We start from the raw sequence: 230,686 nt of genomic DNA, 5'->3' as shown, positions 1-230,686 counted from the left end.
ATCTGCAGGCCTTCGGGCAAGAGGCCGAACGGATCGATTGTCTGGCGCAGTTGAGCGTCATGACCCAACTCGAACAACTGGCGCAACTGCCTTTGATCCGGCAAGCCCGGCGCCGCCCGGTCCTGCATGGCCTGATGTTTGATCTGGGCAGCGGCCGCCTGCGGCGCCTGCCCCATCCGGGAGCGTGATATGCAGCTGAATGACATCACTCGCGAAGTCGGCGCCGCACTGGTGGTTTATCTGGTCGCCCTGCCCCTCTGCCTGGGCATCGCCAGTGCCTGTGGCGTGCCGCCTCAGGCAGGCATCATGGCCGGCATCCTCGGCGGCATCGTCATCGGGCTCGGCAGCGGCTCTCAGGTCAGCGTCAGCGGGCCGGCGGCCGGGTTGATTCTCATTGTGGTCAATGCCATCGGCCAGATTGGTTTTCCCGGTTTGCTGGTGGCAACCTCGCTCGCCGGCGTCATGCAATGGCTGCTGGGGCTGACCGGGTTTCACCGGCTGATGGGCTTCATTCCTGCCGCGGTCATCAAGGGGATGCTGGCCGCCATTGGCGCGACGCTGGTGCTGCGCCAGCTACCGGTACTGCTGGGAATGGGCCGCTTGCCCGGTCTGCACGACACCGATGCACTGATTGCCCGCCATACCGCCGTCCAGCAGGAGGCACTGGGACTGTGGCATCTTGATACCGGTTTCGGCGTCTGGTTGCCCGCGCCACTGCTGGCCGGGCTGCTCACCTTGTGTTTGCTGATCGCCTGGCCGGCCAGGCTCAGGCGCCTGCCCGTGCCCATCCTGGCGGTCATCGCATCGGCCATGCTCGCCTGGGCTTTGCCCCGGTTTTTCCCCAGCCTGTCTCTCCCCGCCAGCGCATTTGTCAACTTGCCACCACTCCCCGGCTGGTCCGAATGGGCACAGTGGCTGCCAACGCCTGACTGGTCCTGGCTGACGCATCCGGTGCTCTGGCAAATCGCGCTGGAACTCGCGCTCATTGCCAGCCTGGAGACCTTGCTCAGTCTGGAGGCCATGCAACAGCTGCGCCCCAGCCTGCTACCCGCCCCGCTGAAAAGAGAGTTACTGGCGCAGGGGACAGGCAATTTGCTGGCCGGGTTGCTGGGCAGTCTGCCACTGACGGCCGTGATCGTTCGCAGCTCGGCCAATATTCAGGCCGGAGCCCGCACCCGCTGGTCCACCATCCTGCATGGCTTGTTGCTGCTTCTCAGCGTGGCCTGGCTGATCCCGCTGATTCGTCTGGTACCGCTGGCCAGTCTGGCGGCCATCCTGTTGCTCACCGGCTGGAAGCTGGCCAATCCTGTTCTGTTGCGATCCATGCTGCACCGACCCCGACAGGAATCACTGCCCTTCGTGGTCACGTTGCTGGGAGCGATGATGCTGGACCTCCTCAGCGGTATTGTGCTTGGGGTGCTGACCAGCATCGGCTTCATGCTGTGGCGACAACTGAAGAACAACCTGCACATGACCATTGCGGGCGATGACTACCTGCTGGTCCTCAATCAGGATGTGTCCTTCATGAACCGTCCGCTGCTCAAACAGCGATTGGCCTGTGTCCCGGACAGGGCGGCGCTGGTGATTGATGCAGAGCATATGGATACCATTGATCTGGATGCTCTGGACGTGCTGGAAAATGAGTTGCGCAACCTGCGTGCGCGAGGCGTGAGCATCGAACTGCGCCATTGGCCGGTACACTGCCGCCAGCCTGAGGGCGGAGATCCGGTGTAGTGCGGGCAAAAAAAAGGGCCGGCGATTAGCCGGCCCGAATCAACGCTCGTTATGGGACATACGGAGAAAAACTTCCGCGATGGTGCCCACACAGCACACAGGGAACTGGTACAACAACAATCTGTTTATCCGGGGTCGTCTTGTTCTTTTTCCCCTTCGGCTTTGACTACCCTCTGGTAGCCTGCCTGCCGGTTGCGCACTGGGCGCAACCTGCTGAAATCTTCTGGTGCGGCAATCCTGCCTGAACCACCTTCCCCCCACTGCCGGCAAATCGTCATTCCGGCCAGAGCGCCCCGAGTCCCGGGTACACCCCCAGCACTTCGGCTGGCACCACTGGCAGGAACTGACTACTCAATCTTGCGATTGAGAACACAACACAACACAGGGAGAGTCGCTAGTATAGGCAGGCTGCTAACATTCTAAAAATGAATTAATATTATAAAATCGATTCCAATATGGAATGTTATAGATGGACATTCGCGCCCTGCGTTATTTCACAGAAGTAGTTCGGCAACAAAGCTTTACCCGCGCTGCCGAGAAGTTGTTTGTCACCCAGCCGACCATCAGCAAGATGATGAAGCACCTGGAGGATGAACTGGGCATGCCCCTGTTCATTCGCGAAGGCCGCAGCTTTCGCCTGACCGACGCAGGCCGGGTGGCCTTTGATCGCGGCCAGGATGTCATGGCGGCGATGAACCGCATGAAAGCTGAAATGGCGGACCTGGTGTCGCTGGAGCGCGGCGAGCTGGTGGTCGGCCTGCCACCGATGTCCGGTGGGGCGTTTCTGGCCCCGGTCGTCAGTGCGTTCCGTGAACAATATCCGAATATCGAACTCAAAATGGTGGAGGATGGCGCACTGGCCATCGAGAACAGCGTACGGACCGGACAGCTGGAAATCGGTGCAGCGGTGTTGCCGGTCGATTCTCAAACCTTCGAACAATTCGGCTTTGTGCGTGATCCGCTGTGCGTGGTGGCGCCGGCCGGTTCACCCTGGCAAGGGAAACAATCCGTCAAGCTGGCAGATGTGGCAGACTGGCCCATCGTGTTCTATCCGGAAGACTTTACCCTCAGTCGCCGCATCCTCGATGGATTTGCCCAGCTGGGCAAACCCATCCGCATTGCCGGACGCAGTGCCCACTGGGACTTCATTGTCGCCATGGTCAACGCCAATCTGGGCATTGCGCTGCTGCCGCGCTCGGTCGCCGACCGCCTGGAAAGCTGGCCGTTCGATGTGGTCCAGCTGGATGAAGACCAGATTGTCTGGAGCCTCGGACTGATCTGGCAAAAGGATGTCTATCTGTCACACGCTGCGCGCGCCTGGATTCAGGTCACGCAGGATGTTTTGGGAAAAATGCCATGAAATGGATGCAACACCTCAAATGGGGCCTGATGGCCATGCTGCTGGCCTTGCTGGTCGGCTGCAGCAATCTGGCCCTGAAGAAACCCGATGTACAGGTCGCCAATATTGAAACCGGCAAGACCACCCTGCTCTCGCAGGACTTCACCGTGACCCTGCGGGTGCAGAACCCCAACGAGACGGCACTGAATGCCCAGGGGCTGTCGTTCGAACTGATGGCCAATGGCAAGAAGGTGGCCAACGGGCTGAGCAACCAGCCGATCTCTGTGCCGGCCATGGGCGAGAGCCTGGTGCCGCTGACGGTGCACACCTCGATCATCGACTGGCTGCAACTGGCCGGCGCCGCCATGCAGCAGGGCAAAACCAGCCTCAACTACCAGATCAATGGTTATCTGGACGGGCTGAACGGCTGGGGGCGCATTCCGTTCACCCGCAGCGGCGAGTGGCAGTTGCCAAAATAAAAAATGGCGCCGTCTGCACGGCGCCATTTCAGCTACGACTTAGAGGACACTTACGCCATGCCCTTGCTCTTCAGCAGCTCCAGCATGGTGCTGCCGATTTCCGCCGGGCTGCGGGTATAGGCCATGCCAGCCTTTTCAAAGGCGCGGAACTTCTCTTCGGCCGTGCCCTTGCCGCCGGAGATGATGGCACCGGCGTGGCCCATGCGCTTGCCCTTGGGCGCCGTCACACCGGCGATGTAGCCGACGACCGGCTTGTTCACCTCGGACTGGATGAACTCGGCCGCTTCTTCTTCGGCGGTACCGCCGATTTCACCGATCATCACGATGGCTTCGGTTTCCGGATCGTCCTGGAACAGCTTCAGGGCACCGACATGGTTCAGGCCCGGGATCGGGTCGCCGCCAATGCCGATGCAGGTGGTCTGCCCCAGGCCCAGCTTGGTGGTCTGCGCCACGGCTTCGTAGGTCAGGGTGCCGGAACGCGAGATGATGCCGATCTTGCCGCGACGGTGGATGTGTCCCGGCATAATGCCGATCTTGCACTCCCCCGGCGTGATGATGCCCGGGCAGTTCGGACCGATCAGGGTCACGCCGCCGACGGTTTCGATGTAGCGCTTGGCCTTGAGCATGTCCAGCGTCGGCACGCCTTCAGTAATGCAGACGATCAGTTCGATGCCGGAATCCACGGCTTCGACGATGGAGTCGAGCACGAACGGCGCCGGCACGAAGATGACCGAGGCATTGGCGCCGGTTTCACGCACCGCTTCGTTCATGGTGTTGAACACCGGACGGCCCAGGTGGCTCGCACCGCCCTTGCCCGGGGTTACACCGCCGACGATCTGGGTGCCGTAGGCCATGCACTGCTCGGCGTGGAAGGTGCCGTTCTTGCCGGTAAAGCCCTGCACCAGCACCTTGGTGTCTTTATTTACGAGTACGCTCATTCTTCAATCCTTTGTGTGCTGGGTTAGGCCTTGACGGCAGCCACGATCTTGGCGGCAGCGTCGGCGAGGCCATCGGCCGGGGTCAGTTGCAGGCCGGACTCGGACAGCAGCTTGGCGCCCAGTTCGGCATTGTTGCCTTCCAGACGCACCACCACCGGTACGGTCACTTTCACTTCCTTGACGGCAGCGATGATCGCTTCGGCGATCATGTCGCAACGCACGATGCCACCGAAGATGTTGATCAGCACGCCCTCGACCGACGGATCGGCCAGGATCAGCTTGAACGCCTCGATGACGCGCTCCTTGGTGGCACCGCCACCCACGTCGAGGAAGTTGGCCGGCTGACCGCCGTACAGCTTGATGATGTCCATGGTGGCCATGGCCAGACCGGCACCATTCACCATGCAGCCGATATTGCCTTCCAGCGCCACGTAGTTCAGGTCGAACTCGGAAGCCTTCAGCTCGCGTTCGTTTTCCTGGCTCTTGTCGCGTTGCACCAGCAGATCCGGATGACGGTACAGGGCATTGCTGTCCAGACCGATCTTGGCATCCACGCAAGCCAGTGCGCCGTTGGCACGCACGGCCAGCGGGTTGATTTCGAACAGGGCGAAATCGTTGTCGATGAAGGCCTGGTAGGCGCCCAGCATCAGCTTGGTGAAGGCGGCGATCTGCTCACCCTTCAGGTTGAGGGCGAAGGCCACTTCACGTGCCTGGCACGGCTGCATGCCGACCAGCGGGTCCACCGTCACCTTGATGATCTTTTCCGGGGTTTCTTCCGCCACCTTCTCGATTTCCACACCGCCTTCGGTGGAGGCCATGAAGGTCACGCGACGGCTGCCACGATCGACCACAGCGCCCAGGTACAGCTCGCGTTCGACCGGGTACATGTCTTCGCAGACCAGCACCGAGCGCACCGGCTGACCCAGCGCATCCGTCTGGTAGGTCACCAGGCGGGTGCCGATCAGCGAGCGGGTCACGTCGGCGGCTTCTTCGCGGCTCTTGACCACTTTGACGCCACCGGCCTTGCCGCGGCCACCGGCATGCACCTGGGCCTTGATCACGGCGAACTTGCCGCCGAGCTTGTCGAACGCGGCCGCGGCTTCTTCCGGCGAAGCGGCCAGTACACCCTGCTGCACCGGCAGACCGTACTTGGCCAGCAGCGCTTTCGCTTGGTATTCGTGGAGGTTCATCTATGGTTTCCTTTTCACTGGGTGGCGGACCAGGTCCGCCGCGCCCGATGGTGGCTGATTTGCAGCTTCTTCATGGACGGACTTGCGCCCGTCCCGGGGTTTTACTTGTTATCCGTGCAGGGCACGCTTGTCGCAGGCCAGCGCGGCTTCATGCACCGCTTCCGACAGACTCGGATGCGCATGCACGATACGGGCGAGGTCTTCGCTCGCGGCCTTGAACTCCAGCGACAGCACGCCTTCGGTGATCAGCTCGGAAGCCATCGGCCCGATCACGTGCATGCCGAGGATGCGGTCGGTTTCGGCATCGGCCAGCAGCTTGACCGTGCCTTGCGCCTGGCCCATGCCCAGGGCACGACCGTTGGCGGCGAAGGTGGCCGTGCCCTTCTTGTAGGCGATACCGGCAGCTTTCAGCTGCTCTTCGGTCTTGCCGACCCAGGCGATCTCCGGCGAAGTGTAGATCACCCACGGAATCGAGGCGAAATCCACATGCGGCTTCTGACCGGCGATACGCTCGGCCACGGCGACGCCCTCTTCCATCGCCTTGTGTGCCAGCATCGGACCGCGCACCACGTCGCCAATGGCCCAGACATTCGGCAAGTTGGTATGGCAGCTGTCATCCACCACGATGAAGCCACGCTCATCCATCTGCAGATTGACCGCAGCGCCATTCAGGCCATCCGTGTTCGGCACGCGGCCGACCGCCACGATCAGCTTGTCGACGGTCAGGGTCTCGGCCTTGCCGTCCTTCTCATAGTCGACGCTGATGGTCTTGCCGGTCTTGATGGCACCAATCTTGACGCCGGTCTGGATGTTCAGACCGGTATCCTTGGTCAGGGTGCGCAGCGCTTCGCGGGCGATCTGGCCATCGGCGGCGCCGAGGAAATTCGGCAGCGCTTCCAGAATGGTCACTTCGCTGCCCAGACGGGCCCAGACCGAGCCCATTTCCAGGCCGATCACGCCGGCGCCGATCACGCCAAGGCGCTTGGGCGTGCTGGTCAGCGCCAGGGCCCCGGTGTTGTCCAGCACGTTCTTGTTGTCGATCTCGACACCCGGCAGCGGGCGCGGCCGCGAACCGGTGGCCACGATGACGTGGGTGGCGGTCACGGTGTCGACCTTGTCGCCATCACGGACTTCCAGCTGCCACTTTTCGCTGTCGCGGCCCTTGAGGCTGCCCAGACCGTGGAGGCTGGTGACTTTGTTCTTCTTGAACAGGAAGGCCACGCCGCTGGTGAGCTTCTGCACGATGCCGTCCTTGCGGGCGATCATCTGGGCCGGGTCGAAGCTGGCGCCCTTGACGGTAATGCCGTGCTCAGCGAAACCGTGGTTCAGGGTGTGGAAATGCTCGGACGATTGCAGCAGGGCCTTGGACGGGATGCAGCCGACGTTCAGGCAGGTGCCCCCCAGTGCCGGCTGGCCATCGGGACCTTTGAAAGCATCGATACATGCGGTCTTGAAACCGAGTTGCGCGGCGCGGATGGCGGCAATGTAACCGCCGGGGCCGGCACCGATCACTACAACATCAAATTCCTGACTCATAAGTCTTCCTTGATGGTGAAACGCAATGCGTGAAACGGGACCCGGCTCCGCCGTCATGGCGGGCAAGCCGGATCCCTTTGGTCATCGGTTACAGATCCAGAATCAGGCGGGCCGGATCTTCCAGCAGGTCCTTGATGGTCACCAGCGTCAGCACGGCTTCGCGGCCGTCGATGATGCGGTGGTCATAGGACAACGCCAGATACATCATCGGACGCACCACCACCTGGCCGTTTTCCACCACGGCACGCTCCTTGGTGGCATGCATGCCGAGAATGGCCGACTGCGGCGGGTTGATGATCGGGGTCGACATCATCGAGCCGAAGGTACCGCCGTTGGTCACCGAGAAGGTCCCCCCGGTCAGATCTTCCAGCGACAGCTTGCCATCGCGGGCCTTGACGGCGAAATCGGCGATCTGGCGCTCGATTTCGGCAATCGACATCTGGTCGGCATTGCGCAGGATCGGCACCACCAGACCACGCGGGCTGCCCACGGCGATACCGATATCAAAGTAGCCGTGATAGATGATGTCGTTGCCATCGACCGAGGCATTCACCACCGGGAATTTCTTCAGTGCGGCCACGGCAGCCTTGACGAAGAAGGACATGAAGCCCAGCTTGACGCCGTGCTCCTTCTCGAACTTCTCCTTGTACTTGTTGCGCAGATCCATGACCGGCTTCATGTTGACTTCGTTGAAGGTGGTCAGGATGGCATTGGTCTGCTGCGACATCAGCAGGCGCTCGGCGACACGCTGGCGCAGGCGGCTCATCGGCACACGCTGTTCCGGACGGTCGGCCAGCAGGCTGGCGACATTGACGGCATCCGGTGTCGAGGCCAGGGCCGCACCACCGGCGGGGGCCGTCTTGGCCAGCACCGGGCCGGCCTGCGACGGGGCTGCCACCGGGGCGGCCGGCGCCTTGGCGGCTGCCTGCACGTCTTCCTTCAGGATGCGGCCATCACGGCCACTGCCGGAGACCTTCGACAAGTCGACCCCGGCTTCGGCTGCCAGCTTGGCGGCCGAAGGCATGGCGGCCCCGCCCGGTGCGGCGCTCGTGGCGGCAGCCGGTTCGGCCACCGCTGCGGCGGCGGCCGGCGCGGCGGCACTGACGCTGCCGGCGGCGGCTTCGGTATCGATCACCGCCAGCAACTGGCCGGAAACCACGGTCGCCCCATCGGCTTCGACCAGCTTGACGATCACCCCGGCCTGCGGCGAAGGCAGTTCCAGCACGACCTTGTCGGTTTCCAGGTCAATCAGGTTTTCGTCGCGGTTGACGAATTCGCCCACTTTCTTGTGCCAGGTCATCAGCGTGGCTTCGGAAACCGATTCCGGCAGTTGCGGGACTTTGACTTCGATCTGCATATCTTCTCCGTTTCGCGGGGCGCCGGCCCCGCGGTTATTCTTGTCTGCTGCCTTACTTGGCAAGGGTCATGGCTTCGTCGATAAAGGCCTTGAGCTGGGCAACGTGCTTGCTCATATAGCCGACGGCCGGCGAGGCGGAGGACGGACGACCGGCAAAGGCCAGCGTCTGCTTGCCGATCAACAGGCCTTCCAGACGGTGGCGGATCTGGTACCAGGCCCCCTGGTTGCGCGGCTCTTCCTGCACCCACAGCACTTCCTTGGCCGCGGTATAACGCGCCAGCTCGGCCGCGACCTGCTCGGTCGGGAACGGATAGAGCTGCTCGATGCGCACAATCGCGATGTCCTTTTCCAGACCGCGGTCACGACGGGCATTGAACAGGTCGTAGTAGACCTGGCCGGCACACAGCAGCACGCGCTTGACCTTCTTGGCATCGGCCACGGTGCTGTCACCGATGACCGGGCGGAAGCTGCCGCTGGTCAGCGACTCGATCGGGCTCATGGAGTCCTTGTAGCGCAGCAGGCGCTTGGACAGGAAGATGATCAGCGGCTTGCGGTACGGACGCAGGATCTGGCGGCGCAGCAGATGGAACATCTGACCGGCTTCCGACGGCATGATGACCTGGATATTGTGCTCGGCGCACAGTTGCAGCCAGCGCTCCAAGCGGGCGGAAGAGTGCTCCGGCCCCTGCCCGTCATAACCGTGCGGCAGGATCACACCCAGACCGCACAGACGACCCCACTTGGTTTCGCCCGAGGAGATGAACTGGTCGATGGCGACCTGGGCGCCGTTGGCGAAGTCGCCGAACTGCGCTTCCCAGATCACCAGCTCGTTCGGCGACGAGCAGGCATAGCCGTATTCATAGGCCAGCACGGCTTCTTCGTTGAGGATCGAGTCGATCACCAGGAAGTCGCCCTGCCCTTCGGCCATATTGCGCAGGGGGACATAGGCACCCTGATCCCAGCGTTCGCGATTCTGGTCGTGCAGCACAGCGTGACGGTGGGCAAAGGTGCCGCGGCCGGAGTCTTCGCCGGACAGGCGGACCGAGTAGCCGTTGGTGACCAGCGAGGCATAGGCCAGGGTTTCAGCCATGCCCCAGTCGATGTCCTGCTTGCCTTCGGCCATGGCACGGCGGGCATTCATGACCTTCTCGACCGTCGGGTGCAGCTTGAAGCCTTCCGGTATGGTGGTGAACTTGTCTGCCAGACGCTGCAGATCGGCCAGCGGCAGACCGGTATCGGTCGGATGCGCCCAGTGGGTGCCGATGAAGCGGCTCCAGTCGTTGGCATGTTCGCGCTTGTAGTTGGACAGCACGGTCTGTTCGACATGCTCGCCCTTGTCGAGCGCATCGCGGTAGGCCTTGATCAGGCCATCGGCGGCGTCCTTGCTCAGCACGCCATCCGCCACCAGACGGTTGGCATACATGGCCCGCACGCCTTCGTGCTTGGCAATGCGCTTGTACATCATCGGCTGGGTCAGGAAGGGGTCATCGCCCTCGTTATGGCCCAGCTTGCGGTAGCAGACCATGTCGATGACCACATCCTTCTTGAAGGCCATGCGGTAGTCCAGCGCCAGCTGGGTCACGTAGCAGACGGCTTCCGGATCATCACCGTTGACGTGGAAGATCGGCGCTTCGACCATCTTGGCCACGTCGGTACAGTACATGGTGGAGCGCATGTCGCGCGTATCGGAGGTGGTAAAACCGACCTGGTTGTTGATCACCAGGTGGATGGTACCGCCGGTGCCGTAGCCACGGGTCTGCGACAGGTTGAAGGTGCCCTGGTTGACGCCCAGGCCGGCAAAGGCCGAGTCGCCGTGAATCAGCACCGGCACCACCTGCTTGCGTTCGCTGTCGTTGCGGTGTTCCTGGCGCGCGCGCACCGAACCTTCCACCACCGGGTTGACGATTTCCAGGTGCGAGGGGTTGAAGGCCAGCGAGACATGCATCGGGCCATGCGGGGTCGGGATGTCACTGGAGAAGCCCATGTGATACTTGACGTCGCCCGACGCCAGATCGGTGGTCTTCTTGCCTTCGAACTCGGCGAACAGGTCGCGCGGCAGCTTGCCCAGGGTGTTGACCAGCACGTTCAGGCGGCCACGGTGGGCCATGCCGATGATCAGCTCCTGCGTGCCATGCTGGCCGGCGGTCTGAATCAGGTGGTCCAGCGCGGCAATGGCGCTTTCGCCGCCTTCCAGCGAGAAACGCTTCTGGCCGACGTATTTGGTATGCAGATAACGCTCCAGCGTCTCGGCGGCAGTGATCTGCTTGAGGATGCGCTGCTTTTTGGCCACGTCGAAACGCGGCGTCGACAGATCGGCCTCAAAGCGCTGTTGCAGCCAGTGCTTTTCCGCCGAATCGGTGATGTGCATGTACTCGAAGCCGATATTGCCGCAGTAGGTCTGCTTCAGGCGCGAGACAATCTCGGACAGCGGCAGGCGCTGCGGGCCGACCAGCGAACCCACGTTGAACTGAACGGCCATGTCGGCATCGCCCAGGCCGTGGCTGGCCAGGTCGAGTTCCGGTACCGGATGCTGATCCATGCGCTGCAGCGGATCCAGATTGGCCTGGCGTGCCCCCAACACGCGATAGGCCGAGATCAGCTTCAGCACACCAACCTGCTTCTGCATCGACTCCCACTCGGCGACAGCACTCTTGCCCTTCGGGCTCATCGGCTGCTTGGCGAGCTGGATGAACGACTCCTGGATCGGCAGGTGCGGTACATCGCGCTCGCTGGCGCCCGGCGCCTGGGCGAGCTTGTCGAAGTAGGCACGCCACTGTTCATCGATACCGTTCGGATCCGCCAGGTACTGTTCGTACAGCTCCTCGATGAACGGTGCATTCCCACCGAACAGGTAGGAATGACTGTACATGCTTTGCATCATGGTTCTGCCCTTTGTTTTGTCTTGAGTGCAGCGTGGTAAAAGCTTTAGGGGTATGGCGGGCGTCAGACGCACGCCATGACCGTAAGGCTCTCTGCGACAAAAGGAGCCGGTAACGACACCGGCTCCCTGCCTGCGTTTAGCGCTTGTCGACCGGCACGTAGTCGCGGCGCGGTGCACCGGTATACAGCTGGCGAGGACGACCAATCTTCTGTTGCGGATCGGACAGCATTTCGTCCCAGTGGCTGATCCAGCCCACGGTACGGGCCAGGGCGAAGATCACGGTGAACATCGATACCGGAATATTCAGCGCAGCCAGCACAATGCCGGAGTAGAAGTCGACGTTCGGGTACAGCTTGCGCTCGACGAAGTACGGGTCGTTCAGCGCGATCTGTTCCAGCTTCATCGCCAGCTTGAACTTCGGATCGTCATGCAGGCCCAGCTCGTTCAGGACGTCATGGCAGGTTTCGCGCATGATGCTGGCGCGCGGGTCCATGTTCTTGTACACGCGGTGACCGAAGCCCATCAGGCGGTAACGCTTGTCCTTCACGCCCTGGATGAATTCTTCGATGTTGTCTTCGGTACCGATCTCGTCGAGCATCTTCAGCACCGCCTCGTTGGCACCACCGTGCGCCGGGCCCCACAGGCAGGCGATACCGGCGGCGATACACGCAAACGGGTTGGCACCGCTCGAACCGGCGAGACGCACGGTCGAGGTCGAGGCGTTCTGCTCGTGGTCGGCATGCAGGATCAGGATGCGATCCAGCGCCTGCACCAGCACCGGGTTCGGCTCATACGGCTCGCACGGGGTGGCGAACATCATGTGCAGGAAGTTGGCGCTGTACGACAGGTTGTTGCGCGGGTACATGAACGGTGCGCCGATCGAATAGCGGAAGCACATGGCTGCGATCGTCGGGATCTTGGAGATCAGACGGAACTTGGCCACCTTGCGGTGTTCGGGATTGGAGATGTCCAGGCTGTCCTGGTAGAACGCCGACAGGGCACCGACCACACCGACCATCATGGCCATCGGGTGCGAGTCGCGACGGAAACCCTTGAAGAAGCTGGACAGCTGCTCGTGCACCATGGTGTGGTGCATGATGGTGTTGTTGAATTCGGCGCGCTGCTCGGCGGTCGGCAGTTCGCCGTTCATCAGCAGATAGCAGCACTCCAGGTAGTCGGAGTGCTCGGCCAGTTGTTCGATCGGGTAACCACGGTAGTACAGCTGGCCCAGATCGCCGTCAATGAAGGTGATTTTGGATTCGCAGCTGGCCGTCGCCAGGAAGCCCGGGTCAAAGGTAAACATGCCGGTCTTGGCAAAATTGCGGATGTCGACGACATCCGGCCCCAGCGAACCGGCCAGAACCGGCAGCTCCAGATTGTCTTTGCCTTCACTGTACGTGAGCGTCACTTTGCGGTTGGTTTCCACAGCTATTACTCCCAGTTGTTATGATGATTTTGTTTGCAGCCCTTCGACCGCCCCGCAGGGACGGCCTTCCCCTACGCGGTCAGACAGCGCGCAGCTGATGCACGATGGCCATCAGCGCGGCATCGTCCAGATCGGCCTTGCCGTTCACGACATCCAGAAAATCGTTGTCGTCCAGCTCCAGCAGGCGGCGATAGTCCGCCAGCTGCGCCTGCGTCAGATCGTCAAACCCGCGGGCGAGAAACCGCTCGAGCACGATGTCGAGTTCGAGCAGTCCCCGGCGCGAGCGCCAGCGAATCCGTTTCTTTTCGGTGGCATCGATCTGGTTCATACCGCGCGCTTCACCATCAGGTCCTTGATCTTGCCGATCGCCTTGGTCGGGTTCAGATGCTTCGGACAGACATCGACGCAATTCATGATGGTATGGCAACGGAACAGCCGGTACGGGTCTTCCAGATTGTCCAGACGCTCGCTGGTCATCTCGTCACGGGTGTCGGCGATGAAGCGGTAAGCCGCCAGCAGGCCGGCCGGGCCGACAAACTTGTCCGGATTCCACCAGAACGACGGGCAGGACGTGGAACAGCAGGCGCACAGGATGCACTCGTACAGGCCATCGAGCTCCTTGCGGTCTTCCGGCGACTGCAGACGTTCGCGTTCCGGTGCCGGCGTGTTGTTCACCACATAGGGCTTGATGGAATGGTATTGCTTGAAGAACTGGGCCATGTCGACGATCAGGTCGCGAATGACCGGCAGGCCGGGCAGCGGACGCAGCGTCACCGGCTCGGACAGGCTGGCCACGTCGGTCAGACAAGCCAGGCCGTTCTTGCCGTTGATGTTCATGCCGTCCGAACCGCAGATGCCTTCGCGGCAGGAACGGCGGAACGACAGGGTGTCGTCCATGGCCTTCATCTTGACCAGCACGTCAAGCAGCTTGATGTCCTTCGGACCGATTTCCACCTCGTAGTCCTGCATGTAAGGCTTGGCATCGGTCTCCGGGTTGTAGCGGTAGATCGAGAAACGCATTTTCTTCATGTCTGGGCTCCGGGTCAGAACGTCCGTTCTTTCGGCGGAATGTAATCCACCGACAGCGGCTTGGTATGGACCGGCTTGTAGCTCAGGCTGCGGTCGGAACCGAAGTACAGCGAGTGCTTCATCCAGTTTTCATCGTCGCGGTGCGGGTAGTCGTCATGGGCATGGGCACCACGCGACTCCTTGCGCGCCTCGGCAGACACCAGCGTGGCCACGGCCACTTCGACCAGGTTCTCCAGTTCCAGCGCCTCAACGCGCGCGGTATTGAAGACCTTGGACTTGTCCTTGATCTGCAGGACACGGGCACGATCCGCCACCTGGGCGATTTCATCCACGCCCAGCTTGAGGTTGGCGTCATTGCGGAACACACCGGCGCGCGACTGGACGGTACGCTGCATGGCGGTACGCACTTCGGCCACTTCCTCGCCCCCGGTCTGACTGTCCAGACGCGCCACGCGTGCCAGCGACAGATCGGCGGCATCAGCCGGCAGATCCTTCCAGGTCGGCATTTCTTCGCGGATGTACTTGATCATGCTGTCGCCCGCCGACTTGCCGAACACCACCAGGTCAAGCAGCGAGTTGGTTCCCAGACGGTTGGCACCGTGTACCGAGGCACAGGCACACTCACCGGCGGCATAGAAACCGTTGACGCGCGCTTCCGGATTGTCGCCCTTGGGCGCCACCACTTCACCGCGATAGTTGGTCGGAATGCCACCCATCATGTAATGGCAGGTCGGGATGACCGGGATCGGCTCCTTGATCGGATCGACGCCGGCGAACTTGATGGCAATCTCGCGGATGCCCGGCAGACGCTGGTTGATGATGTCCGGACCGAGGTGATCGAGCTTGAGCAGCACGTGATCCTTGTGCGGACCGCAACCACGGCCTTCCAGCACTTCCAGCTCCATCGAGCGCGACACGAAGTCACGCGGCGCCAGGTCCTTCAGGTTCGGCGCGTAGCGTTCCATGAAGCGTTCGCCATTGGCGTTGAGCAGAATGCCGCCCTCGCCGCGCACCCCTTCGGTGATCAGCACGCCGGCACCGGCGACGCCGGTCGGGTGGAATTGCCAGAATTCCATGTCTTCCAGCGGCAGGCCGGCACGCACGCACATACCCAGGCCATCACCGGTGTTGATGAAGGCATTGGTGGACGCGGCATAGATACGACCGGCACCGCCGGTGGCGAACAGCACCGCCTTGGCGTGCAGGATGAAGATCTCGCCGGTTTCCATTTCCAGCGCCGTGACACCAACCACATCGCCCTCGGCATCACGGATCAGGTCCAGCGCCATCCACTCGACGAAGAACTGGGTATTGGCACGCACATTGCGCTGATACAGCGTATGCAGCATGGCATGACCGGTACGGTCGGCGGCCGCACAGGCGCGCTGCACCGGGGTCTTGCCGTTGTGCTGGGTGTGGCCGCCAAACGGCCGCTGGTAGATCTTGCCGTTTTCCAGCCGGTCGAACGGCATGCCGAAGTGTTCCAGCTCGACCACCGCATCCGGCGCGGTACGGCACATGAATTCGATGGCATCCTGGTCGCCCAGCCAGTCCGACCCCTTGACGGTGTCGTACATATGCCATTGCCAGTGGTCTTCCTGAACATTGCCCAGCGAAGCGGAAATCCCGCCCTGTGCCGCCACAGTGTGCGAACGGGTCGGGAAGACCTTGGAGAGAACGGCAGTCTTGAGACCTGCCTCGGACAGTTGCAGCGCGGCACGCAAACCGGCGCCACCGCCGCCAACAATCACTGCATCAAATCGACGAACGGGTACGCCCATTACAGCCCCCAGACTACCTTGACGGAATAGATGAAACAGGACACGAGCCAAAGAATGGTCAGCGCATGCAGCGTCAGGCGCAGGCCGACCGGTTTGACGTAGTCCATCCAGATATCACGCACGCCCACCCAGGCATGCAATGCCAGTGCCAGCAGGGTCACCTGGGTCAGCAGCCGCACCCAGCCATGCGTGAACAGCGATTTCCAGCCCTCGAAGCCGGACGGCATCACCAGCAGGAACAGCACCAGCGCCAGCGTGTAAGCCAGCATCACCACCGCGGTAATGCGCTGCATCAGCCAGTCGCGCAGCCCGTAGCGGGCACCGACAACAATGCGATTTACCATACTGCCACCCCCAGAATCACAGTCAGGGCCAGGCTGACAACCAGCACGGTCTTGGCGGTTGCGCGCGCCGTAGCCAGTTCGACACCCTTATGGATATCCAGAAACAGGAAACGGATGCCGGCGATGGCATGATGCAGGAAGGCCCACAACAGGCCGATCAGCACCAGCTTGACCAGAGGGAAGGCAATCAGGGAACGGAAGGAATCGAACGATTCAGCCGAGCTCAGCGAGCCCTGGAGGAGGTAGATCAGGACCGGCAAGAACAGGAACAGCGCCGCGCCGCTGACCCGATGCAGGATCGAGACGATGCCGGGAACCGGCAGCCTGATCTTGCCCACATCCAGATGCTTGGGTCTTTGCTTCTGCATTTGGTTTTCCACTTTGTTGAGCAATTGTTTCGACAGGCCCCGTAGCCGGGGGCCGCCCGAGTCCGCCAACTCTTGTGCAACGGTCGGCTGAGACTCCACTTCAGGCCCATCGCCGACAGCCGTCGGCAATATGACCGATGAATTCTAGCAAATGCGGACGCTTGACGCCCGGATTACACACCCCGCCCTGTGGTATAAGCCAAAGCGCTGGTCAGACAGATTCGCTGCCGCCACTCCAGCGGCTCACCCTCCATCGAGGCCGACACACGCAGCATGGACAACACCGGCTGCTCAGGCTCCACCCCCAGCAGGGCCGCGTCTTCGCGGCCAAGCATCACGGCGCGCAGCTGAGCGGCGGTTACCCGCGGACGCACGCCGAAACGACGCTGCAGGGCCACATACACACCGCCACCGCACTGACGGATCCAGCGCGCATCCAGGCCGTCAAACGGCTCGGCCGGCAGATAGACATCGTCCAGTGCCACGGCCAGACCACGCAGGCGCCACAGTTGCCGCACCCGGATCACCGGGGCACCGCGCCGCAACCCCAGCAGACGCGCCACCTCTTCCGGTGCATTGCCGCGCGAACAGCCCAGCAGTTCCAGCCCCAGCTCATCCGGCTTCTCGTCCAGCAGACCCGGCGTGACCAGACAGCCCTCGCCCCAATCGCTGGCAACATCGGCGACAAAGGTACCGCGCCCCTGGCGGCGATACAGGATGCCCTGTGCCACCAGTTCACCCAGCGCCTTGCGAACGGTCCCCTGACTCACATCCAGCTGCGCGGCGAGTTCCCACTCGCTGGGCAGTGCCTGGTTGGCCTGCCATTCGCCTTCGCCGATGCGCCGGATCAAAACCGACTTGATTTGTGCATAAAGCGGCAGGCGCCGCAGCGTGTTTCTCATCATCCCCGTCTTTTTATCACCAAACAAATCAAGCGTAAAGAGAAGTCTTATATAAGACATAAGTTTCAGGCCAAGACATTTGCAACAATAGGACATTTCCGAACACATGGCCAATTCTGCGTGCTACACTCAGGCATCTGACGAAATGCAGCACCAAAAACGGACACACAAAGGAGAGTCAGTCATATGAAAGCCCCCGTACGCGTAGCCGTCACCGGCGCCGCCGGCCAGATTGGTTACAGCCTGCTGTTCCGCATCGCCAGCGGCGAAATGCTCGGCAAGGACCAACCGGTCATCCTGCAACTGCTCGACCTCCCGCAAGCCCAGACCGCCGTCAAGGGCGTGATGATGGAGCTGGAAGACTGTGCCTTCCCGCTGCTGGCCGGCATGGTCGCCACCGACGACCCGAACGTCGCCTTCAAGGATGCGCAAGTGGCCATCCTGGTCGGTGCCCGCCCGCGCTCGAAAGGCATGGAACGCAAGGACCTGCTGGAAGCCAACGGCGCCATCTTCACCGTGCAGGGCAAGGCGCTGAACGATCACGCAGACCGCAACGTCAAGGTGCTGGTCGTCGGCAACCCGGCCAACACTAACGCCTACATCGCCATGAAGAGCGCACCGGATCTGAATCCGCGCCAATTCACCGCCATGTTGCGTCTTGACCACAACCGTGCCCTGTCGCAACTGGCAGGCAAGACCGGCAAGCCGGTGTCGTCGATCCGCAAGCTGGCAGTGTGGGGCAACCACTCGCCGACCATGTACGCCGACTACCGCTTTGCCACCATCGATGGCCAGAGCGTCAAGGCACTGATCAACGACCACGAGTGGAACCGTGACGTCTTCCTGCCGACCGTCGGCAAGCGCGGCGCAGCCATCATCGAGGCACGCGGCCTGTCTTCCGCCGCCTCGGCCGCCAATGCCGCCATCGATCACATCCGTGACTGGTGGCTCGGCACCAACGGCGAATGGGTCACCATGGGCATCCCGTCCGATGGTTCCTACGGCATTCCGGAAGGCCTGATGTACGGCTTCCCTGTTGTATGCGAAAATGGCGACTACAAGATCGTGCAAGGTCTTGAAATCGACGAATTCAGCCGCGAACGGATGACCATCACCCAGACCGAACTGGAAGAAGAGCGCGCAGCCATCCTGCCGCTGCTTGGCTGATCCGCACCGTCCGCCGGCCTGACCGGCAGTCGATCAAGGCGCACCCCCGGGGTGCGCTTTGCATTTGATGCCCTATCATTAGAGTTTCTGGATATTTATTTGGAGTGGTTGAGCATGATCGAAGCAGAAGTTCTGAACCAGATCGCGGCCAAGATGGAAGATCTGGCTACCCGGTTGATTGATATCCGGGGGTATCTTTGACTACGCTGGCAAAAAAGACCGGCTGGAAGAAGTCGTACGCCTGACCGAAGATCCGGATATCTGGAACGACCCGAAAAAGGCCCAGGACCTGGGCCGTGAGCGCAAGCAGCTCGAAGACGTGGTTCTGACGCTGGAAACCCTCGACGCCGGCGTGAGCGACAGCCGCGACCTGTTCGACATGGCACGCGAAGAAGGCGACGACGACACCATCCTGGCGGTCCAGGCTGACCTGGAGGGCATCGAGAGCCGTCTGGCCGAGCTGGAATTCCGCCGCATGTTCAGCGACCCGATGGACCCGCGCCCCTGCTTCCTCGACATTCAGGCCGGCGCCGGCGGCACCGAGGCCCAGGACTGGGCCGGCATGCTGCTGCGCATGTATACCCGCTTTGCCGAACGCAAGGGCTTCAAGGTCGATGTGCTGGAAGAATCCGAAGGCGAAGTCGCCGGGATCACCAGCGCCACCCTGAAGATCGAGGGCGAGTATGCCTACGGCCTGCTGCGCACCGAAGTCGGCGTACATCGCCTGGTACGGGTGTCCCCCTTTGATTCGAACGCCCGTCGCCACACCTCCTTCTCCTCAGTCTTCGTCTATCCGGAAGTCGACGACTCGATCGAGATCGAGATCAATCCGGCGGATCTCCGGGTGGATACCTACCGCGCATCCGGTGCGGGCGGTCAGCACATCAACAAAACCGATTCGGCTGTGCGCATTACCCACAACCCCACTGGCATTGTGGTACAGTGTCAGAACGATAGATCGCAGCATCGCAACCGCGACGAAGCCATGCAGATGCTGCGTGCCAAGCTGTATGAGCTTGAGCTAAAAAAGCGCAATGCCGCCAAGCAGGCGCTGGAGGACACCAAGACCGACGTAGGCTGGGGACATCAAATTCGTTCCTACGTCTTCGACCAGTCGCGCATCAAAGACCTGCGCACCGGTCACGAGGTTGGCAACATCAAAGCCGTGATGGATGGCGATCTGGATGACTTCATCCAGGCCAGCCTGAAGCAAGGCGTTTAAAAAGCCGGGGATGGTCCCCGGCTGGCAGCAAGGGAAGCCCACCTCCCGACGCACATCTACCCCCTGGTGCATCGATTGCGGCTTCCTCATCAAGTAGCTAATGGAGCTTTTATGTCTGAACACGAACAAACATCTGCGATTCAGGACGAAAACCAAATCATGGCGGAGCGCCGCCTGAAGCTGAAAGCAATCCGCGAAAAAGGCGTCGCCTATCCGAACGATTTCAAACGCAATGCGTTTGCCAAAGATCTGCAGGAGAAACACGCTGGTAAACCGGGTGATGCGCTGGAAGCCGAAAAGATCGAGGTCGCCGTCGTTGGTCGCATGATGCTCAAACGTGTCATGGGCAAGGCTTCGTTCGCCACGCTGCAGGACTTCACCGGCACGATCCAGATCTTCGTCGCCAGCGACGACGTGCCGGCCGAGTCCTACGAAGATTTCAAGCGTTGGGACATCGGTGACATCCTCGGGGTAAAGGGTTCGCTGTTCATCACCAAGACCGGTGAGCTGACGGTGCGTGCCAGCGAGGTGCGCCTGCTGTCGAAGGCCATCCGTCCGCTGCCGGACAAGTTCCACGGCCTGACCGACCAGGAGCAGAAGTACCGTCAACGCTATGTTGACCTGGTGATGAACCAGGAGTCGCGCGACGTGTTCTTCAAGCGCTCGCAGATCGTGCAAAACATCCGCTCGATCATGATTGGTGAACGCTACCTCGAAGTGGAAACCCCGATGCTGCACCCGATCCCGGGTGGCGCACTGGCCAAGCCGTTCAAGACGCACCACAACGCGCTCGACATGCCGATGTTCCTGCGCATTTCGCCGGAACTGTATCTGAAGCGTCTGGTCGTCGGTGGCTTCGAACGCGTGTTCGAAATCAACCGCAACTTCCGTAACGAGGGGATCAGTACCCGTCACAACCCCGAGTTCACCATGATGGAGTTCTACGAGGCCTACTCGGATTACCATCGCATGATGGAAATGACCGAGAAGATCATCCAGGACTGCGCCATGAAGTTGTACGGCACGCTGCAGATTCCGTATCAGGGCAAGACCGTCGACCTGTCGACCTTCGAGCGTCTGACCACGGTACAGGCGATCAAGAAGTACAACCCGCAATACACCGATGCCCAGCTGAATGATCCGGAATGGGTAGCGGCCGAGATCAAGCGCCTGGGCGGCAAGTTGCCGGGTGCGCAAGGTCTGGGCAGCCTGCAACTGACCCTGTTCGAAGAATGTGCGGAAGGCCAGCTGTGGAACCCGACCTTCATCATCGACTATCCGGTCGAGGTCTCCCCGCTGGCACGAGCCTCCGACAAGTTCGAAGGCATCACCGAACGCTTCGAGCTGTTCTGCACCGGTCGCGAACTGGCCAACGGTTACTCCGAGTTGAATGACCCGGAAGACCAGGCAGCCCGCTTCATGGAGCAGGTCAAGCAGCTGGATGCCGGCGACGACGAAGCCATGCACTACGACGCCGACTACGTGCGTGCGCTGGAGTATGGCCTCTCCCCGACCGGTGGCTGCGGTATCGGTATCGACCGTCTGGTCATGCTGCTGACCGACTCGGCCTCGATCCGCGACGTGGTTCTGTTCCCGCACCTGCGTCCGGAATAAGCCGTACCGCAAGGCAAGTACTGTCACGACCCGCGCAAGTTCGCTTGCGCGGGTTTTTTCATGTCCGCCAGGCTTTTTACACCTTTTTGATATGTGCTCGGCTACCTTGACATCACTGACACCCAAGGGAGCGCAAGATCGTGATCGCCGACGCCAATCTGCCCGCCAACATCACCGAACAAGCCTGCATCCGGCCGGCCCTGCCGGCTGACATCGCCCCGCTGCTGGCGCTGGAATGGACCCGCCAGCCCCATCAACGCCTGGCCCGCAACCAGTTGCGTCATCTGCTGACCCAGGGTCATGCCCTGACGCTGGTCGATGAATTCCATGGCAAGATCCGCGGCTATATCCTGCTCCTGTTTCGCCGCGACAGCCGTCGCAGCCGCATCTTCAACCTGACGGTCCACCCCTCCTGGCAGCGCAGTGGCGTCGCCTCCGGCCTGCTGCAAGCCGCCGAGCAAGCGGCACACATTCTGCAACGACCGCACCTGACCGTTGACATCACCGCCGACAATATCAGGGCACTGCAATGGTTTCTTGGCCAGGGCTACCGGCCATGCAGCGAACATCCGCAGGACACGCGCAGCGGGATCGGGCTGTACCGGCTGGAGAAAACCCGCCTGAGCCGACCGCGCCCCCATACGCGCCGCACCCAGCGCTGGGCCTTCTCGCTGGACAATGGCGCCTCCCCATCAATGCCTCTCTGAACACGACATGTCTGTCCCAAATGACAAAGCCCCCGATGGGGGCTTTGTCTGCAGACAGCCAGGAAGGCTATCGCTCATTCGGCCGGTCTCTGCGCACCAGCCGCCGCACAACCGGATCGTCGACGCCACCAGCTCATCAGGCGACCACGACGTGGTCGGGTCAGGGCCAGATAGCGTCCGAGCAACATGCGCTGCCGACGCGCCCATGGCGCAATCAGCGCATCGGCCTGTGAACGGGACTCCTCCCGCGGCTTGGTCTGATTCAATAAATGCATGTAAAGACCCATGGTCCTCTCCGATCCTGTCATGCCGCACTGTTGCAGCGACCTGCCCATCTTAGGGAAGAGCAGATAAAAAACGCATAAAACCAGCGCTCTCCCGACAGTGCTATCATGCGGTCAGCCAATGCCGGAACCCACCATGATCCGCTTTACCCTCGACGACAACGACCTGCAGTACAGCGCCATCCGTGCCCAGGGCGCGGGCGGCCAGAACGTCAATAAAGTCTCGAATGCCGTCCACCTGCGCTACGACATCCACGCCGCCCAGTTGCCCGCCATCCTGAAAGAACGGTTGCTGGCCCTGTCAGACCAGCGCATCAGCCGTGACGGCACCATCATCATCAAGGCACAGCAATCACGCAGCCTGGAGCAGAACAAGCTGGAAGCGCGCCAGCGCCTGATCGAACTGATCGAGTCCGTTGCCACCACCCCCAAGACCCGCCATGCCACACGCCCGACGCTTGGCGCCAGAAAGCGCCGGCTGGAAGGTAAAAGTCGCCGTGGCGAGATCAAGGCACTGCGCGGCAAGATCCAGGACTGAGAAGCAGGCTTGTTTAGCATTGGCTGAAATACCACAGGCATGGACACTTGCATATTGCTGTAATCAAAGCAAATTACACTATTCCGGATAAATAACACTGACCATTCGTAGAGGTCACTTCTACTTAAGTGACATAATCTACCCATCGCCAACCCAGGCAAATCCGGAGTCCATGCATATGACATCGAAGCCAGAAGATCAAATCCAAACCGACAATCAGCCCGCAGACCCATCACGTCGCAAACTGTTCGAGACGGCCGCGGCATTGAGTGTCGCCACCGTCATGCCGACCGTGTGGTCACAAGGGGCCGAAGCCGCCGCCAGCCACGCGGCGCCCATGGTTCTGACCGGTGGGGCACTGGATAAAAAGCTGAAGAGTCACGTCAAGAACATCGTGGTGATCTATCTGGAAAACCGCAGCTTCAACAATCTGTTCGGTAATTTCCCCGGCGTACGCTACCCGCTGTCGGCAGTTCCGGCCGAAGCCTACCAGCAGAAGGACCGGGATGGCCGCACCACCCTGGCCACCCTGCCAAAAATCTGGGGCGGACTGGTGCAAAAGGGCCAGACTGTTGCCGGCAAGTACTACATGATCGGTGAAGACAAGATCACCGGTTTGCCCAATGCCCCGTTCCCGCTCAAGGATGCCGAAGGCAAACTATTGCCCGAGGCGGTCATCACCCGTGACCTTTGGCACCTGTTCTACCAGAACCAGATGCAGATCAACGGCGGCAAGAATGACGGCTTTGCGGCCTGGGCAGATTCCGGCGGCCTGGTGATGGGTTATTACAGCGAAACTGCCAAGAACCTCAACCAGTGGAAAATCGCCCAGGAATACACCCTGTGCGACAACTTCTTCATGGCGGCCTTTGGCGGCTCCTTCCTGAACCACCAGTTCCTGGCCTGTGCCCGAGCCCCGTTCTACCCGAACGCTGCCAACAGCCCGGCCAAGGGCAAGATTGCCGTGCTGGAAGACGGTCCGACCGGCACCCGCCTCAAACTGGCGGCCGACAGCCCGGCCTCGGCGCTCGGTGGCGTGCCGAAATTCGTCAATAATGGTGCCATTTCGCCGGATGGCTATGCCATCAACACCATGGCCCCACCCTACCAGCCGAGCTACATCCCGCCGGCCAGCGGTGGCGATCCGGCACTGGCCGATCCGAACAACCCCAATACCCTGCCACCGCAGAAGCATGACACCATCGGCGACCTGCTGTCGGCCAAGGGTGTCAGCTGGGCCTGGTACAGCGGTGCCTGGCAAGCGGCGCTGGATGGCAAAGGCGGTCCGGACCAGCCGAACTTCCAGTACCACCACCAGCCGTTCAACTACTTCGAACGCTATGCCCCGGGCACCGCGGCACGCGCCAAGCACCTGCGCGATGCCGGCCTGGGTGACAGCCCGGTGTCCAACCACTTCCTGGCAGATATCGAAGCCGGCAAGCTGCCTGCAGTGAGCTTCTACAAGCCGCAAGGCAACCTGAACCTGCACGCCGGCTACTCGGATGTCGAGTCGGGCGACCGTCACGTGGCCAACGTCCTGGCCTACCTGCGCAAGAGCCCGCAATGGAAGAACATGGTGGTCGTGGTGACCTATGACGAAAACGGTGGCTGGTGGGATCACGTGGCCCCGCCCAAGGGTGACCGCTTCGGCCCGGGCTCGCGCATTCCGGCCATCGTCATTTCGCCGTTTGCCCGCAAGGGACATGTCGACCACACCTTCTACGACACGACCTCGATCCTGCGCCTGATCACCCGCGTGTTTGACCTGCCCAAGCTGGAAGGCATCAAGATGCGCGACGAAGCCTTTGCGGCGCAAGGCACCCAGGGTCCTGGCGACCTGACCGGCGCACTGGCCTTTGCCTGATTCCCGCCCTGCCCAGCACAAAACCCGGCTCTGGCCGGGTTTTTTTATGGGAAGCCATAATGACAAAAGGGTAATACGACCTAATATTCAATCTGGTTCATTTTCCAGGATCGGTCGCTCATGGCAAGTCCCGCACCCGACTGGCGTGCCCTGTTCGAGGCGATGCCCGGCCTTTGTCTGGCCTTGCAGGCCGATGGCACCATCCTGGCGGCGACCAACGCCTGCTGCCGGGCATTGGGTCTCACCCAAGCACAATTGTCCGGACAATCCATCCTCACGCTGGCGAAAAGGCATACCCCGGAGACCGACCGCCGCGAGCTGGCCCAGCTGCTGGCACAATGGCAACAGGACCCGCCTGACGCACAGGGGGCGGCTCAGCCGTGGCGGCTCGTGCTGGACGAGCAGACGGCACAGCCTGTCGCCTGCGAGCCTCGTCTGCAGGCCATTCCCGATGAGCACGGACATCTCTCCTGGCTGCTATTGAGCCTGATCCCCCGGTACGCTCAGCCAGACAGCCCGCTTTCGCCTTCCCCCTCGCCAGAGTGGCCGCAGGGGTATGAGGCGCTCAACCAGCTCTACCAGAAAACCCTGGAGCTGGACGAGCTGAAAAGCCGCTTCCTGACGCGCATCAGTCATGAGCTGCGCACCCCGCTGACCCTGGTGCTGGGCCCCATCGAGCTGTTGCTGACGCAATCCGACCTCAGTGACAGCAGCAAACGCCGGCTGGAAATGGTGGCACGCAATGGACGCTACCTTTATCGGCTGGTCAATGACCTGATGGATCTGTCACGGCTGGCGGCCCGGCGCATGGGGCTGCATTATGGCCGCTTTGATGTCGCCGCCAGCCTGCGCATACTCTGCGCCCAGTTTGATGCCGAGGCCCGCCAACAAAAGATTGCCTACCAGATACAAACCCCGGAAACCCTGTTGCTGGAGGCCGATGAGGCCAAAGTGCAGCGCATGGTGCTCAACCTGCTGACACATTGCCTGCAGCACACCCCAGCGGGGGGCCACGTCGACATTGAACTGAGCCGACAGGGCGAGCACCTGCGGCTGGATATCCGCGACAGCGGCCCGACGCTGCCGCCCGAGATGCGCGAGGACATCTTCGACCACCTGCGCCCTGTCGCCCTGCCCGGGCGCAAAAGACAATCAGGCATGGGACTCGGCCTCTCCATCGTGCGGGAGTTCGCCATGCTGCATCATGGCAATGTGGTCTGTCTGCCGGTCACGGCGGGAGGCAACCTGTTCCGGCTGACACTGCCATGTCTCGCGCCCCCCGGCAGCAGCATGACAGACAAGCCGGAGGCGCTGGATCCGATCCTGTCACGCCAGGCACAGGATGAACGCCAGGCCCACCACTTGCCCCTGCCGGACGGCAGTGAGACACCGCAGCTTGCACCACGCATCTTGCTGATCGAGCCGCACAGCGACATGAATCGCTATATTGCCGAAGCGCTCGGCCAGCATTACCGGGTGGTGAGCGCCCTCTCCGGTGCCGAAGGACTGGAACAGGCGCTGGCACAGCAACCGGATCTGATTCTCGGTGACGCCGCCATTCAGGACATCCCCGGCGAGACACTGATCCGCGAGCTGAAGAAGCACCATGAGCTGGCGGATGTGCCCATCATCGCGCTGACCAACCGCAGCGATCGCCAGTATGGTATTCAACTGCTGCGACTGGGCATCCATGGCTTCATCAGCAAGCCCTTCCCGCTGGAAGAACTGCTGGCCAGGGTCAGCAATGCCCTGGCTGAACGCCAACGGGTCCGCACGACACTGTTTGCCAGCGAAGCCCGCTTTTCCAGCATCTTCCATGCCTGTCCGGAGGGTATTTGTCTCACCCGGCTGAGCGATAACCTGTTTGTCGATGCCAATGAAGCCATGCTGAAAATGCTGGGATACGAACGAGCTGAACTCATCGGTCACAGCGGGCTCCAGATCGGCCTGTGGGCCCAGCCGGAAAGTCGCAGCGAAGTTCTGCAGCAACTGGCCCGGACTGGCCTGGTTCAAGACAGGCTGACCAGGCTGCGCCACAAGAATGGCACCGTGCTGGAGGTTCGCCTGACGGCGCGACAAATCGACATCGGCGGGCAGCCTCATTTACTGGGCATCCTCAGCGACATCACACCGCAAATGCAGGCACAGCGAGAACTGGAGAGCCACAAAACCCAGCTGGAAGCCGAAGTCGCCGTACGCACAAACGAACTGGTCAAGGCACGTCAGCAAGCCGAGCAGCTCACCGAGGCCAAGAGCGAATTCCTCGCCAACATGAGCCATGAAATCCGTACCCCCTTGAACGGGATTCTCGGCATGGCGCAGATCGGCCACCGCGACACACATGAAGAGCGGGCCAGGGCCATCTTCGGTCGTATTCTCGACTCCGGCCATCTGCTCTCCGGTGTCATCAATGACATTCTGGACTTCTCCAAGATCGAGGCCGGCAAAATGGCCATCGAAAGTGTGCCGGTGGATCTGCACCGTCTGCTGGATGATCTGTTCGTCCTGATGCAGCAACCGGCCCAGGACAAGCAACTGCAACTGGCCCTGCACAAAGCCCCCTCCTTGCCTCATGCCTGCGCACTGGATCCACTCCGTCTGAAACAGATCCTGATGAACCTGCTGGCCAATGCCATCAAGTTCACCGAACACGGCAGCGTGACGCTGCTCGTGGCACTGGAAGCACCCTGGCTGGTTTTCCGGGTCAGAGACACCGGGATCGGCATCGCGGCAGAGCAGGTTGAAAGCATGTTCGACGCCTTCCAGCAGGCCAACAGCTCCACCACACGCCAATATGGCGGCACCGGGCTGGGGCTGGCCATCACCCGGCGCCTGATTGAGCTGATGAGCGGCGAGATCCGTGTCGAGAGCCAGCAGGGCAAGGGCAGCCTGTTTGAAGTGCGGCTGCCTTATCTGGCCGCCGAGCTGCCTGACACGCAAGGCAGGCAGCCCCCCCTCGCTGCCGCACAGCGACTGGCGGGGCTGCGCATTCTGGTCGCGGAAGACAGTCGGGTCAATCAGATGGTGCTGGAGGAAATGCTGCTCGCCGAGGGGGCCTGCATCGACCTGGTGGCCAATGGCCAGGAAGCGGTCGAGCGCATCCGCCAGGCACCACCCCGGCATTACCACCTGGTTCTGATGGACATTCAGATGCCGGTGATGGACGGGTATGAGGCCACCCGTCAACTGAGCACCATCGCTCCGGCACTGCCGATCATCGGTCAGACGGCACATGCCATGAGCGAAGACCGGGCCAAATGCCTGGCGGTGGGGATGGTCGATCATGTGGCCAAGCCGATTGATCTGGAGCAGCTGGTAGATTGCATCATGCGTCACTGCCGTCCGGACAGCCTGGCGCCGTCCGGCGCAACCGCCCCCCCCCTTCGCGCGGAAACACCCCCGCCGGGAGACTACCGCATACAGTGGGCAGAACTGGAAACCCGCTATGCCCGCAATCCGGCTTTCATCCGGCAACTACTGACGGTTTTTCTCAACAGCAATGCCGGCCTGCCACAGCAACTGCGTCAGGCACTGGGCCGCCAGGACAGCCATGCGCTGGCCGGTCTGGCGCATGGGCTGAAAGGCATGGCTGGCAGCATCGTGGCGCGTGACTTGCTGGCGCTGAGCCAGCATGTGGAGCAGGCAGCGAAAGCCCAGGCGCCAGATCAGTCTGAACTGACCGAAGCGCTGATCGGCCGGCTGGAAGACACGCTGACCGATATCCGGCAGCGCCTGGAAACCCTCTGAGGGCCGGATGTCAGCCCTTGGGACGATCACCGGGGAGAGGACTTGTTAAACGGGACGATGGAAAAGTTTCCTATACTGGCTAAATCACCGCCACCCGGTCAGGACGGCCAGTATGACGAAGCCCTCAGACCCGATCGATGCCGCAAAGCTTCTGGCAGAGCACAGCTCGCTGTTTCGGGCCATCACGGACCACTCTGACAACGTCATCAGCGTCAAGGACCTCGACGGACGCTACCTGTATGTCAACCAGCAATACATCCGTCTGTTTCACCAGCCGGCGGAGCGCTATTACGGACACACCGACAGCGAGTTGTTTCCTCCAGAGATTGCCACGCAATTTCGCAACAATGACCTGCGCGTCCAGCAGCAGAACGCCGCGCTGACGGTGGAGGAGATTGCCCTGGTCGAAGGGCAGCCGCGCCACTTCCTGTCGGTCAAGTTCCCGATTCACAATGCGCTGGGCCAGATGTATGCCACCGGCCTGATCGCCACCGACATTACCGAGCGCAAGGCCGCGGAGCAGCAATTATGGGCCAGTGAGGAGCGTTTCCGACTGGCATTCGAGCAGGCCACAGTCGGCATGACCATGGTCGACATCAACGGCATGATCCTGCGCATCAATCCGTTTGGCAGTCAGTTGCTCGGCTATCAGCAACACGAGCTGGAAGGCCGGCACATCAACAGCATCACCCATCCGCAAGACCGGACCCGCTCCATGGCCCTGATCCGCAAGGCCCTGGCCAGCAACCTGCCGCATGCCGAAATCGAGAAGCGTTATCTGCACAAGGATGGCTCGGTGCTGTTCTGCCGGATTGCCACCTCACTGATCCGCGACAGCCAGGGACAGCCTCTCTACTTTGTCTCCCATATCAACAATGTGACCGAAACCCTGCGTATTGAGGCCGAACTGAAGCGTCTGGCCAATACCGACCCGCTGACCGGCGTCGCCAATCGTCGTCCTTTCCTGGAACGCATGCAGCATGAGCTGGCACGGGTACGGCGCTATGGCGTCCACAGTTGCTGCCTGATGCTGGATTTCGATCACTTCAAGCGGATCAATGACCGCTGGGGCCATAGTGGCGGCGACGCCGTCCTGCAATATTTCAGCCAGGTCTGCCAGCAGCGGCTGCGTGCAACCGACCTGCTGGGGCGACTGGGGGGAGAGGAGTTTGCCATCCTGATGCCGAATACCGATCTGGCAGGCGCGCGGGAGCTGGGGGAGCAGCTGCGTCACTGGGTGACACAGCATCCCCTGCAGCAGGGGGAGCAGCAAATTCACTTCAGCATCAGTCTGGGGATAACTGAAATGCGGGCAGAAGATACCTCGCCGGATCAGGTGCTGGCCCGCACCGACGAAGCCTTGTATCGCGCCAAGGATCTGGGCAGAAACCGCATCGAGTGCCTGTAAGCCGGCAAGGGGCTCAGGCGCTCTCGGCCGGCAACAAGGTCCCGAGACTCAGCAATTGGGCAAACTCGGTCGCAGGCAGTGGCCGGGCCAGCAGATAGCCCTGAACCAGATCACAGCCCTCGCCGAGCAGGAAGTGCCACTGCTCGATGGTTTCCACCCCCTCGGCCACCACCTTCATGTTCAGGGTCTGGGCAATATTGATCACCGCCTTGGCAATCTCGCTGTCGTCGCTGTCGTGCGGAATGTCCTGCACGAAAGAGCGGTCGATTTTCAGCTTGTCGGCCTTGAAGCGTTTCAGATAGGACAGACTGGAATAGCCGGTGCCGAAATCATCGATCGACAGCTGCATGCCCATGCGCTTGATGGCATCGATGGTCTGCACGGTGGCTTCGACATCCTCCATCACCACGCTCTCGGTCACCTCGATATCCAGCACCCGGCCCGGCAGGCCGTTGGCCGACATGGCTCGCTCCAGCGTCGGCACCAGATCGGCCTGGCGGAACTGTAGCGCCGACAGGTTGATCGCCAGCGAAATTTCGGGCAACCCGCCTGCATTCCAGGCAGCCAGCTGGCGGCAGGCCTCGCGGATGACCCAGTTGCCGAGCTGAACGATGAAGCCACGCTCCTCGGCCACATCAATAAAGCGGTTGGGACCCAGCAAGCCCAGTGCCGGATGGTTCCAGCGGATCAGCGCTTCGGCGCCGACAATGCGGCCGGTGCGCATGTCCACCTGGGGCTGGTAGTGCAGCACAAACTCGTTGCGGTCGAGGGCAAAACGCAACTGGCTTTCAATCGCCAGGATCTCGTGGGCACGGGCATTGAGGTCGGCAGTATAGAACTTGAAGCTGTTGCGACCGAAAGACTTGGCGTGATACATCGCCGCATCGGCATTGCGCACCAGCATGTCGAAATCGCGCCCGTCCTCCGGATACACGCTGATGCCGATAGACGGAGTAATGCTGATCGAATGGTTTTGCAGATCCACGGCCGGGGCAAAGGCATGGATAATGCGTTCGGCCAGCATGGCGGCCTCGCCCGGATCCTGGATGGCGGGCAGCAGGATGATGAACTCGTCGCCCCCCTGGCGCGCCACCATCTGCCCGGGCGCCAGCACCGACTTGATGCGATCGGCAGCCACCTGCAACAGGGTATCGCCCGCCGAATGCCCCAGGGATTCGTTGATGGTCTTGAACCGATCCAGATCGAGCAGCAGCAGGGCCAGGTGCAGGTTGTCGCGCGCGGCCGCCGTGATGGCCAGCTCGGTACGATCCTGCATCTGCGCCCGGTTGGGCAGACTGGTCAGCACATCGAAATGCGCCAGGAACTGGATGCGCTCATCGGCGGCACGCCGTTCCGACTGATCGCTGAAGATGGCCACGTAGTGGGTGACCTCGCCCAGGGCACTCTTGACCACATTGATCGCCAGCCACTCCGGATAGATCTCGCCATTCTTGCGCCGGTTCCATACCTCGCCCTGCCAGAAGCCCTGCGCGGTCAACTGCTGCCACATCTGGACATAGAAGCCTTCGTCATGACGACCGGAGGACAGAATGCTCGGTTTCTGCCCCAGCACTTCCTGCTGGCTGTAGCCGGTAATATCGCTGAAGGCCCGGTTGACGATGCGGATGCGCAGATCGGCATCGGTGATCATGATGCCTTCGGTGGTGTTCTCGAACACCTTGGCTGCCAGTTGCATACGCTCTTCCGCACTGCGCCGTTCGGAGATGTCACGCACCATGCGCCAGACGGCATTGATGCGGCCCATCGGGTCGCGCATGGCGACCGTCTTGACGCTGACCGGGACCGGATTGCCGAAGCGGTTGAGATAGGTAGCCTCGAATTCGTCACAATAGCCGAAGCGCAGCACCTTGTTGTCGAGATTGAAATGCTCCAGAGCTTCGCTCTCGGTCGACACCAGCGACCAGAAATTCTGCAGCTTGAGCTGGTCGAGGTTGTAGCACATCAGATTGAGAAAGGCCGGATTGGCGTCAATCACCTGGCCATCGAGCGAGCTGATGATGATGCCGTCCAGATTGGACCAGAACAGCTCGCGATATTTGTTTTCCGAACGCCGCAGCGCATCTTCCATCTCGCGCCGGCGGGCAATATCGGCCTCCAGCGCCATGGTCTTGGCGCGCAACTCGTCAAACAGTCGCTTGAGCTCAGAGCGTGTCCACTCGAGATGGCGGCCCAAGCGTCCGATCTCGTCACCCCGCTCCCAATGAAACCGGCCATCCAGTTTGAGTTCCGCCAGCTGCGTGGCCTGATCGGTCAACTGACGGATCGGACGCAGGAAGCGCGAATGCAGGATGGCCATGATCAGCAGCATGGAGAGCACGATCTGCGCCAGCAGGGTCATCACCATGCGCTGCAAATCGCTTTTCAGCCGGTTGGCCAGATGCTCGGTATCGAATTCGATGGTGACCTGACCGATTTCTTCCCCCCGGTAGATCACCGGTTTTTGCAGAATGGACACCGAGCCGATACGGCGCTCGCTGCGCAGGGCGGAAAGGAAGACGGTATTGGACTGCGTATCTGTGACGCGGATCGACACCACGCGCTGATCGTCCATCACGGACTCGATCAGCGGTGCGCCGGATTGCCGGCTCAGGTTCCACAGCGGTTCCTGCATCCCCAGCGCCAGAATGTCCAGCACCCGTTTCTGATCGGAAGACAGATCACTGGTCACGGTCTCCCTTTGCAGATTGAGCGTCAGCGCCCCCATCAGCGTGGCAGGGATCAGCACCCCAAGCAGGACTGCAATCAGAAATACAGTGCGCAACGACAGTACGGCGGCAAAGCCGGTTTTAGCGTTCGACATCGTCATGCGATCTCAGTCCGTCCAAATCCTCAGGAATAGCCTGGATGGTTGAATTAAGGTCGATCATCTATTCGGTAAAGTATACACGTACATCATTATTTCTAGGGATTCCCACACTCAGATGTTATGTTTTTTTCTCTTTTGCCATCGATTCCGTTTTCCACCCCCCCTGCATCCGGCTCCGCTGGCCATGCTGATTGCTTTGCGATTGGCGAGTGCCTACAATCGATCCATTTCTCATTCAGGATCGATAACATGGCTGACACGCGCTATGACTTGGTGGTGACCGCACGCTGGATGATCACCGTAGAAAATGACGGCGAAGTACTGGAAAACCATGCGCTGGCTATCCGCAACGGCGTCATCGAGGCGATTCTGCCGGCCGCCCAGGCGGCATCGCTGCCCGCCGACCGCCACGTCAAGCTGGACAGCCATGTCCTGATGCCGGGCCTGATCAACCTGCACGGCCACTCTGCCATGACGCTGCTGCGCGGCATGGCCGACGACCTGGCCCTGATGGACTGGCTCACCGGCCACATCTGGCCGGCCGAAGGCAAGCATGTGCGCGATGACTTCGTCTTTGACGGCGCCATGCTGGCGATGGCGGAAATGATCCGCAGCGGCACCACCACCATCAATGACATGTACTTCTTCCACGGCGCCATGGCCCGCGCCGGGCTGGCTGCCGGCATGCGTACCTTCGTCGGCTGTTCGATTCTGGAATTTCCGACCAACTACGCCGTCAATGCCGATGACTATATCAGCAAGAGCCTGGCAGAGCGGCGCGAATTCCTCGGCGAAGAGCTGGTGACCTTCACGCTGGCACCGCATGCCCCCTACACCGTGGGCGACGAAACCTTCCGCAAGGTGGTCACCATCGCCGAACAGGAAGACATGCTGATTCACTGCCACATCCACGAAACCGCCGGCGAAGTGGAAAACGGCATCAAGGAACATCATCAGCGCCCGCTGGCACGCCTGAAGGCTTTGGGCATGCTGTCGCCACGGCTGATCGCCGCCCATATGGTGCATCTGTCGCCGGAAGAAATCGAACTGGCTGCCAGCCACGGGCTTTCCATTGCGCACAACCCCTCCTCCAACATGAAGCTGGCCTCGGGCATTGCCCCGATTCCGCAACTGCTGGCCGCCGGGGTCAATGTCGGCATCGGTACCGATGGCGCCGCCTCGAACAACAAACTGGATATGCTGGCCGAAACCCGTCTGGCCGCCCTGCTGGCCAAGGTCGGCTCGCTCGACCCGACTGCCGTGCCCGCCGCCACCGCACTGCGCATGGCCACGCTGCACGGTGCCCGGGCACTGGGCATCGAGGATCGCACCGGCAGCCTGAAGACCGGCAAGCAGGCCGACATGATTGCCATCGATCTGTCGGCGCTGGAAACCGCCCCGACCTTTGACCCGATCTCGCACGTCGTCTATGCCGCCGGTCGCGAGCAGGTCAGCCATGTCTGGGTCAAGGGCCAGAACCTGATGAACGAGCGTCAGTTGCAAACGCTGGATGAATCGGCACTCAAGGCGCGTGCCGAAGACTGGCGTCACCGGATTGTGAGTGCCCGATGAGCATCAACGTCGATCAGAGCGAGCTGGCCAAATTCAGCGAGCTGGCACACAAATGGTGGGATCAGGAAAGCGAATTCAAACCGCTGCACGAGATCAATCCCCTGCGTCTGGGTTTTATCGACCAGCATGCCTCGCTGCCCGGCAAGAAGGTACTGGATGTGGGGTGTGGCGGCGGCATTCTGGCCGAGAGCATGGCCAGTCGCGGTGCCAGCGTCACCGGTATCGACCTGGCAAAGAAGTCGCTCAAGGTGGCCCAGCTGCATAGCCTGGAATCGGGTGTGGCCGTCGACTACCGCTGTGTGCCGGTCGAGGAACTCGCCGCAGCCGAAGCCGGCAGTTACGACGTGGTCACCTGCATGGAAATGCTCGAGCATGTCCCGGATCCGGCCAGTGTCATCGCCAGTTGTGGCCAGCTGGTCAAGCCGGGAGGCTGGGTATTCTTCTCGACCCTGAACCGCAATGCCAAGGCCTACCTGCAGGCCATCATCGGCGCCGAGTACCTGCTGGGCATGTTACCGCGCGGCACCCACGACTATCAGCGCTTCCTCAAGCCCTCGGAACTGTCGCGCATGTTGCGACCGGCCGGGCTGAGTCTGGTATCGCTGACCGGCATGCACTACAACCCGCTGAGCAAGGTCTATTCGCTCGGCGACGGCACGGATGTCAATTATCTGGTGGCGACACGCCGCACCGATTGAATCACGGGGCGACGGCCCCGTTTTTCTTTTCCCCGCCCCTTCCGGACATGTCTCCCCGCCGCCCGCGTCAACTGGCGGCATCTTCAGGACAAAGCCGCCGCTTTTAACCTCCTGCTGCCAAATAATGCCCCAAATGGGGTTTGATGCGAGTAGAATCAATGCCCATTGTTTGACAGCCAAACAATATAATTTTATTTCATATACTATAAATATTTCGCATCACAGGACGTACCCGCTCATGCAGGAGCCGCACATGTCATTCAAGGCCAATGATTCCCTGACCGAACAAATTGCACAGTATCTGGAACAACGCATCATCCTGGGGGAAATGAAACCCAGTGAACGCATTCAGGAATTACGCATCGCCGCCGAGCTGGAAGTCAGCCGGGGTTCGGTACGTGAAGCGCTGCTGATTTTGCAGCGGCGACATCTGGTGGAAATCTACCCGCGCCGTGGCGCCGTCGTGGCCAGCATCACCGCACGCGACGTGAAGGATTTCTTCGAGCTGTGGCTGTTGCTGTTCGACCGCGTCGTCTGCAACCTGGCGCAAAACTGGAAAAACGACGATCTGGCGGGCTTCTTCGAGCTGATGACGCAGATGGATCAGTGCCAGCGCAAGGGCGACCTGCAGGGCTTCTATCAACATGGCATGGACTTCCTGCGCGCCATGTATCAGTACGCCGACAATCGCTATCTGACGGATGCACTGGACGACCTGTTCCCGCTGACCCAGCGCTGCCTGTTTGCCATCCTGCGCGCCGGTCAGACTCAGATCGCACGCACTTACCGCTTCCTGGAAGACCTGCTGAAAATCATCATCGAGCGCGATGTCACCCGCCTGCACCGCATGGTGTTCGAATTCGGCACCAGCTACAGCCAGCTGGCCCAGGCCTCGGCGGAAGCCCTGCAAGGCCGCGTGGCACGCTGAAACGCTGTAACAGCCAACCAACAGCCCGGCAGGTGCCAACCTGTCGGGCTGTTGGCTTTATCGCGATGATTTGCGGTATTCGACAAAGGCGAAATGCAGGCCATCGGCACTGACCTGCGGCTCGCGTCGCACCTCGCGCCAGCCCTGGGACAGAAACTCGGGAAAACAGGCGTCCCCGCTGATCTCCAGCTCAATCTCCGTCAGTTGCAGGCAATCCGCCCAGGGTAAAGCCTGGGCATAAAGCTCGGCACCGCCGATCAGACACACTTCCGGCACCGCACCGGCCAGGGCAAGCGCCTGCTCGATGCCATGTGCCACTTCCACGCCCTGCGCCTGCCAGTCAGCCTGGCGGGTCACCACGATATTGCGCCGCCCAGGCAGTGGCCGACCGATCGACTCATAGGTCTTGCGTCCCATGATCACCGGCTTGCCCAGGGTCAGCGCCTTGAAATGCCGGAGATCCTCGGGCAGGTGCCAGGGCAGGCGATTCTCGATGCCGATCACGCGGCCCGCCGCCATCGCGGCCACCATGGTCAGTTGCGGCTGGCTCATACCGCCACCGGCGCCTTGATGTGGGGATGCGGATCATAGCCCTCCAGCGTGAAATCCTCGAAGCGGAAGGCAAACAGATCCGTTACCGCCGGATTGATACGCATGGTCGGCAAGGGCCGTGGCGTACGCGACAACTGTTCACGCGCCTGCTCGAAATGATTGCTGTAGAGGTGGGCATCGCCCAGGGTGTGCACGAAATCCCCCGGCTGCAGACCACACACCTGGGCCACCATCATGGTCAGCAGGGCATAACTGGCGATATTGAACGGCACGCCGAGAAAGATGTCGGCCGAACGCTGGTACAGCTGGCAGGACAGCTTGCCGTCGGCCACATAGAACTGGAACAGAGAATGGCAGGGAGGCAGCGCCATCTGGTCGACCAGCGCCGGGTTCCAGGCAGAGACAATCAGGCGGCGCGAATCCGGCGTCTCGCGGATCATGCGCACCACATTGGCAATCTGATCGATGCCCCCCCCGTCCGGGGTAGGCCAGCTGCGCCACTGATAGCCATAAACCGGGCCCAGATTGCCCTGTTCGTCGGCCCATTCATCCCAGATCGACACCCCGTTTTCCTTGAGATAGCGGATATTGGTGTCGCCGGACAGGAACCACAGCAATTCATGAATGATCGACTTCAGGTGCAGCTTCTTGGTGGTCACCAGCGGAAAGCCCTCCGCCAGGTCAAAGCGCATCTGATAACCGAAGACTGACCGGGTGCCGGTACCGGTCCGGTCGGACTTGTCCTGACCGTGAGCCAGTACGTGCTGCATCAAATCCAGATACTGTTTCATGTTTTCTCGAAAGTCCGGGCACGGCGGCAGGAGGCCGTACAGGTTGCAATGACACTGATTGTAACTGAAAGCGTCGCGGGAAGGCGGTTGCGCATAGGCTATTCAGGTAGCTTCCAATAGCTTAAATACGCTAACATCCGGTTGAAAATCCTCATGATTGCCTTGAACCGAGACGATGGCCGAAGAATCAGACCTCGAACGCACAGAACCAGCGACCAGTAAACGGCTGGAACAGGCGCGTGGACAAGGCAATATTCCGCGTTCACGCGAGCTGACGACCTTTGCCCTGACCATGACCGGCGTTGCCATGCTGATGGTCGAGGGCGGGCATCTGTACGCCTTCATGCGCGAGCTGTTCCGCCGGCTGTTCACCTTCGACCATGCCACGCTCAACGGCACCGACCCGATCATGCTGCACTTTCGCGAGGCCATCTTCGGTGCGATCTGGGCCATGCTGCCAATGCTGGCAGCGCTGTTCCTGGTCGCCCTGTTCGCCCCGATGCTGGTTGGCGGATGGAATTTCACCACCGAGGCACTGGAGCCGAAGTTCAACAAGCTCAACCCGCTGCCCGGCCTGATGCGCATGGTGTCGATGAACTCGCTCACCGAGGCCTTCAAGGCGATTCTCAAGTCGATCCTGATCGGCGGGGTGGCCACCAATGTCCTGTGGAAGCAAAAGAGCGAGATTATCGGCATCGGCCAGATGCCGCTGGAGGCCGGACTGGCCAAGCTGGTCAGCATGATGTTGCATAACTTTCTCATCATCGCCGGTGCGATGGTGCTGCTGGTGGCCATTGATGTGCCCTACCAGATCTGGAGCTACAACAAGAAGCTGCGCATGACCAAGGAAGAGGTCAAGCGCGAGTTCAAGGAACAGGACCTGCCGGCCGAGGTCAAGGGCAAGCAGCGACAGATGCAGCGCGAGGCAGCTCGCCGCCGCATGATGCAGGCCGTCCCCAAGGCCAATGTGATTCTGACCAACCCGACACACTATGCCGTTGCTCTGCTTTACGAAGAAGGAATGAGAGCCCCGCAGGTGGTGGCCAAGGGGTCGCTGCTGCTGGCGGAAAAGATCATCGATCTGGCCAAGGAAAACCGGGTGGCCATCATGCGTGTACCCAGCTTTGCCCGCGCCCTGTACTTCAACACCGAACCGGGCGATGAAATTCCGACCCGGCTCTATGCCGCCGCCGCTCAGGTCCTGGCTTACGTGCATCAACTGCGTCTTTACGAGATCAATGGCGGGCTGGCGCCGGCCTATCCGGACAAGATCGAGGTTCCCGAAGATCTTGACCCGCAAAGCAAACGTGCCCATCATGCGGCGCCTGGTGCGAGCGAATAATCAGGCATGGATAATTTCCTGGATTTACTAAAACGTTTTAACTACGCCTCGCTGGCCGGGCCGGTACTCATCATCCTGATTCTGACGATGATGGTGCTGCCGCTGCCACCGTTGATGCTCGACATCTTCTTCACGTTCAACATCGCGGTTTCGGTCATCGTGCTGCTCGTCGGCATCAATGTGCGCAAACCGCTGGACTTCTCGGCCTTCCCTGCCGTCCTGTTGGTCACCACGCTGTTGCGGCTGTCGCTCAACGTCGCCTCGGCCCGGGTCATTCTGCTCAATGGCCATACCGGTCCGGATGCCGCCGGCCAGGTGATCGAATCGTTTGCCCGCTTCCTGGTCGGCGGCAACGTGGCCATTGGTATCGTGGTGTTCATCATCATCACCATCATCAACTTCGTGGTGATCACCAAGGGTGCTGGCCGGATTGCCGAAGTGAGTGCCCGCTTTACCCTGGACGCCATGCCCGGCAAGCAGATGGCCATCGACGCCGACCTGAATGCCGGCCTGATCGGTGAAGACGAAGCACGCAAGCGCCGCGCCATCATTGCCGAGGAAGCCAATTTCTTCGGCGCCATGGATGGTGCCTCCAAGTTCGTGCGCGGCGATGCCACCGCCGGCATCATGATCATCCTGATCAACATCATCGGCGGCCTGATCGTCGGGGTGGTGCAGCACGACCTGGCCGCGGGCGAAGCGGCCAATACCTATACCCTGCTGACCATCGGTGACGGTCTGGTCGCCCAGATTCCGGCCCTGATCATCTCGACCGCCGCCGGTATCGTGGTGTCGCGCGTCGGCACGGAGAAGGATCTGTCGGAAATGCTGCTTGGCCAGTTGTTCTCCACCCCGCGGGTGCTGAACATTACGGCCGGGGTCATCGGCATGATCGGCCTGATTCCCAATATGCCGCACCTGGCCTTCCTGCTGATCGCCGCCATGCTGGCCGGCTTGTCTCGCCTGATGAGCAAGCGTCAGGTACAGACCCAGCAGGCCGAGCAGCGTGCCGAAGCCGCCAGCCGTGTGGCGCGGGAGCAGCCGGTGGCCGAAGTCAGCTGGAACGATGTCCAGCATGTCGACCAGCTGGGGCTGGAGGTCGGTTACCGGCTGATTCCGCTGGTGGACCGCAATCAGGATGGCGAGCTGCTGCGGCGCATTCGCGGCATCCGCAAGAAGATCGCCCAGGAGCTGGGTTTCCTGGTTCCGGCCGTACATATCCGCGACAATCTGGAGATCAAGCCCAACGCTTACCGCATCCTGCTCAAAGGCGTGGAAATCGGCCGCGGCGAGGCCTTCATCCACCAGATGCTGGCCATCAACCCGGGTAAGGTGCTGGGCGAAATGCAGGGCCTGGCCACCACCGACCCGGCCTTCGGCCTGCCGGCGGTCTGGATCGACAGCGCCAAACGCGAGGAGGCCCAGGCGCTGGGCTATACCGTGGTCGACACCAGCACGGTGGTCGCCACCCACATTTCGAATCTGCTGCACACCCATGCCGCCGAGCTGCTCGGCCGCGAGGAAGTTCAGGCGCTGGTCAATCATCTGGCCAAGGACTCGCCCAAGCTGGTGGAGGATCTGGTGCCCAAGGTGGTACCGATCGGCACCCTGCAGAAGGTTCTGCAGCAGCTGCTGATCGACGGCATCCACATCCGCGACATGCGTTCGGTGGTGGAAGCGCTGGCCGACAATATTGCCGTGACACAGGATATCGACGAACTGGCGGCGGCGGTGCGGACGGCACTGGGACGCGTGATCGTGCAGCAACTGTTCCCGGGCGAGACCGAATTGCCGTTGCTGACACTGGATCCGGCACTGGAAAATGTCCTGATGCAGGCGGTGCAGTCCAAGGCGGGAGGCGGGCTGGAGCCCGGGCTGGCAGAGAATCTGCTGGCCAGCGCGGCCCAGGAGTCGGAACAGGCAGAGGTACAGGGCTTCAACCCGGTGCTGTTGACGCCCCCGGCGCTCAGACCGCTGTTGGCACGTTTTTTACGTCGCCCCCTGCCACAGTTGCGAGTAATTTCGCATAATGAGATACCAGATAATAAATCAATTCGTATAATTGCCGTAATTGGGGGCAGCAAGGGCTAATCAATAATGGTGGTCAAAAAGTACTTCGGAAAAACCACACGAGACGCACTCCGGCAAGTTCGTGAAGAACTGGGTGCCGATGCCCTGATCCTGTCGAATCGCCCGACACAGGGCGGTGGCGTGGAAATCATGGCCGTGGCGGACGCCGACGTCGCCAATCTGGCCACGACACTGTCGACCTCGTCGAGCAAGCACCCGCCGCGCAATGCACCGAGCCCGACGCATGGCACCGCCGTCAATCGGGCCCTGGCGCGCACCTATGCCATGCCGGTCGAACCGATGACGGCACCGCCGCCGCCTCGCCCGGAAGTGCGTGCCGTCAGCCCTGAGCCGGCCGTGATGCGCCCGGCTGCCGCCCCCGCACCGACATTCGCCACCCCGACGCCGCCGCCAGCGTCTCCCGCACCGCGGGCCACACCGCCGGCCGCCCGTCCTGCCCAGAGCGCCGATGCCGCGGCAGAGTCCGCAGTCATGGCCAATGACCTGAAGGAAATCGGCGACGAAATCAAGCTGCTGCGCAGCCTGCTGCAAAGCCAGCTGGCCAGCTTCGCCTGGTCCGATCTGGAGGGCCGTGCCCCCAACCGCATCGAGTTGTTCAAGCAGTTGCTGGCCACCGGCCTGTCCTCGACACTGATCCGCCAGCTGATCGAGAAGCTGCCGGCTCAGTACAGTGGTGAAACCGCGCTGAAATGGGCGCGCTCCGCCCTGCTGCACAATCTGCGCTGCATTGATGCCGACAGCGAGATCATGGATCGTGGCGGCATTTTCGCTCTGGTCGGTCCGACCGGCGTCGGCAAGACCACCACGGTCGCCAAGCTGGCCGCGCGCGCCACGATGAAGTTCGGCCCGCAGCACGTCGCACTGATCACCACCGACAGTTACCGGATCGGCGCACAGGATCAGTTGCGCATCTATGGCAAGATTCTTGGCGTTCCGGTGTTCTCGATCCAGAACGAAGGCGATCTGCAGCTCACGCTGGCCGATCTGGCCACCCGCCACATCATCTTCATCGACACCGTCGGCATGGGACAGCGCGATGCCCGGGTCGCCGCACAGACCGGCATGTTTGCCGCCATGGACCGCCCGGTGGAACGGGTGCTGGTGATGGCCGCCAATGCCGACGGCCACACGCTGGAAGATGTCGTACGCAACTATCAGGGCCAGGGTGGCCTGTCGGGCTGCATTCTCTCCAAGATCGACGAGAGCGTGTCGCTGGGCGCCTGCCTGGACATCGTGATCCGCAACCGTCTCAAGGTATGCTATGTCACCAACGGACAGCGGGTTCCGGAAGACCTGCACAGCGCACACGGCAACTTCCTGGTCGATCGGGCGCTGAAGGCTCCCCACAGCAACTCGCCTTTCGCCATGCAGCATGACGAAATGCAGATCCTCAACGCCGCACAGGCAGGTTGGCTATGAATCTGCCACAGGATCAGGCCGCCAGCCTGCGCCGCCTCAACGCCCAGCCTCAGCGGGCACCCAGCTTTGCCTTTCTCGGTCCGGAAGGCACCGGTACCAGTACCCTGGTCACCGAGCTGGCCGTGGGTGCCGCTTTTGCCGGCGGCCAGCCTGTGATCATCGATTGCTGTAGCGGGCAGCATATCGCCCGCCATCTCGGCGTACCGACCACCGCAACGCTGGAAACCCAGGTCATCAGCATGGGAGGCCTGGAGGAAATGACGGCGCGCTCGCGCCAGGGGGTAACCCTGGTCAATCTCTATGCCCGGCCTGAAGAGCGTGCCCTGTTTTCTTCCCAGCTCTGGCTGCGCCTTGGCGGCGAGTTTGCCGCCATGGAGCGCGATGCCTCGATGCTGCTGATCGACGCGCCGAATCCGGCCATCGATCCGGTACCGGCATGCGTGGCCGACAATCTGGTGCTGATTCTCACCCCGCAGGCCGAGTCGCTGACCATGGCCTACGCCACCATCAAGCGCCTGGCCAGCCAATATGGCCGTACCTGTTTCAACGTGCTGGTCAATCGGGCCCGTCATCTGGAAGAGGCCCGCGAGCTGTTTACCCGCCTGTCTGCCGTGGCCAGCGAGTTTCTCACCGTCGCCTTGCGCTGGGTCGGATTCGTACCGGAAGACAGTGCCATTCGCCGCAGTCTCGCCCTGCACCGCCCCTCCATCGAGGCCTTCCCGCAAAGCGAATCCAGTATTGCCTTTGCCCAATTGGCTGCAGTGCTGCCACAATGGCATACAACAGACAGTACACACAGTGGTACTGGTTACATGGATATGCTAATCGCCGCATCGCGTGACTGGGCAGAAAGCGAGGGAGCCGTCTGATGAGCAATAACCCGATGCCGTCTAAGGTGGCGGCGGGCTATCACCCCAGCGCACATGGTGGCGATCTGATCCTGGACATCACCCAGTATGCCCCGATGGTGAAGAAGATTGCCGGCATCCTGATCTCGCGCCTGCCGGCCTCCATCGAACTGGATGACCTGATTCAGGTCGGCATCATCGGCCTGATCGATGCGGCCCGCCAGTTTGATCCCGGTCAGGGCGTGCAATTCGAAACCTTCGCCAGTCAACGGGTACGCGGCGCCATGCTGGATGAGCTGCGACGCGAGGACTGGATGCCACGCCAGACACGGCGTCACGCCAAGCAGATTGAAGAAGCGGTCTCCGTGCTGGAGCAACGGCTGGGACGCAGCCCGCTCGAATCGGAAATCGCCGAGGAAATGTCGCTGTCGCTGGCTGACTATCAGGAACTGCTCGGCGAGTGCAAGGGCTTGTCCCTGCTGCACTACGAAGACTTTACCGACGAGGACGGGGATGCCCTCGGCGCCATCTCGACGCTGGTGGACAGCAGCAGCCCCGACCCGCTGGCGACCCTGTCGGACGTCAATTTCCGCCAGTCGCTGATCGAGGCGATTACCCTGTTGCCGGAGCGCGATCAGCTGTTGATGGCGCTCTACTATGAGCAGGAGCTGAACCTGAAGGAAATCGGTGCCGTGCTGGGGGTATCGGAATCCCGGGTCAGCCAGTTGCACAGTCAGGCCATCGTTCGCCTGCGCAGCAAGTTGAAAGACTGGATTTAACGGTAAATAACAGTAATATCACGGTCAGTCAGCAAAACTAACAATATCGGATCAGGCTCGTGGACAAGATCAGCATTATCGCCATCATCGGCGGTTTCACCGCCATCATCGCCGGCCAGGCCATGGAGGGCGGCAGCGTCGGCTCGCTGCTGCAACTGACGGCCTTCATGATCGTCATCGGCGGCACGCTCAGTGCCGTGATGCTGCAAAGTACTCCCAAGCAGTTCATGACCGGCCTGCGCATGCTGCGCTGGATCATCTCGCCCCCGGCATTCAATCACGAAAGCATGATCCGCGAGATCATCAACTGGAGCCAGAGCGCCCGCCGCGGCGGCCTGCTGTCGCTGGAAGGCTTCGTCAACATGCAGCGCGACCCGTTTACACGCAAGGCCCTGCAGATGCTGGTCGACGGCGGTGAGCCGGATACCCTGCGCGGGGTGATGGAAGTGGAAATCACCATGTTCGAACATGCCCGGCGCCAGGCGGCCAAGATCTGGGAGTCGGCCGGTGGCTACTCTCCCACCATGGGGATTCTGGGTGCGGTACTCGGCCTGATCCACGTGATGGAAAACCTGACTGACCCGTCCAAGCTGGGCGCGGGGATTGCGGTGGCCTTCGTGGCCACCGTCTATGGGGTCGGCTCGGCCAACCTGCTGTTCCTGCCGATCGGCAACAAGCTGAAGAACATCATCTCCGGAGAAGTGGCGATGAAAGAGCTGGTGGTGGAAGGCATCGTGGCCATCGCCAACGGGGAAAACCCGCGCATCATCGAAACCCGTCTGCGCGGCTTCCTCGCCATGCACGAATAAATCCTTGCCGGGCACTGGCCGTCGACCTGATCGGCGGCCGGACCGGCATCAGGCCAGCGCCACGACATGCGTCCCCGCAGCCGGGCTTCTGAAATATGCCGTCAACAGCTTCACCACATCCGGATCGAGCAGCACCGGTCCGCTCAGCGGCCCGCCCCTGCCCGCCTCGCGACAGCCCAGATAACACCAGTGATCGAAATGATGCTCAAGTGCCTTGCCGCTGACCTCATCGCGCTCGACGATGGCAATGGCTCCGGCATGCGGCCAGTCGCGCTGCGTCAGACGCTCCAGCGCCTTGACCAGACGGGCGTTGTGCGCTGAAGCAGCCTCAAGGCCAATACAGGCGCCCTGACAACGCCCCTTGCCGCGACCGTCGCAGGGCTGGCCCTTGCGGCTGGTGACCCGCTCGACTCCCAGTACCCACTGACACAAGCCCTGGGATTCGGCCAGATCCTTCAGTGCCTTTCGGGCTTCGCGCGCAGAGCGGAACAAGCCGTAGCGGCGCGTCTGACCGTCCGGCAGCAAAGCCGCGCCGGACACGATCTCCGCGCGGACAAAGCCGTCTTCCGCCGCCTGCAGGCTCAGGGTACACACCTCGCTGGCCATGCGCCCCTTGGGGTTCAGACGCGGACGGCGGGTCTTGAGCTGCAGCAGATATTCCAGCGCCGTGCCAAACTCGCCCAGCGTTTCCGTCCACTCAATACGGCCAGCCTCCTCCCCCAGCTGCAGCACCTTGCCATTGCCCGGGGTGTAATGTGCCAGTACGCCACGCCGGATATTGCCATCCTGCCCGACATACAGTGGCAGGCCATGCCGGTCATGAATGCAATACACGCCGGGAACATCCGGCAAGGCATCGAAGGTATCGGCATCCATGCCGGCTGGCGGGGCACTCTGCGCCATCAGCGCTTCGGCCGCGGCCAGGACACAGTCCCGCCCCTGTTCGGTACTGGCGGCCTGCAAGAAGCGGAAAACCGCCTCGGCATCAGCCAGGGCGCGATGCCGCTCGGGCAGCGTAATGCCATGGCGCGCCATGACGGCATCCAGATTATGCTTGTAGTGACCGGGATAGAGTTTGCGCGACAGCTTGACGGTGCACAGGGTCTCATTCTGCAGGCGCATGCCGAGGCGCTTGAACTCGTTTTTCAGCACGCCATAGTCGAAGCGCACGTTATGCGCGATCAGCAGCCTGCCTGACAGACGCTGATGCACGGCCTGCGCCAGATCGGCAAAGCCCGGGGCCTGCGCCACCATGGCATCGCTGATGCCGGTCATGTTCTGGATAAAAGCCGGAATCGGCTGACCGGGATTCACCAGCGAAGAAAACCGCTCGACCTGCTCCCCGTCGACCAGGATGATCCCGATCTCGGTAATGCGGTCACGCGACAAATGACCCCCGGTGGTTTCGAGGTCAACAATGGCAAATGGGCGGGGAAATGGCATCGGTCTTCCGGAAAATAACGGCCTGCAGCAGAAAAAACGCGTGCCAGTGCACGCAAGTGGTTCATTTTACTGCCGTATCGAGAAAAATCCTATATTTGTTGACATGGATATTACATCACGCTAGAATTCTTTTCTCTTACAGCGCACCCGTAGCTCAGTTGGATAGAGTATCTGGCTACGAACCAGAGGGTCGGGCGTTCGAATCGCTCCGGGTGCGCCACTAAGACTTAGTCCCTATAGTTTAGCGGTTAGAACACTGCCCTTTCACGGCGGCGGCCGGGGTTCGATTCCCCGTGGGGACGCCAGTTTTGCACCCGTAGCTCAGTTGGATAGAGTATCTGGCTACGAACCAGAGGGTCGGGCGTTCGAATCGCTCCGGGTGCGCCACAATTCAGTCCCTATAGTTTAGCGGTTAGAACACTGCCCTTTCACGGCGGCGGCCGGGGTTCGATTCCCCGTGGGGACGCCAGATTCAACAAGAAGCTTCTGCTGCGGCAGAAGCTTTTTTCATTCCTGCCAATACATCATTATTTCATGATGTATCAGTCCGCAAATCGAAATTTATCCCGCCGGGGGGCCGGCGTAACCTGCTTCCATTGCATAGCGGAAAACCATCATGAGCCCCCACACCTCCCTGCCCTGCCTGTGCGTCGATCTGGACAAAATCCGCCATAACACCCGCCTGATGGCGCAGCACTGCCACGAAGCCGGCATCCAGCTGGCCGCGGTGGTCAAGCTGATGCGTGGTGCCCCCCAAGTGGCACGGGCATTGCGCGAATCCGGCGTGGACCTGCTGGCTGATTCGCGCCTGTCCAACCTGCAGCGTCTGGCCGACAGCGGTCTGCCGCGCCTGCTGCTGCGGCTGCCCTCCCTGCACCAGGTCGACGAGGTGGTGATGCACAGCGAGATCTCGCTCAACAGCGAAGCCGTCACCTTGCAGGCCCTGTCCGAGGCCGCCTGCCGTCTGCGTCGCGAACATCAGGTGATCGTCATGCAGGATCTGGGCGATCTGCGTGAAGGGTGCTGGGACGAAGAAGAGACCCTGCAGCTGGCACGCCTGACCTGCCAGCTGCCCGGGCTGCGCCTGGCGGGCATTGGCGCCAATCTGGCCTGTTACGGCGGGGTCGCCCCGTCGGTCGACAACCAGCAACGCCTGGTTCGTCTGGCACAGCATATTCGCGAAACACTGCAGTGCGAGTGCCCGGTCGTTTCCGGCTGCAACTCGGCGGCCAGTTTCATGCTGCTGGACCACACGCTGCCGTCCGGCATCAATCAGTTGCGGCTGGGCGCCTCCCTGCTGATGGGGATTGGCCTGAATGATCTGCCGATTCCCGGCCTGGTGCAGGATGCCATGCGGCTGCAAGCCGAAATCATCGAGTGCCGAGCCAAGCCCTCGGTGCCGCTCAACAGCACCGCGCTGGACGCCTTCGGCCACAGGCCGGTGTTTGAAGATCGCGGCATCCGCCAGCGCGCACTATGTGCCCTGGGCAAGCAGGATGTGTCATTCAGCGAAATCACCCCGCTGGACCCCGGCATCCGTATCATCGGCGGCAGTAGTGACCACCTGATCCTGGACGTCAGCGATGCCAGCCATCCTTACCGGGTGGGCGACAGCGTGGGCTTCTCGCTCAGTTATGCCGGCACTTTGCAGTGCATGACTTCTGACGACATCCAGAAGGTATACTTGCACTAAATTCGCTTTATCAAGACCTCATTCTGGCTCGCGCCCGGGCCAAGATCGGCATCATGCGCCTAGACAATTTCGATATCCGGCTTCTGCGTCTGTTTGTCTGCATCGTCGACTGTGGCGGCTTCTCGGCCGCCCAGCCCAAGCTCGGTCTGAGCCAGTCGGCGATCAGCACCAAGATGAACGATCTGGAGACCCGCCTCGGCCTGACCCTGTGCCTGCGCGGACGCAAGGGGTTTCAGCTGACGACCGAGGGACAGCAGGTCTATGAGGCGACGCTGGATCTGCTCAAGCGCATTGAACACTATGAAGAGGAAGTGGGCGAAATGCGCCGGGTGGCGTTCGGTCATGTCCGCATCGGCCTGTCGGACAACATCGCCACGCACCCGGGCTGCAAGCTGCACGACGCCTTGCGCCGCTTCTGCCAGCAATGCCCCAAGGTCACGCTGACCCTGGAAGTCTGTGACGCCACCCGCATCGAAACCCTGCTGCTGCAGGGCGAACTGGATATCGGGGTGGCCTCGAGTGAAAAGCATCTGCCCGGGCTGAGTTACCAGCCCCTGTTCAGCGAAACCCAGCAATTGTACGCCGCGGCAGGCCATCCGGTATTCGGGCTGGAGAAGCCCTGTGCACGCGACATTCTGGCCTTTCCCATCGCGGGACGCGGCAAATCCCATCCGGTCACGCCGCTGTGCCAGAGCATGGGCTTGCAGGCCCAGGCGGCATCAACCCATATGGAAGGCACGCTGCACCTGCTGCTGTCGCAAGCCTTCATCGGCTATCTGCCTGATCACTACGCGCAGGACTGGGTGGCGCGCGGCATTCTGAAACGCCTGCCCACCCCGGAGCTGGACTATGTGGCCGAATTTCATCTGCTGCAGGCACGCTTTGCCGCGCACTCGCAGGCCAGCGAACTACTGATCGCCGAAATCCTGGCAAGCCAGCAAGCCGCAGAGGGACACGGATTCAGAAGCGATAGCTCAGCGAAGTCATGACCTTCGAGCTGAGTTTCATGGCCTGACGGACGGGCAAAGGCAGGCGTGCCGCACCGAAATCATGCGCCATCTCGGCATGACGGCGCTCATCATCCCGCATCTGCGCCACAATGGCGCGACTCTTGCCATCCTGTGGCGGCAACTGGGCCAGATGCCCTTCCAGATGGGCCGTCACCTGATGCTCGGTTTCCTCGAGAAAACCGAGATTCCATTTGTCCCCCAGCACACCGGCCACCACGCCGATGGCCAGCGAACCGCCATACCACAGCGGATTGAACAGACTGACCCGGCCGCCGAGCTCCTGGACACGCTGCGCGGTCCAGGCCAGATGTTCTTCTTCTTCCTGCGCGGCCTGGCGCAAGGCCTGCCGCGCAGCCGGGTCACGTGCCGTCAGCGCCTGGCCCTGATACAGCGCCTGGGCGCAGATCTCGCCACAGTGATTGACGCGCATCAGCCCGAGCGCATGGCGCTTTTCCTCCGCCGACAACTCGACCTCCTCCACGCTGGCATCCGGATGGGGACGCACGCTGCGGGCAGGCGCAAACAGGGTACGCAATCCCTGATCGAATTCGGTAATCAGCTTGTCGAACATGTGGAGTCAGTCCTTTCCGGCAACAATGTGCGAAGTATACCTCAGCGGATCGCAGTTTTTGGCCGCATGCTTCGCCCAGCAGGGAAAAGCTTGGTTATAATCTGGGGATCGTTTCCGTGAGCAACGTTGAATACTAAAGGATTGAAGACGATGGACCTGAAGCACATCCCCGCCGGCAAGGACATGCCGAACGATTTCAATGTCGTGATCGAAATCTCCGCCAATGGCGCACCGATCAAATACGAACTGGACAAGGATTCCGGCGCCATCTTTGTCGACCGCTTCATGGGTACCTCGATGTTCTACCCGGCCAACTATGGCTTTGTACCGAACACCCTGTCCGGTGATGGCGACCCGGTCGACGTGCTGGTCGTGACCCCGTTCCCGCTGCCGCCGGGCGTGGTCGTGCGCTGTCGCGCCCTGGGCCTGATCAAGATGGAAGATGAATCCGGCATCGACGCCAAGGTCGTGGCCGTTCCGGTCGAGAAGCTGTGCCCGATGTACAAGGCCGTACAGAAGCTGGAAGACCTGCCGGAACTGCTGCGCAACCAGATGGTGCATTTCTTCGAGCACTACAAGGATCTGGAAAAGGGCAAGTGGGTCAAGGTTCAGGGCTGGGGCACACTGGACGATGCCACCGCCGAACTCAAGAACGGCGTTGCCAACTACAAGGGCTGATCCGCCCCGTCGCAAAAGAAACCGGCCCCTGGCCGGTTTTTTTTATCCCCGGCTACCCGGGGAACAATTATCTGCTACGCTGGAGGACGAGCCCCCCTTCTACCCTGTCCCTGTGAGTGCACCGTGAAAATCACCGTTCTGGGGAATGCCGAACATGATCAGTGGTTCGCCCGCCGACTGCAAGCCCGTGGCTTCGCCGTATCCATGGCCCATCAAAGCGAGCACCCGTTCACCCACCTTGCCGGGGCGCAGGCAGGCCCCGGACTGCTGGCGGATAGTGTGCTGATCGACACCGGCCCGGGCAGTATCGAGGCACGCCATCGCATGGCCGCGCACTGCAGCGAAGCCGGTCTGGGCTATGCCGAGCTGGCGGGGCAATGGCAGGCACTGGGCGTACCGTTCGGCTTTGCGCTGTTTGTCGGTACCGACCCGGATACTCGCGATGCACTGACGCCACTGCTGGATGCGCTCGCGCCTCAGGCCGGTGCCTGGCTGCCGGCCGGACCGGCTGCCAGCGCCCGCTTCGCCGCCCAGGTCTTCGATGCGCTGTCCATGGCGTGTGCCCTGGCCTGCCAGGCCGGCTGGTCACAGCCCGGCCAGCTGCCGCACACCCCGGACTGGGGGGCATTCTTCCTGCAGCAGCAGCAACTGGCGGACAAACTGCTGGCACTATCACAGCACTATCTCTCACTATTCCCGGACGAAAACGGTGCCGAATCGCAAGACCCCTGGCAACAATTGGCGCATTTCAGCCATCCGCCGCGCGAACAGGAACACTTCTCCGCCAACCTGGCACGACTGATCGTGCTGGCACTTTCCCAGCGCGAGGCACAACAGGCCATTTTCACCAGACTGATGCCGGGCGCCGGCTGAACCCTGGTTCCAGACAACAAAAAACCGCCCGAAGGCGGTTTTTTTATCCGGCAGGCGGACGATCAGGCACCGGCAGAGGCAGCCGGCTTCTTGGTATTGCGAGCCACGGCAGCAGAAGCAGCCTTGGCCGAGTTGGTCGCAGCCTGAACGCTGGCTTCGGCGATCTCGGCACCAACCTTCTTGGCGGTCTTGGAGACGCTGTCGAACGCAGCGCTGGACTGGTTGACCAGCGTCTTCAGGGCGCTGACAGCGATATCGGAACCTGCCGGCGCATTCTTGGCCAGGCGATCCAGCGAGCTGATCAGCGTCTTGTTGTTTTCGGCAACCTGCTCTTCCAGGAAGGCCGACAGTTCATTCTGGGTTGCTACGGCAGCGTCATAGACATTGCGGGCAACAGCAAAAGCCTGGTCGATGGTCGGCTGCGCCAGCGAGGACTGCAGTTCCACCAGACCCTTCGGGTCTTTCACTTCGGCCAGGGCCTTGAAAGTCTGCGCCTGATCCGCCAGCAGCTTGCGGGTCAGATCCAGTTGCAGGGTAGCCAGGCGCTCGGCGCCGGTCAGTACGATGGAGGACAGGCGCACAGCTTTGTCAAACTGCGCTTGCCCAATAGCAGAGAATTCCTGAGTGTTGAACGACATGGATAGCTCCTACGTAAGATAGACAGTTCAGCAGCGAGAACATCGAGCCGGCGATTGTTGCACCGCACAATCCAACATTACGCGCACGGCAACCTGACGTCAATAACATATTGCAGCGCACAATCCACCAAGCCACTAATTTCGCATCATTTTTGCGACACTCGCATTCAAACATCATTAAGTGAAAATCATATGACGCCATGCCAACGACATTGCAAGACTGCTGCCCTGCAGCACACCGACCGAAAACCCACCAATAATTGACAGACAAATCCTGCAGATTGATTGAAAGGCATCCGGCAAGGCAGTACACTGCCCCCATAAAAGAAATCTATCCAAAGGCATCATGAGCCAAGCAGCAAACAATACATTCGACATCAAGTCTGCCAGCCTGGATGTGCTGGCGCTGATTCCGCGCACCGCCGATCTGGCAGCCCTCGGCCAGGCACTGGCCCAACGCTTCGGCCAGCAGGGGGCGCGCGACGAAGCCTTCATTCTCGACCTGGAGGGCATCGAGCAACCGCAACAGCTCGACCTGGCCCGCCTGCTGCCCCTGCTCAGCCAGCATGGCCTGCGCGTGGTTGGCCTGCGCCATCCTGACCCGGCCCTGGCCGAACTGGCCACCCGGCACCAGTTGCCCTACCTGGGCGAACTGGCGCGCAGCGAAAAACCGGTTGCCGCCGCCCCGGTCAGCGAAGCACCACGCGCGATCGCCGCCAGTGCCCCGGAACCCGTGGTCACGCCAACCATGCTGATCGAACGCCCGGTGCGTGCCGGGCAGCAGATCTATGCCAAGGGCGCCAATCTGGTGGTGCTGGCCATGGTCAGCGCCGGCGCCGAAATCATCGCCGACGGCGACATCCATGTGTACGCTCCCTTGCGTGGCCGCGCCCTGGCGGGTGCACGCGGCAACACCGCCGCCCGCATCTTCGTGCGCAGCATGGAAGCCGAACTGGTATCGATTGCCGGTGTTTATCGCACCATCGAACAAGCCCTGCCCGACAGCATCCGGGCCAAGGCAACGCAGATTTTCCTGGAGAACGAGCGCCTGGTCATGACCGCGCTCGGCGAATAACCGACTGACATTGAATAGGGAATCATTGTGGCAAAAATCATTGTCGTGACTTCGGGCAAGGGCGGCGTCGGCAAGACGACCACCAGCGCCAGCTTTGCCTCCGGCCTGGCTCTCAACGGCCACAAAACGGCCGTGATCGACTTCGACGTCGGTCTGCGCAACCTCGACCTGATCATGGGCTGCGAGCGACGCGTGGTTTATGACCTGATCAACGTGGTCAACAAAGAAGCCACCTTGAACCAGGCGCTGATCAAGGACAAGAACTGCGACAATCTGTACATCCTGCCGGCCTCGCAAACGCGGGACAAGGATGCCCTTACCGAAGAAGGCGTCGAACAGGTTCTGAAAGAACTGGCCGAGATGAACTTCGAGTACATCGTCTGCGACTCCCCGGCCGGTATCGAAAAGGGTGCCCTGCTGGCGCTGTACTATGCCGACGAGGCACTGATCGTCACCAACCCGGAAGTGTCCTCGGTACGTGACTCTGACCGTATCCTCGGCATTCTGTCGGCCAAGTCCAAGCGTGCGCTGGAAGGTCGCGAGCCGGTCAAGGAGCACCTGCTGCTGACCCGCTACTCCCCCGCTCGGGTTGAAAAGGGTGAAATGCTGTCGGTCGACGACGTGAAGGAAATCCTGCGCGTGCCGCTGATCGGCGTCATCCCCGAATCGCAAGTGGTCCTGCAGGCGTCGAACGCCGGCAATCCGGCCATCCACATGAAAGGCACCGATGTCGCCGATGCTTATGCCGACGTGGTGTCCCGTTTCCTGGGCAGAGACTGCCCGATGCGCTTCCTCGATGCACCGAAGGCCGGTCTCCTCAAGCGCTTGTTTGGGGGCTAAGGCATGACGCTCATTGAAAGAATCTTTGGTAAACGCCAGAAGTCGGCCGATATCGCCCGTGAACGCCTGCAGATCATTCTGGCGCACGAGCGCAGCGGACGCGGTGCCGGCACCACGCCGGACTACCTGCCGGCGCTGCAGCGCGAACTGGTCGAAGTGATCTCCAAGTACGTGTCGATCAACCAGGATGACATCAAGGTCCAACTGGAACGCCAGGACAACTTTGAAGTCCTGGAGGTCAACATCGTCCTGCCGGAAAAGAATCGCTGACACTCATGACGCTAACCGAACTGCGCTACATCGTTGCCGTGGCACGCGAAAGGCATTTTGGCCGCGCCGCGCAGGGCTGCTTTGTCAGCCAGCCGACTTTGTCGATTGCCATCAAGAAGCTGGAAGACGAACTGGGCATCACGCTGTTCGAGCGTGGTGGCCAGGAAGTCAGCGTGACCGAAATCGGCGAGCGGGTGGTAGAGCAGGCGCAGCGGGTACTGGAAGAAGCCGATACCATCAAGCGCCTGGCGGGCGAGCACCAGAACGAACTGGTCGGCCCGCTCAAGCTCGGGGTGATCTTCACCATCGGCCCCTACCTGTTGCCGCGCCTGATCCCGGCGCTGCGCGAACTGGCACCCGACATGCCGCTGATCATCGAGGAAAACTACACGGCGCGACTGGCAGAAATGCTCAAACGTGGTGAAGTCGATGCGGTGATCGTCGCCGATCCGTTCGATGAACCAGGCACCATTGCCTGGCCGCTGTATGACGAACCCTTCGTCGTCGCCACCCCCAAGGGCCACCCCTGGGAAAAGCTCGAACAAATCGATGCCAGCCAGCTGTCGCAACAAAGCGTTCTGCTGCTGACGCAGGGCAACTGCTTCCGTGATCAGGTATTGCAGGCCTGCAGCGAACTGGCCAGCCGCCAGAATCAGGGACATGGTCTGGCCAGCATGCTGCAGGGCAGCTCGCTCAACACCATCCGCCACATGGTCGCCAGCGGCACCGGCATTACCGTCATGCCGGCCACCTCGGTCAGTGCCGCCGACGAGCCCCTGCTGTCCGTGCGCCCGTTCAAGGCGCCTGTGCCACAGCGGCGAGTCCTGCTGGTCACCCGCAAGCAGTTTTTCCGGCGCAAGGCAATCGAAACGCTGCAACAGGCCGTGTTCCGCTCCGGACTGCCAACCGTCTGCATGCTGGAAGACCAAGCCGAACCCATCGGCGCCTGATGCAAACCCGGGGTCAGGTCTTGTATTTTGCATTGATGCAAAATACAAGACCTGACCCCGTCTTATTACGTCATATTAGTCGATCTTCTCGTAGCGCACTTCCAGCACCTCGATATCCTCGTCGCCGTCCGGACCGCGAAACAGCACGGTATCGCCCTCGCGCGCCTTGAGCAGGCTACGGGCAATGGGAGATACCCAGCTGATGTGGTGCTTGCTCAGATCAGTCTCATCCACGCCGACGATGCGCAACAACTGCGCCTCGCCATTGCCACGTTCGATGAGTACGGTGGCCCCGAAAAAGATCTGATCGGTCGGCGGCCGCGTCTCCGGGTCCACCACCTCGGCAATCTCCAGCCGCTTGGTGAGAAAACGGATGCGCCGGTCGATCTCGCGCAGCCTGCGCTTGCCATAGATGTAATCGCCATTTTCCGAGCGGTCACCATTGCTGGCCGCCCAGTTCACCACCTGGACCATCTCGGGTCGTTCCCGATGCACCAGGTGATACAGCTCCTCTTTCAGTCGGCGCCAGCCACCCGGTGTCAGATAATTCTTGCTGCTGGCTGGCAGGCGCTGCTCGGCGGGCAGATCGTCCTCTGCATCGTCATCGCGCTCTTTGGTAAAAGCCTTGTTCATCTTCCGCCCTGCAAATAAAAAACCTCCGAAGACACAAAGGTAGGTATCCGGAGGTTCGATTTCAAGCGTCAGCGCATTAACGGCGCTGCTTGCCACCCGTCATCGTCAGGTGTGCCCACTTCATCACTGCGGCGACCTCGACCTCGTTGAGCTCGTAGAACTGGCCACGCTTGAGGCGCGGCGGCAGGCCGATCTGGCCAAAACGCACGCGCATCAGACGGCTGACCTGCAACCCGAAGTGCTCAAACATGCGGCGCACCTCACGGTTGCGGCCTTCCTTGATGATCACACGGTACCAGTGGTTCACCCCTTCGCCGCCCTGATCGATAATCCGTTCGAACCGGGCCGGGCCATCTTCCAGCTCGATTTCCTGGCACATTTCGCGACGCTGCTCGTCGGTCAGCTCACCCAGGACGCGCACGGCGTACTCACGCTCCACTTCGAAGCTCGGGTGCATCATGTTGTTGGCCAGTTCACCACTGGTGGTCAGGATGATCAGGCCGCTGGTATTGATGTCCAGACGGCCGATGGCCACCCAGCGGCTGGTCTTGGCCTGCGGCAGACGGTCAAATACCGTCACCCGGCCCTGCGGGTCATCACGGGTGACGATTTCCCCTTCCTGCTTGTGGTACAGGATCACGCGCGGCAGGCGGTCAGCCCACTTCAGCTTGATCGGGTTACCCTTGACCGTCACGCGGTCATGCGGCACCACCTTGTCACCCAGCGTAGCCTTCTGGCCATTGACCAGCACCAGACCTGCCTCGATCCACTCTTCCATCTCGCGGCGCGAACCCACACCGGATTGGGCCAGCGCCTTCTGCAGCCGTACCGGCTCCAGATTGTCGTAATCGACCCGGGTTTCGCGCAGCTTGCGCGCCCGCTCCTGCATTTTCTGCCCCTGCTCACGCACGACCAGCTTCTTGGCACGTTGCACCTTGGGCGCGGCACCTCGCTCATCACGCGGCGCACGCACTTCCTGACGCGGCTCGCGGTTGAACGGTGCACGCTCGTCCTGACGCGGCTCGCGGCTATACGGGGTACGTTCGTCCTGGCGGCGGTCACGGCTGTACGGGGCACGTTCGTCCTGGCGGCGGTCACGGCTGTACGGTGTGCGCTCGTCCTGACGCGGCTCTCGGCTGTACGGGGCACGTTCGTCCTGGCGGCGATCACGGCTGTATGGGGCGCGTTCGTCCTGGCGGCGGTCACGGCTGTACGGGGCACGTTCGTCCTGACGCGGCTCGCGGCTGTACGGGGCGCGTTCTTCCTGACGGCGGTCACGGCTGTATGGTGCACGCTCGTCCTGGCGCGGCTCGCGGCTGAAGGGTGCCTTGCCCTGGGGCGCCGAAGCACTGCGGCCAAACACCGGCTTCTTGCCTGCGGGATGCTGTTTGCCCGACCCCGGCGGCAATTGCGCCGGTTTGGACTTGATGAATGACGAGCCTCCCGGCTTGCCGCTGCCAGCCGGATTGCGCGGCTGGCTCGTCTCGCGGCCTTTGACACGCGCCACCGGCTGGCGGGCGTGGTTGTTTTGTCCTTTAGACATGTTGATTCCTGTTCATTGGAGCGTGTCCCCACGCCCATGACCCCATCAATGCGTCAGGGGTCGATCCTCCGGCTCGTCAGCCGGTTCAAGGCCCGGCACCACCAGGGTGCCCAGTTCAGCCAGGGGCGGCAAATCACGCAGCGAGTTCAGTCCCAGATCATCGAGGAACTTGCGCGTGGTGGCATACAAGCCAGGCCGGCCCGGCACTTCCCTGTGCCCGATCACTTCGATCCAGGCACGTTCCAGCAAAGTCTGCATCACCCCGGTAGACACCGACACACCGCGGATCGACTCGATATCGCCGCGGGTGACAGGTTGCTTATAGGCAATAATCGCCAGGGTTTCCATCACCGCCCGCGAATAACGCGGTGGTTTTTCCGGATTGAGCCGCGACAGATAGGGGGTCAGTTCGGTGCGGGCACGAAAGCGCCAGCCCGACGACAACCTGACCAGCTCGACACCACGCCCCAACCAGTCCCGCTGGATCTCGTCCAGCAGGTCATTGATCGTGGCGGCCGACAGCGCTTCCACAAACAGCTTTTTCAGCTGCCCGACAGACAATGGCTCGGTCGCCGTCAACAGCGCGGTTTCCAAAACAGTCTTGTAGAGAGTCAAGTCGCCCGTCATGGACATGGATCAGGTGCAGAAAATGCAGGAAGCTGCGGATTTTACACGAAAATTCTGATCAGAGGGGAGAAATCGCCGCAAGACGAAAGACAAGACACCGCTCAGGCACGGCGCACGTAAATCGGCTGATAGGGCGCATCCTGACTGACCACCAGCAGCCCCTCCTTCACCAGCTCGAGAATGGCGATGAAATTGACCACCAGATAGGACACGCCCAGGGCAGCCTCGAACAGCTCCTCGAAGGCGACATAATCGCGACCGTCCACCTGGCGCAGGATCCAGCTCATCTGCTCGCGCACCGACAGCTCGTCGGTGGTCACCTGATGATGCTGATTGCGCGCAGCACGCGACAGGATGGCCAGCCAGGCCTGACGCAGATCCACCGGCGAAACATCCGGCAATTGCGCTTCGGCGCTCTGCTCCAGCAGCACCGCCAGCCAGACGAAATCACGCTCCGCCTGCGGCAGCTGGTCCAGCGCGAGCCCCGCCAGCTTCATCTGCTCGTATTCCAGCAGACGACGGGCCAGTTCGGCGCGCGGGTCCTCCGGCTCCGACTCATCCTCGCGTGGCGGACGCGGCAGCAGCAGACGCGACTTGATCTCGATCAGCAGAGCGGCCATCAGCAGGTATTCGGCAGCCAGCTCCAGCCGCTCGTGCTGCATGGCGTCGATATAGGCCATGTACTGGGCGGTGATCGGTGCCATCGGGATATCGAGCACATTGAGGTTCTGCTTGCGGATCAGGTAGAGCAGCAGATCCAGCGGACCTTCGAAACTCTCCAGGATGACCTTGAGGGCATCCGGCGGGATAAACAGATCCTGCGGCAGTTCCAGCACCGGCTCGCCAAACACGTGCGCCAGCGGCAGCCCGGCAGGCAGGGCCGGCGCTTCCAGAACGAATCCGTCCTCCACGGGCTGACTCATCGCTTACAGCAGCATGCCCATCAGGCCGTACACCAGCTGAACCAGCGGCGACAGCAGCAAGGACAGGATATGAATGCCCCCCACCTGCCCCAGGATCAGCAGACCGATCAGGATGTACATGCCATAGGGCTCGCTGCGCGAGTACTGCCAGGCCAGCCGGCGCGGCAGCAGACTTTCCAGCACGCGACCACCGTCCAGCGGCAGGATGGGCAGCAGGTTGAAGGCAAACAGCATGACATTGATCATCATGCCGGCCTGGCTCATCAGCGCCAGCGGCTCGCTGTAACTGTTGTCCATCCACAGCGCACACTTGAGCAGCAGGGTCCAGATCAGCGCCATCGCCAGATTGGCCGCCGGACCGGCCGCCGCCACCCAGCGACCACCGACGCGCGGATTGCGCAGTGCGCCGAAATTGACTGGCACCGGCTTGGCCCAGCCAAAAATAAATCCACCGACCGACAGGCACAGCAGCGGCAGCAGGATGGTACCGAACGGGTCAATGTGCCTGAGCGGGTTGAGCGTCATGCGGCCGAGCACGAAGGCAGTCGGATCGCCGAAACGCTTGGCCGCATAAGCATGGGCCGCCTCGTGCACGGTGATGGCCAGCAGCACCGGCAGGGCATAAACCGAAATTTTTTGCAGTAGCGTGAGTGTATCCATGAACTCTCTTGATCAGAAAACCGGTCAGAATGATTGGAACTTGTCTGACGCAAAACGTTCGTGACGGCGGCTCAGGCCAGACCAAACAGCGCCGGATCACCCTTGCCGCGCCGGATCAGTTCGGCACCTTCAGTCAGATCGATCACCGTGGTCGGATCACTGCCGCACCAACCACCATCGAGGATCAGATCCACCTGATGCTCCAGCCGGTCGCGGATGTCGTAAGGGTCGCACAGCGGTTCTTCATCGCCCGGCAACATCAGGGTCGAGGACAGAATCGGCTCGCCCAGCTCCTGCAGCAGCGCCAGCGCCACCTTGTGATCCGGGACGCGCAGCCCAATGGTCGAACGCTTGGGATGCAGGGTGCGGCGCGGTACTTCGCGCGTCGCCTGCAAAATGAAGGTGAAACTGCCCGGTGTGGCCGCCTTGAGCAAGCGGAACTGGGCATTGTCCACCTTGGCGTAATTGGCCAGCTCGGACAGATTGTTGCAGACCAGGGTCAGGTGATGCTTGAGATCGACCTGGCGGATACTCAGGATACGCTCCATCGCCTGCTTGTCGCCCAGCTTGCAGCCCAGGGCATAACAGGAGTCGGTCGGATAAACAATCACCCCGCCTTCCTGCAGGATCTTCACCGCTTCGCGAATCAGTCGCTGCTGCGGATTATCCGGATGAATCACAAAAAACTGTGCCATGGCTACTCCATCAAACCAGAATGTGGTCGGCCAGGCGTTCCCACACCGGTCGGCAGATTGGCGGCAGGTCATCGGTACGGCCGACATCGCGGCAACCTTCCCCTGGCGCATGAAAATCGCTGCCGGCACTGCTCCACAGCTCAAAGCGCTGGGCGATCAGCGCATATTTGTGCATGTCGTCCAGGCTATGACTGCCGCTGGCCACTTCAATGGCCTCGCCGCCGGCATCCTTGAATTCGTTGATCAGACGCTCGGTCAGCGTCCGCCCCATGTCATAGCGACCGGGATGGGCGATCACCGCCACGCCGCCGGCGCCGACAATCCAGCCCACGGCATCGGCCAGCGCAGCCCAGTGATGCGGCACATAGCCCGGCTTGCCCGGCGTCAGATACTTGCGAAACACCGTACGCACATCCTTGACCCGACCGCTCTCCACCAGGAAGCGGGCAAAGTGGGTACGGCTGATCTGATCCGGATTGGCGCAAAATGCCATGGCCCCTTCGAAGGCGCCGTCGATCCCCACACGCGCCAGCTGGGCCGCCATCTCATGGGCACGTTCGATACGACCACGGCGCACACTGTCCAGCCCGGCGCGCAAGGCCGCATTGCCGGCATCAAACCCCAGGCCGACGATATGCACCGTCTGCGCCTTGCTGCCCCAGCTGACTGAGGCTTCCACCCCGTTGAGAAACGGCAGTCCCAGCGCCGCCGCCGTGCTGCGTGCCTCATCCAGACCGGCCAGACAATCATGGTCGGTCAGGGCTACCAGCGTTGCCTCGCGCTCATGGGCGCGACGAATCACCTCGGCCGGTGCCAGGGCACCATCCGATGCACAGGAATGAAAATGCAGATCGATACTAGCCATTCAGACTCCCCGCCTGACCGGACTGACGGCGCTGCCAGTCAGCCAGTGCCTGGCGATAAGCCGCCAGCTCGGCAAAATACACGGTCCAGACACAAAACTCGCAACCACTGCCACAGCACATGCTGTCCTCGGGCGGCACCGGCTCAACCGGGGCCTGATCCAAGGCTTCTTCAGCCATGTACTGCCACCACCTCGATGACGAAGCCAGCGCCGCTGACACGACTGCCCGGGCGGATCTTGCAGGTTTTGCGCAGCTCCTGCTGACCATCCACGCTGATACCCCCTTCGGCCACCAGATGCTTGGCCGCCCCACCGCTGTCCGCCACACCACAGATCTTCAACAAATCGCACAAGGCGATATATTCACTGCGCAATTCGAAAGTTGTTTGCATTTCTTCACATCCATACTGAATAGTGCTGTGGGCGGGCAGTGGATAAGCACTGCAAGTCCTTCACGCTTCAGGATAATTCATGACTGCCCATTTTTTGGGCACCGCAGCCCGGCTATCCACGACGAAACGGGACAGCCTTGTGAGCCGATTGTGGAAAACCGCATCAAGCCCCTGAGCGGGCTGGACTTTTTCCAAACGATTAAAATTTAGGCAGGTCCGGACAAATTTGCCGCAAGGCCTGCCAGGCCAAATCAATGCGCTGAGGCCCTTCCCCGGCAATTTCCACCACGGGAGCCGGAGAGAACCGCAAGGCCTCACGATACAGCCCCAGCAACATCTCCCGTTGCTGCGGATGCGAGCGCAGCGGATCGGGCGTCCAGGGAATGTCCGGGCGCGGCAGCAGGGTCAAGGCATAGTCGCGTGCATCGTACAGCCGGGCCAGTGCCGGCTCGACCGTCCCGAAGGCCACTCTGGCCCAGATCAGACAGGTCAGCACCGTGCTGTCGCACAGCAGGATCCGTGCCCCCCCGGCGGCCGCCTCTGCCTCGGCTGCCAATTGCCCGCGGGCGATGGCCAGCACATCCCCGGGCGTCGGCACATAGGCTCGCTCGGCATAATAGGCCCGGGCATATTCCGCGACCACGGCCGTCTCCATGCCGGCAGTCTGCAGTTTTTGCTGCAAGGCCATGGCCAGCGTCGTCTTGCCACAAGACTCCGGTCCGACAATCGCCACCTTGCACAAGACAGTATGCATGGACAAATCGATACCAAAGTTAAACATTATATGACTAGCCACCGCTGCTGGGTAAATTCTCACAATTGGCGGGGACAGGGCTGTGCAAGGCTTGTGGACAATCATGGCAACTGGCTGAAGCAAAAGCCGCTTTTAATCACTGATTAAAATTTAATCACCCGCTGCCGAACAGGGGGAAAATGCTGATCACGGAGACTTTTCCCCAGAGGAACGGCCCGGCGGATGTCGGTTTTCCCCACCCCCCGGGGACAGCACTGTGTGCCAGTTGTGGATAGCACAGGCAAGTCCATGATGCAGCGGCAAGTTTTATCACTGATCAAAAAACAGGCATGACCGCAGGTTTTTCCACGCCACTTGGGGAAGGGGCTGTGGGCGGGCTGTGGACAAGACAAACAAGTGTTTGATACGACATGAAGAAATCATCCCTGCCTAAAAAACAGGCACATCGAGCCCCTTCAGGGCGTGGTTCACGACCTGACCACGACCGTGAACCACGCTCTCAGAACAACACTCAGGAAGGATTGCCGACCGTGACCTGCATGGCCGAGACCTTGCCCTTCAGGCCATTCTTGTGGTGAAACACCACCTGGTAATCATCATTATCGACATTCGACTCCACCGAGATTGGCCCCGTTTGATCGATAATATCCCGCTTGACGTTGACCTCAACCCAGTCATCACCGGTACTGGCATCCGGACTGTCATAGAGCGCGAAATGCGTCCCCGCCAAAGCCGACTTGATATTGAAGAAATACACATCATCATTTGAACAGCTCTCGGTGCCATCTATGGACGGTACGCGGCCATTTTTGAAATTGACCGAATAATGATCGCCGGGCCAGAGATTGGCCGAGCAATAGTGACGACCATTGCTACCGGTCAGTTCAACCTGATAGGACGAAGCGCCGCGCAAGAGAGAAAAGGCGTCCAGACCACCCAGTTAATCACCGGATACTTTCTGGATCATGCCCCGATTCGCGTCTGTACGGGCGACATCCAGATCGGGCAAGGACAGATTGCTGACATCCTTGGTGAGATGCACGGTCGCCCAATGTCCATACTGCTTGTTGTCGCCCCAGCCATAGAAGGTCAGCAGAGAATCGGCTGGTGCCTCATCATTTTGTGCTCTCGCATTGGCCAGGTCATTCTCCAGCCAGTCCAGGCTGGACGTTAAGCCATCACCGTTGGATTTTTACCTGCGACCGCCGCATCACTGACAGTCAAAGCTGCCAACCCGAGCACAAAAGCTGTCAGCATTTTTTCTTGATAATCATTGATTCACTCAACTCATGGTTGAAAATGAACCACGACTTTAGCGAGCATAATGAAGAAAAACTCTCAGAATTAACTTAATAAAGAGACGAGACAAAAACATATAAACCGCAATTTAAATCAAATGAAAATCACGGCCACTTTTCCGAAAGAATCTGAAACAGATACAGCCTCACCGGACAACCGTTACAGGCTGTATCCATCCCACTCTTCCGTCATGACCAAATCAGGAAGACTCGCCGATCAGCGACAGCCCCAACAATCGGCGCTTTTCTTCCATGGCGACGGGCAAGCCACTTAGCCACAACATTTTGGCCAGTGCCGCTTCCGGGGTCAGATCGCTGCCCGGTACGGCTCCTGCACGCACCAGCGGCTGACTGGCCGCATAAGCACCCGGCTCGACTGCACCACGAACAGCCTGGGTCAGATTCAGTACCAGCGTACCGCGCGCCGTGGCTGCGGCCACACCAGCCAGTAATGCATCATCCTCCGGGGCATTGCCATTGCCGTAACTCATCAGCAGCGCCCCATCCAGAGCAACCTCCGCCAGAGTCGAGCCAATCAGCGCGGCCCCTGCACCCGGCGTGAGGAAAAAGGCCGCCACCCGGCCATCCAGTGCCGCGTCGGACAGCGGTGCCGACTTGTCCGCGGCAAGCCAGCGCGACTTGTGCCAATGCGCGGCAATGCCGAATTCGGCCAGCGGCGGACAATTCGGACTGTCAAAGCCATGAAAGCCCGCTGCATCCACCTTGCGCGCCCGGCAGCCGCGCAACATCACGCGGTCGAACACAATCACCACCTCATGCAGATCCGGCTGGCAGGCTGCCTCAATCGCATCGGCCAGATTGCTCCAGCCATCGCTGCGTGGCCGGATCAGCGGCAGTTGAGAGCCGGTGACCACCACCGGTCGCCCCAGCCCCTGCAGGGCAAAGGCCAGCACCGAGGCGGTATAGGCCATGGTGTCGGTACCATGCACCACGATAAAGCCATCGTACTGCTCCCGCCGCGAGGCAATGTCCGTCACCATCTGCTGCCAGTGCGCCGGGGTGATGGCCGAGGAGTCGATCAACTGCGGGTATTCGATCAGCTCCAGCTCGCAGCGTCCGTCGCGCAGACGCTCGATCAGCCGTGGCAACAGGCCGGCTTCAGGCGCCAGGCCTTCGGGGGTGTCATTCATGCCGATGGTGCCACCGGTATACAACATCAAAATGCGAGGCATGCAGTCATTCTCCGGAAATAATGCAGGAATGATAACGCACCCCCACTCCCCCCGAATTGATCCGGCCCCGACAATCGATAAAAAAGCCACCCGGCGCATAGCGCGGGTGGCGTGAGTACAACCCCAGCGTGAGACTAGTTGCCGGACAGGGACAGCGATTTGATCTCGCTCATGGCTTTGCCAAAGTGGGCGACACTGTACGCCTCAACGTCAACATTGCCATTCAGTGAGTCGAGCACCACCGGGGCGGTCAGGTCTTGCTTGATCAGCATTCCCGTGTAAGAACTGCCCAGCGCGCTACCCGGCTTGGGCACCTCCGTCGGGAAGAAACTGATCTGCTCGCCGGCTTTGGCATGCTCGACCCGTACCGAGGCAATATTGCTGGTCGGGCAGCTGGCGAACTCTCCGCTCCCCAATGTCCCCTCCTGCAAGCCACCGGTGATCGGCACCACACAGGCAGGGACAGACGATGCGGAAGCGGCGCCATTGCCGGTATAAAGCTTCAATACCGGCGTCGCAGACGACTGCGGCACATCACACTGCGGACGCCCGACGTTGACACGAGCCGGGGCATTACGCTGCGCGAAACCTGAGGGTGCCGTGCCATTGTCAAATGACTGCGACGTGCCATCACAATCGATGGGCCCGTTGCCGCCGCCGATCTGCAGATCTCGCGAGGAAGCGTTGGCCAGCTCTTCTTGCGTGATCGTCTGATGATTGTAGATTTCGATCGAGTCCACCCCATCCATCACATGATCACCCACGTGGGTGATCTTGATGTCGTCATCTTCGTAATCATTGTCCAGATCGGTCAGCTGGCGTTGACTACGCAACGGCGTCTTGAAATACACCTCGGTGTAATCATGGCTCTTGTCCTGGTTCGGGTAGTCGTACAGCACCAGGGTGTCCCCCGCCTCGGCAGCGCGTACCGTCACCGTCTTGGCGGCGTTGTTGCGACAAATATTGGCAGTATCCGTCTGGAAATCACTGGCGAAGTAACGCTGGTGCATCCAGAAATTACAGTCCGAACCCGCTCCGTCCAGCGAGACATCGCGTGTGATGCCGGGGATAGCGTCATACACCAGACCATCAGCCGTGATAGGAAGTGAATTAGACAGAGAGCCGATAAACGACCAATGTACTCCCTCGGGCAAGGTCGTCAGCACAGACTGACCACTGCCAAACGCCCCGATTTCCGGCACACCAACCAAAGAAGCGTTTGCCTGAGCGCTCAGCTGCACCCCATTGGTGTAATGATAACTCTGAGGGGTGCCATTATATGAGAAGCCACTCAAGAACCGGACGGAAGCACCTTGCGGCATTCGCCGGAGCACGGCGGCCTCTACATCTGCACGACATATCGCGCCACTCCCCATTGCCAGGGCATGTTGAGCGTTGTTTAGCGAGTTGAAATTGCAGGACAGACTGGCCTGCCCGCCAACACCACCAAAGGTGTACTTATCAAAGCGCCATGCCGTCTGGTGATACAGATTGAAATCGTACTGCACCAGATCATCGCGCAGTGGGAAGCTGCCATTAATCGCGGAAATCTTGCCATCCAGACCGTTTTTGTAGTGCAGCTGGACCTTCACATACTCGTTCTCAAAAGACTGTTCGAAGGTATTCAACGGCATCGGGAACGGCAGATCCTGCTTGAAATGGATCACGGTGTAATCGTCCGAGGTCGAATAAGACGGACTGTCAAACACCTTGATCTCGCTGCCGGCCACGGCATTCCACACAAAGCCGGAACGGATCGCGTCGTTTTTACACGGCGCGGCCGAGTCCTTGATGTCGAATGCGGTGTTCAGCCCGGGCACGTCCGAAATAGAGCACAGACCGACCCCGCCCTGATTATTGCCGGAGTAGAAATCTACATGGTAAGGCAGCGTATTCGGCCCACTGGTCAATAAGTAGTCTCCGACCTTTTCCAGGCTGTAAGTGCCGCCAGTGGCTTGCACCTGCAGGGCAGATACGGTCATGAAGGCCCGATCGGGATCCACCTGAACCATCAGGCCGGTACCGGCCACGACCGAGCCGATCTGGAACTTGCTGATGCCTTCCCACAGCGAGCCATCCGCATCGCGGCTGATCTGGCCCACCTCGTTTTCATCATTCGCGGCAAACACAGCGGAGACCTGGTACTGGCGCAGCATATTGACCAATGACGTCATGCCGGGACCATCGGTCGAATCGTTCATCATCACCACAATGATCTGGCCAGCCTGTCGGGCGATATTCAGGTCAGTTTGCAACCCGCTCAGAAAGGATTGCTGCTGGCTACTGCTCAACAGCTTGATATCCACCATCTGTACCACATGCACCTTGCCGATATTGACGCTGTAAGCGTTATCCGTCGGATTCTGGGAATACACATAAATCAGATTGGCATTGTCCGGGGCCGCTGCCTTGTGACTCACCTGACTGTTCACCCAGTTACTGATCGTCGCCCCCCCTGCCAGGTCACGCGGCCCCAGGCCAAAGAACACATTGGGCAAGAACACCTTGACCCCTTGCGTCCAGGCGGAGGAAACGAAGTTCAGCTCGCTTTGCGTACCATGTGCCGTCTGGGAGCCATTGACCCACAGCGAGGTCAGATTCGTCCCCGGATAGTCATCGGGGATGTGATTCACCGCATGGGTAAAGCTGTCTACCATATAGTTGGCATCGCTTTTGCATACGTTGTCGCTGCTACTGTTGCTGGTGCCACAATCTCCGCCCGTGGTCCGGGCATATTGGGTATCGCCGGTAATGACGAAAGCGAAAGGCGACTGCGCCATGACGCAGGGGCTGACAAACAGCGCAGCCAGCGCACAGCGCATCAGACTGTGCTTGAAACCTGGTTTGCTCATGATGACCTCTAATCAAAGGAGCGTTACAAATCGGACGAATGGGGCCTCATGCTGAGAAACTGCCTTCAGCAAAGGGCTGACTCAGTTTGAGAAAGGCCGACATACGACAGAGCAGGAACAATCCCAATCAGTGCACCAGTGCAGGTTATTTGCGTTTGAGACAGCATGATTCAGGAATGAAGCGCTTGTTTTCAGGATTTCATGTGAGCGCCAGCACAGACGGAACCAGCTGCATCGCGGATCATGCATGGCCGTTGGATGCAATCGGCAGCAGTGGCATAATTGGTGGATATAATCTAAATACTCTTGATATTGCCATTCGGGTGACCGGGCAAGGAGACCACATGCAACAATCAAAGCCACAGGCGGATACTGAGCTGGCTCAGGCCAGAAAAGCCCTTGAGCAGGGTCAGATACCTCAAGCGGAAGCCATCTGCCTGCAGTTGCTGGCCGAGCACCCGGAATATGCCCCTGCCCTGCATCTGGGCAGTCTGCTGCTGTTCCGCCAGGGCAAGGTACTGGGTGCCATTGAGCGCATGATGCATGCCATTGAACTGGACCCGACTCGTGCCGACTGGCTCAACGATCTGGGCAATCTGCTGGCTGCGCATGGTCAACCGGATCAGGCTGTCCGCTTCTTCCAGCATGCGCTGCTGATTGACCCGGAGAATGCCCGCATCTGGAACAATCTGGGCTCAATGCGCGAGAAGCTGGGTGAAAGCGAACTGGCCGGAGAGGCTTATGCCCAGGCGGTCAGCCTGGACGACTCCCTGGTCGAGGCCTGGGCCAATTACGCCAATTGGCTGACGGCCCAGGGCCGTGAGCAGGATGCGGCAGAGTGTGTGCTGCGCGCCTTCGTGGCGGCCCCGGCAGAAGGACAGCCACTGGTCATGCGCGGCATGGCGCTGGCACGGCTTGGCCGGCAGCAGGAAGCTGCCGCCTGCTACCAGCAACACCTGGCCCTGCACCCGCAGGATCCGACCGCCTTGCACCTTTACCAGGCCTGCCTGCGAGAAAGCGTACCGGCCAGAGCCTCCAATGCCTATATCGAAGCCAAGTACGATGACTATGCCGACACCTACGACAGCCATCAGGCTTCGCTCGGTTATCGTGGCGCACAGATTGTGGCTCAGGCCGTGGCCACCGCTTGCGGTCAAGGCCTGCGCGCACTCGATGCCGGCTGCGGCAGCGGCCTGGTCGGCAAACTGATCAAACCGCAGTGCGTCAGCCTGACCGGCGTTGATTTGTCCGACAAAATGCTGACCCTGGCCCGCGAGGGCGGAGATTACCATCAGGTGGTGCAGGCCGAGATCATCGACTGGCTGGCCTCGCACTCTGCCCAGTACGACCTGATCACCGCCGCCGACCTGCTGATCTACTTCGGTGACCTGACCGGTTTCCTGCAGCAGGCACACCATGCGCTGCGTCCGGGCGGCCGACTGGTCCTGACCCTGGAGGCCCTGCAAGACAGCACTCAGGACTTCGAGATCCAGCCCAATGGGCGTTTCCGCCATGCCGAAGCTTATGCAGACAACCTGCTGGCGCGGATGGGCTTCGACCAGATCGACATCATCCCGGAAACCCTGCGTATGGAAGGTGGCACCGAGCTGGCCTGCTGGCTGGTCAGTGCCCGTCGCCCCTAAATCCCGCGACAGCCAACCCGGGGTCAGGTCTTTCATTTTGCATTCGGTTGCAACAGGAAAGACCTGACCCCGGTTTGGCTGTATCAGAGCAGATAAATTTCGATTCTTTCTTTGCCCTGCCCGATATTCTTGCGCTTGAGTCGCACCGCGCCGACCTCGCTGCTTCTTGCCAGATGGGTCCCGCCGCAGGGCACACGGGCGAAGCCCTCGATTTGCCAGTAGCGCCGCTGTGCCGCCTCATCGCTGAACGCACTGGTAATGGGCAAATCTGCCGCGACCAGCTGCGTCAGTTGCTGCTGCAGGGCCGGCAGATGGGGGGTAATGGGTTCGGCCATGACGAAGTCGATGCGCGCTTTGTCGGCGGCGATATGGGCACCAATCTTTTCCGTGGCGGGAAAACGGCGATACACCAGCTCCAGCATCAATTCGGCAGCAAAATGCAGGCGCATCAACGCCCAGCGCCGTGGCCAGTCGATCTGCATGGTCACGCGTTGTCCCTCTTGCATGCCATCGGTACTGGCCAGGGTATAGATAATGTCCATGCCCTGCTTGCGAGCCTGCAGCACGGCCTGCCCGGCCAGCGTGCCGTGGTCACTCTCCTGCCCGCCGCTCTCGGCGTAAAAGATGGTCTGTGCCACCTGCACCTCATGGCCGTTCACTGCGGTCAGCGTGGTCTGTAGCTCGGTTTGCCGCGGGTCAACCCAGAATTGCTTGAACGTCATGCCAGCCCCTTCAAAAAAATAGATCTCTTTAAAGCCCCGCTGATTGATATGTCGCAAGCGCTGTATTGCCCGCTCCCTTTGACAATAGCCCCCTTGATCCGGCGCACCGCCGGCGTAACCCGCAAAGGAAGAGTGGATAAAACATGCAATCAGGTCTATCAGTCAGACAGAAAATACTGAGTGGTTTCGGCATCATCATCCTGATGATGGCCGTTGTCGTCGGCATGGCGCTGTTGAAAATCAATGATTTGCAGCAGCAAATCACCCGCGTGACCGATCAAGCTTACCCGAAAGTCATGCTGGCCAATCAGTTAGGCAACCGTACACTGGATAATGGACTGGCGCTGCGCAGTGCCCTGCTGGCGCAGGACAGTGCCGAGCGTCAGCAATGGCTGGCCCGCAGCAGCGATGACCGGCAGCAGATCGGGCAGCTCATGACACAAATGGCGCCGCTGGCGAGCGATGAGCGCGAACAAACCCTGCTGGTAGCAGCCCGTCAGGCCAGAGAAGCCACCGAGCAAAGCAGCCTGCAGGTGCAAAAACTGGTACAGGCGCAGCACGATGTCGCCTCGCAACAGGCCACCCGCCTGTATCTGGACCAAACCTTCATTCCGGCCAACAGTGCGCTGTTGAAGGTGATGGAGCAATGGGCCCAACACGAGGCCGACAATATGGCGCAGGCCAAGACCGATGCCGAATCGGCAGCCACCCGCGCCTATGTGGAGCTGTCGATCTGGCTGGCCATTTCACTGGCCCTGGCCCTGGTCATGGCCTATGCCCTGTCTGGTCGACTGGTGCAACCGCTGCGCGCTGCCATGAACCTGATCAACACCATCGAGGCGGGCGATCTGACCGGGCACGAGGCCCCGCAGGCGCCGAGCCGCGACGAGGCCATCGAATTGCGCCGCCACCTCGCGTTAATGCGCGAACGACTGCATGAACTGATCTCGCACATCCAGCGCAGTGCCCACGAGGTTTCCGACAGTGCGCACGAGTTGTCGGGCATGGCGCAATATGTGTCCAGCAGCACACAACAGCAGGCCGCGGCGACCAGCTCTGCCGCCGCCACCATCGAGCAGCTGACGGTGAGCATCAATCATGTGGCCGACAGTGCCGGCGAAGTCGCGCAAAGAGCGGTCAACGCAGGTGCCCTGGCCCATCAGGGCGGAGGTGAGGCAGCACAATCGGCGCAGCAGATCAGCGTGGTGGCCGAAGAGGTATCGACCACCAGCAATCAGATGAATGCATTGTCGCAGCAGGTGCGCGATATCGATTCGATCGTGACGGTCATCAAGGAAGTGGCCGACCAGACTAATTTGCTGGCGCTCAATGCCGCCATTGAAGCAGCACGCGCCGGTGAGGCGGGTCGTGGCTTTGCGGTGGTGGCAGACGAGGTCCGCAAGCTGGCCGAGCGCACGGGCAGCTCCGCGCAGGAAATCACCCAGATGATCGACAGCATCCAGCAGGGGGTGCAGGAGGCGGTGACGCAGATGAACGGCAATCTGCATGATGTGCGTCAGGTGAGCGAGCGCGCCGAGCTGGCCGCGCAGACCATGCATCAGATCGAGACGCACAGCCAGGAAGTCAACGTGGCCATCGGCGCCATCAATGAGGCGCTGGGCGAACAGCGCGAAGCCAGTTCGGATCTGGCGCAAAGGATGGAGCAGATGACACAGATGTCGGATGGCAACAGTGCCACGGTGGAAGAATTGGCCACCACCTCGAATCAGTTGTCGGCGCTGTCGAAAGACTTGTCCGAGCTGACGGCACGTTTCCGTCTCTGAGCGGTCCGTAAACGGGGTCAGCAGAAGGGGTCAGGTCTTTCGTTTTGCGTGAAATGCAAAATGAAAGACCTGACCCCTTCTTATACTTCTGCTACGTCTGTCATTCAGTCGCTGCGTACCAGCAGCACCGGCAGGTCCGCCTGGCGCAGCACCCCTTCGGCCACACTGCCCAACAGCAGATGCATGATGCCGCTGCGGCCATGGGTCCCCATGATGATGACATCGGCCGCCGTGTCCCGGGCAGCATCAAGCAACACCTGGGCAATCGGCTTGCCCCGGTTGTGCACCAGCTGGAGTTCAGCGGTCACGCCGGCAGCCCTGGCTTTGGCCAGCCCGGTCTGCAGCAGATCCTGCGCGGCATCGACCAGCGGTTTATCCAGATCGCCATTGTCCAGCAACTCCGGCGCCCCGCGGCCGAAGGTCGGCGCATCGACACTATGCGCGATGATCAGCGTGGCCTTGAGCGACTTGCCCAACCGGATGGCCTCATCCAGCGCCAGGTCGGAAGGGGTACTGTTATCAATCGGAACAAACAAGCGCTGGTACAGCATGACAGGCTCCTTGCAATGCATCGTCGATACAGCCACTGTAGCGACCGGATGACCGGCAGGGATTGATCATGCGCAAGCCTGATGCCAAATGATTAGCCGGGCATGGGCGCGAGGGCGCTCAGGCCACGAATCGATCGCCCACCCTGGCCGTGCGCATGAAGGCCATCAGGCCGGCAACCGCCGGCTCGCCCTCGGCCGGTGACCAGGCCGCCATATCCGCCGGAGACGGCGGCACATAGGGGCCATGCTTGACTTCAAAGATCACACTGCCGGGAGCCAGCGACACGACAGAGTGCCAGACTCCGGCGTCCTGCTCGCACAAGGTCAGGCCATCCGCCCCCAGACGATGGCGTGCCAGCACGACACCCTGGTCATCAAATTGCAGCAGGTCAAAACAGCCGCTCAAGGGCATCAACAGTTCAAAACTGTGTGGATGACGATGCGGGCGCACATAGGTATCCGGCTCCATGGCAATGGCCAGACGCTGGATCGGATCACTCAGTTCGGGGTGAAAATTCTGATGGGCGCGTTGACGCGGCGCCACCGCCGCCTTGGCTGTCAGCGCAGCCAGATCGGCGTGATTCAGGCTCTTCATGCAGGACCTCGGTAAGGGGATTGGATGTTTGTACTTTCAAGTCAGCATGGTTATTATGTCAGACTTTGGCGATTCACCCGTCGCTTTGTCCACCCGAGCCCGCCGCGTCCACCGCCGACCCATGACCACATACACCTTTGATACCGCTGCGACACCGACCCGACATGCCTGGTTCGCCTGGCTGGTTTTTGCCGTCATCTGGTTCGGCTCGATCGGACACAACACCCTGATCAGCCCTGACGAGGGGCGTTACGCCACCCTGTCGCTGGGCATGCTGCAAAGTGGCGACTGGCTGTCGCCGCGCCTCAATGGCCTGCTCTATTTCGAGAAGCCGGCCCTGCCCTACTGGCTGGGAGCCATCAGCTTCAAGCTGTTCGGCATCACCGAGTTTGCCGCCCGCCTCTGGCCGGCGCTTGCCGGCTTCCTCTCCATCGGCATGGTGGGCCTGACGGCACGCCGGCTGTGGGGCAGCGATGCCGGCCATCTGGCGGCCATGATCATGGGCAGCAGCAGCTGGGTGATGCTCAACAGCCATTTTCTCAATCTGGACACTGGTCTGACCTGCTTCCTGACCATGACGCTGTGTGCCTTCCTGCTGGCTCAGCGCGAGGATGCAGGCCGCAGCGAGCGTCGCGGCTGGATGTGGCTGAGCTGGGCCGGCATGGCCGGTGCCATCCTGTGCAAGGGGCTGATCGGCATCGCCATCCCAGGTGCTGTCCTGGTGTTCTACAGCCTGCTGTTCCGCCAGTTTGCCTTCTGGCGCCGCCTGCACCTGATCTCCGGGATCATCCTGCTGCTTGCGCTGACGGCACCGTGGCTGGTGCTGGTCTCGCTGAAAAACCCGGATTTCGCCCGGTTTTTCTTCATTCACGAGCATGTCGAGCGCTTCCTGACCACAGAGCATCGTCGCAGCGGCCCGATCTGGTACTTCGTGCCCTTCCTGCTGATCGGTTTCATGCCCTGGGTCACCCTGCTGCCGGCCGTTCTGCGTCAGGGAATGCAGCGGGCGGGCCGCGAGTCACTGCAGCGGGACCGTCTGCTGCTGGTCTGGGCCCTGTTCATTTTCGTGTTTTTCAGCCTGTCCGGTTCCAAGCTGCCCTCGTATATTCTGCCGATGTTCCCGGCGCTGGCGCTGCTGGCGGGACATTATCTGTCGCGTCAGCGGCCGTCCGTGCTGATGAAACACCTGCTGGTTCCCCTGCTGTTCTGGCTGGCCTTGCTGGTCACCAGCTTCTTCAGCCACCGCTGGGTAGAGGCGGATGTGCCGCTGAGCGCCTTGCAGCCGCTGGCACGCCATATTGCGCTCGGCGCCCTGGTGTTCGTGCTGGGCACGGCTTGCGCCTGGCGCTTTCTCGTTCTGGAGCGCAAGACGGCGGCGGTCATCGCCCTGTCGCTGGCCAGCCTGTCGGCGCTGACGCTGGCGATGATCGGCTACAACCCCTATGCGCAGCTGAAGAGCAGCAAGGAAATTGTCCAGCTGCTGCAACCGACGCCCGACACCGAGGTGTTCTCGGTGCGCAGCTATGACCAGACCCTGCCCTTCTACCTGCAGCGCCCGGTCACGCTGGTTGATTATGTCGACGAGTTCGAGCTCGGCGAGAAGATCGAGCCGGCGAAGTGGATTCCCACGCTGGATGGCTTCGTCCTGCGCTGGCACGGCAGTCATCGGGCACTGGCCATGATGTCCGCCGATACCTATCAATTGCTCAAGGCACAAGGTGTGCCGATGCGGGTCGTCTACAGTGACCCGCGCCGCCTGGTGGTGGCCAAGCCATGAAACTGATCGAGTTTGCCCTGATCCTGTTCGGCGTGCTGCTCAACGCAGCTGCCCAGTTGTGCCTGAAAGCCGGCGTACGCCAGATCGGGCATTTTGATTTCTCCCCCGCCAACATTCTGCCGATCGGCTGGAAGCTGGCCACCAATCTGCCGATTTTCGGCGGGCTGTCCTGCTATGTAGTCAGCGTGGTGGTGTGGATCCTGGCCCTGTCGCGCGTCGAAGTCAGCATGGCCTATCCGATGCTCTCGATCGGCTATGTGGTCAATGCCCTGCTTGCCTGGTGGCTGTTCGGTGAAATGATCACCGCCCAGCGCATGGCCGGTATCGCCGTGATCATCATTGGCGTAGTGCTGGTTGCTCGCAGCTGACGAGAGGATTGTCATGGATTTTCTGCCTTTTACCCGACCGGATATCGACGAAGCGACCATCGCCTCGGTCGCCGAGGTACTGCGCTCCGGCTGGCTCGCCACCGGGCCGCGCTGCCGCGAGTTCGAGGCACGCCTGTCGGAATGGACTGGCGGACGCCCGGTACGGGTCGTCACCTCGGCCACGGCCGCCCTGCAAATGGCGCTGCAGATTGCGGGCGTCGGCCCCGGCGATGAAGTGATCACCACGCCGCTGTCCTGGATTGCCACGGCCAATGTCATTCTGGCGCTGGGTGCCACGCCGGTGTTTGTCGATGTGGATCCGCGCACGCGCAATATCGACCTGTCCCTGATCGAGCAGGCCATTACCCCGCGTACCCGGGCGCTGATTCCGGTCGATCTGGGTGGTCTGGCCGTGGATCGTGACCGCTTGTACCAGCTTGCCCGTCAGCATGGTCTGCGCGTGGTCGAAGATGCCGCCCAGTCGATGGGAGCCAGCTGGAACGGACGCCGCATCGGCCAGGATGGCGATCTGGTGTCGTTCAGTTTCCACCCGAACAAGAACATGACCAGTGGCGAAGGCGGTTGCCTGGTCATGAATAACGAAGAAGAAGCCCGGCTGTTCGAGAAGCTGCGCCTGCAGGGTGTCACCCGTCTGCCGGATGGCACCATGGACGTCGATGTCCTCGGGGGCAAGGCCAACCTGACCGACATTGCCGCCGCCATCGGCCTGGGCCAGCTGGCACGGCTGGACAGCTTCAATGCCCGTCGCGCCGAACTGGCCCGTCGCTACTTCGATCGCCTGGATCCGGCGCTGGGCCTGGAACTGCCGCCGGCCGACTTTGCCAACAGCAACTGGCACATGTTTCAGCCGCTGCTGCCGCTGGCGCGCATGCGCCTGTCGCGCGGGGAATTCATCGATGCCATGAAACAAGAAGGCATCGGCATCGGCGTGCACTATCCCGCCATGCATCTGTTCACCCTGTTCAAGTCGCGCGGCTTCAAGGCCGGCGATTTCCCGGTGGCAGAGGATATCGGCAATCGTACCATCACCCTGCCGCTGTTCCCTGCCATGCAGGACAGCGATGTTGATCGCGTCTGTGATGCGCTGTTGCGTGTCATGCAACCTGTACTAAATTGAACCAACATGACTGACACTATCCATCTGTCCGTGGTCATCCCGGTCTACAACGAAGAAGCCGTGCTGGAGGCCCTGTTCGCCCGGCTCTATCCGGCACTGGACGCCCTGGCCATCCGCTACGAAATCGTTTTCATCAACGATGGCAGCCGTGACCGATCGGCCGCCATGCTGGCCGACCAGTTCAATCTGCGCCCGGAGGTGACCCGTGTCGTGCTGTTCAATGGCAATTTCGGCCAGCACCGCGCGATCCTGGCCGGTTTCGAACACTGCCGTGGCGAACGGATCGTGACGCTGGATGCTGACCTGCAGAACCCGCCTGAAGATATCGGCGTACTGCTGGCCAAGATGGACGAGGGCTACGATTACGTCGGCTCAATCCGCCGCCAGCGCAACGACAGCATGTGGCGTCACCTGGCGTCGCGCGCCATGAACCGCCTGCGCGAACGCATCACCCGCATCAAGATGACCGATCAGGGCTGCATGATGCGAGCCTATAGCCGCCGCATCATCGATACCATCAATCAGTGCAACGAGCTGCATACCTTCATCCCGGCACTGGCCTACCAGTTTGCCCAGAAGCCGACCGAAGTCGTTGTCGGCCATGAGGAGCGCTTCGCCGGCGAGAGCAAATACTCGCTGTACTCGCTGATCCGGCTGAATTTCGACCTGATGACCGGATTCTCGCTGGTGCCGCTGCAACTGTTCTCTTTCCTCGGCATTTCGGTATCCATGCTCTCGGCCCTGCTGGTGCTCTACATGGGCGCCCGGCGCCTGATCATCGGGCCGGAAGAAGGCGGGCTGTTCACCCTGTTCGCGATTGCCTTCCTGCTGATCGGTATTGCCCTGTTCGGCATTGGTTTGCTGGGCGAGTACATTGGCCGCATCTATCAGGAAGTCCGCAAGCGTCCGCGCTATCTGATCAGCGCCGTGCTGGAGAAAAAAGAATGACGCGGGCCGTGGTGTTCGCCTATCACGACGTCGGCGTGCGTTGTCTCAAAACGCTGATCGGCGCCGGCGTCGAGGTGGCGCTGGTGGTGACGCACGAGGACAATCCCGCGGAGAACATCTGGTTTGACAGTGTGGCGGGCGTCGCCGCCGACTTCGACATCCCGGTCATCACGCCGGAAGATCCGAATGCCGAGACTGTCGTGGCCCAGATCCGGGCCCTGGCGCCGGACTTCCTGTTCTCGTTCTATTACCGCAAGATGCTCAAGGCACCGTTGCTGGCCTGCGCGGCACGCGGTGCCTATAACATGCACGGCTCGCTGCTGCCGAGGTATCGCGGTCGTGTGCCGATCAACTGGGCGGTGATCCACGGCGAAACCGAAACCGGTGCCACCCTGCACCAGATGAACGTCAAGCCGGACAATGGTCCGCTGGTGGATCAGTTTGCCGTGCCGATCCTGCCGGACGATACCGCTGCCGAAGTATTCGACAAGGTGGTGGTTGCCGCCGAAATCGTGCTGGCCCGCAGCCTGCCGCGGCTGATTGACGGCACGGCCACACTGACGCAGCAGGATCTGAGCCTGGGTGCCTACTTTGGCGGGCGCGGCCCGGAAGACGGTCGTCTGGATGGTCGACAATCGGCGCAGGCACTGCACAACTTCGTGCGCGCCCTGTCACATCCCTACCCCGGTGCCTTTGCCGATACGCCGGCCGGCCGGCTGGTACTGTGGAAAACCCGCCGACTGGACGTCGCCGGGCGACAAGCCGATCGGGCCTGCCTGAGTATCGATGGTCCCCACCTGCGACTGGACTGCGCCGATGGAGGTGTTTTACGCATTCTTGACGCAGATCTGGACGGCAGCCCGCTGGATACTGCAAGATTCGCCGCGTGCTTCGGTGAGCGCGCGTCGCTCCCTATTTAATTCGAAACGGTAGCTGACAACATGAAAAAAGTCCTCATCCTCGGTGTCAACGGCTTTATCGGCCATCACCTGACCAAGCGCATCATCGAAACCACCGACTGGGAAGTGTATGGCATGGACATGCATGCCGACCGCGTCCTCGAGTGGAAGGATCATCCGCGCTTCCACTTCTTCGAAGGTGACATCACCATCAACCGCGAGTGGATCGAATACCACGTCAAGAAATGCGACGTGGTGCTGCCGCTGGTGGCCATCGCCACCCCGGCCACCTATGTTCAGGCGCCGCTGCGCGTGTTCGAACTGGACTTCGAGGCCAACCTGCCGATCATCAAGTGGTGCGCCAAGTACAAGAAGCGCGTGGTGTTCCCGTCGACCTCGGAAGTCTACGGCAAGAGCACCGATGCCGAGTTCGATCCGGAAAATTCCGATCTGGTCTACGGCCCGATCAACAAGCCGCGCTGGATCTATGCCTGCTCCAAGCAGCTGATGGACCGTGTCATCGCCGCCTACGGCCAGCAGGAAGGTCTGGATTACACCCTGTTCCGTCCGTTCAACTGGATCGGCGCCGGTCTGGACAGCATCCACACCCCGAAGGAAGGCTCCAGCCGCGTGATCACCCAGTTCCTCGGCCACATCGTGCGCGGCGAACCGATCAAGCTGGTGGACGGCGGGGCGCAGAAGCGTGCCTTCACCTATATCGACGACGGCATCAGCGCGCTGATGAAGATCATCGAGAACAAGGACGGCAAGGCTTCGGGCCAGATCTACAACATCGGCAACCCGAAGAACAACTTCTCGATCCGCGAACTGGCCCACATGATGCTGACGCTGGCCGCCGCCTATCCGGAATACCGCGAGCATGCCGCCAAGGTGCAGCTGCTGGAAACCACTTCCGGCGAGTACTACGGCAAGGGCTATCAGGACGTGCAGAACCGCGTGCCGAAGATCGCCAACACCATGGCCGATCTGGGCTGGGCACCGACGGTTACCATGGATGACGCGCTGAAGGGCATCTTCGACTTCTACCGCGATCAAGCCGCCTCCGCGCGCGACCTGGCCGACCAGTAATGACCAAGCTGGCACTCAAGGTGGATGTCGACACCTGGCGCGGCACCCGTGACGGTGTGCCACGCCTGGTGGAACTCTTTGCCCGCCACCAGGCGGGCGCCACCTTTTTGTTCAGCCTCGGCCCGGACCATACCGGCCGCGCCATCCGGCGAGTCTTCCGCCGCGGCTTCCTGCAGAAGGTGTCGCGCACCTCGGTGGTCGAGCACTATGGTATCCGCACCTTGCTGTATGGCACCCTGCTGCCCGGCCCGGACATCGGCCGCCGCGAAGCGGTGCTGATGCGGGGCGTGCGAGATGCCGGCTTTGAGGTCGGCATCCACACCTGGGACCATATCCGCTGGCAGGACTTTGTGGCCGGCAAGGACGCCGCCTGGACCGAGCGCGAGATGAACAAGGCCGCACAGCGCTTTGAACAGATCTTCGGTCAGCCTCCGCGCACCCATGGCGCGGCGGGCTGGCAAATGAACACGGCCGCCTACGCCCATGAAGCCACGCTGCAGCTCGACTACGCCTCCGACGGTCGCGGACACTGTCCGTTCCAGCCGGTCGATGCCGAAGGCCGCGTGCTGGGTGTGCCGCAGCTGCCAACGACCCTGCCGACCCTGGATGAACTGATCGGCCTGGATGGCCTGACCGCCGACAACGTGCATCAGGTGATTCTGGACCAGACCAGCACACCTCCGCAGACAGGGCATGTCTACACCCTGCACGCCGAGCTGGAAGGCCTGCGACTGCTCGACACCCTGGACCGGCTGCTGAGTGGCTGGAAACAACAGGGCTATCAGCTGGTTTCCTGCGCTGAATTGTTTGCCGGACTGGATGTCGGCCAACTGCCCCGCTGTCAGGTCGAGATGGGCGAGATTCCCGGACGCAGCGGTACCCTGGCGCTGCAAGGCCCGGCGGTGGTGTCTTCATGATGCCCCTGCTCGGCGCCCGCGTTGACCGCTCGCTGCGCATTCTGGTCAACACCCGGCTGGATGGCTATCCGGCCTATTTCCATGTCGAACCGCAAGCGCTGTTTGCCTGGCTGCAGCAGCCGGACGGTACACCGGAGGCTGCCCTGGCCCTGCTCCAGGAATCCTGGCCGACGCTCAGCCTGCGGCTGGAGAAACTGGTGCAACGCCACGGCAACGACTTTGTCGTCACCGCGGCCATGCTTGCCTGACGGTTTTTCAATCGTGCCCTGGCGGGGTGCTGCGGTACTGCCCCTGCCGCTCGATCATCCAGGCCGGATATTCTTCCGGCAGACGACTCACCTGATCCAGCAAAGCCAGCTCGTCATCCTGCAGGCGCACGCGACTGGCGGCGATATTGTCCTGCAGCTGCTCGGTGGTGCGCGCACCGATAATCACTGAACTGACCGTCTGCTGCGCCAGTAGCCAGGCCAGCGCAATCTGCGCCACAGAGACCCCGCGCGCCTCGGCCATCGGTCGCATGGCATCGATACAGTCAAACGCCCGACCCTTGTCGACCAGCGGAAAGTCAAAGCTTGCCCGCCGACTGCCTGCCGGCCCGCTGCCATCGCGCTGGAACTTGCCGCTCAGCAAGCCACCGGCCAGCGGACTCCAGACCATCAGCCCCATGCCCTGGTCACGCAGCAGCGGCAGCAACTCCCGCTCCAGATCACGCCCGGCCAGCGTGTAATACGCCTGCAGACTGACAAAGCGCGCCCAGTCGTGCCTTGCCGACACCCCGAGCGCTTTCATGATCTGCCATGCCGCCATATTGCAGACCCCGATGTAGCGCACCTTGCCGCTGCGCACCATGTCATCAAGCGCCGACAGGGACTCCTCGAAGGGCGTCAGCGGATCAAAACCATGCAGCTGGTACAGGTCGATATGATCCACTTGCAGGCGCTTCAGGCTGGCGTCCAGCTGATTCATCAGGTGGTAGCGCGACTGCCCGCGGTCATTGGGCGTCTTGTCGTTCATGATACCGGTCGCCTTGGTGGCAATGACCAGCTGGTCACGCGGCAGGCCGAGATCTTTCAGCGCCTGGCCAACGCGGGTCTCCGACTGACCCAGGGCATAGACATTGGCGGTATCGATGAAATTGATCCCGTGATCGAAGGCATAGCGCAGCTGTGCGTTGACGGCCTGCTGCTCCAGCCCGCCCATCACCTTCCAGAAGCCTTCACTGCCATAGGTCATGGTCCCCAGGCACAACTCCGACACATACAGACCGGTCTGGCCCAACAAACGATACTTCATGCTCTGCACTCCCTCGCATTGGCGACAATCCGCACATCATAGTCCTTCATCATGCAGCGTGGATAAAGAAAAACCCGGCCGCAGCCGGGTTGCTCGAGATCCGCTTCCCTGCGAACTAGACTCTGAAGCGCGAGAACATTTCGCGCATGCGCGAGGCCCCCTGACTCAGGGTCGACAGGGTCTGGTGCACCTGACCCAGCGAGTGATCATTCTCGATAATGCGACCATTGATGCGCTCGGTACTCTGGGCAATCACCGTGGTAGCTTTGTGCTGCTCACTGGTGGACAGGGCGATCTCGTTCATTTTGGCTTCGACCTGGCGCATGGACTGCTGAATCGAGGCAATGCGTTCGGCCGCACTCTGCGTCAGCCCGACCCCGCCATCGACCGACTGCACGGTCAGTTGCATATTGCTGACTGCCTGACCGGTCTCGCTGCGAATCAGCTCGACCATGCCGGCAATTTCCTGCGTCGCACCACCGGTACGCTCAGCCAGCTTGCGAACCTCATCGGCCACCACCGCGAAACCGCGCCCCATCTCACCGGCACGCGCCGCCTCAATGGCCGCATTCAGCGCCAGCAAATTGGTCTGGTCGGCAATATCTTTGATCACCTCGGTAATACCGGAAATTTGCTGGGAACGCTGATCCAGCGAGGACAGCATTTCCGACAGGCCCTTGACCACGGTCACCGTGCCACCCATCTCTTGCGACAGCTTGTCCATGTCACCGGCGCTTTCACTCGATACCACACCGGTCTGCGCCACCAGCCCATCCGCCTCATTGGCGGCCTCGGAGATATGCGAAATGCTGACGGTAATCTGCTCCAGCGTCGCGGCATTGGCGCTGGAGACATCAGAAATTTCACGCGAGTCACTGACCACCTTCTCAATCGACTGGCCTGCACCCTGCACGCCTTCGATCAGGCGGTCTGCCTCCAGCTTCACGCCCTGGAACATATTTTGCAGCTGCCCGATGAAGACATTGAAGGCACTGGCGGTTTCGGCAATTTCATCCTGGCCGGGAACATCGATGCGGCGGGTCAGATCGCCCTCACCCTGCGAGATTTCCTGCATGGCCTGCTTGAGTCGCTGCAGCCCCTTGAGCATGCCGGCCAGCACCAGGCTGGCAATCGGCACCAGAATGATCAGCGCCGCCAGAACCGTCAGCGCAATGGTGATCACGACCTTGGTCATCGGGTCGGTCACCACCGAAGTGTCCATGGCCACGCCAAGCAGCCAGTCCGTCCCGGCCACCGGAATGATCTGCACATACATCGACTGGCCATCCATGGCCACCTGCAGGGTCTCGCCGCTGCCCGACGCACTGGCCAGCCGGTCTGCCGTCAGCTCCGGGGCGATATTGCTCAGGGGCTTGAGGGTCAGCTGGGCATTCGGGTGGGCCAGCACCTTGCCGTCCTTGCCGACCAGGAAAGCAAAGCCGTTACCACGCAACTTGACCGACAACACGGTCTTGACCAGATCGTCGATGAACACATCACCACCGGCCACGGCCTTGAGACTGCCGCCACTCATGACCGGTGCCGCAAAGGTCACCGTCAGGCGACCGGTAGTGAAGTCGGCATAAGGAGGCGTCACGCCGGGCTTGCCGCTGCCGGCCACCATTTTGAACCACGGCCGGGCCGTCGGATCGTAGCCCGGTTTGGCGGCATGGCCATCCGAATAGACAATGTGTTTGTCAGAAAAACCGATATACGATTTATTAAAGGCGCCGGCCTCGCTGATTTTGCCCAGGGCCGGTACCGGATCGGCCATCTCGGCCAGACCACCGGCGGCCACGACATTGGTCAGCTTGCCGTCGTACCAGTCTTTTACGAAGGTGGCATAACCATGTGCCGTTCCCGACAACTCATGATCCACCCCCTCGAGCATGCCGCTTCGCATCTGGCTGTACACCAGCACGGCAATCACCAGGCTGATGAAGGCCATCAGCATGGCAACAAACACAATGAGTTTGACACGTAGTGAACGCATGATTGGCTTTTCCTGTTTCGTTCATCATCCAACGACTCCCCCACCGGCAAGAGTCATCCATTTGGCATTTTTTATTACACTCACATGGAACAATGAGCATTTTTTGCGCAAAGATACCTTGTCGGAACACAGATTGCAGCGGAATTTTTTCTGAGTGTGGTGCGACACCAACCCAAGTAAAAATACTGATTGCACCCGGACGGCATTTGTGATTATCGGTTTAATTTAAACCTGCAAATATAAAGCATTTGCTTTTATGTTGAGAGATCCACGGGGGCAGGCAAAGGCCATGACAGACCGGTGGGTCCGGCGCAAAGGGGCGTCTGGACAAAAAAGGACATCAGGGAACGGGACTGAACATCCCGGTCAGGCGACGCAACGTGCCGTCCTTGCGCATGGATTGCAGGGCCAGGTCGAGCGCGGCCAGTGTTTCCGGTGTCGTGGCCGGGTGACAGGCCAGATACTGGTCGGACTGACCGATGACCAGCAAGGGGCGAATGCCATGAAAGGCATCCTGAGCAATCAGGGTTTGGGCGCGACCGGCAGCCGCCAGCCACAGGTCAATATGCCCCGCCATCAGCTTGCGGGCATTGAGCGCCTCATCACTCACCAGGTCCAGGCGGGTAAAGCCCTTGGCGCGCAGAAAATCGGATTTGGCATCGCGCAGGGTACCGCCGATGCGGTAAGGGCGGGCATCATCCAGCGAGCCAATGCGGCCTTTGAAGCCCGGCCCCGCATACAGCACCCATTGATTGACCGCGATCGGCCCCACCCAACGGAATAAAGGCTCACGCTCGGCGGAACGCACCGTGGAGTAAAGACAGGTATTGGCAGATTGCAAAGCCAGGGCATAGGCACGAGGCCAGGGCAGTACGCTGAACTGACCGCTCAGATGAGCCCGTCGCAACATCTCGGCGATGACGTCGCTGGACAGACCGGCAATATGACCATTGTCTTCGTAGTTCAAGGGAGGCTGATTTTCCGTCACCAGCTGCAGCACAGAATCAGCCCTGCCGGACAGACAGGCCAGCGCCAGACAAATGGCCACCATACCAGGCCCCAGGCGGCTTGCTGATCGTCTCATCACCTACGTTCCCGTCGACTCGATGAATGTTTGTGTTCGTACCCTACCACAAATTCATGCCAATATCATTTTTTACTGCCAAGCTGTTCTCTGTCTGCGGGGATGCCGCCAGGCATGGAGAATGAAATGCAAAAACCCGCCGCAGCGGGTTTCCGGAAGGACCTGCCTGAATCGGTCAGGCGGATTCGGCCGACATGGCAGCACGCTGCTTGTGCCCCAGACCAAACACCTTGTAGCAGACCGAGACGGCAGCCAGCAGCAAGGTACCGACAATCAGCGAGACCCGGGTATCCGGATTGATCAGCATGCCGATCAGCACACAGATCAGGAAAGCGATGGTCAGGTAGTTGGCCAGCGGGAACAGCACCGACTTGAAGGGATGATCCTTCATCGCCTCCGCATGAGCACGGCGGAAGCGGGCCTGGCACACCAGCACCACGAACCAGGGCACCATGCCCGGCAACACGCTGGCACTGTAGACATACACAAACACGCGCTCAGGATTCGGAATGATGTAGTTCAGTGCGGAGCCCAGCAACAGGAAGGCGATGGTGACCCAGATGGCATTGACCGGCACACCACCACGGGACACGCGCGACAGGAAGGCCGGCAACTGGCGGTTCTGCGACAAGGTGAACAGCATGCGGCCACAGCTGTAGATACCGCTGTTACAGCCGGACAGTGCCGCCGTCAGCACCACGAAGTTGATGATGCCGGCCGCCGTGCTGATACCAATCTTGGAGAAGGTCTGCACAAAGGGACTGCCGGTGGTGCCGATCAGGTTCCACGGGTAGATGGTGACAATGACGAAAATGGCGCCGATGTAGAAGATCAGGATACGCCATACGATATTGTTCACCGCACGCTTCAGCGTCACCTGCGGATTCTTGGCCTCACCCGCAGTAATCCCGACCAGTTCGACCCCCTGATAGGCTGCCACGACCAGACAGAGGGCAAACAGGAAACCTTGCCAGCCGCCGGCAAAGAAGCCGCCATGTACGCTCAGGTTGGCAAAACCGGTGGCCGGCATGCTGCCGCTGCCGACAAAAATCAGCTTCAGGCCCACCAGGATCATGACCACGATGGTGGAGATCTTGATCAGGCCGAACCAGAACTCGAACTCACCATACAGACGCACGGCCAGCAGGTTGGAAGCCGCCAGGATACCGACAAAGGCCAGGGCGGGGATCCATTGCGGCAGCCCGGGGAACCAGTACTGCATGTAGACCCCGGCTGCGGTGATTTCAGAAATGCCGACCGCCACCCACATCAGCCAGTAACCCCAGGCGGTGAGGTAGCCGAAATAAGGATGAAGATACTTGTGGGCGTAAACGGCAAACGAGCCGGTGACCGGTTCGGTATAGAGCATCTCGCCCATGATGCGCATGATAAAGAAGATGAACAGGCCGGCAATGGCATAGGCCAGCAACACAGAGGGGCCTGCCCAATGCAGGGTACTGGCCGAGCCCATGAACAGGCCGACCCCGATGGTGCCCCCCAGGGCAATCAGTTCGATATGTCGCGACTCCAGGCCGCGATGCAGCTTTTTCTCTTCCGGGCTGTCATTCATGATGTGTTTTTTCCCAGTTTGGTGATCAAAATGTCCACAGACTTTGTAAGTCCGTGCCAAACATGTGTCAAGAAAATTGCCGGTATGTGACACCAGGGACAAAAAAACATGCCGCATCAAAGACAATGACATCAAGATAAATCCAACAACCATCGGTTTTGACGGATTTTTTATTCATTGGTCATGGGGTAATGCGGGTTGCCAAATTGCAACGGATGAAATCTCTGTTCAAGCAAAGATTTAACGTGAAAAGCAAAGAAGAGCAATCTTCAGAACGGGTAAATGCCCTACAAAAAACAAAACGGGGAGCGCAATGCCCCCCGCCTGAACCGCCATCAATATCAGAAGCGGTAATTCACGCCCAGCGTCACGGCAGACGTCATCGGACGACCGGTGGACATGCCATCGTGCTGAGTACTGTATTCCGTCTTGAGCCACTCAAGACTGGTCTCTACATGAGCCATCGGCTGATAGGCCACACCGACGCCATACCCCCAGCCATGGAAGTGCTTGGTGACGGAGCCGACGAAGCTGTCATTAACTTCGATATTGGCATATTGATAAGCCACCTTGCCGTAAGCCATCAGCTTGGGCGTCACCAGATAGCCCGGCGCCACCGACAGCGACCAGCGATCCTTCATCTTGCCGGACACCGTTTCGGTGCCACCGAGGTAGCTCGAGCTGCCGAGCGAAGGCTGATCCAGATTGATGCTCATGCCGGTATTGACGACCACCTTCGGTGCCACGGCAAAACCGTAACCGACGTTCAGATCCGAAGTGGTCCGGGTCGTCGACATGGACGGAATATTCAGCGAACCACCGAAATCCACCGTGCTGCGCACGCTGCTGACACTCAGACCAACCGTGGGGCCGACAAACGGCTCTGCGGCATAGGCACCGGCAGAAACCAGCACCGAAGCCAGGACGGCCAGCCGGATCGTTTTCATTTGCATTTTTTTCTCCAAAGCAGGGTCCGGCACGTGCAGACATGCATCGAACCCACTGAACAAAGGGCCGATGATTATAAATCAAACAAGAAAGATAACAAATAATTACATACAATGCATTTTTGTTATTGCCTGCAGTCCGCGCACAAGCCTGCCGTCCGGCATGACCCAACAGGGGGTGAAGGCAGGACGGGCAGCTTGTCCCGCAGGGGGGCTGGCAACAGCGCAAGACGGAAAGGCCTGTCGTCAGTGGCAGGGTGCGGCATGCAACCCGTAGCGCTTGGCGATACGCTCGGTGTCGCCACTGACACACAGTTGAGACAGCGTGGCATTGAAGCGTCTGATCTCGTTCTCCGACCAGCGGCGCGACAGGCCAAAACAGTACTGGATGGGCTGGATGGCGGCTTTGAGCACCAGCCCGGAATAAGCATTCTGGCGGATCAGCCAGGCAGCGACATCATCATTAATGAACACCAGGCCATCCCGGCCATAACGCCGCCTGGCCAATTTACTCATGGCGGTCAGGTTATCCAGCTCCTCGAGCTTCTGGGCCGGCACACCCCGCAACAACTGATCCAGCGCATACTCCGTGGCAGAAGGCCCATACGCTGCGATCTGCAGCCCCGCCAGACTGGCCGGGCCAGCATAGCGCCAGGGACTCTCCTCGCGGCCATACAGGCTGTAACGGCCTTGCAGCACCGGCAAGGACACATGCATGGCAGCCCGCCGGGCCGGAATATCCATCACCACATAGATACCATCGGCCAGATGCTGATCCATCATTCGCAAGGCACGTCGCCAGGGCATCACGGTCGTCTGGCATCGCCAGCCCATACGCACACAGACCTGCTGCAGAATGGCCTCCATCGGTCCTTCAAGCTGACCGTCATGCCATTGGCTATAGGGGGGAAACTCTTCGGTCACAAAGCGCTGTACGACCGGCACGGCCGCCAGGGCAGGCAACGAGAACAGGAAGGAGAGGCACAAGGCCCAATGAAATACACTGCAAGAGTGCAGCCAAGACCGCATGCCAAGACCCCGGGACAAATCGGCTGATAACCGCATCAGCCCATGACGATGGCAAATAATACCATACCATCGTCATGATTCACGACGCATACCGGCTAGGCAGGCAGATGGGCCAGACTGGCCATCAACTGACGCGAATCGGCATGAAGAGTCGCCGGATCCACCGTGGAGATCAGGCGGCTCAGCTGATGACGATACTGCTCCCATTGACCGACCTGACTACCCTGCAGACCACGATATGCGGCACGGCCACCATCGCCATGCGCATACTTGCGCATCAGATTACGCGTCAGCTGCAAGGTTGCCGTCACGGAGCGGATACGCTCCACGACCGGCAATCGGTCCTCGCCCTTCACTCCGGCACTCTCCAGCACCAGAGCATTGAGCATGCTCCCCTGTAAAGCGGCCAGCTGCTGCAACAATTCACCTTCCCCCACATCCCCCGGCAGCGCCTCGTTGGCCTTGGGCGGCAGGACTACACCAGGCAAAGATTTGGCAGCCGCCAGAGGAGTCGCCATCTGGGGAGCCGATGCCACGCTCCTGGTGGGTGCCACCGGGGTATTGACGGGCAATGGCGTTACCGCCTGGGGTGCCCGCAAGGCCTCTTTGGGTGCAGGGATCGCGCCCACAGGCGTGTGCGGCGGCGTCTTGCCCTTCTGCGCAGCAGACGCCGGAACTGGCGCAGGTACCGTCACCGGCAGCTTGTCAGACGCGTGCAACGGAACCGGCCGCGCAGGCTTTGCGGGTGTGGCAGCGACCCTGATGCTGTCTGGTGCCGAGGCCGTCCGAATCGACTTTTCCGGGGACGACGCAGCCATATGAACCATTGCCGCAGCCACCACATCGGAGGTACTGGCTGGCGCGTTTGGCCGGATAGCCGGCATCGCTCCAGGGCGCAGCAGAGATAGGCCCCCCATCAGTGCACAGACCACGCCCAAACCAATCACTCCCGGCTTGCTGACACGAGACCAGTCGATAGCCGCTGGCGGCGTCCCGACAGAGGCGGGCACCGTAGGGGCCGAAGGGCCCGAAGCGGACTCCATCAAGGGCCAAACCGGCACCTGGTCAACGGGCGGTGAAGCGGGCATGACGGTCTGTCCGACAAAGCGGGCGCCCTCGTCCATGGCTAGCCACAGACATTCGAGCAAACCCGTCATGCTGGCACTAGCTTGCAACCAGACACTTTGCGCCCGGCAGTTCCCGGCCAGCTCGCCGGCCAGAAACAGACTCGCCGCCCGCACCTCGCCTTCGACCCTGGCTCCCGCCTCGATCCAGACCAGTGCGTCTTCGGCAATCACATCGCCCTGCACCAGGCCGGCGATGCGAATGGGCGCCGTCGCCAGAGGAATGGACACGGCGAGGTGCTGACTCATTGCCCTTGCGTGTCGGCAGCCACCTTGCGGTAGGCCTGCCGGCCACGCCCTTGCTCTTTGCTGGCAAACAACTGCTCGATATCCTCCACCTGCTCGGACTTGCCGCTGAACTGACCGCCCTTGCGGATCGAAAAGCGCTGCGAACGCGCGGTGCCCTGCAGGCGGCCATGTTCAAGGATTTCCAGCGCCGCGGCACTGCAAACACCTTCGACTTCGCCATCAATCACAATGCTTTGCGCCATGATGTCGCCTTCGATCCGGCCAGAACGCATGATGCGCACATGGCCGCCTGGTACTTGTACATTCCCGACCACGGTGCCATGAATTTGCAGGCTGCCCTGTGCCACGACATTTCCCTCAATTCGGGCATCCGAAGCCAGAACCGATGCCGTACGCGCAGCGACTTCCTGCGGCTCAGCGAGCGGCAGCACGGCCGGTTCGTTCGCCTCGACAGCCTCCATGACCGGGGTGTCATTGACCGGCGCAATCTTGTCTTCACGACGGCTCAGGGTGCCCATCACTTCTTTCATAAAACTCAATGCCTGCATATCAAATCCCATCAAATATCAACAAGTTAATCAATGACAACGCGGTATCCACTCGTTGTTTTATCCATTTGTTGAATTCTAAGAGGATCGTGTATGAGGAATTAATCGGACGTTTCCTAAAGAACGCTAGATATAGGAGATTTGGCTGACAGGCTAAGAAGGCGGGAAAGTGAAATGAAAAAAGCCACCGTTTGCACGGTGGCTATCAAATCGAAAGTCAGAGCGCGTGGCTCAAATCAGAACTTGTGCGTAACTTGCAGGTAAACGGTGCTGCCGCTCGAAGTCTGGAACTTGGTGGAGTCACCAGCCTGAGCACGCATCGCTTCGCTATATTGTGCGTTCTCGTTCTGCAGACCATAGCCCAGTTCGAAGCTGGTTCGCTTGCTGGCTTGATACACTTCCGAAATACCGAACTGACGAACACCGGTATTCAGCTCCTGACCATCAACCTTCCAGTTCTTCATCTGGGAGATCACGGCCTGGGTCTTCCAGGCACCGACGGTGTAGGAAGCGTAAACAGCCAGGTGACGCGCGGTCAGGTGGGAGTTCACGTTGGAGATGCCGTGGTTGGTGAAGAAGGTGTTGTAGTTCTTGTTAGTACCACTATCCACCCAAGCACCGCTTGCCGCCGTGGTATCACCGTACATGGAATCCAGGCTGTAGGACACGGCAAAGCTCAGGGCATCGCCATTGAAACCCGCTTCCAGACGCGAGGTGGAGCTGTTGCTGATCGCGCTCTTCGGGCTGGTCATGATCCACTGCAGACCATTGACGAACCATTTGTTGTCCGGCGTGGTATAGCCGATACGATAACCCCAGTAGTCCTGAGCCTTGGTGTTGGCAGTCGCATTTTCACCGGCGGCGTATTGCACGCTGGCGCTGATGCCAGCCCAGGTCGGCGAATCCCAACGGATGGTATTCTTGGCACGGCCGTCGCCAGCAAAGAACTTGGTGCCGCCATCCGGCGAAGCACCGTAGAACGGAGCAGGCAGCAAGCCGTTATCATAGGTCGGTACGGTCGCATAGCCGCGGTCACCGCGGGCGCCACCCAGATTATCGGCCGCTTCGTTGTCGCCCAGAATGTCATTCACATAGCCGATGCGCAGTACACCGAAGGAATCGTGGCTCAGGCCGATATAGGTCTGGCGGTTGGCCCACAGACCCGAACCACTGCCACCGGTCGGCACGCCGTCGGTGTTGAAACCGTTTTCAACCTTGAACAGCGCCTTCAGGCCATTGCCCAGATCTTCTTCACCAGTGAAACGGATCTTGGAACCGTAGTCATCGACACCAGTCTGGCGAACACCCTTCTCAGTGGTCTTGGTCGAGCCAATACCAACGGCCAGGTTGCCGGAGATGGTGACATCTGCGTGAGCCAACACAGGCAGAGCGGCTGCCACTGCAATAACGAGAGAGAGTTTTTTCATTTTTTCGTTTTTCCACATTGATATTCAGGGCGCAGCACGGATCACGCACTGCGCTGACCGAGTCTGCATGCCAGGTCGGTGATGGCCGCCTGTTCATGTCAGGTGGGTATGATTCTGTAATCGAGCGATATTAGAGTCAATTAACATTGTTGAAGTCGCATCAAACCACCCCTGTCGCTCGACGCCCAATCGGCGTAAAACCGCTGTCACAAAAGTCATTTGAAATTCATGCAGCGCTAAACATTTGGAAACAAAAGAGATTTTTATCGAACATTTTTTTGTTGCATTACAACATTGCGACAATATTTGTTGTAAAAAAGCCATACAACGGACGAAATACAAATTTCTTCATTCTTTAATGAGACACCTTTGGGTGGCTTGTGTTCTCTTTCTGCAACAGTTCTTGAGCATCACGCCAGCGTATTGACATTGTCATCCACACATAGTCAATGCTGTAAAGTTATACAAATTCACGTCCGAGAAAAATGACAACAGCCTAACTGTCCGACAAAAAAACAGCGGCCACACTTGCCGCCGAACAGATCAGAGGGCTGCCGGATCGGCGGATGGCATGGCCAGCCAGGCATGAAGCTGTGGATGTAACTGGCCAGGGTCGCAGCGCCGGATCGCCGTCAAGGTCAACGGCAACAACTCGGCCACCTCCGGCCCTGGTCGCACAAGGGCCGCACCTTCGGCAATGAACAAAGCGCAGTATTCCTCATCCAGCAGCAGGACAGGTCCGGGCCTCAGAGGCAAATCCTTCACACCCAGTTCTTCCTGCAACTCTCTTCGCGCGGCCTGCAACAAGGATTCTCCGGGCTCCACACCACCGCCCGCGGCAAAATCCAGGCAGCCAGGATAATCGGCATCATCGAAGGCACGCCGTTGCCAGAGGTACTGCTCACCTTGCTGCCACAGGATCAACACACTGGTGGCTTGATGGGGCATGGTCATGATGGCTCCTGGCAAGAAAGGCCGGCCATGTTAGCAATCGTGTCACTCTCCATGCAAATGGAATTAACACTACACTAAAAGATGAGAATCACCTGAGGCAGGGTGACGGCGAATCAGCCGCACCAAAGAGAGAGGAGGCTCACCGACACACCAGCGGCGAACCTCGACAAAACCGAAATCTTGATACAGGGACAGCGCGGGCTGATTGGCGAGCGCCGTCTGGACGTGCAATGTCTGCCGCGGGCAATCCGCCAGCAGGGACTGCATCAGAGCCCGTGCGACCCCCTGGCGGTGGCAGCCTGGGTCAACCACCAGAGAAGCGATGCACCAGCCCCCGTCAGGATCAGGCTCAATCGCCAGGGCCCCCAGCAAGCGTGCCCCCTGCCAGGCCCCGCGATACTGCCAGGCAGTCGCTTGCAGTACCTCGAGCCCGACCTGCAGCGGTGGAAAGTCCTGTCGCCCGAGCAAGGCCGCCTCATGGAGATAAGCGGCGCGATGCACCGCCAGCAAGGTTGTGGCAACGGCCTTGCTGGACAGATCGAGCGCCTCGATGAGCATCGGCAATCAGAGAATGGTGCTGGCCAGGGCCGTGTCCTGATGGTGACGTTCCAGCGCCAGGTCAATCAGGGTACTGATCAGATCCCGATAGCTCAGACCACTGGCTTCCCACAGCTTGGGGTACATGCTGATGTTGGTGAACCCCGGCAAGGTATTGAGTTCGTTGATGATCACCTCGCCCGATGGCGTCAGGAACACGTCCACCCGGGCCATGCCACGGCAATCCAGCGCCTGGAAAGCCTGCACCGCGATGTCGCGGATGCGCTGATGGAGATCGTCCGGCAGGTCCGCCGGGGCCACCACACGGGCACCGCTGTCACTGATGTACTTGGTGTCGTAAGAGTAGAACTCGTCGCTCAGTACAATCTCGCCACAAACACTGGCCCGCGGCTGATCATTCCCCAGCACCGCACACTCGATCTCTCGACCGACAATGGTCTGCTCGATCAACACCTTGTGATCAAAGCGCAGGGCCTGATCGATGGCCTGGTCGAACTCGCTGGCGTCATGCACCTTGCTGACCCCGACCGAGGACCCCTGATTGGCCGGCTTGACGAACAGAGGCAGGCCAAGTTTGGCCTCGACATCGGCAAAACGCAGCGAGGCACGATTGGCACGCGTCACGCAGACAAAAGGCGCCACCGGCAAGCCGGCATCGCGCAACAGACGCTTGGCGACATCCTTGTCCATGCAGACTGCCGAGCCCAGCACACCACAGCCGACAAAAGGCAGATTGGCCATGCGCAGCAACCCCTGCAAGGAGCCATCCTCCCCCAGGGTGCCATGGACGATCGGAAACACCACGTCAATTTGTGCCAGCGGGTGGGCCGAAGCGGCGTGACGCAGTTGCTGACTGGCGGCGCCGGGCAGCAGCGACACCGACTGCCCAGAAGGTTTGAAGGCAATGCGGGCCGGATCATCTGCATGCAGCAGATAATCGTTGGCCGGACTGACATGCCAGTTACCTTGTTTGTCGATGCCGATCAGCAGCACGTCAAAGCGCGCCGGATCCATGGCATTGGCAATATTCCTGGCCGACTGCAGAGACACCTCATGCTCGGCAGACTGACCGCCGAAGATCAGCCCTACTCTCAGTTTGCTCATACCCCGTCCTCAATGACCGTTTTCGACCCACTCGATACGCGCACCGAGTGAAACCAGGTTTTCGACAAACCGCGGGTGAGCACGACGGATCGGCGTGGCATTGAAGATCTTGGACTTGCCATCGATGCTGGCGGCCAGCATCAGCAGTGCAATGGCGACCCGGATGATGTAGGGGCTTTCGACTTCGGCGGCCACCAGATGCTTGCCACCAAAGGTCACCACGCGGTGCGGATCGGAAATGAAGGCATGGGCACCGAACTTGCTCAGCTCCGAGGTCCAGCCGAGCGCCCCGTCGTAGACTTTGTTCCAGAACATCATATTGCCTTCGGCGCGGACACCCAGGGCAATGAAGATCGGCAGCAGATCCACGGCCAGATAGGGCCACGGCGCCGCCTCGACTTTTTGCAGCATGTTGCGGGTAAAGGGTTCCCGCACCCGCAGGCCGTCATCGACGAAGGCCTGCGACCAGCCGTCCTGATGCACCACGCGCACGCCGAATTTGGCAAAAGTACGATCAATCAGCGGGAAGAACTCCGGCGCGCCGTTTTTGACCTGAATGTCACCACCGGTGATGGCGCCAAGCGCCAGGAAGGTCACCACTTCGTGGAAGTCTTCGACAAAGCTGAAGTCGACACCATGCAGGGACTGCACGCCACGGATGGTCAGGCGCGAGGTGCCGATACCGTCGATCTCGGCGCCCATCTGCTGCATGAAGCGGCAGAACTCCTGCACGTGCGGTTCGCAGGCTGCATTGGTCAGGGTCGAGGTGCCATCGGCCATGGCAGCGCCCATCACGAAGTTTTCGGTCGTGGTCACCGAGGCATAGTCCAGCCAGCAATCCTGCGCATGCAGGGGTTGCGGCGCCTTGACCAGCAGCATTTCCGCCCCGCGCAGCACCTCGGCACCAAAGCCCTGGAAAATCTCCACATGCGGGTCGATTTCACGCACCCCCAGGGTGCAGCCTTGCACATCGTTCTCGATGCGGGCACAACCGAAGCGCGCCAGCAGGGGAGGAACCAGCATGATGGAAGAGCGCATTTCTTCCGGCAGCCGGTTATGGGCAATGTCGAAATGTGTGTCGTGGTGGTGAATGGTCAACAGGCCCTGATCCAGCTCGCCTTCGACATGGCTGCCCAGCTCGCGGAACACCGACAGGATCTTGCGCACGTCGGTAATGTCCGGCACGCCTCGCAAGGTCACCGGTTCGCGGGTGAGCAATGTGGCGCACAGAATCGGCAGCACGGCGTTTTTGTTGGCGGAAGGGGTAATACGGCCTTTAAGGGGTAGGCCGCCATGGACCACGAGATCAGACATGCCGGTTGTCCTGGAAATGAAGTGAGATTAGCAACTCGCAATATTAAATGATTTGCGGGCGGCTGTGGCGTCACTTGCAGTCATCTGGGCGACACCGGAATAGGTCAGTGTCTCCAGAATGAGGCGAAGGCAGCAGAGGGTGGCTGGCACCAGACCTGCCACCCTCGTCATGCGCTGACTGACGCGCGGTCCGCCGGCCGGCAAGTTACGGTGCGGGGTAAGCCGCGGCGCCCCCCCACTGCTGCCCACCCTGGAGCCAGGACAGGAAGGGCGGCGCCAGCAGGCGACTTCCCGCCCAGTTCAAGTGATCGGAATCCCGGTAGAGCAAAGTCCCGCTGTCGGTCACCTTGCATTGGCTTCGGCCACAGAACACATTGATCGGGTCGAACACTCGGACTTGCGGATTGTTGGCGACCAGTTTTTTCACCATCAAACGTGCCTGCCCCTGACGAGCCAGAACCGTCGTACGCGCCAGCTCGCAACGCGGCGTCAGCTTAAACAAAGGCCGCTGGACGCAATCGTGGGTCAGGAAGGGCAACTCCGGCACATCCATCATGATGACGACAGACTTGTTGGCCTTGGTCAGGGCACGGATGGTGTTTTCCAGGCCGTGATAAAACAGCTCGGCCTTGCTGGCACCCGGCATATCGGGGCTACTCATCTGCACCGAGCTGGCCCAGTGGTCAATTTTGCGCTGGCCGGCGAAATCGGTATCCAGAATATAGTCAGCGAAGAAGGCCAGCACGACCGTGTGAATCGAGGCGTTCTCTTCGACATATTGCATGACACGGTCCCGCCGGGCGGCGCAATGGCGCACGCCATTCGGCTCGTGGATCGTCAGACCAAGGGTGGGCGGACAACTCGGGTTGGCCAGCAACAGCCAGGCATGCTGCTGATCCATACTGGCGAATCCTGGAAACACGCTGCGCGCATGGCTGTCACCGATGACAACCCGATCCGGAGTCTGGTTGCCTGCCGAACGGCGGCAATATTCGGGCGCATTGGCCCCCTGGCCGATGACGTCGGGGCACTGCGGAAAACGGCTGATACCATCATCCATCACCGACAGCGGCAACTTGATGCGGAAAGGTAGCCCATGGCGTCGCTCAGCATCGTGTCCCAGCCAGGCCACCAGGGCCATCAGCAGGCACAGCACAATAATTTTTCCCCGGCCGGGGATGCCGAAACGGATCGGTCGCTCGATCCAGCGCCAGCTGATCCAGGCCAGCAGGATGCTCAGCGCGACGGCAAGACAGCGCCCCCACCAAGGCAGATCCTGCGCCAGCACGATGCGCGAGAAAGACAGAATCGGCCAATGCCAGAGATACAGCGGGTAACTGATCAACCCGATCCAGACGGCAAGCGGATGGGACAGCAGCCGCCGGTTGAGCACGGCATCCGGTCCGGCATAAATCAGCAAGAAGGCACCCAGTACAGGCAGCGTGGCCCACCAGCCGGGAAAAGCAATCCGGCTTTCATCCAGCAAAAACACAGACCCGAGCAGAAGCACGCCACCGATGACGGACAAGCCATGATACCCGGCTGGCGGCTGGCCAGCCTCCGCCGAGGTTCGACTTTTTACCAGCCAGGCCAGCATGGCGCCCGCCAGCAACTCCCAAAAGCGGCTCAACGGCGAATAGAAACTACCGGCAGGATCAATCGCCATCAGGTGCAGACTGGACACGAACGAGGCGGCCATCAGCAACACAATCACCACCGGCGTCGCACGGCGCAGGCGGTAGGCGGCAAACAGAATCAAGGGCCAGGCGAAATAAAACTGCTCCTCCACCCCCAGCGACCATAAATGTAGCAGGGGTTTGGTGTGGGCCACCGTATCGAAATAACCCGTGTCCTGCCAAAGCAGCAGGTTGGCGTAAAAACCCGCGCCACCGAGCATTTCACGCCCCAGCGTCTGGAACTCGTCGGGCAACAGGGCAAACCAGCCGAAAAAATAGCAACAGAGCATCACGACCGACAAAACGGGGAAAATCCGCTTGATTCGGTGGGCATAAAAGGTGGAGAAGCGAAAAGACCCGGCATCCATCCCCTTGTACATGATGCCGGAGATCAAATACCCCGAGATGACAAAGAAAATATCTACCCCGACAAAGCCCCCCGGCAAGAGGCCGGGAAAAGCATGAAAACAGACCACGGAAAGCACGGCCAGCGCGCGCAGGCCGTCAATATCAGGACGATAATTTTGAATTTTTACGAGATTCTGCGCCACGAGAGATCCAGATCGGTCACGAACCAGCAGGGACCACCTGCTCAAAGCAGTTCGTCGCCACAAGGCTTCTATTCATCTAAAGAGGAATGCAAGTATACCCACCCCTTCTGACAGCGTCACCCAGAGGTATGCCAACGAAGAAACAGGGACGGCGATAAATGCCGGTCAACAGCGCACCACACAGGCAGCGCATGCCTTGCCACGATGAACAGGGTGCGAGCGCGGATCCCCCACAGGCCCTAACGACCCTTTATGCCTGATTTTCCATGGAAGACACCACATCGTGCCGTGCCCGGGACGGACCCGGCTGATAGTGGACAATCATGTGGCGACCTGCGGATTTGGCGCTGTACATGGCACTGTCGGCATGCAGCACCAGCTCCTCGGCCGTGGCGCCGTGGTCGGGAAACAGGCTGACGCCGATACTGGTACCGAGGCGAACCGACAGCTCGCCGACCTGCAGGGTCGGGCCGATGCTTTGCAGGATGCGGGCAGCAATCTGCCGGACCTTGTCGATAATGCCGGCGCCCTTGAGCAATACAATGAATTCATCCCCCCCCAGACGCGCCACGACATCCTCATCGCGCAGGATCTGCCGCAGCTCGCCGGCCACGGCGATCAGCACCTGATCACCAATGACGTGGCCGTACTGGTCGTTGATGTGCTTGAAGTAATCCAGATCCAGAAACAGCACGGCCAGCTGGCGCTCGTGCCCGGCCAGCTCGCTGATGGCTTGCTCGAGCTGGCGGAAGAAATGCATGCGATTGGGCAGGCCGGTCAACGGATCAAACCAGGCCAGTCGGGCCAGTTCCTGTTCGGCCAGCTTGCGCTGGGTGATATCGACATGCGTCCCCAGGATACGCAGCGCCCTGCCCCTGGCATCGCGCTCGATGACACGCCCCTGATCCCACAGCCAGGTGACAGTCCCGTCCGGGCCGACGGTGCGGTACTGACTTTCATAGCGCGGCGTCTTGCCCGCCAGATGGGCATGGTAGTTCGCCAGCACATGACCGGCATCTTCCGGATGCAATTTGGCACAGAAGGCATCGAAATTCGGCGCCATATCGCCATCCCGGAAGTTCTGCAGATTGAAAACCTTCAACTCCCCGGTCGGCGGCACGCCCTGCCACAGACACAGACCAGTCCCGTCCAATGCCGCGTCCAGCTTTTCATTCAGATCGCGAATGGTCGCCTGCGCCGAGGCCAGGTTGGCTTCCAACTGTGCAATGCGGGCGCGCAGTCGATCTGCTTCACCCTCCTCCATACTCACGCTCATACCCCTCTCGGCAATGGTATTCGCCGACGACATTGTCGTGGCTGATCTATTTTGCATACTAACCATATCACCAGGCGCAAGCAATCAAGCCTTTGACTTAGAAATGGAAACATTTTGCAACCGCACAATGCCTTGCCAAAAGCGGCAAAACCGGCTAAATTCGTCCCCTCTTACGCGAAAGCACGCGGGTGTAGCTCAATGGTAGAGCAGAAGCTTCCCAAGCTTACGACGAGGGTTCGATTCCCTTCACCCGCTCCAACAGACCCATGCTAACCCGCACCGTTAGTCCAACGCCCGTCCTCCCCCTGCCATGAACTGGAACTCCGGCCGCCTCTGGTTACGCATCACCGTTTACTCTGCCCTGACGTTGCTGCTGCTGGGCATCGTGACGCAAAGTCTGATCTTCTGGCAGTTCGATGAAGCCGCCGTGCGACGCTCGCTGGGGGAGTCGCTGCGCGACACCGGGCGCCAGGTGCTGGTCGAAGGCACCATCACCCCGCGGGTTTTCCCGTTCCCGGGCATTGACGTCAACGATATTTCGATCACCGAACCGAACAGTACCGCCCGGTTTGCCAAGGTGGTCCGCATGGAAGCCAGACTGGCCTGGTGGCCACTGCTGTTTGGCCGGCGTGAAGTCCGCTCGCTGCGTCTTTACGCACCGAATATCGCCATCACGCGCCAGAAAGACGGGCTGCTGTCGATCAGTGATTTGTTCATGCGACGCCCGCAACAGGGCTTCAATATCAATCTGAATACCCTGGTCATCCATGACGGCGAACTGAATTATCAGGATGATGTCAACGACAGCCATCAGCGGCTGACCGGCATCACCCTGGAAGCCGACGGCCTGAAGAGCAGCGCCATGCTGAGTGCCGGAGCGGTGCTGGACAATGGCTCACGACCGCTGCGCATGACGCTGAGCACCCCGCTGACCATCGTGGACAACCGCCTGGATTTCAGCCAGATCGAATCGCAGATCGAAAACGAGACACCGACGCTGGGCAAGACACAGCTGCAGACCCGGGGCTCGCTGCATCTTGACATCAACAAGCTCAAGGCGTCCGGCAATGACCTGGTGTTCGAATTCACCACCGAACGTCCGCAAAGCAGCGCCACGCTCAATGTCCCCACGCTGGAGGCCGGCCCGGAATACATCCTGATTCCGCAAAGCCACCTGTCGAGCAGCATGCAGTACGAACGCAGCCACTATCAGCTGGAAGCCAATCTGGCCAACCTGAACATCAGCCGCAACGCCATGAACGCCAGCCGCCTCAACGGCGAGTTCAACTGGCAGGTGGGCAACAACCGGGTGAAGCTGACGCTGGATGCACCCTTCACCCTGGCCAGGCTGAATGACCTGCAACTGTCACCACTCAGCCTGAGCGCTCAGGCCATCACCCCCCTGCTACCCCGTGGCCAGCTGATCGCCAATATGCAGGGCTCGCTGAGCGGCACACTGCATGACGAACGCTTTGACCTGCATGGCAAGGGCAAGATCGATGGTTCGGATATCGCGCTGGATGTAACGCAATATGGTCTGGTCCACCCGCGCCATGAAGCGGCACTGAGCATCGGGGCACTCGACCTGAACCGCTATCTGCCGGAAACCAAGGGAGAGGCGGTCGCCATTTTCCAGAACAAGAACCCGATCCCGCTGGACTGGATGGATTTCTTTGACCTGAATGGCAAGATCAGCGCCGGTGAACTGTCAGTCGGACGCTTCCGCATGAAGGATGTCGCTGCCGCGGTACGCATCCTGCCGCAGGAAATGGAACTGACTCAGATTTCCGCCAATATCTATGCCGGCAGACTGCAGGGTGACGCACGACTCAAGCGCGGCCCGGTCAATCGCTACGAAGTGCGCCAGACCTTGCGCGGCATGAACATCCGCCCCTTGCTGGTGGATCTGTTCAGCTTTGGCCAGCTGGACGGCAAGGGGAATGGCCAGGTCGCGCTGTCGGCACAGGGCGACTCGTTTGTCGACTTGCGCAATAACCTGAGCGGTGACGTGCAGATGAGCCTGAACCAGGGGGCGCTGACCGGGATCGACCTGGTCGCCGCCCTGAAGAACCTGCCTGCCGAACTCAAGGAAATGAACACCCCGGCGCGCGCCAACCAGAAGACCACCTTCTCGACACTTCAGGCCAGCTTCCACATGGATCAGGGCATCGGGCGCAATCAGGATCTCAAGCTTGCCTCGCAGCTGGTCAACGTCAATGGCGGCGGCAAGCTCGACCTGCGCCACAGCATCATCGACTACAACATGAACGTGCAGGCCAATCCGAAAGAGTTTTCCAGCCTGAAGGGCGTGAATATCCCGCTGAAGATTACCGGGCCGCTGAATGCCCCGGTGTATGCGCTGAACTTCAATGCCCTGGTCAAGGGAAAGAAAACCGAGACCGAAAAACAGCAGGCGCTGAAGCAGGAACTGAAAAAACAGATCACCACCATCCTGCCATGAGCGGCGGGCGGCCGATGGCCGCCCCTGCCGTTCAGGCGCCGCTCAGGATGCGCTTCTCCGCCCGGGCCAGCTGCTCGGCATTGCCCAGCAACACCAGCACGTCCCCCATCCCCAGCTGCAGATTCTCGTCCAGATCAAAGAAGCGCCGGTTCTGACTGCGCATCGACTTGATGGACACACCGAGTTCAGCCAGCTGCAGCGCATGCAGGGGCTGGCCGATGGCCGCCGCCCCCTCGCACAGCACCACACTCTGCAAGCGCGGGATTCGGGCCTCATCCTCCAGCGAATCGATATCGTCCATGCCGTGGAAGAAACCACGGAACAAACCATAACGCTCTTCCCGCACCCGACGGATGCGCCTCAGCACACGCTGCAACGGGACACCGACCTCCATGAGCGCCTGCGAGGCCAGCATCAGGCTGCCCTCCAGGATCTCCGGCACCACCTCGTCCGCGCCGGCCGCACGCAGCCGATCGATATCACCGTCATCCACCGTGCGCACAATGACCGACAAATCCGGCCGCAATTGCTGCACGCGATTCAGGATGCGGCAAGCCACCTCGGTATCGGAAAAGGAAATCACCATCACCTTGGCACGCTGAATACCTGCCGCCAGCAGCACCTCCGTCTTGCAGGCATCACCAAACACCACCGGGTCCCCCGCCTCGGCCGCCTCCTGTACCCGGGTCGGATCCATGTCGAGAGCAAAAAACGGGATATCCTCGGTTTCCAGCAACCGGGCCAGCGCCTGACCGCTGCGTCCGTAGCCGCAGATCAGCACGTGATCACTCTTGGACATGCTCTCCACCAGCACGTGGTGCAGGTCGAAGGCCTGCAGGGTCCAGTCTTGCCGGACCAGCCGTTTGGCAATGGCCTCGCCATGCATCAGGATGAAGGGCGCCACCAGCATGGAAATCAACACGGCAGCGACCGCCGCCTGCATGACCGGCGTCGTGATCAGATCCAGGCGCGAGGCCAGCGTCAGCAGGACAAAGCCGAACTCCCCGCCCTGCGCCAGCGCCAGCGCACCGCGCATCGAGGCCATGGACTGGTGGCCGAAGGCGCGCGCCACGCCATAGACCACGCCCAGCTTGACCGGCAACAGAATCAGCACCATCAACAGCACCAGCTCGAACTGGTCCACCAGCACAGGCAGGGACAGACGCATGCCGACCGTAATGAAGAAGAAGCCCAGCAGCAGATCACGGAATGGCCGGATATCCTCTTCAACCTGATAGCGATACTCGGTCTCGGAGATCAGCATGCCGGCGACAAAGGCCCCCAGAGCCAGCGAGAGCCCGGACAACTCGGTCAGCCAGGCAATGCCCAGCGTCACCAGCAGGACATTCAGCATGAACAGCTCGCCGGAGCGCTGGCGTGCGACCAGATGAAACCAGGGACGGATCAGGCGCTGGCCCAGCACCAGCAACACGGTCAGCACCACCAGCACCTTGAGAGCCGCCATGCCCAGCGACTGCCACAGCAGCGCCTGGCTGCCGCTCAGGGCGGGCAGCAGGATCAACAGCGGCACCACGGCAATGTCCTGGAACAACAACACGCCAATGGCCAGCTGGCCATGCGGTTGCCCCAGCTCGCGCTGCTCGGTCAGCAGGCGACTGACGATCGCGGTAGAGGACATGGCCAGCGCACCTCCCAGCGCAAAGGCAGCACCGGCATGACCAATGAACAGATAACAAACCACCCCGCCCAGCAGCATGGTCAGCGTGACCTGCAGCAGGCCGACGCCAAACACCAGCTGTTGCATGGCCTTGAGCTTGGCCAGCGAGAACTCCAGGCCAATGGTAAACATCAGGAAGACAATGCCGATCTCACCCAGCAGGGCGGTCGACTCCCCTTCGGGCACCAGGCCCGCCACCGCCGGGCCGGCCAGAAAGCCGATCAGCAGGTAGGCCAGCAGGGAAGGAACGCGCAACCGGCGGCACAAGGTAATGACCAGTACAGCCAGCAGCAATACCACGACGACAACAGCAAGTGAATGCATGGTCAGTTATGTTCTCCGCAACTTTTATCGATATCACATGACAGAGTCAAAGGTTTAAGCAAAAGTTGCACCAGCCGCGACCCCTGGGCTTATAACCTTGATATAATTCACGCTTATGGATACCCAAATTTACACGAACCGCTTGCAAAGCGCCCGAGAAGTCTTGCGAACCGAGGCCGAGGCGCTGGAAGCGCTGGCCCTGCGTCTGAATGGCGACTTTTCGCGCGCCGTGGATCTGATCCTCGCCTGCAAGGGACGCCTGGTCGTGACCGGCATGGGAAAATCCGGTCATGTCGCGCGCAAGATCGCCGCCACCATGGCCAGTACCGGCACCCCTGCCTTCTTCCTGCACCCGGCCGAAGCCGTGCATGGCGATCTGGGCATGATCATGCGCGAAGACGTCCTGCTGGCACTGTCCAACTCCGGTGAGAGTGATGAAGTCCTGGCCATGTGGCCGGCGCTCAAGCGCAAGGGCATTCACACCATCTGCATGACCGGGCGCGAGGGATCGACCATGGCCAAGCTGGCCAATGTCCACCTAGATGCCCATGTCGACAAGGAAGCCTGCCCGCTGGGACTGGCCCCCACCTCCAGCACCACGGCGCAGCTGGCCCTGGGCGATGCCCTGGCCGTCACCCTGATGCAGGAGCGGCAGTTCCGCGAAGAAGACTTTGCCATGTCGCATCCGGCGGGCAGCCTCGGCCGCCGCCTGCTGGTGCGTGTTGCCGATGTCATGCACACCGGTGAGGCATTGCCCTGCGTCAAGGTGGGCGCATCCCTGAAAGATGCCTTGCTGGAAATGTCGAAGAAAGGTCTGGGCATGACGGCGGTGGCCGATGCCGCCGGCTCGCTGGTCGGGGTTTACACCGACGGCGACCTGCGTCGCACGCTGGACAAGACCCTGGACCTGACCGGCATCCGCATCGAAGACGTCATGACCCGATCGCCCCGCACCATTGCGGCACACTGCCTGGCCACCGAGGCCGTCGAGCAGATGGAAGCCAGCAAGGTGCTCTGTCTGCTGGTGACCAATGCCGAACAGCAGCTGGTCGGGGCCCTCAACATGCACGACCTGTTCAAGGCCGGCGTGGTCTGATCCCGCCAGCCAGCCCGAGGAATAACATGCAAGCGACCAATGACCTGGCACGCAATGTCCGTCTGCTGATCATGGATGTGGACGGTGTACTGACCGATGGCACGATTTTCATTACCGCCGCGGGGGAAGAACTCAAGGGGTTCAATACGCTGGATGGCCATGGCCTGAAAATGCTGCAGTCCACCGGCGTCAAACTGGCCCTCATTACCGGCCGCGCCGCAAGCTGTGTCGAGCACCGCGCCCGCGGGCTCGGCATCGATTTTTACTATGCCGGCATTCACGACAAGCGCACGGCTTTCGAGGATTTGCTGGCCAAGGCGGGCGTGCAGCCGGCGCAATGTGCCTATGTGGGCGATGATGTGGTCGACCTGCCGGTCATGCTGCGTGTCGGGCTGGCGATTTCCGTCCCCGAAGCCCCGAGCGTGGTGCGCCAGCACGCCCACTACGTCACCGGCAATCGTGGCGGACGTGGGGCCGTACGCGAAACCTGCGAGCTGATCATGCAGGCCCAGGGCACGCTGGACGACCTGATCGCGGGCTATCTGTCATGAAGAGCGGGCATTGGACACGGTTGTTCCCCGTGGCGCTGGTCGCCCTCACCGCCCTGCTGACGATCTGGCTGGATCAGGTCTCCAAGCTGGGCAGCTTCGGCCATGATCTCGATCCGTCCCAGCCCGAATATGTTGCCGAGAAAATCGACGCGACACGCTTTGATGAGCAAGGGCGCGTCCTGCAGCACATGATTGCCGACAGACTGTGGCAGTACCCCAACCAGCGCGAGCTGTATTTCAATCAGGGCAACATCGCGCTGTTCAAGGATGGACAGCTGGATTACACGCTGATCGCCGACAACGGGCGTTACAATACCGAGTCGCGCGTCGCGTTCCTTGAGCATAAGGCGCATCTGCAGAAACCGGCGGTCGCGGGTCAGCCGCCGATGACGCTGGACAGCTCTGCCATGACCGTCGACACCGTCCGTCACTACGCCAGCTCACCGATGCCGACCACCGTTCACTATGGCAGCAGTGTCGCCAATTCGACGGGTTTCAATTACGACCAAAAGACCGGCATCGTGAACATGCTGTCTTATGCAAAGGCCACTTATGTTCAATAAATCCGCCCTGCTGCTGACACTCCTTGCCCTGGCCACCCCGCTGGCGTTCGCCGAAAAAGCCGACAGCGGCAAGCCGATCCAGATCAGCGCCGACCGCGCCACGCTCGACCAGATCAAGGGCATCACCGAATGGGATGGCGCGGTCGTGGTCATCCAGGGCACCATGCTGATGCATGCCGACCACCTGACGGTCACCCGTGACGCTCAGGGCAATCAGACCATGATCGCCACCGGCAAGCTGGTCACCTTCCGTCAGAAGGCGGATGATACGCCGGAAAAGAAAAATGTCTGGATCGACGGGCAGGCCAAGCGCATCGACTACAGCACGGTCACCCATACCGCCATCCTGACCACCAATGCCCGCGTCAAGAAGGGGGATGACCTGCTGATCGGCGACGTCATCGTCTACAACACCGAAACCCAGGTCTATCAGAGCCAGGGCGGCAGCGGCAATACCGCCAACAAGGGCCGGGTCACCGCCATCATCCAGCCACAAAAGAAAGACGCCAGCAGCGGCGCCGGAAAGTGATCATGACCGATAGCGTATTGACAGTGCAGCGCCTGAAAAAGCGCTACAAGAACCGCACGGTAGTCAAGGATGTCTCGCTGCAGATCAAGAGTGGCGAAGTCGTGGGTTTGCTGGGGCCGAATGGTGCCGGCAAGACCACCAGCTTTTACATGATCGTCGGTCTGGTCGGTGCCGATGACGGTGAAATCACCATCAACGAGCAGTCCATCACCCACATGCCGATCCACCGTCGGGCGCGGCTCGGGCTGGGCTATCTGCCGCAGGAAGCCTCGATCTTCCGCAAGATGACGGTCGACGAAAACATCCGCGCCATTCTGGAGATCACCGGCTTCAAGAAAGACGAACTGGAAAAAGAGCTCGACCTGCTGCTGGATGACCTGAACATCGCCCATCTGCGCAACAGCAATGCCCTGTCGCTGTCCGGCGGCGAGCGGCGCCGGGTGGAAATTGCCCGCGTGCTGGCCACGCGGCCACGCTTCATCCTGCTGGATGAACCCTTTGCCGGGGTCGATCCGATTGCCGTCATCGACATCCAGAAGATCATTTCCTTCCTCAAGGAACGCGGTATCGGCGTACTGATCACCGACCACAACGTGCGAGAAACACTGCGGATCTGCGACCGCGCCTACATCATCAGCGACGGTGCCGTGCTGGCTGCCGGCGAGCCGGAAACACTGGTCAACGACGAGCGGGTGCGCAAAGTCTACCTGGGCGAGCATTTCCATCTGTAAACCATCATGAAGCAAAGCCTCCAGCTCAAAGTCTCCCAGCAGTTGACCCTGACGCCGCAATTGCAGCAGTCGATCAAGCTGCTGCAACTGTCGACGGTCGAACTGCAAGCCGAAGTCGAACGCTATCTGCTGGAAAACCCGCTGCTCGAGCGCGATGAAGACACTCCCGGCGAACCCGGCCTGCCGGAGCGCCCGATGGAAAGCAGCCACAGCGAAGAGGTCCCGAAGCAGCAGGAGCAGGACACGGCGAGCGAACCGGGCATGGAAGCGCTGCAGGACTGGGGCAGCGGCAGCGGGACCGGCAGTGGTGGCAGCTACGACGACGAATTCGACCCCTTTTACAATGTGCCCTGTCATCAGACCCTGCGCGAGCTGTTGCTGTCGCAGCTGGGAGAAATTGACCTGCCGCAGCGCGACCACGCCGTCGTGCAACTGCTGATTGAAGAACTGGATGACGATGGCTACCTGACCACGCCGCTGGCCGAACTGGTGGCCAGTCTGCCCGAAGAGCTGGCCCTGGACGAAGATGAACTGGCCGTCGGCCTGCGCATGCTGCAGCAGTTCGACCCCCCCGGCGTCGGCGCCCGCTCACTGCCCGAATCCCTGCAACTGCAACTGGCCAGATTACCGGCCAGCACCCCCGGCAAATCCCTGGCCGGCGACATCATCGCGCAGCACCTGGCCCTGCTCGGCGCCCGTGACTACACCCGCCTGCGCAAGCTGCTGGGCACCAGCGACGATGCCCTGCGCGAAGCCCAGACCCTGATCGCCCGCCTCAACCCGCGTCCGGCCAGCGGCTTCGACGCGCGCGACACCCATTACGTCACCCCGGACGTCACCGTCAGAAAGCGTAAAGGCCGCTGGGTGGCCGAGCTCAACAGCAGCGCCGTCCCGCAATTGCGCGTCAACCAGATCTACGCCCGCATGCTGTCGGAAAACCGCCAGCAATCCGGCGATCTCGGCAGTCGTCTGCAAGAGGCACGGTGGCTGGTCAAGAACATTCAACAGCGATTTGACACTATCCTGAAAGTGTCGGAAGCTATAGTCGACAAGCAGCAAGCGTTCTTTGAACAAGGCGAAGTGGCCATGCGGCCGATGATCCTGCGCAATATCGCCGATGAGCTCGGGCTGCACGAATCCACCGTCTCCAGAGTCACCACCCAGAAATATCTGCTCTGTCCCCGGGGACTTTTCGAGCTGAAATATTTCTTCGGCAGTGCCCTGGAAACCGACAGTGGCGAAGAATGCTCCGCCACCGCCATCAAGGCACATATCCGCAGGCTGATCGAACAGGAGAACCCATCCAGGCCACTGTCAGACAGCGCCATTGCCGAACAGCTATCCAGCCAGGGAATTCAGGTTGCAAGACGTACCGTTGCCAAGTATCGTGAAGCCATGCAGATAGCGCCGGTCAATCAAAGAAAGGCTCTGTAATCCAACATCCGGCTGTACGGCCGACCCGACCGTGCAGTCATCATGGCAACAAAGTAAGGAGTAAGGGTTATGAACATCAAAGTGACTGGTCTTCACCTCGAGATCACCCCGTCGTTGCGCGACTATATTGATGAGAAGCTCGAGCGCATCAGCCGCCATGTCGACGACCTGATCGATGTCTCCGTTACCCTGTCCGTGGACAAACTGGTCCAGAAAGCCGAGGTCAACGTTCACCTGTCCGGCAAGGACATCCATGTCGAAGCCACCGAGGCCGACATGTACGCCGCCATCGACCTGCTGATGGACAAGCTGGACCGTCAGGTGCTGAAGTTCAAGGAAAAGCAGACCGAGCACCGCGGCGCCCACCCGGAAGCTTCGCTGTAAAGTGACATTCAGTACTGCCGGGAACCTTCGGGTTCCCGTTTTTGTTTGCCAGACTTTTTGACGAAGCCGGTCCGCCCGGCCTCCGATGCCGCCAAACGCTATGAAACAGATCGGTAAGATTCTTTCCCGCGAGCACATCCTGCTCGACCTCGACGTCAGCAGCAAGAAAAGGGTTTTCGAGCAGGTCGGTCTGCTGATGGAAAATACCTGCGGCATCGCCCGCAGCGAGGTGTTCGATTGTCTGTTTGCCCGAGAAAAACTCGGCTCCACCGGCCTGGGTCAGGGGGTTGCCATTCCCCACGGCCGAGCCCAGGGACTCAAGGAAGCCGCGGCCATCTTCATCCGCCTGAAAGCGCCGATTCCTTTCGATGCCCCGGACGGCAAACCGGTACAAAGCCTGTTCGTCCTGCTGGTACCGGAACAGGCCACCGACCTGCACCTGCAGGTCCTGTCCGAGCTGGCGCAACTCTTCTCCAGCCGCCCGTTGCGCGAAAAAATGCTCACCGCCCAAAGCGTGGACGAGCTCTACCAGATTCTTTCCGAGTGGTCGACCCATGCCTAGCATAACCGTGCGCAAGCTTTACCAGGAAAACCAGCAAAAGCTGAATCTCAGCTGGGTTGTCGGGACGGCGGGCGCCGACAACATTATCGGCATCGACGAACAGCGCCCTACGCTGGCGCTGGTCGGCCACCTGAATTTCATCCACCCCAACCGTGTCCAGGTACTGGGCCTCGCCGAGGTCGATTACCTGAACCGACTGGAACAGTCGGCGGCCAAAACCGCCCTCGACCAACTGTTCCACAAGAGCATGTCAGTGGTCATGGTGGCCAATGGCCAGCCGGTACCGAAACTGCTGCGCGACTACTGCCACTCCCACAGCGTGCCGCTGATGTCCACCCCGCTGGAAAGCCCGTACCTGATGGATGTGCTGCGCATCTATCTGGCTCGCGCGCTGGCCGTCTCCACCGTACTGCATGGCGTCTTCCTCGACGTCCTGGAAATCGGCGTACTGATCATGGGCGACTCGGCCATGGGCAAGAGCGAACTGGCCCTGGACCTGATCTCGCGCGGCCACGGCCTGGTGGCCGACGATGCCGTCGAACTCTACCGGATCGGGCCGGAAACCCTGGAAGGACGCTGCCCGCCTCTGCTGCGCGACTTCCTGGAGGTACGCGGGCTGGGCATTCTGAACATCCGCACCATCTTCGGCGAAACCGCCGTACGACCGAAGAAAGTACTGAAACTGATCATCCACCTGGTCAAGGCCAACGATCAGGCCATGCAGGCCCTCGACCGGCTGAACATCCAGTCGGAAACACAGGACATTCTCGGCGTCACGGTGCGCAAGGTCGTCCTGCCGGTGGCGGCCGGTCGCAACCTCGCCGTTCTGGTCGAAGCCGCCGTCCGCAACTACATCCTGCAACTGCGCGGCATCGACAGCACGCGCGAATTCATCGAACGTCACACCAATTTCCTGAAGGATCAGGAACATGCAACTGATATTGATTAGCGGGCAATCCGGTTCGGGAAAATCCATTGCCCTGCGGGCGCTGGAAGACTCGGGTTTCTACTGCGTCGACAACCTGCCCGCCACCATGCTGAGCGAGGCCGTGTCGCTGTATCAGGATTACGGCTTCGAGCAGATCGGCATCAGCGTGGATGTCCGCTCCAGCCCCTCCCTCGGTGCGCTGCCCCATGAAATGCAGAAGCTGCGCGAACAAGGCGTCGATGTGCGCCTGCTGTTCCTTGAAGCGCAGGACGACACCCTGGTCAAACGCTTTTCCGAAACCCGCCGCCGCCACCCGCTGGCCGGCAACGGACTCCTGACCATCAACGAATGCATCCTGGCCGAGAAAGACATGCTGGGCAGCATCCAGGAACTCGGCGCCCGCTTCGACACCACCGACCTCGTTCCCAATGCCCTGCGCAGCTGGGTCAAGGACCTGGTGTCGGCAGACAGCAGCCGCCTGACCCTGGTACTGCAATCCTTCGGCTTCAAGCACGGCGTCCCGCTCGATCTGGACTTCGCCTTTGACGTGCGCTGCCTGCCCAACCCCTACTACAACCCGCAACTGCGGCCGCTGACCGGCAAGGATCAACCCGTCATCGACTTCTTCCTGCAAGAGCCCGCCGTCGCCGAAATGACCGAAGACATCCGCCGCATCATTGCCCGCTGGCTGCCCTGCTTCAACCAGGAAAGCCGCAGCTACCTGACCGTGGCCATCGGCTGTACCGGCGGCCAGCACCGCTCGGTCTACATTGCCGAGCAACTGGCGAAATGCTTCCCTGACCAGCAAATCATGCTTCGCCACCGCCAGTTACAATATGCCGACTAGGGCCGCCGCACGCGGCCCGTTCACCGAACGAGCATCACCATGCGCCAGATTCAAACCATCGCCGTTGCCCTGACCGGCGCCTCGGGCCTGCCCTACGGCCTGCGCCTGATCGACTGCCTGATCGCCGCCGGCGTGCGGGTCTGGGTGCTCTACTCCCAGGCCGCCCAGGTCGTTGCCCAGCAAGAGCTGGGACTCACCCTGCCGGGCCGTCCGGCCGACGCCGAACAATGGTTCATCGAACAAAGCGGCGCCGAACCCGGCCAACTGAAAGTCTTCGGCCGCGAAGAATGGTTTGCCCCGGTGGCCTCGGGCACCAACCCGGCCGATGCCATGGTGGTCTGCCCGTGCTCGATGGGCACCCTGGCGGCCATCGCCCATGGCCTGTCGGACAACCTGATCGAGCGGGCCGCCGATGTCAGCCTCAAGGAAGGCCGCAAACTCATCCTGGTCCCGCGCGAGACCCCCTTCTCGGCCCTGCACCTGGAAAACATGCTCAAGCTGGCCCGCCTCGGCGCGGTCATCCTGCCCCCCAGCCCCGGCTTCTACACCCACCCGAAATCCGTCGACGACATGGTGGACTTCATCGTGGCACGCATCATGGACCAGCTCGGGGTACCGCATAACCTGATCCAGCGCTGGGGTGAAACCCGGCCATGAGCAGCGCCATCTACAGCGGTGCCGCCCTGCGCGCACTGGAACAGCGCGCCGAGACACTGGGCATCGACCTGATGGCCCGCGCCGGCCAGTCTGCCGCCCGGTGGATAGCAGCTCGCTGGCCGACAGGCGCCCACATCCTGCTGGCCGCCGGCCCCGGCAACAATGGCGGCGATGCCCTGGTCTGCGCGACCGCCCTGCTGCACGCCGGATTCCGGGCCGAAGTGCTGCTGCCGGCGGCCCCCAGAACGGCGGCGGCACGCCAGGCACTGGCCGCCTGGCAAGCCGTACAAGGCACGACCCTGGCAGAGCTGCCGGCCGATGCCACCCGCCCCGACCTGCTGGTGGACGGTCTGTTCGGCATCGGCGCAGATCGACCATTCGATCCCTTCTGGTGTGCGCTACTCGATCGACTGCAGGCTCTGCATGTACCGACCCTGGCACTCGACGTACCGACCGGACTCGATGCCTGGCAGGGCACCGCCCGCAACCGGGTGCTGCGCGCCGATGCCACCCTGACCTTCCTCAGTCACAAACCGGGTCTGCTGACCGGTGACGGACCGGACCTGGCCGGCGAAATCTACCTCGACACCCTGCAGCACCCGGGCTGGGCCGGCGAAGCCCCCGAAGGGGCGGTCTATCATCCGGTCGACCTGAGCGCCCTGCTGCGCCCCCACAACAGCCACAAAGGCCGCTTCGGTACCCTCGCCATCGCCGGGGGCGCCGAAGGCATGCTGGGCGCCGCCCTGCTGGCCGGCCGCGCCGCCCTGGCGGCAGGCGCCGGCAAAGTCCTGCTGGCCACCCTGGACGACCGGCTTGCCGTCGACCCGACCGCGCCCGAACTGATGATCCGGCCCGCCGATCCCCTGCCCGACTGTGACGTACTGGTCATCGGTCCCGGACTGGGACAGGATCTGCGCGCGCGGCAACTGCTGCAACAGGCACTCGCCCACCCCGGCCCCCTGCTGCTGGACGCCGATGCCCTCAACCTGCTCGCCGGCGCCAGCGAGCTGCAGAACCAGCTGGCCGAACGACGCTGGCCCAGCCTGATCACCCCGCACCCGGCCGAAGCCGCCCGATTGCTCGAGACCGACACCGCCGCCGTGCAGGCAAACCGCCTGCACACCGTCAGGACGCTGGCCGCCCGACTGAATGCCGTCACCCTGCTCAAGGGAAGCGGCACACTGATCGCCGGCCCCGACGGCTACTACCATGTCAACACCAGCGGCGGGCCGGCCCTGGCCGCAGCCGGTCAGGGTGATGTCCTGAGCGGCCTGATCGGCGCCCTGCTGGCCCAGAAACTCGACCCGTTTGCCGCCGCCTCGCTCGGCGCCTACGTCCACGGCTGCGTGGCAAACCACTACACCCGGCAGCAGGGCGGTCCCATCGGCCTGAGCGCATCGGCCACCGCCACCGCCCTGTCCGCCGAACTCAACCGTCTGCTGCCCCGTCTGCGCACTCTCCCGGGGACCCATGCACAGCCGTGACCAACGCCGCGCCACCCTCGCCGGACTCGGCGCCGTCCTGGCCTGGTCAACCGTCGCCAGCGCCTTCAAGCTGAGCCTGCAGCACCTGACCCCGTCCCAACTGCTGCTGTGGGCCAATCTCGCCTCCCTGCTCTGCCTGCTGGCCATCCTCAGCGTTCAGGGCAGGCTGGGTGAACTGCGCACCAGCTGGCGCGCCCACTGGCAGCGCTCGCTGCTGCTCGGCGCCATCAACCCCTTTGCCTACTATCTGGTGCTGTTCCAGGCCTACGCCCTGCTGCCGGCACAGGAAGCACAGGCCATCAATTACACCTGGGCCCTGACACTGTCGCTTCTCTCCGTCCCCGTCCTCAAACAACGCCTGCGCAGCCAGGACATGCTGGCGGCCCTGGTCTGCTACCTCGGCGTCCTCGCCATCGCCACCCATGGCGACTTACTGTCACTGCACTTCGGCAACCCGCAGGGCGTCATCCTGGCACTGGGATCGACCCTGCTGTGGGCCGGCTACTGGCTGGCCAACACGCGCGACCGCCGTGAGCCGGTGATCGGCCTGACACTCAACTTTGCCTGTGCCCTGCCGCTGATCCTGCTGTGGTGCGCCTGGCGCGGCCAGCTGCAGTGGCCCTCCTGGCAAGGCCTGCTCGGCGGCAGCTATGTCGGTGCCTTCGAAATGGGCTTTACCTTCGTACTATGGCTCTCGGCCCTCAAACGCGCCGTCAATACCGCACGCATCGCCAATCTCATCTTCCTGTCCCCCCTGCTCTCGCTGCTGCTCATCCACCTGCTGGCCGGCGAAGCCATCCTGCCCTCCACCCTGTACGGACTGGCACTGATCCTGTTCGGACTGCTGCTGCAGAAATGGCCTGCGCCCCGTCCGGCCACCGCCTGACCCACCGATCTGCATCGACAATGGCATTAATCAACTATTCATGATTGTGTTTTGCATTTTGCATCCGGCTTATTTACGATGAGAAGGAGTGAGGAAGCCGCCCATCATGATGAAAAGCATCAAGGCTCAACTGACTGTCTGGCTGATCGTCGGCATTACCGTGATCCTATCGGTCATGGGCTACGTCTCTTTCAGCAACAGCAAAGCCCAAGGCGAAGCCGACTATCAGGCTTTGCGCACCGCATTGAAAGAGCGTCTCGCGCTGTCGCTTCCGCACGGCGTCTGGCAGCTGGATGACCAATACATCCAGCTGACACTGGATGCCGAACTGGGCTGGCAATCGCTGATTGCCATCCGTATCAAGGGCGATGCCGGCCTCAACATCGGCCGCATCCGCGACAGCCGCGGCCTGCGCGACATGACCCCCAGCGAAGAACCCGTGGCCGACGATGTCCTGACCATCCCCATCGTCTATCAGGGCAAAGAAAAACTCGGCATTGCCCAGGTCTACCTGTCACGGCGCGACCTGAATGCCCAGCTGCGCAGCCGCCTGACCGAAAGCGTGGTGCAGATCGTCCTGCTCGACTTCCTCATCCTGATCATGATGAGCTACGCCCTGCGCCATTTCGTCTTCCACCCGCTGAAAGACCTGCAAGACGCCCTGGACCTGGCCGCCAGCAGCTCCGACCTCGAATCCGCCACCATCACAGTCAACCAGAAAAACGAATTCGGCGATGTCATGCACAGCTTCAACCGCATCGTCGAACGGATCATGGATGATCTGAAAATGCGGACACAGGCCGAAGCCATTGCCCGCGAAGAAAAAGAAAAAGCCCAGGATGCCTATCGCCGCCTGGTGCAGACCCAGCAAACCCTGGTCGAATCGGAAAAACTCGCCTCCCTCGGCGGCCTGGTCGCCGGTGTCGCCCACGAAATCAACACCCCGGTCGGCATCTCGCTCACCGCCGCCTCACACCTGGCCGCCATCACTCAGCAACTCAACAGCGAACTGGAAGCCGGCGCCATCAAGAAGAGCGACTTCCAGAACTACCTGTCGACCGCCAAGGAAAGCTGTGACCTGATCCTGTCCAACGCCGAACGCGCGGCCAACCTGATCCACAGCTTCAAGCAGGTGGCCGTCGACCAGACCAGCGAGGCACGGCGCGACTTCCAGCTGGAAGACTATCTGCACGAAATCATCACCAGCCTGCGCCCCAAGTTCAAGCGCACCCAGATCGACATCCAGGTCGACTGCGAAGCGGATCTGCTGATGGACAGCTATCCCGGCGCCCTGTCGCAAGTCATGACCAACTTACTGGTCAATGCCGCCACCCATGCCTTTGAAGAAGGCCAGGAAGGACGCATCGACATTCACGCCCACCGCCTGGAAAACGGCTATCTGGCCCTGTCCGTGCGGGACAACGGCAAAGGCATTGCACCGGAAAACATGGGCAAGATCTTCCAGCCCTTCTTCACCACCCGCCGCGGCAGCGGGGGCAGCGGGCTGGGTCTGCATATCGTCTACAACATTGTGCGGCAGCGCCTGGGCGGGAGCATCGACGTCTCCAGCGTGCTCGGCGAAGGGACCACCTTCTCGATCACCCTGCCGTGCATTGCGCCTGAAATTGCGCCCAAGGAGGGCAGCTGATGGTCGACAAGAACAAACATCAAGACGAAGAAAACTGGCTACTGGACGATGATCACGTCGAGGTCAGCGAAGACCCCTTGTCGCCGCCGAAACGGCCGTGGAAGGTCCTGATCGTCGATGATGAAAAAGACGTGCATACCGCCACCCGCCTGGCCATCCAGGACATCCGCTTCAAAGACAAGGGGCTGATGCTGCTATACGCCTCCTCCGCCGACGAAGGCTTCCGGGTCATCGCCGAACATCCGGATACCGCGCTGATCCTGCTCGACGTCGTCATGGAGACCGACGATGCCGGCCTGAAGCTGGTGCACCGCATCCGCAGCGAACTGAACAACCAGACCGTGCGCATCGTGCTGCGTACCGGCCAGCCCGGCCAGGCCCCCGAACAGGAAGTCATCCTCGATTACGACATCAACGACTACAAGACCAAGACCGAGCTGACGGTACAGAAACTGTTCACCACCGTCATTGCCTCCCTGCGCGCGCACGAAAACCTGCTGACCATCGAGAAAAACCGCCAGGGACTGGCCAAGATCCTCGAAGGCGCCGGCGATCTCTACCAGCTGCATTCACTGAAAGAATTTGCCTCCGGCGTGCTCAAGCAAGTCAGCACCCTGCTTGATGTCGGCATGGATGGCATCCTGTGCGTGGAAAATGGCAGCCAGACCAACGGCCGGCTGGCCGTCGAAGTCATCGCCGCCACCGGCTCCTACGAGCACCTGACCCACACCAGCGATTTCAGCGCCCTGCCAGAACTGGCCGCCGCCATTCACGAGGCACTGAAACAGAAAAAGAGCATGTACCACCACCCGTATGACGTGCTCTACATCACCTCGCAGAACAACCGCGAGTTCGTGGTCCATTTCAGCCCGCCCTGGCCACTGGAAGACGTCGAGCGCAACCTGCTGGAAGTCTTCTGCCAGCGCATCTCGGCGGCCTACGACAACCTCTACCTCTACAACCAGCTGCGCAAATCCCAGGAAGCCACCGTCGTGGCCCTGGCTGACCTGGCCGAATACCGCGACTCCGACACCGGCCAGCACGTGCTGCGCGTGCAGCGCCTGACCGACGCCCTGGCGCAGGAACTCAAGCGCATGCAAGTCTATGCCACCGACCTGAGTGGCGAGTTCATGGAAATGATCGGCATGGCCAGCATCCTGCACGATGTCGGCAAAGTCGGCACACCCGATCACATCCTGTTCAAGCCAGGCAAACTGGACCCGGACGAACGCACCATCATGGAACAGCACGCCACCATCGGCGCGCAGATCCTGCACAAATCCAGCCTGATGGTCGAAGGCAAAAGCTATCTGTCCTTCGGCAGCGAGATTGCCGGCGGCCACCACGAACACTACGACGGTCGAGGCTACCCGCAGCGCAAGCAGGGCGAGGAAATCCCGCTGTCAGCGCGCATCGTGGCCGTGGTCGATGTCTTTGATGCCTTGCTGCACAAACGGCCGTACAAAGAACCCTGGACCCTGAGCGAGACCATGGACTACATCCGCCAGCGCGCCGGCAGCCAGTTCGACCCCCATGTCGTCACCGCCCTGTCGACCCTGGTCGCCGAACAGCGCGTGCCATTCGAAGTACCGCGCCCCGAGTAAGCCCCCCGGCCGGCCGGACAAAAAAAATGCATCGCCGTGGCGATGCATTTTTCTTTGCGACAGTGACAGGCTTCAGACGTACCACATGACGCAGACAAACTGGCAGACACTGCCGGCCAGCACAAACAGATGCCAGATCCCGTGCCCGTGGCGGATCTTCTCATCATTCAGAAACCAATAAATCCCCACGCTGTAGAACAGGCCGCCCAGCGCCAGCCAGATCAGACCCGGCAGGGCCAGCGTCGTCACCAGCGGCTTGATGGCAATCAGCACCATCCAGCCCATCAGCACATACAAAATCATCGACAACAGCCGGGTACGACGACCAATGGTCAACTCCTGCACAATGCCGAACAGCGCCAGCCCCCAGCTCAGACCAAACAGCGTCCAGCCCCATGCCCCACGCAGTGTGACCAGGGCAAACGGGGTGTAACTGCCGGCAATCAGCAGATAAATCGCCGAGTGATCGCACTTCTGCAAAATCGCCTTGGCCCGGCCCCGAACGCTGTGATACAGCGTCGACACCAGATACAAAATCACCAGCGTGGCGCCATACAGGCTGAAACTGACCACCTTCCAGGGGTCGCCCTCGATCCCCGCGCGCGTGACCAGCACGGCCAGACCGGTGATCGCCAGCAGCGTACCGATCAAATGGGAGATGCCGTTAAAGCGTTCTCCTTGATACATGCCATTCTCCAGAACCGACGTTCAAATTACCTTGCGGCAAGTGTACAGATTAACGCAGGCCCTGTGCGAAATCTCTGAGAATTATCAGGAGGTGATTGATTTCTAATGAAATCACACCACGCCGGCCGGCACGGCAGGCCCAAAAAAAACCGCCTTGCGGCGGTTTTCTTCATCAGGCGCCAAGCGCCTTCAGCACCTCATCCCGCACGGCCTCGACCGCACGCGTGCCATCCACCCGCACATACTTCGGCGCCTTGGCATCACCGGCAGCCGCCTGCTGCGAATAGTAGGACACCAGCACTTCCGTTTGCTCGTGATAAACCTGCAAGCGCTTCTTGACGGTCTCTTCCTTGTCGTCATCGCGCTGAATCAGCGGCTCGCCGGTCAGATCATCCAGCCCATCCTGCCTAGGCGGATTGAACTTCACGTGATAGGTACGACCGGACGCCACATGCACGCGGCGGCCCGACATACGGTCCACGATCAGCGCATCAGGCACATCGATCTCGACCACGAAATCAATATCGACCCCCGCCTGCTTCATCGCTTCCGCCTGCGGAATCGTGCGCGGGAAACCGTCAAACAGGAAACCATTGGCGCAATCCGCCTCGGCAATGCGCTCCTTGACCAGGCCGATGATGATGTCGTCACGCACCAGGCCACCCTCGTCCATGATCTTCTTGGCCGCCAGGCCCAGCTCGGTACCGGCCTTGACGGCGGCACGCAGCATATCACCGGTGGAAATCTGCGGAATGCCGAACTTCTCCTTGATGAAGTTGGCCTGGGTACCCTTGCCGGCGCCCGGGGCGCCCAACAGAATCAGTCTCATCTCATTACTCCAGGATTGAATGGGTTATTGTCGGTTCAGATGAATAGTTGGCGGACACGCGCCAGATCTTCCGGCGTATCGACCCCCGGCGCAGGCGCGGCGTCCACCGTCGCCACGGCAATCGGATAGCCATACCACAGCGCACGCAGTTGCTCGAGCGCCTCGAAGGTTTCCAGCGGTGCCGGCGCCAGCCGCGCATAAGTCCGCAAAAAACCGGCACGATAGGCATACATGCCGATATGACGCAAAACCGGCAAACCGTCCGGCAGGCTGTCACGCCCGGCCGCAAAAGCATCGCGCGCAAACGGAATCGGCGCCCGGCTGAAATACAGCGCCCGGCCGTGACTGTCCACCACGGCCTTGACCACATTCGGATTAAACATCTCGGCCGCATCGGCAATCGGATGCGCCAGCGTCGCCATCGGCAGTGCCGCATCATCCAGCAGACCCGCCAGCCGGTTGATCAGCGCCGGATCAATCAGCGGCTCATCACCCTGAACATTCACCAGCACTGCGTCATCCGCCAGCGCCAGCTGTTCCGCCACCTCGGCCAGCCGATCCGTCCCGGAGGCATGATCCGCGCGCGTCATCACCACCTCAATGCCGTGCGCCCGGCAAGCCGCCTGCACATCCGCATGATCCGTCGCCACCAGCACTCGCGTGGCCTCACTCTGCAGCGCCTGACGCGCCACACGCACCACCATCGGCACACCCGCAATATCGGCCAGCGGCTTACCCGGCAGACGGCTGGAAGCCATGCGCGCCGGAATCACCACGACAAAGCCGGTCATTCGACCTCTTCCTCCGGCGCCAGCTCACGCGCCTCTTCCTCCAGCATCAGCGGAATACCGTCACGGATAGGAAAAGCCAGGCGATCGCCCTTGCAGACCAGCTCCTGCTGCGATTTGACCAGCACCAGCGGCCCCTTGCACACCGGGCACACCAGGATATCGAGAAATTTAGCGTCCATTCATTGCCTTCTGTCTTGCCAGTATCCACGCGGCCAGATCCGGCTCAAGATGAGCCTCGACCGGCAGAACCCACAGTTTATCATGATTGAGGTGTCTCATCTTGACAGCATCCTTGCTTGTCATGATGACAGCATCAGCGTCCGTCGGCAGATCCGCCTGGGTGAACACATGATGATCGGGAAACACCAGCTCGCGCTCAGCAACAATCCCCACCTCGCGCAGCGAGGCAAAGAAACGCCAGGGATTACCGATACCCGCCAGCGCCACCACCTTGCGACCGGCGAAATCCGCCGCCGTGGCCAGCCTGCCCGGCTCGGCCACGGCATACAGCGCCCCGGGCGCCAGCGACATGGCAAAACAGGGCAAGTGCGCCGGCAGCGAAATCCGCCCCTGCTGCCGGCCGTTGATCACCAGCGCATCCACCTGCTGCAGACGCCGCAGCGGCTCACGCAACGGCCCGTTGGGCAACAGATGACGCTGGCCGAAACCCCGCGCTCCGTCCACCACCACAACTTCCAGATCACGCGCCAGACGATAATGCTGCAAACCATCGTCAGTCAGAATCAGTTGCACGTCCGGATGCGCCGCCAGCAAGGCACGCCCGGCCGCCACCCGGTCCCGGCCCACAAAAACCGGCACCCCGGCGGCGGCCAGCAAGATCGGCTCATCCCCCACCTGCGCCGGGTCACTGTCGGGCAACACCGCCGTCGGCTGACGGTGCTGACCGCCATAACCGCGACTGATCACCCCGACCCGCACGCCCTGCTGCCGCAGCGAATGCAGCAGCGCCAGCGTCAGCGGCGTCTTGCCGACCCCGCCCACATGAATATTGCCGATCACCACCACCGGCACCGGCAAACGCTCGCTGGCCAGCCAGCCATAACGAAAAGCCGCACGGCGCAGGGCAGCCAGTGCGGCAAACAACCATTCCAGCGGGGTCAGCAATACAGTCAGCCAGAGGCGCGGCTGCTGCCAGTGCCGTTCGATCAGGCTCACTGAGCGGGCACCTGGGTAGCAAAAGTCAGCCGGGTCAGACCGGCACTGCGTGCCGCCTCCATCACACTGACCACCGACTGATGCGACGCCTTGCCATCCGCATTAATGATCACCACGCTATCCGGCTTGGCCTGCTGCAGCGCCGCCAGCAGACCCTTCTCGTCCCCGGCCGCCAGTGCATGCTGATCAACCGACATGCGGCCATCGGCCGCTATGCTCACCTGTACGGTCAGCGGCTTGTCCTTGGCGACATCCCCCTGTCCGACCGGCAGATTGACCTGCATCTCGGCGTAATGCTGATAACTGGTCGTGACCATCAGGAAAATCAGGATCACCAGCAACACGTCAATCAACGGAATCAAATTGATTTCCGGCTCATCGCGATGATGCCCTCGACGGAAATTCATGGCTTACCCCTGGCGGCGTTCGCCGTGAATCACTTCCACCAGCCGGACCGCCTGGGACTCCATCTCCACCAGCAAGGCATCCACCTTGGCGCGGAAATGCCGGTAAAACATCATGCTGGGAATCGCCACAATCAGACCGAAGGCCGTGTTATAGAGCGCCACGGAAATCCCGTGCGCCAGAACGTGCGGATTGGTGCCGGCCGGGGTCTGCGAACCGAACAGTTCAATCATCCCCACCACGGTACCAAGCAGACCCAGCAACGGGGCCATGGCGGCGATCGACCCCAAAGTGGTTAAAAATCGTTCGAGTTGGAACAATACAATCCGCCCCTCATCTTCAATCGCTTCTTTCATCACCTCGCGGCTGACATCGGCATTGCGAATGCCGGCATCCAGAATCCGGCCCAGCGGCGAGGCCTGCGCAATACGCCGCAGCGCGGCACTGTCCGCCCCGTTGCGACGGTACTCCTCCAGCGTCTGAGCCAGCAGACCGGCAGGCGCCACCAGGCTCTGACGCAGGGAGTAAAGGCGTTCGAGAATAATGGCCAGCGAAACCACCGAGGCAACCACAATTGTCCAGATCGGCCAACCGGCCGCTTCAATGATTGACCACACGAGTCATTCTCCAGAATCCGCGCTATAAAGCAGAGACTTTATCCGTTTCACACACCGCAGGGCAATACGCATACCCGCAAGCGGTAAAACACCATTTTAAACTAACTGTTAAATAACGCCCGTAAAAAATGATCCGGGCATGGCCATCCCGGTCAGGGCCAGATTCATCACCGACAAATTGTTGTAGCAATACTACAGTAAGAGAATGGCCAGAACAGACGCATCCCTGCAGAAGGAGGCATCCGATGGAAAGAGGGCGGCGCCTGCCATTGCCTAGCATCACGTAACCATTAGCAAATACTGGTCTTATCGACGTGCGAGGCGCGCCATGTAGCGATGTTACATGACGCAAGTATTTTATTCCGCCTTGGCAAGTACCGACTCGGTTGATCCAAATCAATGGATTTTGATTACAAATGAGAATATTCTCTGACTCGCCGACGGCATTTCCGACTGCAATGCAGGTTGGCACCACACGGATATCTTCAATCTTGTTTTGCATGCCAGGGTCACATCAGGCGCATCGCCTCCGAAGAGACCGTGGCAAGCCGAGAGGTTTTCAATATGGGTACTTCTGAACTGCATCAGGAACTGGTCCTGAATGCCCCCCTTTCCGGCATGCTGCTGCCCCTGAGCGCGGTACCTGATCCGGTTTTCGCAGAAAAAATGATCGGCGACGGCATTGCCATCTCGCCGGCCAGCAACATGCTGCGCGCACCCTGCGCCGGCACCGTCACCCACATTCACTCGGCACGACATGCGCTGACCCTGACCTCCGACGACGGCATCGAAATCCTGATGCACATCGGCCTGGACACCGTCGACCTCAAGGGCCAGGGCTTCACCGCCCGCGTCAGCCAGGGCGACCACGTCAATGCCGGTGACGCACTAATCGAATTCGACGATGCCTTCCTGGCCACCCATGCCCGCAGCCTGATCACCCCGATCATCATCCTGACCGGCGACAAGGTTGCCGCCATGGACAGCGCCAGCGGCCATGTCGTCGCCGGCCGCGACCGCATCCTGACCCTGAGCCGCACCGGCGAGTTCTCCAGCCGCCTGGCCGACAGCGAAGCACGCGCCAGCGTCGAGTCCCCGTCCATCACCGTCGTCGGCCGCGCCGGCCTGCACGCCCGCCCCTGTGCCGTGCTCGCCCATGCCGCCAAGCAATTCCAGTCCGACATCAAGCTGATCTGCGGCAACGAACAGGCCAACGCCAAGAGCGTCGTCGCCCTGCTCGGTCTGAACGTGCGCCACGGCGACGTCGTCCGCCTGATCGCCGAAGGTGAAGATGCCCAGGCCGCCATCGAAAAGCTGACCCTGCTGGCCGCCGGCGACGCCCATGAGGCCGCACCGGAAACCCAGACACCACAGGCAGAAGCCCCGCAGGAAGAAGTCGGCGAACGCGACCCCAACCTGCTGCGCGGCGTCGGTGCCTCGGCCGGCATCGCCGTCGGCCAGGCCTTCATCCTCAACCACCAGCAAATCACCCTGACCGAAAACGGCACCGGTGAAAGCCAGGAGCGCGAAGCCCTGCAAAACGCGCTGACCGAAGCCCATACCCAGCTGGAACAACTCAAGTACCAGACCCACGGCAAGACCAGCAGCGGCCGCGCCGAAATCTTCGCCGCCCACCAGGAACTGCTGGAAGACCCGGACCTGCTGGACATGGTGTTCAGCGGCATCAGCAATGGCAAGAGCGCCGCCTTTGCCTGGAAACAAGCCTTCACCCTGCATGCAGAACGCCTGTCGCATCTGCCCAACCCGTTGCTGGCCGCCCGCGCCAACGACCTGCGCGACGTCGGCCTGCGAGTGCTGCAGATCCTGACCGGCAGCCGCATGACCGCACCGGAACTGCCGGCCAACACCATCCTGATCGCCGAAGACCTGACCCCGTCCCTGACCGTCAGCCTCGACCGCAGCAAGGTACTGGCCTTCTGTACCAGCGGCGGCAGCTCCACCAGCCACGTGGCCATCCTGGCCCGCTCGCTCGACATCCCGGCCGTCGTCGGCATCGACCGCGAGGCCCTGCAAATTGCCGACGGCACCCCGGTCATCCTGGATGGCAGCCGCGGTACCCTGCGCATCAACCCGACCGTGGAAGAACTGTCCAGCATCCGCTCGCAGCAGCAGCGCCAGGCGGAACAGCGCGAAGCCGACCTGGAAAACGCCGCCCAGCCGGCCCTGACCTCCGACGGCCACCGCGTGGAAGTCGTGGCCAACATCGGCGGCCTGCAGGATGCCGAAAAGGGCATGGAAAAAGGCGCGGAAGGCGTGGGCCTGCTGCGCTCCGAGTTCCTGTTCCTGCAGCGCGAAGATGCCCCGGGCGAAGCCGAACAGGCCGACTCCTACATGAGCATCGCCCGTGCCGTCGGCCACAACCGCCCGCTGGTGATCCGCACCCTGGACGTCGGTGGTGACAAGCCGCTGGCCTACCTGCCGATGCCGGCAGAAGAAAACCCCTTCCTGGGCGTGCGCGGCGTACGCCTGACGCTGGCCCAGCCGGACATCATGCGCAGCCAGCTGCGCGCCATCCTGCGCGCCGCGCCCTACGCCAAGCTGTGCATCATGTTCCCGATGATCGCCACCCTCGACGAGCTGCGCGAATGCAAGGCCATGGTCGAGGAAGAGCGCCAGGCGCTCAACGTACCGCCGGTACAGGTGGGCGTCATGATTGAAGTTCCGTCGGCCGCCATCATGGCCGAACAGTTCGCCCGTGAAGTCGATTTCTTCTCGATCGGCACCAACGACCTCACCCAGTACGTGCTTGCGATGGACCGCAACCACCCGGGCGTGGGGCGTCAGGCGGACGCATTGAATCCAGCCGTGCTGCAGTTGATGGCAAGCACGGTGCAGGCTGCACATCGCCACGGCAAATGGGTCGGGGTATGTGGCGGTCTGGCATCCGACCCGCTGGCCGTACCGGTGCTGGTGGGGATGGGGGTGGATGAATTGTCGGTCTCCGTACCGTCGATTCCTGAAATCAAGGCACTGGTGCGCAAGTTCAGCAAAACCGAATGCGAGGCACTGGCAGCCGAGGTCTTGACGCTGTCCACCGCGTCAGAAGTTCGCGCTCGTTTGACCCAGGCAATCAAGGAATAACGCCGCGGGCAAAGGTTACACGACACAACGAAAAGGGGTAGTAGATCATGTCATTCAATGCATTTGCTGTACTACAAAAGATCGGCAAGGCGCTGATGATGCCTGTCGCAGTGCTCCCGGTTGCGGGCTTGCTGCTGGGTATCGGCGCCGCCAATTTCAGCTGGATTCCGCCTATCGTGTCCCACCTGATGGCAGCTGGCGGTGGTGCCGTCTTCGGCAACCTGCCCATCCTGTTTGCCGTGGGTGTGGCACTCGGTCTGACCGACAATGATGGCGTTGCTTCCATCGCCGCCATCGTCGGCTATGCCGTCCTGGTCGCCACCATGGGCATCATGGCGCCGATCCTGGGCGTCAAGACCGTCATGGTATTCGGCATGCCTTCCATGGACACCGGCGTCTTCGGCGGTATCCTGTCGGGTATCCTGGCTGCCGCGCTGTTCAACAAGTACTACCGCATTGAACTGCCGAGCTACCTCGGCTTCTTTGCCGGCAAGCGCTTCGTGCCGATCGTGACCGGTATCTCCTCCATCTTCCTGGGGGTTGTCCTGGCCTTCATCTGGGCACCGATCCAACATGGTATCGACGTGTTCTCCCAATGGGCTGCCGTCAGCAACCCGGCCGTCGCCGTTACCCTGTATGGCGTGGTAGAACGCATGCTGCTGCCGTTCGGTCTGCATCACATCTGGAACGCACCGTTCTTCTTCGTGATGGGTAACTTCACCGACCCGGTGACCGGTCAGATCATCCACGGCGACATCAACCGCTTCTTCGCAGGCGACCCGACTGCCGGCATCCTGGCTGGCGGCTTCCTGCCGAAGATGTGGGGCCTGCCGGCCGCTGCGATTGCCATCTGGCACACCGCCAAGCCGGAAAACCGCACCAAGATCGGCGCCATGATGGTTTCCGCTGCGCTGACCTCGTTCCTGACCGGTATCACCGAGCCGATCGAGTTCTCCTTCCTGTTCGTTGCACCGGTCCTGTACGCCGTGCACGCCGTCCTGGTGGGCCTGGCCTTCTGGCTGATGAACACCTTCGGCGCCCACATGGGCTTCACCTTCTCCCAGGGCTTTATTGACTTTGCTGTGTTCTATGTCAAAGACGTCAAGCCGTGGTTGGTGTTTATTCTGGGTCCGATCTACGCGATTGTTTACTACACCGTATTCCGCGTACTGATTACCGCCCTGAACCTCAAGACCCCGGGTCGTGAAGACACCGTCGAGGAAGAGCAACTTGACGAAGTCGCCGTTGCCAAGGCCGTATCGGCTTCCGGCGCACCGGTAGAACAAGCCAAGGCAGCCGCACCGGCCGGTAACGACAAGTCGGCCATGGCCCAAGGCCTGGTAGAAGCTTTCGGTGGTCGCAGCAACCTGACCAGCCTGGATGCCTGCATCACCCGCCTGCGCGTCAGCGTGGCCGAAGTCGACAAGGTCGACCAGGCTCGCCTGAAGTCCATGGGTGCCGCTGGCGTGGTCGTGGTTGGCAACAACATTCAGGCCATCTTCGGACCGCGCTCCGAAAACCTGAAGACCGACATGCAAGAGTACCTGAAGCACCACTAAGCAGTTTTGCAGGGCCGGCGGCGATCCGGCCCGACCGGATCGCCGCCCGTAGTCAAAGCAGCAAGTAACACAGAACACGCTCGTTTCATTTACCCGATTTTTTGCTCCCGCATGCCGCTGGCGCCGCGGGGGAAAGCAAGGAGCACAACATGGCTATCCGTCTGGCAATCAATGGTTATGGTCGTATCGGTCGCAACGTCCTGCGCGCCATCTTCGAAAGTGGCCGCGACAAGGACTTCACCCTGGTGGCGATCAATGACCTGGGCGATGCCGAAATCAACGCCTACCTGACCCGCCACGACTCTGTTCACGGTCACTTCAACGCCAGCGTCAAGGTGGAAGGTGACAACATGATCGTCAATGGCCAGGCCATCAAGGTGTGCTCCGAACGCGACCCGGCCAAACTGCCGTGGAAAGAACTTGGCGTGGACATCGTGCTGGAATGCACCGGCCTGTTCACCAGCAAGGAAAAAGCCTCGGCCCACATCGCCGCCGGCGCCAAGAAAGTCCTGATCTCCGCCCCGGGCGGCAAGGATGTCGATGCCACCATCGTGTACGGTGTCAACCATCAGACCCTGAAGGCCACCGACACCGTCGTGTCCAACGCCTCGTGCACCACCAACTGCCTGGCCCCGCTGGTCAAGCCGCTGGCTGACAAGATCGGTGTCCTGAGCGGCCTGATGACCACCATCCACTCCTACACCAACGACCAGGTCCTGACCGACGTGTACCACAGCGACCGCCGCCGCGCCCGCTCGGCCACCCAGTCGATGATCCCGACCAAGACCGGCGCCGCCGCCGCCGTCGGCCTGGTGCTGCCGGAACTGGCCGGCAAGCTGGACGGCTTCGCGGTTCGCGTGCCGACCATCAACGTCTCCGTCGTCGACCTGACCTTCGTGGCCGCTCGTCCGACCAGCGTGGCCGAAGTCAACCAGATCCTGCGCGAAGCCTCCGAAGGCGCGCTCAAGGGCGTGCTCAACTACAACGAAGAGCCACTGGTCTCCATCGACTTCAACCACAACCCGGCCTCGTCCACCTACGACTCGACCCAGACCCGCGTTGACGGCAACGGCACCCTGGTCAAAGTCCTGTCCTGGTACGACAACGAGTGGGGCTTCTCCAACCGCATGCTGGATACCGCGCATGCCATGTGGAATGCCTGATCGCACTGAGTAAAGCCTGAAACAGGGGGAGGCCCGCCTCCCCCTGCCTCCCGAGGTTTTTCACGAATTGCCGCCTCAGCCACCCGCCGCTGCCCGTGTCGCGCGTCCCCGGACATTCGTGAACGACTTTGCTTCGCCCAAGGGCGACAACCCAATTTTGCTATGTAGAGAGGAAGTAACATGGACAGTAACCAGCTCAACCAACTGGTCAGCCGTGTCAAAGCGGCTCAGCGGCTCTATGCCACCTACACCCAGGAACAGGTCGACGCCATCTTCCGCGCCGCCGCCCTGGCCGCTGCCGATGCCCGCATTCCGCTGGCAAAACTGGCAGCAGAAGAAACCCGCATGGGCGTCGTCGAAGACAAAGTGATCAAAAACCACTTCTCTTCCGAATACATCTACAACAAGTACAAGGACGAGAAGACCTGCGGCATCATCGACCATGATCCGTCCTTCGGCATCCTGACCATCGCCGAGCCGATCGGCCTGCTGTGCGGCATCGTGCCGACCACCAACCCGACCTCGACGGCCATCTTCAAGGCACTGATCTCGCTCAAGACCCGCAACGGCATCATCTTCAGCCCGCACCCGCGCGCCAAGAAAGCCACCTGCGAAGCCGCCCGCATCGTCCTGGAAGCCGCCGTCAAGGCCGGCGCACCGGCCGACATCATCGGCTGGGTCGGCGAACCGACCGTCGAGCTATCCAACCAGCTGATGCGCCACCCCGACATCAACCTGATCCTGGCCACCGGTGGCCCGGGCATGGTCAAGGCCGCCTACTCCTCCGGCAAGCCGGCCATCGGCGTCGGCGCCGGCAACACCCCGGTCATCATCGACGAAACCTGCGACATCAAGCGTGCCGTCGCCTCGATCCTGATGTCCAAGACCTTCGACAACGGCGTCGTCTGCGCCTCCGAACAATCGGTCGTCATCGTCGACGCGGTCTACAAGCAAGTCAAAGAGCGCTTCCACAGCCATGGCGGCCACGTCCTGACCGCCGAAGAATGCAAGGCCGTCAGCAAGGTCATCCTCAAGGAAGGCGCCCTCAATGCCGACATCGTCGGCCAGTCGGCCATCCGCATCGCTGAAATGGCCGGCATCAAGGTCCCGCCGACCACCCGCGTCCTGATCGGCGAAATCGACAAGGTGAGCGAAGACGAAGCCTTCGCCCACGAAAAACTGTCGCCGACCCTGGCCATGATCCGCGCCCGCGACTTCGACGACGCCCTCGACAAAGCCGAGGCCCTCGTCACCATGGGCGGCATTGGCCACACCTCGGTGCTCTATACCGACCAGGACCTGGAACGCGAACGCATCCGCCGCTTCGGCGAGCGCATGAAGACCGCGCGCATCCTGATCAACTCGCCGGCCTCGCAAGGCGCCATCGGCGACCTGTACAACTTCAAGCTGGCCCCGTCGCTGACGCTGGGTTGCGGTTCGTGGGGCGGTAACTCCATCTCCGAAAACGTGGGTCCGCAACACCTGATCAACAAGAAAACGGTGGCTGAACGGGCTGAAAACATGCTGTGGCACAAACTTCCGAAGTCGATCTATTTCCGTCGCGGCTGCCTGCCGGTTGCCCTTGAAGAACTCTCCGACAAGAAGCGCGCCCTGATCGTCACCGACGGCTTCCTGTTCAAGAACGGCTATGTCGACCAGGTCAGCGACATCCTCAAGAAGAGCGGCGTCGAAGTCGAAGTCTTCTACGAAGTCGAAGCCGACCCGACCCTGGCCATCGTGCGCCGTGGCGCCGCCGTCGCCTCGCGCTTCAAGCCGGACGTCATCATCGCCCTCGGCGGTGGTTCGCCGATGGACGCCGCCAAGATCATGTGGGTCATGTACGAGCACCCGGACGTCTCCTTCGAAGAACTGGCCCTGCGCTTCATGGACATCCGCAAGCGCATCTACAAGTTCCCGAAACTGGGCGTCAAGGCACAGATGGTCGCCATTCCGACCACCTCGGGCACGGGCTCCGAAGTCACCCCGTTCGCCGTCGTCACCGACGAAAAGACCGGCATGAAGTACCCGCTGGCCGACTACGAACTGACGCCGAACATGGCCATCGTCGATGCCAACCTGGTGATGAACATGCCGAAGTCGCTGACCTCGTTCGGGGGTATCGACGCGGTCACCCACGCCCTGGAAGCCTACGTGTCCGTCATGGCCAACGAATACAGTGACGGCCAGTCGCTGCAGGCCCTGCAACTGCTCAAGGACTACCTGCCGGCCTCCTATGCCCAGGGTTCCCATGACCCGGTTGCCCGCGAAAAGGTCCACAATGCCGCGACCATTGCCGGTATCGCCTTTGCCAACGCCTTCCTCGGCATCTGCCACTCGATGGCACACAAGCTGGGTTCGGAATTCCACATTCCGCACGGTCTGGCCAACGCCCTGCTGATCAGCAACGTGATCCGCTTCAACGCCACCGACACCCCGACCAAGCAGGCCGCCTTCAGCCAGTACTCGCGTCCGCAAGCACTGTGCCGCTATGCCGCCATTGCCGATCACCTGAAACTGGCCGGCAAGAACGACAAGCAAAAGGTCGAAAACCTGATCGCCTGGGTCGACGAACTGAAGCAGCAACTGGACATCCCGGCCTCCATCCGCGAAGCCGGCGTGGCAGAAGCCGACTTCCTGGCCAAGGTCGACAAGCTGGCCGAAGAAGCCTTTGACGACCAGTGCACCGGCGCCAACCCGCGCTTCCCGCTGATCAGTGAACTGAAGCAGATCCTGCTCGACACCTACTACGGTCGCCCGTACGTCGAGAGCCACCTGCGCACCGAAGAAAAGCCGGCAGAAAAGTCGGGCAAAAAAGCCTGATGACCCGCTGACACTTTGAGAGCGCAACACGCAAACGGCCGCGAATCGCGGCCGTTTTTCTTGCCAGACTGTTGCAAAGATACCGGCCACCAGCACTGACTGCTACAATGCACCGGTCGCTGACAAACAATTAAAGCGCGGCTTCAACGGTGTGGATAAACCTGTTGATAATATTGAAAAATCCACCCCGAAAAACCGAACACACCAAGTCGGTGCATCATCTAGAATGATTTGATAATGTCAACGCAACGATTTGATTTTATTTGGCTTTTCACCAATCACTCCGGATATTTTCACCGATTTTGCACGATGTCTTCAGATAAAATCGTGCTTTGTCAACTGCTGTGGATGACTTGACAAAATGCCATTTCCCCCTTTGGCCAGTGACGTCATCAGCGTCTCGACCTTGAACCGCCTGGCCCGTGATCTGCTCGAATCCGGCCTGCCTGCCGCATGGATCGGCGGCGAAATCTCCAACCTGACCATCGCCGCCTCCGGCCACGCCTACTTCTCGCTCAAAGATGCCGGCGCCCAGGTACGCTGCGTCATGTTCCGCGGCCGCGTCGCCACCCTGCCCTTCCGGCTCAGCAACGGCCAGCAAGTCGAATTGCGCGGCACCCCCTCACTGTACGAAGCGCGGGGCGAATTCCAGATCAATGTCGACACCGTCAGAATGGCCGGCCTCGGCAAACTGTTCGAAGCCTTCGAACGCCTCAAGGCACAACTGAGCGCCGAAGGCCTGTTCGCCGCCGAACGCAAACGCCCGATCCCCTCTCTGCCAAGCGCCATCGGCATCGTCACCTCCCCCGCCGCCGCTGCCCTGCGCGACGTCGTCACCACCCTGCGACGCCGCATGCCCGGCCTGCCCCTGATCCTCTACCCCACCCAGGTCCAGGGAGAAGGCGCCGCCCAGCAAATCGCCCAGGCCATCCGCAGCGCCGGCCAACGCCAGGAAGTCGACGTCCTGATCGTCTGCCGCGGCGGCGGCAGCATCGAAGACCTGTGGTCCTTCAACGAAGAAATCGTCGCCCGCGCCATCAGCCAGAGCCCTATCCCGGTCATCAGCGGCGTCGGCCACGAAACCGACTTCACCATCAGTGACTTTGTTGCCGACCTGCGCGCCCCCACCCCGACCGCCGCAGCCGAACTGGCCGCCCCCAGCCGCGACCAATTGCAACGCCAGCTCGACCAGAGCCAGCAGACACTGCGCCGCGCCCTCGACCGGCAACTCGGCCACAAGGCACAGCAACTCGACCTGAAAGCACAACGCCTGCGCCACCCGGGCGAGCGCCTGCGCCAACAGGCTCGCCAGCTGAGCCACCTCGCCGAACAACTGCAACAACGCCTGCAAATGCGCATGCAGCGCTACGGCATGCAGGTGGAACGCCTGCAAAACCGCCTGCAAGCCAACCGTCCCGCCCTGGCAACACGCCAACAACGCCTGGCGCAACAGGCCGCCGCACTGCAACGCGCCATGCAGACCGGCATGCAACGCCGACAACAAACCCTGCTCAACCAGGCCGGCCTGCTGGAATCCTACAACCCGCAATCCGTCCTGCAGCGAGGCTATGCCATCGTGCAGACAGAACAGGGTATCGTCGTGCGCAGCAGCCACAACCTGCGTCAGGGACAGCGCCTGCAGGTACAGCTGGCAGAGGGGCAGACCGACGTACGCGTCGATCTCAAGATCGCACAGCAACCCGAACTGCCGTTCTGACACGGCCGGATACTGCGCGCAGAAAAGACAACGGGCCACGCTGGACGTGGCCCGTACTGGCCGAACCCGCAGGTTCGCGCCGTCACGAACAGGAAAATCAGTCGCCGAAACCGCAGAACACTTCGCGCATCATTTTCAGCACTTCGAGTGTCCGGATATCACCCACCCGGTAATACACCCTGTTGGCATCTTTGCGCGTCCGCAACACACCTTTGTCGCGCATGATGGCGAGGTGCTGCGAAATATTGCTCTGTGACGTGCCTACCTGTTCGACAATATCCTGAACACTGACCTCTTGATCCCCAAGCACCGAGATGATCTTCAGGCGCAGCGGATGCGACATGGCCTTCATCGCGCGCGAAGACTGTTCGATCTGGTCGTTGTTGAACAACAAGGTATTACTCCTAATGTAGTCATTTTTCTGATGCGATATACGGTACAATAGTAAACATAAAATCGCCATCCATCAAGAATTTCTAATATTCTGATTGCCAATATCATGAAAAAACCCACACCCGTAATGTTGTTAATCCTGGATGGCTTCGGTTATCGCCCGGAAGGCGATGACAATGCCATCCTGCACGCTGCCATGCCGAACTGGAAATCGCTGTGCGATCAGTATGCATTTGGCACAATTCAGGCCTCCGACCACTATGTCGGACTGCCGCGCGGCCAGTTCGGCAACTCCGAAGTCGGCCACCTGAACATCGGGGCAGGACGCATCGTGCAACAAGACATCAGCCGCATCGATTGCGACATCGAAGACGGCAGCTTTGCCGGCAACGAGACCCTGCAAGCCGCCTTCCGCCAGGCACAGCAAGGCACCCTGCACATCATGGGCCTGCTGTCCGACGGCGGCGTACACAGCCACGAAAACCACATCCATGCCGTCCTGCGCGCCGCCCAGCAAGCCGGCGTGGCCCGCATCGCCGTCCATGCCTTCCTCGACGGCCGCGACACCCCGCCACAAAGCGCCAAGCTCTACCTGGAACGCCTCGACGCCGTGCTGGCCACCATTCCCCAGGCCCGCCTCGCCTCGATGACCGGCCGCTACTGGGCCATGGACCGCGACAAACGCTGGGAACGCGTCGAAACCGCCTACCGCCTGCTGGTCGACGGCGAAGGCGAATTCCACAGCGACACCGGCCTGAATGGCCTGAAGGCCGCCTACGACCGCGGCGAAAACGACGAATTCGTCAAACCGACCTCGATCGGCGACAAAACCGTCATGGCCGATGGCGACAGCGTGATCTTCATGAACTTCCGCGCCGACCGCGCGCGCCAGCTGGTCACGGCACTCACCGACCCGGCCTTCGACGGCTTCAAACACCGTCAGCCCAAGTTCGGCTACTTCGCCACCCTGACCCGCTACGGCGAAGACTTCCCGCAACCCACGCTGTACGCCCCGCAGACCATCCACAACGGCTTCGGCGAATACCTGTCCGGCCTTGGCCTGCAACAGCTGCGCATCGCGGAAACCGAGAAATACCCGCACGTCACCTACTTCTTCAACGGCGGCGAAGAGCAGGTCTACCCGGGAGAAGACCGCATCCTGGTGCCCTCCCCCAAAGTCGCCACCTATGACCTGCAGCCGGAAATGAGCGCACCGCAAGTCGCCGACCACATCGTCGAAGCCATCGCCAGCGGCAAATACGACGCCATCGTCTGCAACTTTGCCAACGGCGACATGGTCGGCCATACCGGCGTCTTCGACGCCGCCGTCAAAGCCGTCGAAACCCTGGACGCCTGCATCGGCCGCTGTGTCGAAGCCATGCTGGCCGCCGGTGGCGAAGTCATCATCAGTGCCGACCACGGCAACTGCGAAAAGATGTATGACGAAATCAACCAGCAACCGCATACCCAGCACACGACCAATCTGGTACCGTTCCTGTATATCGGCCGCCATGCCCGCATCCGCCAGGGTGGCGCGCTGAAGGATATTGCGCCGTCGATGCTGGCCGTGATGGGCATCGACAAACCCGCAGAAATGACCGGTGAATCCCTGATCGACTTCCAGTGAAACGTACTCTTCTCCTCCTCCTGCTGCTCGCCGGCCCGACCTGGGCCGCGAGCAACAACCTGAGCACCGCCCCGCAGCAGAAAAACCTCAAGGCGGTGCGTCAGCAAATCGACACCCTGCAAAAGGACATCGCCCAGAAACAGGCCGTCCAGAAGCAGGCGCAGACCGCCATCCAGCAGTCCGAAGTCGCCATCCAGCAGACCAACCAGGTCCTCAACCAGCTGGGCAAAAAGCAAAACGCCTCCTCCGCCCGGCTGGCAGACCTGGAAAAGCAGATCCGGGACGCCCAGCAACAGGTCGCCCTGGTACAGCAGAAAGTGGCGCAAATGCTGGCGCGGCAATACCGCAACGGCGAACACGACGCCATGAAGCTGATGCTCAACGGTTCAGACCCCAATCAGACCTCGCGCGACATGGTGTACTACCAGTACATTGCCCGCGCACAACAAAAACTGATCGCCGACCTGAACCAGCGCCAGGCCACCCTGGCGCAACTGGCCGAGCAACTGGAACAGCAGCTGCACGTCATCGTCAGCATGAGCACCCGCAAGGCGCAGGAGAAGAGTCAACTGCAGCAGGCCAAGGCCAGCAAGCAGCAACAGGTCAACCAGCTGGGCAACGAAATCCAGAACCGTCAGGATCAGCTGGCGAAACTCAAGCAAGATGAGAAGCGGCTGACCGACCTGATTGCCGACATCAACCGCAAGATCCAGCAGCAGATCGCCGAACGCAAGGCGAAAGAAAAAGCCGCCTTCAAGGCGCGTCAGGAAGCCGCCCGCAAAGAAAACGAACGCCGGCGCAAACTGGCCGCCGAGGCCCAGAAACAAGGCAAGCCGGTGCCGGAAGTCGCCAAGAGCCAGGTGCCGGTCGAAACCGTCGACAGCGCCGCAGACGACAGCAATGCCGGCCGCGCCTTCCGCAGCCTGCAAGGCCGCATGAAACTGCCGGTCACCGGCGAAATTGCCGGCCGCTTCGGCAGCATGCGCAACGAAGGCACCACCTGGAAAGGCGTCTTCATCCATGCCAGCCGCGGCCAGGCCGTGCATGTCGTCGCCGATGGCCGCGTCGTCTACGCCGATGCCCTGCGCGGCTTCGGCAACGCCGTCATCGTCGACCATGGCGGCAACTACCTGACCGTCTATACCGGCCTGTCCGCCATCGGACGTGGTGTCGGTGATGCAGTCAAGGCAGGCGACAGCCTGGGCAGCACCGGGGCACTGGACAGCGGCGAAGCTGGCCTGTACTTTGAAATACGATATCTGGGCAAGCCAATCAACCCGCTTACCTGGGTGCATTAACTACAAACGGAGAGTCATTCCTGATGAGTAGTCATCGCCTGAAAAAAATTGCCCTGGTGGGTGCCGGCGCCCTGGCGGGCGGGGTGCTGACCCTGAGCCTGCAAGCCTTTGCAGAAAAAGACAACAACCTCTCCACCCTGCCGCTCAACGAACTGCGGACCTTTGCCGAGGTCTTCGGTCGCGTCAAGCAGGACTACGTCGAGCCGGTCGATGACAAAAAACTGATCAACGATGCCATCAAAGGCATGCTGACCGGTCTGGACCCGCACTCCGACTACATGACCCCGGACGAATTCAAAGACCTGCGCGAAAAAACCCAGGGCGAATTCGGCGGCCTGGGCATTGAAATCGGCGCCGAAGACGGCCTGGTCAAAGTCGTCTCGCCGATCGAAGACACCCCGGCCCAAAAAGCCGGCGTACGCAGCGGCGACTACATCGTCAAAATCGATGACGCCCCGGTCCGCGGCATGAGCCTCAACGACGCCGTCAAGCGCATGCGCGGCAAACCCGGCTCCAAAGTCACCCTGACCATCGCACGCAAAGATGCCGACAAACCGATCGTCCTGACCCTGACGCGCGCCATCATCCGCACCAAGAGCGTCAAGTTCAAACTGCTCGAACCCGGCTACGGCTATGTGCGCGTCACCCAGTTCCAGGAACACTCCGCGGAAAACCTGGCCAACGCCATCCAGAGCATGTACGCCAGCAACAAGGGCGACCTCAAGGGTCTGGTCCTCGACCTGCGCGACGACCCCGGCGGCCTGCTCAATGGCGCTGTCGGCGTCGCCGCCGCCTTCCTGCCCAAGGACACCCTGGTGGTCTACACCCAGGGCCGCACCGCCGACTCCAAGATGCACCTGACCGCCAACCTGGCCAACTACGCCAACGCCGATGGCAGCGACCCGCTGGCCAAACTGCCGCCGCAGACCCGCAAGGTGCCGATGGTCGTCCTGGTCAACGGCGGCTCCGCCTCCGCCTCGGAAATCGTCGCCGGTGCCCTGCAGGACAGCAAACGCGCCCTGATCATCGGCACCCAGACCTTCGGCAAGGGCTCGGTACAAAGCATCCTGCCCCTGTCCAACGATGGCGGCATCCGCCTGACCACCTCGCGCTACTTCACCCCGAGTGGACGCTCGATCCAGGCCAAGGGCATCACCCCCGACATCCTGGCCGACGATGGTGACTCCGCCTACCGCGCCTTCACCGTGCGCGAAGCCGACCTGGAAGGCCACCTGGCCAACCCGAACGGCGACGACAAGACCCCGGCAGCCCAGCCCAAGCCCGCAGCGGCGCCCAAAACCGCCCCGGACAGCAGCAAGCCGCCGCGCGCCCAGGTCAACGGCGACGTACCGGACCCGTCCAGCGACTACCAGTTGAGCCAGGCACTCAACACCCTGAAAGTACAACAACTGCTGGTCAAGAAAGCCGCCAGCCAGTAAAACCGCGACTGCGCCGACAGGCTGCAGTCAGATCCGTCAGGCCGGGGTGCGCAGGCTCTCCCCGGCCTGGATTTTTACCACTACCCCACTGTCGGAGCCGGGCATCATGTTGTCTCACCAGTTTGCGCTGCCATTTCGCGAGGCAGCCCCCTACATCAACACCTTTCGTGGCAAAACCTTCGTGCTGGCCATCAGTGGCGAGACCGTCGACAACGGCCATTTCCCGCAACTGGCACAAGACATCAACCTGCTGGTCAGCCTCGGCGTGCGCGTGGTTCTGGTGCACGGCATCCGCCCGCAAATCGACAAACTGCTGGCACGCCACGGGCTGAACCGCCAGTTCCACCACCACCGCCGCATCACCGACGACGACACCATCGACGTCGTCAAACAGGCCGTTGGCCTGGCCAGACTCGACATCGAAGCCGCCCTCTCCACCGGCATGCCCAACTCACCGATGCACGGCGCCCACCTGCGCGTCGTCGGCGGCAACGTGCTGACCGCACAACCGCTCGGCGTCGTCGACGGCGTCGACATGCAATACACCGGCCAGGTCCGCCGCCTCGACACCCAGGCCATCCACTCCTGGCTGGCCAACGGCGACCTGGTGCTGATGTCGCCCATCGGCTACTCCCCCACCGGCGAAGCCTTCAATCTCACCATGGAAGAAGTCGCCACCGAAACCGCCATTGCCCTGCGCGCCGAAAAACTGATCTTCCTCATCGAAGGCATCGGCGTCCTCAACCAGGATGGCGAACTGATCCACAACATGACCGCCCAGCAGGCCGAAGAACTGCTCGCCACCGGCAACCTCAACGACGAAGCCCGGCTCTACCTGCCCTACAGCGTGCGCGCCACCCGCGAAGGCGTCACCCGCGCCCACCTGGTCAGCGACAGCGACGACGGCGCCCTGCTGACCGAACTCTTCACCTCCGCCGGCGCCGGCAGCATGATCGCCCGCGACCCGCTGGTCAAACTGCGCCCGGCCAACATCGACGACATCGGCGACCTCATGGGACTGATCCGCCCCCTGGAAGAACAAAACATCCTGGTTCGCCGCAGCCGCGAACACCTGGAAATGGAAATCGGCCGCTACACCGTGCTGGAACACGACAACCGCATCTACGGCTGCGTCGCCATGCACCCCTTCCACGAAGCCGAAACCGCCGAACTCGCCTGCCTGGCCGTCTCGCCCGAACGCCGCAACAGCGGCTTTGGCGAAATGCTGCTGCACCACGTCGAATACCAGGCACGCACCCAGGGACTCAGCTCACTATTCGTCCTCACCACCAAGACCGCCCACTGGTTCATCGAGCGCGGCTTCAGCGAGCAGCCCCCCAGCGCCCTGCCGGAGACCCGACAAAAGCTCTACAACCAGCAACGCCGCTCCAAAGTCTTCGTGAAAACCCTGTGAGCCCCTACCTACATCAAGGTTGGAGCCGATGACCGGATATGCCACAATAGCCGGCATAACTGATTTAACTGAATCAAGGATTTTCAATGGCACGCACAGTTCAATGCATCAAGCTCGGCCGTGAAGCCGATGGTCTGGATTTCCCGCCGCTGCCCGGCCCGCTCGGCCAGCGCGTCTTCGAAAACGTTTCCAAAGAAGCCTGGCAAGGCTGGATTCGCTACCAGACCATGCTGATCAACGAAAACCGCCTGAGCCTGGCCGACCAGCGTGCGCGACAATACCTGTCGCAACAGCTGGAAGCCTATTTCTTTGGCGAGGGTGCCGATACCCCAACTGGGTACGTTCCACCAGCAGGTCAATGAAACATAATAAAAGCCCGGTATACTGGGCTTTTTTCTTTTTGACTTCCGCACGGACTGCACCATGGCAAACCAAGAACAAACCATGCTCAACCGCGAACTGGGACTGATCGAATTCAACCGCCGCGTCCTGGCACAGGCGGAAGACCCCAGACTGCCCCTGCTAGAGCGACTGAAATTCCTCTGCATCGTCTCCTCCAACCTGGACGAATTCTTTGAAGTCCGTGTCGCCTGGCTCAAGGAAGTCAAAGAGCACACCCCCGAACGCATCCTCGCCGACGGCAGCAACGCCGAACAATGCCTGGCCAAAGTCTGCGCCGCCGCCCGCCAGCTGATCCGCGAACAATACGGCGTCATGCGCGAAGTCATCTTCCCGGCCCTGCGCGAAGAAAACATCCAGTTCCTGCGCCGCAACGAATGGACCATCGAGCAGCAAGAGTGGGTCAAAGACTTCTTCCACCGCGAACTGCTGCCCATCCTCACCCCCATCGGACTCGACCCCTCCCACCCCTTCCCCAAGGTGCTGAACAAGAGTCTGAACTTTGCCGTCGAACTCGAAGGCCGCGACGCCTTCGGCCGCCAGTCCGGCATCGCCATCGTCCAGGCCCCGCGCATCCTGCCGCGCGTCATCAAACTGCCGGCAGAAATCAGCGACGGCCACCGCCACACCTTCGTCTTCCTCTCCTCCATCCTGCACTCCCACGTGCACGAACTGTTCCTCGGCATGACGGTCAAGGGCTGCTACCAGTTCCGCGTCACCCGCAACAGCGAACTGAACCTCGAAGAGGAAGACATGAAAAACCTGCGCACCGCCCTGCAAGGCGAGCTGCGCCACCGCCAGTTCGGCGATGCCGTCCGGCTCGAAGTTGCCGACACCTGTCCGGCCCATATGGAAGAATTCCTGCTGACCCAGTTCGGCCTCGACCCGCGTGACGTCTTCCGCGTCGACGGTCCGGTCAACCTGGTACGCCTGATGTCCCTGCCCGACCTCGTCGACCGCCCGGACCTTAAATTCAAACCCTTCATCCCCAGCCTGCCACCGCAACTGGAGAAAAAAGTCGGACTATTCGACGCCATCAGCCAGGGCGACATCCTTCTGCACCACCCCTACCAGAGCTTCCAGCCGGTCATCGACCTGCTTAACCTGGCCGCCACCGACCCGCAAGTGGTGGCCATCAAGATGACCGTCTACCGCACCGGCACCGACTCCGTCCTCATGGACTCGCTGATCGCCGCGGCCCGCGCCGGCAAACAAGTCACCGTGGTCGTCGAACTCATGGCCCGTTTCGACGAAGAAGCCAACATCAGCTGGGCCTCCCTGCTGGAAGATGCCGGCGCCCACGTGGTCTACGGCGTCTTCGGCTACAAAGTCCACGCCAAAATGCTCATGGTGGTACGACGCGAAGAACGCGGCCTCAAACGCTACGTACATCTGGGCACCGGCAACTACCACCCGCGCACCGCGCGCATGTACACCGACTTCGGCCTGCTGACCTGCAACGAAAAAGTCGCCAGCGACGTCAACGACATCTTCGTCCAGCTCACCGGCCTCGGCCGCGCCAGCAAACTGCACCTGCTGCACCAGAGCCCCTTCACCCTGCACAGCATGATCCTCGAATCCATCGAGCGCGAAATCCAGAACGCCGAAGCCGGCCGCCCGGCCCAGATCATGGCCAAGATGAACGCCCTGCTCGACCCGCAGGTCATCGCCGCGCTCTACCGCGCCAGCCAGGCCGGCGTCAAAATCCAGCTCATCGTGCGCGGCGTTTGCGCCCTGCGCCCCGGCGTCCCCGGCATGTCCGAAAACATCACCGTACGCTCCATCGTCGGCCGCTTCCTCGAACACCCGCGCGTGTTCTACTTCTACAACGACCGCGAAGAAAACCTCTACATCGCCAGTGCCGACTGGATGGGCCGCAACTTCTTCCGCCGCATCGAAAGCTGCGTGCCGATCATCGACCCCAAACTCAAGCGCCGCCTGATCAAGGAAGCCCTTCGCCTCTACCTGGAAGACAACGTCAACGCCTGGGAAATGCAGCCCGACGGCAGCTACCGGCGCAAAAACGTGCGCGGCCGCTTACGCTGCGCCCAAGATACCCTGCTCGAGGAATACACCCGCTGACCGCGTGGTAAAATCCCTCTTTTTCTGACTTAGCTTTCGGCAGATAAACATGTCTCAATACGTATTTTCGATGTTGCGTGTCAGCAAGGTGGTCCCGCCCAAACGGCAGATCATCAAGGACATTTCGCTCAGCTTCTTCCCCGGCGCCAAAATCGGCCTGCTCGGCCTGAACGGCTCCGGCAAATCCACCGTGCTGCGCATCATGGCCGGCCTGGACAAAGAAATCGAAGGCGAAGCCACGCCGATGCCCGGCATCAAGATCGGTTATCTGCCGCAAGAGCCGGAACTCAACCCCGAGCACACCGTCCGCGAAGCCGTCGAAGAAGGCCTGGGCGACGTCATGCTGGCGCAGAAAAAACTCGACGAGATCTACGCCGCCTACGCCGAACCCGACGCCGACTTCGACTTCCTCTCCGCCGAGCAGGCCAAATACGAAGCCATCCTGGCCACCAGCGACGGCAGCGCCAACCAGCAAATGGAAATCGCCGCCGACGCCCTGCGCCTGCCCGACTGGGACGCCAAAATCGGCCATCTCTCCGGCGGGGAAAAACGCCGCGTCGCCCTGTGCCGCCTGCTGCTGTCCAAACCCGACATGCTGCTGCTGGACGAGCCGACCAACCACCTCGACGCCGAATCCGTCGAATGGCTGGAACAATTCCTGGTGCGCTTCCCCGGCACCGTGGTCGCCGTCACCCACGACCGCTACTTCCTCGACAACGCCGCCGAATGGATCCTCGAACTCGACCGCGGCCACGGCATCCCCTGGAAGGGCAACTACTCCTCCTGGCTCGACCAGAAAGAAGCCCGCCTGAAACAGGAAGAAAACAGCGAATCCGCCCGCCAGCGCGCCATCAAGAAAGAACTGGAATGGGTGCGGCAAAACCCCAAGGGACGCCAGGCCAAGTCCAAGGCCCGTCTGGCCCGCTTCGAAGAGCTGTCCAGCCAGGAATACCAGCGCCGCAACGAAACCCAGGAAATCTTCATCCCGATCGGCGAACGCCTGGGCAATGAAGTCATCGAATTCGACCACGTCAGCAAAGCCTTCGGCGACCGCCTGCTGATCGACGACCTGAGCTTCAAGGTACCGCCCGGCGCCATCGTCGGCATCATCGGCCCCAACGGCGCCGGTAAGTCCACCCTGTTCCGCATGCTGGCCGGACAGGAACAACCCGACAGCGGCAGCGTCAAGATCGGCCCGACCGTCAAAATGGCCTATGTCGACCAGAGCCGCGGCTCGCTCGACGCCAACAAGACCGTCTTCGACGAAATCGCCGATGGCCACGACCTGCTGACCGTCGGCCGCTACGAAACCCCGTCGCGCGCCTACATCGGCCGCTTCAACTTCAAGGGCGCCGACCAGCAGAAAATCGTCGGCCAGCTCTCCGGCGGTGAGCGCGGCCGCCTGCACCTGGCCAAGACCCTGATCGCCGGCGGCAACGTCCTGCTGCTCGACGAACCCTCCAACGACCTCGACGTGGAAACCCTGCGCGCCCTGGAAGACGCCCTGCTCGAATTCGCCGGCTGCGTCATGGTCATCAGCCACGACCGCTGGTTCCTCGACCGGATCGCCACCCACATCCTGGCCTGCGAAGGCGACTCCAAATGGACCTTCTTCGACGGCAACTACCAGGAATACGAAGCCGACAAGAAAAAGCGCCTGGGCGAAGAAGGCGCCAAACCCAAGCGCATCCGCTACAAGCCGATCACCCGCTGATCGACACCGAAGCCACCCAAAGCAGCCTCGCGGCTGCTTTTTTTGCACTTCCGCACCACAATGCGCATGTCATGACCTGCGAAGCCACGCAGATGTCGTAATATGAATCAATGCGTCCGAGAAACTGTCAGAAAACCAAAAACCAGGAGAAGTGAACATGTTCGGATGGGGCAAACAGCGGGACAACACCAGTGCGGAGCGTACCGAGCTGGCACGCCTGAAAAGCGTACTCGACCTGTCAGACCACCTGGTCATGCTGGCCGACAACAGCCAGGACAACCTGGTGTTCTACATGAACCGTACCGCCCGCCAGGCCTTCAACCAGCACCGCGAAGCCCTCAACCGTCACCTCAACAACGGCCACGACGTGCAGAACGCGTTCGGCCAGAGCATCCACCAACTCCACCAGGACCCGCAACGCAGCCGCTCACTGTTTGCCGACCTCAAGGCGCGCCGCATCAGCGAACACGAAGCCCTGATGCAGATCGGCGAGCTGATCTTCAAAGCCCGGCTGGAACCCCTCTGGCACAGCGAACGCCCCGGCGAAATCGACTGCTTCCTCGCCACCTTCATGGACGTCACCGCCAAAGAACGCGCCCGCGCCCTCGAGGCCGACAAAGACAGCCACCGCAGCGACCTGCGCAGCCGCGTGGCCGAAGTCTCCGGCAGCATGACCAGCCTCGGCCACAGCATCAACGAAGTCGCCGAACAGACCGCCTCCGTCTCCGAATCCGCCAGCGTCATGCTGGCCGAGTCCCACACCGGCGTCGACATCCTCAGCCAGACCAGCCAGAGCATGAACGGCGTCGGCAACATGGTGCGCCAGACGGCACAGAACCTCGAAGAACTCGGCAAACGCTCGGAAACCATCGGCCAGATCGTCAACGTGATTCGCGAGATTGCCGACCAGACCAACCTGCTGGCACTGAACGCCGCCATCGAAGCCGCACGTGCCGGCGAACAGGGACGCGGCTTTGCCGTGGTGGCCGACGAAGTACGCAAACTGGCCGAACGCACCGCCAAAGCCACCGGCGAGATCTCCACCATGATTGGCGACATCCAGCGCGAGGTGAAGCAAAACGTGGCCGTGATTGAAGACGGACGGCAAAAAGTGGAAACCACCGAACAGGACTTCCGCCGCGCCGAAGAGGCATTAACCAAAATTGTGGACGAGCTGGTCGCACTGCGAGACGCCGTGACCCATATCGCCTACTCCGCCGAGCAGGAATCCGCCACCACGCTCAAAGTCGCCCGCCAGCTGCAGGACATGATCAAGGCGTAAGCTGCAAGGCACCGGCCTGACGCTGCTCCGCTGCCGTCACCAGCCGGTTGCCGCCATCGCGCTTGGCCTGATACATACGGACATCGGCGAACTCCACCAGCGTATGCCAGTCCTCCAGGCCATCTGCCTGCCGCTCGGCCAGCCCGATGCTGCAGGTCAGCAGCGAACCATCCGGCCGCCGTCCCAGCCCATTCTCCAGCACCCGCAACAGCGCCTGACGCGCCTGCTGCATATCGGTATTCGGCATCAGCAGCAAAAACTCCTCGCCGCCCCAGCGAATCAGAATGTCACCATGGCGCAGACTGCGCGAAATCGAGCGATTGACCTGCTGCAACACCCGGTCGCCGGCCTCGTGCCCATACTCGTCATTGATCTTCTTGAAACTGTCCAGATCGACAAATGCCACCGACAGCGGCGTATTGTGGCGCCGGGCATAACTTTGCTGCAGCGCCAGCAGCTCCTCGCCGCTGCGACGGGAAAACATGCCGGTCAGCGGGTCGTGAATCGTCTGATTCACCAGGGCAATAATGAAAGCCAGCTGACTCAGACTGGCCAGACTGCCCACCCCCGCCAGCAACACCAGCAACCACAGCTGCGCACCAAAAGACGGCAAATTCACCTCATGCCAGTTAAAGGCATACGCCACCATATTGGCCGCCAGCACCGCCAGCGAAAACAACACCGTCTCGATCAACGTCAGCGGGAAAATCGCCATACCCGCCAGCAACACAAACGGCAGGAAAGCATAACCGGCACTCATCGCGGCCGCCGCACCCTGCAAGTGCTGATCCACCAGCAACATGTGCGACACCAGATAGAACACCGTCGGAATGGCAAACAGCGCCACCATGGCACGATAGGCATGGCGCATGCGCCCATTGCGCGGCAGCAGCACCACCAGCGCGACAAACGCACAGGTGGCCACCAGACGCAGCAGCGCCAGGCGCAGCCACAGCGACAAGGGCAGCGTGACCATATCCACCACCACCCACAGCGGCGTCAGCACCGCAAACAGCGAAGCAAACAGCCGCACCCGATTGAGAATCATCTGAGCACGCCGGAACACGATCAACGGCATGTGCAGGCGCGGGCTGACCAGCCAGCCGGTTTCATTCGGCTCGACTTCCCCCGGCAGCATGCCGAGCAACCATTGCCATAGCAGATTAGCGAGATACATCGTCATTCCAGCGAAGAGTCCATTTCATTTTATCCACAGCTAGATAAAAAGAACATAGGCATATTCAAAACAATCATATGGGATGCAGATGCATAAGGAAGGCAACCGGGCGCAGAAAACAAAAAAGCACCTGACGAGATCAGGTGCTTCTTGAATACTAACCGGTCCTTGGCGTCCCCACGGGGATTCGAACCCCGGTTACCGCCGTGAAAGGGCGATGTCCTAGGCCTCTAGACGATGGGGACCAGGAGTGGCGCACCCGGAGCGATTCGAACGCCCGACCCTCTGGTTCGTAGCCAGATACTCTATCCAACTGAGCTACGGGTGCGCGGGAGGTCTGGCGGAGAAAGAGGGATTCGAACCCTCGATACAGGTTTTGCCCGTATGCACCCTTAGCAGGGGTGTGCCTTCGACCACTCGGCCATTTCTCCGTTCAGAGGGTTGCGATATTAAGGAATGCCGCTCCCTCTGTCAAGCCTTAATCTTCCTGATCCAGGGAAAAAGCTTTATGCAACACGCGAACGGCCAATTCCAGGTACTTTTCATCCACCAGCACCGACACCTTGATTTCCGACGTGGAGATCAACTGAATGTTGATGCCCTCCTCCGCCAGGGTACGGAACATGGTCGATGCGACCCCACAGTGCGAGCGCATGCCGACACCAACGATGGACAGCTTGGCCACCTTGTCATTGGCATCAATCTTGGCGGCACCGATATGAGCCTGCACATCGCGCAGAATGGTCAGCGAACGCTGGAACTCGCCGCGCGGCACGGTAAAGGAAAAGTCCGTGGTACCGTTTTCGCCGACATTCTGAATGATCATGTCCACTTCAATATTGGCGTCGGCAATCGGGCCGAGAATCTGGTAGGCAATGCCCGGCTTGTCCGGCACCCCTTTGACATTGATGCGCGCTTCATTGCGGTCAAATGCGATGCCTGCCACGACTGCCTTTTCCATATTCTCATCTTCCTCAAACGTAATCAGCGTACCTTCACCTTCGTCCTCTTCGAAACTGGACAACACCCGCAGGCGAACGCGGTATTTGCCGGCAAACTCCACCGAGCGGATCTGCAGCACCTTGGAGCCCAGGCTGGCCATCTCGATCATTTCTTCAAACGTGATGGTTTTCAGCCGGCGCGCCTCCGGCACCACACGCGGATCGGTGGTATACACCCCGTCCACGTCGGTATAGATCTGGCACTCCTCCGCCCCCAGGGCCGCCGCCAGCGCCACCGCCGAGGTATCCGAACCACCGCGCCCCAGTGTGGTGATATGCCCCAGCTCATCCACCCCCTGGAAGCCGGCCACGATCACCACCTTGCCGGCGGCCAGATCGCTGCGGATCTCTTCTTCATCAATGGACTGAATACGCGCCTTGCCATGCGAACTGTCGGTCGTGACCCGCACCTGCCAGCCACAATAGCTGTGCGCGGGAACACCGATCTCCTGCAGTGCCATGGCCAGCAAACCGATCGTGACCTGCTCGCCGGTGGACACCACCACATCCAGCTCGCGAGGGTCCGGCTGCGCCTGGATCTCATTGGCCAGGGCGATAAGGCGATTGGTCTCGCCGCTCATCGCCGACACCACGATCACCAGATCATGCCCCTGTGCCTTCCAACGGGCGACACGCCGAGCCACGTTCTTGATACGCTCCGTGGTGCCGACTGACGTGCCCCCGTACTTTTGTACGATTAGTGCCATGCTCTTTGTCTTTTGAATTTTGTGGAATGTCGAGCTTCGATTAATGCCGCAAGCGGACAAGAAAAGCAAGCAGCATGGCGGCATATCCGGCATTTTCTGCTGCGTCGCAACAGCAGGCCACGGATCACTCTGAAAAGGCGGGAACAAACTTGTCAGCCCAGAGCGGCCTCTTTAGAATTTATGCCATTCTTCGGGCCGGTAGCTCAGCTGGGAGAGCGCTGCGTTCGCAATGCAGAGGTCGGGAGTTCGATCCTCCTCCGGTCCACCAGTCTTCCCCTCTTTCGCGGTCTATCCTGTCCTCGCCGTCATCACTTTGCGATGAACATCAGATCCATCATGACAACGCAGCAGCCCGCGCAAGACCTTACACCACCCCGCCAAGGCTCCACCTTAAGCAGCACCATCCGCCACCGCCCACTCCCCGCAGATTGATGGCGCACTTGAAGCGTGCGCCCTACGGTGCTCTCCAGGCAGGATGACCGCGCTGACTTGCGGATCTGTCATCGCTTTCGCTAGGGTATGGGTCGCGGCAATGATGCCGTGAATAGGCGCGGGCCCGGGGGTGCTGGTAACACCCCCGAGCCCGCTAACCAAACCAACTCGAACGAGGAGTCAGTATGGCTGCCAAGCATGGTAATTCACCCCTGTCCCACTTCACAAATCGCCGTTCTCATCCGTCGTCGTTCATGCCGCTGTTTGAGCTGGTTTCCGAGCTGTGCCCACCACGTGAGGCGCTGGCCGAACCCGGCATGTGCCGCCTGATCGTCGATGGCCGGCTCGACTGGTCATTGGCCAGGGTCAATGGCCACAGCTGGCTGTATCTGCCGCGAGCGGTGCCGATGCGGCAATTGGCGGGTTGCACGGTGTTGCTGGCGGAGTAGGCATTCAACTGGAGGCCGGGGGGTGTTAAGCCCCCCGGAGGGGTCGGTTTGGCGCATTGCTGCGGTGCATTTCTGCGGTGCATTGCTGCGGTGCATTTCTGCGGTGCATTGCCTTCGGCGAATGCACCCTACGCGAATGTGCCCTACGCGAATGTGCCCTACGCGAATGCACCCTACGCGAATGTGCCCTACTCGTGCCGAGCGGTCACCTTACCCGCCCCCCACACCCCCTCGTACTTCATCTCCCACCGCTGCCGCCCCAGCCAGTCCGCCAGCAACCGCGCCCGGTGCTGAGCTTGCCCCCCTCCCGCCCCGCCAAGACCTGCTGCGCCTCACGTATCGCCCAGCCCGCGTCAGCATCACGTTTCAGCCGCACCTGTGCTCCAGCCTCGCTCGCCCTGGCACAACGAGAGAGACGAACCGCTGCCACGGCGCCCCCTGCAACGCGTCGGCTTCCGCCGCGAGCAGGCGGACGGCACCTGGCGCGACAGCTCCCTGTTCCCGTTGCCAATTTGGAACGGGAACAGGGACGCTCGCCGCAAACCCTTGCAAGACAAGGCTGTTCCCGTTGTTCCCGTTGTTCCCGTGCCTTTTGAGGTAAAGAGGGGAATAGGTACCGAGATCACGTGAAATACTGTACGGGAGAGATGTTTAAGAATGACAAATACATATAAATATATATAGGCATACATACAAATACTAATTACCTACATAACAGATCAATTCCTCCCCTCTCCCCCTCTCTTTACTTTCTTGCTTAAAACGAACGGGAACAGCGGGAACAGCCTTGTCTGGCAAGGGTTTCAACCGGGTACACCGCGTTCCCGTTCCTGAATGCAACGGGAACATGGGGGCTTCATACGCCGATGCAATGTGAACGGCGCACTTGAAGAGTGCGCCCTACGTAGGATGCATTCGCCGAATGGCAATGCATCAATGCATCGCGTAGGGTGCATTCGCGTAGGGTGCATTCGCCGAAGGCAATGCGCCGATGCAATGCGCCAATGGTGCATTCGCCGAAGGCAATGCGCCGATGCAATGCGCCAATGATGCATTCGCCGAATGGCAATGCATCATTGCAATGCGCCCATGGCACGCCATCCTCATCTCCTGCCAGCGATACCACGCCGGAACTCACGTGACGACATGTGACGATTCACCACCTGGCCAGAATTTGCGCGAGTTCCCCACTGGATTGAAGTCGAGCAAAGGCCTTCTGGATACGCTGCTCGGTGTCATAGGGGAAATGCAGCCCTGCGGCCAGATAGACCCCGGTTGGCGGCCCGAAGGCGGCCCCCATCTGCAAGGCGCCTTCAGGATAGCCCATGGTTTTCCAGTAATAGCGCACAATGAGATCCGAATCTGCAATGCTCACAACACGATGGTGATACAGTTTTCGGACATTACTGCTGGCGTTTTCCGCGCCAGTGTCCAGCAGCGAGAACCCGGCCGCCTGTAATTCGCCAATCAGCGCGTGCCCTCTGACAAGCCCAATGTCCACCCTTCGCGCCTCGTCGATGGAAGCAATGGGGTGTGGCAGCATGTAGGAATAGAAGTGCGACTGGGTCACAAGCAGCTTTGCCAGCCAACGATAGCTGCTTTCTCGCTGCGCAGTGCGGGAGAAGGGAATGATGCCGGATAGTTCATTGCCTTGTTGCTGGATCATCTCTTGCGCTCTTCGCCACGGGACATCGAAACGGAAGTGAAATTCCGGTGCACCATAGCGGGTAGCCGCCTGCAGGATTTCTATCGCCAATCCGGTGGCGTATCCCCCACTGGATCCGCAATAAGGCATAGCCTGCAGCGCATAGACTTCCACCGTCTCGGCCTTGGCCAGGATCGGCAGGATGAGCATCCCGAGCAACAGCTGGCGTAACAATCGCGCAAGATGCATAGAGGCCGATCCTTGTTTTTGACCATTTATACAATGCTAGTCGCCAAAGGTCATTGCACCAAATACAGACATGTAAGCGCACAACGCCCCCCGACACATCGCGCCTCGAATCAAGGCATGAGCGTCGTGTCGTGGTCTAACCATCCCGGACACCGCCCGCGACTTCCTGCCGTGTCATCTGCCGCCCGGCCTGTCGCGCGGGTACCCGCGCGACAGCCTGCGGCAGCTTCGTCGAGCCAGTACGGTGCAGCCATTGTGGTGACGTGTGCTATGCCCTGAAGCGCACAGGGCAGGACGGGGATGTGTACGTCCAGATCAAACACCCGTCGACGCCGGACTGGGTGCATTCACCAACGGCAATGCACCAATGCAATACAGCGAAACGCGACTGTTTCCCCGGGATTCAGGAGTTCACCGCAAAGCCAGGCGGGATCGAGATGGTGGTCGCCGCTGGTGATACTTGCCGACCGTCGAAAAACACCGCCAGTTGATTGCCGGTGTTGCTCGTGGCGGCATAGCGCATGGCGTTGAGCGTCTGGAAAATGTTCCATTCGTCATGACAACCGATAGCGAAATTACTGCTGGCACGCAGTGCGAAGTAACGAATGAACTCGCGCCGCGCGTTCTGCCACGCTTCCTGCACTTGCGCCGGCGTGGCTTTGCTCGTACCGGCGCCAGCGTTGTAGAACGCCTGAAAGCGCGGGTCCAGCGCCAACTTGCTGGCGAAATAGCTTTCGATGCCTGCCGTGATACTGGCTTCGCGCTGGGTAAAGAACGCGCGCACGTCGGAGGGCCCGAGAAAATAGACACCATCGAAGTCGTAACCGAGATTGGCCGCCAGGCTGCGGGTACTGACCTGGCCCTGGTAATCGATATACCACTCCGTGCGGGCGGCATTCGTCACCAGCACTTTGGTCCACATATACATGTAACTGCCGCCGGATGGCACCGGCTCGAATTGGCCCTCGGCATTCTGGCTCGGCAGGTCTTTGATGCCCTGCTGGCTCAAATAGGCAATATGCTGCGACAGCTGACTGGCGCCCGACTGCGAGTGCAACTGAAAGTCGGCCGGATTGAGAAAGAAGAAGCCATCCCCCCATTCGTTGCTGAGACGCCGATGGGTGAATTGGGCGATTTCGACGTTGGTGACTTGAAAGCCGCCGGCTTCGGTACTAACCGGCAGACTCATGTAGATCACCGATTTGCCGGCTGCGCGAGCGCGCTGGATATGGTTGCGCACCAACTCGGTTTGCAGGTCGAAGACCGGTTGCCAGACGTTTTGCCAGGTGAACTGAATGGGAAAGCCTGACACCGGCTGACCGGTGGTGGTCGACGGCGTCTTCGGTGGCTTCTTGGGTTTCGGCGGCTTGGCGGGGCTCATGTGACTCCTTCGGTATTCGTTTGAACGGCAAGGCATGCCGCACACGGCGACTTTCGAAGCCTAGTCAACAGATTATTCTTTTGCCATAAACTATTGATAATTTTATGTGCTTGGCAATTGTCGCACAGTCGGCCCACGCCCCACCCGGACAGAAGGTTGGCCAAGCGGCACGGGCATGTGCACGATCGCTTTGGCCTGACTGCCCCACATCACGGGAAATGACGCCACACGCATGGCCTGGGTAATCGTCGGGATGCTGAAGCTGTCGACGCGATCATGACCTGGTGCCGCTCGCCCAGACCGCAAGATGTCCGACGCACAAGCGGTTGGCGCACGCGCCAGGTGCGCCAACCACCCTCCCCCTATGGCATCAATAGCAAATTAAAATTGGTAATTACGCGGCAATACAATAAAACTATAACAACAAAACCGCCATCCATGAGCAAGGAGAAAGACCATGTCCAGCCAAGCCAAATGCCCGTTTGCGCACGATGTCCGCCAACACACCACCGCCGCCGCCCCCGGCAATGCGGACTGGTGGCCGCAGCAACTCAAACTCGACATCCTGCACCAACACTCGGCCAAGTCCGATCCCCTGGGGGCCGATTTCAACTATGCCGAAGCCTTCAAGCAACTGGACCTGGACGCCGTCAAGCGCGACCTGACGGCACTGATGACGGATTCGCAAGACTGGTGGCCGGCCGACTTCGGCCATTATGGTCCGCTGTTTGTGCGCATGGCCTGGCACAGTGCCGGCACCTATCGCATCAGCGATGGCCGTGGCGGCGCCGGCACCGGTAATCAGCGCTTTGCGCCGCTCAACAGCTGGCCGGACAACGTCAATCTGGATAAGGCACGGCGCCTGCTGTGGCCGATCAAGCAGAAATACGGCCGCAGCCTGTCCTGGGCCGACCTGATGATTCTGGCCGGCAACGTGGCGCTGGAATCCATGGGCTTCAAGACCTTCGGTTTCGCCGGTGGCCGCGAAGATATCTGGGAGCCGGAACAAGACATTTACTGGGGGCCGGAGCGCAGCTGGCTGGCCGACCAGCGCTATCACGGGGAGCGCGAGCTGGAAAACCCGCTGGCCGCCGTGCAGATGGGGCTGATTTATGTGAATCCGGAAGGGCCGAACGGCCATCCGGACCCGCTGGCCGCGGCGCGCGATATCCGCGAGACCTTTGCCCGCATGGCGATGAACGATGAGGAAACCGTCGCGCTGATCGCCGGTGGCCATACCTTTGGCAAGACCCACGGCGCCGCCGACAGTCAGCATGTGGGGGCCGAACCGGAAGCCGCCGGCATCGAGCAGCAAGGACTGGGCTGGCACAATGCCTTTGGCAGTGGCAAGGGGGCGGACACCATCACCAGCGGACTGGAAGTCACCTGGACCACCACGCCGACGCAGTGGAGCAATAACTTCCTGTGGAATCTGTTCGGCTATGAATGGGAGCTGACACGCAGCCCGGCCGGCGCGCACCAGTGGCAGCCCAAGCATGGCATGGGGGCCGGCACGGTGCCGGATGCCCATGACCCCTCGCGTCGCCATGCGCCGGCCATGCTGACCACCGACCTGGCGCTGCGCTTCGACCCGGCGTATGAAAAAATCGCCCGCCGTTTCCTTGAGCACCCGGAACAGTTTGCCGACGCCTTCGCCCGCGCCTGGTTCAAGCTGACCCACCGCGACATGGGCCCGCGTACCCGCTACCTCGGCCCGGACGTACCGGCCGAAGTGCTGCTGTGGCAAGACCCGGTCCCCGCCGTCAATCATCGGCTGGTGGATGAGCAGGACATCGCCCTGCTGAAGGCCCGGCTGCTGACCAGCGGCCTGAGCCTGTCCCAGTTGGTGAGTACCGCCTGGGCCTCGGCCAGCACCTTCCGCGGCAGCGACAAGCGCGGCGGGGCCAACGGCGCCCGACTGCGGCTGGCACCGCAAAAGGACTGGGCGGTCAACCAGCCGGCGGAACTGGCGCAGGTGCTGAGCCAGCTCGAGGCCATCCAGCAGGCCTTCAACCAGGCTCAGCGCGATGGCAAGCAGATTTCGCTGGCGGACCTGATCGTGCTGGGTGGTTGTGCCGCGGTAGAAGCCGCGGCCGACAAAGCCGGCCATCCGGTCAAGGTGCCCTTCGTGCCGGGCCGGACCGATGCCACGGCAGCGCAGACGGATGTTGAGTCGTTCGCCGTGCTGGAGCCGGTGGCCGATGGCTTCCGCAACCATGTCCGCGCCGGGCAGGAGGAAAGGCAAGCGGAATGGCTGATCGACAAGGCACAGCAACTGACGCTGACCGCACCGGAAATGACCGTGCTGATCGGGGGCATGCGGGTGCTGAATGCCAACAGTGACCACAGCGACCATGGTGTGCTCACTCATCGGCCGGAAACCCTGAGCAATGACTTTTTTGTCAACCTGCTGGATATGGCCACCCAATGGCAGCGCTCTGCCACGCAACCCGGTGTCCTGGAAGGACGCGATCGACACAGCGGGGAGCTGAAGTGGACGGCGACGGTAGTGGACCTGCTGTTCGGTTCCAACGCCCAGCTGCGGGCGCTGGCCGAGGTGTATGCCAGTGCGGATGGTCAGGCGAAGTTCGTGCGCGACTTTGCCGCCGCCTGGCACAAGGTGATGAGTCTGGATCGTTTCGATCTGGCCTGATGGCGACAGGATAAGGAGGGGGCGCCAGCCCCCTGCTTGGCGGGCCGGCGCGCTTGCTGACCAGCAGGCTTACAGGCTGCGGCCACTGATCCCCATCATGAAGGTGCCGTGCGGGCGGATAGGCAGGTAGCGCTGGTAGAAGCCCAGATAAGTCGCTTGCGGGTTGAGGTCGCGGAACAGGTCCGGATAGAGCGTCTTGGCCACGTACTGCAGCAGCGCAGCGTCCATCACGCTGCGGGTGGCGCCGTGGTACACCGCATAGACCCGCTGATTTTTCACCGCCGGCAGCTCGGCCCAGCCAGCGCGCTGGGTAAAGCCTTTCAAGCGTTCCAGCACGGTGGCGGCCGGAATGTCCTGGCCAATCTGCATGGCCGTGGCACTGGTAACGTTCTCATAACCGGCAATCAGGATGACCTCCGGCTTGCTGGCCATCAGCTGTTCGGGGTGGATCGTGCCCCAGTCCTGGACAAACGGCTGGGCAATATTATTTCCCCCCGCCAGTTGGGCCATGGCCCCCCACATGTTTTTGCCATAGGTGTAGCTGTACTCGGCCGGCCCTTTGTCGCCCAGCTCGATATAGATTCGCGGTGCCGGGCGTTTGGCCTTGGCGACACGCTGCATGATGGTCTCAACCACCTGGCGGTAATCACTGGCAATGCGCTGTGCGCGGGCCGTCTCGCCGGTCACTTCCCCCAGAACACGGGTACTGGCCAGGTGGCGCGCCAGCGTCTGCGCGTTGTAATCCACCACGACTACCGGAATGCGCGCCGCCTCCAGGCGTGCGACCTCGGCACCGAGAGCCTTGTACTGCCAGTCTGCCAACACCACGACATCCGGCCTGGTCGCCAGGACTTTCTCGATGGAAAAGGTCTGATCTTGCACATTGCCGACGTCTGGCACCTTGGCCAGCTGCGGCTTGCTGGCCACGTACATGGCCCAGGTCGCCGGGCGGGACTTAACAAACCACCCTCGCGACATGCCCGCCAGGCGGTCATAGCCCTTGTCGCCCGCCACGGCAAAGTAGTCTTCGATATAAAAGCCCAGCATCACGCGCTTGGCAGGCACATCCACGGTGACCTTGCGGCCGAGCACGTCTTCGATCACCACCGGCTTGGCCACGGCCAGGCCACTGAGACTGCATAACAACAGGCTGGCGAGCAAAGCGCAGAGTCGGGCTCGGGTATTCATGCGTTTCCTTTCTGAAAATGACAATTATTCTCATTTACAAGAAACAGAACAAGCTTGACTCACGCTGCATGGGGCTTGCCCGGCACAATCGCGCCTCGCGGGCATCCTGCGGCCGAGGTGAATCCTGCCAGAAATGAAATCGATTTCAGCATGACCTGGCGGTCAGGTGCTGTGGCGCAACCGTTCCGTGCTTATTTAGCACGTGACGTTCTGCTTCACATTGACTCATCATTTGCCAAACGAGAATAATTCTCATACTCATTAAGAAATCAGGATATCGCAATGCCCCGAAGCACCTTGAAGCACACCTTGCTGCTGGCCTCACTGCTGGCGCTCCCCACCCTCTCCCATGCCTCCCCGGTCACCGTGACCGATATCGTTGGCCGCCAGGTCAAACTGGATTTGCCCGCCAAGCGTGTGGTGCTGGGCTTCTACTTCGAAGACTACATGGCGATTGGCGGCGAAAAGGCATACGACAGGGTGGTCGGGATCTCGCGTGAAGCATGGGAAGGCTGGCGCCCGGCCAACTGGGTGCTGTTTAGCGCCAAGCGCCCGTCGCTGAAGACACTGGCCGATGTGGGCGAAGTCGAAGTGCAGACCTTCTCGGTGGAAAAGGTACTGGCGCTGAAGCCGGACGTCCTGGTGCTGGCCGAGTGGCAATACAAGGGACTGGGTCCGGACATCAAACGCCTGGAAAAGGCGGGCGTGCCCATCGTGGTGGTGGACTACAACATGGAGCTGCCCACCAACCACCGTGCCAGCACGCTGCTGCTGGGCAAGATTGCCGGCGAAGAAAAGCGCGCCACCCGGATCGCCAATGAATACACCCAGGCGATTAACCAGGTGCAGCAACGCATTGCCAGCGCCGGCCTGCCCAAACCGCGCTTCTACGTGGAGTTTGGCAATAAAGGTCCGTCGGAGTACGGCTTCAGTTACGGCAAGGGCATGTGGGGTCCGCTGGGCGCACTGGCGGGTGGCGAGAACATCGCTGCCCCCTACGTGGAGTGGTATGGCCCGATGAACCCGGAAAAGGTGCTGGCGGCACAACCGGAAGTGGTGTTCATCGCCGGCACCGAATCTGCCAAGAACCCCACCGCCATGCTGCTGGGCCAGGGAGTGGATCGCAAAGTCGCCGAACAGCGCCTGCAGGGCTACCGCCAGCGCAACGGCTGGTCCAGCCTGCCTGCCGTGAAGAACCAGCGTGTCTACGGCGTCTATCAGGGTGCCGCGCGCACCGTGCTGGACTACAGCATGGTGCAGTTCATGGCCAAGGCGCTGTATCCGTCGCTGTTCAAGGACATCCAGCCTGAAGCCAACTACTTGCGCTTCTACCAGCGTTACTTGCCGGTCGCCGCCACGGGCACCTTCATGCTCGGCCAGTAAACCTGCCTCATCCGGCTTGCCGGGCGGAGTGCGCTGCACCGCTCCCCCTGCAGGCCACCCCCTGCCTTTTTGCAAGGATGATTTCATGCTGGACTCTCTCGCGCTGCAGAGCGCCCTGGTACAACAGCGCACGCGCGAAAAGCGCCGCTGGTGCTTCTTGCTGCTGTTTATCCTGCTGATTGCCTGCAGTCTGCTGCTGGATGTCGCCACCGGCCCGTCGCTGCTGCCACTGCGCGACGTGGTCAGCACGCTGCTGGCCCCCGCCCGCGCAGACAGCATGACCTACGCGATCGTGATGGACATGCGCCTGCCCATCGCGCTGATGGCGCTGGTGGTCGGCGCGGCGCTCGGCCTGGGCGGTGCTCAGATGCAGACCCTGCTGGACAACCCTCTGGCCAGCCCATTCACACTGGGATTGGCGGCGGCGGCCGGCTTCGGTGCGGCGCTGGCGCTGGTGAGCGGCGGGTTTGGTCTGCCGCCCCTGATTGCCATCCCGGCGGGAGCGTTTGTGTGCTGCATGCTGGCCGCCAGCTTGCTGTTCGGACTGGCGCTGATGCAGCACGTCAGTAGCCAGACCATCATTCTGGCCGGCATTGCCATGTTGTTTCTGTTTCAGTCGCTGCTGTCCCTGCTGCAGTTTTTGTCTTCCCCGGAGCTGAACCAGCAAATCGTGTTCTGGCTGTTCGGCAGCCTGATGCGGACCACCTGGGAGGCGCTCGCCATCACCGCTGGCGTCACCATCCTGTGTGCCATCTTGCTGTATCGCGACGCATGGCAGCTCACCTGCCTGCGCCTGGGCGAGGCCCGGGCGCGCAGCCTGGGCGTGGACGTGACCCGCCTGCGCCTGAAAACCCTGGTCCTGGTGGCGCTGATGACCGCCACCGCCATCAGCTTTGTCGGCATCATCGGCTTCATCGGGCTGGTCGCTCCGCATATCGCCCGCATGCTGATTGGCGAAGACCAGCGCTTTCTGATACCGCTATCGGCGCTGTGCGGCGCCTGCATGCTGTCGGTATCGTCCGTGTTGTCCAAGTCCATCATCCCGGGCGCGCTCTTCCCCATCGGGATTGTCACCGCCATCATCGGTGTGCCGTTTTTCATCTGGCTGATTCTGGGAAAGGGGCGCAAACGTGCTTGAGCTGAAAAACCTGACGCTGCACATCGGCAAGCAACCGCTGGTGCGCCAGCTGAGTCTGCAACTGCAGCCCGGCCAACTTCATGTGATCATCGGCCCCAACGGCACCGGCAAAACCAGCCTGCTACGCGCGCTGTTCGGCGAGCTGGCGCCACAGCGCGGCGAGATCCGCTTTGACGGCGAAGCCCTGTCGCGCCTGCACCTGGCTCGCTGGCGCAAACGCTTTGGCTATATGCCGCAAAACACCCAGCTAGAGCTGGACCTGAGTGTACTGGAGGTGGTGGTGCTGGGCCGGCTGGACAGCCTGAGCATGCGCCTGTCCGACGACGACATCATGGCCGCCCTGCAAGCCCTGCAAGCGCTTGGCATCGCCCACCTGGCCGACCGCGCCATGTATTCGCTCAGCGGCGGGCAGCGCCAGATGGTGCTGTTTGCCCAGGTCCTGCTGCGCGACCCGCAAATCATGCTGCTGGACGAGCCGGTCAGCGCACTGGACCTGCAACACCAGATGCAACTGATGGAACATCTGCACCAGCAAACTCGTGCCAAAAACTGGGTGAGCCTGGTGGTGTTACACGACCTCAACCTGGCCGCACAGTACGCCGATCAGCTCATCGTTCTGGCCGCGGGCGAACTGCAAGCCTTCGGCCCGCCGGCTCAGATTCTGCACGCCGACCTGATTCACCAGCTATACAACGTGCCGGTAGACATCCACCACGACCGCGACGGCAAACCGTATATCCGTACCTTGCGACCAGCGCAGACCAGCCCATGCTGACGCCCCTGGCCGCCAATCGCCAAACCTGGCAGCAGCTCAGCCCGGCCGCACGGCTGCTGGTCGCCAATGGCCTGGCCTTTAATCTGGGCTTCTACATGATGATGCCCTTCCTGGCCCAGCACCTGGGCGGCACGCTGGGCATGGCAGGCTGGGCTGCCGGCCTGGTGATGGGCATGCGCGTGTTCAGCCAGCAGGGCATGTTTCTGCTGGGTGGCACTCTGGGCGACCGCATCGGCTACCGCCCGGCCATCATCGGCGGCTGCCTGGTGCGCAGCGCCGGTTTTGCCCTGCTCGGTTGGGCCGAGCGCCTGCCGCTGCTGTTGCTGGCGGCTTTTCTGACCGGTTTTGCCGGCGCGTTGTTTACCCCCTGCGCCCAGGCCTACCTGGCGGCGGAGTGCCGCAACGCCACGCAGCGACAGCAAGCGTTTGCCCTGCACAATCTGGCAAGCGAGGCAGGCATGCTGCTGGGACCGCTGGCCGGCATGCTGCTAACCGACATCCATTACGGACTGACCGGGCTGGTATCCGGCGGAATATTCCTGCTGCTGACCGGGTTGCAATGGCGGGTCCTGCCCGATGAGCCTCCTCGGCCACAGACCGTGGCGGCCAGCGTCTGGCAACAATGGCACCATCTGATCCGCAACGTCCCCTTCCTGCGCTTTACCGCGCTGGCCAGCTGCTATTCCTTGCTGTTCCAGCAGCTCTACCTGGCGGTCCCGGCTTTCATTCATAGCCAGCCGCATGCGACCTGGTTGCTGGGGAGCGTCTTCACCGTGACTGCGCTCATCGGGGTGTGTCTGCAGCTACCGGCCACCCATCTGGTCCAGCAGCGCCTGGGCAGTGCTGGCGGCATGGGGCTGGGCCTGGCACTGATGGGCAGCAGCTACCTGCTCCTGCCCTGGTTGGCCGCATGGCCGGTGCTGGCCGTGCTGGGCATGGCGGTGGTTTTTTCGCTGGGTTCGATCTTGTGCTACCCCCTGTTCTCCGCCCACCTGCCTCACTACGCCGGCAGCGAACGACTGGGGGGCTACTACGGTTTTCACGCCAGCAGCGGCGGGGTCGTGGCGCTACTGGCCAATGTGGGCATCGGCGCAGCCTTGGGCAAAGCCGGCAGCACACCGCCACTCGTCGTGTGGTACGGCCTGGCGCTGGCCGGCGTGCTTGCCGGACTGCTGCTGTATGGACAACTGCAAGGTGAACAACGGCGGTCAACGATCTGACCCCATTCTCCGCAGACGAGTGGCCGATCGGCCCCTCCGGGGGGCTTAACACCCCCCGGCCTCCAGTTGAATGCCTACTCCGCCAGCAACACCGTGCAACCCGCCAATTGCCGCATCGGCACCGCACGCGGCAGATACAGCCAGCTCTGACCATGGACTCTGGCCAGCGACCAGTCGAGTCGGCCATCGACGATCAGGCGGCATAGCCCCGGCTGGGACAGCGCTTCACGTGGTGGGCACAGCTCGGAAACCAGCTCAAACAGCGGTAACAAAGGGGGATGCGGTAGACGGCGATTTGTGAAGTGGGACAGGGGTGAATTACCATACTTGGCAGCCATACTGACTCCTGATTCGAGTTGGTTTGGTTAGCGGGCTCGGGGGTGCTGGTTACACCCCCGGGCCCGCGCCTTTTCACGGCATCATTGCCGCGACCCATACCCTAGCGAAAGCGATGACAGATCGGCAAGTTTGCGCGGTCATCCTTCTGCGGTGCATTGCATTGATGTATTACATTGGCGCATTGCATTGATGCATTGCCTTCGGCGAATGCATCCTACGCGAATGCATCCTATGCGAATGTGTCCTACGCGAATGTGTCCTGCGGCTGTAGGGCGCACTCTTCAAGTGCGCAATCCTTCTACGGCGCATTGCCTTCGGCGAAGGCACCCTACACTTTGGAGGAATGGCTGAGGCGGCGAAAAGCCGGCCCCTTCTCAACGGTGGAGGCCGGGTGGGTTCACCTCCCGAGGGGGGGGTCAACCAGCCGCGCCAGCAGCGCCTTGCGCTCAGCGGTGTAGGCCCACCAGGGCTGCGCGGGGGCGCCATCGGCAAAGCGCACCACCGAGATCAGGGTATCCAGTACGCAGGGGTCCTGCCGGGCACCGCTCAGTTCGCACAACCGCCAGTACATCGCCAGCGGATCCTGTCCGGCCAGCTCTCCCGGTGTCTGCACACCGAGCCGCTGCAGGTCTCGCGCCATGGCCGGGCCGATATTCGGCAAGTCGGTCAGTTGCCGCAGTTGCTGACGGTCTACCTTGTCCGGATGCATCCTCTCACGCCTGACTGTCGGACGAGCGCACCTGATTGCGCCCGGTTTGTTTGGCCGCATACAGCGCCTGATCGGCGCGGCTCAGCAGGCTGCTGACCGTGTCGCCATCACGCCAGCTGGCCACGCCGAAGCTGGCGGTGCAATGGCCGCCACCGGCAAACACGCTGTCTTCCACACAGCGGCGCCATTTCTCGGCGGCCGCCAGGGCGCCATCGAGCGGGGTGCCGGCGCACACGATCAGGAATTCTTCCCCGCCCCAGCGCGCCACGACATCACTGTCGCGCACCTGCTGACGCAGGATCTGCGCAAACTGCTGCAATACCTGATCGCCAACTTGATGGCCGTAGTGGTCGTTGACCAGCTTGAAGTGGTCGATATCCAGCATCACCAGCGACAACGGCGCGCCGCTGCGCCGGGCCGTGGCACTGGCCTGCAGCAGGACCTGATCGACAAACAGGCGGTTGTAGAGTCCGGTCAGGGTGTCGGTCACCGCCAGTTGCTCCAGTTCCTGGTTCTTGCGGCGCAGCTCATCGGTGCGCTCGGCCACGGTGGCTTCCAGCGCCTGGTTGACGCGCGCGAGTTCTTCGACTTGCTGCTTGAGGGCCCGGTCCAGGGCAAAGGTACGAATTGCCGCCTGGATGGTCAGCACGATGTCCTCGTTCTGCCACGGCTTTTCCAGAAAGCGGAACAGATTGGCCTCGTTGATGGCGCGTTTGACGCCCTGCATGTCGCTCTGCCCGGTGAGCATGATGGTCACGGTGCCGGGCATGCGTGCATGCACCTGGATCAGCAGCTCGTCGCCCTTCATGCCGGGCATGATGTAGTCGGCCACCACCGCCGTCAGCGGCTGGCCTTCCCGCGCCAGCTCGTCCACCAGCTCGAGCGCCTCTTCGCCGCTCTCGGCGATCTCGATCACGACATGTCCGGGCAGGTGATGGCTCAGCAGGGTCCGCAGGGCATGGAGCACGCTGCTGTCATCGTCGACACAGAGGATGGTATCCAGTGCCATCTCAGCCCCCTGCCCGCTCATGTCGCCTCTCCCCAGGGCAGATAGACCCGGAAGGTCGAGCCCTGCCCGGGCGTGCTGTCGACCTCGATGCGGCCGCGATGACGCTCGACGATCTTGCGCACGATGTCCAGCCCGAGCCCGGTGCCCTCGCCGGCCGGCTTGGTGGTAAAGAAGGGTTCGAAGATCCGCTCGCGCACCTCCGGCGCCATACCGCTGCCGGTGTCCGCGATGCTCACCACCACGTACTTACCCGCCACGTCGATGCCCAGGGTCAGGGTGCCCTTGTAGTTCATGGCCTGCAGGGCGTTGGACACCAGATTGGTCCAGACCTGGTTGAGCTGGTCCGGCAAGCATCGCACCGGCGGAATCTCGCGGAAATGGCGCACGATTTCCGTGCCCTGCTTGATCTTGTTCTGGTAGATGGTCAGTACCATTTCCAGTCCCTCGCGCAGATCGCTCTCGCACAGCTCACCCTCGGCATCGAAGCGCGAGAAGGTCTTGAGGGCAAAGATGATCTTGGTCACGCGCTCGACCGCCACGTTGATGTTCACCGCATTCATCACGATGGCGGAGATGCTGTAGGCGGTCTCCAGGATCTGGCTGCACTGCGGATGCTGCAGCAAGGGCAGGAAGCGTTCGACATCGTCGTGCACCTTGAGCTGTACCAGCACGCTGGCGCGCTGGCGGGCGTCGGCAATGCCGTGCTGCGCCAGTCGCAGCGCCAGATCACGCGAGATGGCACGCTCCTCGCGCGTGTTGATGACCTGCCCCGGCTGGCGGCTCAGGTCGAGCAGCTGCAGAAACAATACGCGTTGCGCCGGTTCCAGTTGGGTCAGGGCGGCAGGCAGGCTCTGCAGGGCATGGTCGAGGGCATCGAGGATATTGCGGCCGCTGGATTTGACGGCACCGATGGGCGTGTTGATCTCGTGCGCCACGCCGGCCACCAGTTGCCCGAGCGCCGCCATTTTTTCCGAGTGGATCAGTTGCCCCTGCGCCTGGCGCACTTCGATCAGCGCCTGGTCGGCCTGCTGGCGTGCCGCCTCGGCGGCGGCATAGGCGCTGGCATTGCCCAGGGCAATGGCGGCATAGGCGCCGATGGAGCGCACGATGTCCTGCTCGCGCTCGTGGTAGACATGCGGCACATGGCTGAGCACGATCACCACGCCGAGGCGCTGGCCATGCACGCTCAGCGGACGCAGGATGGCTTCGCGCATCGGCTCTGGCGGCAGGTTGGCGATGCCCAGCGGCGACGTCTGCAGTGTCGTCTCATCCACCAGCATGGCCTCGCTGCTGGCGAGAAAGGCGCGCGCGATCAGGGCGGCTTCGGGGTCCAGCCGCAGCGCGGCCGGCTCGGCGCTGCGACCGTCGGCGACGCAGTACACCAGCTCCAGCTGGTCGGGGGTGGCGGTGCGCATCGCCACGGCAAAGGCATCCAGCGGCATCAGGGCCTCCAGATGCTGGTGCAGCGACTGGCAGATGGCCTGGGGGTTGAGGCTGGCGGTCAGGTCCTTGCCGATGTCGCCCAGCTGGCGCAGGGTCTCGGCCGAATGCGCCAGCGCATCATTGGCCACCGACAATTCGACGGTGCGCGCCTCGACCAGCTCGGACAGATGATCGCGGTGCGCCGCCAGCTCGCTCTCGTATTGCTGCTTCTGCAGCAGGTAATCGGACAGATTGTGTTGCAGCTGATTCACCCCGGCGACCAGGGTGGCCAGTTCGTCATTGAGCGGCTGCTTGCGCTGCAGTCGCAGGCGCTCGCCCAGGGTCTGCGGCGTCAGTGCCTGCAGGTGGCGGGCAATGCGCTGCACATGCACGGTCACCGAACGATTGAAGATCAGCATGATGAAACTGGCCAGCAGCAGGGACTGAATGACCTGGGTGATGATGATGTTGGTGATCTCACCTTTGAGCCGGCTCCACAGTACGCGCTCGTCGCCATACAGCAAGAGGGAGCCGACCCGCTGCGGCGCGGCCCCGGCAAAGGTCTGATAGCCGAGCGGCAGGTTTTCTACCGGGGCATAGGCCGAAGGCTGCCAGCCCGGCCGCGTCAGGGTGAGGATTTCGGGGGGCTGCTGGTCATGGTTGATGGTAATCACCGCCCGGCCGATGGCCGGTACAGCCCGGCTGCTGGCCAGATGGCTTTGTACCGATTCGCGATCCAGCTCCCAGATCGCCTTGGTCAGGGTGTGATCGTAAATGCGCGCCACCAGCAGCAATTCAGCACGCATGGCCGTCACGTCGTCCATCCAGGCCAGCCAGGTTTTGACGGCCACCGCACCCAGGGTAAACACCAGGCAAAATGCCAGCGTGGCCAGCACCATCCGGCTGCCGAGCGATTGGGTATTGCGGGTGGCAAGCAACATGGCGACTCCTTCCGGCGGCGCTACATCAGCCACTTGGCTTTGATGCGGTCAAAGGTTCCGTTCTGCTTGATGGCCAGCAGCCCCTTGCGAAAGCGCTCGACCAGCGCATCCGGTGTCTGCGGGCTGAACGCCATATAGTAGTCGCCGCTGATCTCGGTCAGATGCAGGCTGGGGTACAGCACCTGCTGCGGATCATCGCCCTCGCGGCGTGCCAGGTATTGCGCCACCAGCAGATTCATCACCCACAGATCGACCCGCCCCGCCTTGAGCTTTTGGTAATTCAGCTGATACGCGGCACTGGGCTGCAGGTTCTTGCCGACGGTAAAGCCGAGACTGCGCAGATACTGGTCGCCCACATCCTCATACACCGTGGCCACGGTATAGCGGCTGGCCTCCTGCAGGCGGTGCACCACCACGGGGTGCTGTGCCGAGGAAAACAAGTAGATGTCCTCGGGAGCCACGCTGCCGACCCATTTGAACCGCGGCTCGCGCTGCCGGGTGCGGGTGATCGAGTAGATCAGCACATTGGGGGCGGATTGCGCCAGCTCATAGGCCCGCGCCCAGGGCATCACCTTGAAGCGGGCCGTCAGGTCGAGTTGATGCAACACGGCCTGCACCACCTCGGTACTCAGACCGGTCAGGCTGCCCTGATCGGTAAAATTGTAGGGCGGCAATTCTTCGGTCACGATCAGCAGCTCGTCCGCCGCCCGACAGGCAGGCAGGATCAGTAACAGCGCCAGGAATCCCGCAATCGCCCGAAGCAGCCAGCCCGCCATAAGTCCTCCCGACCGGCCGCTCAGCGCGGCGCCATGATGTGATCGACCACGCCAGCCGCCCGCAGCGCCTCGAAGGCCTGTCGGGTACGGTTGACCACCTCGTCCGACGTCTGCTGGCTATAGGCCATGTACAGCTTGGTCGTCAGCTCATCCAGGGCGAACACTTTTTCCAGCCGCGTGCAATCCGCCTTCAGCCTGGCACAGTAGGCGGCCGGCTCCTCGGGCAGCAGCGGCATCATTTGTACCTGACGGGCCAGCAGCAGTTGAAAGTTGTTCAGCGCACTGCTGGAGACGATCAGACGATGAAAGCCCTTTTTCTGCAGGTATTGCTGACTGACATCGTCACGCACCACGCCGATGTTGTATGACATGGCATCGGACAAACTGTGCAGCGTGATCGGCGGGGTGTCTTTGAGCTTGTAGAGATAGGGGCGGAAGCGCACCACTTCGCCCACCCATTTGAACTGGTTCTCGCGCGCCGGGGTGCGGGCGATCAGGTAGATCAGCACATCGGGCTGGCGCAGCGCCATTTCGTAGGAGCGCGCCCAGGGATAGAGGCTGAGCTGAAAACGGTAGCCGGCACGCGTCAGGGTGCGCTGCACCACCTCGGTGGCGGTCCCCGCGACCTTGCCATTGCTGACAAACGCCCAGGGGGTTTCTTCCGTCACGGCGTGAATCACGGTGGTCGAGGCCAGCGCCAGCCAGGGCAACATGCCCCAGAGCGCCATCAGCCCCATCCGGCACCACGCTGACCTTGCCATGCGTCACCCCCGCTGCTGCCTGCTCGCCTCGCCCCCTGGCAGACATGCACCAGGCACCTTCTATCGTTTTAGCGAGAAAACGCAGTGAAGCAAAGCTCGGCAAGGCACTCAGCCGGGGAAGCGCCCCTCGGACTCGGCCTGTTGCAGCTGCTTCAGGGCGGCTATCAGCGGGTCGTCCTGCGCGGCGCCCTGCTGCCACTGATCGATGAACACCAGCTCATCGGCGGGCAGACGCGGCAGCCAGCCGGCCTTCTCCAGCTCGGGCTTTTCATGGAAATGACTGACCTTGCCCAGGCACAGATAGGCAATCGGCACGATCTGCTCGGGGATGCCCAGCACCGTCTGCAACCGCTGCTGATCGAAGATGCTCACCCAACCGACGCCCAGCCCCTCGGCACGCGCCGCCAGCCACAGGTTTTGCACGGCACAGACGCAGCTGTAGAGATCCATGCTGCTGATATGCGTCCGGCCCAGCACCAGGGGGCCGCTGCGCTGGCGGTCACAGGTAATGCACAGATTCAGCGGCGACTCGAGAATCCCCTCCAGCTTGAAGCGGCTGTACAGTTCGCGCCGCTCGCCGCTGAACAGCACCCGAGCCTCCTCGTTGGCCTGGGAAAACAGGGCATGCACCTGCTGGCGCACCGCCGGTGAACGCACCAGCAGAAAATTCCACGGCTGCATGAAGCCGACCGATGGCGCGTGATGCGCCGCAAGGAGAATACGCGCCAACACCTCATCCTCAATGGCATCGGGCAAAAACTGACCGCGCACATCACGGCGGCTGAAAATGGCCTGATACACCGCATCACGGGCAGCGGCGGCAAAAGGATGATCGGCAGGAGAAACAGACGACGTCACGGCATGACCTTTCCGGCGCAAGACAAAAACGCATCATGAGCCAGCCACCTTGCCACAGCAAGCCACAAACCGGAACGGGATCAGCCCGAAGGGGGTCAGGGCGTGGGTTGGCGCAGGCTGCTGCGGGCACCGTCACAGACGGCGCGGGTCAGGCGTTCCAGTCGCGGGGGCTGGAGGTTCCAGCAGTGCCACCACAGGGGGACATCCAGCGGATGGGCCGGCAAGAGGTCGATCAGCTGGCCTTGTGCCAGTTCGGCATTGGCCTGCAGCTCCGGCAGCAGGCCATAACACAGGCCCTGAAGGATCGCCCGCATGAAGGCCTCGCTGGAGGGTAGGTACAGGCAGGGTAATACCGAGGCCGGCAGGCCAAAGACCTGTTGCAGGACCTGCCATTGCAGCAGGTCTTTGCGGTCGAACACGGCCAGCGGCGCCCGCTGTGCGCTCTGGCGTGTGAAGCCGGCGGCAAACCAGCGCGCGACGAAGGCCGGGCTGGCCACCATGCGATAGCGCATGTGGCCGAGCCACTCGGCCCGACAGCCACGCAGGGTATCGGGCTGGCTGGCAATGCCGGCCACGGCGCGGCCGGCCTCCATCAGGCCCTGGGTGTGTGTCTGGTCATCCAGGGTGATGTCGAGCAGGATGCGCTCTTGTTGCAGGCACTCGCCCAGCGCCGGCAGCAGCCAGGTCGCCATGGAGTCGTGGTTGACCGCCAGCGGGACCGACAGCCAGCCCTGATCTTCGAGTGCCATTTCGGCGCGCCACTCCTGCTCCAGCAGCCGGCTGCGCTGCAGATAGAGCAGGATCTTGCGGCCGGCCGGGGTCGGCTGGCAGGGGCGGCTGCGCAGGACCAGCGGCTGACCGATTTCTTCCTCCAGTGCGCGCAGGCGTTGCGATACCGCCGACGCGGTTAGGTGCAGGCGTTCGGCCGCCCGTTCGAAGCTGCCCTCTTCCAGCACGGCGAGCAGTGCCTCGCCCTTGCGCCAGTCAAATTGCATCTCGACCTCATTAAGATATTTTTAGCCTATCTTAAATATCTTTAGTTTTGTTTACCTTGGCAAGCGCTTTTGCCACACTGCGTGCATAACATATTGAACAATCAAGGAGAAATCATGCGATGTGAACTGGACGCCAGCCTGCTGGCCAAGTATCCCGACATGCAGGTCAGCGGCCTGCTGGTGCGCGGCATCGATCAGGCGGCGGTGGCTGCTCTGGCGTTTCCGGCCTGGCCGCAAGCCGCCGAGGAGCAGGCCGAGCCCGTCATCCGTCACTGGAAGGCGCTGCACAAGCAGCTCTCCGGCGACAAGCATGCCCGCAGCTCGATCGCCTATCTGGTCAAGGCGGCCAACCGCGACAGTCTGCGCCGTATCAACCCGCTGGTGGATTGGTATAACCAGGCTTCGCTACGCAGTCTGAGCCCCTTCGGCGGCGAAGATATTCGCTGTTTGTCCGGCGCACTGCGCCTGACGCTGGCGCAGGGTCAGGAGCGTTTTGTGCCGCTGGGCCGTCCCGATGAGGTACAGCTGCCCGGTGCCGGCGAAGTGGTCTGGCTGGACGGGGCGGGCAAGGTGGTCTGCCGCGCACTGAACTGGCTGGAGTCGGATCTGCACAAGATTACCGGGCAGACCCGCGATGTGGTGTTTGTCAGCGAACGCCCCGACCGGACGCTGCCGGACCCGCAACCGGGCATGGACTGGCTGGCCGCGCAGCTGGCACCGTGTGCCGCCGAGCTGCAGCCTTTCCTGCTGGACCGTCACACCACGCAAATTGATCTGGGGGACGCATGATTTTTTCACCTGCCGTATTTGGTTCCGCCGCCCTGCTGGCCGCCTCGCAAATTGTCAGCATCGGCCCGCAAAATGCGTTCGTGATCCGCCAGGGCCTGGCCCGGCAACACATTGTGCCGATCATTCTGATCTGCATCCTGAGTGATTTCCTGCTGATCGGCCTGGGGGTACTGGGCATGGGCAAGCTGCTCAATGCCATTCCCGGTTTTGTCGGCATGGCGCTGCTGGCGTCGGCCTTGCTGGTGGCCTGGCTCGGCCTGCGCTCGCTGCGCGCGGCGCTGCGTCCGGCCGGCGGTCTGCCCGGCGGCAAGGTGGCCGATCAGCGCAGTGCGGCCATCCGCACGATTCTGGCGGTGACGCTGCTCAACCCCTATGTCTGGTTTGATACCGTGGTACTGATCGGCGGCGTCTCGGCCAGTTGTCTGCCCGAGGCGCGTCCCTCGTTCTTCGCCGGCGCCCTGCTGGCGTCGGTGCTGTGGTTCAGTCTGGTCGGCGGTTTGTCGACGCGGCTGGCGCCCTGGTTCGAGCGGCCGAACAGCTGGCGCTGGCTGGATGGCGGGGTGGCGCTGGTGATGTTCATCACCGCCGGCACCATGGCCTGGCGTTTTATGCTGTCACTCGCGGCCTGACGCCGCGCGGCGCCAGCGCGAACCACGCCAGACTGGTCAGCAGGCTGGCCGACAGGATGACGACGGCCATGACTGCGGCGCCGCCGGGCAGGCAGCCGATCAGCGTACTGCACAGGGCGGCACAACTCATCTGCACGAAGAAAAACAGTCCCGAAGCGGTCCCGACCCGCTGCGGATGGGCCTGCATGACGGCCAGCTGGCAGGCCGGTATCAGCACCCCGACCGAGAGCATGAGCAGCATCATCGGCAGCACGATGGCCCAGGGCGAGGCTGGCCAGATCCGGACACTCAGCCACAGCAGCAGACTGGCCAGCAGATTGAGCAGGCAGGCGCCCCCGAGCAGGCGATCGAGCGCCAGGCGCCCGGCCAGGCGCCGCATGAGGTGCGCGCCGAGCAGATAACCCAGCACCGACAGGGCAAAGCAGCCGGCGTATTGCAGGGGGCTGAGCTGCAGATCGTGCTGGAACAGGAAGGATGATGCCGAGATGAAGGCAAAGTAGGTGGCATAGCCCAGGCTGATGGTCAGGGTCGGACGCAGGAAGTCGCGGTCACGCAGCAGCAAGGCGTACTGGCGGGCCAGTGGCGTGCGGGCCTGCTGCCGGGTCTGTAGCGTCACGGTCTCCGGCACATGGCGCCAGATCAGCCAGAGCAGCACGGCGCCCAGCAAGGCCATCAGCAGGAAGTCGGCGCGCCAGCCGGCATGGGTCTCGATCAGGCCGCCGAGCATCGGGGCCAGCACCGGCGTCAGCGCCATGCCACTGGAAAGATGGGCCAGCAGCGAGGCCTGGGCCGAGGGGGGAAAGCGGTCTTTGACGATCACGCGTCCGACGACCGTGCCGCAACACCCGCCCAGTGCCTGCAGCAGGCGGGCGGCGGTCAGGACGTCGATGCGCGCGGCAAACAGGCAGACCAGGGTGGCCAGCAGATAGAGCGCCAGGCCGCCCAGCAAGACCGGACGTCGGCCATAGCGATCGGCCAGCGGGCCGCACAGCAGCATGGAGCAGGCATAACCGATCATGTAGTCGCTGAGGGTGCGCTGGACCTCGGCCGGGGTGGCCGCCAGCTCGCTCGCCATCGCAGGCAGGGAAGGAAGATAGAGATCGATGGTCAGTCTGGGCAGACAGACCACGGCCATGAGCAGCGCCAGCCAGCGCCAGGTGTACTGCCGGTTCATGAACGCTCCCGTCACATCAGAGCGCAGACTGTAGCCGCCGCGGCCGGCGCGGCCAAGAGCCAGAATCGGGCCGTGCGACCGGACCACTTGCCGGCAGACACGGCCCGCGGGGCCTCAGACGCGATACTGCGTCACCGCCTTGCGCATCTTGCCGACGCTGGTTTGCAGCTGATGGGTGATGGATTCGGTCTGGTGGGCCACGGCCAGGTTTTCGTCGGTCAGATGGGCCACCTGCTCGACGCCCTGGGCCATCGACTGCATGGCCACGCTCTGCTCGCTGGAGGAATGCGAGATGTGCGACACCATTTCCTGGGTCCGGCGCATCTCCTGATTGATGCGCTGCAGGGACAGCTCGGCATCATGCACCAGACTCACACTCAGGCCGACCTGATCGGCACTCTGACGCATGCCGTCCACGGCATTGCCGGTTTCCTGCTGGATGCCGCTGATCATGTGATCGATTTCCTGGGTGGCCCGCGCGGTGCGCTCGGCCAGCTTGCGTACTTCATCGGCCACCACGGCGAAGCCACGCCCCTGTTCCCCGGCGCGTGCCGCCTCGATGGCGGCGTTCAGGGCCAGCAGATTGGTCTGGTCGGCGATGTCCTTGATCACCGCGGCCACCTTGCCCACTTCTTCGGTACGTTGTCCCAGTTGTTCGACGGTTTCGGCCGATTGCGCCACGGTCTGTGCCAGCGCCTGGATGGTGCTGGTGGCCTTGCCGGACAGGCGGGCCCCCTCTTCGGCCATCGCCCGGGTCTCGTCCGCCACGGCATGGGTGGATTCGGCATGCTGTGCCACTTCGCCGATCGAGACCGACACTTCCTCCACCCCGGCGGCGGCGGCGGACGAGGTAGCGCTCTGCTGTTCGGCGGCCGTCGCCAGACGGGCCACCGTGCCCTGCAGCGCGTCGCTGGACGCATTCACTTCGCGCGAAGCATCGGCAATCACCTGCAGCGTGGCGCGCATGGCCGACATCAGGGTTTCCAGCTGGCCGGAGACCTGTCCGATGCTATCGTTCTGCTGCGGCACCGGCGCGTCGGTCAGATCACCGACCGACAGGGCGTGCGACAGGTAGTTGCTGATGCGCTGCAAGCGTCCCAGCGCTTTGGGCAGGTAGATCATCCCCATGTACAGCGACAGGGCCAGCATGGTGAACGACAGTCCCTGATGGAAGCGTTCGAGTTGCGGGATCAGGTCCATATCGGACAGGACACCGGTCAGCTGGGTCAGGAAGGCGAGCAGAACGAAGCCATACAGCCGCGACTCGTGCGAGATCAGCTTTTCCATCAGCGGCGAGCGGTTCTTGACCACCCGGCCCTCCTGCACGCGGATGCGGCGATCTCCGCCGTTGATGCGCTGGTAGGCGGCCTCGGCGGCCTCGATCTGCGCGCGGGTCGGGCTGGTGCGTACCGACTGGTAACCGACGACCTGGCCGTCTTCGCGTACCGGCGACGCATTGGCCACGACCCAGTAGAAGTCGCCGTTCTTGCGCCGGTTCTTGACCACCCCTTTCCAGGGTTTGCCGGCCTTGAGATTACGCCACATGTCTTCAAAGGCCGCCGGCGGCATGTCCGGGTGACGGATCATATTGTGCGGCTGGCCGAGCATTTCGGCCGGCTCATAGCCGCTGATTTCGGCGAAGGTCGGGTTGACCTCGACGATCATCCCTCTCAGGTCGGTGCGGGAATAGATGAATACGCCTTGCGGGATGACGTACTCTTGTTTGGTCACCGGTTGATTGTTGCGCATGGTCATGCCCCCTTCTTGTTAACCTGGCCACCTCGCCGTATCGCCGACACAACACACTGGAGGCCGGGGACGAAGACGGATGTCGTATGAGCATGTCAGCCAGGGCGATTTTAAATCGTTTCCCGCGCCTGGCCGGCATGATTTGTTTTATTTTGTATAAGTAACCCGTTTGGGGTACTTGAAAACTTTTTAAACCAGATAAGTATGCACAGTTCTTTTTTTGATTGAAGTGCTAAATGCTGAAAATTTGATTAATTTCAAAACGATACCCAAAGGGCATATCAGCCACAGTATGCGCCATGCATATTGCGCACCCCGGGCATTCGGGTACACTGCCATGACAATTTCATTTTTCATGTACTCTGCCCCGGAGGAAGTCCCCAACCGTGACGTGGATGTTTTCCGCCAGCGATGATCCGCTGCAGCACTGGCCCCGCGCTCTGCAAATCGTGCTGGCCATCGTGCTGGCCCTGCTGCCGCTGGTTATTCACTCTCTGCACCCCTTCTTGCTGACCGGGCACGCCCTGCTGCTGGTCGGCATGCTGCCCGTGATTCTCAGTGCCTATCTGAGTGGTTTTGTCCCGGGCATGCTGGCCACCGCCATCGGGGTCTGGTCCGCCAGCGATCCCCTGATTCCCTGGGAGCCGGTCTATCCGGGCTCGGCGGTACCGTTCAGCAGTCTGGCCACCTTTGCTGCTGCCGGCCTGTGCATCAGTGCCCTCAGCCAGCGCTCCCTGTCCGCGCTGCGCCTGCGCACCCGGGTCGAACGCAAGCTGGAGGCGTTTGCCCAGCTGATCGACTCCACCGACGACTCGGTGGTCTCGACGCGCGACGGCGCCATCGTCACCCACTGGAACCGCGGGGCGGAAAAGTTGTTCGGCTACCGGGCGGAAGAGATGATTGGCCAGTCGGCGCAGTTGCTGGTGCCCGCCTGGCTGCTGGCCCATGAGCAGGCGATCCTCGACCGGGTCCGGCAGGGCGAGCATGTCCCGGCTTATGAGACGCAGCGCATCCACAAGGATGGCCATCTGGTGGATATATCCACCACGGTGTCGGTCATTCTGGACCGGCAGGGCTGGCAGATCGGCATTTCGCGCATCTCGCGCGACATCACGCCAAAGAAACGCGCCGAACGGGAAAAAGCCGAGGTGGAGGCCAAGTTCCGCGCGCTGGTCGAGCAGTCGATTACCGGGGTGTATATCGTGCAGGATGGTCGCGTGGTCTACGCCAATCAGGCGTTTGCCGACATCTTTGGCTTTGCCTCGGCCGAGGCCCTGCTCGACAAGCGCTCGATGCTGCTGGTGGCGCCGCAGGACCGCGAGCAGGTGGCCGAGAAGATTCAGCAACGTCTGGACGGGACGGCCGACTCGCTGCGCTACCATTTCAATGCCGTGCGCGCCGATGGCTCGCCGCTGGTGGTCGAGGTACACGGCCGGCGTTTCATGCATGAAGGGCGACCGGCCATCATCGGCTCACTGATTGATGTCACCGAAGCCCAGCTGCATCACGCCGAGCTGGCGCGGCTGGTGGCCGAAAAAACCACCCTGCTGCGTCAGCGCGAGCAGGAGCTGCATACCATCCTCGACAATATGCCGGCGCTGATCAGCTATTACGATCCGGATCTGCGCCATCGCTTCGGCAACCAGGGCTATTGCGACTGGTACGGCATTGCCCCCGACCGGCTGGCCGGCATGCCGCTGGCCGATCTGATTCCGGCTCAGCATTTCCAGCTGGCGCTGCCGCGTCTGCGCGAGGCGCTGGCCGGCACACCGCAGATCTTTGATTATCGTGTCAGCCGGGCCGACAACACACAGCACTGGCATGCGCAGATTCATCTGATTCCGGACCGGCAGGACGATCAGATTCACGGCTTGTTTGCCCTGATTCTGGATATCACGCCGATCAAGAAAGCGGAAGCGGCCCTGCGGGAGTCCGAGGGCCGCTTCCGTCAGTTGTTCGAGACGGCGCCGGTGGGCATGTCGCTGTACCACAGCGATGGCCAGTGCATCATGGCCAATCAGGCGCAGGCCGATCTGGCCGGCGCCACACGTGAGCAATTGCTGGCGCAGAATTTCCGCAAGGTCAGCACCTGGGCCAACTCCGGTCTGCTGACGGTGGCCTTGCGCACGCTGGAAACCGGGCAGCCGCAGCACTATGAGCTGCATATGGTGTCCAGCTTCGGCCGCATGATGGAAGTGGATTGCGAGTTCACCCTGCCGGAGGTACAGGGGGTGCGCTATCTGATGCTGCTGGCCAAGGACATCACCCCCTATCGCCAGGCCGCGCGACTGATGAAGCAGGCGATGGATGCCGAGCTGGAAAAATCACGGCTGGATCATCAGTATCGCCAGGTGGTGGAGAACATGGTCGATGGCTTCTTTGCCATCGACAATCATGGCCAGTTGCTGGAAACCAACGATGTCTTCGCCCGGCTGTGCGGCTATGCCCGTGCCGACTTGCTGCAGTTGTCGGTCGACGAGCTGGAGCTCAATGCCACCCGCGAGGATGTGGCGGCACGGATTCACCGCATCGTGCACCATGGCAGCGAGCGTTTTGAATGCCGCATGCGCCGGCAGGATGGCAGTCACTGGCCGGCGGAAATCTCGGCCACCTGCGCCGGCGGGGATGGCGGCAAGATTTACGCCTTTGTACGCGACATCACCGAACGCAAGCGCTCGGAGGATGAAATTCGCCGTCTGGCCTTCTATGACTCGCTCAGCGGTCTGCCCAACCGCCAGTTACTGCTGGAGCGGCTGCAACAGGCGCTGGTGAGCTGCAAGCGCTCGCGCCAGCATGGCGCGCTGTTGTTCATTGATCTGGATAATTTCAAGCTGCTGAATGACACGCTGGGCCATGACATGGGCGACCGTCTGCTGGTCATGGTGGCCAAGCGGCTCAAGGCCTGTGTGCGCGCCAAGGATACCGTGGCGCGTCTGGGCGGCGACGAGTTCATCATTCTGCTGGAGGATCTGGACGCGCGGCGGGAAAAGGCCGCCAGCCAGATCCGCGCAGTGGCCGACATGATCATGGCGGCACTCAATCAGCCCTACCCGCTGGACAAGGTGGATTTCCACAATACCCCGAGCATCGGCATCGCCATGTTCAATGACCAGGATCAGACCACGGTCGAGGAGCAGCTCAAGCACGCCGATCTGGCGATGTATCAGGCCAAGGCCGCCGGGCGCAACACCCTGTGTTTCTTCGATCCGGTCACCCAGGCCGAGCTGGAAACGCGCAGTTCGCTGGAGAGCGAGTTGCGCAATGCGCTGCGCAAGGATCATCTGGTGCTGTATTACCAGCCGCAGATTGACCGCGATGGCCGCATCATCGGCGCCGAGGCGCTGGTGCGCTGGCTGCATCCGCAACGTGGCCTGATCCCGCCGGCGCAATTCATCGGCCTGGCCGAAGAGTGCGGTCTGGTGCACCAGCTGGGCCTGCGTGTGCTGGAGATCGCCTGCGGTCAGCTGGCGCTGTGGAAGGCCTGCCCGACCATGAGCCAGATCACCATGGCGGTGAATGTCAGCGCGCGCCAGTTCCGGCACTGCGAGTTTGTCCCGCAGATCCGCGAGTTGCTGACGCGGTTTGACATCGACCCCTCGCGGCTCAAGCTGGAGCTGACGGAAAGCCTGCTGCTGCACGATATGGCGGAGTCCGCCGCCAAGATGGCGACGCTGCGCGCCATGGGGGTGAAGTTCAGCCTGGATGATTTCGGCACCGGCTACTCGTCGCTGTCGTATCTGAAGACGCTGCCGCTGGAGCAGCTGAAAATCGACCGTTCTTTTGTGCACGATATTCTGACCGATGCCAACGATGCCGCCATCGTCCGCGCCATCATCAGCATGGGCCACAGCCTGGGCTTGCAGGTCGTGGCCGAGGGGGTGGAGACGGCGGCGCAGTGGCAGTTCCTGCTGCAGGAGGGCTGCGACATCGGCCAGGGCTATCTGTTCAGCCCGCCGGTGCCGCAGGGCGACTTCGAACGCGACAAGGCGCACCAGCCTCACAGCGCCGTGCTGGTCTGAGCCGGCTCAGCGCGTCAGCAACCGATACCAGCGCCGCTGCAGACGACGATGCAGCGGGTCGAGCAGCATGGCGCCGTATTGCCGCGTCAGGCGCGCCACGATGCAGGCCACCAGTACGGCGCCGAGCATGTCGAAGGGGAAATGCACGCCGAGATAGATCCGTCCCCAGGCCGTGAGCACGGCCATCAGGGCCCACAGCCGGCCGGCCTGGCGCCAGCCCTGCAGCCACAGGCTGGCCGCGGTCACCGACATCAGGGTCATGTGGTCACTGGGAAAGGATGGATCGGCCACATGCGCGATCAGGGTATGCCCCAGGCCGATGGCAAAGGGTCGCGGATGCGGCCAGATCATGCCGATGATCTGGTTGGCCAGCAGGGCCAGCAAGGCCGACAGGAACACTTCCAGCATGACGCGGCGGGTCGGTTCGCTGCCGCGCAACCAGCCCGCCACGAGCATCAGCGGTAAAAACCAGATCAGCATTTCGCCGCACAGATAGGCCAGCGCAAACAGCTGAAAGTTGGCGTCCGCCGCCGCATTCAACTTGAGAAACAGTGCTTGATTGAGGTGTTCCATATTTAAAATAACTAAGGCATGCAATGTTGATAATCGTACTCAGACCCGACACCATCGTTCGGGTTCCGGTACGCATCATCGCATTGCTCGATTAAGTCAGCCTTAGTCAGTCGGCCAGGCCGCGTGCACGCTGATCCAGCGCGCTCAGCCCCTGCTGCAGGCGCAGCGCCAGCGCCTGTGACACCTCGCTCATCGGCGCCCGCAATTCATTGTGAATCCGCCCCTGCAGCGCCAGTGCCGCCTTGACCGGACCCGGATTGGCTTCGGCAAACATCAGCCGCATCATCGGCGCCAGAGCATGGAAGATGGCCCGGGCTCGCGGCAACTCGCAGGCGGCGACGGCCTGTTGCAGCGCCACGAACAGGTCGGGACGGATATGGGCCGAGGCGGCAATGGCACCGCTGCCGCCCATGCAAAGGGTGTTGAGCAGGTTCATGTCCTCGCCGGCCAGTACTTGCAGGCGGCCATCGGCAATCAGCGTCTGGGTGGTATCCACCGAGCCGGCACAATCCTTGATGGCCCGAATGTTCGGATGGGCCGCCAGGGTCAGCAGGGTATCCAGTTCCATGCGCACGCCGGTGCGATAGGGAATGTCGTACAGCACCAGCGGCACGCTGCTCAGTTCGGCCAGCCCGGTGAAATAGTCGACCAGGCCCTGCTGACTGGGACGGATGTAGTACGGCGCCGGGGTCAGCAGGCCGGCAATCGGCCGCTGGCAGAACGCCTTGAGGCGCGCATGCAGATGGCCCAGGTGATTGCCGGCCAGACCGGCGATCACCGGCAGATCGCCGGCCACGGCCAGCACGCTGTCGATCACCGCCAGTTGTTCGTCGTCGTCCAGGGCAGCAGCTTCGCCCGTGGTACCCAGCGCCACGATGCCGGCCACGCCGGCCTGATGATAATGTTCGGTCAGCGCCCGCAAGGCGATGTGGTCAACCGCCCCGTCGCGAAACGGCGTAACCAGCGGCACCCAGATACCGGAAAAATCCATGTTGACACCCTCTCTGTGAGTACAAGACCGTATTCGGGTCCGTCAGCAGCGGGCGATCGGGAGGCAGGGCAAGAGTAAGCAGAGACCGGGGCCTGTTCCGTCGCTCACCTGACGGAACAGCACGCTCCGGTCAGATGAGCAGCTGTTTTTTGGCTTTGGCAAACACGCACGGCGACACCCCGCGCAGGGCGGCGGAGTGTCCGGAGAGAAATGTGCGAATGTTTTCCATGACTTGCAATGTAATTGGCTTTATGACATTTGACAAGCACTTCGCTGCAAAACGCAGGCGGCGCCGGTTTCAGTGCGCCTCTGTGCTGTCAATCTCGAACCAGCGGTGCCCCTGATCATCCTGCCGGATGGCGCCACCCAGCCCGATGCGGCGCTCGTGGCGGTAGTCATACTGACTGCGCGAACGACTCAGCAGCGTCATGTCCAGTTCGACCACCCGCTGTTCCGGGCCAGCCCCGCACTCGGCGACGATCTCGCCGAAAGGATCGACCACCACGCTCTGGCCGGGGAACTGATGGCCGGCGCCTTCGCCGCAGCGATTCACCAGCACGGCAAACATCTGGTTTTCCATGGCCCGGGCCACGATGGCCCGACGGTGTACCGGACCATAGGGGTCCATATTGCCGTCGGTGACCAGCAGCAGCTCGGCGCCCAGCGCGGCCAGGGCGCGCGCCGACTCCGGAAACTCGATGTCATAGCAAATCAGGCTGCCGACCTGCAGCCCGCGCCAGTCACAACACTCGATGCGATCACCCGGGCTGAACACGCCCTGATCGGAGGCCCACATGTGCACCTTGCGATAGGCCATCGCCAGTCCGTCCGGGGTCAGCAGGATGGTGGTATTGAAGAAGCGCCCGTCGCGCACCTCGGCCAGGCCGATGGCAATCGACAGCTTGTGCTCGCGCGCGGCGCCCTGCAGCAGGCCGACCACCGCGCCATCCAGCGGCTGCGCCAGGCTGGCAACGTTCTCCGGGGTCGGAAAACCACTGAGGAAGGTTTCGGGGAAGACGATCAGGTCCGTGGCATTGCCGGTGCGGGCCACGGCCTGCAGAGCATTGGCCAGGTTGGCCTTGAGGTTGCCGTCTTCACAGGGCAGTTGCGCGAGTTCGATATGCATGGTTCGGTTTTACTCTCCGGCCGCGACATGGCTGTCCACGGTGATGCGGATGGCGTCGTGTCGCCAGTACTCGTGATCACAGTCGATGATGCGGCCATGCTGGTCATAGTTGATGCGAAATACCAGCAGGATCGGACTCCCTTCGGCCAGCGTCAAGGCTTGTGCCACTTCGCCGCGTGCGGCACTGGGAAAAATGTCGAAACGCGAGCGGCCATAGCGGATGTCGTAGCGCTGCTGGTAGATCAGGGTCAGCGACTGTGACAGGTCCTGTTGCAGGATGCCGGGAAAGAACTCGGGCTTGAGATGGTGCTCGACATACATCACTACCCGGCCATCAATGCTGCGGGTGCGGCGGATCTGCAAGAGCTGGGCCAGCGGCCCGAGCGACAGTTCCTGGCTCAGGGCCGGCGTGGCCAGCACGGTCGAGGCCGACAGGACGCGGGTTTCCACCTGGCGCTGCTGGCGCGTCACCATATCATGGAAGTGCGAGCGATACTGCGGGTTGTAGATCAGTCGCGGCGGGGAAACAAACCAGCCCCGGCGGTCCTCGCGATAGATGCGTCCCTCGGCCTCCAGGGCCAGCAGGGCATCCTTGATGGTGATGCGGGTAGTGGAAAACAGTTCGGACAACTCGCGCTCGGAAGGCAGCTTGCTGCCCAGCGGCAGCAGGCCGCTGTCAATCTGGGCCGCCAGGGACTCGCGGATGGTTGCTGCTTGGGAACGGGGCACTTGGCTCATTTGGACTAGTCCACAATCGATCCTGGATCGCAAAATCCAGAGAAAACAAATGTTTTCACTGTACTCGGGCAAGATTGCAAATTGATGATCGTCGATATGCCGCCATGAATGCCCCGGATAACGGCGGCTGAAGTCATATTTTTGTCATCATGGCTGGCTATGATCGGCCGACACCTTCTGACCTAGTCCAATAGTCAAAGTTTCCGCAGACGGAAGATCTCATGCGCCAAAAAGTGATCCTGGTTTTGATCGACGGCCTGGCCTGGCAAGTGGCCAGCCATGGCATGGGCTATCTGCTGGGGCTGTGCGAAGCACGCCAGGCAACGATGTATCGCCTCTGCAGTGCCCTGCCCTCGCTGTCCCGGCCCCTGTATGAATGCATCCTGACCGGCAGTACCCCGGTGCAGAGTGGTATTGTCCACAACGGCATCCAGCGGCTGTCGAACCAGCAGAGCATTTTTCATCTGGCTCGCGATGCCGGGCTGGTCACCGCAGCGGCGGCGTACCACTGGATCAGCGAGCTGTATAACCGTACGCCCTATCTCGCCCGCCGCGACCGCCATACCCAGGATGCAGGCCTGCCGATTCAGTACGGCATGTTCTATCACAGCGATGACTATCCGGATGAGCATCTGCTGCTGGATGCCGAAGCCCTGCGCTGCCGGCATGACCCGGACTTTCTGCTGATTCATCCGATGAATGTCGATGATGCCGGCCATCGTTTCGGTCTGGACTCGGCGCAGTATCGCAATGCGGCGCGGTGCTTTGACCAGTTGCTGTCTGACCTGCTGCCCGCCTGGCTGGCCGAGGGGTATCAGATCCTCGTCACCAGCGATCACGGCATGAACAACGATCACACGCACGGCGGCAATCTGCCGGAAGAACGCGACGTGCCGTTGTTCGTGCTGGGCCGGGCGTTCAGCCACCGCCCCGATGTGTCGGTCACGCAGACCGCGCTGTGCGGCATCGCGGCCGATCTGCTCGGTCTCTCTCACACCAAACCTCACTGCCCGGAGTTGCTTGCCTGATGTCTCTCGCGATTTTTGATCTGGACGATACCCTGGTCGACGGCGACAGCTCGTCGATGTTTCTGCAATATCTGGTCGATGCGGGACTGGCCGCAGCGGACATGCTGGCACGCGAAGCGGCGATGATGGCCGACTATCGTGCCGGCCAGCTGGGCATGGAGGACTACATGCTGTTCACCATGCAGCCCTTGCAGGGCAAATCAGTGCAGGAGGTGGCCACGTGGACAGCCGACTATATCCAGCAGCGCATCCTGCCGCGCCTCTTCCCGCAGGCGCTGGCGGCCCTGGCCGACTATCGTGCCGTCGGGCGCCGCATCGTGATCATCTCGGCCACCGGCGACCACATTGTGCAGCCGATTGCCCGGGCGCTCGGGGTCGATGACGCGCTGGCGATCCAGCTGGAAACCCGCGAGGGATGCTATACCGGCCGCACCCGCGGCACGCTGACTTATCAGCATGGCAAGGTCAGCCGGCTGCACGACTGGCTGGCCGAACAAGGCGAAACGCTGGCCAACAGTCATGGTTACAGTGACTCGATCAATGATGTGCCGCTGCTGGAGGCGGTCAGTCAGGCGCATGTGGTGAATCCGGATGCCCGACTGGCCGCCGTGGCGGCCGAGCGTCACTGGCCTCAGCTCGCCTGGGCGCGCTGAGCCTCGCTGAGCACCACCCGCGCCGCCGGCTTGCGGAACACCAGCACGTTCCCCAGCAGGACCAGCACCACGCCGGTCAGGGCGGCCGGCGTCCAGCGATAGCCTTCCAGCAGGGCGGAAACATTCAGCGCCACAATGGGGAACAGCACGGTACAGTAGGCGGCGCGCGCAGCGCCCAGGCGTCCGACCAGCATCAGGTAGGCGGTGAAGCCAATCACCGATCCCGGCACGGCCAGGTACAGCATCGCGCCCCAGTAGCGCGGGTCACTTTCCAGCTGGAACGGCACCCCGGCCAGCAGGCAGCCGACGATCAGTACCAGGGTACCGGTCAGCATGGCCCAGGCATTGGTTTGCAGCGGGGTATGGCCGAGGGACTGCAGGCGGCTGGAGAGCAGATTGCCGAAGGAAAAGCACAGCGTACCCAGCAGGGCCAGCCCCAGTCCCAGCAGACTCGACCAGGAGAAGGACGCGCCGGCCAGTTGCTCCCAGGACAGGACGGTGATGCCGGTCAGGCCGATGGCACCGCCGAGCACGACCTGCGGGGCAATGCGCTGTTTGAAGAAGATCCGCGCATTCAGGGCATTCCACAGGGTGGCCATGGAGAACACCACGGCGACCAGGCCGCTGGGAATCCAGCGCGTGGCGTTGTAGAAGCAGAGGAAGTTGCAGCAAAACAGCAGCACGCCTTGCGCCAGTACCAGCTTCAGCGCCGGTCCTCGTGGCGGCGCCAGGCGCTTCTTCCAGGCCAGGATGGCAAACAGCACCAGCGCCGCCATGGCAAAGCGCACGGCGATCGAGACCGGAATCGGCGTGGATCCCAGCTCCCATTTGATGGCAATCCAGGTGGTGCCCCAGATCAGGACAGTCAACAGATACAGAAAGGCATTCATGGTCGGCTCCTTTTTTTCAGCATGGCGCCGGGCCGGAGCCGGGTATTGCACAATCCTGCGCTTTTGATTGATGAATCAATAAAATGAACGCGCAAAGCACCTGTCCGACGCTACACTGACGGCATGGAGAATCTGATCCACCACCCGCGACCGGCCAGCCCGGTGTATGAAGTCCTCAGCCATTCACGTGCCGATCTGGAGCGTGAGGGTTTGCTGGGCGATGATCTGCGCGCGGCGCTATGGCTGCGCGAGCAGCTGGAAGATACCCATTATGACCGGCCTGCACACCATACCCTGTCGCTGTATCTGGAAGATGGCTACGACGTGCATCTGTACGGCCGCCCGGAGCAGCGCGGCGGCCCGGGCAAGCTGTGCCTGCTGCCGGCCGAACATGAATCGTTCTGGCGCATCAACGGCCGCATCCGGTTCATTCACTTTTATTTCAGCCAGGCGCAGTTCGGGGATCTGGCGATCCGCATGCTGGACCGCGAACCGCGCACCCTGAGTCTGAGCGAGCGGATTTATGTCGATGATGGCCGTCTGGCGACGCTGGGGCGCCAGCTGGCCACCCTCACCTGGCAGGACAATGCCAGCCGGCTCGAGGCCAATGCCATCGGCCACGAGATGCTGGCGCATCTGTTGCTGAACTACAGCGATCAGCCGCGCAAGCTGCGCATCCGTGGCGGACTGGCTCCGAGCCAGCGCCGGCGTGCGCTGGACCTGATCGAAGCCCGGCTGGACAGCGACTTGTCGATCGGCGAGCTGGCCAATGAGCTGGCCCTGTCGGAATACCACTTCGCCCGCATGTTCCGCGTCTCAGTCGGCGAAGCGCCGCACCGCTGGATCATGCGCCGCCGGCTGGCGCGGGCGCGCAAGGCGCTGGCCCGGGGCGATCTGCCGCTGAGCGTGGTCGCCAATCAGAGTGGTTTCACCCATGCCAGTCACCTGACGCGTCATTTCCAGCAGGCACTCGGGGTCACGCCTGGCGTCTATCGCCAGTGGACGCAGGGCTTGCTCTGACCGCTCTTTGCCCGGCGGCGCATCGCCGCCGCCCCCTCCCCTGCGACCATTTGTCGCATCCCCAGCGATACCCCCACCCCCTATCATGACAAGGGGGTCCTCTGCACAGCGGGTTGGCTGAATCCATGCCGCTTTCCAGATGGCCCACTCCGTCCGGATTTTCCACTCAAAAACAAAAGCCATGATGAGCCGTTACCGCCGAGAGATCATCGCCGTGCTGGTGATCAAGATCGTATTGATTCTCACCATCAGGATGATCTGGTTTTCCGACCGACCGCCGATCAGCGACCAGGCGGTGGCCAGCCGCCTGCTGGCGGCGCCAGCTGCGGCAGAAAACGGCTCCAAGGAGCACCCATGACAGAAACATTGGTTGATCTTTCACGATTACAGTTCGCGGTCACCGCGCTGTATCACTTCCTGTTTGTGCCGCTGACGCTGGGACTGAGCATGATGCTGGTGATCATGGAGTCGGTCTATGTGATCACCCGCAAGCAGATCTATCAGGACATGACCCGCTTCTGGGGCAAGCTGTTCGGCATCAACTTCGCGCTGGGTGTCACCACCGGCATCACCATGGAGTTTCAGTTCGGCACCAACTGGGCCTACTACTCGCACTATGTCGGCGATATTTTCGGCGCGCCGCTGGCCATCGAGGGCCTGATGGCCTTCTTCCTCGAATCGACCTTCATCGGCTTGTTCTTCTTTGGCTGGGAGCGGCTGTCGCGCGCCAAGCACCTGATGGTGACCATGCTGATGGCCATCGGCTCGAACCTGTCGGCGCTGTGGATCCTGATCGCCAACGGCTGGATGCAGGACCCGGTCGGTGCGCATTTCAACTACCGCACCATGCGCATGGAGCTGTCGAGCTTCTGGGACATCATTTTCAACCCGACGGCCCAGGCCAAGTTCGTGCATACCGTCAGCGCCGGCTATGTCACCGCCGCCTGTTTCGTGCTGGGGATTTCCAGCTGGTATCTGCTGCGCGGTCGTGACATCGCCTTTGCCCGCCGCAGTTTCCGCATCGCCGCAGCCTTCGGTTTTGCCGCCGCCCTGTCGGTGATCGTGCTGGGCGACGAATCCGGCTATACGGTCAGTGAGTCGCAGCAGACCAAGATGGCCGCCATTGAGGCGATCTGGAATACCGAACCGGCACCGGCCGGGCTGACCGTGTTTGCCCTGCCGGACCAGCAGGCGCGCACCAATCACTATGAGCTGCAGATTCCCTATGTCATGGGGCTGATCGGCACCCGCTCGACCACCAAGGAGATTCCGGGCATCAACCAGATCGTGGCCAAGAATCGCGAGCGCATTGTCGATGGTCAGCAGGCGGTGATCGCACTGGAAGCGCTGCGCAAGGCGCCGGATGACCCGGCCTTGCGTGCCGCCTTCGAGCAGCATCAGGCCAATCTCGGCTTCGGCCTGCTGCTGAAGAAATATGTCGCCGATGTGCGCCAGGCAACGCCGGCCATCATTGATCAGGCCGCCTGGAGCACCATTCCCAGGGTGGCACCGCTGTTCTGGAGCTTCAGGCTGATGGTTGGTCTGGGCATGAGCTTCCTGCTGCTGTTCTCCGCCGCCCTGCTGTTCTCGCTGAAGAACACCTTCGCGCAGAAGACATGGTTGCTGCGCTGGGCGCTGCTGTGGATTCCGATGCCGTGGATTGCCTGCGAGCTGGGCTGGTTTGTCGCCGAGTACGGCCGGCAGCCCTGGACCATTTACGGTCTGCTGCCGACGCACCTGTCGACCTCGACGCTGAGCGTGGCCTCGGTCGCCGGCTCGCTGATCGGCTTTGTGGTGTTGTATACCGGTTTGCTGATCGCCGAGCTGCTGCTGATGATCAAGTATGCCCGCCTTGGCCCGGCCAGCCTGGGCACCGGTCGTTACCACGATGAACAAGTCAAGGAAGCCAAGTGATGCTCGACTATGAAACCCTGCGCTTTATCTGGTGGCTGCTGGTCGGCGTGCTGCTGATCGGTTTTGCCGTGATGGATGGTCATGACCTGGGCGTCGGCACCCTGTTGCTGTGGGTGGCACGCGACGACGACGAACGCCGGGTGCTGCTCAACACGGTCGGGCCGCACTGGGATGGCAATCAGGTGTGGTTCATCACCGGGGGCGGTGCCCTGTTTGCCGCCTGGCCGTTCATCTATGCCACGGCATTCTCCGGTTTTTACTGGGCCATGCTGGCCGTACTGTGGACCCTGTTCCTGCGTCCGGTCGGCTTCGACTATCGCAGCAAGCTGCCCCAGGCCAGCTGGCGTCGTTTCTGGGATGTGGCGCTGTTCATCAGCGGCGCCATCCCGCCGGTGATCTTCGGCGTAGCCTTCGGCAATCTGTTGCTGGGCGTGCCGTTCACCTTCGACGACACCCTGCGGGCCGACTATACCGGTTCGTTCTGGGCCCTGCTGACACCGTTCCCGCTGCTGTGCGGCCTGGTGTCCAGCGCCATGATCACCTTCCAGGGGGCGACCTTCCTGATGATCAAGACCGTCGGTGCCCCGCAGCTGCGCGCACGCCGCGCCGCGCATCTGGCCGGTCTGCTGTGTGCCCTGCTGTTCGTCGGGGCCGGGGTCTGGGTCAGCCAGTTGCCCGGCTACCAGATCATCGCCGGTGCCCTGCCCTCGGCCGAGTCCAATCCGCTGGCCAAGGTGGTGACGCTGCATGCCGGCGGCTGGCTGGCCAATTATCATCACTGGCCGCTGCTGTGGCTGGTACCGGCCGTGGGGGTGCTGTCGGCGCTGGTCGGTTCGGCACTGGCGCGCGCCGGGCGCGGCGGTCTGGCCTTCATCGCCTCCAGCCTGACCCAGGCCGGCGTGATCGGCACCGCCGGGGTGAGCATGTTCCCGTTCCTGATGCCGTCCAGCCTGAACCCGAATGCCAGCCTGACCGCCTGGGATGCCACCTCCAGCCATCTGACGCTGTCGGTGATGTTTTGGGCCGCGCTGATCTTTACCCCGCTGATCGTGCTGTACACCAGCTGGTGCTATCGCGTGATGCGTGGCCCGGTAACGGTCGAGCAGGTCCGCAAGAACTCGAAATCGGCTTACTGAAAGGAGACGCACATGTGGTATTTCGCCTGGATGCTGGGTCTGCCGCTGGCGATCTCGCTGGCGGTGATCAACGTCATCATCGAGGAAAACCTGCACCATGATGATCTCGAGGACGAGACCAGGTGACGGTTGACCGTCGCTGGCGACACCGATAGTATCGAAATCATGAAACTGAACCTGCTGAACCTGACCCTGCGCCCGCAACCGTGTTGTCCGACACGGCCAGGGAGGTCGTGCGTCTAACGCATCCGTTCAGCACCCCCAGGGCCGCCGTGTTATTGCAACCGGCGGCTTTTTCTTTTGGAGAACCGCATGCAGCTGCATTTGTACGATACCTGGCAACGCGCCCTGCGCCCCTTCGAACCCTTGCGTGCGGAGGGCGTCGGCCTGTACTGCTGTGGCCCGACGGTGTACGACTATGCCCATATCGGCAATCTGCGCACCTATCTGTTCGAGGACACGCTGCGCCGCGTGCTGCAGTTCAACGGGCATACCGTACGCCATGTGGTCAACATTACCGATGTCGGGCATCTGGTGTCGGATGCGGATGAGGGTGAGGACAAGATGGAAAAGGGTAGCCAGCGGGCCGGCGGCGAGTCGGCCTGGGTGCTGGCCGAGCGTTTTACCGAGGCCTTCCGGCAGGACATGCAGGCGCTGAACATGCTGCCCCCCACCCTGTGGTGCCGCGCCACCGAGCATATCCCGGAGCAGATCGACTTCATCCGCATCCTGGAAGACAAGGGCTATACCTACCGCACCGACGACGGCATTTACTTCGATACCGCACGCCAGGATGACTACGGCTATCTGGCCCGGCTGAAACGCGAAGGGCTGCAGGCCGGTATCCGGGTCGAGCTGGGGCAGAAGCGTCAGCCGACCGATTTCGCTCTGTGGAAGTTCAGCCCGCGCGACAGCCAGCGCCAGATGGAGTGGGACAGCCCCTGGGGGCGCGGCTTTCCTGGCTGGCACATCGAGTGCTCGGCCATGTCGGCCAAGTACCTGTCGCCCTGGTTCGACATTCACTGTGGCGGCGAGGATCACGTGGCGGTGCATCACAGCAACGAGATCGCGCAGAGCCAGGCCTGCCATGGCACCCGTGCCGCCAACTTCTGGCTGCATGGCGCTTTCCTGCAACTGGATGAGGCCAAGATGTCCAAGTCCAGCGGCGACTTCCTGCGTCTGCAGACCTTGCTGGATCGCGGCTACGACCCGCTGGCCTATCGCTATCTGAGCCTGACCGCCCATTACCGCAAGCAGCTCAATTTCAGCTGGGACTCGCTGGAGGGCGCACAGCAGGCGCTGAACCGTCTGCGCAGTACGTATGCAGGTTGGCCTGAGGGCGGCAAGCTGCTGCCGGCATTCGTCGAGGCCTTCACCGCCGAGATCAATCAGGATCTGAATCTGCCGCGCGCGCTGGCCCTGGTATGGGGGCTGCTGAAGCAGTCCGACAGCGATGCGGACAAGAAAGCCACCTTGCGCCACTGTGATCAGGTGCTGGGTCTGGCGCTCGATCGGTGGCAACCGGTCGAACAGGCGATCCCGGCAGAGATTCTGGCGCTGGCAGAGGCTCGCCAGGCGGCACGCCAGGCCAGGGACTGGACCCGGGCGGATGCGCTGCGTGACGAACTGGGTGCGCTCGGCTATGTGCTGGAGGATGGGGTGGACGGGGTGAGCGTGCGCCCGGCCCGCTGAGGCAAAGCGATGCGCTGCGGCCTATGCTGAAGTCAGGAGGACAACATCATGCGCCGCAGCCGAAACATCCAGATCGTGCCCAACGACAGCAAACCCGACGATGAGGATCTGGCGCCGGAGGTGCTGCCACTGTTCAAGCGCTATGAAAGCCAGGGCATTGCCCGCCAGATTTCGTTCTACCTGTCGGGCGAGATCGGTGATCCGATTCACTACACCGATCTGCTCTATACCCTGCGCAGTGCCAGCCAGACGGATCTGATCCTGCTGCATCTCAACAGCCCGGGCGGCAATTTCGATACCGGGCTGCAAATCATCAACAACATCGCCGCCAGTGACGCCCATGTCATGACGGTACTGGAAGCACGGGCCTATTCGATGGCCGCGCTGATTTTTCTCGCCGGCGACGAGCTGATCGTCCATGACACCTGCCAGCTGATGTTCCACAACTATTCGTCCGCCCTGATCGGCAAGGGCAATGAGCAACAGGCGCAGGTCGGCGCGGTCAGCAAATGGTTCGAGAAGGTCATGCGCCACGTCTGCCGCCCCTTCCTCGCGGATGAGGAAATTGGCCGCATTCTGCATGGCGAAGATATCTGGATGGATACCGACGAAATTCGCCGCCGGCTGACCCATCTGCAGAAAGGCGAGCCGGCGGTGACGCCGAAAAAGCGTCAGGGCACAAAGGCCTGATCAGGCCTGAGGCGGCTCGGCTTCGCGGGCGAAGCGCCAGGCGATGAAGCGGCTTTGTTTCTGCCCCTGGGCCATGGCCACGGTGCGGACATCAACCGCGCCAGCACGGCGCAGAGCCGGACGCAGGGCATTCAATGTCTCGGCGCGCGAGACCAGGCTGCTGAACCAGTGGCACTGTCCGGCCAGCTCGCGACTCTCGGCCACCATGCGCAGCAGGAAGCCGGCCTCGCCGCCCGGGCACCACAGCTCATTGCTCTGACCGCCGAAGTTCAGCAGCGGGGCGCCGGGCTGGGTTCGGCCCAGATTGCGCCACTTGCGGGCCGAACCGGCGCGCGCCTCCTCGGCCGAGGCATGGAAAGGCGGGTTACACAGAACCAGGTCGAACTGGTCGCGCGCCTTGACCACCTGCTGAAAGATGGCCTGCGGGTCAGGCTGCAGGCGCAGCTCGATCTGCTTGCCCAGCCCATTGGCACCGACGATCACCCGGGCCGTTTCCAGCGCCTGAGGATCGATGTCGCTGCCGACAAAGCGCCAGCCATACTCAGCCTGACCAATCAGCGGATAAATGCAGTTGGCGCCCACGCCGACATCCAGCACCCGCACGGATCCGCCTCGCGGCACCTCGCCGCCATGATCTTCAGCCAGCAAGTCGGCCAGGTAGTGCAGATAATCGGCGCGGCCCGGGATGGGCGGACACAGATAGCCGGCGGGCAGATCCCAGAAACGGATGCCGTAATGCTGTTGCAGCAGGGCCGCATTGAGCAGGCGCACTGCCTGCGGATCGGCAAAATCGATGGTAGCCTCGCCGGCCGGATTGGCCTGCACAAACGGCGCCAGCGCCGGATTCAGCTCAACCAGGGCGGCCAGATCATAGCGGCCCTGGTGACGGTTGCGAGGGTGAAGCGTGGTGGCAGCTTTGGTGCCCATAAAGCCATCCTGTAACTTGATGGGCGCCATTATAAGCCCCCGGCGTCAGATCCAGCCGAGAAAACCGAAGATCAGCAGCGCACTGACCACGCCGCCGGCGAGTCCGGCCACGACTTTGATCTGGCGAATGCGCGATGGCATGTCGTGCACCCAGTAGGCCACCAGGAAGAACGGCAGGTAGCCGATGAGGAAAATCAGCCAGGGGGCATGCAGCCCCCAGCCGGACCACGCCCAGGTCAGCACCCCGATGTGGTTGAGCCAGCACTCGACCAGGACGCACAGGATCGAGTTGACCACCGCCAGCAGCAGCCGGTTGGGCACGCCGAGGATTTTCAGCTCGCGCTGCGGCGGCAGCATGCGTACGGCCATCAGTCCCATCACGGCGAACATCAGCGAAATTTCCAGGTTCAGGCCGATCAGCAGCACCAGGGATGACGAGCCATTGGGCGTCCCCCACACCGGGGCAAAGCCGGAGAAGTGGGCAATCAGGCCGTTCCAGATCTCGTTGACCCAGTCCATCAGCCAGAAGGCGATGCCGGCCAGCACCACAGACCAGCGCCGCTCGGCAATTTGCTCGTTATAGACATAGAGCACCAGCAGGAAGACCGGCAGGATGCCCCATTGGAAGTGGCTGGTATCGCGCAGCAGGCTCTGGGCCTGGGCAGCAGAGGCAGCAAGCATGGTGTTCTCCTTGTTGTAGTGGGCTCATTACAGGATCAATTCATGCCATTGTCAATTCATGGTCCCGACGGCCGATAAAGATGCCAGCGACAGGCATAAAGAAAGCCGTCAATCCGTCGATAAAAGCTCGACAGCATCAGGAGTGTGGCCATGCAGATTTCTCATCAGACCCAGAACAACACCGCGGCTTACGGCTTTAGCGAGTCGCTCATGGCCCAGACGCAGTTTCAGTTGCAGGCAGTCAACAGCAGCCAGAGCAGGCCAGGCTCAGTGTCGGACCAGATCAGTCTGAGCCCGGGGGCACTGGCGGGCAGTCGCACCAGCGACGCAACCGATCCGATGAGCTCGCTGCTGGGGGTGATGCAAAGCATTCTGCAGCAGGTGCTGGGCGTGTCGATGAACACGGTGGCCGCCACCGGTAAACCCGATGCGGTCAGCGGGAGTACGGCAGGCTCGGACACCAGCCAGCGTGGCCCGGACAGCTCGCTGGATCAGCTGACGTCTTCCATTTTGTCGGCCCTGCAGGGCGATGACGCCAGCCAGTCTGCCAAGAGTGGCGGCAACCAGGACAGCCTGTTGAGCGCCCTGAGCAATATGGGCCGCTCGGTCGAAAGCGATGCCCTGTCGCTGTTCAACAACCTGTCTGCCCAGAATCAATCGATGATGAACGGCCTGCTGGGCAGTGCCGTGTCGCAAGGCGCCTCGGGCAGCTATCTCAGTCAGGTGTCGGTGGCGGAGAGCCAGCATTTCAGTTTCGCGGCCAGTGGTCAGCTGACCACGGCGAGTGGTCAGCGCTACCAGTTTTCCCTGCAGGTCGATCTGGAAGTGGATGTCGCCATCAGCAGCAGCCAGTCCGGTACATTTGGCCCGGGCAATGCCAGCCAGAATAGTGGCGGCATGCAAAGCCTGCAGCTGGGCGCCATGGCCGGTCTGTTCAGCGGTGCCAGCCTGAGCTATCCGCAACCGACGCTGCAGTCTGCGACGCAAGGCAAGGACAAGGGCAAGGACAAGGACGAAGGCTCAGCAACCAGCAGCGCCCCGACGCTGGCCTCGATCGGCCAGCAGATCAACAGCGCGCTGGCCAGCCTGATCCTGACACCAGAGCAACAGGACGGGAAAACGAAGCGTCAGGCACAGCAGCAGATCAGCGCCTTGCTGCAGCCCGCTCATCGTCATCACAAGCATGGCCAGGGCAAACACCAGGACGTGACTACCCAGACCGCTGCCCAGACACAAGCTCAGGCAGACACCACCGCCACACAGGCGAAGGATCTGGCAAGCAACGAGGCATGATTCGATGCCGGGCAAATCCGGCATCGAAATAGAGACGAAGAGTCCATCCACAGCCTCCATCGGCGATCGTGCAGTCTGGCGATCGTTTTTTTTGTCCCGAACAAGGCAAGGGAATGAGACGGGTCTCTGTCGAAAGCAGGTTGATCCGTTGGGTTTTTTTGGAGATCGTCATGCAGATTCGTTCGTTCTCATTGGACATGGCGGCACAACATAGCCAGATGTCCAGGCAATCCAGCACCCTCACCCGCCTGTCGGCAGGCCCTTCACCCGAGTTATCTGTTGAATCCGCGTGGCAAACCGGTGCGAGCACCCAGCGCAGTCAGATCAGCACCGCCAGTACGGCATCACCGGCGGCAACCTCGTCGACAGCGGGCTCGGCACAGGAGATGGCCGACGACAGCAGCATCCCGCCCTTGCTGAACCTGGCGAAGATGATTCTGGAAAAGGTCATGGGGGTACACTTCTCGCTCTATCACGGCAAGCTGCAGCCTGATCCGTCCACCGATAACGCCGAGGCGACGACCACGCCGGCCGCGCCGAACACCACGCCAGCCAACCGCGAGCAAAGCGGCTGGCTGATCACCCGGCAACACACGCAGGAGCAGGAGCAGAGTAGCTTTCAGGCGAATGGCAGCATCACCACCGCAGACGGGCAGGTGTTTGCTTTTCAGTTGAACAGCAGCCTGCAGCGTTCATTTGAGCAGACAAGCGAGAGCGTGCGCCGGCTGAATGCCCATGGCAGCATCGACCCACTGATGATCACGCTGCCCCGGGATGAAACCCGGTTCAGTGGTGCCAGCGTGAAATTCGACTTGCAGGCCAATGGCCAACTGGTCGACCTGCCTTTTGCCAGCCAGGGCGGCTGGCTGGTCTGGGACAAGAATCACGATGGCAAGATGACCGATGGCCGACAGCTGTTTGGCCCGCAAAGTGGCAACGGCTTCGCCGATCTGGCCCGCCAGGACAGTAATCATGATCAGGTCATCGACAGCAGTGATCCGGTGTTTGCCGATCTTAAAGTCTGGACCGGCATGGACAGCCAGGGTAAAGCACAACTGGCATCACTGTCGTCCCTGCAGATCGGCGCCATTCTGCTGCCCAGCATCGACACGCCGTTCAGCTTGCGCGATAGCGACAATCAGTCTCAGGGGGAGGTGCGCCGCAGCGGCGTCTACCTGACCGAACAAGGTCAGGCAGGCCTGATCAGTCAGGTGGATGTGTCGGTCTAGGGGCGGTTTGCCGACCGCCCCCGGGAGGAGGACTCAGTCGCCGTCCTCGTCTTCTTCGCCGGCGGGGTCAAGGTGGGTGGTGACATAGAGCACCGGCAGGGCGGTCAGGACCTTGTTGCGGGCGGCCACGGCAATGGCATGGCCTTGGCGCACTGTCAGGTCACCATCCACCTCCAGATGCACGTCCACCACGATGCGATCGCCCATCATGCGGGTGCGCAAATCATGCAGCCCCTGCACGCCCGGCGTGCTGAGCAGGCAGTCGTTGAGTTGTCGGATCTGTTCGTCACTGGCGGCCCGGTCCATCAGGTCGTGCATGGCATTCCAGGCAAAGGTCCAGCCCATGCGGCCGACCATGACGCCGACCACCAGGGCGGCCAGCGGATCGAGCAGATGGAAACCCAGCAGGTTGCCGCCAATGCCGATGGCCACCACCAGTGAGGAGGCGGCATCGGAGCGGGCATGCCAGGCATTGGCTTCCAGCATGCTGGAACCCACGCTTCGTGCAGCGCGCAGCATGTAGCGGAACAGAATTTCCTTGGCCACCAGGGCGAACAGCGCCACCCACAGTGCCAGGCCATGCACCTGCACGATCAGTTGCGGATCCAGCACCTTGTGCGCACCGTTCCAGACCATGCCGACGCCCACCACCAGCAGCAGCACGCCCAGCACCAGGGATGCGGCGGTCTCGTAGCGCAGGTGGCCATACTGGTGGTCTTCATCGGCGGCTTTCTGACTGTGGCGATTGGCCAGCAGCACCACGAAGTCGGCCAGCAGATCGGACAAGGAGTGGATACCATCGGCAATCAGGCCCTGCGAGCCGGAAAGAAAACCGGCCATCACCTGCCCCACCGTCAGCACCACATTCGTCAGGACGCTGACCATGGTGCTGCGATGAGCGACCTGCTGCCGCTGTACGTCCTGATCCTGCGCCGGCCGGACCGTCATTTCTGAACTCATGAAAACACCCTGATTTTTAAATACCGTAGCAAAATCGCCATCACGCCAAAATGGCCAAGTGAAAGCTATTGTAAACAGTCATTTTGCCGGAAGTCCAAGACAAAATATTTCATGTCATTTAGCAAGAATCATTCGCATATTTGAATGATAACAAGTCGCAAAATGACGCTTAATTAACCATTTCGAAAAAACGGCCATTTAGACAGGTTTACGCCACAGGGTCAAACCGAGTCCCGGCGCCAAGCCATACAAATACTGAGGCGCTGCGTCTCTCCCTGATCCCTCGGGCAGTGAGCGCAAGAATAAATACCCAAGTCATATTCCATTGGAATTTACGGGCAATCAGCCAACCCGGAAAAGGGTTGATCTGGATCAATGGGCTGCCTTGCCTGCCCAGAGCTCGTTACTATAGAATTATTTTCGAATATAACAATTATGCCGAATACCTGATTCGGATGTTTCACCGCCTGGAATGATCAGGCCTTCCGCTTTTTTCGACTCCTTGTGCGAGTCCGACGTTTTGTCATCCCCGGAGCATGATCTCCGGCATACGTACCCTCTTCGGCCCAGTCAGACTACCCCACGCTGATTCGGTTGTATGACGTGATTTCTGCTGGACTGCAGGCTGACGGCCTTGGCGGTCCAGGTCAAAACGGGTGCCCCCGGGCACACCCTGCCGTGTCACCGCGGGTGACACGTCTGTCGATTTCTGAAATGTGATTGAAAAAGCGACGGTTCCGTCCCTGTCTCTGGCTTGCCCAGCGTCAATGACATCGTCATTGAACCGTCATGTTCCAACCGCCAACCAGGAAGCAGTGAATTGGCACATACCTTCAGCACTACCCGCGCCCTGTGGCGCAAGTTTCAAAGCACGCGCAAATTTTTTAAACATTGATTCGGGATCATCATGTCTTCCAGTTCTGCCAAAAGTACCAAAATGGGGGTGGTCGGTCTGACCATTATCGTTGCCGTCAATATGATGGGTTCCGGCATCATCATGCTGCCAGCCAGCCTGGCCAAGGTCGGGACCATTTCGCTGCTGTCCTGGGTCGTCACGGCGCTGGGCTCGATGGCGCTGGCCTACTCGTTCGCACAGTGCGGCTTCTTCGTCAGCCGTTCGGGCGGCATGTCGGCCTATGCGGAAGAGGCTCACGGCAAGTCGGCCTTCTTCATGGCCTCGTACACCTACTACCTCTCGCTGGCCATCGCCAACGTGGCCATCGCCATCACGGCCATTGGCTACCTCTCCCCCTTCGTTCCATGGTTGTCGGCCTCGCCGGTGAATACCTGCATCGGTGTCATCGCACTGCTGTGGATCACCGCCATCGCCAACTTTGGCGGCCCGCGCATTACCGGCCGGATCAGTGGCGTCACGGTGTGGGGGGTGATCATCCCGGTGGCGACACTGGCGATTTTTGGTTGGTTCTGGTTTGACCCGCATCTGTTTACCAGCGCCTGGAACGTGCAGCACAAGCCGTTCGGCGAAGCCATTTCCTCCAGTATTGCCCTGACCCTGTGGGCCTTCCTCGGCATGGAGTCGGCCTGCGCCAACTCGGACGCGGTGGAAAACCCCAAGAAGAATGTACCGATCGCCGTGATGGCCGGTACCGGGGTAGCGGCAGTGATCTATATTCTGTCGACGACCGCCATGCAGGGTATCGTGCCGAACCATGAACTGGCCACGTCCTCGGCACCGTTCGGTCTGGCGTTCAGCATGCTGTTCTCGCCGGCACTGGGTAGCCTGGTGAGCCTGCTGGCCGTGGTTGCCTGCACCGGTTCGCTCCTGGGCTGGCAATTCACGATCGGTCAGGTTTCCAAGGCGGCCGCCGATCAGGGGGTGTTTGCCAAGATATTCAGCGCCGTCAACAGCAAGGGCGCGCCGGTCAAGGGCATGGTGATCGTCACGGCCGCACAGACCGTGATCTCGCTGATGACCATTTCGCCGAGCCTGAACCAGCAGTTCAACGTGCTGGTCAATCTGGCGGTGTTCACCAATGTGGTGCCCTATATCCTGTCGCTGACGGCCCTGTCGGCCATCATGAAGAAAAACGCCGTGGCGTCGGGGATTTACCTGCGCAATATGGTGATCGTGATGGTCGCGCTGCTGTATAGCCTGTACGGCATCTATGCCGCCGGTACCGATGCGGTGTTCTGGGGTGCGCTGGTGATGCTGGCCGGTTACATTCTGTACGGCCTGCGTGCCGACCGCTTCCCGGTCGTTATCGCCGACAACGCGCAGTAAGCCCTGTCTGCACCACGCATGAAAAAACCGCCGCGACAGGTTGTCGCGGCGGTTTTGCTTTCTCTCTCCCTGCGTCTTGCAAGCCGATCAGGACAGGTAGGGCGAATCGTCCTGACGGGTATGGGTTTCCGGCAACACGATGGCCTGGCTCGGGGTACGCAGCGGCAGATGGATTTCCGCCACCATGCAGCGTGCACCGCCACCACCGAGTCGTTCGATGGTATCGACCGGGGCCTGCACCGGGGTCACATACTTCAGGATCTGTTCCTGCTGGCCCTTGCTGAGCGACCCCCATGCCTGACGGGACAGCGCCAGGATCGGCTGATCCTTGTGGCCCTTGAGCTCGATACAGTTGCCGGCGAAGTGCTCGACCTGATCCAGGGTGATGTCGACGATTTCCTTGCCGCTCTTTTCCAGCGACTGCACAACGGCCTTGCGTTCGTACGGGCTGAGGATGGATTCCAGGCACACCACGGCCATCTTGCTGCCCACATGCATCATCACGTTGGTGTGATAGATCGGCATGTTGGACTTGTCGACGGCAGTGAACCAGACGGTGCTGTAGCCCATGACCTTGGCAAATGCCCCTTCGACCATTTCATGGCTGCGCGAGGAGCGGCAGACATAGGCGATGTAGTTTTCCCGGTCCAGCACCATCGAGCCGGTCCCTTCCAGGAAGTACTCTTTCGATTCGTAGGAGCTGAAGTCCATGACCGAGGAAATATCGAAGCGTTCGCCAATACATTCCAGAATGTCGCGACGACGTTCCAGGCGGCGGTTCAGGGCTTCCATCGGGTACAGGATGACCGTGCCGTCATCATGGGTGGTGATCCAGTTGTTCGGGAAAATCGAGTCCGGGGTGTGCGGCGTCTGGCGATCCTGAATCACCATGACATCGACACCGGCTTCACGCAGCAGCGCGACGTATTCGTCGAACTCGCGTACGGCAGCGGCCTGGCCTTCTTCGGCCGTCATATCGGCGTGCTGGAAGGTGTTGCTGCCCATGGTATCCGGGTTGCTGGTGAAGTTGGTCGGACGGACCATCAGGATGTGTTTCGTGGTTTGCATGACATGACCTCGTGATGAAATCAGGCGGGTGAGAATGGGGCTCATTTTGCGAGCATTTGCCTAACAATTCCGGCTGTAATTCCTGTTGGCTGACAGCGGTTTCTGTTATATTCGACAGCACGACAGCGGATTCCGCTGCAAACCTTTAAACACAGTACTCTCCGGGGCTTTTGCCATGAAACGGGACGACAAGAAACTTGCCATCAGCCAGCTCGACCGCATTGATCGCAAAATCCTCGAGGTCCTGCGTCAGGACGGGCGCATCACTTACCAGCGCCTGTCGGAAATCGTTTACCTGACCCCCCGCCCCTGCCAGGAGCGGGTACGCCGGCTGGAGCAGGCCGGCATTATCCGTGGCTACACGGCCATCATCGACGAAGACGTCCACCCGCTGGGCGTGACCCTGCACGCCAAGATCGCGTTTTCCAGCCAGAGCGGCCGCTCGGCACAGCAGGCCTTCGAGGCGGAAGTGCGGCAGCGCGACGAAGTCCTGGATTGCTGGCTGGTCAGTGGTCAGTTCGACTATGTCGTGCGCATTCAATGCGCCGACATGGACCGGTATCGCACCCTGACCAGCGAATGGCTGGCCAGTGACATCTTCAAGATCGAAAAGATTGTCAGCGATCCGGAAATGCAGGTCATCAAAGGCACCGGCATTTCACGGCCTTAGGACAGCAGCCCGCAGGCCGGTCAATCGCTTCAATATAGACTGCCGCATGGGTTCGGCATTTGGCCTGGATCAAGCTCCCGGCGCGGGGAATTCATAGCTTTTCATGCGAATATTCGGCGAATCTGCCGCATAACGTTCGCACGCAGTCAGTTTGCCGATCTGACAGGGAAAGGACTTGCCGCCGAACACCGCGGCATGGATCTGGTCCAGCACCGCGCGCAGTTCGACTTTGTCCTTGCAGCGGCGCAACCAGCTCTTGGGCAGGTAGCGGGCATCGCTGCCGTCCTGCCACTGAAACCCGCCGACGGCCTTGAGCTTGTCCTTGTCGTCGAAGCGCACTTGCAGGTTCAGCAGAAACGACGGTTTGTCCGCGCTTTGCAGCAGGGCGGCCAGCGCGGTTTCGCCGCGCGGTTCCAGCACCTGCCCGAGCATGAACAGCAGAGCCCAGCAGTCATTCAGAGCACGGTGGCTGTCGTAGAAATAGCCACAGTGGTAGACCAGCAGCTCCAGCTTGGCACTGGTGAAACCCGCCTCCATCCAGTCGATTTCGTTCACCGAGCAGGCAAAGGCTTTGTCGCGGAACACCGGCCAGCGTCGTTCGAGGAAGGGGCGGTCAAAGGCAGCATTGTGGGCGATGACCAGATCGGCCTGACTGGCCAGCGCATTGACGCGCTCGTCATCCATTTGCTGGCCGGCCAGATCGGCATCGCGCAAACCGGTGACGGTCTGCACCACGCGCGACAGCGGCTGCTCCGGGTCTTCGAGGCCGTCATAGTGTCCCTCGATCGCCAGCCACTCGCCGGTATCGCGGCGATAACGCACCAGCAGCATGCCAACCTCGATGACCAGGTCCCGCTGTTTGTCCATGCCGGTGGTTTCGGTATCGATGATCAGCGCCAGACCGGTATCCCCTTCGGCTTCCGCAACGGGCGGCAGGCTTTCCGGCACGCGGCGCAACAGGCGGAAATCGGGATCGTTGGCGAGGGTTTGCAGGGCTTGCAGGGTATCCATGAAATCAATGCATTCGAAGACAATGGTGCATGATACCGCGCAGCAGCCATCCTTCGGAATTTTTCCGGCGCAGGAAAGGCACCCTTCCCCTTGCCTGGCAGCAAAATCCTGTATGACGACTACAATGCAAGCAACAGGCACCGCCCATGGCCATTCGACCTTAATATTGGCTTAATATATTGATTTTTTTGTGTTTTTTAGCAAAAAACCCTAAACTCAACCGCTGCCGTGCCGATAGAAGAAGTGAGATCAGTTTACTGAGCTCTTCTCTTACAGACCGGCGCATCGCCGAACAAGGAGTCCATGATGTCGATCAGCCCCGTTTCTTCTGGCAATAGCCAGGTCTATACCCCGGCAACCAGTGCGACGCGCGAGGCCGCCGAGCCCAAGGTCAATGGCAAGGAAGCCCGCAGTGATGGTGACGGAGATGACGGGGGCGGCAAGATTCAGGCCCCGACGGTCAACACCAGTGGCCAGTTGACCGGCTCGCAGATCAATACCACCGCCTGATGCTTGTACCGGCCGGTACCCGTCGCGGTCACCGGCCCCGCTTCACTGCCCTCCTCTTCCCCCGCCTGTCCGGTCAGGACAATGGACAGGCGGGTACCTGCATGCCAAGGTATGTTTACGGCATATCGTTTGACCCAAGGCAACTACGCCAGTGGCACCCTCTCGCGCCATGCCGCAAAATAGCAGACTTGCATCCTCTTTCGCTCAAATCACAAGAAAGACACCCATGAAACTGCATTCATTGGCATTATTGCTTGGTTTGGCATTTGGTTCTGCCTCAGCCCTGAGCGCACCGGTATCCGGCATCGACTTCAGCGGCTTCGATCGTTCGGTTCGCATCCAGGATGACCTCTTCTCGGCCGTCAATGGTCAGTGGGTCAAGACCACCAGTATTCCCGGCGACCATGCCTCCTATGGCGCCTTCAATAAGCTGCGCGATGACAATGAAGCCCGCAGCCGGCAGTTGATCGAACAAGTCGCCAAGGCGCCGTCCGCCTCTAAGGAGGAACGCAAGCTGGCGGATCTTTACCTGAGCTTCATGGATGTGAAATCGGCTGATCAGCGCGGCCTCAGCCCGCTGTCCGGCCAGTTGGCTCAGATCGCCGGGGCGGACAGTCTGCCGGCGCTCACGCGTCTGTTGGGTCAGCTGCAGGCCGCGCCGATAGAGCTGCCGATCAGTGTCAGCGTCGATCCGGATGCCGCCAATCCGGGCGTGACGCTGTTGCAGTTGAATCAGGATGGCCTGGGTCTGCCGGATCGCGATTATTACCTGCAGAACGATGCCCGTTTTGTCGCCGCGCGCCAGGCCTACCAGGGTTATCTGACCCAGCTGTTTACCCTGGCCGGGATGAGCCATGCCGCCGAACGGGCCACGGCCGTGCTGACGCTGGAAACCCGCATTGCCCAGGCGCAATGGGACAACGTCACCAACCGCGACCCGATCAAGACCTATAACCCGATGAGCCGGGCCCAGTTGCAGAAAACCGCACCCGGCATCGACTGGCAGATCTGGTTTGCAGCGGCCGGGGTGGGCAATACGGACAAGCTGAACCTGACCCAGCCAAGCTATGTCAAGGCACTGGGCGAGCTGTTGCATGACACGCCGTTGCCGGTCTGGCGCGATTATCTGACTATCCGTCTGCTGGACGGCTATGCCCCCTTCCTGAGCAAGCCGTTTGTGGATGCGCATTTCGCGCTGCATCAGCAGGCGCTGTCCGGCGTGAAGGAGCAGCGCGCGCGCTGGAAAAACGGCGTGTCGCTGGTGGAACGCTCGATGGGCGAGGCGCTGGGCAAGCTGTATGTGGCGCAGTACTTCCCGCCCGAGGCCAAGGCCAGGATGGATGAGCTGGTCCACAATCTGATGCAGGCCTACCAGCAAAGCATCGACAAGCTGAGCTGGATGACGCCGGCGACGCGTCAGGCTGCGCAGGAAAAACTGTCCAAGTATCAGATCAAGATCGGCTATCCGGCCAAGTGGCGAGATTATGGCAAGTTGCAGATTGATCGCCACGATCTTGCCGGCAACGTGCTGCGTGCCTCGCAATTTGCCTATCAGTACCGGCTGAGCAAGCTGGGCCGCCCGGTCGATCGCACGGAATGGCAGATGACGCCGCAGACGGTCAACGCTTATTACGACCCTTCGCTGAATGAAATCGTCTTCCCGGCCGGCATCCTGCAGCCGCCGTTCTTCAATGCCAGGGCGGATGAGGCGGTGAACTACGGGGCGATCGGCGCGGTGATCGGCCATGAGATCAGCCATGGCTTTGATGATCAGGGCAGCCAGTTCGACGGAGATGGCAAGCTGCGCAATTGGTGGACGCCGGAGGACCGCAGCCGCTTTGATGCGCTGACCAGCAAGCTGGTGGCGCAGTACGATGCCTATGAGCCGCTGCCGGGCAAGCACATCAACGGCAAGCTCACGCTGGGGGAGAATATTGCCGACAATGCCGGCTTGCAGATTGCCTACAAGGCTTATCACCTGTCACTGGGGGGCAAGCCAGCGGCCGTGATCGACCGGCTGACCGGTGATCAGCGCTTCTTTATCGGGTTTGCGCAGGTATGGCGCAGCAAGATCAAGGATCAGGCCCTGCTGAAGCTGCTGGTGACCGATCCGCACTCACCAGCGGCGTTCCGGCCGCAGGGGGCGGCGGTGAATACCGATGGGTTCTATGACGCCTTCGAGGTCAAGGCAGGTGACAAGATGTTCAAGCCGCAGAGCGAGCGCATCCACCTCTGGTAAGAGACCGGCATTCCGTCTGGCCCGGTCATGGTGACCGGGCTTTTTTTCGTCGGCTGGATCAGACCGGCCAGAGGGGAGGCTCGTCCATCAGGGCGATCTGCTCGCGCAGCTCAAGGATACGATCCTGCCAGTAGCGTTGGCTGCCGAACCAGGGGAAGGCGGCGGGAAAGGCCGGGTCATGCCAGCGCCGTGCCAGCCAGGCGCTGTAATGCATCAGGCGCAGGGTGCGCAGCGCTTCGATGAGATAGAGCTCGCGGGTATCGAATTCGCAGAAGTCCTCATAGCCGGCCAGCAGATCGGCCAGCTGGCGCGACTGGTCTGACCGCTCGCCGGACAACAGCATCCACAGGTCCTGTACCGCCGGACCGCTGCGGCTGTCATCGAAATCGACGAAGTGCGGACCGTCATCGGTCCAGAGCACATTGCCGGCATGACAATCGCCATGCAGACGGATGCTGCGTACCGCGCCGGCGCGGTCAAAGCAGCGCCGCACGCCATCCAGGGCCTGTCGGGCCACGCCCTGATACACCTCGCGCAACTCGGCCGGCAGCCAGTCATGCGCCATCAGCCAGGCCAGCGGTTCTTCGCCGAAGGTCTCGATATTCAGGGCAGGACGGTGCTGGTAGGGCTGGCTGGCGCCAAGCGCATGAATGCGCCCCATGAAGCGGCCCATCCACATCAGGGTGTCGGCCTGGTCGAAATCCGGCATGCGACCGCCGAGACGCGGAAACAGGGCAAAACGGTAGTCAGCGTGCCGGTGCAGGGTGTGCCCGGCAAAGTCCAGCGCGGGGACTACCGGGATTTCCAGCCCGGCCAGGGCGGCCACGAAGGCATGCTCTTCGAGGATTTGTGTCTCGGTCCAGCGTTCGGGCCGGTAGAACTTGGCGACCAGTGGCGGCCCTTCGTCCATGCCGATCTGATAGACACGGTTTTCGTAGCTGTTGAGCGCCAGCAGGCTGCCATCAGGGCGCAGGCCCAGGGTCTCGACGGCGTCGAGCAGGGTATCGGGAGTCAGCCCGGCAAAGGGCGGCGCAGAGGGTTCCATGGGTCGCAGTATATCGGATTGCGACCCATGGCAGGGAAATGCCGGTCAGAATGCTCAGCGGGCGGGGGCGTTGACCTTGTAGCGCGGCGGCAGCAGCAATGCCGGGATTTCACGCTGTTGCTTGCCGCGACCACGGCGAACGGCCTTGGGCTGCTTGATCCCTTCCGGGGCGCCGGTCAGGGCGGCGGCCGTCGGTGCTACCGGGGCTTCCACCACCGGGCGCGGCATCCAGGAGGGCCAGAAGCCATCCACCGCCTGCGCTTCCAGGTTCTTGCGGATCAGCTTGTTGATCGCCTCGAGCTGACGGCTTTCTTCCTGGGACATCAGCGAGATGGCAACGCCGGAGGCACCGGCACGACCGGTACGGCCAATGCGGTGCACGTAGTCTTCCGGGGCGTTGGGCAGCTCGAAGTTGACCACATAGGGCAGTTCGGTGATGTCCAGACCGCGGGCAGCGACATCGGTCGCCACCAGCACCTTGATGCTGCCTTCCTTGAAGGCAGACAGGGTTTCCAGTCGGGCTGCCTGGGCCTTGTCGCCGTGAATGGCTTCGGCGGCATGACCGTCGCGCTTGAGGTCACGGGCAAGCTGATCGGCGCTGAGCTTGGTCTTGCAGAAGACAATGACCTGGCCCATGTCGCGATTGCGGATCAGGTGCGACAGCAGCTTGCGCTTCTGCCAGCCATCCGCGGCATAGACCAGTTGCTCGACGTCTTCATTGGTCGAGTTCTGGCGCGCGACTTCGACCACCTGCGGGTCTCGCATGAAGTCTTCGGCCAGCTTCTTGATTTCCGGCGCGAAGGTGGCGGAGAACAGCAGGGTCTGCCGTTCACGCGGCAGCAAGGCCATGATCTTGCGGATGTCCTGGATGAAGCCCATGTCGAGCATGCGGTCGCCTTCGTCCAGCACCAGCACATCGACTTTGTTCAGCTGCACGGTTTTTTGCGAAACGTGGTCCAGCAGGCGCCCCGGGGTGGCGATGAGGATCTCGACCCCGCGCCGCAGTTCGGCCACCTGGGGATCCATATTGATGCCGCCGAAGATGGTGGTGGCGCGCAGCGGCAGATAACGGGTGTAGGCCTTGACGTTGACGCCGATCTGGTCAGCCAGCTCGCGCGTCGGCGACAGAATCAGGGCGCGCACCGGGTGCATGGCCGGCGAGGCGCTGGCATTGGCGTATTTCTTCAGGCGCTCCAGGATCGGCAGCATGAAGGCGGCGGTCTTGCCGGTACCGGTTTGTGCGGCAGCCAGCATGTCGCGGCCGGTCAACACCAGCGGGATGGCCTTGGCCTGGATCGGGGTGGGCTCGTTATAGCCCTGCTCGCCGATGGCACGGAGCAGCTCCGGCGACAGGCCAAGTTCGGAAAAAGACATGTGAAATCTCCACTGATAATTCTTCAGCAGTGCCAGCGACGGCACTGTACATCACACCCGCAAGGGGCAAGAATGCCAACGCCGCCCTTCGGGGCGGCGCAGGGGGTCGGCGCGATCTCTCAGCCCAGCAGGCTGGCCACGCTCATGAGCAGGATGACCAGTAACCACAACAGGGCGGAGCGCCAGATCAACCCGACGGCACTACGCAGATAGTTCGGATCGGCTTCATCGCCGAGACCGAGTTCCGGCCGGAACTTGACCGTATAGTCCTGCTTCAGCGGGTCACCCAGCCGGATGCCGAGGGCACCGGCTGCGGACGCCAGCAGGATACCGTTGGCGTAATGGCCCCAGGCTTTGGCCTGGGAGCGCCAGCAGTACACCGCATCTTCAAAATCGCCCATCACGGCGAAACTGGCGGCGGTCAGACGCACAGGCAGCCAGTCCAGCCAGCTGGCAGCCCGGTCGGCAAACTGCCCGAAGCGGTCTTCCGCCTGCGGACGATTGCCCCACTTCTGGTACAGCATCTGGCTCAGGCGATACATAAGCGCGCCGGAAGGTCCCGGCAGCAGTACGAACCAGAACATGGTCCCGAACACGAAACGATAGCTGTCCATGACGCCCTGCTCGATCGACAGGCGGGCGATCTCGTTGACGGACAGCTCGGCGCTCGGTTGCCCGGTCCAGCGCGACAGGGCGACCCTGGCATCCAGATCACGCCCCTCGGCCAGCGCCAGGGAAATATCGGAAAACGCACTGGAGAAGTGGCGGAACCCCATCGTCAGGTACAGCACGAAAACGTTCCAGCACAAGGCCAGCACCGGACTGATGGCTTTCAGTCCGTAATAAATGACAATGCTCAGCAGCATCGCCGGCACAATGGCCAGCAGCCAGGCAAAGACGCCATGCCGGTTGGCGCCGGCATTCAGATTTCGCTCGAGATGATTGGCGAATCGAATGAACAGCAGCCAGACGCGGTTGCGGTTGCCGAGCGGGCGAATCTGCTCGAGCCCCAGTGCGAAGATCAGTGATAGCAGGGTCATTGTTTTTGGAAGGTTGTTCAGGCCCAACTGGAAGATACCACAACTACCACCCGGCAATCACTTGTCAGGCCGAACCAAGGTGACGGCCACCGATCGGTACTTGCGCCTGGGCGCCATCCGGCCCGTAGGACATCATCGACGCCGCCGCGCTCTTGAGGACATTCAGCCCCTCCCGGGCACGGTGCAGCCCCTGATTGATCTGCTGGCCGTTAAATTCGTTCAGCACCACGGCGCGCTTGATCGCGCCTTCGAGCTGAAACCAGGCATCACACAGTGCCGGCCGCGAAGTCAGCCATTCATGCACCGCCTGCGGGCTGGTCAGCCCCTGGGTCTGCATCCATTGCTGACGCTGCTGGCTCAGTTGCGCCAGTTGATCCAGCGCCCGGCTCTTGTCATCGGCCAGCTGTTCCAGCTTCAGCACCTCGCCGGCCAGCAGGGCCTGTTGTTCCATTTCCAGAAATGCAATTAGCCGGGACACCTGTTCGGTTTCGTCCCGGCAAAATCTGGCAAACAATTCAATATCCGCCATAACCATCCATATATCAGGCTGTCATGCGCGCGTCTCAGCCCGCCAGCAACTGCCTGGTCGAATTAATCAGCCCGTCGGCAATATCCTCAGCGTTGATCTTGAAGTTGCCGGCAGCGATCGCACTCTTGATGGATTCGACCTTGGCCATATCAAAAGACGGCTCGGTCGCCATGTTCTGGGCAACCTCATTGATCTGGCTGGCCAGCGGGTTGATGGCAACCTGAGACGACGGCGCACTGGAGCTGGACGATTCAGTGTCCTGCTTGCGCTTGGCCGGCTTGTTCTGCGCCGGATAAAGATCCTGGATATTACCCGATTGATCGATTTTCATGATTGGGTCCCTTCCTTCAAGACTCCACGGTTACCTGTATTATCGTCTCAAATATGCGTAACATGAGAAATTATTTTAATTAGATAAGCTTACTACACCATCTTGTCCCGCCACGCCGCGCAACAACTGCCCGTTGGGCATGCGCACCGTCACGACGTCACCCGCGCGGCCATTGGCGATGGCGACCCCCTCGGCCTCCACGCTGAATCCGTCACCACTGACAACCACTCTCACACGCTGATTCATTTTCACAACAAATGGCGGGCGCACCATGAAATTACGCAGCCAGATCCCGGCGGCAGCACCGCTGGTCATGCTCTGACCAACGACCTGGGCGGGGTCCGACAGCACATCACGCGCCATGGCGGCATCCGGTAGCGGCGCCTGGCGCACATCGCCCGGTTCCAGCGTGTCGCCGGCCCTGACAGGCCGGGTCAGCACCAGGCCGAGCACGGTCTCGTTGATGGCGACCGGCAGGCGCAGACGCCAGGCCGGTGCCAGGCAATAGAGATCGATATAGGTGTTGCCACTTGGCACGGCACCATCGGCCCATGCCACCTGAGGGGCGGGGCAGGCCGGCAGAGCCAGACGGCGGTCCAGCCTGCCGAGACGGAAGGTGGCCTGGGGACGCTGACTCAGTTCGCCCTGCACATAGCTGCGCGCCATCTGCTCCAGCAAGGTCAGATTCTGATTCGCAGCCAGTGCCGGCACTGTCAGGCACAGCGCCAGCATCATGAGAAAAATCCGCTTCATGCCGACATTGTAACGCAATCAGTCGTCGAGCATCCCCGGGGTGATCATGGCTTTCAGGCGGACCGGATCGCCACCGGCCTGATGACGCAGGCCCAGCCACCAGATGGCCCCCTTCTTGATGTTCCAGTACTGCGGATCGCCGGACATCAGCCGGGCGGCCAGGCGGCCCAGATAAGGCTGATGGCCGACCAGCACCACCGTGTCGACATGATGGTACTGATCCAGCACCGCCAGCACGTCTTCCATGGCGGCACCGGGGTTCAGGGCCGCCTCGGTCTCGAACCCCTTGCTGAGAAAGGCCGCCGTCTGGCGTGAGCGCTTGGCCTCTGACGCCAGCACCACATAGTCTTGCGGCAGACGACGCCCCAGCCAGGCCGCCATGCTGCGCCCTTGCTGCTGGCCCTTGCGGGTCAGGGCCCGCGACAAATCGTCAGAGCCTTCTTCGGCGTCGGCGTGACGCCACAGGATCAAATCCATGAGTCCCTCTCTGCATGACATTCAAAGCGTTGGTTATTACTTCAGCATACTGCAAATCAGAGGCACCAGCACCGCTGTCCACAAACCGTTCAACCCCATGGCCAGGCCGGCGAAGGCGCCAGCGGTCTCCGACAACTGCAGCGCTCTGGCGGTGCCGACGCCGTGCGCCGCCACACCGGTGGCAAACCCAAGCGTCATGTCGTCCAGCCGTGGAAAGCGCTGCCGCAAGGGACCGAGCAAGGCAGCGCCGAGGATGCCGGTCAGAATGACACCGGCGGCCGCCACCGAGGGGATGCCGCCGATCTGTTCGGCAATGCCCATGGCGATGGGGGTGGTGGCCGAGCGCGGCAGCAGGGACAACAGGATGGGCCGGGGCAGTCCCAGCAGCTTGCCCAGCAGACCGCCGGAGAGAATGCCGACTGCCCCGCCGCCCAGCAGCGCCAGCCCCAGCACGGCGGCATGGCGCTTGAGGTGGTGCAGGTTGTCATACAGCGGCACGGCCAGCGCCACGGTTGCCGGGCCGAGCAGGAGGTGGATGAAACGTCCGCCCGCCATGTACTCCTCGTAGCGGATGCCAGTTGCCCAGAGCACCAGCATCACCAGCAGGACACCGACCAGCACCGTATTGGTGAGGGGATGGCCATGGCAGCGCCGGTTGAGCAGGATGGCCAGCCGATAAGCCAGCAGGGTCAGGAACAGGCCGGTCAGCGGGGAGTGGCGGACGGCCAGCAGGGCTGCGTTCATGGCTGTCTGGCCTTTCTGCGCAGCAAGGCATGCAGCAGGCCGGCGCTGGCCAGCCAGGTCAACAGGGTGGCCAGCAGCACGACGGCCAGCAACTGCCAGGCCAGCGGCGCCAGCTGACTGCGCCAGAGCATGCCCCCGACCCCGGCGGGAATGAACAGCATCGACAGATGGCGCAGCAGGCCCGGTACGGTGCTGCGCAGGTCATCCGGAATGCCGCGGCGCAGGCACAGTGTCAGAAACAGCAGCAGCATGCCCAGCACCGGACCGGGCACCGGCAGGGACAGCAGGCGGGCCAGCGCCTCGCCGGCGATCTGGTAGCCCAGCAGCCAGATCAGGGCATTCAGCATGGCGGGTCTCCACAGGATGATCTGTCTGCCGTGTCGTCGGGCCACGGGACAGCAGGGTTTACGTTTGGCATAATGTGCGCCATGTTTGCCGATACACACTGGGCGGCCACGCCGCCCCACACCTCTGCGCTGCTGCAGCCATGGCTGACGGACAGCACCTCCCTGACGGAACGACTGATGGCCACCGGTCGCGAGTTTGCCGTGCGCGTACTGTATCAGGGGCCTTCGGTGGCCGCCTCCGACGAGGCCGACCTGGTCGGCGCGGCCGCCGGCAGCCCGCTCAGCGCCCGGCATGTCGCCCTGACGCTGGATGGCGTTTGTGTCGTCGTGGCGCGCAGCATCATCCGCCCCGGTTGCCCGGTCTGGGAGCCGATCCTGCAGCGCGGCAGCCGCTCGCTCGGCCTGACGCTGTTCAGTCAGGACAGCGCGATTATACGTCAACCCCTGCGCTATCGTGAGCTGCAGCCCGGCCACCCGCTGTTTGCGCTGGTGCGCGGCCAGGATATGGAAGAGGCGCCGCGCTATGCCGCCCGACGCTCCACTTTTCTGCTCGATGGCGCCGCCCTGAATGTATGCGAGGCCTTTCTGCCGGTCTTGGAGACCTTCCTGTGACGACAGCGCTGCGCGACAGGCTGACCATCTACAGCCAACTCATGCGTCTGGACAAGCCCATCGGCACCCTGCTGCTGCTTTGGCCGACGTTGTGGGCCATCTGGATTGCCTCGGCCGGCCACCCGACGCTGCCGGTTCTGCTGATCTTCTGTCTGGGCACCTTGCTGATGCGCTCGGCGGGCTGTGTCATCAACGATTATGCCGACCGTGATTTCGATGCCCTGGTGGCGCGCACCAGCGGGCGTCCCTTTGCACGCAAGGCGGTCAGTGGCAAGGAGGCCTTGCTGCTGGCTGGCGGCCTGGCGCTGCTGTCCCTGCTGCTGATCCTGCCGCTCAACCGGCTCACCCTGCTGTTGAGCGTGCCGGCGGTGCTGGTGGCCGCCAGTTACCCCTATACCAAGCGTTTCTTCCCGCTGCCGCAGGCCTATCTGGGCATCGCCTTTTCCTTTGGCATCCCCATGGCCTTTGCCGCCATCGGCAACCATGTCCCGCTGCTGGCCTGGCTGATGATGCTGGCGACGGCTTTCTGGGTGGTGGCCTACGACACGGCCTATGCCATGGCCGACAAACCGGACGATCTGAAAATCGGCATCAAGACCTCGGCCATTACCTTTGGCCGTTTCGATGCCGAGGCGGTCATGCTGTGCCACGCCGTGTTTCTGGTCCTGATGAGCTGGCTCGGCCGCCAGTGGCAGTTCGGCCTGGTCTTTTATGCCGGGATACTTGTATCCGCATTCCTGATTATGCTTCAGTACCGCGAGATCAAGGGGCGTGACCGGCAGCGCTGCTTCAAGGCTTTCCTGGATAACAACCGTGTCGGTCTGGTGCTGTTTGTCGCCATCGTCCTGGACTACCTGAGCCGATAAGCTGCCGAGGCCCTTCCCTGCTCGCGACCTCTGACAACCCCGCACAGACAGGAACCGCCCATGAAAACCGTTGTTGCCCTGCTACTGGCGTGCGCCGTCGCCGCGCCGGCTTTTGCCGCCGACGCCTCGGCCCCGAAGGACATGAAACAGATGGAAAAACAGCACAAGCCCATGCACAAGAAACAGATGCACATGAAGAAGAAGGCCTCCGCCGCATAAACCGGCGGACTTCAGACGACAACAGGCGCCGCGGCGCCTGTTGTCATTTCACCTGCAGGGGCAGGCGGTAGCGCTGCCCGTTCAGCAGCAAGACCATCTGCCAGTCGCGGCGCCCGGTAACACAGACCGGCAGGGTCGCCCGCGCGCGCCACCCCGTGGCGCTGCGTACGAAGCGGTAGCGGTTGAATCCCATGTCCATGCTTTGCATGCTGAATTCCGCTGCCGGCTCCTCGCCGCCGACCCCGGTCAGTTCGATGACAAAGGGCTGCCCCACCACGATCGGACCGAAAAAGCGCAGGGTGCCGCCGCCCGGCAAAGCACAGGAGGTCGCCCCTGCCGCACAGGGCAAGGTCTGTGCCACGGACTTGTCCTGTCCGGACTGCCAATACCAGCGCAGCACCACCAGCTTGACGATGCCCAGCGCCAGCAAGGCCAGCGCGAGCAGCAGCCACTGGCGGCGGTTCATGACCAGGCGCCCCGCATCAGGGCCACGCCGTGCGCGCCATGCGCCTGCGCCAGCGCCAGGTCCGCCGCGTTCAGCCCGCCAAGCGCATACACCGGCAGGGGCGCACCGACCGCCAGCATCTGGCTGAAACCAGTCCAGCCCAGCCCCGGCGCGCCGGGGTGGCTCGGCGTCGGCAGCACATGTCCCAGCAGCGCATAGTCCAGACCGAGCTCACCGGCCTGCTGCAGCTCAGCGGCCTGATGCACGGAGGCACCGACCCAGGGGAAGTCAGGCCGGGCATGACAGGCCAGCAGGCGTGCCGCCGTGAGGTGCACACCATCAATCGGCCACCCAGCCAGCTGTGCCGGATCGGCATTGACCAGCACACGCCCCCCATAGCCATGCACCCGCTGCGCCACCGCCTCGGTGAAGCGCCGCAGCGCCGGCAGGCTCATCTCCGGCTCGCGCACCTGCACCAGGCGCGGGGCATCCGGCGCACTCAGCCGGTGCAGAATGGCGTCCTCGCCCACCAGATGGGCACAGGTGATGGCATAGTCGAATGGCAGGGACAGGGCCTTGATGATCGGGCCATTGGCCGGCAGCATCGGCTCGACCGTCACGGTGCCCGGCGCCATCCAGGCAAACTGCTGCCCCTCCAGCGGACGCGGCTCGCCCTGCCAGTCCCAGACACGGAAAAAGCGCAGCCTGACCGAGGCATGTTCATAGTGGTGCTCGCGCGTCTGCCAGTAACTGGCCCGCGTCATGCGGATGCCCATTTCTTCTGCCAGCTCGCGCGCCAGCGCCTGCTCGAAGCTTTCGCCCGGCTCGACCTTGCCGCCGGGGAATTCCCAGTAACCCGCATAGGGTTTGCCCTCCGGGCGGCTGCCGAGCATATAGCTGCCATCGGGCCGGGTCAGAACCCCGGCCACCACTTCAATGATTTTTGGGGAGGTCATGTCGCCTGCCATACCTTGCGTTCTTTCTTGCTGCGCCCGGCCCAGTCGCAGGCAAACTGCCAGGCCACACGCCCGGAACGGCCGCCACGGGTGAGGGACCATTGCAGCGCTGCCCGTTCGGCCACGGCATCGAATTCGACGGCAAAATGCGCCAGCCAGCCACGGACGGCATCCAGGTACGCCTGCTGATCAAAGGGATAAAACGACAGCCACAGGCCGAAGCGATCCGACAGCGAGATCTTTTCCTCAATGGCCTCGCCGGGATGGATCTCGCCATCGCGGGCGTGAGTATCGAGATTGTCGGCCTGACGCTCCGGCAGCAGGTGGCGCCGGTTGGAGGTGGCATACACCAGCAGGTTGGCCGCCCGGCGGGCAATTCCGCCATCGAGCGCCACCTTGAGCGCCTTGTAGCCATCATCGCCGGCCTCGAAGGAGAGGTCATCGCAAAACAGGATGAAGCGCTCGGGTCGCCCGGCCACCAGATCGACCATCATCGGCAGATCGGCGAGATGATCCTTGTCGACCTCGATCAGGCGCAGCCCCTGGTCGGCGAACAGCGGCAGCAGGGTCTTGATCAGCGAGGTTTTGCCGGTGCCGCGCGCCCCGGTCAGCAGCACATTATTGGCCGGCCGGCCGCGCACGAACTGGCGCGTGTTCTGGATCAGCTGCTCGCGCTGCCGTTCGACATGGGTCAACTGCCCGGGCAACAGGGTGTGGGGCTCATGAATCGGCGCCAGCCAGCCCGCCGCGCCCTGACGGCGCCAGACGAAGGCCGGGGCGGTCCAGTCCGGGGCCTGCGGTGCCGGCGGCAACAGGGTCTCCAGCCGCGACAGCACGGTCTCGGCGCGCACCAGCAAGGCTTCGAGCTTGTCCATGGGCCGCCTCAGTCGCGCAGCGAGACGACGGGCCAGTCATGCGCCTCGGCATGGGCACGCAGTACCGGGTCCGGATCCACTGCCACCGGGTGGCTCACCAGCGACAACAGGGGCAGATCGTTCTTGGAGTCACTGTAGAAGAAGGTCTTGTCATACTGCGCCAGCTGTTCGCCGCGCTCGGCCAGCCAGGCATGCAGGCGGGTGATCTTGCCCTCCTGGAAGCTCAGCACGCCTTCGGAACGACCGGTGAAATTGCCGGCCGAATCCTGTTCCAGCTCGATGGCAATCAGGTGCTCGACGCCCAGTTCGGCGGCAATCGGCGCCGTGAGGAAGCGGTTGGTCGCGGTAATGATCAGCACCAGATCGCCCTGCGCCCGGTGTGCCGCCAGCAACTGGCGCGCCTTGTCCGGAATGATCGGCAGGATGTGCTCGGCCATGTATTCGGCATGCAGGGCATCCAGCTCGCTGCGCGGGAAGTCCGCCAGGTGCGCCAGCTGGTGGTTGAGTGCTTCCTGCAGGTTGAGTGTTCCGGCCAGGTACTGCTGGTAATACGCCTCGCTCTTTTCCAGGTGCGCCGGCGGCAGCAGTCCGCGCTTGAGCATGAAACGCGGCCACTCGGCCTCGGAGTCACCGGCAATCAGGGTATTGTCGAGATCGAAAATCGCGAGATTCATGGTTGGGCTCTGGTGGTTTGCAAAACGTTTTTGACCAGCGGCACGGTAATCGGCCGGCGCATGGCCAGCGAGTAGCGATCGAGCATGTCGAGCATCGAGATCAGGCTGGACAGGTCGCGCCGCCAGTGGGTCAGCAGATAGCGGAACACATCGTCGGCTACCGCCAGCTGCCGCTTGGCGGCGTGGGCATGCAGGGCAGCCAGTTTTTCCTCGTCGGACAGCGCCTTGACCTCGAACACCAGGCCCCAGCCCAGCCGGGTGCGCAGGTCATCGCGCACGGCCAGCGCCAGCGGCGGCTTGCGCCCGGCCATCAGCAGGTAACCGCTGCCGGCATCTTTCAGCGAGTTGTAGATCGAGAACAGGGTGATCTGATCATCCGGATCCAGGTCATCGATATGGTCGACGGCGATGAAGCTGGCCTCGCGGGCGAAGTCCGGCAGGCGCTCCAGCTTGGCGTCGAGATAGATGGAGGAACGCCCCAGCGTCTCGGCATGGGCAATCCAGGCCTGCAGCAGGTGCGTCTTGCCGCTGCCGGCATCGCCCCACAAATAGATGAAGCGTTCGCTGCCCGGGTCGGTCAGGGCAGAGATCACTTCCCGGTTGCGTTCGGCGACGAAAGTATCGAAAACCGGCAGGGGAACAGGGGCTAAATCCAGTACGAGCTGATCCAAAATCTTGGGCGTGCGAAAGAAAAGTTCAGGGTCTGATTTTACGCTGAACCGGGGCTTGGGCGAAACCTCGTTTTTTTGTCCGCTGCCCGCCCTGTCTCATGACAGTCGATTGACCAGCCAAAGGAGGAAAATTCGGTTAAAATACAGCGGCTTTTGTGCAGATAAAAGCTCGACGTCAAACTATGTCACGTGAAGAAAGCGAGCAGATCTTGAATCCCACGTCCCTCAGTTATCGCGATGCCGGTGTTGATATCGATGCCGGCGACGCGCTGGTCGAAAACATCAAGCCCTACGCCAAGCGCACCATGCGTCCGGAAGTGCTCGGCGGTATCGGCGGTTTCGGCGCACTGGTGGAAATCTCCAAAAAGTACCGCGAGCCGGTACTGGTTTCCGGTACCGACGGCGTCGGCACCAAACTGAAGCTGGCCTTTGACTGGCAGCGCCATGACACCGTGGGCATCGATCTGGTGGCCATGAGCGTCAACGACATTCTGGTGCAGGGCGCGGAACCGCTGTTCTTCCTCGACTACTTTGCCTGCGGCAAGCTGGACGTCGCGCAGGCCACGGAAGTGGTCAAGGGCATTGCAGCCGGTTGCGAACAGGCTGGCTGTGCGCTGATCGGCGGCGAGACCGCGGAAATGCCCGGCATGTACCCGGTCGGCGAGTATGACCTGGCCGGCTTTGCCGTCGGCGTGGTGGAAAAAGCGGCCATCATCACCGGCCGCAGTATCCGCCCGGGCGATGTGGTGCTGGGCCTGGCGTCCAATGGCGCCCACTCCAACGGCTACTCGCTGATCCGCAAGATCATCGAGCGCGCCGCGCCGGATCTGGACGCGCCGTTTGCCGACGGCAAGTCGCTGCGCGACACCGTCATCGCCCCGACCCGCATCTACGTCAAGCCGCTGCTGGCGCTGATGCAGCAGCTGCCGGTCAAGGGCATGGCCCACATCACCGGTGGCGGCATTACCGAGAACACCCCGCGCGTCCTGCCGGAAGGGGTGGTCGCGGAAATCGATGCCGCCAGCTGGCCGTTGCCGCCGCTGTTCCAGTGGTTGCAGCAGCAGGGTGGTGTCGACGCGCAGGAAATGTACCGTACCTTCAACTGCGGCATCGGCATGGTGGTCATCGTGGCGCCGGAGCATGCGGCCGAGGCCAGTGCGCTGCTGGCACAGCAGGGTGAAACGGTTTATACCATCGGCAAGATCCGCCAGCGGGATGGCGCCGAGCATCAGACCCGGGTAAGCTAAGCTCCGTCCGTCACGGCGCCGCGGATCGTCCCCGCGGCGCCGTTATTTTTTGGCACAGCCAGGCGAACACACATGAAAAACATCGTCATCCTGATTTCCGGTCGCGGCTCCAATATGGAGGCCATCGTGCGCGCCCGGCTGCCCGGCGTGCACATTGCCGCCGTCCTGTCCAACCGGGCGGAGGCGGCCGGCCTGGCCTTCGCCCGCGAGCATGGCATTGCCACCGGCGTCGTGGATCACAAGCAATTTGACTCGCGCGAAGCCTTCGACAGCGCCCTGGCGCAGGAAATCGACCGCCACCACCCCGACCTGGTGGTACTGGCCGGCTTCATGCGCATCCTGACCCCGGCGTTCACCCGTCATTACGAAGGACGCATGCTCAACATCCACCCGTCGCTGCTGCCGGCCTTCACCGGCCTGCACACGCACCAGCGCGCCATTGAGGCCGGCTGCAAGCTGGCCGGCTGTACGGTGCATTTCGTCACAGCAGAGCTGGACCACGGGCCGATCGTGGCCCAGGCGGCCGTCCCCGTCCTGCCGGATGATGACGAAAGCCGTCTGGCGGCCCGCGTGCTGCAGCAGGAGCACCGGCTGTATCCCCAGGTCATTGGCTGGTTTGCCGCAGGGCGCCTGCAATGGCAACAGGGGCGTGTCTACCTGCACGAGGAGGCGGATCGCGGTGGCGATGCGCTGGTGAATCCGCGCGGATGAAGCGTCTGCAGCGACAGGCCCTGCTGCTGGCCCTGCTGGTCTCGGTGCTGCTGCATCTGGCACTGCTGGGCTCCGGCTGGCTGCCCTCCTTCGCCCCGCCGCCGGACAGCAAGCTCGATCCGATCAGCATCCGCCTGCAGGCCATGCAACTGGACCCGGCACCAGCGCCCCCCACCCCCGCAGCCAAAAAAGAAGAGAAAGGCACCATGAGCGTGGCCGCCCTGCCCGGCCACGGGCAACGCCCGCTCAAGAAGCGGCCGGACAGCGACCAGGCCAGCAGTAGCCCGGCGGCGGTTGCCTCCGACGTCGCGAGCAGGCTGCCGCAGCAGGAGGCCTCCGCCCCGCAGGAGGACAGCCGGAATGCCATCCTGAGTCCGGAGCACGCCCTGCCGCGCTTCCCCAAGGTCGCCCAACTGCACTACCAGGTCTTCTATGGTGCCCTGATGGCCGGGGTGGCGATCATCGACTGGCAGCGCAGCGGCAACCACTATGTGCTGGAAAGCCGCATCCGGCCGATTTTCGGCCCCACGCTGCGCTATCGCTCGAGCGGGGTGATCAGCAGGCACGGGCTCAAGCCCATCGATTACCAGGCCTTCCGCAACGACGATGCGCGCGAACACGCGCATTTCGACTGGGACGGGCTGATACTGGATTACGGCGAGGACAATCGCCAGCAAGTCGCCCTGCAAAAGGGGGCGCAGGATATTTTCAGCCTGATTTACCAGTTGGCGCTGAAAGGGTCGGATGGCGAATCGGTGCAGATCACCACCGGCAAGAAGGTTTACCAATATCCGCTGACCGCGGTCGGCCAGGCCGATTTCGATACCGGCTTCGGCAAGATCCATGCGCTGGTTTTCCGTGCCAGCGGCAGCGACGACACCACCGAATTCTGGCTGGCGCCGGATTTCGCCAATCAACCCGTCCGGATCATCCGTTCGGACACTAGAATGAAACTGGACATGCGGGTCACCGACATTGTCATTGACGACAACAGCGAGTGGCACCTGCCCAAACCCACACCGAGAAAGCACGACAAATGATTCACGCCGCCCAACTGGGACATATTGAAAACGTTATCGGCCAGATGCTGGCCTTTGATCGACCGGCCGACGCGGTTCTGTCGAATTACTTCTACCAGAACAAATCGCTCGGCGCGCAGGATCGCCACCTGATTGCCGAAACCGCCTTTGCCTGCCTGCGCCGGCTGAGCCAGCTGCGGGCGCTGATCGAACCGGATCGTATCACCGCGCGCCGCCTGGCCCTGGCCACCCTGGCCCGGGTGCGCGGCCTCAATCTGAAAGAATTCGGCAGTACCCTGAAGAACAACGAGGCAGAGTGGCTCTCCACCTTCAAGGCCCGCACCCTGCCGGACGATCTGGCCATCCAGGCCGAGCTGCCACAATGGGTGATCGACCGCCTGGAAGACCAAAGCCCGGAAGCCGTGATGGCACTGGGCCGCGCCATGATGCAAAGTGCGCCGCTGGATCTGCGCGTCAATCTGCTCAAGATGAAGCGCGACGAGGCGCTGAGCCGACTGGATGAAGCCGGCATCAAGGCGGTGGCCACGCCCTATTCGCCGATCGGCATTCGTGTCGAAGGCAAGCCGGCACTCAACAAGCTGGAGCTCTTCAAGAGCGGTGCCATCGAGGTACAGGACGAAGGCAGCCAGATCCTCGGCCTGATGGTCGGTGCCCGCCGCGGCGAGATGGTGGCCGATTTCTGCGCCGGCGCCGGTGGCAAAACCCTGCTGCTGGGCGCACAGATGGCCTCCACCGGCCGGCTGTATGCTTTCGATATCGCGGAAAAGCGTCTGGCCAATCTCAAGCCGCGCCTGGCCCGCTCCGGCCTGTCCAACGTTCACCCGCAGCTGATTGCCAATGAAAACGACGCCCGTATCAAGCGCCTGGCCGGCAAGCTGGATCGCGTGCTGGTCGATGCCCCCTGCTCCGGTCTCGGCACCCTGCGCCGCAACCCGGATCTGAAGTTCCGCCAGACGCCGGAATCGGTGGCCGCGCTGAACGAGCAGCAGCTTTCGATCCTGACCAGCGCCAGCCGCCTGGTACGCCAGGGCGGACGACTGGTCTATGCGACCTGCAGCCTGCTGCCACAAGAAAACCAGCAGATCGTCGACAGCTTCCTTTCTACTCATCCGGAATATTCTATTATTCCGGCATCAGAGATCCTCGCCGAGCAGAAAATCCCGCTGGCAATGCAAGACACGCTCAGCATCAATCCGGCACGTGACAATATGGACGGTTTCTTCGCCGTGGTATTGGCAAAAGAGGGCAAATGACCTAAGATTGAATATTAGATAATTCGAATTTTTCAAAAAAGGACGATAGCCGCATGCCAGATCAGCACGTTGCCGGACTGCTCAGACAACAGATAAGTCGGCGTCTGCGCCACTTTGTCCTGTCGACAGCCCTGTGGCGACGACGTTCCCCGATCTGGCTGGCGGCCGTGCTGATCGGCATTACCGCTTTCATCTTTTCGAGCGGCAGCAAACTGGCGCACAGCCTGTTCGAAGCCGCCTACGCCCACTCGCCCTACTGGTCGCTGCTGATTACCCCCTGCGGCCTGGGGCTGTCGGTGCTCCTGCTCAATCGCTACTTCGCCGGGGCCGTCGGCGGCGGCATTCCGCAGGCCATTGCCTCGCTGCATCCCGGCACCCTGGCGCTGCGCGAGCGCATCCTGACCATCAAGGCCGCCTTCGGTCAGATCCTGCTGACCCTGATCGGTATTTCCTCCGGCGCCACCTTCGGCTACGAGGGCCCGATCGTGCAGGTCGGGGCTGCCATCAAGTACAGCCTGAACCGGGCCTCCGCGATCAAGAACGAGGGGACCTCGCGCAGTCTGATCCTGGCCGGCGGCGCCGCCAGCGTCGCCGCCGCCTTCAATGCGCCGCTGGCCGGCATCGTGTTCGCCATTGAAGAGATGAGCCATGCCTTCGACCAGCGGGCCACCTCGACCATTCTGCTGTCGGTGATCATTGCCGGTCTGACCGCCATGAGTCTGGAAGGCAATTACAACTACTTCGGCATCACCTCGGTCACGATCGACCTGCACCAGGGCTGGGTTGCCCTGCCGGTCTGCGGCATCGCCGGGGGGCTGCTCGGCGGCCTGACCGCCAAGGTCATGCTCAAGCTGGCCAGTCATCTGCCGACCCCGCTCAACCGTCTGCGCGCGGAGCACCCGATCCTGTTTGCCATGCTGTGCGGCCTGCTGATTGCCGTCATCGGCATTCTGGCCCATGGCATCACCTTCGGTACCGGCTACTGGCGCGCGCGCGAAATCATCCTGCAAGGCGGTGACGGCCTGGAGGCCTATGGTCCCCTCAAGTGGCTGACCATGCTGATCAGCTTCATCAGCGGCGCACCGGGCGGCACGCTGGCGCCTTCGCTGGCGGTTGGTGCAGGTATCGGACTTAATCTGGCGTCGCTGATGCCGGATCTGCCGCAGACCGCCATCATCCTGCTGGGCATGGTGGCTTTCTTCTCCGGCATGACCCAGGCGCCGATGACCGGCTTCGTCATCGTGATGGAAATGAGCGACTCCTCCAGCATGATCATCCCGCTGATGGCCGCGGCACTGATTGCCGCCAACCTGTCGCGCTTCATCTGCCGCAAGGCGCTGTACGGTGAACTGGGCAATATGCTGCTGCGCAAGGTCCGGCAGCAAGAAGCACAAATTGACCAGGCGCGGCGCGCCGCGTAAAATACCCAATCAGATCAGTCGGGTATTAATCCCGCATGCCCTCATCATCAGGAGCCCAGCCATGGACACCCAGCAACACATTCAGCAAACCGTTACTGACAATCCGGTCGTACTCTACATGAAGGGCTCGGCCCAGTTTCCGCAATGCGGTTTCTCCTCCCGCGCCGTACAGTTGATCAAGGCCTGTGGCGTCGCCAAATTCCTCACGGTGGATGTCCTGGCTGACCCGGACGTGCGTCAGGGCATCAAGGAATTCTCCAACTGGCCGACCATCCCGCAACTGTACGTCAAGGGCGAGTTCATCGGCGGGTCGGACATCATGGCCGAAATGTACCAGAACGGAGAGCTGCAAAGCCTGCTGAAGGAATTTGCCGGCTGAGGCATGGTCTGGCACGACAGACCGTGCTAGAATACGCTCCCATACCTGCGTCAGTGTCAGAAAAGCGCCGCGGTTCACCGAAACCGGCCGGCAGCGCGACACCCGCACCGAGCGGCAGCGAAAGCTGCCGTTGACGTATGAAAAGCTGTTTTTCACCGGTCGCAGCCGTGGAAAAACAGCTTTTTCACAAGGTTTGGGACCCAGCATGAACATCACCGTCGTCAATCACCCGCTGATCCAGCACAAACTCGGCCTGCTGCGCGAGGGCGAAATCAGCACCATGAAATTCCGTCAGCTGACTCAAGAGCTGGCGCGTCTGCTCGCCTACGAAGCCACCCGCGACTTCGAACTGGAAACGGTCACCATCGAGGGCTGGTGCGGCCCGATCGAGGTGCAACAGATCAAGGGCAAGAAAGTGACCGTCGTGCCCATCCTGCGTGCCGGCCTCGGCATGCTCGACGGCGTGCTCGATCTGGTGCCGTCGGCCAAGATCAGCGTCGTCGGCCTGTACCGCAACGAAGAAACCCTGGAACCGGTTCCCTACTTCGACAAGTTCGTCGACAGCCTGGACGAGCGCATCGCCCTGATCATCGACCCGATGCTGGCCACCGGCGGCTCGATGGTCGCCACCATCGACCTGCTCAAGCGCAAGGGCTGCAAGCACATCAAGGCCGTGGTCATGGTAGCGGCACCGGAAGGAGTGAAAGTCGTCAACAGCGCCCACCCGGACGTGCAGATCTATTCGGCCTCGCTCGACAGCCACCTGAATGAAGTCGGCTACATCATCCCGGGTCTGGGCGATGCCGGCGACAAGATCTTCGGCACCAAGCACGCCTGACATGACATCCGACACCACGCCGCTTGCCCCTTTTGGCCAAGCGGCTTTTTTGCAACCTGCCGAAACGCCACACCAGAGGAAACAGCCATGAACGCCTGGCAACAGATCGACCATGATTTTCTGCTGCGCTTTCCCGGCGGCCTGTCCGACCCGGACTGGCTGACGCTCGGCAAGAAGCACAAGAGTGTCAACAACGTCATGCGGCTGTGCGCCGAAGGCCTGGCCGAACCCGCCATGGCCGCTGCCCTGGCGAAGGATGATCTGGCCGGTCTGATCGACACCTGCCGCCAGATCATCGGTCGCAGCACCACGGTCAGCACCTTCGAAAAGATGGCCATGCGCAATTATCTGGCCTTCAGCGACGTACACCGGCCCTTCCTGCACAGTCTGCATGCCCTGCTGCATCACTTCGGACCGCGCAGCTTTGCCGATTTCGTCGAGGTGCTGCAGCTCTGCCGCCACGACCACAACGCCAACCCGGCCAAGTGGCCGGTCGTGACCTGCTTCCTGGCCTACAGCCAGCCGTTCGAGCATGTCTGCATCAAGCCGACCACCATCAAGCGTCTGGCGGCACGGCTGCAGGTGGATATTGCCTATCAGGCACTGCCCAATTACGACACCTACCAGCGGGTACGGCAAATGGTGCAGACCTTCCGCCAGCACAGCACCCTGGCAGCCGGACAGAACAACATCATTGCCCAGGCCATCATGTACTGCACCGCATGAAGGACAACATGGCGCCGGAACGGCGCCCCCATTATCACTATCCCGACAAGAGAGATCGCCCATGTTCCAACAACTGAAGTTAGCCGTCTCCGGCGCCCAGATCCTGTTCGTCGCCTTCGGCGCGCTGGTTCTGGTGCCGCTGCTGACCGGTCTGAACCCCGCCATGGCCCTGCTGGGCGGCGGCATCGGTACTTTGCTGTTCCAGCTCTGCACCCGGCGCCAGGTACCGATTTTCCTCGGCTCCTCCTTTGCCTTCATCGGACCGATCATCTACTCGGCCCACACCTGGGGCATGCCCTCGACCCTGTTCGGCCTGTTCTGTGCCGGCTTCATGTACTTCCTGTTCGCCGCACTGATCCGCTGGCGCGGCATCGAGATGGTCAATCGGCTGCTGCCCCCGGTGGTCATCGGCCCGGTCATCATGATCATCGGCCTGTCCGTCGCCGGAGCCGCCTCGAACATGGCCATGGGCCGTGCCGGCGGCGCACAGGTCATGGATTACCACACGGCCCTGCTGCTGGCCGGCATCTCGCTGGCCACCACCATCGTGGTGTCGCTGTTTGCCCGCGGCATGTTCCGCCTGGTGCCGATCCTGGCCGGGGTCAGCGTCGGCTACCTGTGCGCCGTGTTCATGGGTCAGGTGGATCTGGCCAAAATCGCCGCAGCACCGTGGTTTGCCGTACCGCACTTCATCACCCCGCAGGTCAACTGGGCGGCCGCCTTGTTCATGCTGCCGGTCGCCATTGCGCCGGCCATCGAACATATTGGCGGCGTGATGGCCATCGGTGGTGTCACCGGCAAGGACTACACCAAGCATCCCGGCCTGCACCGCACGCTGTTCGGTGACGGCCTGGGCGTCTGTCTGGCCGGTCTGATCGGCGGCCCGCCGGTCACCACCTATGCCGAAGTCACCGGCGCGGTCATGATTACCCGCAACTTCAATCCGGTCACCATGACCTGGGCTGCCCTGTTTGCCATCGCCATGGCCTTCTTCGGCAAGTTCAACGCACTGCTGCAGTCGATCCCGATGCCGGTCATGGGCGGCATCATGGTGCTGCTGTTCGGCACCATCGCCTCGATTGGTCTGAAAACCCTGATCGAAGCCAAGGTCGACCTGATGGAACCACGCAATCTGGTGATCATCTCGGTGGTACTCACCGCCGGCATCGGTGGCCTGGAACTGAAAATCGGCAACCTTGGTCTGGCCGGTGTCGGCCTGTGCTCGCTGCTGGCACTGATCCTGAACCTGATTCTGCCCAAACATGCCCCCAGTCATGAGGGGATTCCGGAAGGGCAGGATCTCTGACAAGACAGGCCGGGACGACCCCCGGCCTTTTCTTCCGCTGAGCAGCTGGCTGGCCCCTGATGCGCAGGGTATGATTCTGGCATTCACCGCTCAGGAGCCCTACCATGCTGCTCGACAAGCAACACGCTGTTCTGCTGGTCATCGATGTACAGGAAAAACTGCTCCCCGCCATCCTCGACGCCCCCCTGCTCGAACGCCGCCTGGCCTGGCTGATCGGCGCCTGCCATGACCACCAGCTGCCGATTGTCTTCTCCGAGCAATATCCGCGCGGTCTCGGACAGACGCTGCCGGCCTTGCTGGCCCTGGCCCCGGACGCCAGCGTGGTCGACAAGCTGCACTTCTCCTGCATCGCCGCCGGCTGCCTGCCGGACCATGCCCTGCGGCAACGGCACTTCATCCTGTGTGGTATGGAAAGTCATGTCTGCGTGCTGCAAACCGCCATGGATCTGCTGCGCCTGGACAAGCAGGTCTTCGTGGTGGCAGATGCCATCGGCAGCCGCCATGCAGCCGATCACCAGCTGGCACTGGAACGGCTGCGCCAGGCAGGAGCCCAGATCGTGACGCGTGAGATGGTGCTGTTTGAAATCCTGCAGCAGGCCGGTACCGATGCCTTCAAGGCCGCCAGCAAGACCTATCTGCAGGGGGAACAGCCCTGAGCAATGGATCGGCGCAGAAAAGAAAAAAGGCTGCCCTCAGGCAGCCTTTTTCATACGATCAGACGAGGATCAGGCCAGAGCCGAAACCACGATCTTGATCGGTGCAACCACGTCGTGGTGCAGGGCGATTTCCAGTTCGTATTCGCCGATGGCCTTCAGCGGGCCGTTCGGCAGGCGAACTTCGTGACGCTTGATTTCAACGCCGAAAGCGGTAACCGCTTCAGCGATGTCAACGTTGGTCACCGAGCCGAACAGGCGGCCATCAACACCGGCCTTTTGTTCGATGGTGACAACAGCGCCTTCCAGCTTTTCGCCACGAACCTTGGCATCAGCCAGGATCTGAGCTTGCTTGGCTTCGAGTTCGGCGCGACGAGCTTCGAACTCTTTCAGGTTGGCTTCCGTTGCACGCTTGGCCTTGCCTTGCGGGATCAGGAAGTTACGGCCGTAGCCGTCCTTGACCTTGACGACATCGCCCAGTTGACCCAGGTTGGCTACTTTTTCGAGCAGAATTACTTGCATCTTGTCTGTTCCTTTCCCGGATTAGTGCTGATCGGTGTACGGCAGGAACGCCAGGAAGCGAGCACGCTTGATCGCGGTGGTCAGCTGACGCTGGTAGCGGGCCTTGGTGCCGGTGATGCGAGCCGGGATGATCTTGCCGTTTTCGGCGATGAAATCCTTCAGCAGTTCAACCGACTTGTAGTCGATTTCCTTGATGCCTTCTGCCGTGAAGCGGCAGAACTTCTTGCGCTTGAAGAGTTGACGTGCCATTTGTCTAACCTTTTACAAATTCAACGTATTCGATATGCAGTACCAACCGCGGATTTTTCAGACTGCGCTGACTGAGGAAACCGGTGAGTGTCACCGTGTTGCCGGCCAGCTTGCCCGCATGGAGCGGCGCCTGTTTGCCGATCAGGACGGCCTGGATTTCACAGGTCACATCCCGCTCGAAGCCTGCTTCATTCTGCTTCGAATGGTGCCTGAGCCACATTTCCAGCACCGGGAGACCGGCCGGGGTGTATCTCAGTGCTTCTTCGCGTTCGACTGTCGCGGTCAATACCAGGTGATTCTGCAAAACATCCGCCTCAGGCAGCGGCTTCAGCCTCTTCAGCCGATTGCTGACCGTCGAGCAGGTTCTTGGCCTTCTCGTCCTTCATCATCGGGGAAGCTTCAGTCACGGCATGAGCCATCTTGATGGTCAGATGACGCAGAACCGCATCGTTGAATTTGAATGCGTGTTCAAGTTCAGCGAGGGTTTCGGTTGCGCACTCGATGTTCATCAGAACATAGTGAGCCTTGTGCAGCTTCTGGATCGGGTAAGCCAGTTGACGGCGGCCCCAGTCTTCCAGACGGTGAATCACGCCACCAGCGCTGACAACCATGCCCTTGTAGCGTTCGATCATCGCCGGAACCTGTTCGCTTTGGTCCGGATGTACGATGAACACAATCTCGTAATGACGCATGTGAACTCCTTTTGGATTAAAGCCCTTCCACCATGCGTGTGGAAAAGCAAGGGTAGAAACCGGGCGATTCTACGCAAAAACCCCTCGCCAGGCAAGCAAATACCTGATGAAACGAGGGATTTTTCCGGTAATGGTTAAAAAGGTGTCTGATTCGCGCCCGTTGACTCAGGCAACGTCAAAGCCGGCCGCGCGCACAGCATCGGCCAGACGGGCCGGTGCCAGTTCAGCGGCCAGCTCAACCGTCACCCGGCCGCTGGGCAGATCCACCGCGACCGCCTCGACGCCGTCCAGCGCCTTGAGCGCCTTTTCCACGCTGGCGGCACAACCGCCGCAACTCATTCCCTGCACCTGCAAGACTTGCTGGCTCATGGCCCGCTCCTATCTGATTTTCTTCACCACATCCAGCAGCTCGGCCGCCATCTCCTGCGCCGAGGCCGTACCGAACGAACGTGCCACACAACCCTGCACATGGTTTTCCAGCAATTGCATCGCCACCGCATCCAGCGCCGATTTCACCGCCGCCACCTGGGTCAGCACATCCACACAATAACGATCATCGGCGATCATGCCGCTGATCCCACGCACCTGACCTTCGATGCGGGCCAGACGCTGCAACAGCCGGGTCTTGTCCGGTTGCACCACCGACTTGTCCGCGCCGGTCGAGCAACCACAGTCGTGCGTGGCTTCACTCATGTTTACCCCTCGGCCGCCAGCACACGCTGGCGACGGCTCTCGGCCAGCACCATACCGGCCGACACCGATACATTCAGACTTTCCACCGTACCGAACATCGGAATCGAGACCAGCACATCGCAATGTTCGCGCGTCAGACGGCGCATGCCCTCGCCCTCGGCGCCCATCACCCAGGCCAGCGGACCACGCTGATCGAAATGGAACAGATCGGTATCGGCTTCCATGGTGGTGCCAGCGATCCACACGCCGGCATCCTTCAGATCACGCAGCGTGCGCGCCAGATTGGTCACCATGATGTAGGGCATGGTTTCGGCCGCGCCGCAGGCGACCTTCGACACCGTGGCATTGATGCTGGCGGCGCGATCTTTCGGCGCAATCACCGCATGGGCGCCCATGGCGTCCGCCACCCGCAGGCAGGCACCCAGATTATGCGGATCGGTCACGCCATCCAGGATCAGCAACAGCGGCGGCTCCTGCAGACTGTCGAGCACATCCTCGACACTGACAAACTGGTGGCTGGCATCAATCCAGGCAGCGACCCCCTGATGACGGGCATTGCCGGTCAGGCTGTCCAGCCGGGTCTTGTCCACCACATGCAGCTTGACCCCTTCCGACTGCGCCCGCTCGGACACCGCGCGCGCGCGCTCATCCTGACGGCCGCCGGCCAGATAGATCTCGATCAGACTCTTGGGGTTTTGCCACAGACGGGCATTCACGGCATGAAACCCGTGTATCAGGCGCTTGTTGCTCATTATTTACTCATATGAAGATTCGCGGCTATTTAACCGCGCAGCGCCGGGGAATGCAACCGCAATGCCCGACAGAGCCCACGATCTCAGCGCGCCGGCTGCACGATCTCCTCATCCGCGGCCAGCCAGGCAACAAAATGCTCGGCGGGCATCGGCTTGCCGAAGTAATACCCTTGCAGCGTATCGCAACCAATGTTCTGCAGGAAATTGGCCTGCCCCTCGTGCTCCACCCCTTCCGCCACCACCGCAAAGCCGAGCTTGCGTGCCATCGCCAGCACCGCCTCGGTAATCGCCGCACTATCCCCATCCTGCGGCAGACCATCAATAAAGGAGCGGTCAATTTTCAGCGAGTCCAGCGGGAAGCGCTTCAGAATCGACAAGGACGAGTAGCCGGTCCCGAAATCATCAATCGCCAGCTTCACCCCCAGATGCTTGAGCTCATTGAGAATCCGCACCGTCTCGACCGGATTCTGCATAATCATGCTCTCGGTGATCTCCAGCTCCAGCCGGTGCGGCGCCAGATCGGTCTGCTGCAGCGCCTCGGCCACCAGACCGATCAGATTGGCCTGCTCAAACTGGCGAGCCGACAGGTTGACCGCCACACGCGGCACCGACAAACCCTCGCGATCCCAGGCGGTCAGCTGGCGACAGGCATGCCGCAGCACCCAGGCGCCGATCGGCTTGATCAGACCGGTTTCCTCCGCCAGCGGAATGAAGCGCCCCGGCGCCACCAGTCCCAGCTGCGGGTGACGCCAGCGCAGCAGCACCTCGACCCCGACCAGCTCGCGGCGCTTGGCATCGACCTGCGGCTGGAAATGCAGCTCGAACTCATCGCGCTCCAGCGCCAGCCGCAGACTGTTCTCCATCACCAGCCGTTCCACGGTCTGGGCATTCATCTCGGCATCGAAGAACTCATAGGTATTCTTGCCGGAGTCCTTGGCGCGATACATCGCGGCATCGGCATTTTTCAGCAGGGTACGTGCATCGGCACCGTCATTGGGATACACACTGACACCGATACTGCCGGTGACATACACCTCGTGCTCCTCCAGACGCAGCGGCTTGGCCAGCACCCCCAGCACCTGCTCGGCAATCGCCGACAGATCTGCCTGGCCCTCGAAATCCGATACCAGCAGGGTAAACTCATCCCCCCCCAGCCGCGCCAGCATGCCGCGATCACCGATCGCATTGGCCAGACGAATGGCAATGACACGCAGCAGCTCATCCCCCGACTGGTGACCAAACGAGTCATTGATCAGCTTGAAGCGATCCAGATCGATGAAAATCACCGCCAGCTTGCCCTCGCCCTCCACCATCGACAGCAGACGATCTTCCAGCGCCGAGATCAGGCAACTGCGGTTGGGCAGACGGGTCAGCGGATCGTGATTGGCCAGGAAGTGCATGCGCTCCTGCGCCTGCTTGCGCACCGTGATATCGGCAAACAGGCCGACATAGTTCACCACCATGCCCTGCGCATCCAACACCACCGACAGCGACAGCTCGGCGGGATACCACTCGCCATTCTTGCGCCGGTCGAGCATCTCGCCACGCCAGTAGCCCTGGCTGCTGAGCGCGCTCATCATCTGCGCATAGTTATCACGCTGCTCATCACTGAAGACCCGCGAGACCTTGCCGAGCGCTTCCTCGCGCTGATAGCCGGTAATGCGGGTAAAGGCACGGTTCACCGCAATGATGCGCAGCTCGGCATCACAGATCAGAATGCCTTCGGCCGAGGTCTCGAATACCTTGGCGGTCAGCTGCTGATTGGCATCGGCGGCGATGCGGTCCGAGATATCCAGTGCAAAACCAATGCTGGCCTGACGGCCGTTATAGTCGAACAGGCGGCTGTGCACCTCGACATCCAGCAGGCTGCCATCGCGGCGCACGATGCGGGTGGTGTAATGCATGATCGGCAACTGCTGGTCAAAGCGCAGACGGACCTGCTCGCGGATGCGCGACAGCTCCTCTGCCGGCAGGATGTCCTCCAGGCGGCAACCATGCAGCGACTCGCTGCTGCCGCCGAGCATTTCGGCCAGCTTGTCATTGAGATAGACCAGACGGTCATCCTGGAAAATGAAAATCCCCGCCAGCGACTGCTCAATCAGTGCGCCATACTTCTGCTCGGCTTCCTGAACCGCCTGCTGCTGCTTGCGTGATTCGGTGATGTCGGTCACCACCGAACCAATCCCGGCCGGCAGGCCCTGGGCATCAAACAAGGGGAACTTGGACACCAGCAGATAGTAATTGCGGCCCGCCACCTCGACATCGTATTCAAACTGCCGCGGTTCCAGGCAACGCAGTACCATCTCGTCCTGCGCGCGAATCTTGCTGGCCATCTCGACCGGAAACAGTTCACTCGGCCGTTTGCCGATCATGTCGATCGGCGCCAGACCGACATGGGCGGCGTAGGCACGATTGACCATGGCATAGCAACCATCCGGCCCCTTGAAGGCCATCAGGTTTGGACTATTGTTGACCAGGGCTTCAACCCGCGCCTGAAACTCGCCCAGGCTGCGCTCATGCCGACGCTGCACTGCCACCACGGCCGCCACCACCAGCCCCATGATCTCGGCCGACAACAGCACCAGCCCATCGGCGACGGCACCATACGTCGTGCCGCCGAGATTGAACCCCGTCAGCAGCACCATCACCATCACGCAGACCAGCGCGACGCCACGCCAGGTCAGGCGATAGGCAGCCACCACGATCACCGGCAGGAACAACAGGGCACTGGGAAACAGCAAGAGATGGCGTCCCGGATACAGCGCCAGACCAATCCCGAGCGTCAGCAGGCCATACAGCAGCAGCTCCACCAGGCGACGACGCTCCGGCGCTTCGTCGCTCATCGCCGGCGGTACCAGCGCACACAGGCACAGACTGGCGCAGCCCCACACCATGCCGCCCCAGGCCAGCAGATGCAGCGACACGTCAAACAGCAGGGAAAGCAGGGACAGCGACAGCGCCAGCAACAGCGCCGGATAGAAAATCAGCCGCAGTACCAGGCGTAGCAGACTGGCCGGACTGTCGAGCGACTCGCGCTCCGTGGTCAGCCCCAGCAGCGACAGAGCGGCAGCCAGCCCATACAAAGAGAGCGACAGACAAGCGGCCCAGCCAGGCGGAGAAAAAGGCAGCATGGCCAGGAAAGCACACAGCGGCCACCACAGCACCGGTGCCGCGCGACGCGCACGCACCACGCTGGCGGCAAAAAAAGCGTGCGGCAGAAAGGAGGCCAGTGAAATGGCAGCCAGCGGCGCCCGGGGCCAAAAGGCCAGGGCGGCAAGAAAGCAGAGGAAGGCCCCTGCATCGGACAGTCTTTTGGCATTCACGCCCGCAGATTCCCTCATTGTCTCCCGAGCGGCCGGTCAACCGGTCTTTCCTGCCGGGAACCTTTCTGAAACAGCCATCGGGCTGCTGGTATAATACCGTGAGCGCCATGAATGTGAAGCAATTTATGTTGGACAAATACCCCGAAATTCCTTCCCCAGGACAGAAACATCGCCTCGGCACCTTGCCGGAAGGCGTGGATGCCGCGTGGCTGGCCGGCCTGGCCCGCCAGGCAGAACGTCCGCTGCTGATCCTGACCGCCGATGCCCAGTCCGCACAGCGACTGCAGGCGGAAATCCCTTTTTTTGATCCGGCATTGCGCGTGGCGCTGTTTCCCGACTGGGAAACCCTGCCCTACGATCATTTCTCGCCGCACAGCGACCTGATCAGCGAACGCCTGGCCACCCTCTGGCAGATCCGCCATGGCGAGTGCGATGTGGTGCTGGCACCGCTGTCGACCGTGATGACCCGGCTGCCGCCGGTGTCCTTTCTGCTCGGCCGCACCTTCTTCCTCCAGACCGGCCAGACCCTCGACGTCGAGGCACTGCGCGCCGATCTGGTCACTGCCGGTTACAACCACGTCACCCAGGTCATGGTGCCGGGCGAGTTCTCCCTGCGCGGCGGCCTGATCGACCTGTTTCCGATGGGCTCGGTGCTGCCCTACCGCATTGACTTGTTCGATCGCGACATCGAGACCCTGCGCACCTTCGACCCGGACAGCCAGCGCACCCTCTACCCGGTGCCGGAAGTCCGCATGTTGCCGGCACGCGAGTATCCGGCCGACGAAGACGGCGTCACCCGTTTCCGCCAGCACTACCGTGAAAAAATCGAAGGCGACCCGTCGAGAAGCCGCATCTACCGCGACGTCTCGCAGCAACTCTTTCCGGCGGGCATTGAATACTATCTGCCGCTGTTCTTCGACGAGACCGCCACCCTGTTCGACTACCTCGGCGACAACGCCCTGGTGGTGCTGCACCACGTTGACGTGGCCGAGGCCGAGCAATTCTGGCGCGATGTCGACAGCCGTTACCTGATGGCGCGCAGCGACAGCGAACGCCCGGTACTGCCGCCGGCCGAACTGTTCCTGCGCCCCGACGACCTGATGCGCCGCCTGAAAGACTTCGCGCGCTACGAGCTGCCGCGCGACGGCGAAGCGACGGCCGGCATCCAGTCGCTGCCCGCCCTGGCGGTCGATCGCCGTGCCGAACAGCCGCTGCACCGTCTGCAGGCCTTCCTGCAGCAACAGCCCGGTCGCGTGCTGCTGATTGCCGAAAGCATGGGGCGACGCGAAACCATGCTGCAGTTTCTGGCGGAAAATGGCCTCAAGCCGCAAACCACCGACAACTGGCAAGGTTTCCTCGGCGGCCAGGCGCCGCTGATGCTGACGGTCTCGCCGCTGTATCGTGGCTTCTGCCTGCGTGAACCGGCCATCGCCGTCATCACCGAAACCGAGCTCTATCAGCATATCGCGCGCAGCCAGACCCGGCGCGCGCGCAGCAAACCCCAGTCAGACGCCATGCTGCGCGACCTGGCGGAGATCAAGATCGGCGACCCGGTGGTGCATGAGCAGCATGGCATCGGCCGCTACATGGGTCTGGTTTCCATGGATCTGGGCGAAGGCACCAGCGAAATGATGCAGCTCGAGTACGCCGACAACGCCAAACTGTATGTGCCGGTGTCTCAGCTACAGCTGATCTCGCGCTATGCCGGCAGTGCCAGCGACAACGCCCCGCTGCACCGGCTGGGCGCACCGGCCTGGGAAAAGGCCAAACGCAAGGCCGCGGAGAAGGCGCGCGACACCGCGGCCGAACTGCTCAATCTGTACGCCCAGCGTGCGGCACGCGAAGGCCACAGCTTCTCGCTGGCCCACCACGATTACGACGCCTTTGCCGCCGGCTTCGGCTTCGAAGAAACCCCGGATCAGGCCAGCGCCATCCAGGCGGTCATTGAGGATATGTGCTCCGGCAAGCCGATGGACCGGCTGGTCTGCGGCGATGTCGGCTTTGGCAAGACCGAAGTGGCGCTGCGCGCCGCCTTCGTGGCCGTCATGGGCGGCAAGCAGGTGGCCGTGCTGGTGCCGACCACCCTGCTGGCCGAGCAACACTTCCAGAATTTCAGCGACCGCTTTGCCGACTGGCCGGTGAAGATTGCCGAACTGTCCCGCTTCCGTTCGGCCAAGGAGAGCAAGGCCGCACTGGAGGGTCTGAAAACCGGCGCCGTCGACATCGTCATCGGCACCCACAAGCTGGTGCAGCCGGATATCGAATTCAAAAACCTCGGTCTGGTGATCATCGACGAAGAGCACCGTTTCGGCGTACGGCAGAAAGAGCAGCTCAAGCGCCTGCGCGCCAATGTTGACGTGCTGACCCTGACCGCCACCCCGATTCCGCGCACGCTGTCGATGGCGCTGGAAGGCCTGCGCGACTTCTCCGCCATCGCCACCGCCCCATCGCGCCGTCTGGCGGTCAAGACCTTCGTCTCGCCACTGTCCAATGGCGTGATCCGCGAAGCCATGCTGCGCGAACTCAAGCGCGGCGGTCAGGTGTTCTTCCTGCACAACGAAGTCGACACCATCGAGAACATGCACCAGAAGCTGGCCGAGCTGATTCCGGAAGCGCGCATCGGCGTGGCGCACGGCCAGCTGCGCGAACGCGAGCTGGAGCAGGTAATGCGCGACTTCCTGCAGCAGCGTTTCAACGTGCTGCTGTGCTCGACCATCATCGAAACCGGCATCGACATCCCCAATGCCAACACCATCCTGATCAACCGTGCCGACAAGTTCGGCCTGGCCCAGCTGCACCAGCTGCGTGGCCGGGTCGGCCGCTCGCATCACCAGGCCTACGCCTATCTGCTGACCCCGGATGGCATGACCAAAGACGCCGCCAAGCGGCTGGAAGCCATCCAGATGTCGGGCGAACTCGGCGCCGGCTTCTATCTGGCCATGCATGATCTGGAAATCCGCGGGGCTGGCGAAGTACTGGGCGAAGGGCAATCGGGTGAAATGCAGGAGGTCGGCTTTGCGCTTTACACCGAAATGCTCAAGCAGGCGGTGCGCGACCTGAAGAAGGGCCGTCAGCCCG

At 61.6% G+C, this 230,686-nt stretch carries 213 protein-coding genes and 9 tRNA genes (2 of these 222 only partly in view); 112 read left to right on the top strand and 110 right to left on the bottom strand.

Translation table 11 applies throughout. The features are described 5' to 3' along the window. The 4 genes from AACH39_RS16230 to AACH39_RS16215 all read left to right on the top strand — a co-directional run. Positions 1-188 carry the 3' end of a carbonic anhydrase gene (locus AACH39_RS16230; protein ID WP_215777532.1) on the top strand. The gene continues 403 nt to the left of window position 1, outside the view, so only the last 188 of its 591 coding nucleotides appear in the window; the start codon falls outside the window, past its left edge; its stop codon occupies positions 186-188. Between the two features lies 1 nt (position 189). Next, positions 190-1,734, top strand: coding sequence for a SulP family inorganic anion transporter (locus AACH39_RS16225; RefSeq protein WP_338620579.1), 1,545 nt, complete (start codon positions 190-192; stop codon positions 1,732-1,734). Between the two features lie 469 nt (positions 1,735-2,203). After that, positions 2,204-3,094, top strand: coding sequence for a LysR family transcriptional regulator (locus AACH39_RS16220; protein ID WP_215777536.1), 891 nt, complete (start codon positions 2,204-2,206; stop codon positions 3,092-3,094). Then, positions 3,091-3,552, top strand: a complete 462-nt coding sequence (locus AACH39_RS16215) for an LEA type 2 family protein (protein WP_338620578.1) — start codon at positions 3,091-3,093, stop codon at positions 3,550-3,552. The genes AACH39_RS16220 and AACH39_RS16215 overlap by 4 nt, the downstream gene beginning before the upstream one ends. A 50-nt stretch (positions 3,553-3,602) precedes the next feature. Here AACH39_RS16215 and sucD read toward each other — a convergent pair whose 3' ends face one another. The 12 genes from sucD to AACH39_RS16155 all read right to left on the bottom strand — a co-directional run bounded on the left by sucD (position 3,603) and on the right by AACH39_RS16155 (position 17,307). Then, on the bottom strand, positions 3,603-4,490 hold the full coding sequence (gene sucD, locus AACH39_RS16210) for a succinate--CoA ligase subunit alpha (protein WP_215777540.1): 888 nt from the start codon (positions 4,488-4,490) through the stop codon (positions 3,603-3,605). Positions 4,491-4,513: 23 nt separating this feature from the next. Next, positions 4,514-5,680, bottom strand: a complete 1,167-nt coding sequence (sucC, locus tag AACH39_RS16205; protein ID WP_338620577.1) for an ADP-forming succinate--CoA ligase subunit beta — start codon at positions 5,678-5,680, stop codon at positions 4,514-4,516. Positions 5,681-5,788: 108 nt separating this feature from the next. Continuing rightward, positions 5,789-7,216, bottom strand: a complete 1,428-nt coding sequence (lpdA, locus tag AACH39_RS16200) for a dihydrolipoyl dehydrogenase (RefSeq protein ID WP_215777545.1) — start codon at positions 7,214-7,216, stop codon at positions 5,789-5,791. Between the two features lie 88 nt (positions 7,217-7,304). Next, positions 7,305-8,573, bottom strand: a complete 1,269-nt coding sequence (gene odhB, locus AACH39_RS16195) for a 2-oxoglutarate dehydrogenase complex dihydrolipoyllysine-residue succinyltransferase (protein WP_215777548.1) — start codon at positions 8,571-8,573, stop codon at positions 7,305-7,307. A gap of 52 nt (positions 8,574-8,625) precedes the next feature. Then, positions 8,626-11,454 carry a 2-oxoglutarate dehydrogenase E1 component gene (locus tag AACH39_RS16190; RefSeq protein ID WP_215777550.1) on the bottom strand — a complete coding sequence of 943 codons (2,829 nt, stop codon included), beginning with the start codon at positions 11,452-11,454 and terminating at the stop codon, positions 8,626-8,628. 136 nt (positions 11,455-11,590) lie between these two features. Further along, on the bottom strand, positions 11,591-12,880 hold the full coding sequence (gene gltA, locus AACH39_RS16185; protein ID WP_215777553.1) for a citrate synthase: 1,290 nt from the start codon (positions 12,878-12,880) through the stop codon (positions 11,591-11,593). Positions 12,881-12,959: 79 nt separating this feature from the next. After that, positions 12,960-13,208 carry a succinate dehydrogenase assembly factor 2 gene (locus tag AACH39_RS16180; protein WP_215777555.1) on the bottom strand — a complete coding sequence of 83 codons (249 nt, stop codon included), beginning with the start codon at positions 13,206-13,208 and terminating at the stop codon, positions 12,960-12,962. Next, positions 13,205-13,909, bottom strand: a complete 705-nt coding sequence (locus AACH39_RS16175; protein ID WP_215777557.1) for a succinate dehydrogenase iron-sulfur subunit — start codon at positions 13,907-13,909, stop codon at positions 13,205-13,207. The genes AACH39_RS16180 and AACH39_RS16175 overlap by 4 nt, the downstream gene beginning before the upstream one ends. A 14-nt stretch (positions 13,910-13,923) precedes the next feature. Further along, a complete protein-coding gene (gene sdhA / locus AACH39_RS16170) occupies positions 13,924-15,690 on the bottom strand; it encodes a succinate dehydrogenase flavoprotein subunit (RefSeq protein ID WP_215777560.1) in 1,767 nt (588 codons plus the stop codon). Then, positions 15,690-16,034, bottom strand: coding sequence for a succinate dehydrogenase, hydrophobic membrane anchor protein (gene sdhD, locus AACH39_RS16165; RefSeq protein WP_215777563.1), 345 nt, complete (start codon positions 16,032-16,034; stop codon positions 15,690-15,692). Before sdhD ends, sdhA begins: the two co-directional genes overlap by 1 nt. Continuing rightward, positions 16,028-16,402: a succinate dehydrogenase, cytochrome b556 subunit gene (sdhC, locus tag AACH39_RS16160; RefSeq protein ID WP_215777565.1), complete on the bottom strand. Its 375-nt coding sequence runs from the start codon at positions 16,400-16,402 to the stop codon at positions 16,028-16,030. Before sdhC ends, sdhD begins: the two co-directional genes overlap by 7 nt. 173 nt (positions 16,403-16,575) lie before the next feature. Next, entirely contained in the window at positions 16,576-17,307 is a 732-nt protein-coding gene (locus AACH39_RS16155; RefSeq protein WP_215777568.1) for a GntR family transcriptional regulator, read from the bottom strand. Between the two features lie 183 nt (positions 17,308-17,490). On the opposite strand from AACH39_RS16155, the gene AACH39_RS16150 reads away from it, so the two are divergent. From AACH39_RS16150 to AACH39_RS16135, 4 genes are all read left to right on the top strand, one after another. Next, positions 17,491-18,471, top strand: coding sequence for a malate dehydrogenase (locus AACH39_RS16150; RefSeq protein ID WP_215777570.1), 981 nt, complete (start codon positions 17,491-17,493; stop codon positions 18,469-18,471). Between the two features lie 117 nt (positions 18,472-18,588). Beyond that, positions 18,589-19,693 (top strand): peptide chain release factor 2 gene (prfB, locus tag AACH39_RS16145; RefSeq protein ID WP_215782722.1). Its coding sequence is split into 2 segments (ribosomal slippage): positions 18,589-18,669 and positions 18,671-19,693, totalling 1,104 coding nucleotides; the frame shifts between segments, so codons are not numbered across the junction. Positions 19,694-19,804: 111 nt separating this feature from the next. Beyond that, positions 19,805-21,307 (top strand): lysine--tRNA ligase, encoded by a 1,503-nt coding sequence (gene lysS, locus AACH39_RS16140; protein ID WP_215777572.1) that lies wholly within the window; start codon positions 19,805-19,807, stop codon positions 21,305-21,307. A 140-nt stretch (positions 21,308-21,447) separates the two neighbouring features. After that, positions 21,448-22,014: an N-acetyltransferase gene (locus tag AACH39_RS16135; RefSeq protein ID WP_338620576.1), complete on the top strand. Its 567-nt coding sequence runs from the start codon at positions 21,448-21,450 to the stop codon at positions 22,012-22,014. Positions 22,015-22,088: 74 nt separating this feature from the next. Here the strand turns inward: AACH39_RS16135 and AACH39_RS16130 are convergent, their stop codons facing one another. Further along, entirely contained in the window at positions 22,089-22,289 is a 201-nt protein-coding gene (locus AACH39_RS16130; protein WP_338620575.1) for a hypothetical protein, read from the bottom strand. Positions 22,290-22,434: 145 nt separating this feature from the next. Between AACH39_RS16130 and arfB the strand changes: the two genes are divergently transcribed. The 4 genes from arfB to AACH39_RS16110 all read left to right on the top strand — a co-directional run bounded on the left by arfB (position 22,435) and on the right by AACH39_RS16110 (position 29,855). Further along, positions 22,435-22,836 (top strand): alternative ribosome rescue aminoacyl-tRNA hydrolase ArfB, encoded by a 402-nt coding sequence (gene arfB / locus AACH39_RS16125; protein ID WP_252346080.1) that lies wholly within the window; start codon positions 22,435-22,437, stop codon positions 22,834-22,836. 178 nt (positions 22,837-23,014) lie between these two features. Further along, entirely contained in the window at positions 23,015-24,700 is a 1,686-nt protein-coding gene (locus AACH39_RS16120) for an acid phosphatase (RefSeq protein ID WP_215777581.1), read from the top strand. Between the two features lie 120 nt (positions 24,701-24,820). Next, a complete protein-coding gene (locus AACH39_RS16115) occupies positions 24,821-28,447 on the top strand; it encodes an ATP-binding protein (RefSeq protein ID WP_338620574.1) in 3,627 nt (1,208 codons plus the stop codon). A 112-nt stretch (positions 28,448-28,559) separates the two neighbouring features. Further along, on the top strand, positions 28,560-29,855 hold the full coding sequence (locus AACH39_RS16110) for a GGDEF domain-containing protein (RefSeq protein ID WP_215777584.1): 1,296 nt from the start codon (positions 28,560-28,562) through the stop codon (positions 29,853-29,855). A 13-nt stretch (positions 29,856-29,868) separates the two neighbouring features. Here the strand turns inward: AACH39_RS16110 and AACH39_RS16105 are convergent, their stop codons facing one another. Beyond that, a complete protein-coding gene (locus tag AACH39_RS16105) occupies positions 29,869-32,682 on the bottom strand; it encodes an EAL domain-containing protein (protein WP_338620573.1) in 2,814 nt (937 codons plus the stop codon). A 249-nt stretch (positions 32,683-32,931) separates the two neighbouring features. Between AACH39_RS16105 and AACH39_RS16100 the strand changes: the two genes are divergently transcribed. The 3 genes from AACH39_RS16100 to AACH39_RS16090 all read left to right on the top strand — a co-directional run bounded on the left by AACH39_RS16100 (position 32,932) and on the right by AACH39_RS16090 (position 35,880). Continuing rightward, positions 32,932-34,254 carry a TRZ/ATZ family hydrolase gene (locus tag AACH39_RS16100; protein WP_215777586.1) on the top strand — a complete coding sequence of 441 codons (1,323 nt, stop codon included), beginning with the start codon at positions 32,932-32,934 and terminating at the stop codon, positions 34,252-34,254. Beyond that, complete coding sequence (gene ubiG / locus AACH39_RS16095) at positions 34,251-34,952, top strand: bifunctional 2-polyprenyl-6-hydroxyphenol methylase/3-demethylubiquinol 3-O-methyltransferase UbiG (protein ID WP_215777587.1); 702 nt, start codon at positions 34,251-34,253, stop codon at positions 34,950-34,952. Before AACH39_RS16100 ends, ubiG begins: the two co-directional genes overlap by 4 nt. Positions 34,953-35,205: 253 nt before the next feature. Continuing rightward, positions 35,206-35,880, top strand: coding sequence for a GntR family transcriptional regulator (locus tag AACH39_RS16090; RefSeq protein WP_215777589.1), 675 nt, complete (start codon positions 35,206-35,208; stop codon positions 35,878-35,880). Positions 35,881-35,937: 57 nt separating this feature from the next. Here AACH39_RS16090 and AACH39_RS16085 read toward each other — a convergent pair whose 3' ends face one another. After that, positions 35,938-36,432 carry a dihydrofolate reductase gene (locus tag AACH39_RS16085; protein ID WP_215777591.1) on the bottom strand — a complete coding sequence of 165 codons (495 nt, stop codon included), beginning with the start codon at positions 36,430-36,432 and terminating at the stop codon, positions 35,938-35,940. Beyond that, positions 36,429-37,223 carry a thymidylate synthase gene (locus tag AACH39_RS16080; protein ID WP_215777593.1) on the bottom strand — a complete coding sequence of 265 codons (795 nt, stop codon included), beginning with the start codon at positions 37,221-37,223 and terminating at the stop codon, positions 36,429-36,431. The genes AACH39_RS16085 and AACH39_RS16080 overlap by 4 nt, the downstream gene beginning before the upstream one ends. Positions 37,224-37,398: 175 nt before the next feature. On the opposite strand from AACH39_RS16080, the gene flhB reads away from it, so the two are divergent. Genes flhB through AACH39_RS16050 form a run of 6 tightly spaced genes read left to right on the top strand, consistent with a single transcriptional unit; the run spans position 37,399 to position 44,511 of the window. Beyond that, positions 37,399-38,565, top strand: a complete 1,167-nt coding sequence (flhB, locus tag AACH39_RS16075; protein ID WP_215777595.1) for a flagellar biosynthesis protein FlhB — start codon at positions 37,399-37,401, stop codon at positions 38,563-38,565. A 6-nt stretch (positions 38,566-38,571) separates the two neighbouring features. Next, positions 38,572-40,656, top strand: a complete 2,085-nt coding sequence (gene flhA / locus AACH39_RS16070) for a flagellar biosynthesis protein FlhA (RefSeq protein ID WP_215777597.1) — start codon at positions 38,572-38,574, stop codon at positions 40,654-40,656. A 6-nt stretch (positions 40,657-40,662) separates the two neighbouring features. Next, positions 40,663-42,075, top strand: a complete 1,413-nt coding sequence (flhF, locus tag AACH39_RS16065; protein ID WP_338620572.1) for a flagellar biosynthesis protein FlhF — start codon at positions 40,663-40,665, stop codon at positions 42,073-42,075. Beyond that, a complete protein-coding gene (locus AACH39_RS16060) occupies positions 42,072-42,944 on the top strand; it encodes a flagellar synthesis regulator FleN (protein ID WP_215777601.1) in 873 nt (290 codons plus the stop codon). Before flhF ends, AACH39_RS16060 begins: the two co-directional genes overlap by 4 nt. Continuing rightward, positions 42,944-43,702 (top strand): RNA polymerase sigma factor FliA, encoded by a 759-nt coding sequence (locus AACH39_RS16055; RefSeq protein ID WP_256444946.1) that lies wholly within the window; start codon positions 42,944-42,946, stop codon positions 43,700-43,702. The genes AACH39_RS16060 and AACH39_RS16055 overlap by 1 nt, the downstream gene beginning before the upstream one ends. A 59-nt stretch (positions 43,703-43,761) precedes the next feature. After that, entirely contained in the window at positions 43,762-44,511 is a 750-nt protein-coding gene (locus AACH39_RS16050; protein WP_215777603.1) for a flagellar motor protein, read from the top strand. A 48-nt stretch (positions 44,512-44,559) separates the two neighbouring features. Here AACH39_RS16050 and AACH39_RS16045 read toward each other — a convergent pair whose 3' ends face one another. After that, a complete protein-coding gene (locus tag AACH39_RS16045; protein WP_338620571.1) occupies positions 44,560-45,954 on the bottom strand; it encodes an exonuclease domain-containing protein in 1,395 nt (464 codons plus the stop codon). 143 nt (positions 45,955-46,097) lie between these two features. Between AACH39_RS16045 and AACH39_RS16040 the strand changes: the two genes are divergently transcribed. The 6 genes from AACH39_RS16040 (at position 46,098) to AACH39_RS16015 (ending at position 48,636) form a co-directional block, all read left to right on the top strand. Further along, a tRNA-Arg gene (locus AACH39_RS16040) sits at positions 46,098-46,174 on the top strand. Positions 46,175-46,184: 10 nt separating this feature from the next. Further along, positions 46,185-46,259, top strand: a tRNA-Glu gene (locus tag AACH39_RS16035). Between the two features lie 5 nt (positions 46,260-46,264). Then, positions 46,265-46,341 (top strand) — tRNA-Arg (locus AACH39_RS16030). Between the two features lie 7 nt (positions 46,342-46,348). Beyond that, positions 46,349-46,423, top strand: a tRNA-Glu gene (locus AACH39_RS16025). Positions 46,424-46,570: 147 nt separating this feature from the next. Then, positions 46,571-47,647, top strand: a complete 1,077-nt coding sequence (locus AACH39_RS16020) for an alanine/ornithine racemase family PLP-dependent enzyme (protein ID WP_215777606.1) — start codon at positions 46,571-46,573, stop codon at positions 47,645-47,647. A 53-nt stretch (positions 47,648-47,700) separates the two neighbouring features. After that, positions 47,701-48,636, top strand: a complete 936-nt coding sequence (locus AACH39_RS16015) for a LysR family transcriptional regulator (RefSeq protein WP_338620570.1) — start codon at positions 47,701-47,703, stop codon at positions 48,634-48,636. On the opposite strand, the gene coq7 is transcribed toward AACH39_RS16015, so the two are convergent. After that, positions 48,608-49,228: a 2-polyprenyl-3-methyl-6-methoxy-1,4-benzoquinone monooxygenase gene (gene coq7, locus AACH39_RS16010; RefSeq protein ID WP_338620569.1), complete on the bottom strand. Its 621-nt coding sequence runs from the start codon at positions 49,226-49,228 to the stop codon at positions 48,608-48,610. The genes AACH39_RS16015 and coq7 overlap by 29 nt on opposite strands. 150 nt (positions 49,229-49,378) lie before the next feature. Between coq7 and ppa the strand changes: the two genes are divergently transcribed. Together ppa and AACH39_RS16000 are read left to right on the top strand one after the other, a co-directional pair. After that, on the top strand, positions 49,379-49,906 hold the full coding sequence (ppa, locus tag AACH39_RS16005) for an inorganic diphosphatase (protein ID WP_215777611.1): 528 nt from the start codon (positions 49,379-49,381) through the stop codon (positions 49,904-49,906). A 123-nt stretch (positions 49,907-50,029) separates the two neighbouring features. After that, positions 50,030-50,779 (top strand): 6-phosphogluconate dehydrogenase, encoded by a 750-nt coding sequence (locus AACH39_RS16000; RefSeq protein WP_338620568.1) that lies wholly within the window; start codon positions 50,030-50,032, stop codon positions 50,777-50,779. A 62-nt stretch (positions 50,780-50,841) separates the two neighbouring features. Here AACH39_RS16000 and AACH39_RS15995 read toward each other — a convergent pair whose 3' ends face one another. Beyond that, positions 50,842-51,417: a phasin family protein gene (locus AACH39_RS15995; protein WP_215777613.1), complete on the bottom strand. Its 576-nt coding sequence runs from the start codon at positions 51,415-51,417 to the stop codon at positions 50,842-50,844. A gap of 346 nt (positions 51,418-51,763) precedes the next feature. Between AACH39_RS15995 and minC the strand changes: the two genes are divergently transcribed. The 4 genes from minC to AACH39_RS15975 are packed head-to-tail and all read left to right on the top strand — an operon-like array spanning position 51,764 to position 54,552. Continuing rightward, positions 51,764-52,492, top strand: coding sequence for a septum site-determining protein MinC (gene minC / locus AACH39_RS15990; RefSeq protein WP_338620567.1), 729 nt, complete (start codon positions 51,764-51,766; stop codon positions 52,490-52,492). Between the two features lie 27 nt (positions 52,493-52,519). Beyond that, complete coding sequence (gene minD, locus AACH39_RS15985) at positions 52,520-53,332, top strand: septum site-determining protein MinD (protein ID WP_215777618.1); 813 nt, start codon at positions 52,520-52,522, stop codon at positions 53,330-53,332. Between the two features lie 3 nt (positions 53,333-53,335). Then, on the top strand, positions 53,336-53,602 hold the full coding sequence (gene minE, locus AACH39_RS15980) for a cell division topological specificity factor MinE (protein WP_215777620.1): 267 nt from the start codon (positions 53,336-53,338) through the stop codon (positions 53,600-53,602). 5 nt (positions 53,603-53,607) lie between these two features. Further along, a complete protein-coding gene (locus AACH39_RS15975) occupies positions 53,608-54,552 on the top strand; it encodes a LysR substrate-binding domain-containing protein (protein WP_215777623.1) in 945 nt (314 codons plus the stop codon). Positions 54,553-54,627: 75 nt separating this feature from the next. On the opposite strand, the gene greB is transcribed toward AACH39_RS15975, so the two are convergent. From greB to AACH39_RS15910, 13 genes are all read right to left on the bottom strand, one after another. After that, entirely contained in the window at positions 54,628-55,185 is a 558-nt protein-coding gene (gene greB, locus AACH39_RS15970) for a transcription elongation factor GreB (RefSeq protein ID WP_215777625.1), read from the bottom strand. A gap of 76 nt (positions 55,186-55,261) precedes the next feature. After that, positions 55,262-56,728 carry a 23S rRNA pseudouridine(2605) synthase RluB gene (rluB, locus tag AACH39_RS15965; protein WP_338620566.1) on the bottom strand — a complete coding sequence of 489 codons (1,467 nt, stop codon included), beginning with the start codon at positions 56,726-56,728 and terminating at the stop codon, positions 55,262-55,264. Between the two features lie 45 nt (positions 56,729-56,773). After that, positions 56,774-57,361, bottom strand: coding sequence for an SMC-Scp complex subunit ScpB (gene scpB, locus AACH39_RS15960; RefSeq protein WP_215777629.1), 588 nt, complete (start codon positions 57,359-57,361; stop codon positions 56,774-56,776). Positions 57,362-57,456: 95 nt separating this feature from the next. Beyond that, the gene (locus AACH39_RS15955; protein ID WP_215777632.1) at positions 57,457-58,278 is read right to left on the bottom strand and encodes a ScpA family protein; all 822 of its coding nucleotides are present in this window, start codon (positions 58,276-58,278) and stop codon (positions 57,457-57,459) included. 3 nt (positions 58,279-58,281) lie between these two features. Next, a complete protein-coding gene (locus AACH39_RS15950) occupies positions 58,282-58,938 on the bottom strand; it encodes a site-2 protease family protein (RefSeq protein WP_215777634.1) in 657 nt (218 codons plus the stop codon). Between the two features lie 71 nt (positions 58,939-59,009). After that, positions 59,010-59,633: an L-threonylcarbamoyladenylate synthase gene (locus AACH39_RS15945; RefSeq protein WP_215777636.1), complete on the bottom strand. Its 624-nt coding sequence runs from the start codon at positions 59,631-59,633 to the stop codon at positions 59,010-59,012. A 10-nt stretch (positions 59,634-59,643) separates the two neighbouring features. Next, on the bottom strand, positions 59,644-60,498 hold the full coding sequence (locus tag AACH39_RS15940; protein WP_338620564.1) for a 3',5'-nucleoside bisphosphate phosphatase: 855 nt from the start codon (positions 60,496-60,498) through the stop codon (positions 59,644-59,646). After that, positions 60,491-60,676, bottom strand: coding sequence for an oxidoreductase-like domain-containing protein (locus tag AACH39_RS15935; protein ID WP_215777641.1), 186 nt, complete (start codon positions 60,674-60,676; stop codon positions 60,491-60,493). Before AACH39_RS15935 ends, AACH39_RS15940 begins: the two co-directional genes overlap by 8 nt. Next, positions 60,669-60,890: an RNA-binding S4 domain-containing protein gene (locus tag AACH39_RS15930; RefSeq protein WP_215777644.1), complete on the bottom strand. Its 222-nt coding sequence runs from the start codon at positions 60,888-60,890 to the stop codon at positions 60,669-60,671. Before AACH39_RS15930 ends, AACH39_RS15935 begins: the two co-directional genes overlap by 8 nt. 199 nt (positions 60,891-61,089) lie before the next feature. Then, the gene (locus AACH39_RS15925) at positions 61,090-61,644 is read right to left on the bottom strand and encodes an ATP-binding protein (RefSeq protein WP_215777647.1); all 555 of its coding nucleotides are present in this window, start codon (positions 61,642-61,644) and stop codon (positions 61,090-61,092) included. A 511-nt stretch (positions 61,645-62,155) separates the two neighbouring features. Then, positions 62,156-62,557 (bottom strand): hypothetical protein, encoded by a 402-nt coding sequence (locus AACH39_RS15920; protein WP_338620563.1) that lies wholly within the window; start codon positions 62,555-62,557, stop codon positions 62,156-62,158. A gap of 585 nt (positions 62,558-63,142) precedes the next feature. Then, complete coding sequence (locus AACH39_RS15915; RefSeq protein ID WP_215777652.1) at positions 63,143-64,135, bottom strand: asparaginase; 993 nt, start codon at positions 64,133-64,135, stop codon at positions 63,143-63,145. A 134-nt stretch (positions 64,136-64,269) separates the two neighbouring features. Next, complete coding sequence (locus AACH39_RS15910) at positions 64,270-66,987, bottom strand: hypothetical protein (RefSeq protein ID WP_338620562.1); 2,718 nt, start codon at positions 66,985-66,987, stop codon at positions 64,270-64,272. 344 nt (positions 66,988-67,331) lie between these two features. On the opposite strand from AACH39_RS15910, the gene AACH39_RS15905 reads away from it, so the two are divergent. After that, the gene (locus AACH39_RS15905; RefSeq protein ID WP_215777657.1) at positions 67,332-68,630 is read left to right on the top strand and encodes a tetratricopeptide repeat protein; all 1,299 of its coding nucleotides are present in this window, start codon (positions 67,332-67,334) and stop codon (positions 68,628-68,630) included. Positions 68,631-68,713: 83 nt separating this feature from the next. Here AACH39_RS15905 and AACH39_RS15900 read toward each other — a convergent pair whose 3' ends face one another. Beyond that, a complete protein-coding gene (locus AACH39_RS15900; RefSeq protein WP_338620561.1) occupies positions 68,714-69,352 on the bottom strand; it encodes an alanyl-tRNA editing protein in 639 nt (212 codons plus the stop codon). A 143-nt stretch (positions 69,353-69,495) separates the two neighbouring features. On the opposite strand from AACH39_RS15900, the gene AACH39_RS15895 reads away from it, so the two are divergent. After that, the gene (locus AACH39_RS15895; protein WP_338620560.1) at positions 69,496-71,136 is read left to right on the top strand and encodes a methyl-accepting chemotaxis protein; all 1,641 of its coding nucleotides are present in this window, start codon (positions 69,496-69,498) and stop codon (positions 71,134-71,136) included. A gap of 104 nt (positions 71,137-71,240) precedes the next feature. Here AACH39_RS15895 and AACH39_RS15890 read toward each other — a convergent pair whose 3' ends face one another. Together AACH39_RS15890 and AACH39_RS15885 are read right to left on the bottom strand one after the other, a co-directional pair. After that, positions 71,241-71,687 carry a universal stress protein gene (locus tag AACH39_RS15890; RefSeq protein ID WP_215777664.1) on the bottom strand — a complete coding sequence of 149 codons (447 nt, stop codon included), beginning with the start codon at positions 71,685-71,687 and terminating at the stop codon, positions 71,241-71,243. 118 nt (positions 71,688-71,805) lie between these two features. Then, positions 71,806-72,282, bottom strand: a complete 477-nt coding sequence (locus AACH39_RS15885) for a WbuC family cupin fold metalloprotein (protein ID WP_215777667.1) — start codon at positions 72,280-72,282, stop codon at positions 71,806-71,808. Positions 72,283-72,403: 121 nt separating this feature from the next. On the opposite strand from AACH39_RS15885, the gene AACH39_RS15880 reads away from it, so the two are divergent. Genes AACH39_RS15880 through AACH39_RS15845 form a run of 8 tightly spaced genes read left to right on the top strand, consistent with a single transcriptional unit; the run spans position 72,404 to position 79,666 of the window. Beyond that, entirely contained in the window at positions 72,404-74,059 is a 1,656-nt protein-coding gene (locus AACH39_RS15880; RefSeq protein ID WP_338620559.1) for a glycosyltransferase family 39 protein, read from the top strand. Further along, entirely contained in the window at positions 74,056-74,427 is a 372-nt protein-coding gene (locus AACH39_RS15875) for an SMR family transporter (protein WP_215777671.1), read from the top strand. The genes AACH39_RS15880 and AACH39_RS15875 overlap by 4 nt, the downstream gene beginning before the upstream one ends. A gap of 13 nt (positions 74,428-74,440) precedes the next feature. Continuing rightward, a complete protein-coding gene (locus AACH39_RS15870; RefSeq protein ID WP_215777674.1) occupies positions 74,441-75,565 on the top strand; it encodes a DegT/DnrJ/EryC1/StrS aminotransferase family protein in 1,125 nt (374 codons plus the stop codon). A 6-nt stretch (positions 75,566-75,571) separates the two neighbouring features. Next, positions 75,572-76,513, top strand: a complete 942-nt coding sequence (locus AACH39_RS15865; RefSeq protein ID WP_215777676.1) for a glycosyltransferase — start codon at positions 75,572-75,574, stop codon at positions 76,511-76,513. Beyond that, entirely contained in the window at positions 76,510-77,433 is a 924-nt protein-coding gene (locus AACH39_RS15860) for a formyltransferase (protein WP_338620558.1), read from the top strand. Before AACH39_RS15865 ends, AACH39_RS15860 begins: the two co-directional genes overlap by 4 nt. Positions 77,434-77,454: 21 nt before the next feature. Then, positions 77,455-78,501: a bifunctional UDP-4-keto-pentose/UDP-xylose synthase gene (locus AACH39_RS15855; protein WP_215777681.1), complete on the top strand. Its 1,047-nt coding sequence runs from the start codon at positions 77,455-77,457 to the stop codon at positions 78,499-78,501. Next, a complete protein-coding gene (locus AACH39_RS15850) occupies positions 78,501-79,418 on the top strand; it encodes a polysaccharide deacetylase family protein (RefSeq protein ID WP_338620557.1) in 918 nt (305 codons plus the stop codon). Before AACH39_RS15855 ends, AACH39_RS15850 begins: the two co-directional genes overlap by 1 nt. Continuing rightward, entirely contained in the window at positions 79,415-79,666 is a 252-nt protein-coding gene (locus tag AACH39_RS15845) for a hypothetical protein (protein ID WP_215777685.1), read from the top strand. Before AACH39_RS15850 ends, AACH39_RS15845 begins: the two co-directional genes overlap by 4 nt. A 7-nt stretch (positions 79,667-79,673) precedes the next feature. Here the strand turns inward: AACH39_RS15845 and AACH39_RS15840 are convergent, their stop codons facing one another. The 15 genes from AACH39_RS15840 to AACH39_RS15770 all read right to left on the bottom strand — a co-directional run bounded on the left by AACH39_RS15840 (position 79,674) and on the right by AACH39_RS15770 (position 98,115). Continuing rightward, positions 79,674-80,711: an aldo/keto reductase gene (locus tag AACH39_RS15840; protein WP_338620556.1), complete on the bottom strand. Its 1,038-nt coding sequence runs from the start codon at positions 80,709-80,711 to the stop codon at positions 79,674-79,676. A gap of 115 nt (positions 80,712-80,826) precedes the next feature. Next, positions 80,827-82,704 carry a methyl-accepting chemotaxis protein gene (locus tag AACH39_RS15835; RefSeq protein WP_215777690.1) on the bottom strand — a complete coding sequence of 626 codons (1,878 nt, stop codon included), beginning with the start codon at positions 82,702-82,704 and terminating at the stop codon, positions 80,827-80,829. Between the two features lie 340 nt (positions 82,705-83,044). Beyond that, a complete protein-coding gene (locus tag AACH39_RS15830; protein WP_338620555.1) occupies positions 83,045-83,788 on the bottom strand; it encodes a transporter substrate-binding domain-containing protein in 744 nt (247 codons plus the stop codon). Between the two features lie 175 nt (positions 83,789-83,963). Then, positions 83,964-85,358 (bottom strand): amino acid permease, encoded by a 1,395-nt coding sequence (locus tag AACH39_RS15825; RefSeq protein WP_338620554.1) that lies wholly within the window; start codon positions 85,356-85,358, stop codon positions 83,964-83,966. A 341-nt stretch (positions 85,359-85,699) separates the two neighbouring features. After that, on the bottom strand, positions 85,700-86,311 hold the full coding sequence (locus tag AACH39_RS15820) for a porin family protein (RefSeq protein WP_215777698.1): 612 nt from the start codon (positions 86,309-86,311) through the stop codon (positions 85,700-85,702). Between the two features lie 240 nt (positions 86,312-86,551). Continuing rightward, positions 86,552-87,334: a transporter substrate-binding domain-containing protein gene (locus AACH39_RS15815; protein WP_338620553.1), complete on the bottom strand. Its 783-nt coding sequence runs from the start codon at positions 87,332-87,334 to the stop codon at positions 86,552-86,554. Positions 87,335-87,429: 95 nt separating this feature from the next. Next, positions 87,430-88,707, bottom strand: a complete 1,278-nt coding sequence (locus tag AACH39_RS15810) for a polymer-forming cytoskeletal protein (RefSeq protein ID WP_338620552.1) — start codon at positions 88,705-88,707, stop codon at positions 87,430-87,432. Continuing rightward, positions 88,704-89,237 carry a polymer-forming cytoskeletal protein gene (locus AACH39_RS15805; RefSeq protein ID WP_338620551.1) on the bottom strand — a complete coding sequence of 178 codons (534 nt, stop codon included), beginning with the start codon at positions 89,235-89,237 and terminating at the stop codon, positions 88,704-88,706. The genes AACH39_RS15810 and AACH39_RS15805 overlap by 4 nt, the downstream gene beginning before the upstream one ends. Before the next feature lie 254 nt (positions 89,238-89,491). Then, positions 89,492-90,682, bottom strand: coding sequence for a porin (locus tag AACH39_RS15800; protein WP_338620550.1), 1,191 nt, complete (start codon positions 90,680-90,682; stop codon positions 89,492-89,494). Between the two features lie 543 nt (positions 90,683-91,225). After that, positions 91,226-91,636, bottom strand: coding sequence for an NUDIX domain-containing protein (locus tag AACH39_RS15795; protein ID WP_215777710.1), 411 nt, complete (start codon positions 91,634-91,636; stop codon positions 91,226-91,228). 69 nt (positions 91,637-91,705) lie between these two features. Continuing rightward, positions 91,706-92,194 (bottom strand): GNAT family N-acetyltransferase, encoded by a 489-nt coding sequence (locus tag AACH39_RS15790; RefSeq protein WP_338620549.1) that lies wholly within the window; start codon positions 92,192-92,194, stop codon positions 91,706-91,708. Positions 92,195-92,200: 6 nt separating this feature from the next. Beyond that, positions 92,201-93,298: a D-alanine--D-alanine ligase gene (gene ddlA / locus AACH39_RS15785; protein WP_215777715.1), complete on the bottom strand. Its 1,098-nt coding sequence runs from the start codon at positions 93,296-93,298 to the stop codon at positions 92,201-92,203. Positions 93,299-93,307: 9 nt separating this feature from the next. Continuing rightward, complete coding sequence (locus tag AACH39_RS15780; RefSeq protein ID WP_215777717.1) at positions 93,308-94,612, bottom strand: UDP-N-acetylglucosamine 1-carboxyvinyltransferase; 1,305 nt, start codon at positions 94,610-94,612, stop codon at positions 93,308-93,310. A 205-nt stretch (positions 94,613-94,817) separates the two neighbouring features. Continuing rightward, positions 94,818-96,839: an acyltransferase family protein gene (locus AACH39_RS15775; protein ID WP_338620548.1), complete on the bottom strand. Its 2,022-nt coding sequence runs from the start codon at positions 96,837-96,839 to the stop codon at positions 94,818-94,820. A 250-nt stretch (positions 96,840-97,089) separates the two neighbouring features. Further along, the gene (locus tag AACH39_RS15770; RefSeq protein WP_338620547.1) at positions 97,090-98,115 is read right to left on the bottom strand and encodes a sensor domain-containing diguanylate cyclase; all 1,026 of its coding nucleotides are present in this window, start codon (positions 98,113-98,115) and stop codon (positions 97,090-97,092) included. Positions 98,116-98,299: 184 nt separating this feature from the next. Between AACH39_RS15770 and AACH39_RS15765 the strand changes: the two genes are divergently transcribed. Beyond that, a tRNA-Gly gene (locus tag AACH39_RS15765) sits at positions 98,300-98,373 on the top strand. A gap of 52 nt (positions 98,374-98,425) precedes the next feature. Then, the gene (locus tag AACH39_RS15760; RefSeq protein ID WP_215777727.1) at positions 98,426-100,576 is read left to right on the top strand and encodes an AsmA family protein; all 2,151 of its coding nucleotides are present in this window, start codon (positions 98,426-98,428) and stop codon (positions 100,574-100,576) included. 31 nt (positions 100,577-100,607) lie between these two features. Here AACH39_RS15760 and AACH39_RS15755 read toward each other — a convergent pair whose 3' ends face one another. Beyond that, positions 100,608-102,578 (bottom strand): cation:proton antiporter, encoded by a 1,971-nt coding sequence (locus AACH39_RS15755; RefSeq protein WP_215777730.1) that lies wholly within the window; start codon positions 102,576-102,578, stop codon positions 100,608-100,610. Positions 102,579-102,693: 115 nt separating this feature from the next. On the opposite strand from AACH39_RS15755, the gene AACH39_RS15750 reads away from it, so the two are divergent. The 15 genes from AACH39_RS15750 to AACH39_RS15680 all read left to right on the top strand — a co-directional run bounded on the left by AACH39_RS15750 (position 102,694) and on the right by AACH39_RS15680 (position 116,482). Further along, complete coding sequence (locus tag AACH39_RS15750; protein ID WP_215777732.1) at positions 102,694-103,674, top strand: KpsF/GutQ family sugar-phosphate isomerase; 981 nt, start codon at positions 102,694-102,696, stop codon at positions 103,672-103,674. A 26-nt stretch (positions 103,675-103,700) separates the two neighbouring features. After that, positions 103,701-104,225 carry an HAD family hydrolase gene (locus AACH39_RS15745; protein WP_215777734.1) on the top strand — a complete coding sequence of 175 codons (525 nt, stop codon included), beginning with the start codon at positions 103,701-103,703 and terminating at the stop codon, positions 104,223-104,225. Next, a complete protein-coding gene (gene lptC / locus AACH39_RS15740; RefSeq protein ID WP_338620546.1) occupies positions 104,222-104,788 on the top strand; it encodes an LPS export ABC transporter periplasmic protein LptC in 567 nt (188 codons plus the stop codon). The genes AACH39_RS15745 and lptC overlap by 4 nt, the downstream gene beginning before the upstream one ends. Continuing rightward, positions 104,778-105,317 carry a lipopolysaccharide transport periplasmic protein LptA gene (gene lptA / locus AACH39_RS15735; protein ID WP_215777739.1) on the top strand — a complete coding sequence of 180 codons (540 nt, stop codon included), beginning with the start codon at positions 104,778-104,780 and terminating at the stop codon, positions 105,315-105,317. Before lptC ends, lptA begins: the two co-directional genes overlap by 11 nt. A 2-nt stretch (positions 105,318-105,319) precedes the next feature. Further along, positions 105,320-106,048 carry an LPS export ABC transporter ATP-binding protein gene (lptB, locus tag AACH39_RS15730; RefSeq protein WP_215777742.1) on the top strand — a complete coding sequence of 243 codons (729 nt, stop codon included), beginning with the start codon at positions 105,320-105,322 and terminating at the stop codon, positions 106,046-106,048. Between the two features lie 6 nt (positions 106,049-106,054). Continuing rightward, entirely contained in the window at positions 106,055-107,482 is a 1,428-nt protein-coding gene (locus AACH39_RS15725; protein WP_215777744.1) for an RNA polymerase factor sigma-54, read from the top strand. 69 nt (positions 107,483-107,551) lie between these two features. Then, positions 107,552-107,866 carry a ribosome-associated translation inhibitor RaiA gene (gene raiA / locus AACH39_RS15720; protein WP_215777746.1) on the top strand — a complete coding sequence of 105 codons (315 nt, stop codon included), beginning with the start codon at positions 107,552-107,554 and terminating at the stop codon, positions 107,864-107,866. 100 nt (positions 107,867-107,966) lie between these two features. Continuing rightward, a complete protein-coding gene (gene ptsN / locus AACH39_RS15715) occupies positions 107,967-108,428 on the top strand; it encodes a PTS IIA-like nitrogen regulatory protein PtsN (RefSeq protein ID WP_215777748.1) in 462 nt (153 codons plus the stop codon). Beyond that, positions 108,421-109,377 carry an HPr(Ser) kinase/phosphatase gene (gene hprK / locus AACH39_RS15710; RefSeq protein WP_215777751.1) on the top strand — a complete coding sequence of 319 codons (957 nt, stop codon included), beginning with the start codon at positions 108,421-108,423 and terminating at the stop codon, positions 109,375-109,377. The genes ptsN and hprK overlap by 8 nt, the downstream gene beginning before the upstream one ends. After that, positions 109,358-110,203 (top strand): RNase adapter RapZ, encoded by an 846-nt coding sequence (gene rapZ / locus AACH39_RS15705; protein WP_215777754.1) that lies wholly within the window; start codon positions 109,358-109,360, stop codon positions 110,201-110,203. Before hprK ends, rapZ begins: the two co-directional genes overlap by 20 nt. 39 nt (positions 110,204-110,242) lie before the next feature. After that, positions 110,243-110,860 (top strand): flavin prenyltransferase UbiX, encoded by a 618-nt coding sequence (locus tag AACH39_RS15700; RefSeq protein ID WP_215777757.1) that lies wholly within the window; start codon positions 110,243-110,245, stop codon positions 110,858-110,860. After that, positions 110,857-112,344, top strand: coding sequence for an NAD(P)H-hydrate dehydratase (locus tag AACH39_RS15695; protein WP_338620545.1), 1,488 nt, complete (start codon positions 110,857-110,859; stop codon positions 112,342-112,344). The genes AACH39_RS15700 and AACH39_RS15695 overlap by 4 nt, the downstream gene beginning before the upstream one ends. Beyond that, entirely contained in the window at positions 112,331-113,230 is a 900-nt protein-coding gene (locus tag AACH39_RS15690; RefSeq protein WP_338620544.1) for a DMT family transporter, read from the top strand. The genes AACH39_RS15695 and AACH39_RS15690 overlap by 14 nt, the downstream gene beginning before the upstream one ends. A 106-nt stretch (positions 113,231-113,336) precedes the next feature. After that, positions 113,337-114,878: an ATP-binding protein gene (locus AACH39_RS15685; protein ID WP_215777764.1), complete on the top strand. Its 1,542-nt coding sequence runs from the start codon at positions 113,337-113,339 to the stop codon at positions 114,876-114,878. Further along, positions 114,878-116,482, top strand: coding sequence for a response regulator (locus tag AACH39_RS15680; protein ID WP_215777766.1), 1,605 nt, complete (start codon positions 114,878-114,880; stop codon positions 116,480-116,482). Before AACH39_RS15685 ends, AACH39_RS15680 begins: the two co-directional genes overlap by 1 nt. Before the next feature lie 72 nt (positions 116,483-116,554). Here AACH39_RS15680 and AACH39_RS15675 read toward each other — a convergent pair whose 3' ends face one another. From AACH39_RS15675 to AACH39_RS15640, 8 genes are all read right to left on the bottom strand, one after another. Beyond that, entirely contained in the window at positions 116,555-117,169 is a 615-nt protein-coding gene (locus AACH39_RS15675) for a hemolysin III family protein (RefSeq protein WP_215777768.1), read from the bottom strand. Between the two features lie 172 nt (positions 117,170-117,341). After that, positions 117,342-117,998, bottom strand: a complete 657-nt coding sequence (adk, locus tag AACH39_RS15670; RefSeq protein WP_215777770.1) for an adenylate kinase — start codon at positions 117,996-117,998, stop codon at positions 117,342-117,344. Between the two features lie 35 nt (positions 117,999-118,033). Continuing rightward, positions 118,034-118,789 carry a 3-deoxy-manno-octulosonate cytidylyltransferase gene (kdsB, locus tag AACH39_RS15665; protein WP_215777773.1) on the bottom strand — a complete coding sequence of 252 codons (756 nt, stop codon included), beginning with the start codon at positions 118,787-118,789 and terminating at the stop codon, positions 118,034-118,036. Further along, positions 118,786-118,968: a Trm112 family protein gene (locus AACH39_RS15660; RefSeq protein WP_215777775.1), complete on the bottom strand. Its 183-nt coding sequence runs from the start codon at positions 118,966-118,968 to the stop codon at positions 118,786-118,788. Before AACH39_RS15660 ends, kdsB begins: the two co-directional genes overlap by 4 nt. Next, positions 118,958-119,965: a tetraacyldisaccharide 4'-kinase gene (gene lpxK / locus AACH39_RS15655; RefSeq protein WP_338620543.1), complete on the bottom strand. Its 1,008-nt coding sequence runs from the start codon at positions 119,963-119,965 to the stop codon at positions 118,958-118,960. The genes AACH39_RS15660 and lpxK overlap by 11 nt, the downstream gene beginning before the upstream one ends. Next, positions 119,962-120,372, bottom strand: a complete 411-nt coding sequence (locus AACH39_RS15650; protein ID WP_215777779.1) for a biopolymer transporter ExbD — start codon at positions 120,370-120,372, stop codon at positions 119,962-119,964. The genes lpxK and AACH39_RS15650 overlap by 4 nt, the downstream gene beginning before the upstream one ends. Before the next feature lie 3 nt (positions 120,373-120,375). Next, on the bottom strand, positions 120,376-120,987 hold the full coding sequence (locus tag AACH39_RS15645) for a MotA/TolQ/ExbB proton channel family protein (RefSeq protein WP_215777782.1): 612 nt from the start codon (positions 120,985-120,987) through the stop codon (positions 120,376-120,378). 22 nt (positions 120,988-121,009) lie between these two features. Further along, positions 121,010-121,489 carry a hypothetical protein gene (locus AACH39_RS15640; protein WP_338620542.1) on the bottom strand — a complete coding sequence of 160 codons (480 nt, stop codon included), beginning with the start codon at positions 121,487-121,489 and terminating at the stop codon, positions 121,010-121,012. Between the two features lie 62 nt (positions 121,490-121,551). Between AACH39_RS15640 and ptsP the strand changes: the two genes are divergently transcribed. From ptsP to xseA, 5 genes are all read left to right on the top strand, one after another. Further along, complete coding sequence (ptsP, locus tag AACH39_RS15635; protein WP_215777786.1) at positions 121,552-124,089, top strand: phosphoenolpyruvate--protein phosphotransferase; 2,538 nt, start codon at positions 121,552-121,554, stop codon at positions 124,087-124,089. Positions 124,090-124,136: 47 nt separating this feature from the next. Next, positions 124,137-125,648: a PTS transporter subunit EIIC gene (locus AACH39_RS15630; protein ID WP_215777789.1), complete on the top strand. Its 1,512-nt coding sequence runs from the start codon at positions 124,137-124,139 to the stop codon at positions 125,646-125,648. 149 nt (positions 125,649-125,797) lie between these two features. Beyond that, positions 125,798-126,811: a type I glyceraldehyde-3-phosphate dehydrogenase gene (gap, locus tag AACH39_RS15625; protein WP_215777792.1), complete on the top strand. Its 1,014-nt coding sequence runs from the start codon at positions 125,798-125,800 to the stop codon at positions 126,809-126,811. Positions 126,812-126,991: 180 nt separating this feature from the next. After that, positions 126,992-129,631, top strand: coding sequence for a bifunctional acetaldehyde-CoA/alcohol dehydrogenase (gene adhE / locus AACH39_RS15620; protein ID WP_215777794.1), 2,640 nt, complete (start codon positions 126,992-126,994; stop codon positions 129,629-129,631). Between the two features lie 361 nt (positions 129,632-129,992). Beyond that, positions 129,993-131,348 (top strand): exodeoxyribonuclease VII large subunit, encoded by a 1,356-nt coding sequence (xseA, locus tag AACH39_RS15615; protein ID WP_215777798.1) that lies wholly within the window; start codon positions 129,993-129,995, stop codon positions 131,346-131,348. A gap of 97 nt (positions 131,349-131,445) precedes the next feature. Here xseA and AACH39_RS15610 read toward each other — a convergent pair whose 3' ends face one another. Then, positions 131,446-131,742, bottom strand: a complete 297-nt coding sequence (locus AACH39_RS15610; protein WP_252346082.1) for a metalloregulator ArsR/SmtB family transcription factor — start codon at positions 131,740-131,742, stop codon at positions 131,446-131,448. Positions 131,743-131,847: 105 nt separating this feature from the next. Between AACH39_RS15610 and gpmI the strand changes: the two genes are divergently transcribed. The 8 genes from gpmI (at position 131,848) to AACH39_RS15570 (ending at position 142,996) form a co-directional block, all read left to right on the top strand. Then, complete coding sequence (gpmI, locus tag AACH39_RS15605; RefSeq protein ID WP_215777801.1) at positions 131,848-133,368, top strand: 2,3-bisphosphoglycerate-independent phosphoglycerate mutase; 1,521 nt, start codon at positions 131,848-131,850, stop codon at positions 133,366-133,368. After that, positions 133,365-134,666 carry a peptidoglycan DD-metalloendopeptidase family protein gene (locus tag AACH39_RS15600; protein WP_215777804.1) on the top strand — a complete coding sequence of 434 codons (1,302 nt, stop codon included), beginning with the start codon at positions 133,365-133,367 and terminating at the stop codon, positions 134,664-134,666. Before gpmI ends, AACH39_RS15600 begins: the two co-directional genes overlap by 4 nt. Positions 134,667-134,689: 23 nt before the next feature. Beyond that, a complete protein-coding gene (locus tag AACH39_RS15595) occupies positions 134,690-136,105 on the top strand; it encodes a S41 family peptidase (RefSeq protein ID WP_215777806.1) in 1,416 nt (471 codons plus the stop codon). Positions 136,106-136,211: 106 nt separating this feature from the next. Next, positions 136,212-137,519, top strand: a complete 1,308-nt coding sequence (gene argA, locus AACH39_RS15590; RefSeq protein WP_215777809.1) for an amino-acid N-acetyltransferase — start codon at positions 136,212-136,214, stop codon at positions 137,517-137,519. An 86-nt stretch (positions 137,520-137,605) separates the two neighbouring features. Next, the gene (locus AACH39_RS15585) at positions 137,606-137,881 is read left to right on the top strand and encodes an oxidative damage protection protein (protein ID WP_215777812.1); all 276 of its coding nucleotides are present in this window, start codon (positions 137,606-137,608) and stop codon (positions 137,879-137,881) included. A gap of 61 nt (positions 137,882-137,942) precedes the next feature. Beyond that, a complete protein-coding gene (gene ppk1 / locus AACH39_RS15580; protein ID WP_338620541.1) occupies positions 137,943-140,000 on the top strand; it encodes a polyphosphate kinase 1 in 2,058 nt (685 codons plus the stop codon). Between the two features lie 49 nt (positions 140,001-140,049). Beyond that, a complete protein-coding gene (gene ettA / locus AACH39_RS15575) occupies positions 140,050-141,714 on the top strand; it encodes an energy-dependent translational throttle protein EttA (RefSeq protein WP_215777817.1) in 1,665 nt (554 codons plus the stop codon). A 157-nt stretch (positions 141,715-141,871) separates the two neighbouring features. After that, on the top strand, positions 141,872-142,996 hold the full coding sequence (locus AACH39_RS15570) for a methyl-accepting chemotaxis protein (RefSeq protein WP_338620540.1): 1,125 nt from the start codon (positions 141,872-141,874) through the stop codon (positions 142,994-142,996). Here the strand turns inward: AACH39_RS15570 and AACH39_RS15565 are convergent. From AACH39_RS15565 to AACH39_RS15545, 5 genes are all read right to left on the bottom strand, one after another. After that, the gene (locus AACH39_RS15565; RefSeq protein WP_215777821.1) at positions 142,986-144,173 is read right to left on the bottom strand and encodes a GGDEF domain-containing protein; all 1,188 of its coding nucleotides are present in this window, start codon (positions 144,171-144,173) and stop codon (positions 142,986-142,988) included. The genes AACH39_RS15570 and AACH39_RS15565 overlap by 11 nt on opposite strands. A 169-nt stretch (positions 144,174-144,342) precedes the next feature. Then, a tRNA-Glu gene (locus tag AACH39_RS15560) sits at positions 144,343-144,418 on the bottom strand. A gap of 6 nt (positions 144,419-144,424) precedes the next feature. Then, positions 144,425-144,501: transfer RNA gene (locus tag AACH39_RS15555), tRNA-Arg, on the bottom strand. 10 nt (positions 144,502-144,511) lie between these two features. Beyond that, positions 144,512-144,604, bottom strand: a tRNA-Ser gene (locus tag AACH39_RS15550). Positions 144,605-144,651: 47 nt separating this feature from the next. Continuing rightward, positions 144,652-145,881 (bottom strand): aspartate kinase, encoded by a 1,230-nt coding sequence (locus AACH39_RS15545; protein WP_215777824.1) that lies wholly within the window; start codon positions 145,879-145,881, stop codon positions 144,652-144,654. Positions 145,882-146,073: 192 nt separating this feature from the next. Between AACH39_RS15545 and AACH39_RS15540 the strand changes: the two genes are divergently transcribed. Then, positions 146,074-146,149 (top strand) — tRNA-Ala (locus tag AACH39_RS15540). Between the two features lie 349 nt (positions 146,150-146,498). Continuing rightward, on the top strand, positions 146,499-146,762 hold the full coding sequence (locus AACH39_RS15535; protein WP_338620539.1) for a hypothetical protein: 264 nt from the start codon (positions 146,499-146,501) through the stop codon (positions 146,760-146,762). A gap of 1,156 nt (positions 146,763-147,918) precedes the next feature. Here the strand turns inward: AACH39_RS15535 and AACH39_RS15530 are convergent. Together AACH39_RS15530 and AACH39_RS15525 are read right to left on the bottom strand one after the other, a co-directional pair. Continuing rightward, positions 147,919-148,656, bottom strand: a complete 738-nt coding sequence (locus tag AACH39_RS15530; RefSeq protein ID WP_215777840.1) for a transporter substrate-binding domain-containing protein — start codon at positions 148,654-148,656, stop codon at positions 147,919-147,921. Between the two features lie 403 nt (positions 148,657-149,059). Continuing rightward, entirely contained in the window at positions 149,060-150,037 is a 978-nt protein-coding gene (locus tag AACH39_RS15525; protein ID WP_215777841.1) for a hypothetical protein, read from the bottom strand. 457 nt (positions 150,038-150,494) lie between these two features. On the opposite strand from AACH39_RS15525, the gene katG reads away from it, so the two are divergent. Next, complete coding sequence (gene katG, locus AACH39_RS15520) at positions 150,495-152,690, top strand: catalase/peroxidase HPI (protein WP_338620538.1); 2,196 nt, start codon at positions 150,495-150,497, stop codon at positions 152,688-152,690. A gap of 69 nt (positions 152,691-152,759) precedes the next feature. On the opposite strand, the gene AACH39_RS15515 is transcribed toward katG, so the two are convergent. Further along, positions 152,760-153,878: an ABC transporter substrate-binding protein gene (locus AACH39_RS15515; RefSeq protein WP_338620537.1), complete on the bottom strand. Its 1,119-nt coding sequence runs from the start codon at positions 153,876-153,878 to the stop codon at positions 152,760-152,762. 282 nt (positions 153,879-154,160) lie between these two features. Between AACH39_RS15515 and AACH39_RS15510 the strand changes: the two genes are divergently transcribed. The 4 genes from AACH39_RS15510 to AACH39_RS15495 all read left to right on the top strand — a co-directional run bounded on the left by AACH39_RS15510 (position 154,161) and on the right by AACH39_RS15495 (position 158,394). Beyond that, complete coding sequence (locus AACH39_RS15510; protein WP_338620536.1) at positions 154,161-155,261, top strand: ABC transporter substrate-binding protein; 1,101 nt, start codon at positions 154,161-154,163, stop codon at positions 155,259-155,261. An 85-nt stretch (positions 155,262-155,346) separates the two neighbouring features. After that, positions 155,347-156,399, top strand: coding sequence for an iron ABC transporter permease (locus AACH39_RS15505; protein WP_338620535.1), 1,053 nt, complete (start codon positions 155,347-155,349; stop codon positions 156,397-156,399). Further along, positions 156,392-157,174, top strand: coding sequence for an ABC transporter ATP-binding protein (locus tag AACH39_RS15500; protein ID WP_338620534.1), 783 nt, complete (start codon positions 156,392-156,394; stop codon positions 157,172-157,174). The genes AACH39_RS15505 and AACH39_RS15500 overlap by 8 nt, the downstream gene beginning before the upstream one ends. Continuing rightward, a complete protein-coding gene (locus AACH39_RS15495; RefSeq protein WP_338620533.1) occupies positions 157,168-158,394 on the top strand; it encodes an MFS transporter in 1,227 nt (408 codons plus the stop codon). The genes AACH39_RS15500 and AACH39_RS15495 overlap by 7 nt, the downstream gene beginning before the upstream one ends. Positions 158,395-158,468: 74 nt before the next feature. Here AACH39_RS15495 and AACH39_RS15490 read toward each other — a convergent pair whose 3' ends face one another. The 8 genes from AACH39_RS15490 to AACH39_RS15455 form a co-directional block, all read right to left on the bottom strand. Further along, positions 158,469-158,732 carry a hypothetical protein gene (locus tag AACH39_RS15490; protein WP_338620532.1) on the bottom strand — a complete coding sequence of 88 codons (264 nt, stop codon included), beginning with the start codon at positions 158,730-158,732 and terminating at the stop codon, positions 158,469-158,471. 398 nt (positions 158,733-159,130) lie between these two features. Further along, positions 159,131-159,442 (bottom strand): helix-hairpin-helix domain-containing protein, encoded by a 312-nt coding sequence (locus AACH39_RS15485; RefSeq protein ID WP_338620531.1) that lies wholly within the window; start codon positions 159,440-159,442, stop codon positions 159,131-159,133. Between the two features lie 4 nt (positions 159,443-159,446). Beyond that, positions 159,447-160,451, bottom strand: a complete 1,005-nt coding sequence (locus AACH39_RS15480) for a diguanylate cyclase (protein WP_338620530.1) — start codon at positions 160,449-160,451, stop codon at positions 159,447-159,449. Between the two features lie 17 nt (positions 160,452-160,468). After that, on the bottom strand, positions 160,469-162,814 hold the full coding sequence (locus tag AACH39_RS15475) for an ATP-binding protein (protein WP_338620529.1): 2,346 nt from the start codon (positions 162,812-162,814) through the stop codon (positions 160,469-160,471). A gap of 20 nt (positions 162,815-162,834) precedes the next feature. Continuing rightward, complete coding sequence (locus AACH39_RS15470; protein WP_215777849.1) at positions 162,835-163,590, bottom strand: transporter substrate-binding domain-containing protein; 756 nt, start codon at positions 163,588-163,590, stop codon at positions 162,835-162,837. 20 nt (positions 163,591-163,610) lie between these two features. Beyond that, on the bottom strand, positions 163,611-164,351 hold the full coding sequence (locus AACH39_RS15465) for a transporter substrate-binding domain-containing protein (RefSeq protein ID WP_338620528.1): 741 nt from the start codon (positions 164,349-164,351) through the stop codon (positions 163,611-163,613). Between the two features lie 108 nt (positions 164,352-164,459). After that, the gene (gene bluB / locus AACH39_RS15460; protein ID WP_338620527.1) at positions 164,460-165,209 is read right to left on the bottom strand and encodes a 5,6-dimethylbenzimidazole synthase; all 750 of its coding nucleotides are present in this window, start codon (positions 165,207-165,209) and stop codon (positions 164,460-164,462) included. Between the two features lie 95 nt (positions 165,210-165,304). Further along, positions 165,305-166,204: a LysR family transcriptional regulator ArgP gene (locus AACH39_RS15455; protein ID WP_338620526.1), complete on the bottom strand. Its 900-nt coding sequence runs from the start codon at positions 166,202-166,204 to the stop codon at positions 165,305-165,307. 114 nt (positions 166,205-166,318) lie between these two features. On the opposite strand from AACH39_RS15455, the gene AACH39_RS15450 reads away from it, so the two are divergent. Then, positions 166,319-166,993, top strand: coding sequence for a phenylalanine--tRNA ligase beta subunit-related protein (locus tag AACH39_RS15450; RefSeq protein ID WP_338620525.1), 675 nt, complete (start codon positions 166,319-166,321; stop codon positions 166,991-166,993). After that, entirely contained in the window at positions 166,990-167,622 is a 633-nt protein-coding gene (locus tag AACH39_RS15445) for a LysE family transporter (protein WP_252346083.1), read from the top strand. The genes AACH39_RS15450 and AACH39_RS15445 overlap by 4 nt, the downstream gene beginning before the upstream one ends. Here AACH39_RS15445 and AACH39_RS15440 read toward each other — a convergent pair. Continuing rightward, positions 167,600-168,796 carry a multidrug effflux MFS transporter gene (locus AACH39_RS15440; protein WP_338620524.1) on the bottom strand — a complete coding sequence of 399 codons (1,197 nt, stop codon included), beginning with the start codon at positions 168,794-168,796 and terminating at the stop codon, positions 167,600-167,602. The two genes, AACH39_RS15445 and AACH39_RS15440, sit on opposite strands and share 23 nt — an antisense overlap. A gap of 114 nt (positions 168,797-168,910) precedes the next feature. Then, on the bottom strand, positions 168,911-170,545 hold the full coding sequence (locus AACH39_RS15435; protein ID WP_215777860.1) for a PAS domain-containing methyl-accepting chemotaxis protein: 1,635 nt from the start codon (positions 170,543-170,545) through the stop codon (positions 168,911-168,913). Positions 170,546-170,940: 395 nt separating this feature from the next. Here AACH39_RS15435 and AACH39_RS15430 point away from each other — a divergent pair, with 395 nt between their 5' ends. Continuing rightward, a complete protein-coding gene (locus tag AACH39_RS15430) occupies positions 170,941-174,564 on the top strand; it encodes a PAS domain S-box protein (protein ID WP_338621285.1) in 3,624 nt (1,207 codons plus the stop codon). A 6-nt stretch (positions 174,565-174,570) separates the two neighbouring features. Here the strand turns inward: AACH39_RS15430 and AACH39_RS15425 are convergent, their stop codons facing one another. The 4 genes from AACH39_RS15425 to AACH39_RS15410 form a co-directional block, all read right to left on the bottom strand. Further along, a complete protein-coding gene (locus AACH39_RS15425; RefSeq protein ID WP_215777865.1) occupies positions 174,571-175,137 on the bottom strand; it encodes an undecaprenyl-diphosphatase in 567 nt (188 codons plus the stop codon). A gap of 106 nt (positions 175,138-175,243) precedes the next feature. Next, the gene (dapA, locus tag AACH39_RS15420; RefSeq protein ID WP_215777868.1) at positions 175,244-176,128 is read right to left on the bottom strand and encodes a 4-hydroxy-tetrahydrodipicolinate synthase; all 885 of its coding nucleotides are present in this window, start codon (positions 176,126-176,128) and stop codon (positions 175,244-175,246) included. Between the two features lie 298 nt (positions 176,129-176,426). Further along, positions 176,427-177,254, bottom strand: coding sequence for a carbon-nitrogen hydrolase family protein (locus AACH39_RS15415; protein ID WP_338620523.1), 828 nt, complete (start codon positions 177,252-177,254; stop codon positions 176,427-176,429). A gap of 9 nt (positions 177,255-177,263) precedes the next feature. Next, positions 177,264-177,992, bottom strand: a complete 729-nt coding sequence (locus AACH39_RS15410; RefSeq protein WP_338620522.1) for a UTRA domain-containing protein — start codon at positions 177,990-177,992, stop codon at positions 177,264-177,266. 221 nt (positions 177,993-178,213) lie between these two features. On the opposite strand from AACH39_RS15410, the gene AACH39_RS15405 reads away from it, so the two are divergent. Both AACH39_RS15405 and AACH39_RS15400 read left to right on the top strand, forming a co-directional pair. Then, on the top strand, positions 178,214-179,020 hold the full coding sequence (locus AACH39_RS15405) for an alkaline phosphatase family protein (RefSeq protein ID WP_215777871.1): 807 nt from the start codon (positions 178,214-178,216) through the stop codon (positions 179,018-179,020). Next, positions 179,020-179,673, top strand: a complete 654-nt coding sequence (locus AACH39_RS15400; RefSeq protein WP_338620521.1) for an HAD family hydrolase — start codon at positions 179,020-179,022, stop codon at positions 179,671-179,673. Before AACH39_RS15405 ends, AACH39_RS15400 begins: the two co-directional genes overlap by 1 nt. Here AACH39_RS15400 and AACH39_RS15395 read toward each other — a convergent pair. Continuing rightward, on the bottom strand, positions 179,652-180,563 hold the full coding sequence (locus tag AACH39_RS15395) for an EamA family transporter (protein WP_215777873.1): 912 nt from the start codon (positions 180,561-180,563) through the stop codon (positions 179,652-179,654). The genes AACH39_RS15400 and AACH39_RS15395 overlap by 22 nt on opposite strands. A gap of 123 nt (positions 180,564-180,686) precedes the next feature. Here AACH39_RS15395 and AACH39_RS15390 point away from each other — a divergent pair, with 123 nt between their 5' ends. From AACH39_RS15390 to AACH39_RS15360, 7 genes are all read left to right on the top strand, one after another. Beyond that, the gene (locus tag AACH39_RS15390; RefSeq protein WP_215777875.1) at positions 180,687-181,583 is read left to right on the top strand and encodes an AraC family transcriptional regulator; all 897 of its coding nucleotides are present in this window, start codon (positions 180,687-180,689) and stop codon (positions 181,581-181,583) included. 181 nt (positions 181,584-181,764) lie between these two features. Continuing rightward, a complete protein-coding gene (cydP, locus tag AACH39_RS15385) occupies positions 181,765-181,941 on the top strand; it encodes a cytochrome oxidase putative small subunit CydP (RefSeq protein ID WP_215777877.1) in 177 nt (58 codons plus the stop codon). Continuing rightward, positions 181,938-183,497: a cytochrome ubiquinol oxidase subunit I gene (locus AACH39_RS15380; protein WP_215777879.1), complete on the top strand. Its 1,560-nt coding sequence runs from the start codon at positions 181,938-181,940 to the stop codon at positions 183,495-183,497. Before cydP ends, AACH39_RS15380 begins: the two co-directional genes overlap by 4 nt. Beyond that, positions 183,497-184,633 (top strand): cytochrome d ubiquinol oxidase subunit II, encoded by a 1,137-nt coding sequence (cydB, locus tag AACH39_RS15375; RefSeq protein ID WP_215777881.1) that lies wholly within the window; start codon positions 183,497-183,499, stop codon positions 184,631-184,633. Before AACH39_RS15380 ends, cydB begins: the two co-directional genes overlap by 1 nt. Before the next feature lie 12 nt (positions 184,634-184,645). Next, complete coding sequence (cydX, locus tag AACH39_RS15370; RefSeq protein ID WP_215777883.1) at positions 184,646-184,759, top strand: cytochrome bd-I oxidase subunit CydX; 114 nt, start codon at positions 184,646-184,648, stop codon at positions 184,757-184,759. Between the two features lie 186 nt (positions 184,760-184,945). Continuing rightward, positions 184,946-186,325, top strand: a complete 1,380-nt coding sequence (gene cysS / locus AACH39_RS15365) for a cysteine--tRNA ligase (RefSeq protein ID WP_338620520.1) — start codon at positions 184,946-184,948, stop codon at positions 186,323-186,325. A gap of 48 nt (positions 186,326-186,373) precedes the next feature. Next, complete coding sequence (locus AACH39_RS15360) at positions 186,374-187,015, top strand: Clp protease ClpP (protein ID WP_215777888.1); 642 nt, start codon at positions 186,374-186,376, stop codon at positions 187,013-187,015. On the opposite strand, the gene rlmF is transcribed toward AACH39_RS15360, so the two are convergent. Both rlmF and AACH39_RS15350 read right to left on the bottom strand, forming a co-directional pair. Continuing rightward, the gene (gene rlmF, locus AACH39_RS15355) at positions 187,016-187,942 is read right to left on the bottom strand and encodes a 23S rRNA (adenine(1618)-N(6))-methyltransferase RlmF (RefSeq protein WP_215777890.1); all 927 of its coding nucleotides are present in this window, start codon (positions 187,940-187,942) and stop codon (positions 187,016-187,018) included. Positions 187,943-187,987: 45 nt separating this feature from the next. Further along, positions 187,988-188,623 (bottom strand): hypothetical protein, encoded by a 636-nt coding sequence (locus AACH39_RS15350; protein WP_215777892.1) that lies wholly within the window; start codon positions 188,621-188,623, stop codon positions 187,988-187,990. Positions 188,624-188,773: 150 nt separating this feature from the next. Here AACH39_RS15350 and AACH39_RS15345 point away from each other — a divergent pair, with 150 nt between their 5' ends. Next, positions 188,774-189,916, top strand: coding sequence for a hypothetical protein (locus AACH39_RS15345; protein WP_338620519.1), 1,143 nt, complete (start codon positions 188,774-188,776; stop codon positions 189,914-189,916). A 170-nt stretch (positions 189,917-190,086) separates the two neighbouring features. Next, positions 190,087-191,145 (top strand): hypothetical protein, encoded by a 1,059-nt coding sequence (locus AACH39_RS15340; protein WP_338620518.1) that lies wholly within the window; start codon positions 190,087-190,089, stop codon positions 191,143-191,145. 33 nt (positions 191,146-191,178) lie between these two features. Here the strand turns inward: AACH39_RS15340 and AACH39_RS15335 are convergent, their stop codons facing one another. Continuing rightward, the gene (locus AACH39_RS15335; protein WP_215777899.1) at positions 191,179-192,105 is read right to left on the bottom strand and encodes a cation diffusion facilitator family transporter; all 927 of its coding nucleotides are present in this window, start codon (positions 192,103-192,105) and stop codon (positions 191,179-191,181) included. 907 nt (positions 192,106-193,012) lie between these two features. Between AACH39_RS15335 and potE the strand changes: the two genes are divergently transcribed. After that, positions 193,013-194,347: a putrescine-ornithine antiporter gene (gene potE, locus AACH39_RS15330; RefSeq protein ID WP_215777901.1), complete on the top strand. Its 1,335-nt coding sequence runs from the start codon at positions 193,013-193,015 to the stop codon at positions 194,345-194,347. A gap of 87 nt (positions 194,348-194,434) precedes the next feature. On the opposite strand, the gene AACH39_RS15325 is transcribed toward potE, so the two are convergent. Continuing rightward, positions 194,435-195,415: an arginine deiminase-related protein gene (locus AACH39_RS15325; RefSeq protein ID WP_215777903.1), complete on the bottom strand. Its 981-nt coding sequence runs from the start codon at positions 195,413-195,415 to the stop codon at positions 194,435-194,437. 175 nt (positions 195,416-195,590) lie between these two features. On the opposite strand from AACH39_RS15325, the gene AACH39_RS15320 reads away from it, so the two are divergent. After that, entirely contained in the window at positions 195,591-196,085 is a 495-nt protein-coding gene (locus AACH39_RS15320) for an Lrp/AsnC family transcriptional regulator (RefSeq protein ID WP_215777906.1), read from the top strand. Between the two features lie 69 nt (positions 196,086-196,154). On the opposite strand, the gene AACH39_RS15315 is transcribed toward AACH39_RS15320, so the two are convergent. After that, positions 196,155-197,096, bottom strand: coding sequence for a 3'-5' exonuclease (locus tag AACH39_RS15315; RefSeq protein WP_215777908.1), 942 nt, complete (start codon positions 197,094-197,096; stop codon positions 196,155-196,157). Positions 197,097-197,402: 306 nt separating this feature from the next. Here AACH39_RS15315 and AACH39_RS15310 point away from each other — a divergent pair, with 306 nt between their 5' ends. Both AACH39_RS15310 and AACH39_RS15305 read left to right on the top strand, forming a co-directional pair. Next, a complete protein-coding gene (locus AACH39_RS15310) occupies positions 197,403-197,606 on the top strand; it encodes a hypothetical protein (protein WP_215777910.1) in 204 nt (67 codons plus the stop codon). 226 nt (positions 197,607-197,832) lie between these two features. After that, on the top strand, positions 197,833-199,845 hold the full coding sequence (locus AACH39_RS15305) for a M13 family metallopeptidase (RefSeq protein WP_338620517.1): 2,013 nt from the start codon (positions 197,833-197,835) through the stop codon (positions 199,843-199,845). A gap of 58 nt (positions 199,846-199,903) precedes the next feature. Here the strand turns inward: AACH39_RS15305 and AACH39_RS15300 are convergent, their stop codons facing one another. The 9 genes from AACH39_RS15300 to AACH39_RS15260 all read right to left on the bottom strand — a co-directional run bounded on the left by AACH39_RS15300 (position 199,904) and on the right by AACH39_RS15260 (position 206,485). Beyond that, the gene (locus AACH39_RS15300) at positions 199,904-200,890 is read right to left on the bottom strand and encodes a serine/threonine protein kinase (RefSeq protein ID WP_338620516.1); all 987 of its coding nucleotides are present in this window, start codon (positions 200,888-200,890) and stop codon (positions 199,904-199,906) included. A gap of 54 nt (positions 200,891-200,944) precedes the next feature. Then, on the bottom strand, positions 200,945-202,264 hold the full coding sequence (locus AACH39_RS15295) for a DEAD/DEAH box helicase (RefSeq protein WP_215777917.1): 1,320 nt from the start codon (positions 202,262-202,264) through the stop codon (positions 200,945-200,947). A 119-nt stretch (positions 202,265-202,383) separates the two neighbouring features. Next, positions 202,384-203,304 carry a CobD/CbiB family protein gene (locus AACH39_RS15290; protein WP_215777920.1) on the bottom strand — a complete coding sequence of 307 codons (921 nt, stop codon included), beginning with the start codon at positions 203,302-203,304 and terminating at the stop codon, positions 202,384-202,386. 64 nt (positions 203,305-203,368) lie between these two features. Further along, positions 203,369-203,833: a flagellar protein FlgN gene (locus AACH39_RS15285; RefSeq protein WP_256444947.1), complete on the bottom strand. Its 465-nt coding sequence runs from the start codon at positions 203,831-203,833 to the stop codon at positions 203,369-203,371. Between the two features lie 34 nt (positions 203,834-203,867). Next, a complete protein-coding gene (gene flgM, locus AACH39_RS15280) occupies positions 203,868-204,164 on the bottom strand; it encodes a flagellar biosynthesis anti-sigma factor FlgM (protein WP_215777926.1) in 297 nt (98 codons plus the stop codon). Between the two features lie 75 nt (positions 204,165-204,239). Next, positions 204,240-204,917: a flagellar basal body P-ring formation chaperone FlgA gene (gene flgA, locus AACH39_RS15275; RefSeq protein ID WP_338620515.1), complete on the bottom strand. Its 678-nt coding sequence runs from the start codon at positions 204,915-204,917 to the stop codon at positions 204,240-204,242. A gap of 18 nt (positions 204,918-204,935) precedes the next feature. Beyond that, positions 204,936-205,394 (bottom strand): histidine phosphatase family protein, encoded by a 459-nt coding sequence (locus AACH39_RS15270; RefSeq protein ID WP_215777931.1) that lies wholly within the window; start codon positions 205,392-205,394, stop codon positions 204,936-204,938. A gap of 36 nt (positions 205,395-205,430) precedes the next feature. After that, on the bottom strand, positions 205,431-206,138 hold the full coding sequence (locus tag AACH39_RS15265) for an LrgB family protein (RefSeq protein WP_215777934.1): 708 nt from the start codon (positions 206,136-206,138) through the stop codon (positions 205,431-205,433). Then, positions 206,135-206,485, bottom strand: coding sequence for a CidA/LrgA family protein (locus tag AACH39_RS15260; RefSeq protein ID WP_338620514.1), 351 nt, complete (start codon positions 206,483-206,485; stop codon positions 206,135-206,137). The genes AACH39_RS15265 and AACH39_RS15260 overlap by 4 nt, the downstream gene beginning before the upstream one ends. 81 nt (positions 206,486-206,566) lie before the next feature. Between AACH39_RS15260 and AACH39_RS15255 the strand changes: the two genes are divergently transcribed. The 3 genes from AACH39_RS15255 to AACH39_RS15245 are packed head-to-tail and all read left to right on the top strand — an operon-like array spanning position 206,567 to position 208,182. Then, positions 206,567-207,097: a chorismate lyase gene (locus AACH39_RS15255; protein ID WP_252346086.1), complete on the top strand. Its 531-nt coding sequence runs from the start codon at positions 206,567-206,569 to the stop codon at positions 207,095-207,097. Continuing rightward, the gene (gene ubiA, locus AACH39_RS15250; protein ID WP_338620513.1) at positions 207,094-207,963 is read left to right on the top strand and encodes a 4-hydroxybenzoate octaprenyltransferase; all 870 of its coding nucleotides are present in this window, start codon (positions 207,094-207,096) and stop codon (positions 207,961-207,963) included. The genes AACH39_RS15255 and ubiA overlap by 4 nt, the downstream gene beginning before the upstream one ends. 60 nt (positions 207,964-208,023) lie before the next feature. Continuing rightward, complete coding sequence (locus AACH39_RS15245) at positions 208,024-208,182, top strand: hypothetical protein (RefSeq protein WP_215777944.1); 159 nt, start codon at positions 208,024-208,026, stop codon at positions 208,180-208,182. A gap of 43 nt (positions 208,183-208,225) precedes the next feature. Here the strand turns inward: AACH39_RS15245 and AACH39_RS15240 are convergent, their stop codons facing one another. Genes AACH39_RS15240 through hda form a run of 5 tightly spaced genes read right to left on the bottom strand, consistent with a single transcriptional unit; the run spans position 208,226 to position 211,803 of the window. Further along, positions 208,226-208,648, bottom strand: a complete 423-nt coding sequence (locus AACH39_RS15240; protein ID WP_338620512.1) for a hypothetical protein — start codon at positions 208,646-208,648, stop codon at positions 208,226-208,228. Beyond that, positions 208,645-209,583, bottom strand: a complete 939-nt coding sequence (locus tag AACH39_RS15235) for a Nudix family hydrolase (RefSeq protein ID WP_338620511.1) — start codon at positions 209,581-209,583, stop codon at positions 208,645-208,647. The genes AACH39_RS15240 and AACH39_RS15235 overlap by 4 nt, the downstream gene beginning before the upstream one ends. Beyond that, positions 209,580-210,458 (bottom strand): ATP-binding protein, encoded by an 879-nt coding sequence (locus AACH39_RS15230; protein ID WP_215777950.1) that lies wholly within the window; start codon positions 210,456-210,458, stop codon positions 209,580-209,582. The genes AACH39_RS15235 and AACH39_RS15230 overlap by 4 nt, the downstream gene beginning before the upstream one ends. Before the next feature lie 8 nt (positions 210,459-210,466). Next, positions 210,467-211,132, bottom strand: a complete 666-nt coding sequence (locus tag AACH39_RS15225; protein WP_215777953.1) for an HAD family hydrolase — start codon at positions 211,130-211,132, stop codon at positions 210,467-210,469. Beyond that, a complete protein-coding gene (hda, locus tag AACH39_RS15220) occupies positions 211,129-211,803 on the bottom strand; it encodes a DnaA regulatory inactivator Hda (RefSeq protein WP_215777955.1) in 675 nt (224 codons plus the stop codon). Before hda ends, AACH39_RS15225 begins: the two co-directional genes overlap by 4 nt. A gap of 209 nt (positions 211,804-212,012) precedes the next feature. Between hda and purM the strand changes: the two genes are divergently transcribed. The 10 genes from purM (at position 212,013) to AACH39_RS15170 (ending at position 221,380) form a co-directional block, all read left to right on the top strand. Then, a complete protein-coding gene (gene purM, locus AACH39_RS15215; protein ID WP_338620510.1) occupies positions 212,013-213,050 on the top strand; it encodes a phosphoribosylformylglycinamidine cyclo-ligase in 1,038 nt (345 codons plus the stop codon). Positions 213,051-213,122: 72 nt separating this feature from the next. Then, positions 213,123-213,761, top strand: coding sequence for a phosphoribosylglycinamide formyltransferase (purN, locus tag AACH39_RS15210; RefSeq protein WP_215777959.1), 639 nt, complete (start codon positions 213,123-213,125; stop codon positions 213,759-213,761). Further along, positions 213,758-214,801, top strand: a complete 1,044-nt coding sequence (locus AACH39_RS15205) for a DUF3108 domain-containing protein (protein ID WP_338620509.1) — start codon at positions 213,758-213,760, stop codon at positions 214,799-214,801. Before purN ends, AACH39_RS15205 begins: the two co-directional genes overlap by 4 nt. Further along, entirely contained in the window at positions 214,801-216,054 is a 1,254-nt protein-coding gene (locus AACH39_RS15200) for an RsmB/NOP family class I SAM-dependent RNA methyltransferase (RefSeq protein WP_338621284.1), read from the top strand. The genes AACH39_RS15205 and AACH39_RS15200 overlap by 1 nt, the downstream gene beginning before the upstream one ends. 53 nt (positions 216,055-216,107) lie before the next feature. Next, positions 216,108-217,475, top strand: a complete 1,368-nt coding sequence (locus AACH39_RS15195; RefSeq protein WP_215777963.1) for a chloride channel protein — start codon at positions 216,108-216,110, stop codon at positions 217,473-217,475. Between the two features lie 61 nt (positions 217,476-217,536). Continuing rightward, positions 217,537-217,854, top strand: coding sequence for a Grx4 family monothiol glutaredoxin (gene grxD, locus AACH39_RS15190; protein WP_215777966.1), 318 nt, complete (start codon positions 217,537-217,539; stop codon positions 217,852-217,854). 205 nt (positions 217,855-218,059) lie between these two features. Continuing rightward, the gene (upp, locus tag AACH39_RS15185) at positions 218,060-218,692 is read left to right on the top strand and encodes a uracil phosphoribosyltransferase (protein ID WP_215777968.1); all 633 of its coding nucleotides are present in this window, start codon (positions 218,060-218,062) and stop codon (positions 218,690-218,692) included. 87 nt (positions 218,693-218,779) lie between these two features. Beyond that, positions 218,780-219,418 (top strand): hypothetical protein, encoded by a 639-nt coding sequence (locus AACH39_RS15180; RefSeq protein ID WP_338620508.1) that lies wholly within the window; start codon positions 218,780-218,782, stop codon positions 219,416-219,418. A 61-nt stretch (positions 219,419-219,479) separates the two neighbouring features. Continuing rightward, positions 219,480-220,724: a uracil-xanthine permease family protein gene (locus tag AACH39_RS15175; protein ID WP_215777973.1), complete on the top strand. Its 1,245-nt coding sequence runs from the start codon at positions 219,480-219,482 to the stop codon at positions 220,722-220,724. A gap of 104 nt (positions 220,725-220,828) precedes the next feature. Then, the gene (locus AACH39_RS15170) at positions 220,829-221,380 is read left to right on the top strand and encodes a hydrolase (protein WP_215777975.1); all 552 of its coding nucleotides are present in this window, start codon (positions 220,829-220,831) and stop codon (positions 221,378-221,380) included. Between the two features lie 69 nt (positions 221,381-221,449). Here the strand turns inward: AACH39_RS15170 and rplI are convergent, their stop codons facing one another. The 8 genes from rplI to AACH39_RS15130 all read right to left on the bottom strand — a co-directional run bounded on the left by rplI (position 221,450) and on the right by AACH39_RS15130 (position 227,608). Then, on the bottom strand, positions 221,450-221,899 hold the full coding sequence (rplI, locus tag AACH39_RS15165) for a 50S ribosomal protein L9 (RefSeq protein ID WP_215777977.1): 450 nt from the start codon (positions 221,897-221,899) through the stop codon (positions 221,450-221,452). A 21-nt stretch (positions 221,900-221,920) separates the two neighbouring features. Further along, entirely contained in the window at positions 221,921-222,148 is a 228-nt protein-coding gene (gene rpsR, locus AACH39_RS15160) for a 30S ribosomal protein S18 (RefSeq protein WP_133678808.1), read from the bottom strand. 4 nt (positions 222,149-222,152) lie between these two features. After that, positions 222,153-222,452, bottom strand: coding sequence for a primosomal replication protein N (gene priB / locus AACH39_RS15155; protein ID WP_215777979.1), 300 nt, complete (start codon positions 222,450-222,452; stop codon positions 222,153-222,155). 10 nt (positions 222,453-222,462) lie between these two features. Beyond that, complete coding sequence (gene rpsF, locus AACH39_RS15150) at positions 222,463-222,840, bottom strand: 30S ribosomal protein S6 (RefSeq protein ID WP_215777981.1); 378 nt, start codon at positions 222,838-222,840, stop codon at positions 222,463-222,465. A gap of 165 nt (positions 222,841-223,005) precedes the next feature. After that, a complete protein-coding gene (locus AACH39_RS15145) occupies positions 223,006-223,209 on the bottom strand; it encodes a heavy metal-associated domain-containing protein (protein WP_215777983.1) in 204 nt (67 codons plus the stop codon). 9 nt (positions 223,210-223,218) lie between these two features. After that, positions 223,219-223,533 carry a metal-sensitive transcriptional regulator gene (locus tag AACH39_RS15140; RefSeq protein WP_215777986.1) on the bottom strand — a complete coding sequence of 105 codons (315 nt, stop codon included), beginning with the start codon at positions 223,531-223,533 and terminating at the stop codon, positions 223,219-223,221. Positions 223,534-223,535: 2 nt separating this feature from the next. Continuing rightward, complete coding sequence (rlmB, locus tag AACH39_RS15135; RefSeq protein WP_215777988.1) at positions 223,536-224,285, bottom strand: 23S rRNA (guanosine(2251)-2'-O)-methyltransferase RlmB; 750 nt, start codon at positions 224,283-224,285, stop codon at positions 223,536-223,538. Positions 224,286-224,368: 83 nt separating this feature from the next. Beyond that, positions 224,369-227,608, bottom strand: coding sequence for an EAL domain-containing protein (locus AACH39_RS15130; protein WP_252346087.1), 3,240 nt, complete (start codon positions 227,606-227,608; stop codon positions 224,369-224,371). Between the two features lie 125 nt (positions 227,609-227,733). Between AACH39_RS15130 and mfd the strand changes: the two genes are divergently transcribed. Further along, on the top strand, positions 227,734-230,686 hold the 5' portion of the coding sequence (mfd, locus tag AACH39_RS15125; RefSeq protein ID WP_215777990.1) for a transcription-repair coupling factor. The gene runs 452 nt beyond the window's last position; the window shows 2,953 of its 3,405 coding nt (coding positions 1-2,953); it begins with the start codon at positions 227,734-227,736; its stop codon lies off the right edge, out of view.

It is taken from the genome of Paludibacterium flexuosum (assembly GCF_037076605.1).
In the GTDB taxonomy this organism is placed as follows: domain Bacteria; phylum Pseudomonadota; class Gammaproteobacteria; order Burkholderiales; family Chromobacteriaceae; genus Paludibacterium.
This window is presented reverse-complemented; position numbering and strand designations above follow the sequence as displayed.

Coding starts and splice junctions, on each gene's coding strand:
- AACH39_RS16225 (WP_338620579.1), top strand. CDS start 190: ATGCAGCTGAATGACATCACTCGCGAAGTCGGCGCCGCACTGGTGGTT.
- AACH39_RS16220 (WP_215777536.1), top strand. CDS start 2,204: ATGGACATTCGCGCCCTGCGTTATTTCACAGAAGTAGTTCGGCAACAA.
- AACH39_RS16215 (WP_338620578.1), top strand. CDS start 3,091: ATGAAATGGATGCAACACCTCAAATGGGGCCTGATGGCCATGCTGCTG.
- sucD (WP_215777540.1), bottom strand. CDS start 4,490: ATGAGCGTACTCGTAAATAAAGACACCAAGGTGCTGGTGCAGGGCTTT.
- sucC (WP_338620577.1), bottom strand. CDS start 5,680: ATGAACCTCCACGAATACCAAGCGAAAGCGCTGCTGGCCAAGTACGGT.
- lpdA (WP_215777545.1), bottom strand. CDS start 7,216: ATGAGTCAGGAATTTGATGTTGTAGTGATCGGTGCCGGCCCCGGCGGT.
- odhB (WP_215777548.1), bottom strand. CDS start 8,573: ATGCAGATCGAAGTCAAAGTCCCGCAACTGCCGGAATCGGTTTCCGAA.
- AACH39_RS16190 (WP_215777550.1), bottom strand. CDS start 11,454: ATGATGCAAAGCATGTACAGTCATTCCTACCTGTTCGGTGGGAATGCA.
- AACH39_RS16180 (WP_215777555.1), bottom strand. CDS start 13,208: ATGAACCAGATCGATGCCACCGAAAAGAAACGGATTCGCTGGCGCTCG.
- AACH39_RS16175 (WP_215777557.1), bottom strand. CDS start 13,909: ATGAAGAAAATGCGTTTCTCGATCTACCGCTACAACCCGGAGACCGAT.
- sdhA (WP_215777560.1), bottom strand. CDS start 15,690: ATGGGCGTACCCGTTCGTCGATTTGATGCAGTGATTGTTGGCGGCGGT.
- sdhD (WP_215777563.1), bottom strand. CDS start 16,034: ATGGTAAATCGCATTGTTGTCGGTGCCCGCTACGGGCTGCGCGACTGG.
- sdhC (WP_215777565.1), bottom strand. CDS start 16,402: ATGCAGAAGCAAAGACCCAAGCATCTGGATGTGGGCAAGATCAGGCTG.
- AACH39_RS16155 (WP_215777568.1), bottom strand. CDS start 17,307: ATGATGAGAAACACGCTGCGGCGCCTGCCGCTTTATGCACAAATCAAG.
- AACH39_RS16150 (WP_215777570.1), top strand. CDS start 17,491: ATGAAAGCCCCCGTACGCGTAGCCGTCACCGGCGCCGCCGGCCAGATT.
- lysS (WP_215777572.1), top strand. CDS start 19,805: ATGTCTGAACACGAACAAACATCTGCGATTCAGGACGAAAACCAAATC.
- AACH39_RS16130 (WP_338620575.1), bottom strand. CDS start 22,289: ATGCATTTATTGAATCAGACCAAGCCGCGGGAGGAGTCCCGTTCACAG.
- arfB (WP_252346080.1), top strand. CDS start 22,435: ATGATCCGCTTTACCCTCGACGACAACGACCTGCAGTACAGCGCCATC.
- AACH39_RS16120 (WP_215777581.1), top strand. CDS start 23,015: ATGACATCGAAGCCAGAAGATCAAATCCAAACCGACAATCAGCCCGCA.
- AACH39_RS16115 (WP_338620574.1), top strand. CDS start 24,821: ATGGCAAGTCCCGCACCCGACTGGCGTGCCCTGTTCGAGGCGATGCCC.
- AACH39_RS16110 (WP_215777584.1), top strand. CDS start 28,560: ATGACGAAGCCCTCAGACCCGATCGATGCCGCAAAGCTTCTGGCAGAG.
- AACH39_RS16105 (WP_338620573.1), bottom strand. CDS start 32,682: ATGACGATGTCGAACGCTAAAACCGGCTTTGCCGCCGTACTGTCGTTG.
- AACH39_RS16100 (WP_215777586.1), top strand. CDS start 32,932: ATGGCTGACACGCGCTATGACTTGGTGGTGACCGCACGCTGGATGATC.
- ubiG (WP_215777587.1), top strand. CDS start 34,251: ATGAGCATCAACGTCGATCAGAGCGAGCTGGCCAAATTCAGCGAGCTG.
- AACH39_RS16090 (WP_215777589.1), top strand. CDS start 35,206: ATGTCATTCAAGGCCAATGATTCCCTGACCGAACAAATTGCACAGTAT.
- AACH39_RS16085 (WP_215777591.1), bottom strand. CDS start 36,432: ATGAGCCAGCCGCAACTGACCATGGTGGCCGCGATGGCGGCGGGCCGC.
- AACH39_RS16080 (WP_215777593.1), bottom strand. CDS start 37,223: ATGAAACAGTATCTGGATTTGATGCAGCACGTACTGGCTCACGGTCAG.
- flhB (WP_215777595.1), top strand. CDS start 37,399: ATGGCCGAAGAATCAGACCTCGAACGCACAGAACCAGCGACCAGTAAA.
- flhA (WP_215777597.1), top strand. CDS start 38,572: ATGGATAATTTCCTGGATTTACTAAAACGTTTTAACTACGCCTCGCTG.
- flhF (WP_338620572.1), top strand. CDS start 40,663: ATGGTGGTCAAAAAGTACTTCGGAAAAACCACACGAGACGCACTCCGG.
- AACH39_RS16060 (WP_215777601.1), top strand. CDS start 42,072: ATGAATCTGCCACAGGATCAGGCCGCCAGCCTGCGCCGCCTCAACGCC.
- AACH39_RS16055 (WP_256444946.1), top strand. CDS start 42,944: ATGAGCAATAACCCGATGCCGTCTAAGGTGGCGGCGGGCTATCACCCC.
- AACH39_RS16045 (WP_338620571.1), bottom strand. CDS start 45,954: ATGCCATTTCCCCGCCCATTTGCCATTGTTGACCTCGAAACCACCGGG.
- AACH39_RS16020 (WP_215777606.1), top strand. CDS start 46,571: ATGAGCCCCCACACCTCCCTGCCCTGCCTGTGCGTCGATCTGGACAAA.
- AACH39_RS16015 (WP_338620570.1), top strand. CDS start 47,701: ATGCGCCTAGACAATTTCGATATCCGGCTTCTGCGTCTGTTTGTCTGC.
- coq7 (WP_338620569.1), bottom strand. CDS start 49,228: ATGTTCGACAAGCTGATTACCGAATTCGATCAGGGATTGCGTACCCTG.
- ppa (WP_215777611.1), top strand. CDS start 49,379: ATGGACCTGAAGCACATCCCCGCCGGCAAGGACATGCCGAACGATTTC.
- AACH39_RS15995 (WP_215777613.1), bottom strand. CDS start 51,417: ATGTCGTTCAACACTCAGGAATTCTCTGCTATTGGGCAAGCGCAGTTT.
- minC (WP_338620567.1), top strand. CDS start 51,764: ATGAGCCAAGCAGCAAACAATACATTCGACATCAAGTCTGCCAGCCTG.
- minE (WP_215777620.1), top strand. CDS start 53,336: ATGACGCTCATTGAAAGAATCTTTGGTAAACGCCAGAAGTCGGCCGAT.
- AACH39_RS15975 (WP_215777623.1), top strand. CDS start 53,608: ATGACGCTAACCGAACTGCGCTACATCGTTGCCGTGGCACGCGAAAGG.
- greB (WP_215777625.1), bottom strand. CDS start 55,185: ATGAACAAGGCTTTTACCAAAGAGCGCGATGACGATGCAGAGGACGAT.
- rluB (WP_338620566.1), bottom strand. CDS start 56,728: ATGTCTAAAGGACAAAACAACCACGCCCGCCAGCCGGTGGCGCGTGTC.
- scpB (WP_215777629.1), bottom strand. CDS start 57,361: ATGTCCATGACGGGCGACTTGACTCTCTACAAGACTGTTTTGGAAACC.
- AACH39_RS15955 (WP_215777632.1), bottom strand. CDS start 58,278: ATGAGTCAGCCCGTGGAGGACGGATTCGTTCTGGAAGCGCCGGCCCTG.
- AACH39_RS15950 (WP_215777634.1), bottom strand. CDS start 58,938: ATGGATACACTCACGCTACTGCAAAAAATTTCGGTTTATGCCCTGCCG.
- AACH39_RS15945 (WP_215777636.1), bottom strand. CDS start 59,633: ATGGCACAGTTTTTTGTGATTCATCCGGATAATCCGCAGCAGCGACTG.
- AACH39_RS15940 (WP_338620564.1), bottom strand. CDS start 60,498: ATGGCTAGTATCGATCTGCATTTTCATTCCTGTGCATCGGATGGTGCC.
- AACH39_RS15935 (WP_215777641.1), bottom strand. CDS start 60,676: ATGGCTGAAGAAGCCTTGGATCAGGCCCCGGTTGAGCCGGTGCCGCCC.
- AACH39_RS15930 (WP_215777644.1), bottom strand. CDS start 60,890: ATGCAAACAACTTTCGAATTGCGCAGTGAATATATCGCCTTGTGCGAT.
- AACH39_RS15925 (WP_215777647.1), bottom strand. CDS start 61,644: ATGCATACTGTCTTGTGCAAGGTGGCGATTGTCGGACCGGAGTCTTGT.
- AACH39_RS15915 (WP_215777652.1), bottom strand. CDS start 64,135: ATGCCTCGCATTTTGATGTTGTATACCGGTGGCACCATCGGCATGAAT.
- AACH39_RS15910 (WP_338620562.1), bottom strand. CDS start 66,987: ATGAGCAAACCAGGTTTCAAGCACAGTCTGATGCGCTGTGCGCTGGCT.
- AACH39_RS15905 (WP_215777657.1), top strand. CDS start 67,332: ATGCAACAATCAAAGCCACAGGCGGATACTGAGCTGGCTCAGGCCAGA.
- AACH39_RS15900 (WP_338620561.1), bottom strand. CDS start 69,352: ATGACGTTCAAGCAATTCTGGGTTGACCCGCGGCAAACCGAGCTACAG.
- AACH39_RS15895 (WP_338620560.1), top strand. CDS start 69,496: ATGCAATCAGGTCTATCAGTCAGACAGAAAATACTGAGTGGTTTCGGC.
- AACH39_RS15890 (WP_215777664.1), bottom strand. CDS start 71,687: ATGCTGTACCAGCGCTTGTTTGTTCCGATTGATAACAGTACCCCTTCC.
- AACH39_RS15885 (WP_215777667.1), bottom strand. CDS start 72,282: ATGAAGAGCCTGAATCACGCCGATCTGGCTGCGCTGACAGCCAAGGCG.
- AACH39_RS15880 (WP_338620559.1), top strand. CDS start 72,404: ATGACCACATACACCTTTGATACCGCTGCGACACCGACCCGACATGCC.
- AACH39_RS15875 (WP_215777671.1), top strand. CDS start 74,056: ATGAAACTGATCGAGTTTGCCCTGATCCTGTTCGGCGTGCTGCTCAAC.
- AACH39_RS15870 (WP_215777674.1), top strand. CDS start 74,441: ATGGATTTTCTGCCTTTTACCCGACCGGATATCGACGAAGCGACCATC.
- AACH39_RS15865 (WP_215777676.1), top strand. CDS start 75,572: ATGACTGACACTATCCATCTGTCCGTGGTCATCCCGGTCTACAACGAA.
- AACH39_RS15860 (WP_338620558.1), top strand. CDS start 76,510: ATGACGCGGGCCGTGGTGTTCGCCTATCACGACGTCGGCGTGCGTTGT.
- AACH39_RS15855 (WP_215777681.1), top strand. CDS start 77,455: ATGAAAAAAGTCCTCATCCTCGGTGTCAACGGCTTTATCGGCCATCAC.
- AACH39_RS15850 (WP_338620557.1), top strand. CDS start 78,501: ATGACCAAGCTGGCACTCAAGGTGGATGTCGACACCTGGCGCGGCACC.
- AACH39_RS15845 (WP_215777685.1), top strand. CDS start 79,415: ATGATGCCCCTGCTCGGCGCCCGCGTTGACCGCTCGCTGCGCATTCTG.
- AACH39_RS15840 (WP_338620556.1), bottom strand. CDS start 80,711: ATGAAGTATCGTTTGTTGGGCCAGACCGGTCTGTATGTGTCGGAGTTG.
- AACH39_RS15835 (WP_215777690.1), bottom strand. CDS start 82,704: ATGCGTTCACTACGTGTCAAACTCATTGTGTTTGTTGCCATGCTGATG.
- AACH39_RS15830 (WP_338620555.1), bottom strand. CDS start 83,788: ATGAGACGATCAGCAAGCCGCCTGGGGCCTGGTATGGTGGCCATTTGT.
- AACH39_RS15825 (WP_338620554.1), bottom strand. CDS start 85,358: ATGAATGACAGCCCGGAAGAGAAAAAGCTGCATCGCGGCCTGGAGTCG.
- AACH39_RS15820 (WP_215777698.1), bottom strand. CDS start 86,311: ATGCAAATGAAAACGATCCGGCTGGCCGTCCTGGCTTCGGTGCTGGTT.
- AACH39_RS15815 (WP_338620553.1), bottom strand. CDS start 87,334: ATGCGGTCTTGGCTGCACTCTTGCAGTGTATTTCATTGGGCCTTGTGC.
- AACH39_RS15810 (WP_338620552.1), bottom strand. CDS start 88,707: ATGAGTCAGCACCTCGCCGTGTCCATTCCTCTGGCGACGGCGCCCATT.
- AACH39_RS15805 (WP_338620551.1), bottom strand. CDS start 89,237: ATGAAAGAAGTGATGGGCACCCTGAGCCGTCGTGAAGACAAGATTGCG.
- AACH39_RS15800 (WP_338620550.1), bottom strand. CDS start 90,682: ATGAAAAAACTCTCTCTCGTTATTGCAGTGGCAGCCGCTCTGCCTGTG.
- AACH39_RS15795 (WP_215777710.1), bottom strand. CDS start 91,636: ATGACCATGCCCCATCAAGCCACCAGTGTGTTGATCCTGTGGCAGCAA.
- AACH39_RS15790 (WP_338620549.1), bottom strand. CDS start 92,194: ATGCTCATCGAGGCGCTCGATCTGTCCAGCAAGGCCGTTGCCACAACC.
- ddlA (WP_215777715.1), bottom strand. CDS start 93,298: ATGAGCAAACTGAGAGTAGGGCTGATCTTCGGCGGTCAGTCTGCCGAG.
- AACH39_RS15780 (WP_215777717.1), bottom strand. CDS start 94,612: ATGTCTGATCTCGTGGTCCATGGCGGCCTACCCCTTAAAGGCCGTATT.
- AACH39_RS15770 (WP_338620547.1), bottom strand. CDS start 98,115: ATGAGCGTGAGTATGGAGGAGGGTGAAGCAGATCGACTGCGCGCCCGC.
- AACH39_RS15760 (WP_215777727.1), top strand. CDS start 98,426: ATGAACTGGAACTCCGGCCGCCTCTGGTTACGCATCACCGTTTACTCT.
- AACH39_RS15755 (WP_215777730.1), bottom strand. CDS start 102,578: ATGCATTCACTTGCTGTTGTCGTCGTGGTATTGCTGCTGGCTGTACTG.
- AACH39_RS15750 (WP_215777732.1), top strand. CDS start 102,694: ATGGATACCCAAATTTACACGAACCGCTTGCAAAGCGCCCGAGAAGTC.
- AACH39_RS15745 (WP_215777734.1), top strand. CDS start 103,701: ATGCAAGCGACCAATGACCTGGCACGCAATGTCCGTCTGCTGATCATG.
- lptC (WP_338620546.1), top strand. CDS start 104,222: ATGAAGAGCGGGCATTGGACACGGTTGTTCCCCGTGGCGCTGGTCGCC.
- lptA (WP_215777739.1), top strand. CDS start 104,778: ATGTTCAATAAATCCGCCCTGCTGCTGACACTCCTTGCCCTGGCCACC.
- lptB (WP_215777742.1), top strand. CDS start 105,320: ATGACCGATAGCGTATTGACAGTGCAGCGCCTGAAAAAGCGCTACAAG.
- AACH39_RS15725 (WP_215777744.1), top strand. CDS start 106,055: ATGAAGCAAAGCCTCCAGCTCAAAGTCTCCCAGCAGTTGACCCTGACG.
- raiA (WP_215777746.1), top strand. CDS start 107,552: ATGAACATCAAAGTGACTGGTCTTCACCTCGAGATCACCCCGTCGTTG.
- ptsN (WP_215777748.1), top strand. CDS start 107,967: ATGAAACAGATCGGTAAGATTCTTTCCCGCGAGCACATCCTGCTCGAC.
- hprK (WP_215777751.1), top strand. CDS start 108,421: ATGCCTAGCATAACCGTGCGCAAGCTTTACCAGGAAAACCAGCAAAAG.
- rapZ (WP_215777754.1), top strand. CDS start 109,358: ATGCAACTGATATTGATTAGCGGGCAATCCGGTTCGGGAAAATCCATT.
- AACH39_RS15700 (WP_215777757.1), top strand. CDS start 110,243: ATGCGCCAGATTCAAACCATCGCCGTTGCCCTGACCGGCGCCTCGGGC.
- AACH39_RS15695 (WP_338620545.1), top strand. CDS start 110,857: ATGAGCAGCGCCATCTACAGCGGTGCCGCCCTGCGCGCACTGGAACAG.
- AACH39_RS15690 (WP_338620544.1), top strand. CDS start 112,331: ATGCACAGCCGTGACCAACGCCGCGCCACCCTCGCCGGACTCGGCGCC.
- AACH39_RS15685 (WP_215777764.1), top strand. CDS start 113,337: ATGATGAAAAGCATCAAGGCTCAACTGACTGTCTGGCTGATCGTCGGC.
- AACH39_RS15680 (WP_215777766.1), top strand. CDS start 114,878: ATGGTCGACAAGAACAAACATCAAGACGAAGAAAACTGGCTACTGGAC.
- AACH39_RS15675 (WP_215777768.1), bottom strand. CDS start 117,169: ATGTATCAAGGAGAACGCTTTAACGGCATCTCCCATTTGATCGGTACG.
- adk (WP_215777770.1), bottom strand. CDS start 117,998: ATGAGACTGATTCTGTTGGGCGCCCCGGGCGCCGGCAAGGGTACCCAG.
- kdsB (WP_215777773.1), bottom strand. CDS start 118,789: ATGACCGGCTTTGTCGTGGTGATTCCGGCGCGCATGGCTTCCAGCCGT.
- AACH39_RS15660 (WP_215777775.1), bottom strand. CDS start 118,968: ATGGACGCTAAATTTCTCGATATCCTGGTGTGCCCGGTGTGCAAGGGG.
- AACH39_RS15650 (WP_215777779.1), bottom strand. CDS start 120,372: ATGAATTTCCGTCGAGGGCATCATCGCGATGAGCCGGAAATCAATTTG.
- AACH39_RS15640 (WP_338620542.1), bottom strand. CDS start 121,489: ATGCAAAACAAGATTGAAGATATCCGTGTGGTGCCAACCTGCATTGCA.
- ptsP (WP_215777786.1), top strand. CDS start 121,552: ATGGGTACTTCTGAACTGCATCAGGAACTGGTCCTGAATGCCCCCCTT.
- AACH39_RS15630 (WP_215777789.1), top strand. CDS start 124,137: ATGTCATTCAATGCATTTGCTGTACTACAAAAGATCGGCAAGGCGCTG.
- gap (WP_215777792.1), top strand. CDS start 125,798: ATGGCTATCCGTCTGGCAATCAATGGTTATGGTCGTATCGGTCGCAAC.
- adhE (WP_215777794.1), top strand. CDS start 126,992: ATGGACAGTAACCAGCTCAACCAACTGGTCAGCCGTGTCAAAGCGGCT.
- xseA (WP_215777798.1), top strand. CDS start 129,993: ATGCCATTTCCCCCTTTGGCCAGTGACGTCATCAGCGTCTCGACCTTG.
- gpmI (WP_215777801.1), top strand. CDS start 131,848: ATGAAAAAACCCACACCCGTAATGTTGTTAATCCTGGATGGCTTCGGT.
- AACH39_RS15595 (WP_215777806.1), top strand. CDS start 134,690: ATGAGTAGTCATCGCCTGAAAAAAATTGCCCTGGTGGGTGCCGGCGCC.
- argA (WP_215777809.1), top strand. CDS start 136,212: ATGTTGTCTCACCAGTTTGCGCTGCCATTTCGCGAGGCAGCCCCCTAC.
- AACH39_RS15585 (WP_215777812.1), top strand. CDS start 137,606: ATGGCACGCACAGTTCAATGCATCAAGCTCGGCCGTGAAGCCGATGGT.
- ppk1 (WP_338620541.1), top strand. CDS start 137,943: ATGGCAAACCAAGAACAAACCATGCTCAACCGCGAACTGGGACTGATC.
- ettA (WP_215777817.1), top strand. CDS start 140,050: ATGTCTCAATACGTATTTTCGATGTTGCGTGTCAGCAAGGTGGTCCCG.
- AACH39_RS15570 (WP_338620540.1), top strand. CDS start 141,872: ATGTTCGGATGGGGCAAACAGCGGGACAACACCAGTGCGGAGCGTACC.
- AACH39_RS15565 (WP_215777821.1), bottom strand. CDS start 144,173: ATGTATCTCGCTAATCTGCTATGGCAATGGTTGCTCGGCATGCTGCCG.
- AACH39_RS15545 (WP_215777824.1), bottom strand. CDS start 145,881: ATGGCACTAATCGTACAAAAGTACGGGGGCACGTCAGTCGGCACCACG.
- AACH39_RS15535 (WP_338620539.1), top strand. CDS start 146,499: ATGGCTGCCAAGCATGGTAATTCACCCCTGTCCCACTTCACAAATCGC.
- AACH39_RS15530 (WP_215777840.1), bottom strand. CDS start 148,656: ATGCATCTTGCGCGATTGTTACGCCAGCTGTTGCTCGGGATGCTCATC.
- AACH39_RS15525 (WP_215777841.1), bottom strand. CDS start 150,037: ATGAGCCCCGCCAAGCCGCCGAAACCCAAGAAGCCACCGAAGACGCCG.
- katG (WP_338620538.1), top strand. CDS start 150,495: ATGTCCAGCCAAGCCAAATGCCCGTTTGCGCACGATGTCCGCCAACAC.
- AACH39_RS15515 (WP_338620537.1), bottom strand. CDS start 153,878: ATGAATACCCGAGCCCGACTCTGCGCTTTGCTCGCCAGCCTGTTGTTA.
- AACH39_RS15510 (WP_338620536.1), top strand. CDS start 154,161: ATGCCCCGAAGCACCTTGAAGCACACCTTGCTGCTGGCCTCACTGCTG.
- AACH39_RS15505 (WP_338620535.1), top strand. CDS start 155,347: ATGCTGGACTCTCTCGCGCTGCAGAGCGCCCTGGTACAACAGCGCACG.
- AACH39_RS15495 (WP_338620533.1), top strand. CDS start 157,168: ATGCTGACGCCCCTGGCCGCCAATCGCCAAACCTGGCAGCAGCTCAGC.
- AACH39_RS15490 (WP_338620532.1), bottom strand. CDS start 158,732: ATGGCTGCCAAGTATGGTAATTCACCCCTGTCCCACTTCACAAATCGC.
- AACH39_RS15485 (WP_338620531.1), bottom strand. CDS start 159,442: ATGCATCCGGACAAGGTAGACCGTCAGCAACTGCGGCAACTGACCGAC.
- AACH39_RS15480 (WP_338620530.1), bottom strand. CDS start 160,451: ATGGCACTGGATACCATCCTCTGTGTCGACGATGACAGCAGCGTGCTC.
- AACH39_RS15475 (WP_338620529.1), bottom strand. CDS start 162,814: ATGTTGCTTGCCACCCGCAATACCCAATCGCTCGGCAGCCGGATGGTG.
- AACH39_RS15470 (WP_215777849.1), bottom strand. CDS start 163,590: ATGGCGGGCTGGCTGCTTCGGGCGATTGCGGGATTCCTGGCGCTGTTA.
- AACH39_RS15465 (WP_338620528.1), bottom strand. CDS start 164,351: ATGGCAAGGTCAGCGTGGTGCCGGATGGGGCTGATGGCGCTCTGGGGC.
- AACH39_RS15455 (WP_338620526.1), bottom strand. CDS start 166,204: ATGCAATTTGACTGGCGCAAGGGCGAGGCACTGCTCGCCGTGCTGGAA.
- AACH39_RS15450 (WP_338620525.1), top strand. CDS start 166,319: ATGCGATGTGAACTGGACGCCAGCCTGCTGGCCAAGTATCCCGACATG.
- AACH39_RS15445 (WP_252346083.1), top strand. CDS start 166,990: ATGATTTTTTCACCTGCCGTATTTGGTTCCGCCGCCCTGCTGGCCGCC.
- AACH39_RS15440 (WP_338620524.1), bottom strand. CDS start 168,796: ATGAACCGGCAGTACACCTGGCGCTGGCTGGCGCTGCTCATGGCCGTG.
- AACH39_RS15435 (WP_215777860.1), bottom strand. CDS start 170,545: ATGCGCAACAATCAACCGGTGACCAAACAAGAGTACGTCATCCCGCAA.
- AACH39_RS15430 (WP_338621285.1), top strand. CDS start 170,941: ATGTTTTCCGCCAGCGATGATCCGCTGCAGCACTGGCCCCGCGCTCTG.
- AACH39_RS15425 (WP_215777865.1), bottom strand. CDS start 175,137: ATGGAACACCTCAATCAAGCACTGTTTCTCAAGTTGAATGCGGCGGCG.
- dapA (WP_215777868.1), bottom strand. CDS start 176,128: ATGGATTTTTCCGGTATCTGGGTGCCGCTGGTTACGCCGTTTCGCGAC.
- AACH39_RS15415 (WP_338620523.1), bottom strand. CDS start 177,254: ATGCATATCGAACTCGCGCAACTGCCCTGTGAAGACGGCAACCTCAAG.
- AACH39_RS15410 (WP_338620522.1), bottom strand. CDS start 177,992: ATGAGCCAAGTGCCCCGTTCCCAAGCAGCAACCATCCGCGAGTCCCTG.
- AACH39_RS15405 (WP_215777871.1), top strand. CDS start 178,214: ATGCGCCAAAAAGTGATCCTGGTTTTGATCGACGGCCTGGCCTGGCAA.
- AACH39_RS15400 (WP_338620521.1), top strand. CDS start 179,020: ATGTCTCTCGCGATTTTTGATCTGGACGATACCCTGGTCGACGGCGAC.
- AACH39_RS15395 (WP_215777873.1), bottom strand. CDS start 180,563: ATGAATGCCTTTCTGTATCTGTTGACTGTCCTGATCTGGGGCACCACC.
- AACH39_RS15390 (WP_215777875.1), top strand. CDS start 180,687: ATGGAGAATCTGATCCACCACCCGCGACCGGCCAGCCCGGTGTATGAA.
- cydP (WP_215777877.1), top strand. CDS start 181,765: ATGATGAGCCGTTACCGCCGAGAGATCATCGCCGTGCTGGTGATCAAG.
- AACH39_RS15380 (WP_215777879.1), top strand. CDS start 181,938: ATGACAGAAACATTGGTTGATCTTTCACGATTACAGTTCGCGGTCACC.
- cydB (WP_215777881.1), top strand. CDS start 183,497: ATGCTCGACTATGAAACCCTGCGCTTTATCTGGTGGCTGCTGGTCGGC.
- cydX (WP_215777883.1), top strand. CDS start 184,646: ATGTGGTATTTCGCCTGGATGCTGGGTCTGCCGCTGGCGATCTCGCTG.
- cysS (WP_338620520.1), top strand. CDS start 184,946: ATGCAGCTGCATTTGTACGATACCTGGCAACGCGCCCTGCGCCCCTTC.
- AACH39_RS15360 (WP_215777888.1), top strand. CDS start 186,374: ATGCGCCGCAGCCGAAACATCCAGATCGTGCCCAACGACAGCAAACCC.
- rlmF (WP_215777890.1), bottom strand. CDS start 187,942: ATGGGCACCAAAGCTGCCACCACGCTTCACCCTCGCAACCGTCACCAG.
- AACH39_RS15350 (WP_215777892.1), bottom strand. CDS start 188,623: ATGCTTGCTGCCTCTGCTGCCCAGGCCCAGAGCCTGCTGCGCGATACC.
- AACH39_RS15345 (WP_338620519.1), top strand. CDS start 188,774: ATGCAGATTTCTCATCAGACCCAGAACAACACCGCGGCTTACGGCTTT.
- AACH39_RS15340 (WP_338620518.1), top strand. CDS start 190,087: ATGCAGATTCGTTCGTTCTCATTGGACATGGCGGCACAACATAGCCAG.
- AACH39_RS15335 (WP_215777899.1), bottom strand. CDS start 192,105: ATGAGTTCAGAAATGACGGTCCGGCCGGCGCAGGATCAGGACGTACAG.
- potE (WP_215777901.1), top strand. CDS start 193,013: ATGTCTTCCAGTTCTGCCAAAAGTACCAAAATGGGGGTGGTCGGTCTG.
- AACH39_RS15325 (WP_215777903.1), bottom strand. CDS start 195,415: ATGCAAACCACGAAACACATCCTGATGGTCCGTCCGACCAACTTCACC.
- AACH39_RS15320 (WP_215777906.1), top strand. CDS start 195,591: ATGAAACGGGACGACAAGAAACTTGCCATCAGCCAGCTCGACCGCATT.
- AACH39_RS15315 (WP_215777908.1), bottom strand. CDS start 197,096: ATGGATACCCTGCAAGCCCTGCAAACCCTCGCCAACGATCCCGATTTC.
- AACH39_RS15310 (WP_215777910.1), top strand. CDS start 197,403: ATGTCGATCAGCCCCGTTTCTTCTGGCAATAGCCAGGTCTATACCCCG.
- AACH39_RS15305 (WP_338620517.1), top strand. CDS start 197,833: ATGAAACTGCATTCATTGGCATTATTGCTTGGTTTGGCATTTGGTTCT.
- AACH39_RS15300 (WP_338620516.1), bottom strand. CDS start 200,890: ATGGAACCCTCTGCGCCGCCCTTTGCCGGGCTGACTCCCGATACCCTG.
- AACH39_RS15295 (WP_215777917.1), bottom strand. CDS start 202,264: ATGTCTTTTTCCGAACTTGGCCTGTCGCCGGAGCTGCTCCGTGCCATC.
- AACH39_RS15290 (WP_215777920.1), bottom strand. CDS start 203,304: ATGACCCTGCTATCACTGATCTTCGCACTGGGGCTCGAGCAGATTCGC.
- AACH39_RS15285 (WP_256444947.1), bottom strand. CDS start 203,833: ATGGCGGATATTGAATTGTTTGCCAGATTTTGCCGGGACGAAACCGAA.
- flgM (WP_215777926.1), bottom strand. CDS start 204,164: ATGAAAATCGATCAATCGGGTAATATCCAGGATCTTTATCCGGCGCAG.
- flgA (WP_338620515.1), bottom strand. CDS start 204,917: ATGAAGCGGATTTTTCTCATGATGCTGGCGCTGTGCCTGACAGTGCCG.
- AACH39_RS15270 (WP_215777931.1), bottom strand. CDS start 205,394: ATGGATTTGATCCTGTGGCGTCACGCCGACGCCGAAGAAGGCTCTGAC.
- AACH39_RS15265 (WP_215777934.1), bottom strand. CDS start 206,138: ATGAACGCAGCCCTGCTGGCCGTCCGCCACTCCCCGCTGACCGGCCTG.
- AACH39_RS15260 (WP_338620514.1), bottom strand. CDS start 206,485: ATGCTGAATGCCCTGATCTGGCTGCTGGGCTACCAGATCGCCGGCGAG.
- AACH39_RS15255 (WP_252346086.1), top strand. CDS start 206,567: ATGTTTGCCGATACACACTGGGCGGCCACGCCGCCCCACACCTCTGCG.
- AACH39_RS15245 (WP_215777944.1), top strand. CDS start 208,024: ATGAAAACCGTTGTTGCCCTGCTACTGGCGTGCGCCGTCGCCGCGCCG.
- AACH39_RS15240 (WP_338620512.1), bottom strand. CDS start 208,648: ATGAACCGCCGCCAGTGGCTGCTGCTCGCGCTGGCCTTGCTGGCGCTG.
- AACH39_RS15235 (WP_338620511.1), bottom strand. CDS start 209,583: ATGACCTCCCCAAAAATCATTGAAGTGGTGGCCGGGGTTCTGACCCGG.
- AACH39_RS15230 (WP_215777950.1), bottom strand. CDS start 210,458: ATGGACAAGCTCGAAGCCTTGCTGGTGCGCGCCGAGACCGTGCTGTCG.
- AACH39_RS15225 (WP_215777953.1), bottom strand. CDS start 211,132: ATGAATCTCGCGATTTTCGATCTCGACAATACCCTGATTGCCGGTGAC.
- purN (WP_215777959.1), top strand. CDS start 213,123: ATGAAAAACATCGTCATCCTGATTTCCGGTCGCGGCTCCAATATGGAG.
- AACH39_RS15205 (WP_338620509.1), top strand. CDS start 213,758: ATGAAGCGTCTGCAGCGACAGGCCCTGCTGCTGGCCCTGCTGGTCTCG.
- AACH39_RS15195 (WP_215777963.1), top strand. CDS start 216,108: ATGCCAGATCAGCACGTTGCCGGACTGCTCAGACAACAGATAAGTCGG.
- grxD (WP_215777966.1), top strand. CDS start 217,537: ATGGACACCCAGCAACACATTCAGCAAACCGTTACTGACAATCCGGTC.
- upp (WP_215777968.1), top strand. CDS start 218,060: ATGAACATCACCGTCGTCAATCACCCGCTGATCCAGCACAAACTCGGC.
- AACH39_RS15180 (WP_338620508.1), top strand. CDS start 218,780: ATGAACGCCTGGCAACAGATCGACCATGATTTTCTGCTGCGCTTTCCC.
- AACH39_RS15175 (WP_215777973.1), top strand. CDS start 219,480: ATGTTCCAACAACTGAAGTTAGCCGTCTCCGGCGCCCAGATCCTGTTC.
- AACH39_RS15170 (WP_215777975.1), top strand. CDS start 220,829: ATGCTGCTCGACAAGCAACACGCTGTTCTGCTGGTCATCGATGTACAG.
- rplI (WP_215777977.1), bottom strand. CDS start 221,899: ATGCAAGTAATTCTGCTCGAAAAAGTAGCCAACCTGGGTCAACTGGGC.
- rpsR (WP_133678808.1), bottom strand. CDS start 222,148: ATGGCACGTCAACTCTTCAAGCGCAAGAAGTTCTGCCGCTTCACGGCA.
- rpsF (WP_215777981.1), bottom strand. CDS start 222,840: ATGCGTCATTACGAGATTGTGTTCATCGTACATCCGGACCAAAGCGAA.
- AACH39_RS15145 (WP_215777983.1), bottom strand. CDS start 223,209: ATGAGCCAGCAAGTCTTGCAGGTGCAGGGAATGAGTTGCGGCGGTTGT.
- AACH39_RS15140 (WP_215777986.1), bottom strand. CDS start 223,533: ATGAGTGAAGCCACGCACGACTGTGGTTGCTCGACCGGCGCGGACAAG.
- rlmB (WP_215777988.1), bottom strand. CDS start 224,285: ATGAGCAACAAGCGCCTGATACACGGGTTTCATGCCGTGAATGCCCGT.